This is a genomic window from Kribbella soli, assembly GCF_004331345.1.
GTDB classification, from domain to species: Bacteria; Actinomycetota; Actinomycetes; order Propionibacteriales; family Kribbellaceae; genus Kribbella; species Kribbella soli.
Window position 1 is genome coordinate 1,346,571 of the sequence record NZ_SJJZ01000001.1, and the last position, 227,840, is coordinate 1,574,410.

217 protein-coding genes and 2 pseudogenes (2 of these 219 cut by a window edge) are annotated in these 227,840 nt (G+C 68.7%); 99 read left to right on the top strand and 120 right to left on the bottom strand.

Annotated elements, in window-relative coordinates; genetic code table 11:
• Together E0H45_RS06760 and E0H45_RS06765 are read left to right on the top strand one after the other, a co-directional pair.
• Positions 1-932, top strand: the 3' portion of a protein-coding gene (locus tag E0H45_RS06760) for an isochorismate synthase (RefSeq protein WP_131335376.1). The gene continues 349 nt to the left of window position 1, outside the view; only the last 932 of its 1,281 coding nucleotides appear in the window; its start codon lies beyond the left edge, outside the window; it ends in the stop codon at positions 930-932.
• 1 nt (position 933) lies between these two features.
• On the top strand, positions 934-1,548 hold the full coding sequence (locus tag E0H45_RS06765; RefSeq protein WP_131335377.1) for an MBL fold metallo-hydrolase: 615 nt from the start codon (positions 934-936) through the stop codon (positions 1,546-1,548).
• On the opposite strand, the gene E0H45_RS06770 is transcribed toward E0H45_RS06765, so the two are convergent.
• The gene (locus E0H45_RS06770; protein ID WP_131335378.1) at positions 1,541-2,362 is read right to left on the bottom strand and encodes a GNAT family N-acetyltransferase; all 822 of its coding nucleotides are present in this window, start codon (positions 2,360-2,362) and stop codon (positions 1,541-1,543) included. The two genes, E0H45_RS06765 and E0H45_RS06770, sit on opposite strands and share 8 nt — an antisense overlap.
• 56 nt (positions 2,363-2,418) lie before the next feature.
• Here E0H45_RS06770 and E0H45_RS06775 point away from each other — a divergent pair, with 56 nt between their 5' ends.
• The 4 genes from E0H45_RS06775 to mptB all read left to right on the top strand — a co-directional run bounded on the left by E0H45_RS06775 (position 2,419) and on the right by mptB (position 6,422).
• Complete coding sequence (locus tag E0H45_RS06775) at positions 2,419-3,051, top strand: PadR family transcriptional regulator (protein ID WP_131335379.1); 633 nt, start codon at positions 2,419-2,421, stop codon at positions 3,049-3,051.
• A 164-nt stretch (positions 3,052-3,215) separates the two neighbouring features.
• Positions 3,216-4,205: an ATP-binding cassette domain-containing protein gene (locus tag E0H45_RS06780; RefSeq protein ID WP_202872212.1), complete on the top strand. Its 990-nt coding sequence runs from the start codon at positions 3,216-3,218 to the stop codon at positions 4,203-4,205.
• Entirely contained in the window at positions 4,202-4,966 is a 765-nt protein-coding gene (locus tag E0H45_RS06785; protein WP_131335380.1) for an ABC transporter permease, read from the top strand. Before E0H45_RS06780 ends, E0H45_RS06785 begins: the two co-directional genes overlap by 4 nt.
• A 40-nt stretch (positions 4,967-5,006) precedes the next feature.
• Complete coding sequence (gene mptB / locus E0H45_RS06790) at positions 5,007-6,422, top strand: polyprenol phosphomannose-dependent alpha 1,6 mannosyltransferase MptB (RefSeq protein WP_131335381.1); 1,416 nt, start codon at positions 5,007-5,009, stop codon at positions 6,420-6,422.
• A 5-nt stretch (positions 6,423-6,427) separates the two neighbouring features.
• On the opposite strand, the gene menD is transcribed toward mptB, so the two are convergent.
• Genes menD through menE form a run of 3 tightly spaced genes read right to left on the bottom strand, consistent with a single transcriptional unit; the run spans position 6,428 to position 10,079 of the window.
• The gene (gene menD, locus E0H45_RS06795; RefSeq protein ID WP_131335382.1) at positions 6,428-8,068 is read right to left on the bottom strand and encodes a 2-succinyl-5-enolpyruvyl-6-hydroxy-3-cyclohexene-1-carboxylic-acid synthase; all 1,641 of its coding nucleotides are present in this window, start codon (positions 8,066-8,068) and stop codon (positions 6,428-6,430) included.
• Positions 8,065-8,991 (bottom strand): o-succinylbenzoate synthase, encoded by a 927-nt coding sequence (locus E0H45_RS06800; protein WP_131335383.1) that lies wholly within the window; start codon positions 8,989-8,991, stop codon positions 8,065-8,067. The genes menD and E0H45_RS06800 overlap by 4 nt, the downstream gene beginning before the upstream one ends.
• Positions 8,988-10,079 (bottom strand): o-succinylbenzoate--CoA ligase, encoded by a 1,092-nt coding sequence (gene menE / locus E0H45_RS06805; RefSeq protein ID WP_131335384.1) that lies wholly within the window; start codon positions 10,077-10,079, stop codon positions 8,988-8,990. The genes E0H45_RS06800 and menE overlap by 4 nt, the downstream gene beginning before the upstream one ends.
• A gap of 62 nt (positions 10,080-10,141) precedes the next feature.
• Between menE and E0H45_RS06810 the strand changes: the two genes are divergently transcribed.
• Positions 10,142-11,014 (top strand): 1,4-dihydroxy-2-naphthoate polyprenyltransferase, encoded by an 873-nt coding sequence (locus E0H45_RS06810; RefSeq protein WP_131335385.1) that lies wholly within the window; start codon positions 10,142-10,144, stop codon positions 11,012-11,014.
• Here E0H45_RS06810 and E0H45_RS06815 read toward each other — a convergent pair.
• Positions 10,997-12,181: an FAD-dependent monooxygenase gene (locus E0H45_RS06815; protein ID WP_131335386.1), complete on the bottom strand. Its 1,185-nt coding sequence runs from the start codon at positions 12,179-12,181 to the stop codon at positions 10,997-10,999. The genes E0H45_RS06810 and E0H45_RS06815 overlap by 18 nt on opposite strands.
• A 78-nt stretch (positions 12,182-12,259) precedes the next feature.
• On the opposite strand from E0H45_RS06815, the gene E0H45_RS06820 reads away from it, so the two are divergent.
• Positions 12,260-12,724 (top strand): MarR family winged helix-turn-helix transcriptional regulator, encoded by a 465-nt coding sequence (locus E0H45_RS06820; RefSeq protein ID WP_202872213.1) that lies wholly within the window; start codon positions 12,260-12,262, stop codon positions 12,722-12,724.
• A gap of 207 nt (positions 12,725-12,931) precedes the next feature.
• Here E0H45_RS06820 and cds1 read toward each other — a convergent pair whose 3' ends face one another.
• Positions 12,932-14,050: an L-cysteine desulfhydrase Cds1 gene (gene cds1 / locus E0H45_RS06825; RefSeq protein WP_131335387.1), complete on the bottom strand. Its 1,119-nt coding sequence runs from the start codon at positions 14,048-14,050 to the stop codon at positions 12,932-12,934.
• Positions 14,051-14,245: 195 nt separating this feature from the next.
• Here cds1 and E0H45_RS06830 point away from each other — a divergent pair, with 195 nt between their 5' ends.
• The 3 genes from E0H45_RS06830 to E0H45_RS06840 are packed head-to-tail and all read left to right on the top strand — an operon-like array spanning position 14,246 to position 16,128.
• A complete protein-coding gene (locus E0H45_RS06830; protein ID WP_131335388.1) occupies positions 14,246-14,554 on the top strand; it encodes a hypothetical protein in 309 nt (102 codons plus the stop codon).
• Between the two features lie 34 nt (positions 14,555-14,588).
• Positions 14,589-15,608: a M48 family metallopeptidase gene (locus tag E0H45_RS06835; RefSeq protein ID WP_131335389.1), complete on the top strand. Its 1,020-nt coding sequence runs from the start codon at positions 14,589-14,591 to the stop codon at positions 15,606-15,608.
• Between the two features lie 37 nt (positions 15,609-15,645).
• Positions 15,646-16,128 carry a GNAT family N-acetyltransferase gene (locus tag E0H45_RS06840; protein WP_131335390.1) on the top strand — a complete coding sequence of 161 codons (483 nt, stop codon included), beginning with the start codon at positions 15,646-15,648 and terminating at the stop codon, positions 16,126-16,128.
• Between the two features lie 60 nt (positions 16,129-16,188).
• Here the strand turns inward: E0H45_RS06840 and E0H45_RS06845 are convergent, their stop codons facing one another.
• The 9 genes from E0H45_RS06845 to hemL all read right to left on the bottom strand — a co-directional run bounded on the left by E0H45_RS06845 (position 16,189) and on the right by hemL (position 24,721).
• Positions 16,189-17,748 (bottom strand): MFS transporter, encoded by a 1,560-nt coding sequence (locus E0H45_RS06845; protein ID WP_131335391.1) that lies wholly within the window; start codon positions 17,746-17,748, stop codon positions 16,189-16,191.
• 60 nt (positions 17,749-17,808) lie between these two features.
• Entirely contained in the window at positions 17,809-18,411 is a 603-nt protein-coding gene (locus E0H45_RS06850; RefSeq protein ID WP_238154835.1) for a TetR-like C-terminal domain-containing protein, read from the bottom strand.
• Between the two features lie 179 nt (positions 18,412-18,590).
• Positions 18,591-18,842 (bottom strand): DUF4229 domain-containing protein, encoded by a 252-nt coding sequence (locus tag E0H45_RS06855; protein WP_131286723.1) that lies wholly within the window; start codon positions 18,840-18,842, stop codon positions 18,591-18,593.
• Between the two features lies 1 nt (position 18,843).
• A complete protein-coding gene (gene ccsB, locus E0H45_RS06860) occupies positions 18,844-19,839 on the bottom strand; it encodes a c-type cytochrome biogenesis protein CcsB (RefSeq protein WP_131335393.1) in 996 nt (331 codons plus the stop codon).
• Positions 19,836-21,422: a cytochrome c biogenesis protein ResB gene (gene resB, locus E0H45_RS06865; RefSeq protein ID WP_131335394.1), complete on the bottom strand. Its 1,587-nt coding sequence runs from the start codon at positions 21,420-21,422 to the stop codon at positions 19,836-19,838. The genes ccsB and resB overlap by 4 nt, the downstream gene beginning before the upstream one ends.
• A 1-nt stretch (position 21,423) precedes the next feature.
• Entirely contained in the window at positions 21,424-22,167 is a 744-nt protein-coding gene (locus E0H45_RS06870; RefSeq protein ID WP_131335395.1) for a cytochrome c biogenesis CcdA family protein, read from the bottom strand.
• A gap of 4 nt (positions 22,168-22,171) precedes the next feature.
• Positions 22,172-22,735: a TlpA family protein disulfide reductase gene (locus E0H45_RS06875; RefSeq protein ID WP_131335396.1), complete on the bottom strand. Its 564-nt coding sequence runs from the start codon at positions 22,733-22,735 to the stop codon at positions 22,172-22,174.
• Positions 22,735-23,358, bottom strand: coding sequence for a histidine phosphatase family protein (locus E0H45_RS06880; RefSeq protein ID WP_238154981.1), 624 nt, complete (start codon positions 23,356-23,358; stop codon positions 22,735-22,737). The genes E0H45_RS06875 and E0H45_RS06880 overlap by 1 nt, the downstream gene beginning before the upstream one ends.
• Before the next feature lie 37 nt (positions 23,359-23,395).
• Positions 23,396-24,721 (bottom strand): glutamate-1-semialdehyde 2,1-aminomutase, encoded by a 1,326-nt coding sequence (gene hemL, locus E0H45_RS06885; RefSeq protein ID WP_131335398.1) that lies wholly within the window; start codon positions 24,719-24,721, stop codon positions 23,396-23,398.
• A 265-nt stretch (positions 24,722-24,986) separates the two neighbouring features.
• On the opposite strand from hemL, the gene E0H45_RS06890 reads away from it, so the two are divergent.
• Entirely contained in the window at positions 24,987-26,357 is a 1,371-nt protein-coding gene (locus E0H45_RS06890) for a lytic transglycosylase domain-containing protein (protein ID WP_131335399.1), read from the top strand.
• A gap of 101 nt (positions 26,358-26,458) precedes the next feature.
• Here E0H45_RS06890 and E0H45_RS06895 read toward each other — a convergent pair whose 3' ends face one another.
• The 3 genes from E0H45_RS06895 to E0H45_RS06905 all read right to left on the bottom strand — a co-directional run bounded on the left by E0H45_RS06895 (position 26,459) and on the right by E0H45_RS06905 (position 33,183).
• Positions 26,459-30,103, bottom strand: coding sequence for a S8 family peptidase (locus E0H45_RS06895; protein WP_238154836.1), 3,645 nt, complete (start codon positions 30,101-30,103; stop codon positions 26,459-26,461).
• 188 nt (positions 30,104-30,291) lie between these two features.
• A complete protein-coding gene (locus E0H45_RS06900) occupies positions 30,292-31,254 on the bottom strand; it encodes an LLM class F420-dependent oxidoreductase (RefSeq protein ID WP_131335401.1) in 963 nt (320 codons plus the stop codon).
• An 87-nt stretch (positions 31,255-31,341) separates the two neighbouring features.
• Positions 31,342-33,183 carry a S8 family serine peptidase gene (locus E0H45_RS06905; RefSeq protein WP_131335402.1) on the bottom strand — a complete coding sequence of 614 codons (1,842 nt, stop codon included), beginning with the start codon at positions 33,181-33,183 and terminating at the stop codon, positions 31,342-31,344.
• Between the two features lie 124 nt (positions 33,184-33,307).
• On the opposite strand from E0H45_RS06905, the gene E0H45_RS06910 reads away from it, so the two are divergent.
• Entirely contained in the window at positions 33,308-33,973 is a 666-nt protein-coding gene (locus tag E0H45_RS06910) for a hypothetical protein (protein WP_131335403.1), read from the top strand.
• 151 nt (positions 33,974-34,124) lie between these two features.
• Positions 34,125-37,244 carry a glycoside hydrolase family 3 N-terminal domain-containing protein gene (locus tag E0H45_RS06915; RefSeq protein ID WP_238154837.1) on the top strand — a complete coding sequence of 1,040 codons (3,120 nt, stop codon included), beginning with the start codon at positions 34,125-34,127 and terminating at the stop codon, positions 37,242-37,244.
• A 102-nt stretch (positions 37,245-37,346) separates the two neighbouring features.
• Here the strand turns inward: E0H45_RS06915 and E0H45_RS06920 are convergent, their stop codons facing one another.
• From E0H45_RS06920 to E0H45_RS06930, 3 genes are all read right to left on the bottom strand, one after another.
• Positions 37,347-38,006 (bottom strand): hypothetical protein, encoded by a 660-nt coding sequence (locus tag E0H45_RS06920; RefSeq protein WP_131335405.1) that lies wholly within the window; start codon positions 38,004-38,006, stop codon positions 37,347-37,349.
• A 65-nt stretch (positions 38,007-38,071) separates the two neighbouring features.
• On the bottom strand, positions 38,072-38,989 hold the full coding sequence (locus E0H45_RS06925; RefSeq protein WP_131335406.1) for a GlxA family transcriptional regulator: 918 nt from the start codon (positions 38,987-38,989) through the stop codon (positions 38,072-38,074).
• A gap of 4 nt (positions 38,990-38,993) precedes the next feature.
• The gene (locus tag E0H45_RS06930) at positions 38,994-39,593 is read right to left on the bottom strand and encodes an isochorismatase family protein (protein WP_202872215.1); all 600 of its coding nucleotides are present in this window, start codon (positions 39,591-39,593) and stop codon (positions 38,994-38,996) included.
• A 190-nt stretch (positions 39,594-39,783) separates the two neighbouring features.
• On the opposite strand from E0H45_RS06930, the gene E0H45_RS06935 reads away from it, so the two are divergent.
• The 6 genes from E0H45_RS06935 (at position 39,784) to E0H45_RS06960 (ending at position 46,677) form a co-directional block, all read left to right on the top strand.
• Positions 39,784-41,040 carry an aldose epimerase family protein gene (locus E0H45_RS06935; RefSeq protein ID WP_131335407.1) on the top strand — a complete coding sequence of 419 codons (1,257 nt, stop codon included), beginning with the start codon at positions 39,784-39,786 and terminating at the stop codon, positions 41,038-41,040.
• Positions 41,041-41,193: 153 nt separating this feature from the next.
• Positions 41,194-42,930 carry a sensor histidine kinase gene (locus E0H45_RS06940; RefSeq protein ID WP_131335408.1) on the top strand — a complete coding sequence of 579 codons (1,737 nt, stop codon included), beginning with the start codon at positions 41,194-41,196 and terminating at the stop codon, positions 42,928-42,930.
• Positions 42,921-43,565 carry a response regulator transcription factor gene (locus tag E0H45_RS06945; protein ID WP_131335409.1) on the top strand — a complete coding sequence of 215 codons (645 nt, stop codon included), beginning with the start codon at positions 42,921-42,923 and terminating at the stop codon, positions 43,563-43,565. The genes E0H45_RS06940 and E0H45_RS06945 overlap by 10 nt, the downstream gene beginning before the upstream one ends.
• Positions 43,566-43,763: 198 nt before the next feature.
• The gene (locus E0H45_RS06950) at positions 43,764-44,546 is read left to right on the top strand and encodes a CPBP family glutamic-type intramembrane protease (RefSeq protein WP_165546371.1); all 783 of its coding nucleotides are present in this window, start codon (positions 43,764-43,766) and stop codon (positions 44,544-44,546) included.
• Positions 44,543-45,256 (top strand): hypothetical protein, encoded by a 714-nt coding sequence (locus E0H45_RS06955; RefSeq protein ID WP_131335411.1) that lies wholly within the window; start codon positions 44,543-44,545, stop codon positions 45,254-45,256. Before E0H45_RS06950 ends, E0H45_RS06955 begins: the two co-directional genes overlap by 4 nt.
• A 218-nt stretch (positions 45,257-45,474) precedes the next feature.
• On the top strand, positions 45,475-46,677 hold the full coding sequence (locus E0H45_RS06960; protein WP_131335412.1) for a cytochrome P450: 1,203 nt from the start codon (positions 45,475-45,477) through the stop codon (positions 46,675-46,677).
• 21 nt (positions 46,678-46,698) lie between these two features.
• On the opposite strand, the gene E0H45_RS06965 is transcribed toward E0H45_RS06960, so the two are convergent.
• Positions 46,699-48,093 carry a hypothetical protein gene (locus tag E0H45_RS06965; protein WP_131335413.1) on the bottom strand — a complete coding sequence of 465 codons (1,395 nt, stop codon included), beginning with the start codon at positions 48,091-48,093 and terminating at the stop codon, positions 46,699-46,701.
• A 216-nt stretch (positions 48,094-48,309) separates the two neighbouring features.
• Between E0H45_RS06965 and E0H45_RS06970 the strand changes: the two genes are divergently transcribed.
• Together E0H45_RS06970 and E0H45_RS06975 are read left to right on the top strand one after the other, a co-directional pair.
• Positions 48,310-49,230 carry a phosphotransferase enzyme family protein gene (locus E0H45_RS06970; protein WP_131335414.1) on the top strand — a complete coding sequence of 307 codons (921 nt, stop codon included), beginning with the start codon at positions 48,310-48,312 and terminating at the stop codon, positions 49,228-49,230.
• 79 nt (positions 49,231-49,309) lie between these two features.
• Complete coding sequence (locus tag E0H45_RS06975) at positions 49,310-50,716, top strand: sensor histidine kinase (protein ID WP_131335415.1); 1,407 nt, start codon at positions 49,310-49,312, stop codon at positions 50,714-50,716.
• 204 nt (positions 50,717-50,920) lie between these two features.
• Here the strand turns inward: E0H45_RS06975 and E0H45_RS06980 are convergent, their stop codons facing one another.
• Genes E0H45_RS06980 through E0H45_RS07000 form a run of 5 tightly spaced genes read right to left on the bottom strand, consistent with a single transcriptional unit; the run spans position 50,921 to position 56,098 of the window.
• The gene (locus E0H45_RS06980; protein ID WP_131335416.1) at positions 50,921-51,832 is read right to left on the bottom strand and encodes a DUF6807 domain-containing protein; all 912 of its coding nucleotides are present in this window, start codon (positions 51,830-51,832) and stop codon (positions 50,921-50,923) included.
• Positions 51,832-52,944, bottom strand: coding sequence for a Gfo/Idh/MocA family protein (locus E0H45_RS43835; protein WP_131335417.1), 1,113 nt, complete (start codon positions 52,942-52,944; stop codon positions 51,832-51,834). Before E0H45_RS43835 ends, E0H45_RS06980 begins: the two co-directional genes overlap by 1 nt.
• Positions 52,945-52,969: 25 nt before the next feature.
• The gene (locus tag E0H45_RS06990) at positions 52,970-54,280 is read right to left on the bottom strand and encodes an ABC transporter substrate-binding protein (protein WP_165546372.1); all 1,311 of its coding nucleotides are present in this window, start codon (positions 54,278-54,280) and stop codon (positions 52,970-52,972) included.
• A 20-nt stretch (positions 54,281-54,300) separates the two neighbouring features.
• A complete protein-coding gene (locus E0H45_RS06995; protein WP_131335418.1) occupies positions 54,301-55,185 on the bottom strand; it encodes a carbohydrate ABC transporter permease in 885 nt (294 codons plus the stop codon).
• On the bottom strand, positions 55,175-56,098 hold the full coding sequence (locus tag E0H45_RS07000) for a carbohydrate ABC transporter permease (RefSeq protein ID WP_130384868.1): 924 nt from the start codon (positions 56,096-56,098) through the stop codon (positions 55,175-55,177). The genes E0H45_RS06995 and E0H45_RS07000 overlap by 11 nt, the downstream gene beginning before the upstream one ends.
• 182 nt (positions 56,099-56,280) lie before the next feature.
• On the opposite strand from E0H45_RS07000, the gene E0H45_RS07005 reads away from it, so the two are divergent.
• Complete coding sequence (locus tag E0H45_RS07005; RefSeq protein WP_131335419.1) at positions 56,281-58,029, top strand: hypothetical protein; 1,749 nt, start codon at positions 56,281-56,283, stop codon at positions 58,027-58,029.
• A gap of 15 nt (positions 58,030-58,044) precedes the next feature.
• On the opposite strand, the gene E0H45_RS07010 is transcribed toward E0H45_RS07005, so the two are convergent.
• Positions 58,045-59,898 (bottom strand): hypothetical protein, encoded by a 1,854-nt coding sequence (locus tag E0H45_RS07010; protein ID WP_131335420.1) that lies wholly within the window; start codon positions 59,896-59,898, stop codon positions 58,045-58,047.
• 207 nt (positions 59,899-60,105) lie between these two features.
• Between E0H45_RS07010 and E0H45_RS07015 the strand changes: the two genes are divergently transcribed.
• The 5 genes and pseudogenes from E0H45_RS07015 to E0H45_RS07035 all read left to right on the top strand — a co-directional run.
• Positions 60,106-61,134, top strand: a complete 1,029-nt coding sequence (locus E0H45_RS07015; RefSeq protein ID WP_131335421.1) for a LacI family DNA-binding transcriptional regulator — start codon at positions 60,106-60,108, stop codon at positions 61,132-61,134.
• Entirely contained in the window at positions 61,135-62,730 is a 1,596-nt protein-coding gene (locus tag E0H45_RS07020; RefSeq protein ID WP_131335422.1) for an FAD-dependent oxidoreductase, read from the top strand. It begins immediately after the preceding gene.
• 14 nt (positions 62,731-62,744) lie between these two features.
• Complete coding sequence (locus E0H45_RS07025; protein ID WP_131335423.1) at positions 62,745-63,998, top strand: ABC transporter substrate-binding protein; 1,254 nt, start codon at positions 62,745-62,747, stop codon at positions 63,996-63,998.
• A complete protein-coding gene (locus E0H45_RS07030; protein WP_202872216.1) occupies positions 63,995-64,933 on the top strand; it encodes a carbohydrate ABC transporter permease in 939 nt (312 codons plus the stop codon). The genes E0H45_RS07025 and E0H45_RS07030 overlap by 4 nt, the downstream gene beginning before the upstream one ends.
• A gap of 61 nt (positions 64,934-64,994) precedes the next feature.
• A pseudogene (locus E0H45_RS07035) lies at positions 64,995-65,654 on the top strand (carbohydrate ABC transporter permease); the annotation flags it as partial.
• 89 nt (positions 65,655-65,743) lie between these two features.
• Here the strand turns inward: E0H45_RS07035 and E0H45_RS07040 are convergent.
• Positions 65,744-66,316, bottom strand: coding sequence for an SUKH-4 family immunity protein (locus E0H45_RS07040; protein WP_165546373.1), 573 nt, complete (start codon positions 66,314-66,316; stop codon positions 65,744-65,746).
• A gap of 61 nt (positions 66,317-66,377) precedes the next feature.
• Between E0H45_RS07040 and E0H45_RS07045 the strand changes: the two genes are divergently transcribed.
• Positions 66,378-66,911 (top strand): dihydrofolate reductase family protein, encoded by a 534-nt coding sequence (locus E0H45_RS07045; RefSeq protein WP_238154838.1) that lies wholly within the window; start codon positions 66,378-66,380, stop codon positions 66,909-66,911.
• A gap of 212 nt (positions 66,912-67,123) precedes the next feature.
• On the opposite strand, the gene hemB is transcribed toward E0H45_RS07045, so the two are convergent.
• The 7 genes from hemB to E0H45_RS07080 all read right to left on the bottom strand — a co-directional run bounded on the left by hemB (position 67,124) and on the right by E0H45_RS07080 (position 74,567).
• Positions 67,124-68,107, bottom strand: a complete 984-nt coding sequence (gene hemB / locus E0H45_RS07050; RefSeq protein WP_131335427.1) for a porphobilinogen synthase — start codon at positions 68,105-68,107, stop codon at positions 67,124-67,126.
• A 1-nt stretch (position 68,108) separates the two neighbouring features.
• Positions 68,109-69,836: a bifunctional uroporphyrinogen-III C-methyltransferase/uroporphyrinogen-III synthase gene (locus E0H45_RS07055; RefSeq protein WP_131335428.1), complete on the bottom strand. Its 1,728-nt coding sequence runs from the start codon at positions 69,834-69,836 to the stop codon at positions 68,109-68,111.
• A complete protein-coding gene (gene hemC, locus E0H45_RS07060) occupies positions 69,833-70,714 on the bottom strand; it encodes a hydroxymethylbilane synthase (RefSeq protein ID WP_131335429.1) in 882 nt (293 codons plus the stop codon). Before hemC ends, E0H45_RS07055 begins: the two co-directional genes overlap by 4 nt.
• Complete coding sequence (locus E0H45_RS07065) at positions 70,711-72,033, bottom strand: glutamyl-tRNA reductase (protein WP_131335430.1); 1,323 nt, start codon at positions 72,031-72,033, stop codon at positions 70,711-70,713. Before E0H45_RS07065 ends, hemC begins: the two co-directional genes overlap by 4 nt.
• Positions 72,030-72,785 (bottom strand): redox-sensing transcriptional repressor Rex, encoded by a 756-nt coding sequence (locus E0H45_RS07070; protein WP_131335431.1) that lies wholly within the window; start codon positions 72,783-72,785, stop codon positions 72,030-72,032. Before E0H45_RS07070 ends, E0H45_RS07065 begins: the two co-directional genes overlap by 4 nt.
• Positions 72,786-72,885: 100 nt before the next feature.
• Positions 72,886-73,122, bottom strand: coding sequence for a glutaredoxin family protein (locus tag E0H45_RS07075; protein WP_131335432.1), 237 nt, complete (start codon positions 73,120-73,122; stop codon positions 72,886-72,888).
• Entirely contained in the window at positions 73,119-74,567 is a 1,449-nt protein-coding gene (locus E0H45_RS07080; RefSeq protein WP_131335433.1) for a class I adenylate-forming enzyme family protein, read from the bottom strand. The genes E0H45_RS07075 and E0H45_RS07080 overlap by 4 nt, the downstream gene beginning before the upstream one ends.
• A gap of 392 nt (positions 74,568-74,959) precedes the next feature.
• Here E0H45_RS07080 and E0H45_RS07085 point away from each other — a divergent pair, with 392 nt between their 5' ends.
• The gene (locus E0H45_RS07085; protein WP_130384882.1) at positions 74,960-75,502 is read left to right on the top strand and encodes a sigma-70 family RNA polymerase sigma factor; all 543 of its coding nucleotides are present in this window, start codon (positions 74,960-74,962) and stop codon (positions 75,500-75,502) included.
• A 106-nt stretch (positions 75,503-75,608) separates the two neighbouring features.
• The gene (locus E0H45_RS07090) at positions 75,609-76,829 is read left to right on the top strand and encodes a DUF5667 domain-containing protein (RefSeq protein WP_131335434.1); all 1,221 of its coding nucleotides are present in this window, start codon (positions 75,609-75,611) and stop codon (positions 76,827-76,829) included.
• Between the two features lie 503 nt (positions 76,830-77,332).
• Here E0H45_RS07090 and E0H45_RS07095 read toward each other — a convergent pair.
• The 3 genes from E0H45_RS07095 to E0H45_RS07105 are packed head-to-tail and all read right to left on the bottom strand — an operon-like array spanning position 77,333 to position 79,602.
• A complete protein-coding gene (locus E0H45_RS07095; protein ID WP_131335435.1) occupies positions 77,333-78,463 on the bottom strand; it encodes a lysophospholipid acyltransferase family protein in 1,131 nt (376 codons plus the stop codon).
• On the bottom strand, positions 78,456-79,448 hold the full coding sequence (locus E0H45_RS07100; protein WP_131337682.1) for an NAD-dependent epimerase/dehydratase family protein: 993 nt from the start codon (positions 79,446-79,448) through the stop codon (positions 78,456-78,458). Before E0H45_RS07100 ends, E0H45_RS07095 begins: the two co-directional genes overlap by 8 nt.
• Before the next feature lie 52 nt (positions 79,449-79,500).
• Complete coding sequence (locus tag E0H45_RS07105; protein ID WP_008356322.1) at positions 79,501-79,602, bottom strand: 30S ribosomal protein bS22; 102 nt, start codon at positions 79,600-79,602, stop codon at positions 79,501-79,503.
• A gap of 110 nt (positions 79,603-79,712) precedes the next feature.
• On the opposite strand from E0H45_RS07105, the gene E0H45_RS07110 reads away from it, so the two are divergent.
• A complete protein-coding gene (locus E0H45_RS07110; protein WP_131335436.1) occupies positions 79,713-80,375 on the top strand; it encodes a class I SAM-dependent methyltransferase in 663 nt (220 codons plus the stop codon).
• 17 nt (positions 80,376-80,392) lie between these two features.
• Here the strand turns inward: E0H45_RS07110 and E0H45_RS07115 are convergent, their stop codons facing one another.
• Entirely contained in the window at positions 80,393-80,893 is a 501-nt protein-coding gene (locus E0H45_RS07115) for a GNAT family N-acetyltransferase (protein WP_131335437.1), read from the bottom strand.
• A gap of 24 nt (positions 80,894-80,917) precedes the next feature.
• Positions 80,918-81,091, bottom strand: coding sequence for a hypothetical protein (locus E0H45_RS42365; RefSeq protein ID WP_165546374.1), 174 nt, complete (start codon positions 81,089-81,091; stop codon positions 80,918-80,920).
• 103 nt (positions 81,092-81,194) lie between these two features.
• Here E0H45_RS42365 and E0H45_RS07120 point away from each other — a divergent pair, with 103 nt between their 5' ends.
• A complete protein-coding gene (locus E0H45_RS07120; protein WP_131335438.1) occupies positions 81,195-81,410 on the top strand; it encodes a hypothetical protein in 216 nt (71 codons plus the stop codon).
• Here the strand turns inward: E0H45_RS07120 and E0H45_RS07125 are convergent.
• Positions 81,407-83,260 (bottom strand): AfsR/SARP family transcriptional regulator, encoded by a 1,854-nt coding sequence (locus E0H45_RS07125; RefSeq protein WP_131335439.1) that lies wholly within the window; start codon positions 83,258-83,260, stop codon positions 81,407-81,409. The genes E0H45_RS07120 and E0H45_RS07125 overlap by 4 nt on opposite strands.
• A gap of 54 nt (positions 83,261-83,314) precedes the next feature.
• Here E0H45_RS07125 and E0H45_RS07130 point away from each other — a divergent pair, with 54 nt between their 5' ends.
• Complete coding sequence (locus E0H45_RS07130) at positions 83,315-84,175, top strand: alpha/beta fold hydrolase (protein WP_131335440.1); 861 nt, start codon at positions 83,315-83,317, stop codon at positions 84,173-84,175.
• Positions 84,176-84,361: 186 nt separating this feature from the next.
• Here the strand turns inward: E0H45_RS07130 and E0H45_RS07135 are convergent, their stop codons facing one another.
• Entirely contained in the window at positions 84,362-85,597 is a 1,236-nt protein-coding gene (locus E0H45_RS07135) for an amidohydrolase family protein (protein ID WP_238154839.1), read from the bottom strand.
• Between the two features lie 64 nt (positions 85,598-85,661).
• On the opposite strand from E0H45_RS07135, the gene E0H45_RS07140 reads away from it, so the two are divergent.
• Positions 85,662-86,144: a MarR family winged helix-turn-helix transcriptional regulator gene (locus tag E0H45_RS07140; RefSeq protein ID WP_131335441.1), complete on the top strand. Its 483-nt coding sequence runs from the start codon at positions 85,662-85,664 to the stop codon at positions 86,142-86,144.
• A gap of 86 nt (positions 86,145-86,230) precedes the next feature.
• Here the strand turns inward: E0H45_RS07140 and E0H45_RS07145 are convergent, their stop codons facing one another.
• From E0H45_RS07145 to E0H45_RS07155, 3 genes are all read right to left on the bottom strand, one after another.
• Positions 86,231-86,446, bottom strand: a complete 216-nt coding sequence (locus E0H45_RS07145) for a helix-turn-helix domain-containing protein (protein ID WP_012923942.1) — start codon at positions 86,444-86,446, stop codon at positions 86,231-86,233.
• A 119-nt stretch (positions 86,447-86,565) separates the two neighbouring features.
• Positions 86,566-87,741: an acetoin utilization protein AcuC gene (locus E0H45_RS07150; RefSeq protein ID WP_131335442.1), complete on the bottom strand. Its 1,176-nt coding sequence runs from the start codon at positions 87,739-87,741 to the stop codon at positions 86,566-86,568.
• A gap of 17 nt (positions 87,742-87,758) precedes the next feature.
• The gene (locus tag E0H45_RS07155) at positions 87,759-88,070 is read right to left on the bottom strand and encodes a hypothetical protein (RefSeq protein WP_131335443.1); all 312 of its coding nucleotides are present in this window, start codon (positions 88,068-88,070) and stop codon (positions 87,759-87,761) included.
• Positions 88,071-88,155: 85 nt separating this feature from the next.
• On the opposite strand from E0H45_RS07155, the gene E0H45_RS07160 reads away from it, so the two are divergent.
• From E0H45_RS07160 to E0H45_RS07180, 4 genes are all read left to right on the top strand, one after another.
• Complete coding sequence (locus E0H45_RS07160; RefSeq protein ID WP_202872218.1) at positions 88,156-88,698, top strand: TetR/AcrR family transcriptional regulator; 543 nt, start codon at positions 88,156-88,158, stop codon at positions 88,696-88,698.
• A gap of 237 nt (positions 88,699-88,935) precedes the next feature.
• Positions 88,936-89,715 (top strand): SGNH/GDSL hydrolase family protein, encoded by a 780-nt coding sequence (locus E0H45_RS07170; RefSeq protein WP_202872307.1) that lies wholly within the window; start codon positions 88,936-88,938, stop codon positions 89,713-89,715.
• 143 nt (positions 89,716-89,858) lie between these two features.
• On the top strand, positions 89,859-90,827 hold the full coding sequence (trpS, locus tag E0H45_RS07175; RefSeq protein ID WP_131335447.1) for a tryptophan--tRNA ligase: 969 nt from the start codon (positions 89,859-89,861) through the stop codon (positions 90,825-90,827).
• On the top strand, positions 90,824-91,570 hold the full coding sequence (locus E0H45_RS07180) for an endonuclease/exonuclease/phosphatase family protein (RefSeq protein WP_131335448.1): 747 nt from the start codon (positions 90,824-90,826) through the stop codon (positions 91,568-91,570). Before trpS ends, E0H45_RS07180 begins: the two co-directional genes overlap by 4 nt.
• On the opposite strand, the gene E0H45_RS07185 is transcribed toward E0H45_RS07180, so the two are convergent.
• Together E0H45_RS07185 and E0H45_RS07190 are read right to left on the bottom strand one after the other, a co-directional pair.
• The gene (locus E0H45_RS07185; RefSeq protein ID WP_131335449.1) at positions 91,556-92,458 is read right to left on the bottom strand and encodes a TIGR03560 family F420-dependent LLM class oxidoreductase; all 903 of its coding nucleotides are present in this window, start codon (positions 92,456-92,458) and stop codon (positions 91,556-91,558) included. The genes E0H45_RS07180 and E0H45_RS07185 overlap by 15 nt on opposite strands.
• 213 nt (positions 92,459-92,671) lie before the next feature.
• Entirely contained in the window at positions 92,672-93,028 is a 357-nt protein-coding gene (locus tag E0H45_RS07190) for a winged helix-turn-helix transcriptional regulator (protein WP_131335450.1), read from the bottom strand.
• A gap of 50 nt (positions 93,029-93,078) precedes the next feature.
• Between E0H45_RS07190 and E0H45_RS07195 the strand changes: the two genes are divergently transcribed.
• Positions 93,079-93,510, top strand: coding sequence for a PPOX class F420-dependent oxidoreductase (locus E0H45_RS07195; RefSeq protein ID WP_131335451.1), 432 nt, complete (start codon positions 93,079-93,081; stop codon positions 93,508-93,510).
• On the opposite strand, the gene E0H45_RS07200 is transcribed toward E0H45_RS07195, so the two are convergent.
• From E0H45_RS07200 to E0H45_RS07210, 3 genes are all read right to left on the bottom strand, one after another.
• Positions 93,503-94,075 (bottom strand): hypothetical protein, encoded by a 573-nt coding sequence (locus E0H45_RS07200; RefSeq protein ID WP_238154840.1) that lies wholly within the window; start codon positions 94,073-94,075, stop codon positions 93,503-93,505. The genes E0H45_RS07195 and E0H45_RS07200 overlap by 8 nt on opposite strands.
• A 73-nt stretch (positions 94,076-94,148) precedes the next feature.
• Positions 94,149-94,952, bottom strand: coding sequence for a pyrroline-5-carboxylate reductase (proC, locus tag E0H45_RS07205; RefSeq protein ID WP_131335453.1), 804 nt, complete (start codon positions 94,950-94,952; stop codon positions 94,149-94,151).
• Between the two features lie 28 nt (positions 94,953-94,980).
• Positions 94,981-95,910, bottom strand: coding sequence for a proline dehydrogenase family protein (locus E0H45_RS07210; RefSeq protein WP_131335454.1), 930 nt, complete (start codon positions 95,908-95,910; stop codon positions 94,981-94,983).
• 73 nt (positions 95,911-95,983) lie between these two features.
• Here E0H45_RS07210 and E0H45_RS07215 point away from each other — a divergent pair, with 73 nt between their 5' ends.
• From E0H45_RS07215 to E0H45_RS07235, 5 genes are all read left to right on the top strand, one after another.
• Positions 95,984-97,018, top strand: a complete 1,035-nt coding sequence (locus E0H45_RS07215; RefSeq protein WP_131335455.1) for a DUF695 domain-containing protein — start codon at positions 95,984-95,986, stop codon at positions 97,016-97,018.
• Between the two features lie 62 nt (positions 97,019-97,080).
• Positions 97,081-97,587 (top strand): SigE family RNA polymerase sigma factor, encoded by a 507-nt coding sequence (locus tag E0H45_RS07220; RefSeq protein ID WP_131335456.1) that lies wholly within the window; start codon positions 97,081-97,083, stop codon positions 97,585-97,587.
• Between the two features lie 11 nt (positions 97,588-97,598).
• On the top strand, positions 97,599-98,636 hold the full coding sequence (locus tag E0H45_RS07225; protein WP_131335457.1) for a hypothetical protein: 1,038 nt from the start codon (positions 97,599-97,601) through the stop codon (positions 98,634-98,636).
• A gap of 67 nt (positions 98,637-98,703) precedes the next feature.
• Entirely contained in the window at positions 98,704-99,621 is a 918-nt protein-coding gene (locus tag E0H45_RS07230; RefSeq protein ID WP_238154841.1) for a hypothetical protein, read from the top strand.
• A gap of 116 nt (positions 99,622-99,737) precedes the next feature.
• On the top strand, positions 99,738-100,451 hold the full coding sequence (locus tag E0H45_RS07235) for a hypothetical protein (RefSeq protein WP_131335458.1): 714 nt from the start codon (positions 99,738-99,740) through the stop codon (positions 100,449-100,451).
• Between the two features lie 3 nt (positions 100,452-100,454).
• On the opposite strand, the gene E0H45_RS07240 is transcribed toward E0H45_RS07235, so the two are convergent.
• The 6 genes from E0H45_RS07240 to E0H45_RS07265 form a co-directional block, all read right to left on the bottom strand.
• Positions 100,455-101,192: an ABC transporter permease gene (locus E0H45_RS07240; protein WP_131335459.1), complete on the bottom strand. Its 738-nt coding sequence runs from the start codon at positions 101,190-101,192 to the stop codon at positions 100,455-100,457.
• The gene (locus E0H45_RS07245) at positions 101,189-101,911 is read right to left on the bottom strand and encodes an ABC transporter ATP-binding protein (RefSeq protein WP_131335460.1); all 723 of its coding nucleotides are present in this window, start codon (positions 101,909-101,911) and stop codon (positions 101,189-101,191) included. Before E0H45_RS07245 ends, E0H45_RS07240 begins: the two co-directional genes overlap by 4 nt.
• Positions 101,912-102,037: 126 nt before the next feature.
• Positions 102,038-102,607, bottom strand: a complete 570-nt coding sequence (locus tag E0H45_RS07250; RefSeq protein WP_131335461.1) for an HD domain-containing protein — start codon at positions 102,605-102,607, stop codon at positions 102,038-102,040.
• Positions 102,607-103,197 (bottom strand): TetR/AcrR family transcriptional regulator, encoded by a 591-nt coding sequence (locus tag E0H45_RS07255; RefSeq protein WP_131335462.1) that lies wholly within the window; start codon positions 103,195-103,197, stop codon positions 102,607-102,609. Before E0H45_RS07255 ends, E0H45_RS07250 begins: the two co-directional genes overlap by 1 nt.
• Positions 103,194-104,057, bottom strand: coding sequence for a sugar phosphate isomerase/epimerase family protein (locus E0H45_RS07260; RefSeq protein WP_131335463.1), 864 nt, complete (start codon positions 104,055-104,057; stop codon positions 103,194-103,196). Before E0H45_RS07260 ends, E0H45_RS07255 begins: the two co-directional genes overlap by 4 nt.
• Positions 104,058-104,061: 4 nt before the next feature.
• A complete protein-coding gene (locus E0H45_RS07265) occupies positions 104,062-104,994 on the bottom strand; it encodes a Ppx/GppA family phosphatase (protein WP_131335464.1) in 933 nt (310 codons plus the stop codon).
• A 250-nt stretch (positions 104,995-105,244) separates the two neighbouring features.
• Between E0H45_RS07265 and E0H45_RS07270 the strand changes: the two genes are divergently transcribed.
• Positions 105,245-105,985 (top strand): DUF3109 family protein, encoded by a 741-nt coding sequence (locus tag E0H45_RS07270; RefSeq protein WP_131335465.1) that lies wholly within the window; start codon positions 105,245-105,247, stop codon positions 105,983-105,985.
• Here E0H45_RS07270 and E0H45_RS07275 read toward each other — a convergent pair.
• Positions 105,978-106,931, bottom strand: coding sequence for an NAD-dependent epimerase/dehydratase family protein (locus E0H45_RS07275; protein ID WP_131335466.1), 954 nt, complete (start codon positions 106,929-106,931; stop codon positions 105,978-105,980). The genes E0H45_RS07270 and E0H45_RS07275 overlap by 8 nt on opposite strands.
• Before the next feature lie 155 nt (positions 106,932-107,086).
• Between E0H45_RS07275 and E0H45_RS07280 the strand changes: the two genes are divergently transcribed.
• Genes E0H45_RS07280 through E0H45_RS07290 form a run of 3 tightly spaced genes read left to right on the top strand, consistent with a single transcriptional unit; the run spans position 107,087 to position 108,588 of the window.
• Complete coding sequence (locus E0H45_RS07280) at positions 107,087-107,719, top strand: VOC family protein (protein WP_131335467.1); 633 nt, start codon at positions 107,087-107,089, stop codon at positions 107,717-107,719.
• Positions 107,720-107,777: 58 nt separating this feature from the next.
• Positions 107,778-108,128 carry an ArsR/SmtB family transcription factor gene (locus E0H45_RS07285; protein WP_131335468.1) on the top strand — a complete coding sequence of 117 codons (351 nt, stop codon included), beginning with the start codon at positions 107,778-107,780 and terminating at the stop codon, positions 108,126-108,128.
• Positions 108,109-108,588: an SRPBCC family protein gene (locus tag E0H45_RS07290; RefSeq protein ID WP_131335469.1), complete on the top strand. Its 480-nt coding sequence runs from the start codon at positions 108,109-108,111 to the stop codon at positions 108,586-108,588. Before E0H45_RS07285 ends, E0H45_RS07290 begins: the two co-directional genes overlap by 20 nt.
• Here the strand turns inward: E0H45_RS07290 and E0H45_RS07295 are convergent.
• Positions 108,585-109,973: a WS/DGAT/MGAT family O-acyltransferase gene (locus E0H45_RS07295; RefSeq protein WP_131335470.1), complete on the bottom strand. Its 1,389-nt coding sequence runs from the start codon at positions 109,971-109,973 to the stop codon at positions 108,585-108,587. The genes E0H45_RS07290 and E0H45_RS07295 overlap by 4 nt on opposite strands.
• A 207-nt stretch (positions 109,974-110,180) precedes the next feature.
• Positions 110,181-111,605 (bottom strand): beta-N-acetylhexosaminidase, encoded by a 1,425-nt coding sequence (locus E0H45_RS07300; protein WP_131335471.1) that lies wholly within the window; start codon positions 111,603-111,605, stop codon positions 110,181-110,183.
• Positions 111,606-111,737: 132 nt separating this feature from the next.
• Here E0H45_RS07300 and E0H45_RS07305 point away from each other — a divergent pair, with 132 nt between their 5' ends.
• From E0H45_RS07305 to E0H45_RS07355, 11 genes are all read left to right on the top strand, one after another.
• On the top strand, positions 111,738-112,937 hold the full coding sequence (locus E0H45_RS07305; RefSeq protein ID WP_238154842.1) for an MFS transporter: 1,200 nt from the start codon (positions 111,738-111,740) through the stop codon (positions 112,935-112,937).
• Positions 112,938-112,941: 4 nt separating this feature from the next.
• Complete coding sequence (locus E0H45_RS07310; RefSeq protein WP_131335473.1) at positions 112,942-113,637, top strand: class I SAM-dependent methyltransferase; 696 nt, start codon at positions 112,942-112,944, stop codon at positions 113,635-113,637.
• A 124-nt stretch (positions 113,638-113,761) separates the two neighbouring features.
• Entirely contained in the window at positions 113,762-114,313 is a 552-nt protein-coding gene (locus E0H45_RS07315) for an ATP-binding cassette domain-containing protein (RefSeq protein ID WP_131335474.1), read from the top strand.
• Positions 114,303-115,550 (top strand): ABC transporter substrate-binding protein, encoded by a 1,248-nt coding sequence (locus tag E0H45_RS07320; RefSeq protein ID WP_131335475.1) that lies wholly within the window; start codon positions 114,303-114,305, stop codon positions 115,548-115,550. The genes E0H45_RS07315 and E0H45_RS07320 overlap by 11 nt, the downstream gene beginning before the upstream one ends.
• The gene (locus E0H45_RS07325) at positions 115,550-117,322 is read left to right on the top strand and encodes an ABC transporter permease subunit (protein WP_131335476.1); all 1,773 of its coding nucleotides are present in this window, start codon (positions 115,550-115,552) and stop codon (positions 117,320-117,322) included. Before E0H45_RS07320 ends, E0H45_RS07325 begins: the two co-directional genes overlap by 1 nt.
• Positions 117,319-118,620 carry a tetratricopeptide repeat protein gene (locus E0H45_RS07330; RefSeq protein WP_131335477.1) on the top strand — a complete coding sequence of 434 codons (1,302 nt, stop codon included), beginning with the start codon at positions 117,319-117,321 and terminating at the stop codon, positions 118,618-118,620. Before E0H45_RS07325 ends, E0H45_RS07330 begins: the two co-directional genes overlap by 4 nt.
• 9 nt (positions 118,621-118,629) lie before the next feature.
• Positions 118,630-120,030 carry a DNA repair protein RadA gene (gene radA / locus E0H45_RS07335; RefSeq protein WP_131335478.1) on the top strand — a complete coding sequence of 467 codons (1,401 nt, stop codon included), beginning with the start codon at positions 118,630-118,632 and terminating at the stop codon, positions 120,028-120,030.
• Between the two features lie 132 nt (positions 120,031-120,162).
• Positions 120,163-121,101, top strand: coding sequence for a beta-ketoacyl-ACP synthase III (locus tag E0H45_RS07340; protein ID WP_131335479.1), 939 nt, complete (start codon positions 120,163-120,165; stop codon positions 121,099-121,101).
• A gap of 179 nt (positions 121,102-121,280) precedes the next feature.
• Positions 121,281-122,375 (top strand): DNA integrity scanning diadenylate cyclase DisA, encoded by a 1,095-nt coding sequence (gene disA, locus E0H45_RS07345; RefSeq protein WP_130384924.1) that lies wholly within the window; start codon positions 121,281-121,283, stop codon positions 122,373-122,375.
• A gap of 121 nt (positions 122,376-122,496) precedes the next feature.
• Positions 122,497-123,072 (top strand): PadR family transcriptional regulator, encoded by a 576-nt coding sequence (locus E0H45_RS07350; RefSeq protein ID WP_131335480.1) that lies wholly within the window; start codon positions 122,497-122,499, stop codon positions 123,070-123,072.
• Positions 123,048-124,565: a DHA2 family efflux MFS transporter permease subunit gene (locus tag E0H45_RS07355; RefSeq protein WP_131335481.1), complete on the top strand. Its 1,518-nt coding sequence runs from the start codon at positions 123,048-123,050 to the stop codon at positions 124,563-124,565. The genes E0H45_RS07350 and E0H45_RS07355 overlap by 25 nt, the downstream gene beginning before the upstream one ends.
• On the opposite strand, the gene E0H45_RS07360 is transcribed toward E0H45_RS07355, so the two are convergent.
• On the bottom strand, positions 124,566-125,234 hold the full coding sequence (locus E0H45_RS07360) for a hypothetical protein (RefSeq protein ID WP_131335482.1): 669 nt from the start codon (positions 125,232-125,234) through the stop codon (positions 124,566-124,568).
• 24 nt (positions 125,235-125,258) lie between these two features.
• Here E0H45_RS07360 and E0H45_RS07365 point away from each other — a divergent pair, with 24 nt between their 5' ends.
• Entirely contained in the window at positions 125,259-126,149 is an 891-nt protein-coding gene (locus tag E0H45_RS07365) for an HhH-GPD family protein (protein WP_202872219.1), read from the top strand.
• 54 nt (positions 126,150-126,203) lie between these two features.
• On the opposite strand, the gene E0H45_RS07370 is transcribed toward E0H45_RS07365, so the two are convergent.
• The 8 genes from E0H45_RS07370 to E0H45_RS07405 form a co-directional block, all read right to left on the bottom strand.
• The gene (locus E0H45_RS07370; RefSeq protein WP_131335484.1) at positions 126,204-127,154 is read right to left on the bottom strand and encodes a DivIVA domain-containing protein; all 951 of its coding nucleotides are present in this window, start codon (positions 127,152-127,154) and stop codon (positions 126,204-126,206) included.
• Between the two features lie 72 nt (positions 127,155-127,226).
• Positions 127,227-129,209: a kinetoplast-associated-like protein gene (locus E0H45_RS07375; protein ID WP_131335485.1), complete on the bottom strand. Its 1,983-nt coding sequence runs from the start codon at positions 129,207-129,209 to the stop codon at positions 127,227-127,229.
• Positions 129,210-129,542: 333 nt separating this feature from the next.
• On the bottom strand, positions 129,543-130,679 hold the full coding sequence (locus E0H45_RS07380; RefSeq protein ID WP_131335486.1) for a CU044_5270 family protein: 1,137 nt from the start codon (positions 130,677-130,679) through the stop codon (positions 129,543-129,545).
• Positions 130,676-131,191, bottom strand: a complete 516-nt coding sequence (locus tag E0H45_RS07385) for a SigE family RNA polymerase sigma factor (RefSeq protein WP_202872220.1) — start codon at positions 131,189-131,191, stop codon at positions 130,676-130,678. The genes E0H45_RS07380 and E0H45_RS07385 overlap by 4 nt, the downstream gene beginning before the upstream one ends.
• Positions 131,192-131,335: 144 nt before the next feature.
• Positions 131,336-133,882 (bottom strand): ATP-dependent Clp protease ATP-binding subunit, encoded by a 2,547-nt coding sequence (locus tag E0H45_RS07390; protein WP_131335488.1) that lies wholly within the window; start codon positions 133,880-133,882, stop codon positions 131,336-131,338.
• Positions 133,883-134,224: 342 nt separating this feature from the next.
• Positions 134,225-134,554: a histone-like nucleoid-structuring protein Lsr2 gene (locus E0H45_RS07395; protein WP_130384932.1), complete on the bottom strand. Its 330-nt coding sequence runs from the start codon at positions 134,552-134,554 to the stop codon at positions 134,225-134,227.
• Positions 134,555-134,771: 217 nt separating this feature from the next.
• Positions 134,772-136,292 (bottom strand): lysine--tRNA ligase, encoded by a 1,521-nt coding sequence (lysS, locus tag E0H45_RS07400; RefSeq protein ID WP_131335489.1) that lies wholly within the window; start codon positions 136,290-136,292, stop codon positions 134,772-134,774.
• A 10-nt stretch (positions 136,293-136,302) separates the two neighbouring features.
• Positions 136,303-137,526: an MFS transporter gene (locus E0H45_RS07405; protein ID WP_131335490.1), complete on the bottom strand. Its 1,224-nt coding sequence runs from the start codon at positions 137,524-137,526 to the stop codon at positions 136,303-136,305.
• 58 nt (positions 137,527-137,584) lie between these two features.
• On the opposite strand from E0H45_RS07405, the gene E0H45_RS07410 reads away from it, so the two are divergent.
• From E0H45_RS07410 to E0H45_RS07425, 4 genes are all read left to right on the top strand, one after another.
• A complete protein-coding gene (locus tag E0H45_RS07410; protein ID WP_202872221.1) occupies positions 137,585-138,151 on the top strand; it encodes an ArsR/SmtB family transcription factor in 567 nt (188 codons plus the stop codon).
• A gap of 74 nt (positions 138,152-138,225) precedes the next feature.
• Positions 138,226-138,672 (top strand): NfeD family protein, encoded by a 447-nt coding sequence (locus tag E0H45_RS07415; RefSeq protein WP_131335492.1) that lies wholly within the window; start codon positions 138,226-138,228, stop codon positions 138,670-138,672.
• Positions 138,660-139,547: an SPFH domain-containing protein gene (locus tag E0H45_RS07420; RefSeq protein WP_131335493.1), complete on the top strand. Its 888-nt coding sequence runs from the start codon at positions 138,660-138,662 to the stop codon at positions 139,545-139,547. The genes E0H45_RS07415 and E0H45_RS07420 overlap by 13 nt, the downstream gene beginning before the upstream one ends.
• Before the next feature lie 46 nt (positions 139,548-139,593).
• Entirely contained in the window at positions 139,594-140,262 is a 669-nt protein-coding gene (locus E0H45_RS07425; RefSeq protein WP_131335494.1) for a DedA family protein, read from the top strand.
• Here E0H45_RS07425 and E0H45_RS07430 read toward each other — a convergent pair.
• Complete coding sequence (locus tag E0H45_RS07430; RefSeq protein WP_238154982.1) at positions 140,248-141,546, bottom strand: hypothetical protein; 1,299 nt, start codon at positions 141,544-141,546, stop codon at positions 140,248-140,250. The genes E0H45_RS07425 and E0H45_RS07430 overlap by 15 nt on opposite strands.
• A 132-nt stretch (positions 141,547-141,678) precedes the next feature.
• Between E0H45_RS07430 and E0H45_RS07435 the strand changes: the two genes are divergently transcribed.
• Positions 141,679-142,239 (top strand): carboxymuconolactone decarboxylase family protein, encoded by a 561-nt coding sequence (locus E0H45_RS07435; protein ID WP_131335496.1) that lies wholly within the window; start codon positions 141,679-141,681, stop codon positions 142,237-142,239.
• On the opposite strand, the gene E0H45_RS07440 is transcribed toward E0H45_RS07435, so the two are convergent.
• From E0H45_RS07440 to E0H45_RS07470, 7 genes are all read right to left on the bottom strand, one after another.
• Positions 142,227-143,651: a multicopper oxidase family protein gene (locus tag E0H45_RS07440; protein ID WP_131335497.1), complete on the bottom strand. Its 1,425-nt coding sequence runs from the start codon at positions 143,649-143,651 to the stop codon at positions 142,227-142,229. The genes E0H45_RS07435 and E0H45_RS07440 overlap by 13 nt on opposite strands.
• Positions 143,652-143,686: 35 nt before the next feature.
• Positions 143,687-144,130 carry a hypothetical protein gene (locus E0H45_RS07445; RefSeq protein WP_131335498.1) on the bottom strand — a complete coding sequence of 148 codons (444 nt, stop codon included), beginning with the start codon at positions 144,128-144,130 and terminating at the stop codon, positions 143,687-143,689.
• A gap of 78 nt (positions 144,131-144,208) precedes the next feature.
• Positions 144,209-144,973, bottom strand: a complete 765-nt coding sequence (locus E0H45_RS07450) for a type III pantothenate kinase (RefSeq protein WP_131335499.1) — start codon at positions 144,971-144,973, stop codon at positions 144,209-144,211.
• On the bottom strand, positions 144,974-145,828 hold the full coding sequence (gene nadC / locus E0H45_RS07455; RefSeq protein ID WP_131335500.1) for a carboxylating nicotinate-nucleotide diphosphorylase: 855 nt from the start codon (positions 145,826-145,828) through the stop codon (positions 144,974-144,976).
• Positions 145,821-147,479 (bottom strand): L-aspartate oxidase, encoded by a 1,659-nt coding sequence (locus E0H45_RS07460; protein ID WP_131335501.1) that lies wholly within the window; start codon positions 147,477-147,479, stop codon positions 145,821-145,823. Before E0H45_RS07460 ends, nadC begins: the two co-directional genes overlap by 8 nt.
• 22 nt (positions 147,480-147,501) lie before the next feature.
• Positions 147,502-148,329, bottom strand: coding sequence for a pantoate--beta-alanine ligase (gene panC, locus E0H45_RS07465; protein ID WP_131335502.1), 828 nt, complete (start codon positions 148,327-148,329; stop codon positions 147,502-147,504).
• Complete coding sequence (locus E0H45_RS07470) at positions 148,326-149,174, bottom strand: Rossmann-like and DUF2520 domain-containing protein (RefSeq protein ID WP_131335503.1); 849 nt, start codon at positions 149,172-149,174, stop codon at positions 148,326-148,328. The genes panC and E0H45_RS07470 overlap by 4 nt, the downstream gene beginning before the upstream one ends.
• An 82-nt stretch (positions 149,175-149,256) precedes the next feature.
• On the opposite strand from E0H45_RS07470, the gene E0H45_RS07475 reads away from it, so the two are divergent.
• Entirely contained in the window at positions 149,257-149,823 is a 567-nt protein-coding gene (locus E0H45_RS07475; RefSeq protein WP_165546375.1) for a 2'-5' RNA ligase family protein, read from the top strand.
• On the opposite strand, the gene E0H45_RS07480 is transcribed toward E0H45_RS07475, so the two are convergent.
• On the bottom strand, positions 149,813-152,593 hold the full coding sequence (locus E0H45_RS07480; protein ID WP_165546376.1) for an AAA family ATPase: 2,781 nt from the start codon (positions 152,591-152,593) through the stop codon (positions 149,813-149,815). The genes E0H45_RS07475 and E0H45_RS07480 overlap by 11 nt on opposite strands.
• 51 nt (positions 152,594-152,644) lie before the next feature.
• Between E0H45_RS07480 and E0H45_RS42810 the strand changes: the two genes are divergently transcribed.
• Positions 152,645-153,526 carry an SAM-dependent methyltransferase gene (locus tag E0H45_RS42810; RefSeq protein ID WP_337590403.1) on the top strand — a complete coding sequence of 294 codons (882 nt, stop codon included), beginning with the start codon at positions 152,645-152,647 and terminating at the stop codon, positions 153,524-153,526.
• An 11-nt stretch (positions 153,527-153,537) separates the two neighbouring features.
• Here E0H45_RS42810 and E0H45_RS07490 read toward each other — a convergent pair.
• Together E0H45_RS07490 and E0H45_RS07495 are read right to left on the bottom strand one after the other, a co-directional pair.
• Positions 153,538-154,806: pseudogene (locus tag E0H45_RS07490) on the bottom strand (PH domain-containing protein); the annotation flags it as partial.
• A complete protein-coding gene (locus tag E0H45_RS07495) occupies positions 154,794-155,282 on the bottom strand; it encodes a PH domain-containing protein (RefSeq protein ID WP_131335506.1) in 489 nt (162 codons plus the stop codon). The pseudogene E0H45_RS07490 and the gene E0H45_RS07495, both read right to left, overlap by 13 nt.
• A 26-nt stretch (positions 155,283-155,308) precedes the next feature.
• Between E0H45_RS07495 and E0H45_RS07500 the strand changes: the two genes are divergently transcribed.
• Positions 155,309-156,508 carry an NADH-quinone oxidoreductase subunit D gene (locus E0H45_RS07500; protein ID WP_131335507.1) on the top strand — a complete coding sequence of 400 codons (1,200 nt, stop codon included), beginning with the start codon at positions 155,309-155,311 and terminating at the stop codon, positions 156,506-156,508.
• A 119-nt stretch (positions 156,509-156,627) separates the two neighbouring features.
• A complete protein-coding gene (locus E0H45_RS07505; protein WP_131335508.1) occupies positions 156,628-157,584 on the top strand; it encodes a hypothetical protein in 957 nt (318 codons plus the stop codon).
• 67 nt (positions 157,585-157,651) lie between these two features.
• On the opposite strand, the gene E0H45_RS07510 is transcribed toward E0H45_RS07505, so the two are convergent.
• The 15 genes from E0H45_RS07510 to dacB all read right to left on the bottom strand — a co-directional run bounded on the left by E0H45_RS07510 (position 157,652) and on the right by dacB (position 170,650).
• A complete protein-coding gene (locus E0H45_RS07510; RefSeq protein WP_131335509.1) occupies positions 157,652-158,431 on the bottom strand; it encodes an inositol monophosphatase family protein in 780 nt (259 codons plus the stop codon).
• Positions 158,432-158,455: 24 nt separating this feature from the next.
• Positions 158,456-158,851, bottom strand: coding sequence for a hypothetical protein (locus E0H45_RS07515; RefSeq protein WP_131335510.1), 396 nt, complete (start codon positions 158,849-158,851; stop codon positions 158,456-158,458).
• Positions 158,852-158,872: 21 nt separating this feature from the next.
• Positions 158,873-159,313, bottom strand: a complete 441-nt coding sequence (locus tag E0H45_RS07520) for a hypothetical protein (protein WP_130384954.1) — start codon at positions 159,311-159,313, stop codon at positions 158,873-158,875.
• A gap of 10 nt (positions 159,314-159,323) precedes the next feature.
• Positions 159,324-159,851 carry a DUF3180 domain-containing protein gene (locus E0H45_RS07525; RefSeq protein WP_238154843.1) on the bottom strand — a complete coding sequence of 176 codons (528 nt, stop codon included), beginning with the start codon at positions 159,849-159,851 and terminating at the stop codon, positions 159,324-159,326.
• Between the two features lie 2 nt (positions 159,852-159,853).
• A complete protein-coding gene (folK, locus tag E0H45_RS07530) occupies positions 159,854-160,411 on the bottom strand; it encodes a 2-amino-4-hydroxy-6-hydroxymethyldihydropteridine diphosphokinase (protein ID WP_131335512.1) in 558 nt (185 codons plus the stop codon).
• On the bottom strand, positions 160,408-160,797 hold the full coding sequence (gene folB, locus E0H45_RS07535; RefSeq protein ID WP_131335513.1) for a dihydroneopterin aldolase: 390 nt from the start codon (positions 160,795-160,797) through the stop codon (positions 160,408-160,410). The genes folK and folB overlap by 4 nt, the downstream gene beginning before the upstream one ends.
• Entirely contained in the window at positions 160,794-161,255 is a 462-nt protein-coding gene (locus tag E0H45_RS07540; protein ID WP_131335514.1) for a nuclear transport factor 2 family protein, read from the bottom strand. The genes folB and E0H45_RS07540 overlap by 4 nt, the downstream gene beginning before the upstream one ends.
• Complete coding sequence (gene folP / locus E0H45_RS07545; protein WP_131337686.1) at positions 161,252-162,049, bottom strand: dihydropteroate synthase; 798 nt, start codon at positions 162,047-162,049, stop codon at positions 161,252-161,254. Before folP ends, E0H45_RS07540 begins: the two co-directional genes overlap by 4 nt.
• Before the next feature lie 323 nt (positions 162,050-162,372).
• On the bottom strand, positions 162,373-163,530 hold the full coding sequence (locus E0H45_RS07550) for a S1 family peptidase (protein WP_131335515.1): 1,158 nt from the start codon (positions 163,528-163,530) through the stop codon (positions 162,373-162,375).
• Between the two features lie 139 nt (positions 163,531-163,669).
• Complete coding sequence (folE, locus tag E0H45_RS07555) at positions 163,670-164,242, bottom strand: GTP cyclohydrolase I FolE (protein ID WP_131335516.1); 573 nt, start codon at positions 164,240-164,242, stop codon at positions 163,670-163,672.
• Positions 164,243-164,341: 99 nt separating this feature from the next.
• Positions 164,342-166,378 carry an ATP-dependent zinc metalloprotease FtsH gene (ftsH, locus tag E0H45_RS07560; RefSeq protein WP_238154983.1) on the bottom strand — a complete coding sequence of 679 codons (2,037 nt, stop codon included), beginning with the start codon at positions 166,376-166,378 and terminating at the stop codon, positions 164,342-164,344.
• 206 nt (positions 166,379-166,584) lie between these two features.
• Positions 166,585-167,136 (bottom strand): hypoxanthine phosphoribosyltransferase, encoded by a 552-nt coding sequence (gene hpt / locus E0H45_RS07565; protein WP_131335518.1) that lies wholly within the window; start codon positions 167,134-167,136, stop codon positions 166,585-166,587.
• 4 nt (positions 167,137-167,140) lie between these two features.
• The gene (tilS, locus tag E0H45_RS07570) at positions 167,141-168,193 is read right to left on the bottom strand and encodes a tRNA lysidine(34) synthetase TilS (protein ID WP_131335519.1); all 1,053 of its coding nucleotides are present in this window, start codon (positions 168,191-168,193) and stop codon (positions 167,141-167,143) included.
• On the bottom strand, positions 168,165-169,259 hold the full coding sequence (locus E0H45_RS07575) for a zinc-dependent metalloprotease (protein ID WP_131335520.1): 1,095 nt from the start codon (positions 169,257-169,259) through the stop codon (positions 168,165-168,167). The genes tilS and E0H45_RS07575 overlap by 29 nt, the downstream gene beginning before the upstream one ends.
• 29 nt (positions 169,260-169,288) lie before the next feature.
• On the bottom strand, positions 169,289-170,650 hold the full coding sequence (gene dacB / locus E0H45_RS07580; protein WP_131335521.1) for a D-alanyl-D-alanine carboxypeptidase/D-alanyl-D-alanine endopeptidase: 1,362 nt from the start codon (positions 170,648-170,650) through the stop codon (positions 169,289-169,291).
• A gap of 50 nt (positions 170,651-170,700) precedes the next feature.
• Between dacB and E0H45_RS07585 the strand changes: the two genes are divergently transcribed.
• Complete coding sequence (locus tag E0H45_RS07585; protein WP_130384966.1) at positions 170,701-171,189, top strand: inorganic diphosphatase; 489 nt, start codon at positions 170,701-170,703, stop codon at positions 171,187-171,189.
• Between the two features lie 21 nt (positions 171,190-171,210).
• Here the strand turns inward: E0H45_RS07585 and E0H45_RS07590 are convergent, their stop codons facing one another.
• A complete protein-coding gene (locus E0H45_RS07590; protein ID WP_131335522.1) occupies positions 171,211-171,642 on the bottom strand; it encodes a MarR family winged helix-turn-helix transcriptional regulator in 432 nt (143 codons plus the stop codon).
• A gap of 88 nt (positions 171,643-171,730) precedes the next feature.
• On the opposite strand from E0H45_RS07590, the gene E0H45_RS07595 reads away from it, so the two are divergent.
• The 3 genes from E0H45_RS07595 to E0H45_RS07605 are packed head-to-tail and all read left to right on the top strand — an operon-like array spanning position 171,731 to position 174,352.
• Positions 171,731-172,693 carry a quinone oxidoreductase family protein gene (locus E0H45_RS07595; RefSeq protein ID WP_131335523.1) on the top strand — a complete coding sequence of 321 codons (963 nt, stop codon included), beginning with the start codon at positions 171,731-171,733 and terminating at the stop codon, positions 172,691-172,693.
• Between the two features lie 13 nt (positions 172,694-172,706).
• Entirely contained in the window at positions 172,707-173,597 is an 891-nt protein-coding gene (locus tag E0H45_RS07600; protein WP_131335524.1) for a LysR family transcriptional regulator, read from the top strand.
• Between the two features lie 47 nt (positions 173,598-173,644).
• The gene (locus E0H45_RS07605) at positions 173,645-174,352 is read left to right on the top strand and encodes an SDR family oxidoreductase (protein WP_202872222.1); all 708 of its coding nucleotides are present in this window, start codon (positions 173,645-173,647) and stop codon (positions 174,350-174,352) included.
• Positions 174,353-174,397: 45 nt separating this feature from the next.
• On the opposite strand, the gene E0H45_RS07610 is transcribed toward E0H45_RS07605, so the two are convergent.
• From E0H45_RS07610 to E0H45_RS07630, 5 genes are all read right to left on the bottom strand, one after another.
• A complete protein-coding gene (locus tag E0H45_RS07610; RefSeq protein WP_131335525.1) occupies positions 174,398-175,822 on the bottom strand; it encodes a C40 family peptidase in 1,425 nt (474 codons plus the stop codon).
• A 248-nt stretch (positions 175,823-176,070) separates the two neighbouring features.
• Positions 176,071-176,883, bottom strand: coding sequence for an endonuclease/exonuclease/phosphatase family protein (locus tag E0H45_RS07615; RefSeq protein ID WP_131335526.1), 813 nt, complete (start codon positions 176,881-176,883; stop codon positions 176,071-176,073).
• Between the two features lie 63 nt (positions 176,884-176,946).
• Positions 176,947-178,017 (bottom strand): WD40/YVTN/BNR-like repeat-containing protein, encoded by a 1,071-nt coding sequence (locus E0H45_RS07620; RefSeq protein ID WP_131335527.1) that lies wholly within the window; start codon positions 178,015-178,017, stop codon positions 176,947-176,949.
• A gap of 21 nt (positions 178,018-178,038) precedes the next feature.
• A complete protein-coding gene (locus E0H45_RS07625; protein ID WP_131335528.1) occupies positions 178,039-179,325 on the bottom strand; it encodes a ThuA domain-containing protein in 1,287 nt (428 codons plus the stop codon).
• A 174-nt stretch (positions 179,326-179,499) separates the two neighbouring features.
• Positions 179,500-180,345 (bottom strand): helix-turn-helix transcriptional regulator, encoded by an 846-nt coding sequence (locus E0H45_RS07630; protein ID WP_131335529.1) that lies wholly within the window; start codon positions 180,343-180,345, stop codon positions 179,500-179,502.
• A 99-nt stretch (positions 180,346-180,444) separates the two neighbouring features.
• On the opposite strand from E0H45_RS07630, the gene E0H45_RS07635 reads away from it, so the two are divergent.
• Positions 180,445-181,185, top strand: coding sequence for an SDR family oxidoreductase (locus tag E0H45_RS07635; protein WP_131335530.1), 741 nt, complete (start codon positions 180,445-180,447; stop codon positions 181,183-181,185).
• Here the strand turns inward: E0H45_RS07635 and E0H45_RS07640 are convergent.
• The 3 genes from E0H45_RS07640 to E0H45_RS07650 are packed head-to-tail and all read right to left on the bottom strand — an operon-like array spanning position 181,174 to position 183,670.
• Positions 181,174-181,473 (bottom strand): thiamine-binding protein, encoded by a 300-nt coding sequence (locus tag E0H45_RS07640; RefSeq protein WP_131335531.1) that lies wholly within the window; start codon positions 181,471-181,473, stop codon positions 181,174-181,176. The genes E0H45_RS07635 and E0H45_RS07640 overlap by 12 nt on opposite strands.
• Positions 181,470-183,047 (bottom strand): MDR family MFS transporter, encoded by a 1,578-nt coding sequence (locus tag E0H45_RS07645; RefSeq protein ID WP_131335532.1) that lies wholly within the window; start codon positions 183,045-183,047, stop codon positions 181,470-181,472. The genes E0H45_RS07640 and E0H45_RS07645 overlap by 4 nt, the downstream gene beginning before the upstream one ends.
• Entirely contained in the window at positions 183,044-183,670 is a 627-nt protein-coding gene (locus tag E0H45_RS07650; protein ID WP_238154844.1) for a TetR family transcriptional regulator, read from the bottom strand. The genes E0H45_RS07645 and E0H45_RS07650 overlap by 4 nt, the downstream gene beginning before the upstream one ends.
• Before the next feature lie 127 nt (positions 183,671-183,797).
• On the opposite strand from E0H45_RS07650, the gene E0H45_RS07655 reads away from it, so the two are divergent.
• Positions 183,798-185,411, top strand: a complete 1,614-nt coding sequence (locus tag E0H45_RS07655) for a GMC oxidoreductase (protein WP_238154845.1) — start codon at positions 183,798-183,800, stop codon at positions 185,409-185,411.
• Here the strand turns inward: E0H45_RS07655 and E0H45_RS07660 are convergent.
• Positions 185,392-185,862, bottom strand: a complete 471-nt coding sequence (locus E0H45_RS07660) for a methyltransferase family protein (RefSeq protein WP_131335534.1) — start codon at positions 185,860-185,862, stop codon at positions 185,392-185,394. The two genes, E0H45_RS07655 and E0H45_RS07660, sit on opposite strands and share 20 nt — an antisense overlap.
• 63 nt (positions 185,863-185,925) lie before the next feature.
• Here E0H45_RS07660 and E0H45_RS43605 point away from each other — a divergent pair, with 63 nt between their 5' ends.
• Entirely contained in the window at positions 185,926-186,468 is a 543-nt protein-coding gene (locus E0H45_RS43605; RefSeq protein WP_131335535.1) for a hypothetical protein, read from the top strand.
• Positions 186,469-186,535: 67 nt separating this feature from the next.
• Here E0H45_RS43605 and E0H45_RS07670 read toward each other — a convergent pair whose 3' ends face one another.
• Entirely contained in the window at positions 186,536-187,486 is a 951-nt protein-coding gene (locus E0H45_RS07670; RefSeq protein WP_131335536.1) for a hypothetical protein, read from the bottom strand.
• A gap of 150 nt (positions 187,487-187,636) precedes the next feature.
• Positions 187,637-188,425: an alpha/beta hydrolase gene (locus tag E0H45_RS07675; RefSeq protein ID WP_131335537.1), complete on the bottom strand. Its 789-nt coding sequence runs from the start codon at positions 188,423-188,425 to the stop codon at positions 187,637-187,639.
• Positions 188,426-188,530: 105 nt separating this feature from the next.
• On the opposite strand from E0H45_RS07675, the gene E0H45_RS07680 reads away from it, so the two are divergent.
• The 4 genes from E0H45_RS07680 (at position 188,531) to E0H45_RS07695 (ending at position 191,320) form a co-directional block, all read left to right on the top strand.
• Positions 188,531-188,977 carry a MarR family winged helix-turn-helix transcriptional regulator gene (locus E0H45_RS07680; protein ID WP_165546378.1) on the top strand — a complete coding sequence of 149 codons (447 nt, stop codon included), beginning with the start codon at positions 188,531-188,533 and terminating at the stop codon, positions 188,975-188,977.
• Complete coding sequence (locus tag E0H45_RS07685) at positions 188,974-190,188, top strand: MFS transporter (protein ID WP_238154846.1); 1,215 nt, start codon at positions 188,974-188,976, stop codon at positions 190,186-190,188. Before E0H45_RS07680 ends, E0H45_RS07685 begins: the two co-directional genes overlap by 4 nt.
• 96 nt (positions 190,189-190,284) lie before the next feature.
• Positions 190,285-190,812: a TetR/AcrR family transcriptional regulator gene (locus tag E0H45_RS07690; RefSeq protein ID WP_131335539.1), complete on the top strand. Its 528-nt coding sequence runs from the start codon at positions 190,285-190,287 to the stop codon at positions 190,810-190,812.
• Between the two features lie 10 nt (positions 190,813-190,822).
• Positions 190,823-191,320, top strand: a complete 498-nt coding sequence (locus tag E0H45_RS07695) for a DUF2867 domain-containing protein (RefSeq protein WP_131335540.1) — start codon at positions 190,823-190,825, stop codon at positions 191,318-191,320.
• Here E0H45_RS07695 and E0H45_RS07700 read toward each other — a convergent pair.
• From E0H45_RS07700 to E0H45_RS07715, 4 genes are all read right to left on the bottom strand, one after another.
• Positions 191,268-193,103, bottom strand: a complete 1,836-nt coding sequence (locus E0H45_RS07700) for an ABC transporter permease (protein ID WP_131335541.1) — start codon at positions 193,101-193,103, stop codon at positions 191,268-191,270. The two genes, E0H45_RS07695 and E0H45_RS07700, sit on opposite strands and share 53 nt — an antisense overlap.
• 74 nt (positions 193,104-193,177) lie before the next feature.
• The gene (locus tag E0H45_RS07705; RefSeq protein WP_131335542.1) at positions 193,178-193,576 is read right to left on the bottom strand and encodes a hypothetical protein; all 399 of its coding nucleotides are present in this window, start codon (positions 193,574-193,576) and stop codon (positions 193,178-193,180) included.
• Positions 193,576-195,882 (bottom strand): CehA/McbA family metallohydrolase, encoded by a 2,307-nt coding sequence (locus E0H45_RS07710; protein WP_131335544.1) that lies wholly within the window; start codon positions 195,880-195,882, stop codon positions 193,576-193,578. The genes E0H45_RS07705 and E0H45_RS07710 overlap by 1 nt, the downstream gene beginning before the upstream one ends.
• A gap of 49 nt (positions 195,883-195,931) precedes the next feature.
• Positions 195,932-196,486 (bottom strand): TetR/AcrR family transcriptional regulator, encoded by a 555-nt coding sequence (locus E0H45_RS07715; protein WP_238154847.1) that lies wholly within the window; start codon positions 196,484-196,486, stop codon positions 195,932-195,934.
• 115 nt (positions 196,487-196,601) lie between these two features.
• Here E0H45_RS07715 and E0H45_RS07720 point away from each other — a divergent pair, with 115 nt between their 5' ends.
• Positions 196,602-199,124: a bifunctional FO biosynthesis protein CofGH gene (locus tag E0H45_RS07720; RefSeq protein WP_131337690.1), complete on the top strand. Its 2,523-nt coding sequence runs from the start codon at positions 196,602-196,604 to the stop codon at positions 199,122-199,124.
• Positions 199,125-199,603: 479 nt separating this feature from the next.
• Here the strand turns inward: E0H45_RS07720 and E0H45_RS07725 are convergent, their stop codons facing one another.
• Both E0H45_RS07725 and E0H45_RS07730 read right to left on the bottom strand, forming a co-directional pair.
• The gene (locus tag E0H45_RS07725; protein ID WP_131335548.1) at positions 199,604-200,230 is read right to left on the bottom strand and encodes a hypothetical protein; all 627 of its coding nucleotides are present in this window, start codon (positions 200,228-200,230) and stop codon (positions 199,604-199,606) included.
• Entirely contained in the window at positions 200,223-202,145 is a 1,923-nt protein-coding gene (locus tag E0H45_RS07730) for an acyl-CoA dehydrogenase family protein (RefSeq protein WP_131335550.1), read from the bottom strand. The genes E0H45_RS07725 and E0H45_RS07730 overlap by 8 nt, the downstream gene beginning before the upstream one ends.
• A 91-nt stretch (positions 202,146-202,236) precedes the next feature.
• On the opposite strand from E0H45_RS07730, the gene E0H45_RS07735 reads away from it, so the two are divergent.
• From E0H45_RS07735 to E0H45_RS07775, 9 genes are all read left to right on the top strand, one after another.
• A complete protein-coding gene (locus E0H45_RS07735; protein WP_475009175.1) occupies positions 202,237-202,641 on the top strand; it encodes a TOBE domain-containing protein in 405 nt (134 codons plus the stop codon).
• Positions 202,641-203,423, top strand: coding sequence for a molybdate ABC transporter substrate-binding protein (gene modA, locus E0H45_RS07740; RefSeq protein ID WP_131335554.1), 783 nt, complete (start codon positions 202,641-202,643; stop codon positions 203,421-203,423). Before E0H45_RS07735 ends, modA begins: the two co-directional genes overlap by 1 nt.
• Positions 203,420-204,226, top strand: coding sequence for an ABC transporter permease (locus tag E0H45_RS07745; protein WP_131335556.1), 807 nt, complete (start codon positions 203,420-203,422; stop codon positions 204,224-204,226). The genes modA and E0H45_RS07745 overlap by 4 nt, the downstream gene beginning before the upstream one ends.
• Positions 204,223-205,284, top strand: coding sequence for an ABC transporter ATP-binding protein (locus E0H45_RS07750; RefSeq protein WP_131335558.1), 1,062 nt, complete (start codon positions 204,223-204,225; stop codon positions 205,282-205,284). The genes E0H45_RS07745 and E0H45_RS07750 overlap by 4 nt, the downstream gene beginning before the upstream one ends.
• Before the next feature lie 507 nt (positions 205,285-205,791).
• Entirely contained in the window at positions 205,792-208,347 is a 2,556-nt protein-coding gene (gene lanKC / locus E0H45_RS07755) for a class III lanthionine synthetase LanKC (protein WP_131335560.1), read from the top strand.
• A gap of 4 nt (positions 208,348-208,351) precedes the next feature.
• Entirely contained in the window at positions 208,352-208,489 is a 138-nt protein-coding gene (locus E0H45_RS07760; protein WP_130387812.1) for a SapB/AmfS family lanthipeptide, read from the top strand.
• 126 nt (positions 208,490-208,615) lie between these two features.
• Entirely contained in the window at positions 208,616-210,421 is a 1,806-nt protein-coding gene (locus E0H45_RS07765; RefSeq protein WP_238154848.1) for a prolyl oligopeptidase family serine peptidase, read from the top strand.
• A complete protein-coding gene (locus E0H45_RS07770; protein ID WP_131335562.1) occupies positions 210,418-212,070 on the top strand; it encodes an ABC transporter ATP-binding protein in 1,653 nt (550 codons plus the stop codon). Before E0H45_RS07765 ends, E0H45_RS07770 begins: the two co-directional genes overlap by 4 nt.
• Positions 212,067-213,764 carry an ABC transporter ATP-binding protein gene (locus E0H45_RS07775; RefSeq protein ID WP_131335563.1) on the top strand — a complete coding sequence of 566 codons (1,698 nt, stop codon included), beginning with the start codon at positions 212,067-212,069 and terminating at the stop codon, positions 213,762-213,764. Before E0H45_RS07770 ends, E0H45_RS07775 begins: the two co-directional genes overlap by 4 nt.
• Here E0H45_RS07775 and E0H45_RS07780 read toward each other — a convergent pair.
• A complete protein-coding gene (locus tag E0H45_RS07780) occupies positions 213,743-214,342 on the bottom strand; it encodes a response regulator transcription factor (protein ID WP_238154849.1) in 600 nt (199 codons plus the stop codon). The genes E0H45_RS07775 and E0H45_RS07780 overlap by 22 nt on opposite strands.
• Before the next feature lie 445 nt (positions 214,343-214,787).
• Between E0H45_RS07780 and E0H45_RS07785 the strand changes: the two genes are divergently transcribed.
• A complete protein-coding gene (locus E0H45_RS07785; RefSeq protein WP_131335565.1) occupies positions 214,788-215,432 on the top strand; it encodes a transglycosylase family protein in 645 nt (214 codons plus the stop codon).
• Between the two features lie 123 nt (positions 215,433-215,555).
• Here E0H45_RS07785 and E0H45_RS07790 read toward each other — a convergent pair whose 3' ends face one another.
• From E0H45_RS07790 to E0H45_RS07800, 3 genes are all read right to left on the bottom strand, one after another.
• Positions 215,556-216,206, bottom strand: coding sequence for a class I SAM-dependent methyltransferase (locus tag E0H45_RS07790; protein ID WP_131335567.1), 651 nt, complete (start codon positions 216,204-216,206; stop codon positions 215,556-215,558).
• Between the two features lie 4 nt (positions 216,207-216,210).
• Complete coding sequence (locus tag E0H45_RS07795) at positions 216,211-216,852, bottom strand: Pr6Pr family membrane protein (RefSeq protein WP_131335569.1); 642 nt, start codon at positions 216,850-216,852, stop codon at positions 216,211-216,213.
• A 112-nt stretch (positions 216,853-216,964) separates the two neighbouring features.
• Positions 216,965-217,513, bottom strand: a complete 549-nt coding sequence (locus E0H45_RS07800; RefSeq protein ID WP_131335571.1) for a 2TM domain-containing protein — start codon at positions 217,511-217,513, stop codon at positions 216,965-216,967.
• Between the two features lie 76 nt (positions 217,514-217,589).
• On the opposite strand from E0H45_RS07800, the gene E0H45_RS07805 reads away from it, so the two are divergent.
• The 3 genes from E0H45_RS07805 to E0H45_RS07815 all read left to right on the top strand — a co-directional run bounded on the left by E0H45_RS07805 (position 217,590) and on the right by E0H45_RS07815 (position 220,920).
• Entirely contained in the window at positions 217,590-218,198 is a 609-nt protein-coding gene (locus E0H45_RS07805; protein WP_131335573.1) for a TetR/AcrR family transcriptional regulator, read from the top strand.
• Positions 218,199-218,270: 72 nt separating this feature from the next.
• Positions 218,271-218,783: an AAA family ATPase gene (locus tag E0H45_RS07810; protein ID WP_131335575.1), complete on the top strand. Its 513-nt coding sequence runs from the start codon at positions 218,271-218,273 to the stop codon at positions 218,781-218,783.
• A 34-nt stretch (positions 218,784-218,817) separates the two neighbouring features.
• Positions 218,818-220,920, top strand: a complete 2,103-nt coding sequence (locus E0H45_RS07815) for a molybdopterin-dependent oxidoreductase (protein ID WP_131335577.1) — start codon at positions 218,818-218,820, stop codon at positions 220,918-220,920.
• On the opposite strand, the gene E0H45_RS07820 is transcribed toward E0H45_RS07815, so the two are convergent.
• Positions 220,892-221,899, bottom strand: a complete 1,008-nt coding sequence (locus E0H45_RS07820) for a LacI family DNA-binding transcriptional regulator (RefSeq protein WP_131335579.1) — start codon at positions 221,897-221,899, stop codon at positions 220,892-220,894. The two genes, E0H45_RS07815 and E0H45_RS07820, sit on opposite strands and share 29 nt — an antisense overlap.
• Positions 221,900-222,293: 394 nt before the next feature.
• Here E0H45_RS07820 and E0H45_RS07825 point away from each other — a divergent pair, with 394 nt between their 5' ends.
• From E0H45_RS07825 to E0H45_RS07840, 4 genes are all read left to right on the top strand, one after another.
• A complete protein-coding gene (locus E0H45_RS07825) occupies positions 222,294-223,043 on the top strand; it encodes a sugar phosphate isomerase/epimerase family protein (RefSeq protein WP_131335581.1) in 750 nt (249 codons plus the stop codon).
• The gene (locus E0H45_RS07830; protein WP_131335583.1) at positions 223,040-224,137 is read left to right on the top strand and encodes a Gfo/Idh/MocA family protein; all 1,098 of its coding nucleotides are present in this window, start codon (positions 223,040-223,042) and stop codon (positions 224,135-224,137) included. The genes E0H45_RS07825 and E0H45_RS07830 overlap by 4 nt, the downstream gene beginning before the upstream one ends.
• A gap of 5 nt (positions 224,138-224,142) precedes the next feature.
• Complete coding sequence (locus tag E0H45_RS07835) at positions 224,143-224,751, top strand: SGNH/GDSL hydrolase family protein (RefSeq protein ID WP_131335585.1); 609 nt, start codon at positions 224,143-224,145, stop codon at positions 224,749-224,751.
• Positions 224,752-224,839: 88 nt separating this feature from the next.
• Complete coding sequence (locus tag E0H45_RS07840; RefSeq protein ID WP_131335587.1) at positions 224,840-227,275, top strand: glycoside hydrolase family 2 protein; 2,436 nt, start codon at positions 224,840-224,842, stop codon at positions 227,273-227,275.
• Positions 227,276-227,335: 60 nt separating this feature from the next.
• Here the strand turns inward: E0H45_RS07840 and E0H45_RS07845 are convergent, their stop codons facing one another.
• Entirely contained in the window at positions 227,336-227,797 is a 462-nt protein-coding gene (locus E0H45_RS07845; RefSeq protein ID WP_131335589.1) for a hypothetical protein, read from the bottom strand.
• Between the two features lie 42 nt (positions 227,798-227,839).
• A protein-coding gene (locus E0H45_RS07850) for a phosphotransferase (protein ID WP_131335591.1) crosses the window boundary here: on the bottom strand, position 227,840 shows a 1-nt sliver of it. It continues 2,732 nt past the right edge of the window; just 1 of its 2,733 coding nucleotides falls inside the window; its start codon lies beyond the right edge, outside the window; only part of the stop codon is in view: it crosses the right edge, with 1 base visible at position 227,840.

Here is a 227,840-nt window from a genome sequence, read left to right on the forward strand (position 1 = left end):
ACGTGATCGTCGGCCGCCGCGGCGACACCACCTGGGTGACCACGATCTCGCCGGCCAGCTCGCTGGGCGCGCCGCCCGAGCTGGTCGTCCACGAGCCGTCGCCGGTGTACGACGTGACGTTCGCGGACGGCGCCCGGACCGGGACGGACTGGTCGAGCATCGTCGCCGACGCGGTCCGCCGGATCACCGCCGGCGAGCTCGACAAGGTGGTGCTGGCCCGCGACCTGATCGCGATCGCCGAGCAGCCGATCGATCTGCGCTGGCCGCTGCACCGGCTCGCGACGTCGTACCCGAACTGCTGGACGTTCTCCGTGGACGGCCTGATCGGCGCCACCCCGGAGCTGCTGGTACGCCGGGAGAAGGGCCTGATCACGTCCCGCGTGCTGGCCGGGACCATCCGCCGTACCGGCGACGACGAGCACGACCTGGCGCTGGCCGCGTCGCTGGCCCGGTCGTCGAAGGACCTCGAGGAACACGAGTTCGCGGTCCGCTCGGTCGCCGAGGCGCTGGAGCCGCACTGCACGTCGATGAACGTGCCGGAGACCCCGTTCGTGCTGCACCTGCCGAACGTGATGCACCTGGCCACCGACGTCGCCGGTGTCGCGAACAACGGCGCGTCCGCGCTCGGCCTCGCCGCCGCCCTGCACCCGTCCGCGGCCGTCTGCGGTACGCCGACACCGGTCGCCCGGGACCTGATCGGTGAGATCGAGGGCATGCAGCGCGGCCGGTTCAGCGGACCGGTCGGATGGCTGGACGCGTCCGGCGACGGCGAGTGGTGCATCGCGCTGCGCTGCGGCCAGGCCGACCCGGAGGAGCCGCGCCGGATGCGCCTGTTCGCCGGCGCCGGCATCGTGGCGGGTTCCGACCCGGATGCCGAACTGGCCGAGACGAACGCCAAGCTGGTGCCGATGAGAGACGCGTTGGGAGACTGAGTTGAGGCTTACCAAGTTCGCACACGCCTGTGTCCGCCTGGAGAAGGACGGGAAGGTGCTGCTGATCGACCCGGGCACGTTCTCCGAGGACGCGGCCTTCGAGAAGGCGGATGCGGTGCTGGTCACGCACGAGCACCCCGACCACGTCGACGTCGAGCGGCTGCGCGGTTTGCAGGTGCCGGTCTTCACCACCGCCGGTGTCGCGGCCGAGCTGAACGACGAGCGGGTCACGGTGGTGTCGGACGGTCAGTCGTTCGACGCGGCCGGTTTCGCGGTCCGTGCCTACGGCAAGGATCACGCGGTGATCCTGCCCGAGCTCGGCGTACCGTGCGAGAACATCGGCTACCTGGTCGACGACGCGGTCTACCACCCGGGCGACTCGTTCACCCAGCCGGACCGCGAGGTGCACACCAACCTGGTGCCGATCTCCGGCCCGTGGTTCTCGGTCGCCCCGGCCGTCGAGTACGCGCGCTCGATCAAGGCGGAGCAGACCGTCGGCATCCACAACGCCCTGCTCAGCGACATCGGCCTCGGCATGATGGAGCGCTGGATCGGCGAGGCCGGCGGCCGCCCGTACCACGGCCTCACCCCCGGTCAATCCCTCGAGATCAACTGAACTCCGCTTCGACGAAGTCGGCCACCGGGCGGTAACCCGCCTGGTGGTAGATCTTGTTGGAGGTCGGGTTCGCGAGGTCGGTGAACAGGCAGGCCTGGTTGCCATCGGCAAGGATCATCGCCGTCACGTGACTGGTCAGCGCACCGGCGTACCCGTGTCTACGCCGCTCCGGAGGTGTGTAGACCGGGCCGACCCGGCTGACGCCGAAGACCGGCTGATGGAAGCCGACCATGCTGACCGGCTCGCCGTCGACCTCCCAGATCAGCATGCTCTCGTGCGCCAGGTGCCGCTCGGCCCACTCGCGGTGGCCGATGGTCAGCTCTTCAGCGAACCCGTCCTTGCCCCAGGCTGCGACCAGGTCGACCTCGTCCCCCGCCATCGGCCGCGGCTCACCGGCGTCGGCTTCGAGCGGCGTGAGCTCGATCAGTTTGTGCAACCGGGTGCCCCGCACTTCAGTCGCCCGGCCGCCACGGTGCTCACACCACCGCTTGCCGAACCGGGTCACCACGGGTCGATCCCCCGCAACACCGGGGACCTCCGGCAGTACGTCGGCCAACGCGTCGGCGACCGGCTCCGCGAAGTCCTCGCGCAGCGCGCCGAGATACACGTAGCGCCCCGGGGTGCGCATCGCGACGCCGACCACGTCCGGGTCGTGCACCGAGACGTAGTACGACGGCTCGGTTTCACTCATCCGGCCGGTCGCCCGCTCGTGGACGACGGTCATGACCAGGTTGTTCAGCACCGGATCCTGTTGCAGAAAAGGGAACACGGCCTGCTCGAAGGCCTGTGGATCGCTGGTCACACGGACGTCCATGTCCGGGAGCGTACGCCTGCGCCACCGGACCGGTCGTCCGGATTTACACTGCGAGCATGTCCACCACGCGGTTGTTGCTCCTCGGGGTTGTGCGGATCTTCCAGCCGGCCTACGGGTACCAGCTGCGGCGTGAGCTGCTGACCTGGAACGTGGAGGCGTGGGCGAACGTCAACCCCGGCTCGATCTACACGGGGCTGCGCACGCTGGCGAAGCACGGGTACCTCCAGGAACTCGCGCAGGACGGCGCACATCGCCCCGGGCGTACGTCGTACAAGCTGACCGCGGACGGCGAGACGGAGTACTTCTCGCTGCTGCGCGGCATGCTGTGGACCGTCGACGGGTTCCATCCCGACAAGATGCAGGCCACGATCAGCTTCATGTGGTCGCTGCGCCGCGACGAGGTGATCGCCGCGCTGGAGGCCCGGATCAGCCAGCTGGAGTCCTGGCTGAAGGCCGAGCCGTACTCCGAACGCCACATCCTCGAGGACCCGGCCACCCCGAACCACGTGGTCGAGATGTTCCGGATCACCTCCGCCCGCGACGGCGGCGAGCTCCGGTGGACCCGCGAGTTCCTCGACCGCATCCGCGCCGGCGCCTACGCGTTCGCCGGCGAAACCGCCGACTGGGAGCCCTACCCCGGCATGGTCACCCACTGGGGCGAGATCCCCGACGCCCCCCCTACCCCCTAACCCCCACCCACCCCACCCCCCACCCACCCACTTCCGCGCTCGACTTTGAGAAGCCACCGATCATTTTCGCGGTCCCGAAACGGTCGGTGGCTTCTCAAAGTTGGGGTTGAGGGTTGTGGTAATCAAGATTGACTAGTCAATGTTGATTAGTCAGACTGGCCCGCATGATGATTGAGGCTCGCGGGCTGGTGCGGACGTTCAAGACGAAGCGGGGCCCTGTGCAGGCGGTACAGGGAGTAGACCTTGAGGTGGCCGACGGGGAGATCGTCGGCTTTCTGGGCCCGAACGGGGCCGGTAAGACCACGACGCTGCGGATGCTGGCGACCCTGATCCAGCCGACGGCGGGGACCGCGACGGTGGCCGGATGTGATCTCGCGAAGGACCCGGTGGGCGTCCGGCGCGGCATCGGGTACGTCCCGCAGAGCGGCTCCACCCTGCCCGAGGCGGTCGCCGGCGACGAGGTCGTCGATCACGCCCGGCTGTACGGCGTACCGAAGGCGAAGGCGGCGGCGGACGGGCAGCGCCTGTTCGAGGAGCTCGACCTCCCGGGCCTGTGGCGCCGCCAGTGCAAGACGCTGTCCGGCGGGCAGCGCCGGCGCCTCGACATCGTGATGGGCCTGATCCACGACCCGAAGCTGATCTTCCTGGACGAGCCGACCACGGGCCTCGACCCGCAGGCGCGCGCCAACCTCTGGGAGCACATCCGCGGCCTCCGCGACCGCGGCGCGACGATCTTCCTGACCACGCACTACCTGGACGAGGCGGACGCGCTCTGTGACCGGATCCTGGTCATCGACCACGGCAAGATCGTCGCCTCGGGTACGCCGGAGAACCTCAAGCAGCAGGTCTCCGGGGACGCCGTCCGGCTGAGTATCGCGGACACCTCCCAGGCGACGGCGGTGATGAAGATCGTCCGCGAACTCGAAGGGGCGGTTGACGTCGAGACCGAGGACGACGTGGTCGGTTTCCGGATCCCGCGCGGCGGTTCGGTGCTGCCCGCGCTGCTCCGTTCGATCGATGCCCAGGGCATCGAGTTGCACGGCGTCGAGGTCCACCGGCCGACGCTCGACGACGTGTTCCTGACCATGACCGGCCGTTCCCTCCGGGACGAGGACGCGACCGGGACCGACGAGAAGAAGGAGACCGCGGCGTGAATGTCCTGCGGGAGACCTGGATCGTTTTCCACCGCGCGATGCGGCTGTCGCTGCGGAACCCGATGTGGTCGATCCTGATGCTCAGCCAGCCGCTGATGTACCTGTTCCTGTTCGGCCCGCTGCTCAAGCCGATCACCGCCCAGATCAGCCAGGGCGCCACCACGAACGCCTACCAGGTCTTCATTCCCGGCCTGATCGTGCAGCTCGGCATGTTCGGCGCGATGTTCGTCGGCTTCGGCCTGATCGCGGAGTACCGGGCCGGCGTGATCGAGGCCGACCGTGTCACCCCGGCCTCCCGGATCGCGCTGATGGCAGGGCGAGTACTGCGGGACGTCGTCGTACTCGTGGTCCAGTCGATCCTCCTGCTGCTCGCAGCGCTGCCGCTCGGTCTGCGTGCACCGTGGGCCGGCGTGCTGCTCTCGCTGGTGATCGTCGCGCTCCTCGGCGCCACGTTCGCCTCGCTGTCGTACTCGGTCGCGCTCATCACGAAGAGCGAGGACGCACTGGCACCGCTGCTGAACGGCATCGCCATGCCGCTCCTGCTGCTGTCCGGCATCCTGCTGCCGATGCAGATCGGTCCGACGTGGCTGCAGCGGCTGTCCGACATCAGCCCGCTGAAGCACGTGGTCAACGGTGTCCGCGCCCTGTTCCGCGGCGACATCAGCAGCTCGTCGTCGCTCTGGGGCCTGTTCTGGGTGGTCCTGCTGACCGTCATCGGACTGGCTGTCGGCGCACGAACGTTCCGCAAGGAATCCGCTTGATGTTCATCGATGCGTTGCATGGCCGGGCTACGGTCCGGCCATGCGCTCGCCGATGGTCCGTGGGGTCGTCGGCTCTGTCGTAGTCGCGCTGGCGAGCTTGGTGACGTCTGTGGTGCCGGCGTCCTCCTGGGTCGCCGCGCTACCGATCACCGGCGACCTGCGGCAATCCTTGCCCGGCCGGATGGTCGGGTTGACGTTCATGGTCGCTGGGCTCGGGCTGATGGCCTGGGCCTGGCTGACCGTGGGCAAACGAGTCATAGCCGGCGAACGCCTCCCACTGCTCCGTATGACGGCATGCTGGAGCGCACCGCTCCTGCTGGCTCCGCCTCTGTTCAGCCGCGACGCCTGGAGCTACGCGGCCCAGGGCGCACTGGTCGCCGAGGGCTACAACCCGTACGACGTGGGTCCCGGCGTACTGTCCGGCCACATCATCGAGGCCGTCGACCCGATGTGGATGCAGACACCTGCGCCGTACGGTCCCCTGCCACTCGCGTACGGCGGTCTGGTCGCTCACCTCACCATGGACCCGTACGTGCTGATGCTGGCGCACCGCCTCCTCGCCGTACTGGGCATAGTCCTCATCGCCTGGGCCGTGCCGCGGTTGGCGAGCGCATGTCGCGTCGACCCGGCTTTCGCCACCTGGCTGGTCGTACTGAACCCCATGCTGATCACCCACGGCATCGGCGCGGCCCACAACGACGTACTGATGCTCGGGCTGGCCAGCAGTGCGTTCGCACTGGCTCTGACTGGTCGCTGGGGTACGGCGGCAGTCGTGGCCGGTGTAGCGGCCGCAGTGAAGCTCCCGGGTGGACTGGTGGTGATCGCCATCGCCGCAGTGATGAGCCCACTGGCCGGACGGGTGCTCCGGTTCGCCAGTCTGGTCATTGCGGGCGCGGTGTCGGTACTGACGCTCGTCACCATCGGTGCACTGACCGGTGTGGGCTCCGGGTGGCTCGGTGCGCTCGACGTACCCGGGCTGGTCCGTTCACCCTTCTCCATCGCCAACCTGATCGGTATGGCGGCTTCCGGCGTACTGGGCTGGCTAGGAGAGGACACTGCGGCCGCACAGGCACTGCAGATCGTCCGCCTGGTCGGCATGGTCGCCGCACTCGGTCTGATTGCGTGGCTGAGTCTCCGGTCGTCGATCCACTACGCGGCAAGGGCTGTCGGGGTCGCACTGCTCGCGGTCGTCGTACTCGGGCCGAGCGCGCACGACTGGTACTTCCTCTGGTGCCTGCCGTTCCTGGCCGTGGCACGCCCCGGACGGCGGCTGACCACGATCATCACCGCGGTCAGCCTGATCTTCACGATCGCCGCTCCGCTCAACTCGTCACTGCGCGGCGCGACGATCCCGATCCTCACGACGACCGCGCTGGTGATCGCGATGGCATTGACGCTGCTCAGCCACCTCCGGACGCTGCAGCCGGCGCGGAAGGTCCCTGTTACAGCTGCTTGAGCGCCTTACAGCCGCTTGAGCGCCGCGACCATCGCCGCGCCGAGCGGCCGGTGAGCGTCCCGGGAGATCCGCACCTCGACCACGTCCAGGCCGGCGACCGTGGGCGTCAGCGCGGCTCGCAACTCGTCGACGGTCTGCACCAGCGTGTACGCCGTACCGCTGGCCGCGCACAGTGCGCCGAGGTCGACGTTGTGCGGCGTACCGAAGATGCGCTCGAAGTGGGTCGCGTGCGTCGGATCGCCTTGCTCCAGCGTGGAGAAGATCCCGCCGCCGTTGTCGTTCACGATCACGATCCGCAGGTCGGGGCGGGCCTCGTCCGGCCCGATCACGAGCCCGTTGCAGTCGTGCAGGAAGGCGAGATCGCCGATCAGGGCGTGCGTCGGGCCGGCGTTCGCGAGGGCGGCGCCGATCGCGGTCGAGATCGTGCCGTCGATACCGGCCAGGCCGCGGTTGGCGATGGTGCGGATCGGGACGATCGGGGCGAGGTCGAGGTCGCGGATCGGGTTCGAGGAGGCGACGACGAGCATGCCGTCGGCGCCGACCGCCTCGCCGACCAGGGCTGCGACACGCGGCCCGCTGAGGCCGTCCGCGAGGACCTTGTCGATCTCGGGACGGGCCAGCTGGTCGGCGTGCTGCCAGCGCGCCAGCCAGTCGGTGGAGTCCGGCGCGGTGACCTCGAGCGCCGTCACCACGGACTTGGCGCGGCGCGCCGGGTCCGGCCACAGCCCGGTCGGTGACACCACGATCACCTCGACGTCCGGCCGCGCCAACAGCTTCGAGACCGGCCGCGACAACGTCGGGTGGCCGTAGACCACCACGCGCTCGATCTCGCCGGCCAGAGCGCTTGCCTGCAGCAACAACCGGTACGCCGGGATGACCGACGGACCGGTCCGCGCCCGGCTCGACGGCTCCGCGAACAACGGCCACTGCCCGGCCTCCGCCGCCAACCGCGCGGACTGTGACGCACCATCGCCCGCGACGACCACTGTCTTCGGTCCGGGCGACACAGCTGCCGGACGGCCCGCTGCGGCGTGAATGGAGGTCCACGGGCCGGTGCTGCGTCCGCTCAGCGGCTCAGGCCACTCTGGTCCCTCTGTCGGGATCAGCGGCTCCGAGAACGGACAGTTGAGCTGCACTGGCCCCGGGTCGGCGGTGCGGGCACCTACTGCCGTAGCCACGGCTCTGGCCACCTGCGAGCGCCAGTACGCGACCTGCCCGATCTCACGGACCGGCGTACCCATTTCGTGGAACAGGCGGACCGCAGAGCCGAACACCTTGATCTGGTCGGTCGTCTGGTTCGCACCGCTGCCTCTCAGGGCAGGTGGCCGGTCCGCGCTCAGCACGATCAGCGGGAGCCCGCTGTGCGACGCCTCGAGCACAGCCGGGTGCAGGTTCGCTACCGCAGTACCTGAGGTGGTCACCACCGGCACCGGTAGACCACTGCCCCGCATCAGGCCGATGGCCAGGAATCCCGCCGTACGCTCGTCGATCCGCACATGCAGTCGGAGCCGCCCGTCGCGGTCGGCGGCTGCGAGTGCCAGAGCCAGTGGGGCGCTGCGGGAGCCGGGCGACACCACGGCCTCGCGTACACCGCAGCGGATCAGTTCGTCGACCACCACAGTCGCAAAAGCCGTGGACGGGTTCATCCGGCACTCCTTACTCGGGACAGGCGTTCTTCCCACACCTTTGTCCGGTCCGCGTCCGCACGTGCGGCTTCCAGCAGCTGGGGATCCGGTACGACGCTTCGGACCGGCAGGAACCCGTTGGTGGGCAGCAGCGGCTCGGCGACCACCTCTTGGGTGAACATCGAGACTGTGGCCAGACCGCACGCGTATGGCAGTTCCGGAAGCGCAGCAGCGAGTGCAACGCCGGCAGCGATGCCTATTGAGGTCTCCAGTGCAGACGACACCACTACGGGCAGTCCAATCTGCTCAGCGATCTCCAGACAAGCGCGGACGCCTCCGATCGGCTGCACCTTCAGCACGGCGATGTCCGCGGCGTCGAGCTTCTTGACCCGCAGCGGGTCCTCGGCCCGGCGGATCGACTCGTCAGCCGCAACAGGTACGTCGGTACGTCGTCGTACCTCGGCCAACTCCTCCACGGTCGCGCACGGCTGCTCGACGTACTCCAGGTCGAACCGCTGCAACTGCTTCAGGTTCTGCACGGCTTGGTCCACCGACCACAGCCCGTTGGCGTCGATGCGCACCTGTCCGCCGCCGATCGCATCACGTACCGCTTCGACGCGCTCCAAGTCGTCAGCGAGCGTCTGACCCGGCTCGGCCACCTTGACCTTCGCAGTACCGCAGCCGGATGCTCTCACGATCTCTGCGGCCCTCTCGGGTCCAACAGCCGGCACAGTGCAGTTGACGGGCACGCGGTCGCGGACCGGTGCCGGCCAGCCGTCCTCGGCCGCCTCACGCGCCGCCCGCAGCCAGGACACACAGGTGGCGTCGTCGTAGTCCAGGAACGGGCTCCACTCCGCCCAGCCCGCAGGGCCTTCATACAGCATCCCCTCGCGCACTGTGATGCCACGGAACTTGTTCTTGAGGCCGATCGAGTACGTGATCACCGCACGCCCTCCAGCAACCGCTGCCGATCCACCTTGCCCGAAGCAAGCATCGGCAACGCCTGCAGCTGTACGACGTCCCGCGGGGCCCACGTCCGCGGCAAGGTCTGGCTGACCCAGTCCCTGAGCTCGTCGCGCGTCGGCTCACCTACTACGAACGCGACCACACGCGTCCCCCACTCGGCGTCCGGAACCCCAAGTACTACAGCGTCCGCGAGCTTCGGATGCTCGAGCAGCCGCGCCTGCACGGTCGTCAGCGTGACGTTCACTCCGCCGGAGATCACCACGTCGTCCACGCGACCGATCACGCGCAGCCGCCCGTCCACGAGCTCACCGCGATCCTGCGTGCGGAACCACCCGTCCTGCAGCACCTCGGCGGTGAGCTCCGGCCGCAACCGGTACCCGGAGAACAAGGTGCTCCCCTTGATGAGGATGCGTCCGTCGTCCAGGTCGATCGACGTACCGTCCAACGGCACACCGGCGTACACACACCCGCTTCCGGTCTCGGTCATCCCGTACGCCGGGATCGCGTTGACGCCGGCCTCTGCGGCTTTGACCTTCAACAGCTCGGGTGTGGACGCCCCGCCGATGATGATCGCGTCGAACGACCGGAGCGCATCCACATCCGTCTCCAGATAGCGCGCCAGCTGCGTCGGCACCATCGCGGTGTACCGGCGTACACCGGTCAATTGACGCGCCGCCGCCGTGAAGCTGTCGTCGAGCAGCACAGGCGTCGTACCTGCGACCAGCGAGCGCGTGAGGATCTGCAGGCCGCCCACGAAGTACGGCTTCATCGGGAGCAGCCACTGCCCGGGCCCGCCGAGCCGATCGTGCGTGGCGGTCGCCGACGCGATCAGCGCCTCCCGCGACAGCAGCACGCCCTTCGGCTCGCCAGAGGATCCGGACGTGGTCAGCACCACCGCACAGCCGTCCTCGACCGGCTCGTCCGGCTTGGCTGCATCGTGAACTCGTGCAGCCGCGGCCGGGTCGCTCGGCACCGGCGCAAACGGCGTACCGCTGCCGTCCAGCACCCCGGCGAGCGCCGCCAACACCCCGTCCGGCGTCCCCGGAACCAGTCGCAACCTAGACATGACACACCGAGCGTACGGCCCGCCTCCGGACGCCCCGCTCCCGGCTGACACAATCGATGGTCATGGCCACCCCTGCCCAGTGGATCGAAGGCGCCCGCCCCCGAACCCTGCCTGCCGCGATCTCCCCCGTTCTCGTCGGAACCGGCGCGGCCGCGTACCTGGACGGCTTCGTCTGGTGGAAGGCACTGCTCGCTCTCGGCGTCGCGCTGGCCCTGCAGATCGGCGTCAACTACGCCAACGACTACAGCGACGGAATCCGCGGCACCGACGAGAACCGCGTCGGCCCGCTCCGCCTGGTCGGCTCCAAGGTCGCCACCCCGCGGGCAGTCAAGACGGCCGCCTTCACCTGCCTCGGCATCGGCGCGGCGCTGGGCATCGTGCTGTGTGCAACGACCACGTGGTGGCTCCTCGTCGCCGGGGCCGCGTCGTTGCTCGGCGCCTGGTTCTACACCGGCGGCAAGAAGCCGTACGGCTACCGGGCGCTCGGCGAAGTCAGCGTGTTCCTCTTCTTCGGCCTGGTCGCCGTCCTCGGTACGACGTACGCCCAAGCAGAAACGCTGCACTGGACGGCCGTCGCCGGCGCTGTCTCGGTCGGTGCGATCGCGTGCGCTCTCCTGGTCGCCAACAACCTCCGCGACATCCCGACCGACACGGTCACCGGCAAGCGCACTCTCGCCGTCGTCCTCGGCGCAGCGCTCTCCCGCCGCTTCTACGCCGCGCTGATCGGCCTGGCCTTCGTCCTCGCGGCGGTCTCGGTCATCGCCACCCCGTGGACCCTCCTGGCCTTCATCGCACTCCCGCTGGCCGTGAAGTCGACCCGGATCATCCTCAGCGACGCAGTCGGCCCCGCGCTCATTCCCGTCCTCAAGTTCACCGGCCTCACCGAACTCCTCTACGCCATTGGCCTTGGCGTAGGACTAGCGCTCGGCGGCTGAGCCGTACTCCGGTAGTTCGAGGGCGGTATGGGCTTCGTGGCCTTGAGCGGTGGCCGGCGTTGCTGATCGGAGTGCGGCGTTGCGTGCGTCGATGAGCTCCTGGGTTTCCGGCGCCAGCGTGCTGCGGCCGTCTCCGACCAGGGCCTGGTTCTGTTCGACGAAGCCGCGGATCCGCTGCTCGTAGGCGGTGAAGGCCGTCGCGTGCTCGGCGTACGTCGCCAGCTCACCGGCGAGCACGTACGCGCCGACCAGCGCGACGCTCGACCCCTGACCGGACAGGAACGACGTCGCGTACGCCGCGTCGCCGACCAGCGCGACCCGCCCACGGCACCACGTCGGCATGTGGATCTGGCTGACGACGTCGAAGAACAGGTCGTCCGCCTCGCCCATCGCCTGCACCAGTCGCGGCACGTGCCAGCTCTGCTCGGGGAACTTGGCGGCGACCAGTTCGCGCTGAGCCTGCGGGTTGCGGAAAGCGTCGTACGGCGGTTCCTCCAGGCGGAAGGTGAGGAAACCGTGCACGGCCTGGTCCGGCTCCTGGGCGTAGAAGACGGCGGCGCGGCCCGGCACGTTCCAGACGACACCTTCGTGCGAGAGCCCGAAGTCGTTGGGGAGGGTGAAGCCGGCGAACGCGTAGCCGATGTACCGGTGGAACTGCTCCTCCGGACCGAAGACGAGCCGGCGGGTGTTGGAGTGCAGGCCATCGGCTCCGACAACCAGGTCGAAGGACCGCGCAGCGCCGCTCGCGAAGACGACGTCGACCCGCTCACCGCGATCGTCCAGCGTCGCAACCGAGTCGTCGAAGCGGAACTCGACGCGGTCCTTGATCGGGGCGTAGAGCGCGTCGGCCAGGTCACCGCGCCGTACCTCGAGATCCAGGCCCTCGGCGCCGCCGACCAGCGACTCGGGCTGCATCGCGGCGATCGGCGTCCCGTCGGGGTCGACGAACGCGATCCTCCGGGTCCCGACGTGCGCCTGCTGCAGAGGCGGCAGCAGGCCCATCCGGTCGACGACGTCCCGGGCGGTGCCGCGGATGTCGATCGGGTACCCGCCACCGCGGATCGCACTCGACTTCTCGACCACGGTCACCTCGAAGCCGTAGCGATCGAGCCAGTAGGCCAGGACTGGGCCGGCGATGCTGGCACCGGAAATCAGCACAGACGTCATGATGGAGATCCCTTCCAGAAGTATGTACCTTAAGTAGCTAGCTGCTTCAGCATAAACATACCTAAGGTAGGTAATCAAGTGACCGCTGACTCTCCTGATGAGCTGGCATTGCTGCCGCGGCTGGCTCAGTTGAGTACGGCGATCAACCGCGGCCGGCTCACCCAGCAGGCAACCGAGGCGACCGGGCTCGCACTGGACCGGCCGGCGATGACGATCCTGCTGACCCTGTCGATGGCGGACAGCGCACTCCGCGTCGGCGAGATCGCCGACCGCATGCAGGTCGTCGGCCCGCACGTCACGCGGCAGGTACAGGCCCTCGAACAGCGCGGCCTGGTCCGCCGCGTCACCGACCCGAACGACCGCCGAGCCAGCCTGATAGAGGCCACCGAAACCGGCACCGAAGCCGCCAACCGCTACACCGCGACAATCGTCGACTGGTTCCGCGGAGTAATCGCCGACTGGCCGGAGAACGACCGCACCGAACTAGGCCGCCTCCTCGGCAAGCTGGCCGACGACATAACCACCCGCCTCAACCAGCCCTGAGCCCCCGCCCCACGCACCGGCGCGCCGAACACCCAGGAAAGCGTGGGGTTGAACAGGAAATAACCTGTCCAACCCCACCACCACGCCGGCTACCGCACCAGAACATTCGCCCAGCAGCACGCTGCGCGCCCCGGCGAAGCCGGCAATAGGTCAGCCGCGGCGAAGGCGTGTCCTTCTGCTGTGGTCCCGTCAGAACGTGCCGCGGGACTACTCGGGTTCGGTCCAGTGGCCGGTGGTGGCGAAGGCTTCGAGGGTGGCGGTGAACGGGGCGATGTCGATGCCGCTGGTGCGGAGCCAGGCGTCGTCGTAGTAGGTGTTGCCGTAGCGTTCGCCGCTGTCGCACAGGAGGGTGACGATGCTGCCGCGGGCGCCCGTACGGCGCATCTCGGCGGCCAGGCGTAGTGAGCCCCAGAGGTTGGTGCCGGTGGAACCGCCGACGAGGCGGCCGGTGACGCGGGAGCAGAAACGCATCGCGGCGATCGAGGCGGCGTCGGGCACCGAGATCATCCGGTCGACGACGCCGAGCACGAAGGACGGTTCGACGCGCGGGCGGCCGATGCCTTCGATGCGGGACGGGCGGCCGGTGGAGAACTCGTGGTCACCGGCTTCGAAGGCCGGGTAGAACGCGGAGTTCTCCGGGTCGACCACGGCGACCGACGTGTCGTACCGCTGGTAGCGGACGTACCGCCCGATGGTGGCCGACGTACCGCCGGTCCCCGCGCCGACCACGACCCAGGTCGGGATCGGATGCTGCTCCAGCGAGAGCTGGCCGAAGATCGACTCGGCGATGTTGTTGTTGCCACGCCAGTCGGTCGCGCGTTCGGCGTACGTGAACTGGTCCATGTAGTGGCCGCCGGTCTCGTCGGCCAGGCGCTTGGCCTCGCCGTAGATCTGGCCGGAGCGTTCGACGAAGTGGCAGCGGCCACCGTAGAACTCGATCAGCTCGACCTTCTCGGGGCTGGTCGAGCGCGGCATCACCGCGACGAACGGGAGGCCGAGCAGCCGGGCGAAGTACGCCTCGCTGACCGCGGTGGAGCCACTGGACGCCTCGATGACCGTGGTGCCTTCGTGGATCCAGCCGTTGCACAGGGCGTACAGGAACAGGGACCGGGCGAGCCGGTGCTTGAGCGAGCCGGTGGGGTGCACGGACTCGTCCTTGAGGTACAGGTCCACACCGGAACCCTCCGGCATCGGGAACACGTGCAGATGCGTGTCCGCGCTCCGGTTCGCGTCGGCGTCCACGATCCGGATCGCCTCGGACACCCAGGCACGCGCCTTCTCGTCCCGGCGATCGACCTCACGGCACACCCCGTCAACCTCACTCATGCGGGCCAGGCTAGGACGTATAGGGCGATTTGAGTATTCCTACGCTCTGCAACCACCTGCTCCGGCGGCGAGGATCGGTCGCATGATCGAATTCCCTGACTGGTTCGTCGCGCTGATGATCGCGGCTCTGGCAGTGGGCCGCGCCGTCCCGGCGAGCGGCCCGCTGGCAGTCGTCGGCTACCTGCGCGCCGACCGATGATCCCGCTCGGCGCCATCCACTTCACGCCCGCCGAGGTCGCACTCATCCTCGCGATCCTCACGTTCGGGTCGATCGCCCTGGCGCTGCCGGCGACCCTCACGCTCGCCTGGGTCGGCTACCGCCGCGGCACGACACGCAAAGCCGCGAACGCCCTCTGGTACTGGTTCGGCGGTACGGCGCTCTCCGTCGCAACGACCGCACTGGCCGCCGGCCACCTCGGCTGGCTCGCCGTGCCGATCGGATGGATTCCCACGTTGTTGCTGGCTGTAGCGCTCAACCCGCGTCCGACCCCGAACGCGAGCTAGGTTGGGGACCCATGACGACCGGGCAGGGGGAACGATGACCGAGAACAGTGATCGGCCGACGCGGCAGCGGGTGACGTTGACCGATATCAGCTCGCGAGCGTGGGAACACCCCGCGGACCGCGGTGCGCTGGTCGCGCTGCGGCAGCTGAAGGGGTTCGACTACGTCCTGCGGAAGATGTCGGGCCTGATCAACGAGCGCGCGTTCCGGCTGCAGTACCTCGGCTCGGCGATCCGGGTCGACGAGCGGCAGTTCCCGACCGTGCACCGGCTCTACACCGAGGCGGCCTCCACGCTCGACGTCCGTCAGCTCCCCGAGCTGTTCGTCACCAACAGCCCGATCTGGAACGCGGTCACGATCGGCATGGACAAGCCGTTCATCGTGGTGAACAGCGCCCTGCTGCAGGGCCTGGACGAGGAGGAACTGCGGTTCGTCCTCGGTCACGAGCTCGGCCACGCGCAGAGCGGTCACGCGCTGTACCAGTCGCTCCTGCTCTGGCTGATGCGCCTCACCGGCGCCATCGGCTGGATGCCGATCGGCGCGCTCGGGTTGCGCGCGATCATCGCCGCACTGCACGAGTGGTCCCGCAAGGCGGAGCTGTCCGGTGACCGGGCCGGTCTGCTCGCGGTCCAGGACCCGGCGGTCGCGCTGCGCGTCCAGATGAAGCTCGCCAGCGGCGGTCAGCTGAACGAACTCGACACCACTGCGTTCCTTGCGCAAGGCACGGAGTACGAGAGCTCCGGCGACCTGCGCGACAGCGTGCTGAAGCTGCTGCTGCTCGAGGCGCAGTCGCACCCGCTGGCCGTGATCCGCGCGCACGAGCTGCGCCGATGGGTCGACGAGGGCGAGTACACGACGATCGTCTCCGGTGACTACCCGAAGCGTCAGGACGACGGCGACGCGTCGATCTCGCAGGAGGCGAAGAACGCCGCCAAGTCGTACACGGATGCGTTCAACCGCTCGCAGGACCCGCTGGCCAAGTTCCTCCGCGACCTCGGCGACGGCCTCGGCGGCGTCCGCGACTGGGTCTCCTCGAGGTTCCCGCCCCGAAACTGAGTGGTGTCCCGTCCGGGCCGACTGCGATCCTGTGCGCGTGATCGACGTACAAGCAATCGGCCCGGACGACTGGAAAGCCTGGAGCGAGCTCCGGCTCGCTGCACTGGAGGAAGCGCCGTTCGCCTTCGGGTCGCAGCTCGCGGACTGGATAGACGCTCCTGAGGAACGCTGGCGGGAACGGCTCTCCGTACCCGGCGCCTATCAGGTGATCGCCTCGATCGACGGTACGCCGGCCGGTATGGCCGGTGGCTTCCCCGGCGAGGAACCGCAGACGGCCGAGCTCGTCTCGATGTGGGTCGCACCCGCCGGCCGCGGCAAGGGTGTCGGCAACGCGCTGATGACGGCGATCGAGGACTGGGCCCGCGGCATCGGCGCCGGCACCTTGGCGCTGTCAGTTGTCCCCGGCAACGACCCGGCGCACAACCTGTACCTGCGCCACGGGTACGTCGACACCGACGAGCCCGGCGACCTGATGCCGGACGGCGTACGTCGCGAGATCGTGATGCGCAAACCCCTGTAGACACAACGAAAGGCCCGCTTCCCCCCTCCCGGGAAGCGGGCCTTTCGAGTACCGGTGTGATCAGCCCATGTGGACGGGCTGACCGTCGTTGGCCAGGTCCTTGTGCTTGATCGACAGGCCGACCAGCGTGATCAGGGCTGCGCCCAGCGCCAGGAACGCCGACCAGATGAACGCCCGCGTGAAGCCGTGCGTCGTGGCGAGCGCGGTGAACTGCCCCTGGAGCTGCTTGATCTGCTCCGGCGACTGCCCGGACTCGGCCGCCTTCTGCAGGCCCGGGGCCAGCTCGGCGAACTTGTCCTTGATCGCGCTGGTGGAGATCGTGCCGAGCAGCGCCAGGCCGACCGCACCACCGATCTGCTGCACCGTGTTCAGTACGGCGGAACCGACGCCGGAGTCCTCGTTCGCGACCCCACTGACCGCGGTCAGCGTGAGCGGGACGAAGATCAGGCCCATACCGAACGACAGCACCAGGATGTACGGCAGCAGGTGGGTCAGGTACGTCGAGTCGACCTCGAGCCGGCTGAACCCGAACATACCGGCCGCCACGAACACCCCACCGGCACCCGAGATCCACCGCGGGTCGACCCGGGCGACGAGCGCCGACGCGACCTGTGCCGCGACCACGATGCCGAAGCTGAACGGCAGGAACGACAGGCCGGTCTTGATCGCGCTGTAGCCCATGATGCTCTGCACGAAGATGCCCAGGAAGTAGAACATCGAGAACATCGCCGCACCGACGATGAGCATCACGAAGAAGCTCACGCCGCGGGTCCGGTTCGCAAGGATCCGGAATGGCATCAGCGCGTGCCGCGAGCGGGCCTCGATCGCGAGGAACGTCCCGATCAGCGCCAGACCGCCCAGGATGAAGATCAGCGTCCAGGTGTCGCCCCAGCCGTCGGTGGCGGCGTGCGTCAGACCGTAGACGAGCGAGGTCAGACCGACAGTGCCGGTGATCGCACCCGGGAGGTCGAACTTGCCGGTCTGCCGGGCCGACTCGCCCAGGAACCGGAACGCCAGCACCGCCACGATCAGGCCGATCGGCGTGTTGATGAAGAAGGTCCAGCGCCAGGACGCCTCGGTCAGCGCGCCGCCGAGGATCAGGCCGACGGCCGCACCGGCGCCGGACATCGCGGCGTACACGGCCATCGCGCGGTTGCGCTCCTTGCCGGCCGGGAATGTCGTGGTGATCAGTGCCAGCGCATTCGGCGACGCGGCCGCGGCCGCGATGCCCTGCAGGATCCGGCTGGCCAGCAGCACGCTCTCGCTCTGGGCGATACCGCCGACGAACGACGCCAGGCCGAACAGCACGACGCCGATGATGAACACCTTGCGGCGGCCGACGATGTCCCCGATCCGCCCGCCGAGCAGCAGCAGGCCGCCGAACGCCAGGGCGTAGGCGTTGACCACCCACGGCAGCGAGGCGTCGGTGAACCCGAGCGCGTCCTTGATGTGCGGCAGCGCGATGTTCACGATGGTGCCGTCCAGCACCACCATCAGCTGCGCCATGCAGATCAGCGCGAGCGCGATGCCGAGGTTGCGGTGGCCGTGCGCGTTGGCCCCGCTCGCAGCATCGACCGGCCGTCCCTCCGGCGGATCGGCGTTGATGACTTCTTCGGACATGGAATATTTCCCCTCTTGGGCAGACTTGCCTGGTTGAATCGCGGACCGGCCCCTCACCGGTCAGCTCACCTGCGACCCCCGCGCCGCAGGCAGAATCACGTTGTCGATCACTCGGAGAATCAGATCGTCGGTCGGCTCGATGCCGAGGACATAGGCGTGGTGGACGATGACCGCGGGCAGCGTCGTCGAGAGCAGATCGACGTCGACGTCGGCGCCGATCTCACCGCGCTCGACGGCCCGTTCGAACACCTTGCGGGTCAGCTCCAGCCGCGGCGCCAGAAACCGCTCACGAAACGCCTTCTGCAGGTCGGCGTCGCGGTGCAGCGCGGTGATCAGGCCGGCGATCACCGACATCGGCATTTCGTCGGTGAAGCCGCCGTCACCGCAGGACATCGAGATCAGGTCGCCGCGGAGGCTGCCGGTGTCGACGTCCTCCGGCATCGGGCAGCCCTTGGCCCGGCTGATCGCGTCCACGACCAGCTCGGCCTTGGTGGACCAGCGCCGGTACAGCGTGGCCTTGCTGGCCTTCGCCGCCGTCGCCACCGCGTCCATGGTCAGCCGGTCGTAGCCGAGCTCGGCCACCACCGCCACGGTCGCGTCGAGGATCTCCTCCTCACGCCCGCCTTCGACCCGCGGCCGCTGCCGCACGCCTGCTGCATCCACCGTCATCACCCTGAGTAGCTACAAGAACACCGATAGAACGAAACGGTTCCGTTTCATCGACCACGTTACGACTCATGTGAAGGAATGCACAAACGATTTTGCCCGGAATTCATCCGTGGCATAGATCACTCTCCGTACCAGTCGACCACTGGTACGGCGTGTTCAGGCGGGACTCGCCCTTAGTCGTCGTCCTCGGCGGAGCGGGCCTGCTCGAGGCGGGTGGAGATCTTCGTGGCGCGGGTCTCGATCTTGCCGGCCAGGCGGTCGCGGGCGGCGCGCAGGACGAAGATCGACAGGATCGACGAGACGATCAGGGCCAGTAACGCGATCGGCCAGATCGACAGCCAGGTGCGCAGTGCGAACCACAGCACCGCCAGGCAGACGGCGAACAGAGCCGCCCGCAGGCCGGTGTAGATCCCGAACTCCTTCATGTCAGACCCCGGCGTAGGAGTGCAGGCCGGAGACCAACAGGTTCACCCCGACGAAGTTGAAGATGAAGACGAACCAGCCGACGATCGCGATCGTCGCGGCCCGGCGGCCACGCCAGCCCGCGGTCGCGCGGGCGTGCAGGTAGGCGGCGTACACCACCCAGGTCACCAGCGACCAGACCTCCTTGGGGTCCCAGCCCCAGTACCGGCCCCAGGCGTGCTCGGCCCAGATCGGCCCGGCCACCAGCACACCGAACGTCCACAGCGGGAACGCGAATGCCAGCACCTTGTACGCCGTACCGTCCATCGCCTCCGCGCTCGGAAGGCGGCGCAGCGACGCGGACATCGTGCCGCCGGCCAGCACGCGGCGCTCGGCGCGGGCCTTGACCAGGTACAGCACCGAGACCAGGCCGCCGACGGTGAACGCACCACCGGAGATCGCGGCCGCGGACACGTGGATCACCAGCCAGTACGAGTGCAGCGCCGGAACCAGCGGACCGGCCGGCGTGTACAGCGCCAGCGCCGCCAGACCGAGGACGGCGGCGATCACGAACGTCACGCCGAGCCCGAGGTACTGCAGCTTGTAGCGCTGCACGAAGATCAGGTACACGATCGCGACCGCGAGCGACGCCGTGATGGAGAACTCGTACATGTTCCCCCACGGCACGCGCCCCGCCGCGAGCCCACGCGTCACCACACCGCCCAGGTGCAGCACGAAGCCCAACCAGGTCAGCAACAGCCCGATCCGGCTGGCCGCATCGAGCCGCTCGCTCGACGCCGGCTCCTCAACCGCAGGAGCATCAGGTACGTCGCCAACGCCGCCGGAGACCGCTGCGCCGTCGGACGCGACCAGCACCTCGTCCTTCAGCGCGGCGGTCTTGGCAACCGCCGCGCGACCGAGGGCCCACTCCATCGCGTGGGAAACCATCGCGAGGGCGTAGATCACCGTGGCAGTCGGGATCAGCAGGTTGGAGACTTGTGCGTAGGTCTCCGGGCTCATGACTGCTCCTCGGTGCTCGAGCTGGCGGGTTTCAAACTCTTGGTGATGGCCTGGATCTCGTCGCCGAGCCCGCGCTCGGGGCCGCGGTCCAGACCGGCGACCTCGACAACGGTACGCCCGTCCTCTTCGCGGACCCGCACCCAGGTACGGCGCGGATGCACGAACAACGAACCCATCAAGCCGAGGATCGCCAGCGAGATGCCGGCCAGCGCGAGCCCGGTCCCCGGAGTGTGGCTGATCTGCAGCTTCACCCACCGGCTGTATCCGTCGAACGTGATCGACCCGGCCTTGTCCGGCAGCTGGGCGCTCTGCCCCTGCGCGAGCTGGAACCGCCACTTGTCGCCGTCCTTCTGGAACTGCGTCAGCTTCGACTTGTCCAGCTGGTACACCGACTCCGGCTTCCCGGTCTCCGGCTGCGGCCGGCCGTAGTACCCGGTCATCACCAGCTCCGGGTTCAGGTCGTCGGGGAACACCGACACAGGCCCGTTCGGACCGATGTACGCGGTCGGTAGAAAGAAGCCTTCGAACCCCAGCGTCATCGGCCGCGCGTCCGGCGCCTTGATCACGCCGAACGACGAGAAGTTGCTGTCCTGCGGCAGGAACGGCGCCGGTCCGGAGAACGCCACGTTCCCCTGCCCGTCGCGAACCGTCACCCGCGGCGCATATCCGTGGCCAAGCAGGTAGACGCTGCTCCCGTCCAGCTTCAGCGGATGGTTGACCTCGAGCTGGTACGACTTCTCCGGCGCGTCCGGCGTCTGCTGGTAATCCAGCTGCGCCTTGAACTCCCGCGCCGCGCCCTTCTGCGGACCGTCCTCCTGGAACTTCACCTCGAAGTCCTTCACCGTCAGCGAGAACGGCGGCAGGTCGTCGTCACCGCTGAACGCGCGTCCCGGCGTGAAGTCGTCGTACTGCGCGACGGAGTTGGAGAACCCGTTGCCCACGACAACCAGCACGCTGCCGCGGTAGCCGAACAGCGAACCCCAGGCGACTCCGACCAGCGCCAGGATCAGCGAGAAGTGAAAGAGCAGGTTGCCGGCCTCGCGCAGGTATCCACGCTCCGCGCCGACCGCGCCGTCGTACACCTGCACCCGGAAGCGGCGCTTGCGGAGCTCGCGGGTCGCGACCTCGAGAACGTCGCCCGCTTCGGAGATCTCGAAGCGCTGGTACCCGGGCAGCCGGTTCAGGTTCCGCGGCGGCTTCGGCGGCCGGGCCCGCAGACCCTTCACATAGACAGAGAGCCGGGGTACGACGCAGCCGATCAGCGAGATGAACAGCAACAGGTAGATCGCCGAGAACCACGCGGACTTGTAGACGTCGAACAGCCCGAGCTTGTCGTACAGCGGGCCGAGCTTCGGGTGCGCGGTGAGGAAGTCCGACACCTTGATCGGGTCGATCGGTGTCTGCGGGACGAGCGATCCCGGCACCGCGCCGAGCGCCAGCAGGAACAGCAGCACCAGCGCGGTCTTCATCGACGTCAGCTGCCGCCAGGTCCAGCGCAGCCAGCCGACCAGGCCGAGCGCCGGCGGTCCGGACGGTTCGTCCGGGCCCGACGCCGCGGCGATCCGGTCCTTGATCTCAGTCATCTCAGACCGCCGATCCGAAATTGGCGACCCACTGCCGCAGGTCCGCGGTCATCGCATCCCACACTCCCGTCAGCAGCAGCAGTCCCACCGCGATCATCAGTACGCCGCCGATCCTGATCACCAGCAGCTGGTGCTTGCGGACCCACGCCACCGCGGACAGCATCCGCCGGAACGCCAGCGCCGCCACGATGAACGGAATCCCCAGCCCGAGGCTGAACACCAACGCCAGCGCCGCGCCGCGCCCGGTGCTGCCCTCGGTGGTAGCCAGCGTCATCACGGTCCCGAGCGTCGGCCCGATACATGGCGTCCACCCGAATCCGAACAGTACGCCGAGCAGCGGCGCCGCCGCGATCCCGACCGCCGGCACGCGGTGAACGCGCAGATCCTTCTGCAGGAACCCGAACCCGCCGAGGAAGACGAGACCCAGGACGACGGTCAGCGCGCCGAGGACCCGGGTGATCGTGGTCTGATGGTCGATGAGCAGGTCGCCCGCCTTGCCGAACACGACGCCGGTGAGGATGAACACGGCCGAGAACCCGGCGACGAACAACGCCGTACCGGCGAGCATCCGGCCGCGCTTGTCCGAGCCGAGCTCGGCCGCGGACAGGCCGGTGACGTAGGACAGATAGCCGGGCAGCAGCGGTACGACGCACGGCGAGAAGAACGAGATCGCACCGGCCAGCACCGCGATCGGCAGTGCCACCAGCATCGAGCCCGTCATCGACGAGGCGAACCACTCACCCATCAGTTCAACCGGCGTCCTTGACCATGCCCAGCAACGTCTGCTTCGTGACTTCGCCGACGACGCGTCCCGCGACCTTGCCGTTCTTGTCGATCACCAGCGTGGTCGGGATGGCCTTCGGCGAGATCTGGCCGCGGAACCGCAGCAGCGCCTTGCCGTTCGGGTCGTAAATGCTCGGGAACGGGACGCCGAACTCCTGCACGAACTTCTTCGCCGGCGCCGGGTCGAGGTCGCGGGTGTTCAGTCCGATGAACTGCACCGCGGACCCGAGCTCCTTCGCGGCCGCGACCAGCTCGGGTGCTTCCTTGCGGCACGGCGGGCACCACGAACCCCACACGTTCAGTACGACGACCTTGCCGGTCTGCTCGGACAGGGTCCAGGTCGTCCCGTCGAGCGTTTTGCCGGTCAGCTCCGGCGCCGGCTTCCGATCCGCCGCGGTGAACGTCGACACGTTGCCGTTGCCGCTGACGAAACCCGACTGGCCCTGGCGGTTCTGCGCTGCCTGCTGGCCGGACGAGCAAGCGGTGACAGCAAGCAGCAGACCGGCGACCAGGACAACAGCGCGGCGCATCAGGCCCCTCCGACGAATTTCTTCGAGTTCTTGACCGGCAGCAGATCCTTCGCCGGTTCGGAGTAGCCGACGGAGACGATGTCTTCGCCGTGGAAGGTGAACGAGGTCAGGCTCGCGAGGCTGCACTGGCGCTTGCGCGGGTCGTGGAACATCCGGCGGCCCTCGATCGCGGACCGGACGATCCAGATCGGCAGCTGGTGCGACACGATCAGCGCCTCGTGACCGGCGGCCTTCTGCCGGGCGGTCTCGATGGCATCCCGCATCCGGCGGACGAGCTGCTGGTACGGCTCACCCCAGGACGGCTTCCACGGGTTCCGCAGCAACCACCAGGCGCTCGGGTTGCGCAGCGCGCCGTCGCCGACGCCGAACTTCTTGCCCTCGAACAGGTTCGCCGCCTCGATCACCCGCTCGTCGATGTCCGGCGTGATCCCGAACACCTTGGAGATCGGCTCCATCGTCTCCTGGGCCCGCTCCAGCGGCGAGCTGACCAGGTGCACGATGTCGCGGCCCTTGACGTGCTCGGCCACCCGGTCGGCCATCGCGCGGCCGAGCTCGGACAGATGGAAGTCGGGGATCCGGCCGTAGAGCACGCCGGTCGGGTTGTGCACCTCGCCGTGACGCATCAGGTGCACGACCGTCGTTTCGGTCACCGCTGTCCCTTCAGTTCTGTACGGCGGCTGCCGCGCGGGCCGCCGGAGCGAGGGCGGACTCAAGCTCGGCCAGCGCGTCATCGTCGATGGCGGCGCTGACGAACCAGGCCTCGAACGCGCTCGGTGGCAGGTAGACACCGGCGTCCAGCATGGCATGGAAGAACGCCGTGAACCGGGGCAGCACCTGGGCGTTGGCTCCGGTGAAGTCCCGGATCTCGGCAGGTCCCTCCGAGGACTCCACGAAGAAGACGCTGAAGAGGTTCCCGGCCGCCGAGATGACGTGCGGCACACCTTCCTTGTCCAGCGCGGTCGACACCAGACGCTGGATGGTGAGCGAGGTCTCGTCGAGCTTGGCGTAGACCTCGTCGGTGGCCAGCCGCAGCGTGGTCAGACCGGCGGTCGTGGCGATCGGGTTCCCGGACAGCGTGCCGGCCTGGTACACCGAGCCCTCCGGCGCGAGGTGGGACATGACGTCGGCGCGACCGCCGAACGCCGCGGCCGGGAAGCCACCGCCCATCACCTTGCCGAACGTCATCAGGTCCGGCCGGACGCCGTCGACGCCGTACCAGCCCGAGCGGGTGATCCGGAAGCCGGTCATGACCTCGTCGGAAATGAAAAGTGCACCGTTTTCCGTGCAGATCCGGGCGAGGAAGGCGTTGAAGTTGTCCCGCGGCGGAACGACGCCCATGTTCCCGGGCGACGCCTCGGTGATCACGGCCGCGATCTGGTCGCCGTACTCCGCGAACGCGGCGGCGACCGCGGCCTGGTCGTTGTACGGCAGCACGATCGTGTCCGCCGTGGTGGCCTCGGTGACTCCCGGCGTACCGGGGATGCCCAGCGTGAGTACGCCGGAACCGGCCTGGGCCAGCAGTGCGTCCACATGTCCGTGGTAGCAGCCGGCGAACTTCACGATCTTGGCGCGCCCGGTGAACCCGCGGGCCAGCCGGAGCGCGGACATCGTTGCCTCGGTCCCGGACGACACGAGCCGGACCTTGTCCACCGGCGTCCGCCCGACGATCTCCTCGCCGAGCAGGACCTCGGTCTCGGTCGGCGTCCCGTACGACGTACCGCGGCCGACAGCGGCCTGAACCGCGGCGATCACCTCGGGATGGGCGTGGCCGAGCAGCAGCGGGCCCCAGGAGCTGACCAGGTCGAGATAGCGGTTGCCGTCGACATCGGTCATGTGACATCCGTCACCGGAAGCCATGAATCGCGGTACGCCGCCGACGGCGCGGAACGCGCGGACCGGAGAGTTGACCCCGCCCGGGGTCACCGTAGAGGCTCGGGCGAAGAGTTCGGCGGAGTGTTCAGTGTGTGCGGGCCCAGGGTCAGTCACCGGGCCATTCTCCCCGACCGGTCCGGCGCCCCGACCGGCAGGGCAGGGCGATTTTCAGGACCCGATCGTCCGCAAGGGGTTCACAGGCGCTTTGTTACGCGCCAGTATGGGTACCCGGTGACCGGACGTACACGGTCTGCGTTCGAAACGTAACCCACGCAACGGGGCGGACGTTAGACCTATTACGACGGCAACCGAGAAAGACAAAGAGACTGTCCGCAGCGTGGGGCCGGGCTGGTCGATGAGTCACGGAGGGGAATCATCGATGGCGAAGGGCAAGCGCCGCGCCACGGGTAGCGGGTGGCGTCAAGTGGCGCCGCTGATCCCGTTGGCGCTGTTCGCGAGCGCGTTCACCGTCAGTGCCACGGACGACCCCGCGATCGCTACGGCGTCGCTGGAGAACGGTCTGTCCGGGGGCAACCCGGTCGTCGTACCGAAGCAGCCGATCGCCTTCCCGGCCAACGTGCCGGTGCCAGGTGTGGTCGGCCACGGCGTCGACCCTGGCGAGCAACCGACACAAGTGGTCTCGGGCCTGTCCCGCAACGGCATCCCGAACGCCGCTTTGAAGGCGTACTCCCGGGCCCAGCAGGTGCTGGCCCAGGCGGATCCGGCGTGTCACCTGCCGTGGACGCTGGTGGCCGCGATCGGCCGGGTCGAGTCCAACCACGGCCGCTTCGGCGGCAACGCGCTGAACTCGCTGGGCGTCGCGGTTCCGGGCATCTTCGGTCCGCGGCTGGACGGTTCGTCCGGGACGGCGCGGATCTCCGACTCCGACGCGGGTTCGTTCGACGGTGACGGCGCGTTCGACCGCGCGGTCGGTCCGATGCAGTTCATCCCCGGCACCTGGCGAGCCATGGGAGTCGACGGCGACGGCGACGGCGTGCGGAACCCGCAGGACATCGACGACGCGGCGATGTCGACCGGGGTGTACCTCTGCTCGGGCAAGACCGACCTGTCCAAGGCGAGCGACCTGAACTCCGCGGTCCTGCGCTACAACCACTCGCAGCAGTACGTCGACCTGGTGGTCAGCATCGCCAAGGCGTACGCCGGCGGCAGCTGGATCGCGGTCGGCAACGGCACCGCGGGTGACGACGTGGACGAGGCCGGCGACCAGATCGACGACCCGACCATCGACGCCCCGTCGGACAAGGACCTACCGAAGGCGATCGACATCCCGACGCCCACCGCGACGGCCACGCCGACACCGACGTTGACCGACGAGCGGGACGGCGACCGGCCCACGGACCGGCCGACCGCGACGCCGACGGGGACTCCGAGCAGCCGGCCGACGGCGACGCCGACGACGGTGAAGCCGACCACCTCGAAGCCGACCACGGCCAAGCCGACGGTTCCGACCACGACCACACCGAAGCCGGGTCTCACCAGCCTGACCACGGCGGTCGGGGTCATCGTCGGCACGGTCGGCAGCACGCTGGCCGAGCTGCAGAAGGCCACGACGTACTGCCAGTCCGAGATGGCGAAGGTGACGATCACCAAGCCGACCCAGACCCAGCTGCAGAACTGCGTGACCGCCTACCAGACCGGTGGCGCCAAGGCGGTCGACCAGGTCATCCGTGGTCTGCTGTCCGCCCTCGGACTGCTGGGCATCCTCGGTGGAGGCATCCTCGGGAGCTGATCCCTACTGGACCGGCGCGCCAGCCCCCACCCCTCCCTTGGCGCGCCCCTGGCGACGCCACGAAGCAATCCCCCCGCTTCGTGGCGTCGCCCTTTTAACGTTCAGCTGGCCCAGGCGCGGTCGATCGTCTGGGTGATGCTGTTGCCGATCAGGTCCGTCGCGGTCACCCGGATGCTCGGGTACGCACCGGCCGGTACCTGAGCGCGGACGGTGCCGATCCCGCGCAGCGACAGCTTCTTCCAGGTCTTCCCGTCGTACGAGATCTCCGCGGTGGTCCGGAAGATCCCCACGCCGCGCACGCCCGGCTGGTAGCGCGGGGTGAGCTCGAGCCAGCCGTTGGTGTGCTTGTAGTCGACCTGAACGAGCGGCAGTACGGCCCGGCTCTTGGACGGCACCGAGAGGAAGTGCCACTGGGTGTGCGTCGACGTCGAGGTCTTCGCCCAGCTGTTCGGGCCACGCTGCTGGTCCAGCGTCAGGTCATACCACGCGGCGCGTTCCGGGACGGTGAACTGTGCGACCGACCAGTTCTTGCTGCCCAGTTCGACACCGTTGCTGCTGAGCTTCATGCTCGTCACGTCGCCGCGGTCGGCCCAGCCGTACGTGGTCCGGTCGCCGCTCACGTACTGCGGAATCGCGATCCGCAGCGCGTTCTCGAACCGCGCCGGCGGCCAGCCCTGCGCCTCGTCACCCGGCGCGTCCGACAACCCCGGTACGGCGGGACGCGTGATCGACTCCCACCAGCCGCGCGTGACCTGCTCGCCCGGCCGGTAGGACCGCGTGATCGTGGCCTCGAAGCCGGTCTCGTTCCACTCCCCCGCGGACGTCTTCTCGTCCCAGGTGACGCCCTTCTGATCGGTGACGAGGTAGTCGGTCCGTTTCACCGCACCGGCCACCAACCGCGACGACGTCAGTCCGGTCGAGATCCCCGGAAGGTGCGCGATCCGCTGGTCCCGGTGCAGCCAGAACGCGTCGTTGCGCTGGAAGTCCGTGGTCACCACGGCCGGGCGCATCTTCGCGACGTCGTACGTCAGCGCGCCCTTCACCACCGACGGGCCGAGCGCGACGTCGTACCGGTAGGTGCTGTCGAGCAGGCCGTTCAGCTGCACGGACTGCGGGCCCTTCGCCAGCTCGGCGAGCAGTTGGTTGCCCTGATCGGATCGCAACAGGTAGAGCGGGACGCCTTGGTCGCTACTGGTCGACCAGAAGCCGGGGGCTTCGTTGTAGAGGAACACCACCTTGGCGCCGGCGGCCTTCGCGGCCTTGACCTGTGCGGTCGTCTTGCTGAAGCCACCCCAACGGATCAGCACGGCGGCGTCCTTGGCGCCGGTCAGCTCGGCCGCAGTACCGTCGCCGCCGTTGTAGAGCGGGAGCTTCTCGTTCCCGACGTACACGTTCCGGGACGATCCCTCGGCCGGCGTCGGCAGGCGTACGCCGTTGACGTCGACGGTCAGTTTCGGCTGCGCGAGATCCCAGCGCTGCACGACCTGGAAGGTGCCGTTGGCAACCTTTCCGAAGTCCTGGACGTAGACGCCGTCGGCGACCCGGCCGTTGTACGCCCAGCCGGACACGGCGTCCCGGTCACCGACCTTGCGGTGCCAGGCGACGCCGATGCTCTGCGCGTCGGCCGGTCGCGGCGTCTTGATCGTCACCTTGTGCGCCGCCCGGGCGTCGAACGTGAACGTCCGGTCGCTGCCGATCCACTCGTCCGGATCGCCGAGCAGCGTGATCGAGTTGGCCCAGTCCGCCTCGTCGCCGCCAACGGCGTACGCCATCACGCTGTAGCGGCCGGTCGGTACGTCGAGCGTGCGGCTGCCGGTCTCGTCGAACGCGATCGCGCTGACGTCGCCGGTGTCCTGGTTCCACAGCTGTACGCCGCTCGCACCGGCCTTGGTGGTGGCGGGCAGTCCGTCGCGGCCGATCGCCTTCACGGTCACCTGGTTCAGCCGCCCGGCGGCCGCGAACCCGAGGCCGGTCCGGTACGACGTGGCGCCGGCGCGGGCCGTCAGCACACCGGAGTACTTGGCGGACTGCGTCTTGGCGAGGTCGAGGGTGACGGTCGCGGACCCCGTACCACCGGCGGGGATGGTCAGCCGGGCTGGGCTCACCGTCAGCCCGGCCTCCACCCCCGCCGGAGACTGTGCGTCGACCGACAGCGTGAGCGTCACCGGCCGGTTCGAGTTGTTGCGGTAGGCAACCGTACGGGTGACCGGCGCGGGGGCGGTCGGGCCGGTCCAGGACAGGTCACCGAAGAACAGGTTGGCGGTGTCCGGGAGGACCTTCGGGTCGAGCGCGTTCGGGATGTCGATCCGGCCGAGGCCCTGCTGGTCGGTGCGGGCGCCGGCCGACGGGACAGCCGTCGAGGCCAGTGCGGCCTTGAGTTGCGGGCCGGTCCAGTCGGGGTGCCGTTGCGCGAGGATCGCGGCGGCGCCGGCGACGTGCGGCGTCGCCATCGACGTACCGCTCATGGCTGTGTAGTACTGGCCGAGGATGTGGCCCTGCTCGGTGCCGGCGGCGCGGGCGGCGGCGATCTCCACGCCGGGAGCGGTCACCTCGGGCTTCAGGGCGCCGTCGCCGACGCGCGGGCCGCGGCTGGAGAAGTTCGCCAGGCTGTTGTCCCGGTCGACCGCGCCGACGGTCAGCGCCTCGGACGCGGCGCCGGGAGATCCGACGGTTTCCTCGGCGCCGGAGTTGCCGGCCGCGATCACGAACAGCGCGCCGCTCGACTTCGACAGCCGGTCGACGGCCTCGCTCATCGGGTCGGTGCCGTCGGACGGCCAGCCGCCGAGGCTCATGCTGACGACCTTCGCGCCCTGCTGGACGGCCCACTCCATGCCGGCGATCGCCTCGGAGTCGTAGCCGCCGCCGCTGTTGTCGAGCACCTTGCCGATCAGCAGTTCCGAGCCCGGTGCCACGCCCTTCCGCTTGCCGTCGGACGCTGTACCGAGACCGGCGACGATCGAGGCGGTGTGCGTTCCGTGGCCGTGCAGGTCTTGGACGGCCTGGTCGGGGACGAAGCTCTCCGACGCGACGACCTGCTTCGCGAGATCGGGGTGGCCGGCGTCGTACCCGGTGTCGAGTACGGCGACCTTCACGCCGTTGCCGTCGTACCCCTGCTTCCAGGCGGTCGGGGCGCCGATCTGCTTCGTGGACTGGTCGAGGGTGGCGTGGGTGCGGCCATCGAGCCAGATCGTCGTCACCTGGCTGGACTTGAACGTGGTCGGGCCGCTGATGCCGTCCCAGAACGTCTTCGCGTCGGCCTTCTGCACGCTCACCGCGGTGCTTCCGACGCTGGCGAGGGTACGGCGGTACGTCGCAGCGGCGGGCGTGCTTGGTGCGCTGCGGAGGGTGGCGGGCGCGGTCAGGAGGAGCGGAAGGCTAGCGTTGCTGGCGTCGTCGTACCCCTGCGCCGCCAGCTCGGTCAGGTTGAAGAGGCGCTTGTCGAGGCGGCCCGCGGAGAACAGCGGGTAGGCGTCGGCCGGGACCAGGGTGAGGTCTCCGTCGAATGTGCCGAAGTAGTACGGCTCGTCGTCGAGCAGGCGGGCCGAGACCTGGCCGTTGGAGCTCGTGGTCAGCTCGGCGACGTCCCCGGTGATCAGCGTGATCCGCTTGCTGCTCGCGCCGGGCGTCGGGTTGGTTGCCGTGGGGCCGGCTGGTGCGTCGGGCGGGCCGGCATTCGCCGTGGTGGTCGTCAGCAGCAGGGAGCCGGCGACCACCGCGGCGAGCAGGCCGACCGCGGACCGGGACATTCGAGACATCACAGGGGGAAACCTCCCGACGCCCCGACCCACGCGAGGCCGTCGTAGCGACCCTCGCAGTTGCCCTCAGCCCCGGTCTACCGATCCCCCTGACCTACACCCGCCATGACCGATACCGGCCACCTTGTGCACCCACCAACCAAACACCGCGCCGAAAAACGGTTGGTGGGTGCTCAAAGTCAGGCGAAGCGCTTGGCGATGTTCTCGACCCGCTCGAGGAGATCGAGGTCGTAGGCGACGCCGGGGATGTAGAAGATGACGTAGTCGGCGCCGGCCTCCAGGACCGCCTCGACCTTGTCCGCGATCTCGTCCTCGGTGGCGATGGTGTTGTCGCGGTCGAACTTCTCGCGGTTCATCGGGCCGAGCGCCTTCTCGGTCGCCTTCTGCGGGTCGTCACCCTTGTCGATCGGGAACACGTTGAAGTTCGTCGACTTGATGATGTCGTCGTAGTTCCGGCCGAGCTTCTCGCAGTGCCCGCGGAGGATGTCCGCCTTCTCCTTGAACAGCTGCGGGTTGCCGCCGCCGATGTTCGCGGCGTCGGCGTACTGCGCGACCAGCTTCAGCGTGACCCTCGGGCCGCCGCCGCCGATCCAGAAGCTCGGGTGCGGCTTGCGGACGCCCTTCGGCTCGTTGATCGGGGCATCGATCGAGTAGTACTTGCCGTTGTAGACCGGCTTGTCCTCGGTCCACATCTTGTAGATGATCTCGGTCGCCTCGCGGAACGCGGCCATCCGCTGCGGTACGTCGGTCCACTCGTAGCCGTACGCCTTCCACTCGTGCTCGTACCAGCCCGCGCCGATCCCGGCGTACAGGCGGCCGTGGCTCGCGACGTCGACGGTGGATGCGATCTTCGCGTACAGCGAAGGGTTGCGGTACCCGTTGCAGCCGACCATCTGGCCGATGTTCACCCGCTTGGTGTCGCGGGCCAGCGCCGCCGTGGCGCTCCAGCACTCGAAGGTGGTGTTGTCACTCGGCTCCGGCACCGTGTGGAAGTGGTCGAACAGCCAGATCGAGTCCCACGACTGCTCGTCGGCCCGCTTGGCGACGTCGGTCATCGCCTCCCACTGCTCGATCGGATCGGCGATGCCGGCCAGGTCCATCTTCCAGCCCTGCGGTACGAAGACCCCGAAACGTGTAGTCATGCTGCCATCCTTTCCGGGGATGGCAGCATCGGTCCATGAATACGAGTACTGAATTTGCACTCAATCGGACCACTACAGCTTCTTAATTCATCGGGCGCTCAGCACTCCCGCTCCGGTGCCGGGTCCGCTGCGATCGACGGCTCGGGCGGAGAGCAGGGCGTTCAGCGCGACGGGCGCCAGCCGGCCGCCGAACTCCTGCCGGGTCAGGGCCGCCACGCCGGCAGCGGTCGGCGCCGAGGCCGACGTACCGAAGAAGCGGCAGCCGCCCTGGGTCGTGGTCGGGCAGGTCCCGGAGCCGAAGCCGCCGACGCCGCTGACCGACTCGCCGTCGGCCGCGAGCCAGTTCGGCGCCGGGAAGTTCAACGCGCCTGCGCCGGAGATCCCGCGGCACGGGCCGGGCCTCCCGCCGGGGCAGCGGGTCGTGCTGACGAGCTGCGTCGGACCCGCGGCGCTGAACGCCTCGAGCGGTGCGGTCTTCGGGTCGGTGGACACGCTCGCGTTCACGGCGCCCGCGCTGGTGGCGAAGACGGTGTAGTTCGAGTCCGGGTTCATCGAGCCGGCCGGCTCCGGCGGGTCGATCGTCTGGACGCCGGCCGACAGCGCCCGCCAGCGCAGATCCAGGATCGGCGCCTTGCGGGCCGTCGAGGTCCCTTCGACGTCGACGACGAGCTTCACGGGCTGCGCCGCGGTCGTCGTGTTGAAGTACTCGAACTGCTCGATGGTGTCGCCGACACCGTTCGCCTGGACGGCGTCGCTGGACGCGAGGCACTTCGTCCCCGTGCTGTCCATCAGGTACAGGTTGAGATCGGTGAACCCGCCCTGACCCGCGGTCGGGTAGATCGCCCGCGGCTCGCTCCACTGCAGTGTCGGCATGATTCCGGCGCCGGGCAGCAGATTGAGGTCGTACGTCGTGTCGCTGCCGCGCAACCGCACCACGTTGTCGGGCGCCTTCTTGCAGCCGGTGTACGGCCCGGTCGCGCCGTCCGCACCCTTGCCCGTTCCGGTCGCGGTCACCCGCGGTGCGTGCCGGTTGCCGAGGTTCCCGGCCGAGGAGCTGACCCAGATGCCGTGCTTGGCGAGCGCCTCGGCCGTTGCGGCGCCGAGGCCCTGCTGGAACGCCGGCTCGTCGTCGAGCGCGATGTCCTCGGCAATCATCGTGACACCGGACTTCGCGAGGATGTGGAACGCCTCGAAGTAGTCGGCGTTGGTGTCCAGCGTGCTCGCGAAGGCCAGCTTCGCGTCCGGAGCGAGGTCGTGGATGATCTCCATCATCGCGGTGCCCTCGTCGTTGCCGTACGCCGCCGACTGCAGCACCTTGGTGTCGGCCGGCAGCTCGCCCGCGGCGATCGCGTCCGCGACATGGTCGGCGTCACCGGAGATCACGCCGATCCTCTGACCGCGACCGGTCAAGCCCTTGGCCTGTGCCTTGTCCGCCTGGTGCAGCTGGACACCCTCGGCAGTGATCGGGCCGACGTCGACGGCGGGCCGCAGCGACGGACGCAGGGCCGTCACCCAGCCGAGTGCCGCGACGGCGTCCAGCTTGTCGTACGGGACCGTGGCAGAGACCAGGCCGGTGCTGGGGAGCTCGGCGCCGGCGACGGCCGGGAAGTCCGCGGAGTTCTTGAGCACAGAGACGCCGAGTGCGGTGAGGTCGGCCTGCTGCTGCGCGGTGACCGGCGCGGCGGCGTACACCTGGACCCCGAGGCGGCTGCCCTCTACGCCCAGCGAGCGGGTCTGCACACTCGATTGGTTCTTCGCAGCCAGCGTCGCGGCGTCCCGCAGCATCGACGGGATCTTGCTCTGTGCAGCCTGTGCAGCCTGTGCTGCTGCCGGGCCCGGTGGTGTCGCTGCGGTCGCCGGGGAGCCCACGGCAACCACCGCCATCGGAACGATCAGCATGACGCTGCCCAGCACATATCGGAGCTTCATAGGTGTCCTCTCCCCCTACAGCGCGGTCGCGACCCACAGTCATCTACCCACCAACCGACTGTCCAGTCCTTGCGTCTATCGATCCGAAGGAGGGTTCATCATCGAGACCACGAAGTTCGACCACTTGTTCACCACCGCGGCCCCGCGGATCGCAGCCGGCACGCACCAGCGCGACGAGCTCCCGCGCGAAGGCGGGCGCTGGCCGCTCAGCGTCGTACTGCGCCCTGCACCGGAGAGTCGGCTCTCCCACGCACTGGATGCCGTCACGCAGGAGGCGGCGGAGCTGGCGGGGCCTGGGCACTGGCAGACCGGGCAACTCGGCTCTGCCCACCTGACGGTCCGTGCCTTGGAGCCCCGCCGCGAGCACCTCCCCGCCGACGATCCGGTCGTCGCCCGGTACCACTCGGCCCTGCACCGCGCGACCACGCGTGCGCAGTGGCCGATCGGGTTCCGTGTTACCGGCCTCACTCTCACCGCAGGCACGGTCATGGCCTGCGCCGAGCCACTGGACGCTGCGGCCGACGCCTTCAGCGACCACGTCACCCACGAGCTCGGTCCCGATGCCTGGTACGAGACCGAACGCCGCGACATCTGGTACCTCAATCTCCTCCACTTCACGGATGACATCGCGGCCCCGGACGCGCTGATCGAGTGGGTCGGCGACCGGCGCACGACGTCGCTCGGCACGATGCTCATCGAGGCCCCGGAGCTCGTCCGGTCCGAGTACCGCCCGGGTCCGCGTCCGCACATGGGCCCGATAGCGCTCGGCGACGCCGTGAGAGCGCTCTAGTTCCGGAACCGGTGAGCTCTTGACCCGGGTTCGGGGAGGGCTGAGAGTCGGGCCCGAGCGCTCGTGCTCTGTGTCCCTCTGCGTGTCCCTGTGAGGAGTCGCCATGCTCTGGTGGTCTGGTTCTCGATCCGCGGATCGCCGGAGGAGGCGGGTGGCCGTTGTCGCGGCGGCCGCTCTGCTGGGCGGCCTGCTGGTGACGACGCCGGCGGCAGCCGACGATCCGGCTCCGGTGACGTTGGCGGCGTTCGAGGGTGCGGAGCCGTTCGCGGCGCCCCCGAACCCCGGGATCTTCACCTGGGGCAGCGACGCGGACGACCCGCCGACGCTCGAGCTGCAGACTCGGGCAGACGCACCGGCCGGCGAGAAGGTGCTGCACGGGACGTACGACATCAGCGGCTGGGGCGGGTTCAGCCACGACATCACGTACGACGTGAACCCCGGCGACTGGTCGCCGTACAAGGGGATCCGGTTCTGGTGGTACGGGCAGAACACCGCCCCGCTTCCGCCCGGCTCCGGGAAGCGGATCTTCTTCGAGATCAAGGACGGCGGCGCGAACGCCGAGGCGTCCGAGTTGTGGAACACCAGCTTCACCGACGACTGGCAGGGCTGGCACCTGGTCGAGATCCCGTTCAGCGACCTCGTGTACCGCGGCGACTACCAGCCCGTCGGCGGTATCGACCACATCCTGAACCTGACCCAGATGTGGGGCTACGCGTTCACGATGCCGGCCGGTGCACCGGGTGAGTTCGCGATCGACCAGGTCGAGGTCTACGGCAAGGCCGACCCGGCCCTGAAGAACAGCGTCGTCACCGACGCCGACGTGTACCCGGTCAAGGAGGGCGCGACCGCGCAGGTGAAGGTCTCGGTGGCGACCACCGGCGGTACGCCGCTCGAGGAGCCGGTCACCGTCGACTACAAGACCGGAACCGGAACGGCCGGCGCCGACGACTACACGCCGGTCTCCGGAACGATCACGTTCCCGGCCGGAACAGTTTCCGGAACGTCGCAGAACATTTCCGTGACCACCCGGAAAGACCGTTCCGCAGAGGTCGCGGAAACCGTTCCCCTCGAGCTCACGGTCAGCGGTGCGAAGGCCCCGCAGACCCAGCCGGTCGTGGTGGTCGACGCACACGACCTGCCGTACCTGAACCGGAAACTCCCGATCAAGAAACGTGTTTCCGACCTGCTCGCCCGGATGACGACGGCGGAAAAGGTCGGACAGATGACCCAGGCCGAGCGGAACGCGCTCCGGTCCCGCTCGGACATCGCGTCGTACGCGCTCGGCTCGCTGCTGTCCGGCGGCGGCTCCGTCCCGACCCCGAACACCCCGGCCGCGTGGGCCGCGATGATCGACACCTTCCAGCTGAACGCGCAGGCGACCCGGCTGCAGATCCCGTTGATCTACGGCGTCGACGCGGTGCATGGGCACAACAACGTGATCGGCGCGACGATCCTGCCGCACAACATCGCGATCGGCGCCACTCGCGATCCCGACCTGGCCCGGCGGACCGGTGAGGTGACCGCGACCGAGGTCCGCGCCACCGGCATCCCGTGGGACTTCGCGCCGTGCGTGTGCGTGGTGCGCGACGACCGCTGGGGCCGTGCGTACGAGGGGTACGGCGAGGATCCGGCGCTCGTGCAGTCGATGGCGACCGTGATCACCGGTCTGCAGGGCAAGGGCGACGGCAGTCAACTCGCACGCAACAACCACGTCCTCGCGACGGCGAAGCACTTCGTCGGCGACGGCGGTACGACGTACGGCAGCTCGACGACCGGCTTGTACAAGATCGACCAGGGCATCACGCAGGTGACCCGGCAGCAACTGGAGACCATCCACCTCGCGCCGTTCAAGACTGCCGTCGACCTCGGCATCGGCACCGTGATGCCGTCGTACTCGAGCATGTCGGTCGACGGCGCCGCGCCGGTCAAGATGCACGGGGACGGTGAGCTGATCAACGGCGTGCTGAAGCAGCGGATGGGCTTCGACGGGTTCGTGATCAGTGACTGGCAGGCGATCGACCAGCTGCCGGGCGACTACGCGAGCGACATCCGTACGTCGATCAACGCCGGCCTGGACATGATCATGGTGCCGACGAACTACCAGGGCTTCACCCAGGGCCTGACCGAGGAGATCGGCGCCGGCCGGATCCCGATGACGCGGATCGACGACGCGGTCCGCCGGATCCTGACCGAGAAGTTCAAGCTCGGCCTGTTCGAGCACCCGTACGCCGACACATCCAACGCCGCGTCGATCGGATCGGCCGCGCACCGCGCCGTCGGGCGTGAGGCCGCGGCGAAGTCGCAGGTACTGCTGAAGAACGACGGCAATCTGTTGCCACTAGCATCCACCGCCAAGGTGTATGTCGCCGGCAGCAACGCGAACGACCTCGGCAACCAGATGGGCGGCTGGAGCATCAGCTGGCAGGGCGGATCCGGTGCGACGACCACGGGTACGACGATCCTCGACGGGATCAAGCAGGTGGTGCCTGACGCGACGTTCAGCGCGGACGCGTCAGCGCCGCTCGAGGGTCACGACGTCGGCGTGGTCGTGGTCGGCGAACGCCCGTACGCGGAAGGAATCGGGGATGTCGGCAACGGTCATGACCTGCTGCTCTCGGATGCCGACAAGGCGGCCGTGGACAAGGTCTGCGGTGCGATGAAGTGCGTCGTACTGATCGTGTCCGGGCGTCCGCAGGTGATCGCGGATCAGCTCGGCAAGATTAACGCGCTGATCGCGTCGTGGCTGCCGGGGACCGAGGGTGCCGGGGTTGCGGACGTGCTGTTCGGCAAGGTCCCGTTCAGCGGTCGCCTGCCGGTCAGCTGGCCGCGCACGGAGGACCAGCAGCCGTTGAACGTCGGCGATGCGTCCTACAACCCGCAGTACCCGTTCGGTTGGGGCCTCACGACCCAGTCCGCAGCCCGTGCCGCACTGACCGAGGCCCGCAACACCCTGCTGCGTAAGCACGATCCGTACGCGGTGGCGGCCGGGATCGCAGCGAGTGCCGCGCTCCAGGTCCGCGACTGGTCGGGGCCGCAGGCAACCATCGCCCTGGCCGCGGCCGCCCAGTCCGCCAAGTTCCTGGAGCGCACCACGGCGGACACCTTCGCCGAGGACGATGCGGTCGTCGGCGTGGCTCGGTGGATCGCGCAGAACCACGTCGGCCAGAACGTGACCGAGCCGGCGTCGAAGCTCATCTCTGACGCCGACCACGCCCTGCTCAGCGGTCAGCTGAGCAGCGCGGTCACGAAACTGACTGCGGCTTCCAGGTAAGACAAGTGTTGGCCGGGACGGTGACCCCTCATCCGTCCCGGCCAACACCCCCCAGGCGCGCTACTCCCCCCGCACGCCGTCCCCGTGCCTCCTGCGCGAAGTTCAGCGGCTGACCTTCGCCGCCGCCTGGCGCGCGAGCTTGTCGAAGTTCGGCGCCGGTACGCCCGGGCCCATCTCGCTGAACGCCAGCACCGACACGTTGCGGCCCTTCAGCGTGACGGCGTACGGGAACCCGCCCGCCTCGCTGCCCGGGTCGTTCGGCTTCGGGTAGTCGTGCCAGCGGATCACCTGCGTGAGGTCGCCCGAGGCCCCCTTGACCACGCGGTTCTCGGTGATCTTCCGTGCGTGCGTCGGCGCCGGCTTGCTGTACGTGCAGCTCTTCAGCGTCGCGATGATCGAGTTGTACGCCGCCCGCGCGGTCGCCGCGTTCGCGTACTGGCTGACGTACTGCGCGCCGTACGCGTCCATCTCGTCGGTGAACCCACGGGCCATCCGCGCCGAGACTCGCTTGCCCTCGGTCGACGCCGGTCCGCAGTACGTCTTCGGCAGGATCCCCCTGTCAACCTGCCGAATCCAGTCCCGCCGCGCGTCGGCCTTCTTCACCTCGCCTACGGTCAGCATCTGCGACCGGCTCAGCGCCGTCGCAGACGTCGTACCGGCGTCCGCCCCCTGCGTCGCCAGGGCTGTGAGCCCAACGGCCAGCACTCCTGTCGCCACACCGGTCGCAACCACACCTCGGCGCATGCCCCCAGCAAACCTCATGTCCCGTCCCCTCGTCGGTTGGTTGTACGAGTAGACGTGCGACTCCCGGAAAAAGTTGTTCTGGTCTAGACGGAGGATCTGCCGCGGAGTCGGCGGAGCATCCGGGCGTCCTCGAAGCCGACGGTGCGGGCGGCGGACTCGACAGTGGTGCCGTGGCCGATGAGGTGTTCGGCTCGCTCCAGGCGGAGGAGCTGCTGGTACCGGAGCGGGGTGAGGCCGGTGGCGGCGGTGAAGATGCGGGTCAGCGTGCGTTCGCTGACGCCGATCTGTCCGGCCAGGTCGGTCAGCGGCAGCCGGTCGGCGTACCGGGCGTCGATGACGTCCTGGACGCGGTGCGCGAGGTCGTTGAGGTGACCCCGGTGGCGGAGCATCGCGGATTCCTGCAGTTCGTCGCCGTTGCGGCGGGCGTAGACGACCATCTCGCGCGCGACCCGGGCCGCCGCCTCGGCGCCACGGCCGACCGCGACCAGGTGCAGTGCGAGGTCGATACCGCTCGCGATTCCGGCGGAGGTGATGACGCGATCGTCCTCGACGTACAGCACGTCCCGCACGATGATCGCCCGCGGGTAGCGGGCAGCCAACTCGTCGGTCAGGTCGTGGTGGGTCGTGAAGCGCCGCCCGTCGAGCAGGCCCGCCCACCCGAGCGCGTCGGCGCCCGAGCAGACGCTCGCGACCGACCCGCCCGCCGCGTGGTGCGCACGCAGTCGCTGCCGGAACTCCAGTCCGATCGGCGGCTCCGGCGACAACCGCGGGGATCGCCATCCCGGTACGACGACCAGGTCCCCCGCATCGAGCTCCGGCCACTCCAGTTGGGCCCGCAACGGCACGCCCTGAGCGGTCCCGATCTCCTCGGATTCGGCGACGTACGAGACCTCGTAGCCGTACCCGAAGTCGTTCGCCGTCGTGAACACCTGCGCCGGCCCGGCGAGATCCAGCAAGTGGAGCCTCGGCACCAGTACGAAGACCACGCGGGTAGGGCGCATCCGGTCAGGATGACACGGGTACGCCGGTGAGCTCGTCGAGCGTCCGGATGGTGGCGAACCGGCCGGCCAGCGCGTACTCCGTGCGCTCGACGACCTGCTCCGCGGTCAGGGTCCGCGGATCGGCGAGGATCTCGTCCATGGTCGCCTCGTCGCGGATCGACCAGTGCGCCAACGCCATCGTCGCGGTCGCCTCGGTGACGAACACGACGTCGTACCCGAGGTCGGACGCGACGCGTGCGGTGGTCTCGCAGCACTGCTCGGTACGGATGCCGGAGACAACGATCTCGCCGACGCCGTGCTGGGTCAGCAGCTGCTGCAGATTCGTTGTGGTGAAGGCGTTGTGCGACGTCTTGGTGAGGATCGGCTCCCCCGGCAACGGTTCGAGACCGTCGATCAGCTGGACGTGGCCGTTGGCCGGGTCGAACGCGCCACCGGTCCCCGGCTCGGTGTGCAGCACCCAGACGACGAGATCGCCCTTGTCCCGGGCGGCACGCACGAGGCGGTCCACCCGCTCGGCGATGTCGGGGTGGTTCACCAGCTGCCAGTTCGGGCGGACCCGGAACGATTCCTGGACGTCGATCACGATCAGTGCGGTTCGGCTCATGACCTCATCCTCGCGCGCGAACGACGTACCGCTGAAGGCTCGATCAGGCCCCGGACCGGACCGATCTGGTCACGACCGGCAACAACGCGGAGAGATCGGACGAATTCACACCGTTCCGAACTGTTCCAAACACTCCTCCGGCGTGCTTATCGTGCCCAGGTCTGCTTCTACAACGATTGAGGGGATTGCGATGCCCGATCACCTGCCCCGCCGTCAGGTCCTGCGGACCGCCGGCGCCCTGGGCCTCGGTGCCGCCGCCGCGGGCGCGCTCGCTAGCACCGCGGACGCCAGTACCCAGGCCAGTTCGACTGCTGGTACGCCGGATAAGTCGACGTCACATGCTCCAGATAAGTTGACGGGTATGGGCGCACACCACGGCAAGCTCGAGATCCGCAAGGACCCGTTCGGCACCACTCCGGACGGTCAGAAGGTCGACGTCTACACGTTCACCAACGGCCGGGTGACGATCTCGATGCTCACCTGGGGCGCGACCATCCAGCGGGTCGAGACGCCGGACCGCCGCGGCAAGACCACGAACATCAGCCTCGGCTTCGACAACCTGCCGGACTACGCCGCGCTCAGCCCGTACTTCGGGGCCACCATCGGGCGGTACGGCAACCGGATCGCCAAGGGCAAGTTCACCCTGGACGGGACGGCGTACCAGATCCCGGTCAACAACGGTGAGAACGCGTTGCACGGGGGCACGCTCGGCTTCGACAAGAAGGTCTGGAAGGCGAAGGTCGTCCAGAGCGACAAGGCCGTTGGCGTCGCGTTCACCTACGTCAGCCCGGACGGCGAGATGGGCTTCCCTGGTGAGCTCACCAGCACCGTCACGTACACGCTGGACAAGCGCGACGACCTGCGGATCGACTACCACGCGACCGTGGCCGGCAAGCCGACGATCGTGAACCTGACCAACCACGTGTACTTCAACCTGCTCGGCGAGGGCAACGGCACCATCTACGACCACGTGCTGGAGCTGAACGCGCCGAAGTACACGCCGGTCGACGCGACGCTGATCCCGACCGGCGAGATCGCGCCGGTCGCCGGTACGCCGTTCGACTTCAGCAGGCCGACCGCGATCGGCAAGCGGCTCCGCGGCGATCACCAGCAGCTGATCTTCGGCCGCGGGTACGACCACAACTTCGTGATCGGCGGACAGCCGGACAGCAACGGCCTGCGACTCGCGGGGCGTTTCTGGGAGCCGGAGCACGGCCGCACGGTCGAGGTGCTCACCGACCAGCCGGGCGTCCAGTTCTACAGCGGCAACTTCCTCGACGGCACGTTCCTCGGCATCGGCAACAAGGCCTACCGCCAAGGCGATGCCTTCGCCTTCGAGACCCAGCACTTCCCGGACTCCCCGAACCACTCCAACTTCCCGTCGACGGTCCTCCGCCCCGGCGAGACCTACAAGTCCACCACCATCTACTCCTTCGGCACGAAGTAGCCCGAAGGACAGGAGGTAGTCGGCCCACACCGGGTCGGCCGAGGGTGAACACGGCGAGGGGTCCCGTCCTGGCGGGACCACCTCCTGTCGTTCCGCCCCCTTGCCTGGCCTTTGCAACGGGCGCACGCTGGTCAGGGGTGGGGGTGACAGGTGGTGGCACCGGCGATCGCACGCGCCCGCGGTCCCGGGCCGTGGGTGCTGTGGGCCGCCGTCGTACTGGGTCTGGGCACGCTGCTCGCCTCGATCGCGCTCGCGATGGCGGGCGACGAACTGGTCCGGCCCGGCCTGCAGGCGTTCCTGTTCAACTGGATCACCATCCCGTACCTGATCAGCGGAACGATCGCGTGGTGGCGTCGACCGGAGAGCCGCCTCGGTCCGCTGATGATCACCACCGCGTTCGTGATGGCTCTGACCGCTCTGCAGTGGTCGTCGCTGCCCGCGCTGCACTCGCTCGGCAACCTCCTCGACATGGTGCCGTCCGCCATGTTCCTGCACGTCTTCCTCGCCTATCCGACCGGGCAGCTGACGACCCGCCCGCGCCAGGTGGTGGTCATCGCCGGCTACGTGAACGTCGTGGTTCTCCAACTGGCGAAGATCCTGCTCGGTAGCAATCCGGACAGCCTGCTCGCGATCGCAGCCCAACCGGCGCTCGCGAGCCGCATCGAGCAGTTCCAGCTGATCGCGATGAGCGTTCTGCTGCTGATCGGCGCGGCCCTGCTCCTGGTACGCCGACCAAGCCCGGGCCTCGCGCGGAGACGTCCGGTGACGCTGCTGGTCGACACCTTCGGACTCGCACTGGTGATGCTTGCGCTCCTGTACGTCGCAGGTCTGCGCGGCTGGCCACAGATCGAAACGGTCCGGCACATCACGTTCGCCGCCCTCGGCCTCGCGCCGGCCGCCTTCCTGCTGGGCCTGCTGGACGCCCGACTGGCCCGCACCGACGTCGGCGCTCTGTTGATGGAACTGCGCGCGCACCCGACCAGCGATCTGCGCGAGCCCCTGGCGCGTGCCCTGCACGACCCCTCCCTCACCTTGGCCTATTGGCTACCTCAGTACGGAACCTGGGCCGATCCGGACGGTCATGCCGTCACCTTGCGGAGCACCGACGAGGGACGTGCGACCCGGATCATCCACCGCGACCACGAACCGATCATCGCCTTGGAGTTCGACCGATCGCTCGAGGACGAACGCGAACTGCTCGACGCCGTCGCGGCGGCGGCCGGGATCGCCTTGGAGAACAACAGGCTGCAGGTGGAGCTCCGTGCCCGTCTGCAGGAACTGCAAGGTTCGCGGGCCCGGGTCGTCGACGCCGAACAGAAGGAACGGCAGCGGCTCGAACGCAACCTGCACGACGGTGCACAGCAGCGCCTGGTGGCCTTGGCGCTCGAACTCGGGCTGCTCGCCAACAGCTCCACGGACAGCAGCGAAACCGCTGCACGGCTGCTGCAGGCGAAGCGCGAGGTCGCCGTCTCCCTGGACGAGTTACGTGACGTGGCGCGCGGCATCCATCCCGCTGTGCTCACCGGCCACGGCCTGGCGGTCGCGCTGGAGTCACTGGCCGCACAAGCCGCCGTACCCGTCGAACTCGACGTCGCGATCGACGGACGGCTACCCGAACGCGTCGAGATCGCTGCGTACTACGTCGTCAGCGAGAGCCTCACGAACATCGGTAAGCACGCGGCGGCGACCACCGCCTCGGTCCGTGTCACTCGGTCGGCGGACGCGATCGTCCTCACGGTCATCGACGACGGCGTGGGCGGCGCGGACACCGAGCGTGGGACCGGGCTGCGCGGGCTCGCCGACCGGGTCGAGGCCGTCGGCGGTCAGTTGCGGATCTGGAGTCCGGCGGGCCACGGGACCCGGCTGGAAGCGGAGTTCCCATGCGAGTAGCGATCGCCGAGGACAGCGTGCTGCTGCGCGAGGGACTCACCCGCATCCTCGAGAGCGCCGGCCTGGACGTGGCCGCGGCGTACGACAACGCCGACGACCTGCTGCGGTACGTCCGCAGCTTCCCGCCGCAGGTTGCGATCCTCGACATCCGGCTGCCTCCGACGCACAACGACGAGGGCATGCGCGCCGCCCTGCGGATCCGCGAGCAGCATCCGGGGGTCGGCGTCCTGGTGCTGTCGCAGTACCTCGAACTCGGCCTGGCGATGCAGCTGCTGTCGGAGTCCGCCGAAGGTGTCGGCTATCTGCTGAAGGACCGGATCAGCGACGTGGACGACTTCGTCGGCGCGGTACGGCGGGTGGCCGGCGGCGGTTCGGCGGTCGACCCGAAGATCGTCTCCACGCTGCTCAAACGGCGGCGCGGTGACGATCCGCTCGCCGTACTGACTCCGCGCGAGCGGGAAGCCCTGGAATTGATGGCGACCGGCGCCTCGAACCAGGGCATCGCCGACGCGCTGACGATCACGCTGCGGGCCGCGGAGAAGTACGTCTCCGGCATCTTCACCAAGCTCGGCATCCCGTCCACCCGCAGCGAATCCCGCCGGGTGCTGGCCGTGCTGGTCTACCTGCGCGCCTGACACACCAGAAACCCGAACCCCTCCTCCACCGGTCGCCCGGTCTCCCGAACGCGCCCGGAAACGCGAGTCTCGACGTAGACCCCGTCCCTGGAGGAAACAGTGCACAAATCCCGCGTGATGCAGAACGAACCCGACCCGCCACGCCGGCCGGACCGTGCACCAAGTCCCCAGCCACCTGCGATTCCCAGGAGATCCGTCATGACCTTCATCCGCAATCATCCCGTCGTCAGCTTCTTCGTCCTGGCCTATGCGCTGGCCTGGGCAGGCGTCCCGTTCGGGAGCTTCTACGCTCCCGGCGCCCTGGTCGCCGCACTCGTCGTCGTCTACCTGACCGAAGGTGTCGCCGGCCTGCGATCCATGGGTGCCCGGTTGATCCGCTGGCGGGTCCGCTGGATCTGGTACGTCGCCGCGATCGCCGTACCGCTGCTCGTGCACTTGGTGACGATCTCGCTCAACCAGGCACTCGGTGCGCCCGCTCCGAACACCGGGCAGTTCACGCCGTGGTACGGCCTCGCCGTCGTCGTCGGCATGATCATGATCGACCCGACCGGAGGCCCGTTCAGCGAAGAGCCGAGCTTCCGCGGCTACGCACAGCCCAAGCTCCAGTCGCGCCGTACTCCGCTCGCCTCGACCGCGATCCTGGCCGTGGCGATCACCGGCTGGCACCTGCCGCTGTTCTTCATCTCTTCGTTCGGCCTGCAGCCCTTCGAAGCGCTGACCACGCTCGGCGTCACCTTCTGGTACGCGTGGCTGTTCAACCACGCCGCCGGCAGCGTGCTCATCACCCTCATCGCGCATGCCACCGAAGGCAGCATCAACACCAGCGACCTCTGGCCCGCCGGTTCGGACCTGACCCGCGAGACCTGGCTGTACGTCGCGGTCTGGTGGGCAGTCGCGATCGGCCTGCTGATCGCCAACCGCCGCTTCTGGACCACCCCCGCACCAGCCACAGCCATCGACGTCAAGGAGCCAGTGTCATGACCACCACCTCGATTCCCCCTCGTACCCCTCCCGTCGATCGCGCTTGGAGCGGCTGGCGCACCGTGCTGGTCGTCATGGGTGCCTTGCTGGCCCTGGTCGGCGTCACCCTGTTCGCTGTCGGCGGCGTCGGACTCTGGGCGCAGCATCAACGCGACGGCGACGGATACTTCACCGCCGGACCAGAGCGGGTCAGCACCAGCACCTACGCGCTGTCGGCGCCTGGGCTCGACATCGGCGGCGTCGGGCCGGACGCCTTCTACACCGACGACTTCCTCGGCAAGGTCCGCATCGAAACCAAGTCGACGTCCGGTACGCCGGTCTTCATCGGCATCGGTCCGGCCGCCGACGTCGCGGCGTACCTCAAGGGAGTCAGCCACGACGAGGTCGCGGACTTCGACGTCGATCCCTTCCACCTGACGACCACTGCCCGGCCCGGCGACAAGCCGGCCGCCCCGCCCGCCGACCAGACGTTCTGGGTCGCCTCCGGCACCGAAACCCTCAACTGGACCGCCCGCGGCGGCGACTGGTCCGTCGTCTTCATGAACGCCGACGGATCTCAGAAGGTCGACGCCGAACTGAGCGTCAGCGGCACCCTCCCAGCCGTCGAGGGCATCACAATCGGCGCCCTGATCGGCGCCGCCCTCCTACTGCTGATCGGCTCCGCCGTCGTCGTCTCGACCATCACCACCCGCCGCACCTTCAGCGACTAGGGGTGGCGTGGAACCACCAGCGCTGCTACCTCGGACGGCTCGATCAGTCGGCCGGCCAGCATGGCAGCGGACCCGCAGGCCATCACAATGACTCGGCCAGGACCAGCGCACGCCTGCCGGGTCTGGAGAGCAGCAGATGTGATGGCCTGGCGGTCCGGGTCCACAACCGACGCGCCGTGATGAGCGAAGGGTTACCTAAGCTGCCTAGAGTTGGGGCCATGAGCGAACCGGTTCTGCAGATTCCGTTCGACGACGCGTTTCGGTTCGATCCGTCGCCGACGTTCGCCGAGTTGCGGGAGAACCGGCCGGTGGCGCGGGTGCGGACGCTCGCGGGCGCCGAGGTCTGGCTGGTGACGCGGAACGACGACGTGAAACTGGTGCTCGCCGATCCGCGGTTCTCCCGCGCCGCCGTGGTGAAGCAAGGCGCACCACGGGTCGCGCTGGCCAAGCCGATGCCGAACAGCCTGACCACCACCGACCCGCCGGAGCACAGCCGGCTCCGACGGTTGGTGGTGCCAACGTTCGCGCACCGGAAGATCGAGCAGACCCGGCCGTGGGTCGCGGAGCTGTCCGCGCAGCTCGCCGAGGACGTCGCGCAGGCGGGCGACGGCGCCGACATCAGGCAGCTGGTCGCGTTGCCGTTGCCGATCCAGGTGATCTGCCAGCTGCTCGGCGTACCGTACGCGGACCGCGAGCAGTTCCGGGAGTGGACGGAGCTCGGGTACAGCATGAAGATGGCCGAGAAGGACCTCGTCGAGGACGCGATGACCAACCTCACGGCCTACATCGAGGATCTGGTCACGAAGAAGCTCGCGAACACCGACGAGCCGGCCGAGGACCTGCTCGACGAGCTCGTCCGCGCACGTGAGGAAGGCGATCGGCTGAGTCAGGAGGAGCTGATCGCGTTCGGCGTGAACCTCTTGGTCGCCGGCCACGAGACGTCGGCGAACCAGATCTCCAGCTGCGTCGCCACGTTGCTGCGCTGGCCGGAGAACTGGGCGCGGCTGGTCGAGGAGCCCGAACTGATTCCGTCGGCGATCGAGGAGCTGCTGCGGTTCAACAGGTTCAGCGAGGTCGGCCAGCTCCGGGTCGCGATCGAGGACGTCGAGCTGCACGGCGTACAGATCAAGGCCGGTGAAGGGGTGATGGCCGCGCTCAACTCCGCGAACCGCGACCCGCGGGCGTACGACGCCCCGGACGAGCTGCGGCTGGACCGTCGCGACAACAAGCACATGTCCTTCGGCTTCGGACCGCACTTCTGCCTCGGCGCACAACTGGCGCGGATCGAGCTGCAGGAGTCACTGGCGGCGCTGGTCCGGCGCTTCCCGCAGATGAGCCTCGCGAAGCCGGCCGAAGAGCTCGAGTGGCGCCGCGTGCTGGTCAGCGGTCTCGCAGAACTGCCGGTGAACCTCAGCGTCTGAGGTCCACCGGCAGCTGGTGATTCAGTTCTGCGAGGCGAACACGACTCCGTGCTCGGTCTCGTACTGCTCGATGAAGCGCGCGGCCATCGGCTCGCTCGACGCGATCGCGTCGGCGAGTGTCTTCGCGCTGCGCTCACGGCCGTCCGGCCAGTCGGACAGCAGCGCGAAGGCCCGCATCCGCTTCTTCTCCAGCACGGTCGGCTCCGGCTTGTCCTCCACCGGCTCCGGCTCGGCCTTCGCGATGACGACCGGCGCCGGGTCCGGCAGTACCGGCTCGACCTTCGGTGTCCTGATGAGCGCCGGCGGCTCGGTGTCCGTCACCGTGGCGAACGGGGACGGCGGCTGCGGCTTCTGGACCACCGGCTCGGCCTTCGGCTGCGGAGCCAGCGGCTTGAGGCCACCCGCCGTACCGTTGACGACGTGCTGCGGTTCGCCCTCGTCCTCGACGACAACCGCCTCGGACACGTTCCCGCTGTCGGTCGGGTCCTGGTCGACGATCGCCATCAGCTCGCCGGTCCAGGCGTCGTCGTCACGCAGTCCTACCCCGGAGCCGTCCGCACGCCGCGGCTGCCCGCCCTCGAGCACCCATACGGCGGCGGGTACGGCGGGACGGTCCTCGGACTGCTCCGGCGGCGGTGAGATCGCCTTGGTCAGCTTGTTGGTGATGACCTCGTAGTTGATCCGCTCCTCGAGCATCCCGGCCAGCCGGTCCGGGTCGTACGTCGTCTCGGCGATCTTCGCCAGCCGCTCGTCCTGGTGCTCGGAACGGATGTACTCCGCGACGGTGCCGGCGATCGCGTCCCGGCGGCTCTTGTTCCGGATCTGGTGCTGGGCCGCGCGGAGGCTCTCGTACAGGCCGTAGCCGTGCTCGATCGCCAGCGACCGGGCCAGCCAGGTGACCCGTGGCTCACGGGCCCACTGGACGACGCCGTACACCGGGCCGGTCTCGCGCATCTGGCCCGCACGACGGAGCGCGTCGCGGCGACGGGCCGAGCTGTGGATCAGCCAGAGCACGTACGCGAACGCGGACAGACCGCCGAAGCCGAAGGCCAGGAACCGCTCCTCCGGCCGCCAGTGGCCGACCACGTTGAAGACGACCGCGACGAGCGCCGCGAAGAACGACATCGCACGGTACGCGTAGGCCTGCTCGCCCTTGCGGCGGCGCAGGTCGGCGAGTGCCGCGGTCGCGACACCACCGAGCTCGAGCACCGCGACCGCGGGAGTGACGAGCACGATCTTGAGCAGCTGCGAGAAGCCGTTGTCCGGCCAGGGGATATGGGTCACGCCGGCCCAGACCTGGCCGACCAGCGCCGCGGCAGCCGCGGTCGCGTAGAAAGCGTAGGCGACTTTGTCCGCACCGGTGAGGGGTACGTTGGCCAGTTCGCCAGTACTGGTTGTGCTGGTGTTCTCCTGCAAGACGTGCACTCCTGACCGGTTTGGGCTCTCCGGCAGTTCGTCGGGTGGGTGGTACGGCGGCCCCCATATAGCGCGCTGCAAGAGGCTACCGGTTTCCGGCCCCGAAAGGGGAGGCGAATCCGGAAACGTCTCGAACCTCCCCACTCCGGCCCCGGTTCTAACCTGTCAATTCAAACGCGTTGTGGGGTCCGCTCCGTGAATCGTAGGGTCGGCTCCATGATCCCGACGCTCCGCTCGCTCCCCGACCCGGAGGCCCTGGCGGCGGAGCTCGGCACGCGTTACCACCTCGCCTTCACCAGTTGCACGCTGCTCCGCTCGCTGGTGAACGACGTCTACGAGCTGGCCACCGACGACGCCCGCTACGTCCTCAAGCTCTATCGGTACGACGGCCGCGGACCGGACGAAATCCGTTGGGAGACAGGGCTTTCGGAGCATCTGCGCGCGTCCGGCGTACCCGCTCCGCCGGTCCTCCCGCTGCCCGACGGCGACACCGTCGGCCTCCTCGAGACACCCGAAGGTCCCCGGCCGTTCACCCTGCTCGGGTACGTCGAGGGCAGCAAGCCGGGACCGCCGTTCACCGACGAGTTGTACGCCGACTTCGGCCGGCAACTCGCGGCATTCCACGATGCCGCCGACAACTACACGTCGCCGTACTATCGGTCTCCGGCCGATCTCGTTCACCGGCTGGACATGCCGCTCGAGGAAATCCTCGCCGTGGACGCCACGGAGGAAAACCTGCTCCGGTCTCTTGCCGGTGCTGTACGGAACAACCTCGCGCAGTACTCAAAGGCAGGAACCTGCCACGGCGACGTCACGATGGACAATGTTTTGTTGACCAATCAGGGACTGCTGCTGCTCGATTTCGACCTCGCCGCGGTCGGGCCGTTGGCGGCGGATTTCGGCGGCGTCGCGACGACGCCGCACTGGGACGCGTTCAAGGCCGGGTACGCCGCATGCCGGCCGATCACGCCCGAGGACGAGGCAGCGATCCCCTACCTGCAGGTCGCCGGCAGCATCTTCAACCTGTACTTCCACATCGTCGACAAGCCACGCTGGCGCGGCTCGGAGTCGCGCGACGAGGGCTGGGCCGCGACCGAGCTCGACGGGTTGCGCGCGGCGGCCGACGTACTGCTCTGACCTTCCCTGTTCTGACGTTCACAGCAAGGTCCCAGGAAACGCCAAGCGACCCCGAGGACTGGCCGCACATTCTGGGTGCATGAGGGTTGCGGCGCGTTCGTTGAGTGTTCGGGTCGCGGCGGCGATGGTGGTGCTGGTCGCGGTGATGAGTCTCGTGATCGGCGCGCTGACGACCGCCGCGATCGGCTCGTACCTGACCAGGCAACTGGACGGGAAGGTCGAGGCGACGCAGGGTCGCGCGATCAACGCGCTGACCAAGGGCGATATGAACGGGCCGCCGGCGGACGCGCCGCACGGGCAGGACGCGGGCACGGTGACCTTGTACGTCACCCCGACCGGCGCGGCGGGCAATGTGATCACCTCCGACGGGAAGCTGACCGGACTCAGCGACCAGGCGATCGACGTACTCGACGAGGTGACCGCAGGCGAGAACAGCACGGTCGAACTGCCTGATCTCGGCGAGTACCGGGTGCACGCGTCCAGCGTCGACGCGGTGACCGTGATCACCGGGCTCCCGACCACGGACATCCAGAACACGATCAACAGCCTGATCGGGTGGGAGGCGCTCTTCGGCGGGATCGGCGTACTCACCGCGGGCGGTGTCGCGGTGTTCGTCGTACGGCGCCAACTGCGGCCGCTGCGCCGCGTCGCGCAGACCGCCCGCGAGGTCGCCGGTCTGCCGCTCGACACCGGCGAGATCGGGGTGACCGCACGGGTGCCGGACCAGCTCACGGACGAACGCACCGAGGTCGGTCAGGTCGCGGTCGCGTTGAACACGCTGCTCGGGCACATGGAGAACGCCCTCGACGCGCGGCATCGCAGCGAGCAGCAGGTCCGGCAGTTCGTCGCGGACGCCTCGCACGAGCTGCGTACGCCGCTGACCACGATCCACGGTTACGCCCAGCTGAGCCTGCACCAGGGCGATCCCGACCTGTTCACGCACGCGATGGGCAAGGTGATGGTCGAGACCACCCGGATGGCGTCACTGGTCGAGGACCTTCTGCTGCTCGCCCGCCTGGACGCCGGCCGGCCGCTCGACAGCCGCCCGGTCGACCTGTCCCGGCTCGCCCTCGACTCGGTCACCGACGCGAGAATCGTTGCCCCCAGCCACCATTGGGAGCTGGACCTGCCGGCCGAACCGATCATCGTGATCGGCGACGAGCAGCGCCTGCATCAGGTCGTCGCCAACCTGCTCACCAACGCCCGCCGGCACACCCCGCCCGGCACCACGGTCACCGTCGCCGCCACCAGCAGCGACCGCTCCGCCCTGCTCACCATCCGCGACGACGGCCCCGGCATCCCCGCCGACCTGCTCCCCAACGTCTTCCAGCGCTTCACCCGAGCCGACACCGCCCGCAACCGAGCCACCGGCGGCGCCGGCCTAGGCCTCTCCCTCGCCCAGTCCATAGCCCAGGCCCACCACGGCACCCTCACCCTCACCTCAACCCCCGGCAACACCAACTTCACCCTCGCCCTCCCCCGCTGAGCCCCCATTTGCCTGGCCCACCCACCAATTTGCTTGGCTGACCCACCCATTTGCCTGGCCCACCCACCAAGTTGGGGGTTCGCCACCCTGGTTGCGGGTGTGGAACCCCCCATTTGGTGGGTGGGCCAGGCAAATGCGGGTCCGGCGGGGCTTGGCGGGGTGGTGGGATTTCGGCGGGCCCGCGGGGCTTGGCGGGGTGGTGGCTTAGGTGGCGAGGGCCTTGGTCGCCTGGGCGGCGAGGGCCGCGGCGCGGTTGTCGTCGGTGAGGCCGTCGGCGATGAGTACGGCGTACCGGAAGCGGAGGGTGTCGTCGGCGGGGAACGGGAGTTCTTCGGTGAAGAACGGGGCGGGGCAGACCGCGGCGAAGTCCTCCGAGCGGACGAACCACTCCGGTGGGTGGCGGACGTTGTCGGCGGCGTCCGCGACGATGATCGTCGACGCGGTGTCGGTCTCGTCCTGGCGGGCGGTGAAGCCCATCCACGGTGCGCGCTGCCCGCGGAGCTCGTCGCCGCCCTTGCCCTGCGGCGCGAGGATCGTGCCGTTGGTGAAGGAGCGCGGCCCACGCCAGAACAACCCGCCGTACCCGGCATTCGGCCGGCCGGCCGTGGTCGGGCTGCCGATCTGGATGAGGTCGCCGGAGACGTTCGTCATCGCGGTCTCGTAGACCAGCACCCAGCCGTCGTCCGCGAGCCGCGCGGTGATCGTGCGGGACTCGTCGACGACGTGCTGACCGCCCTGCGTGTGCCACGACAGCTGGTGCGCGAACCGGACCTCGTCGTCGGACACGTCCAGCGTGTCGACCCGGTCGTGGTCCTGCGAGCCGTTGTTGCCGAGCGGCTTGTACCCGTTCTCCTTGGTGTACGTCGGGCCGCCCCAGAAGTTGTCGTGCCCGAAGTGCGGCAACGACCAGGACATGCCCTTGTGCCACAGGTGGTCCCACGGGCGGTAGACGCTGACCAGGTCGCCGGTCAGCGTCCGGATCGGGTGGAAGTACGGTCGCGGCGACTCGTACTGCGGGTCGTCCGCCTTGTACACATAGGTGAACAGCTCGCCGCCGCCCGCCGTGACCTGGATCGACCGGCCGACAGCGTGGTTGCAGCCGAGGTTCTGCGTCATCAGCTCTCCTGTTTCGCTGGTTTCGTCCATGGCGCCCCGATCTCGCTGAACAGCGCCAGCTCGTCCGAGGCCCGGTCGATCCAGTTCTCGACGTCGAGAACGATCGGCCGGCGCTCCAGTCCTTCGCCTTCCCAGCGCACCAGCTCGGGCGGGATCACCGCCGGGTCCGGCGCCGTCCGCACCGCCTCGACCACGCGGGTGAACCCACCCGTCGCGGCCAGCGGCACGTACAGCGGGACCGTGGGATCGGCCCGATGCGCGAGCAGGTTCTCCAAGAGATCAGCTCTGCCGTACTTCGTGTCGCCGATCAGGTCCGACTGGTACGTCAGGACCGCGCGCCCCTCCGACCCGTGCACGATCACCGTCGCCTCGAGATGATCGATCGCACACAACGTCACCGCGATCAGGATCGGCGTACCGCGGCTGGTCGTGATTCGCACCGCGGAGGTGTCGTCGGACTCGATCGGGTTCGCGCGGTACAGCTCGGTCTCGATCGACCGTACGTCGTCCACGCCGGTCGAACCGTCCAGCAGCAGGGCCGCCGCGGCCGCGTGCGCGAGCGGGTTCGTCACCGCGCCGTCGACGACGTCGATGCCGTCGAGCCGGCGCCGGCCGGACCACCGCGCGCGCTGGAAGTACCGGGCCTTGCGCACCCACTTCCCCACCGCGCTGATGCCCCGGATCTCGCCGAGCTGCCCTTCGGCGATCATCGCCGCCAGCTTCAGCGTGGCCTCCGACGCCTGCGCCTGGAAGCCCACCTGACACGCCCGCCCGGTCTCGGCCACCACCGCGGACAACTGCTCGAACTCGGCCATCGACGCCGTCGGCGGCTTCTCCAGCAGTACGTCGGCGCCCGCGCGCATCGCCAGCTCGGCCAGCGGGACGTGGGTCTGGATCGGCGTACAGATCACCACGACGTCGACCTCGGTCGCCGCGAGCAACTCGTCCAGGCCGCTGAAGACCTGGACACCGGCGGGCAGGTCTTCAGCACCTTGCGGATCGGCGACCGCCACCAGTTCGGCCCGGCCGGCCTCCGCCAGCCGGGCGACGTTGCGTACATGGGAGGCTCCGTGGCCGTGGATTCCCACCACGGCCACGCGGGCCCCCGTCATCGACAATCAGTTGCCGTCAGCAACACTATTTGAGCTCCCCGTTGACCTCGTTCAGGAACGCCTTGGCGGCCGCATCCGGCGCCTGCCGCCCGAACAGTACCTCGGTCGTGTACCGCTGGATGATCTTCTCCACCTGGCCGCCACCGACCGGCGGCGCCGGCGACGGGTCACCGAGATCCTGCTTGATGTCCTGGATGAACTTCGCGGTCGCGGCGTCTTCCGGCTTCAGCTTCGGCGTCACCTCGGCGCGGACCTCGGTGTTCGGCGGCACGCCCCGCTCGGCCAGCAGGACGTCACCGGCCGCCGTGTTGTTCGCCAGGTAGTTCACGAACTCCGCGGCCTCCTTCTGGTGCTTCGACCGCGCCGAGATCGACCAGAACATCGAGCCCTTGTAGTACGAGCCGTTCTTCGCGGCCTGGCCGTCGGGGCTCGGGATCCGCAGCAGCTTCAGCTGCTGCCCGGTCGCCTTGCTGAAGGCCACCAGCTGGTTGCTCCAGATGAAGCTCATCGCGAGCTTGCCGGTCGCGAACGCCGACTGGTCGAGCGACGCGTTCATGTCCTGCGAGATCGCCTCGGCCGACGGGATCGCCTTCGCATCCCGGAGCTTCAGGATGTACTTGAAGAAGTCGGTGGTCTTCTCCGGCGAGACGCCGAGCTTGCCGTCCTTCGTCCAGAGCGACTCGCCGTTCTGCCGGGCCCACAGGTTCAGGCCGGCCTCATTGGTACCGAGTGCGCCGGTGCCGGTGACCTTGCCGCCGGTCTTGGTGGTGATCTCCGCGGCCGTCTTCGCGAAGTCGTCCCAGGTCCAGGTCTTGTCGTCCGGGATCGCCACGCCGGCGGTCTTGAAGGCCGCCGGGTTCACGACCACCGCGAACGAGTTGATGCCGGCGTTCAGCCCGTACAGGCCGCCGTCGAACTCACCGGCGCCGAGTGTGTCCGGCTCGAACTTGCCGGTGTCCAGGCCGTCGGCCTTCTTCAGGTCGAGCAGCGCGCCGCGGTCGGCGTACTCGCGCAGGTACTTCTCGTCCATCTGGATGATGTCCGGCGCGTCGTTCGCCGCGACCGTGGTGGCGAGCTTGTCCCAGTAGCCGGACCACTCGCCGAACTCGCCCTTGATCGTGACGTTCGGATGGTCCTTCTGGTACGCGTCGATCACCTGCTGGGTGAGCTTCGTCCTGGTGTCCGATCCCCACCAGGTGAATCGGAGCGTGACCTTGCCGCCGTCGGCGGACGACGACGCACCACCGGAGTCGCCGCCGCAGGCGCTGGCCGCCAGCAGCGTGACGGTGACCGCGGCGGCGGTCAGGGCCCGTAGGCCGCGTGGGATGTGCCTCATGAGGTGCACCTTTCAGGGGGTTACTTGATGCCGGTGGTCGCGATGCCCTTGATCAGGAACCGCTGGCCGAGCAGGAAGGCGAGGAAGACCGGGACGAGGGACACGACCGACATCGCGAACATCGAGCCCCAGGACGAACTGGAGGTCGAGTCGACGAACGACCGCAGTGCGACCGGAACGGTGTACATGTGCGGGTCGGTCAGGTAGATCAGCTGGCTGAAGAAGTCGTTCCAGGTCCAGATGAACGTGAAGATCGTCGTGGTGGCGAGCGCCGGGACCATCAGCGGAAGGATGATCCTCAGGAAGATCGAGGCCTTGCCGCAGCCGTCGATCCGGGCGGCCTCGTCCAGCTCGCGCGGGATACCGCGGATGAACTGCACCATCAGGAACACGAAGAACGCGTCGGTGGCGAGCAGCTTCGGCACGATCAGCGGCAGCACCGTGTTGATCCAGCCCAGGTTCGAGAACAGGATGTACTGCGGCACGATCACGACGTGGATCGGCAGCATGATGCTCAGCAGCATGATCGCGAACCAGAACTTCTTGCCCGCGAACTCCAGCCGGGCGAACGCGTACGCCGCCATCGAGCAGGACACCAGGTTGCCGAGGATCGAACCGAGCACCACGATGCCGGAGTTCAGCAGGTAGCGGGTGAACGGCTCGGTCAGCGCGTGCCAGCCGACCCGGTAGTTCTCGATCCGCAGGTCCTTGATCAGGATCCCGGGATCGCGGAAGATCTCGTTGCCCGGTCGCAGTGAGCTGACCACCATCCAGATCACCGGGTAGAGCATCACCAGCGCGGAGCCGGCCAGCAGCACGTGGATCACCAGCGGCCGGATCCGCGCCCAGGTGACTCCTGAGGCCCGGCGGGCGGCGAGGCTGCGGTGCAGAGTCTCAGTCGTCATAGAACACCCAGTACTTCGAGGCGAAGAAGTTCGCGGCGGTGAAGACCCCGATGATCACGAGCAGGAACCACGCCATCGCGGAGGCGTAGCCCATGTCGAAGTTCCCGAAGCCCCGGTCGTAGAGGTACAGCGTGAAGAACATCGTCGAGTCCGACGGTCCGCCGCTGCCCCCGGAGACGACGAACGCCTGGGTGAACGACTGGAACGCGTGGATGATCTGCAGCACCAGGTTGAAGAAGATGATCGGCGTCAGCAGCGGGAGCGTGATGCTGAAGAACCGCCGCAGTACGCCGGCGCCGTCGACGGACGCGGCCTCGTAGTACATCGTCGGGATCTGCCGCAGTCCGGCCAGGAAGATCACCATCGGCGATCCGAACGTCCAGACGTTCAGTACGACGAGGGTGCCGAGCGCCGTACTCGGGTCGGAGATCCAGCCCTTGCCCTCGATGCCGAACACGTCCAGCACCTGGTTGAGCAGACCGGTGGTGCCGAACACCTGCCGCCAGAGGATCGCGATCGCGACACTCGAGCCGAGCAGCGACGGCAGGTAGAACACCGAGCGGTAGAACGCCATACCGCGGACGCCGCGGTCGAGTACGACGGCCAGCAGCAGCGCGATCGCCAGCTGCAGCGGGACCGAGACGAACACGTAGGTGAACGTCACCCGGAGCGAGTTGTGCAGCCGCTCGTCGGACAGCATCCGGGTGAAGTTCTCCAGGCCGATCCACTTCGGCGCCTGGATCAGGTTGTAGTCCGTGAAGGACAGGTACAGCGAGGCCACCATCGGCCCGATCGTGATCAGGAACAGCCCCAGCAACCACGGCGCCAGGAAGAGGTATCCGGCCAGGTTGTCCTTTTTCTGACCTACCGGTTTCTTTCCCCTCAGACTGCCCAGCTCGCCCAGCGCACTCATGGTCACCACCTTCGGAAAGCGCTTGCCTTGGCCGGTCAAACTAGTACAAGAAACCGGTTCCCGCAAGAGTTCATCGATGTAGGAAACGACCGGATCCGGACCCGCTGCGAGGTATTGACAGGACAAAGTTCCGCCGCGACAGTTCTGAGCATTTGGCAACCGTTTACCGACGGGAGATCCCGATGCTGCGACGTACGTTTCTCACCGGTTCGCTGACCACAGTTGCGCTCGGCGCGCTGCATCCCACCGCGGCTCGTGCTGAGGTAGCAGCTGTGGACGAGGACTTCCTGACCCTGCTGACCGAGGCGAACCGGAAACAGATTCCGCTCGTGCTCGACAACTTTCAGAACGTTTCCGACAGTGTCCGGACCGTGGCCCGCAAAGCCCGCCGGCTGGTTTCCGGCTACGTCTGGGGAAGGTCGTCGTACCACCACGACGCCACCCTCCTCGGACCGCTCGGCTGGCTGGTCGACCAGCTCGCCGCGCGGCAGCACGAGGACGGCCTGTACGACGTCGGCAACCTGCACTCGCCGCCGGACAGCGCGTTCGCGATCCAGGACGTGTGCACGCTGTATGCGCTGCTCGACGAGGACGGTCAGGCGGAGACCGCGTCGATGCGCGCGACGCTGGCCTCGGTGATCAAGAAGGCCGGGCCGGCGTTGGCGAGTGGCGGCGTACACACGCCGAACCACCGCTGGGAGGTGTCCGCGGCGCTGGCCCGGGCGAACCACCTGTTCCCGGACCGGCGGTACGCGGCGCGGATCGACGACTGGCTCGACGAGGGCATCGACGCGACCCCGGACGGGATCTACAGCGAGCGGAGTTCGACGTACGCCGCCGAGGTGACCAACCCGTGTCTGCTGACGATCGCGTGGCTGCGCGACAAGCCGGAACTGCTGGACTACGTACGGCGGAACCTCGACGTGACGCTGTACCTGCTCGAGCCGAACGGCGAGGTGGACACGACCGCGTCACGGCGGCAGGACCAGAAGGGCGTGCGGGAGGTCTGGTGGTACCTGACACAGTTCCGCGAGCTGGCACTGCATACGCACGACGGGCGATTCACGACCATTGCCAAGAGCATCGAAGCGCGTGGCACCGGTGAGCTCGGCGATTTCCTGGCCGAGGTGCTCGAGCGACCGGAACTGTCCGCCGTCCTCCCGACTGCGGAAGCGGCTCCGACGAACTTCGTGCAGCACTACCCGTCGCAGGCCTCGGTGCGGATCCGGCGGGAGGGGCGGACCGCGACGGTGTTCGGCGGCACCGATTTCCACGACCTCCCACTGATCTCGTCGGGCCTCTCCACGAACCCGACCTTCTTCAAGCTCCGCAACGGCGCGGCGATCCTCGACTCGGTCCGCTTGTCGCCGCAGTTCTTCAGCACCGGGCATTTCCGCAGCGACGGGCTCCGCCGGCTGGGTACGAGCTCCTTCCGTCTGTCCCAAGAGGTCAAGGTTCCGTACCACCTGCCGCTCCCCAAGCGCTACCGCCGCTCGGACGGCCAGTACGCCCTCGCCCCGGACGGCCGCTTCTACGCGGCGATGGATTTCGGGCACCGGCCGAAGCAGTACCGGACGTTGCGGACCGAGGTGACCGTGACCGAGGTCGGCGGCGGCTACGACCTGACGTTCGACTTCGCCGACGACGAGACGGCGTACGCGATCGAGCTGTGTTTCCGCGCGGGCGGAACGCTTTCCGGCGTCGACGCATTGGATGCTGCAGGCAACTATCAGCTGACGTCCGGGACCGGGAGCTACACGGTCGGCGCGGAGCGGATCGAGTTCGGCCCGGGCAACGGCGCCGCCCGGGTCGCCATGGACCCGGGCGAGCGCTACACCTACCTGGGTGGCAGCCTCACCCCGGACGGACTCCGCGTGTACCTGACCGGCCGTACGCCGGGCCGCCAGGTGCTGCGGCTGCGCACCTCCTGACTGCCCGGTCCTTGATTACCTGGCCGTCCGCACGACGGTCTCGAGCGAGCCGTCGTGCGGAATCCGGAGTACGTGGACGCGCCGCCGCTGGTCGCGCAGGTAGGTGCGCGACGAGGTGCTGAGCGTCGCCGTACGCCGTCCCGACCAGGTGATCGTGATCGTGGCACGTCCGCGACGGATCACGATGCCGTCGGCAGTCGCCGTCCTGGTCTCGCCGTACGGCACGACGGTCCCGTCCGAGAAGACCACCTCGTCGCCCGGCTGGAGCACCAGCGGGACCTGCTCGGTCGCGGCGCCCGTCGCGGTCACCCGGCGGCTGACCGAGTGCGAGCCGATCACGAGCTCGGTCGACACCGAGCCGTCGGGCGTGCGGTAGCGGACCAGGTCCTTCGACGGGTATTCCGCGACCAGGTTGCTCTCGGCATCGGCCTTGCCGTCGCGGACCGTGCCCCAGCAGCCGGTTGCGGTCTGCTGCGCGTGGATCACGGTGCCGGCCGCCGGGTGCCAGAGGAATCCGGTCCCGGCCTTGACCGCGCTGCCCTGCCGCTCGCCGAAGAAGGCGCCGAGGTACAGGCCGGGTCGCCGTACGTAGAGGTAGTCCTGGTTGCCGTAGTCGTCGTGGCGCCGCTCGGTGAAGTCGTCCCGGCGCAGGTACGGGATGTTCGCGATCGCGGCGCGCTTGGCGGTCCGGGTCGGCAGCGTCTCGCCGTACGGCGCGTGCGCGATGATGCGCGGCGAGGTGTCCTGCTTGGCCAGCGCCGGCACCGGAGCCGCGTCGGCGGCCCACGCCTGCCGGGTCGCCGCTTTGTCCTCGCGGGACGTGAAGAAGGCTCCGAAGTCCGGTACGGCGGGGACGAAGTGCGAGCCGAGGATGCTCCGGTCCGGGTCCGCGATCACGTCGTCGTAGAAGGCGACAGAGGTCCGGTCGGAGACGGCGTAGTACGTCAGCCAGCCGGAGCCGTCCGGTTCGCGGAGCAGGTTGTAGCCGAACCAGTCGGAGAACTTGCGCGTCATCGAGACCAGCAGCGGATTCTTGGTCTGGAGGTAGAGCTCAGCCATCTCCGGGAGCATGACCTCGAAGTTGTAGTTGATGTCCATCCCGCGCGGATCGTAGAAGAACCCGGCCGGGCTCTGCGCCCACTTCGCGACGAACCGGATGCGGTCCTGGAGCTTGGTCCACCGGGCCTGGTCGGGGAGCAGCCGCAGGGTGAGCGCCGAGCCCGCGACACCGGCGACGGCCTGGTTCGTGTACTCGAACGGGTCGTCCCAGACGACCGAGTTGCCCGGGTCCAGGTACCAGTCGACTCCCTTGCGCAGGGCACCTTCCAGCTGGGTCCGCCGGCTCGGCAACGCACCTCCCTGGCGCAGGTTCGCCAGGGTCTTGGCGAGGTAGCCGATGCCGAAACCGCTTGACGCCTTGCCACGCTCGCCCGGGGAGTACTCCGGCCACGAGCCGTCCGGGTTCTGCAGAGCCAAGTAGTGCTGCAGGGCCGCGTCGAGCCGGCCGAGCAGTGCGTTGTCGCGGTAGTACGGGTTCCAGGCGCGCTTGTTCGCGTAGAACCAGCTCAGCGTGAAAACGTGTTCCTGCACCCGAGAGTTGAACGGTTGAGACGGCGTCCGCCACCAGCCGCCGCCCATGAACCCGTACGGATCGGTGTCGACGATGTCGTTGGTCATCGGCGCGAGGATCACCAGGTACCCCGCGAACCGCTGTTCCCCCGGCGCGAACAGCCGTCGATCGGGCGCTCCGGCCGGCAGATTCGCCAGTAGTGGAAGCCCGGCGGCACGAGCCGGCGCCGACATCATCGCGGGCGCGAGCCCAGCGGCTGCGGCCGCGCCGAGCAGAACGGTACGACGTTTGACGTGCATGACTGAACTCCTGAAGTAGTTGCAGCGGATGGTGAGACGCACTCCTCGCGACCATCGGGAACAGCGGCGAGTTTTCTGCGCCGGACCGACCGTGGTCAAGACCTTGGCTTTAGTAATCCGGATTAGCAGGCGGAGCGAGCCCTTGACGACCATCGCGGCACTGTTCTAATGTCCCCGGCAATCCGTATTACCGCGAAGGATCGATCGATGCCGGACAAGGCAACCACCCGACTCACCCAACGCGACATCGCGCGACTGGCGAAGGTCAGCCAGACCACGGTGTCGCTGGTGCTGAACAACCGCAGCGACGCGACCGCACGGATCCCGGCCGAGACCCGGGACCGGGTGCTCAAGGTGATCCGCGAGACCGGCTACCAGGCCGATCCGCTGGCCCGCCGGATGACGAAGCAGCGCAACCAGATCCTCGGCGTTTTCACCTACGAGTCGGTGTTCCCGAGTGCGAGCGGCGACTTCTACCACCCGTTCCTGGCCGGCATCGAGGACCGCGCCGAGCGCCTCGGGTGGGACCTGTTGCTGTTCACCAGCGCTCCGGTGACCGACGGGCATCGGCGGATCTTCCACGAGAACAACCGCCTCCGGATCGCCGACGGTTGCCTGCTGCTCGGGCGCGAGATTCCGTCCGACGAGCTGGCCCGGCTGATCGCCGAGGACTATCCGTTCGTCTCGGTCGGCCGGCGCGACGACGCCGGCGCCCCGGTGCCGTACGTCGGCGCCGACTACAGCACCGCCACGCGGACGGTCGCGGAACGGGCCGCGTCACTCGGCCACCGGCGGATAGCCTTCGTCGGGCTCGGCGTCGGTGCCGAGTCGTCGGCCGACCGGCTCCGGGGCTTCCGTGAGGCCGCCGGCCCGCGAGCACCCCATGTGCCGACCCTCGATCGTTCGCCGGGCGATGTGCTCGACGACCTGCTGGACCGGCGGATCACCGCGGCGTTCGTCGAGGAGCGGGCCGACGCGATCGCGTTGTACGCCGCGGCTGCCGAGCGCGGGGTCGACGTACCGGGCGACCTGTCCGTGGTCGCGCTCGGTGATTCGACGCGGCCTGCTGCCAGCGATCTCGACTTCACGGGTTTCCACGTTCCGCGGCGAGCCATGGGCGTACGCGCGGTCGAGCTGCTGGAGGCGGTCCTCAGCGGGACCTCCGCCGAGCAGCAACTGCTGCTCCCCTGCGAGCTGACCGACGGAATCACACTCACTCCACCCAAAGGTGCCTGAATGCATACCGATGTACTTGTGATCGGCGGCGGACTCGGCGGCGTCGCCGCGGCTCTGGCCGCGCTGCGTGCCGGTCGCTCGGTGATCCTGACCGAGGAGTTCGACTGGCTCGGCGGACAGCTGACCAGCCAGGCGGTCCCGCCGGACGAGCACACCTGGGTAGAGCAGTTCGGCGTCACGGCGTCGTACCGGACGCTGCGCAACGGGATCCGTGACTACTACCGCCGCCACTACCCGCTGACCGAGGCGTCGCGTGCCGCGGTGGAGCTCAACCCCGGAGCCGGCTACGTGTCCAGGCTCTGCCACGAGCCGCGCGTCGCACTCGCCGTCCTGGAGTCCATGCTTGCCCCGTACCGAGGCAGCCGCAGGCTCCAGGTGCTGCAGCCGTACCGGCCCGTGGCCGCCGACACCGACGGCGATCGGGTCACCGCGGTCACCGTGCAGCATCGCGACACCGAGGAACGGTTGACACTGACCGCGCCGTACATCCTCGATGCGACCGAGACCGGTGAGCTGCTGCCGCTGACCGGGACCGAGTACGTGACCGGGTTCGAGGCGCAGGGCGAGACGGGCGAGCCGAGCGCTCCCGCCGAGGCGCAGCCGCTGAACATGCAGGCGGTGTCGTACTGCTTCGCGGTCGACCACGTGGACGGGGATCAGGTCGGGGACAAGCCGGCGAACTACGCGTTCTGGCGGAACTACCAGCCGTCGTTCTGGGGCGATCGCCTGCTGTCCTGGACCGCGCCGAACCCACGGACGCTGGAGAGCTCGCGGCGGACCTTCACCCCCAACCCCGACGACGACCCGCTCGCGGTGGTCGCGGACCAGCGGCGGACGGGCGGCGACACGAACCTGTGGACGTTCCGCCGGATCGCGGCCCGCCGGCACTTCGCTCCGGGCGCGTACGAGAGCGACATCTGCCTCGTGAACTGGCCGATGATCGACTACTTCGAGGGCCCGGTCATCGACGTACCGGATGCAGCGAAGCATCTCGCGGCGGCGCGCGAACTCTCTCAATCCGTTCTCTACTGGCTGCAGACCGAGGCACCACGGCCCGATGGCGGCACCGGCTTCTCCGGGCTGCGGTTGCGGGGCGACCTGGTCGGCTCCGCGGACGGTCTGGCGCAGGCGCCGTACATCCGCGAATCCCGGCGGATCAAGGCGGAGTACACCATCGTCGAGCAGGACCTCTCGGTCGCCGTCCGCGGTGCGCAGGGAGCGGTCGAGTACGACGACAGCGTCGGCATCGGGATGTACCGGATCGACCTGCATCCCTCGACCGGTGGCGACAACTACATCGACGTGGCCAGCAGCCCGTTCCGGATCCCGCTCGGCGCGCTCATCCCGCAGCGCGTCGAGAACCTGCTGCCCGCGAACAAGAACCTCGGCACCACGCACATCACCAACGGCTGCTACCGGCTGCATCCCGTCGAGTGGAACATCGGCGAGTCCGCCGGCGCGCTCGCGGCGTTCTGCCTCGACCGCGACACCGCCCCGCGCGCAGTCCGCAACACCCCTGCTCTGCTCGCCGAGTTCCAGGACCGCCTGGTTGCTCAGGGCATCGAACTCGCCTGGCCGGACGTCACTGGCTACTGATGGAGGACTGACCGATGAAACTCCGTTCCCTGACAGCGGCCGGTGTGGCCGCGGCTCTGCTGGCCCTCGCGGGCTGCGGCGGCTCGTCCGACGGCGACTCCGGCTCTTCGGGTCCGGTGGACCTGCGGATGACGATCTGGAGCGCCAACGCCAAGCATCTGGCGTTGTTCGACCAGATCGCCGCCGACTACAAGAAGGACCATCCCGAGGTCGGCAAGATCACCTTCGAGTCGATCCCGTTCGACAGCTACACGACCACCCTGACCACGCAGATCGGCGGCGGCAACGTACCGGACCTGGCGTGGATCTTCGAGAGCAACGCACCGGACTTCGTCAGTTCGGGAGCGCTCGAGCCGATCGACAAGGACGCCGATCTGCTGCCGAGTACGACGGCCAACTGGGAGAAGGACGGCAAGCTCTACGCGTACCCGTTCTCCACCTCGCCGCTGGGGGTGTTCGTGAACACCGACCTGGTGAAAGCGGCGGGGCGGCCGGCTCCGGCCCAGCAGATCGCGTCCGGGACCTGGACCTGGGAGGAGGCCGCCAAGACCGCTGCCGCCGTACAGGCCCGCGGTAAGGGTGGTCTCGTGGTCGGCGACTTCGACTACAAGGGCTGGGACACGCTGAACGCGATCTGGTCCGGCTGGGGCGCGCGGCCGTGGAGCGAGGACGGCAAGACGTGCCAGTTCGACCAGCCGGCGATGGTGGACGCGATGACGTTCGTCCACAAGCTGATCTTCACCGACAAGGGCATGCCGGGGCCGGGCGTGACGAAGGACTTCTATGCCGGCGACTCGGCGATGATCCTGACCCAGATCAGCCGCGCCGCACTGCTCGAGAAGTCCAAGTTCACGTGGGATCTGGTGCCACTGCCCAAGGGCCCGTCGGGTGAGTACTCCGTCGTCGGTCAGGCCGGGATCGGTGTCTTCAAGCGCGGCAAGCACGCCGACGCGGCCAAGCAGTTCCTGGCCTATTTCAGCAACGCGGAGAACTCGGCCAAGCTCGCGCAGTTCTTCCCGCCGCCGCGCAAGTCGCAGCTGAACGCCGCGACGCTCGCGAAGGCCAATCCGTTGCTCAAGCCCGCACAGCTCGACAGTGTTGTTGTCAAGGGCATCGAGAACGGCACGATCAAGCCTAGCCATACCGGGTACGCCGAGCTGCAGCAGACCGTTCGCGCCGCGCTCGACCCGCTGTGGAAGCCGGACGCCGACGTGAAGACGGTGATGTCCGGCGTCTGCTCGAAAATCAACCCCCTGCTGGCGAAATGACCTTGCTCCTCGACAAGCCGGCGCCTCCCCAGGCGCCGGCGGAGCGTGCGCCGTACTGGACGATGCGGCGGCGGGACACCTTGGCCGGATGGCTGATGGTCCTGCCGCAGCTCGCCGGGATCGTTGCCTTTGTCATCGTTCCGCTCGGGCTGGTGGTCTGGTACAGCGTGCACGAGTGGAACGTGCTGGGCGGGACGTTCGAGTTCGTCGGCGGTGACAACTACGCGGCGCTGGCCGACGACCAACGACTCGGTCCGGTGCTCAGGGCAACGGGTCTGTTCTCGGCCGGGTTGGTGGTGCTGAACCTCAGCCTGGCGCTGTTCCTGGCCGTACTGCTGAACCAGAAACTCCGCGGAACCGTTGTTTTCCGGACGTTGTTCTTCTCACCGGTCGTCGTGACGCTGGTCGCCTGGACGATCGTGTGGGGGTTCCTGCTGCAGGACAACGGCGGGCTCAACGGGTTCCTGAACCTGCTCGGGATCGACGGCCCGAACTGGCTGCGATCCGGCGGTACGGCGATGGCGTCGGTGATCGTGGTCCAGCTGTTCAAGAACGTCGGTCTCAACATGGTGTTGTTCCTCGCCGCGTTGCAGGGTGTGCCTGCGGAGCTGTACGAGGCGGCCCGGATCGACGGGGCGTCCGCCTGGGCACGGTTCCGACGCGTGACCGTGCCGCTGATCAGTCCGACGATCCTGCTGACGATGATCCTCACCATCGTCGGATCGCTGCAGGTGTTCGCGCAGATCGCCGTACTGACCCAAGGCGGGCCTGAGACGTCGACGACCGTCCTCGTCTACTACCTGTACCAGCAGGCGTTCCAGTTCCATCACTTCGGGTACGGGTCGGCGCTGTCGCTGCTGCTGTTCTTCATCGTCCTGGTGCTGACGGTGATCCAGTGGCAGATGCGTAAGAAGTGGGTGTTCCATGAAGCTTAAGTTGCTGATCTACGGCGTACTGCTGGTGTGCTGTGTGCCGTTCGTGTTCCCGATCTGGTGGATGGCGACGACGTCGCTGAAGCCGGTGGCCGAGATCTTCGCGTTCCCGCCGTCGTTGCTGCCGGGATCGCCGACGCTGGACGCCTATCGCCAGGTGTTCGAGTTGCAGCCGTTCGGCCGCCAGTACCTGAACAGCCTGTACATCGCTCTGGTCGTCACGATCGGGACGCTGGCGGTGTCGGCGCTCGCCGGGTACGCGTTCGCGCGGGTCAAGTTCCGCGGCGCCGGGGTCGTGTTCGTCGTCGTACTCAGCGGACTGCTGGTGCCGAACGAGGTGACGATCATCCCGCTCTACCGGATGTTCGACACCTTCGGTCTGGTGGACACGCATTGGCCGCTGATCCTGATCCCGATGCTCGGCGCGCCGAGCGTACTGGCGACGTTCATCATGCGGCAGTTCTTCATCACGCTGCCGACCGAGCTCGAGGAGGCCGGCCGGGTCGACGGGCTGGGCCGCTTCGGCCTCTTCTGGCGGGTGTGCCTGCCGCTGGCCCGGCCGGCGATCGGTGCGGTGTCGATCTTCACCTTCCTGCACAGCTGGAATCTCTACCTCGAGCCGATCGTGTTCCTCTCCTCGAAGCAGAAGTTCACCGTCCCCCAGGCGCTCACCCAGTACGTCGACGCGTACGGCGGACCCATGTGGAACACCCAACTCGCCGCCGCGACCCTCTCCGCGTTGCCCGTCCTCATCATCTTCGTCCTGGCCCAACGCCAATTCGTCGAAGGCCTCGCCCAGACCGGCCTGAAGGGCTAGAGGTTGTCGACGGCGAGGGGCCACCAGTTGTCGGGCTGGGCGTAGGCCTGGGGGTCCCTGGCAGTGAGGTAGGCGATCAGGAGATCTTTGTAGTCGGCTTGGAGGGCTTCGTTCGCGTCACGACGAAACGCCTTGAAGCGGCCGATGCGGTAGAGGTAGTCGACGAAGGCGCCCAGGGTCGAGTTGACGACTTCCAGTCGGGGCCGGCCGCCGTCGAGCTGGGCCAGCAGGACGTGGCCGTCGACGGGGTTGAGGTAGTACCGGAGGCCGGAGTCGGGGTGCGGTGCGCCGAGGGTGACGAGGGTGACCTCGTCGCCGTCGAGGGTCGCGCGCACCCCGTCGAAGGCTTCTGGTTCGGCAGCCGGTTCCAGGACGAAGAAGCCCGACAGCTTGTCCGGGAGACCGACGTCGAAGAGCTCGTCCGCGACGATGCCGGCGGACGCGAACAGCTCCCGGTCCTCGGCATCGAGGCTGGTGATGTTGCCCGCCCCGAACAGATCGACAAGCTGCTGCTGGTTCGCCATGGGTTCCCTTCTCGACGGCGACATCTTCTCCCCGTCGGAGGTCATCGGGGGACCTTCTGTGCGGAGGCGACGGTCGGGCGGTCGTCGCGTTGAGCGGTCGTGGAAAATGGTGGTTGTGAGTTTCCATGCCGCTGCGTTCATCGCCACCAGCCTCGACGGGTACATTGCGCGCGCCGACGGGTCCATCGACTGGCTCACCAGCCGGGCCGGGCACGCCGGCGAGACCGGGTACGACGAGTTCCTGGCGTCGGTGGACACCGTCGTACTCGGGCGCAACACGTACCAGCTGGCCTGTACGTTCGACAGCTGGCCGTACGACGGCAAGCAGGTCGAGGTCCTGAGCACCACACTCGACCCGAACGCCGACGACCGCATCCTCGTCCACCGCACCTTGGACGCCCTGGTCGAGACCCTCAACGACCGCGGCGCCCAACGCATCTACACCGACGGCGCCGCCACGATCCAGACGTTCCTGACCGCCGGCCTCCTCAACGAACTCACCATCACCACCGCCCCTGTCCTCCTAGGCGCCGGCATCCCCCTCTTCGGCCCCGTCCCCACCGACATCCCCCTGACCCACAACGCCACCCGAACCCTAAAAGCCGGCTTCACCCAATCCGACTACTCGGTTGTGCGCTGAGGCCCGGGGAAACAAATTTGCATATCGCGACGATTTCTATCCCCGCCACGACAGGTCACACCCCCGAGGCTCCGAACAACAGGGAAACTGGGGAGGATCTTCTGCCCTGATCGGGCAGGAATCCTCCCCACTCACCTCAGTTCCGCTTCACGCCACGCACGGCAACCACTCAGACGCCATGGCGGTGGAGAAGGCGCTCCCCAGCCGTCGGATCAGCGGTAGTTCAGTTGCTGGGCTACTTCGGTGGCCCAGTAGGTGAGGATGGTGTCGGCGCCGGCTCGGCGGATCGACGTGAGGGTTTCGAGGATGGCTTTGTCGCGGTCGATCCAGCCGTTGGCGGCGGCGGCTTCGACCATCGCGTACTCGCCGGAGATGTTGTACGCCGCGACCGGGACGTTCACGTGGTCGCGGACCTGGCGGATGATGTCGAGGTAGGCCAGCGCGGGCTTCACCATCACGATGTCGGCGCCCTCGGCGATGTCGAGGTCGACCTCGCGGATCGCGTCGCGGGCGTTCGCGTTGTCCTGCTGGTAGGTCTTGCGGTCACCGGTCAGCGACGAGTCGACGGCCTCCCGGAACGGGCCGAAGAACGCCGACGCGTACTTCACGGCGTACGCCAGGATCACCGTGTCGATGAATCCGGCGGCGTCCAGCGCCGTACGAACGACCCCGACCTGACCGTCCATCATCCCGGACGGACCGACGACGTGCGCGCCGGCGGTGGCCTGCGCGACACCCATCTCCGCGTAGAGCTTCAGCGTCGCGTCGTTGTCCACGTGCCCGGAGGAATCCAGTACGCCGCAGTGCCCGTGGGACGTGAACTCGTCCAGGCACAGGTCCGACATCACCAGCAACGCGTCGCCGGCCTCGGACACCGCGTCCCGGATCGCGACGTTCAGGATCCCGTCCGGGTCGATCGCACCGGACCCGACCTCGTCCTTGGACGTCGGTACGCCGAACAGCATCACCCCGCCGAGCCCGAGCTGCGCTGCCTCGGCGATCGCCTTCCGCGCCGTGTCCCGGGTGTGCTGTACGACGCCCGGCATCGACTTGATCGCGATCGGCTCGCGCGCGCCTTCCCGGACGAACATCGGCAGGATCAGCTGCCGCGGCTCCAGCGAGGTCTCCGCGACCAGCCTGCGCACCGCCTCCGACGACCTCAGCCGCCGCGGCCTCACTTCCGGGAATCCAGGCATATCAGCTCTTTCGACGAGAACCCGAGCGACGTTCGGACGGGCGGGTGACCGGCTCCCCGGCCTCCACCATGGTGTCACGCCGATCCGCACCGAACCGGGCGAGGGCGTCGGCCAGCTCCTCGACGGACGGCGACTCGGCCATCGCGTCGACCCGCAGGCCGTGCTCCTCCGCGGTCTTCAGCGTCGCCGGGCCGATCACGCCGATCACCGTCGACGCGTGCGGCTTGCCGGCGATGCCCACCAGGTTCCGCACCGTCGAGGACGAGGTGAACACGACCGCGTCGAACTTGCCGGACTTGATCGCCTCGCGGGTCGGCGCGGGCGGCGGAGCGGCCCGGACGGTCCGGTACGCCGTGACGTCGTCGACCTCCCAGCCGAGATCGGTCAGGCCCGCGACCAGGGTCTCGGTGGCGATGTCCGCACGCGGCAGGAACACCCGGTTGATCGGGTCCAGCACCTCGTCGAACGGCGGCCAGTCCTCGACCAGCCCGGCGGCGGACTGCTCACCGGACGGGATCAGGTCCGGACGGATGCCCCAGGCACCGATCGCCTCGGCGGTCTTGTCGCCGACCGCCGCGATCTTCAGCCCGGAGAACGCCCGCGCGTCCAGCCCGTACTCGTCGAACTTCTCCCGGACCGCCTTCACCGCGTTGACCGAGGTGAACGCGACCCACTCGTAGCGGCCCTCGACCAGACCGCGGATCGCCTTGTCCATCTGCTGCGGGTTGCGCGGCGGCTCGACCGAGATCGTCGGGACCTCTTCGGGCATCGCGCCGTACCGACGCAGCCGGTCCATCAGCGGGCCGGCCTGGTCCTTGGTCCGCGGGACCAGGATCCGCCAGCCGAACAGCGGCTTGGTCTCGAACCAGGACAGCGCCTCGCGCTGCTCGACGACCGCGCCGATCACGATCACGGCCTCGCCGGTCACCTTCGCTGCCCGCAGGTCGGTGACGATCGTCTCGAGCGTCCCGACCACACTGGTCTGCGAGGTCGTCGTACCGCAGACCGTCGCCGCGACCGGGGTCGACGCGTCGAAACCGGCCTCGACCAGCGCCCCGACGGTCTCCTTCAGCACCTCGGAGGCGTTCAGCAGGACCAGCGTCTGCTTCGGCTGCAGGCGGCTCAGGTCGAGCTTGTTCTCGGCGAGGTCGACGACGGTGACCTCGCGGTCGCCCTTCATGGTCAGCGGGATCCCGGCGTACGTCGGAACCGCGCTCACCTCGCTGACGCCCGGCACCACGTTGAACCCGATGCCCGCCTTCTTGCACGCGGCCGCCTCCTCGGCGCCGCTCGAGAAGGTGAACGGGTCGCCGGTCAGCAGCCGGACCACGTTCGCCGCGGACTTGGCCGTCTTCACCACCAGGCGGGCCCGGGCCGCGACCCGCAGCGCCCGGCTGCCCTCGGCGCCGGAGCCGTCCACGATCTCGACGCCCGGCCTGCAGTAGGTCAGGAACGCGTCGTGCTCGGGGCCTTCGACAACGACCGCGTCGGCGTTCGCGAGCACGTCGCGGCCCGCGAGCGTCAGCAGCGCCGGGTCACCGGGGCCGACGCCGACGAATGTCACATGGCCGAGCGGTTTGGTCTGCTTGGCGGTACTGGTCGCGGCCTTCTGAGGTACCGCGGTAGCGGCTGTCTTCGCGCTCACGTCTGCCTTCGCCCTCGTCGTTTTCCTGCTCGTCCTGTGGGCCGTGTTCTTGGCCGCAGTGGTCGTGCCCTGTGCCGGTGTCATGTTCGCTCCAGCAACTCGTTCGCCAGCGCCTTACCCAGAGACACCGGGTCGTCCACCGGCCCGTTCGCGGAGAGCCGCCGTACGCCGTCGTCCTGGCCGAGCGCGCCCCGCAGCCAGAGCTCGGGACCGTCCTCACCCTCGACCACTTCGGCAAGCGCGCCGACCGGAGCCGTGCACCCTGCCTCCAGCGTGGCCATCAGTTGCCGTTCCGCCGTCACCGCCACGCGGGTCGCCGGGTCCTCCAGCGGGGCCAGCGCAGCCAGTACGTCGGTGTCGTCCGCGCGGCACTCGATGCCCAGGGCACCTTGTCCCGGTGCGGGCAGCACCTGGATCGGGTCCAGGGTCTCGGTCACCTCGGCGAGCCGTCCCAGCCGGGACAAGCCTGCCCTCGCGAGCACCACGGCGTCCAACTTGCCGTCGGTGACCAAGCCGATCCGGGTGTCCACGTTGCCGCGGATCCCGGTGCACTCGACGCCGAGACCGAGCGCGTCGAGCTGCGCGACGCGCCGTGCGGCGCCGGTGCCGACCAGAGCGCCGTGCGGCAGTTCGCCGAGCGTCAGGCCGTCGCGGGCGACGAGGACGTCGCGCGGGTCCTCGCGGACCGGGATGGCGCCGAGCGTCAGACCGTCGAGCGGCGTGGTCGGCAGGTCCTTCAAGGAGTGCACGGCGATGTCGATCTCGTGGGCCAGCAGTGCGTCGCGCAGTGCGCTGACGAAGATGCCGGTGCCGCCGATCTGCTCGACCGGTGCGCGGTTGACGTCGCCGGTGGTCGTGATCAGGACGAGCTCGACCTCGTGACCGAGGGCGCGCAGCTGGTCGGCCACGATGGTCGACTGCGCGGTCGCCAGCTTGGAGCGGCGGGTGCCGAGCCGGATCATGCCTGCTCACCTCCGGTCGCCGTCGAGTCGGCGCGGGTGTTGCTCGTCTCGGCCGGCGTCTTCGCGGCCGTGACCGCATCCACGGCCGCCTGGTCGAGCGCGAACAGTTGCCGCAGCGCGTCGGCGTACGTCGGTCCGCCCGGATCGCCGCCGAGCTCCTTCACCCGGACGGTCGGGTTGTGCAGCACCTTGTCGACGACGCGACGGATGGTCCGCTCGACCTCGTGCCGCTCGTGCTCGTCGAGCTCGGGCAGCCGGCGCTCGAGACGGGCCAGCTCCGAGTCGACCAGCGAGCTCGCCATCGCCCGCAGCGCGACCACGGTCGGCGCCACCGAAGCGGCCCGGCGCGTCGCCTCGAACGAACCGGTCTCCTCGCCGACGATCCGGCGTACCTCGTCGATGTCGGCCTGGCTGCCGCCCGCCGTACCGATCAGGTCGGCCAGCGTGATCAGCGTGACGCCGGGGATCCGGGCTGCCTCAGGAGAAACGTCCCGCGGCAGCGCGATGTCGAGGACGCCGAGCGGCCGGCCGTCGGTCGCGTCGCGGATCGTCTCGGCGGTCAGTACGACGCCGCGCGCGCCGGTGCAGGACACGACCAGGTCAGCGTCGCGCAATGCTTCGGGCACATCCGCCAGGCGGATCGCCGTACCGCCGATCCGGTCGGTCAGCGCGACCGCGCGGTCGTAGTTGCGGTTGGCAATGGTTACGGTCTTCGCGCCGCCGTTGAGCAGGGTCTGGGCAGCCAGCGATGCCATCGAGCCGGCGCCGACGACCAGTGCCCGTCGACCCTCGAAGCCGCCCACCGCGTCCAGCCCGGCCGAGACGACCGAGCGGCCGGCCGAGTCGATCCCGGTTTCGGTGCGAGCCCGCTTGCCGACCCGCAACGCGTGCTGGAACAGGGCGTTCAGGTCGGTGCCGATGGTCTCCAGGTCCTGGCCGACGCGCAGCGTCTCCTTCACCTGGCCGAGGATCTGGCTCTCGCCGACGACCATCGAGTCCAGCCCGACCGCGACCTGGAACAGGTGCGCGACGGCGCCTTCCTCGAAGTGCACGTACAGGTGCTCGGCCAGATCCAGCAGCGGTACGCCGGTGACGTCGGACAGGATCGCTGTGACCTCGTCCATCCCGGCGTGGAACCGGTCGACGGTCGCGTAGACCTCGGTCCGGTTGCAGGTGGCAAGGACCGCGGACTCCGCGACGGCCGCGGAGTTCCGCACCGCCAGGGCCAGCTTGGTCGCCGCGTCCGCGTCGAGCGCGACCCGCTCCAGTACGTCGATGGCAGCGGAACGGTGACTGATGCCGACCACGAGGTAGCTCATGCGCCGACACCTCCCCCGACACTCGGGAGATCCGTCATACCGTTCATCGCTGGTAGTTCGGGCACCTGGGGAAGCGCCGCCTCTCCGGACTTTCGTTGTTCGTGGTACGCCAGGATCTGCAGCTCGATCGAGAGGTCCACCTTGCGGATGTCGACGCCGTCGGGCACGGACAGCACCACGGGCGCGAAGTTCAGGATGCTGGTCACGCCGGCGGCGACCAGTCGGTCGCAGACTTCCTGCGCGGGACCGGCGGGCGTGGTGATGACCCCGATCGAGACCCGGTCGGCCTCGACGATCTCCTCGAGCTGGGCGAAGTCGCGGACCTCCATGTCACCGATCCGCTCGCCGACCAGGTTGGGGTCGGCGTCGAGCAGGGCGACGATCCGGAAGCCGCGGGTGCCGAAGCCCGAGTAGTTCGCCAGCGCGTGGCCCAGGTTTCCGATCCCGACGATGACCACGGCCCAGTCCTGGGTGACGCCGATCTCGCGGGCGATCTGGTACCGCAGGTACTCCACGTCGTACCCGACGCCGCGGGTGCCGTAGGAGCCCAGGTAGGACAGGTCCTTGCGGAGCTTGGCCGAGTTGACGCCGGCCGCGGTCGCCAGGTCCTCGCTCGACGCGGTCGCGATGCCACTGTCCGAGAGCGCGGTCAGGGCCCGCAGGTAGACCGGCAAGCGCGCGACAGTCGCCTCGGGGATGCCGCGTTCGGTTCTCGTCGGCGGGCCGGGGCGACGGCTGCTGGCACGCGTCACAATTCTCCTGGGAGCGGTTGGTTCACCGCGGTCTGACGGCCGGCGGCTCTCTTACTCTAGGAGCTTGTGAACGTGAGAACAAAATCGGCGGAAGTGACCCCTACCTCATCAGGGCCTTTCGCAGTCTGGCGGGGTCGACCCGCCAGAAGTCGTGTTGCTTCCCGTCCACGAACGTGACCGGGATCTGTTCGCCGTACTGCGTGAACAGCCGGTCGTCCTGCGTGATGTCCACCTCGGACCAGTCCGCACCCGACTCGGCGCAGACCGCCCGGATGATCTCCCGCGCGTCGTCACAGAGGTGACAGCCGGGCTTCCCGTACATCACCACCCGGCTCATCGGTCCGCCTCCCGGAGCCGGCCCTTCGCGACCTTGCCGGTGACCGAGTGCGGCAGGTAGTCCACCACCTCGATCTCGACCGGGCACTTGAACCGCGCCAGCCGGCCCTCGGCGTACTCCCGGACCGCGGTCACGTCGACCGATGCGTCCGGCAACGGCACCACGAAGGCCTTGACCGCCTCGCCGGTCTCCTCGGACGGTACGCCGATGACCGCGGCCTCCCGTACGCCGGGAGCGGCGACCAGCACGTCCTCGACCTCGCTCGGGAAGACGTTGAACCCGGACACGATGACAAGCTCCCGCAGCCGGTCGACCAGGAACAGGTCGCCGTCCGGGTCCAGGAACCCGACGTCGCCGGTCCGGTACCAGCCCTCCGCGTCGGGGCCGTCCACACCGTCCGGCCAGTAGCCGGAGAACAGGTTGCCGCCCCGGATCAGGATCTCGCCGGGGTCGTCGCCCTCGACGTCCTCGCCCTGCTCGTCGGCGATCCGGACCTCGACGTTCGGCAGCGGGCGACCGACCGAGCCGGGCTTCGGCTCGGCCTCGCCCAGGGTCGTGGTGACACCCGGGGACGCCTCGGTCAGGCCGTATCCCTGGTGGACGTGCAGCCCGGCGGCCTGCTCGAAGCGGTCCGCGAGCGCGCGATCCAGCGTGGACGCGCCGGTCAGCACGACCTTGACGGTCTTCAGCGCCTCCCGCAGATCGGAGCGGGTCAGCAGCGCGTGCAGTGCGGGCGGAGCGAGCGGCAGCCGCGTCACGCCGTACCGGCCGACCAGACCGAGGGTCTCCTCGGGGTCGAACCGCTGCTCGACGACGAGCGCGGCGCCGGTGGCGACCGCCCAGCCGAGGACCGCGTTCAGACCGAACGCGTGGAACATCGGGAGCACCCCGAGCACCACGTCCTCGGGCCCCATCCGGTCCTCGCCGAGCTCGCTGAGGTTCCGCACGTTCGCCGCGAGGGCGCGATGGGTGAGCATCGCGGCGCGCGGATCTCCACTGGTTCCGGACGTGTAGAGCAGCACCGCGAGCGTCTCGGGATCCTTCGACGGAGGTAACGGAGCGTCACCCTGGAGCTCGTCGGGCGCCACCGTACGGACGCCCTCGAACCGGTCCGCGAGCCCCGGTCCGGCGATTGCCAGGCGGGCTCCGGAGTGTGCCGTGACGGCCGCCAGCTCAGGCTTGGTGAGCCCGGTGTTCAGCGGTACGGCGACCAGTCCGGCCCGGAGAATGCCCAGGTAGGACGTGACGAACTCGATGCTGTTGGCAACCAGGAGCAGCACCCGGTACCCAGGCACCAACCCGGCTGCGGCGAGCCCCTGCGCGGTCCGGTCGACGGCCTGGTCGAGCTCGCTCCAGGTCAGCCGCCGATCCCCGTCGACCAGCGCGGGACGCTCGCCATGACGTTGCGCTGTGTCACGAAGAATGTCCGCGAAATTCACGTTCACCAGGCGAGTCTGTCACGGCCGGGAGTCGCTCCGGGACCAACCGTCTTTCACAGAACGGTTGCAGCGGAGCGTAACCACCGATATACAGGTGACTTCGCGAGCGCGCTTCTGCTGAACCTCACACTGCAGAAACCCGCCCGCGGCGGGGACCTACATGCGCAATGCACCACCCCCCGACAGCAGGCTGCTCCGTATCGCGGAGGCAGGCCGCTGGCGCATTCGTGACCATCGGACCGGACGGAAGGCGGCACGCCCCAGCCTGTTGACAGCACGTATCTGAGCAGTAACGTTCAGTGCTGTCCCAGTCGCTGTGGCCATTCGCGGATGTGTCGAACGACGTGTCAGTTGAACGGGGAGAACACTTGACCACGCCGGAGCCAAGCCCGGACGGGATGAGACGTGCAGAGCTCGTCGATCGCGCCCAGGCCGGGGACGTCGGTGCCTTCGGTGAGCTGTACGACGAGTACTCGCTCACCGTCTATCGCTACATCTACGCACGGGTGTCGTCCTCGGCACTCGCCGAGGACCTGACCAGCGAGACCTTCGTCCGGGCGCTCCGCGCGCTGGACTCGTTCCGTTGGCAGGGCCGGGACTTCGGCGCCTGGCTGGTGACGATCGCCCGGAACCTGATCACCGACCACTACAAGTCGGGCCGGGTCCGGCTCGAGGTGGTCACCGACGAGATCGAGACCCACGACCGGCAGACCGAAGGCCCGGAGATCGACGTGCTGGCCGCGGCCACCGCCGAGGTACTCCGGGACGCGGTCGCCGGCCTGCCCGACGAGCAGCGCGACTGCCTGACGATGCGGTTCTTCGCCGGTCTGTCGATCGCCGAGACGGCCAAGGCGCTGGAGAAATCCGAGGGCGCCGTCAAGCAACTCCAACTAAGGGCCGTACGGCACTTGGCGAAGGTTATCCCCAAGGACTTGAGATGAGGCGGATGACAACGAACGTCTTTCGTAACCCGTCAGGGAGTTACCTCGTTTGCCTGGTGAGGACCTGTCGGTGACCCCGACTGGCCATTGAGGAGAACGAGAACTCATGAGTGACCTGCACAGGGCTCGAGCGCGCGCGGAGGCATTCGCGCACGCCGTCGATCACGGGCCCCGTCACTCCACGCGACTGGGCGACGACCCCGAGTTACTGGAAGCTGTGGAACTGGTCGGACGGCTGAGGACCGCCGGCGCAGTTGCACCGCGACCGGAGTTCAGTGCCGAGCTGCGGCACCGCCTGTTGGAGCAGGCGGCGGCGCGCGCGGCGACCACTGCGACTCCGTTGACGGTGCACACCGCACCAGACGACTCGGACGACCCGCCGGGTAGCGAGGACGTTGGCGCGTCCGTGACAGATATCCGTCGTCGCCAGGGCCGGAGGATCCGGCTCGTGGCCAGCACCGCCGCGCTGGTGCTGCTCGGAGGTGGCATCGGTTCCGCTGCCGCCGCTCAGCAGGCCATGCCCGGCGACACGTTGTACGGAATGAAGCGCAGCATCGAGAACGTGGCGACCAACGTCGGAGTCGGCGACGACTCCCGCGGCCGGCGCGATCTCGAGCACGCGATGACCCGATTGTCCGAAGTCCAGGAGCTGGCCGGTAACGGCGGCTCGGTGGGCACGATCAACGCGACACTGGACGACTTCTCGGCACAGTCCCGCAAGGGCGTGTCCCGACTGGTCGCGTCGTACCAGCAGGACAACGACGAGAGTTCGATCACCGCGATCACGGCGTTCATCACCAGCGCCCGCCAGGCTTTGGTCGAGCTCGCGCCGAAACTCCCGCCGGAGTCGCTGAAGTCCGGGGTCGAGGCACTCGCCACGATCGAGCAGCTGGCGCAGCACACCTCGGCGGCATGCCCGAAGTGTGCGGCACCGAAGCCGTCTGGCTCGCCGAGCACCGGCACCAACAACAACCAGCCGAACCGCACCACCCCCGGCACCAGCCCCGAGTCGAGCAACCCGGTCAAGGCGTCGTCGAGCCCCAAGGCGTCGGCAACAACAGTTCCGACACCGGTCGACTCGACCACGCTGCAGCCGAGCACCGTGCCGACCAAGCTGCCGAACACGACCATCGTGGAGTCCACCGCTCCGCCTCCGACCAGCCTGAAGACGCCACCTGTGCCGTCGTCGTCAAACTCGCCGATTGCGACGCCCACCGTGCTGCCTTCACTGACCCCGACCACGCCGTCCTGGCCGTGGCCGTTCCCGACCACACCACTGATCAACCTGCCCGGAGTCATCCAAACCCTCTTCCCACCCTGGAAGTAGCAGGACCCCGAGCACCCCGCAGCCCCCGGCACAAGCAACAGGTGCCGGGGGCTGCGTCGTCCGCCCCTGGCACAAGCACCACGCGCCGGGGGGCTGCGTCGTCTCCCCCCGGCACAAGCACCACGCCCCGGGAGCTGAGTCATCCGCCCCTGGCCACATCACCTCCGGCCGGGCGCACCGCCTCCCGCTCCGCGGGCACCGCCTCCCCGCCCCGCGCACACCGCCGGCGTACTCCGCTCCCCGCCCCGCACCGTTTGCCCACCCCGCCGGCGTGCTGCATTCGAGGGGATATCCCCTCGTGTTGTGGGTTCTCCCCTCGTGTACCAACGAAGAACCCACAACAGGAGGGGATATCCCCTCTTCTGCTCCTACGGGTGGAACGGTAGTTGGGCCACGGGACCAGCGCGGAGCGGGAGGTGCTGCGCGGAGCGGGAGGTGCTGCGCGGAGCGGGAGGTGCTGCGCGGAGCGGGAGGTGGGTGAGGAACCGGGCGCGGGTGGGGCGTTAGAAGAAGACGCTGCGGCGTTGCATGAGGAGGGTGTAGAGGGTCTGCTGGATGGTTTCGCGGACCTGGTCGGTGACGTTGAAGACCAGCATCGGGTCGTCGGCGGCGCCGTCGGGGAAGTCGTCGGTGCGGATCGGTTCGCCGAACTCGATCAGCCACTTGGACGGCAGCGGGATCAGGCCGAGCGGCCCCAGCAGCGGGAAGAACGGCGTGATCGGGATGTACGGGACGCCCAGCAACCGCGCCAGCGACGCGATGTTGCCGACCAGCGGATAGATCTCCTCGGCGCCCACGATCGAGCACGGCACGATCGGTACGCCGGTCCGCATCGCCGCGCTGACGAACCCGCCGCGCCCGAAGCGCTGCAGCTTGTACCGCTCGGCGAACGGCTTCCCGAGCCCCTTGAAACCCTCCGGCCAGACACCGACCAGGTTTCCCTGCCGAAGCAGCCGCTCGGCGTCGTCGTTGTTCGCGAGCGTCGCACCGCCCTTGCGGGACAGTTCACCGACGAACGGCGTCTGGAACACCAGGTCCGCGGCGAGCGTGCGCAGCGGCCGGCCGGTGTGGTCCGCGACGACCACCTGGGTGACGAGCCCGTCGAGCGGCATGGTGCCGGAGTGGTTCGCGACGATCAGGGCGCTGCCGTCGGTCGGGATGTTCTCGATCCCGCGGACCTCGACCCGGAACCACTTCTCCACCATCGGACGCAGCATCGGCAGCAGCACCTGGTCGGTCAGGTCGGAGTCGTACCCGAACTCGTCGAGCTCGTACTCTCCGGTCAACCGCCGGCGCAGGAACGCCAGCCACTCGGCAACCCGCCGCTCCCCGTCCTCCCCGAACAGCCCTCGAACCGCCGTCTCGAGCCCCGCGAAGTCGAAAGCAGCAGGCGCCTCGGGCCCATCAACATCCGGTACGGCGCCAACCGGCTCGACCGGCGTCTCGCCAGCCCGCCGGCCCGCCGCAGAACGTTCGGCGCCGGTGTCTGCTCCCTCGTCGCCGCGGCCCTTCTTCTTCCCGCGACCGCCCGGTCCCGCGAGAGCGCGAGCCGCGGCCGAGGGCGTCGTACGACGTCCGCTCCCCCGGCCCGGTCGGCCGCCGGAACCGATCGGGATCACGTCCGCGTCAGCCACGCAACGCCCCCAGGCCCGCGGAGAGCAAGCTGGACACCCGGCTCATCGCGCCGGTCCCGAGCGATCGCCGGAAGTCGTCGAACGCCTCCGCGGTCGAGTACTTCGGCTCGAATCCGAACTCGGTCCGCATCCGCGTCGTGTCCACACCCCGACCGTAGGTCAGGAAGGTGATCTGGTCCGGTGAGAAGTCCGCCAGCCGGGCTCGCCGTACGGCGGCCGCGGTGCTGGACGCGGTGAACGAAGGCAGCCGCAGCGTCGGCCGCCCGAGGCGGCGGATCGCCTGGGACAGCGAGAGCACGCCGTCACCGGCCAGGTTGAAGGTCCCGGGGAGGTCGTTCACGGTCGCGTGGTGGATCGCCTCGACGCCGTCGTCCTCGTGCAGGAACTGCAGGCGGGCGTCGTACCCGAACACCGTCGGGACGACCGGCATCGCGAAGTAGCGCGTGATCGGGGAATCGGTCTTGGGACCGATCCAGTTCGCCATCCGGAGTGTGCTGACGCAGACGTCGGGGCGACGCCGGGCGAAGCCCCGCACGTAGCCCTCGACCTCGACCGCGTCCTTGCTCAGTCCGTGGTGATGGATCGCCCGCGGCGCCATCTCCTCGGTGAACATCGCCGGGTCCCGCGCGCCCGCGCCGTACACCGTGGTGGACGACTTCACCACCAGCTTGGCCACGCCGGGCGCCTTCTGGCAGGCGGCGAGCAGCTGCATGGTGCCGATGACGTTGATCTCCTTCATCGACGACCGGCCACCGGCGCTGCCGGGAGTGGCGACGACGCCGGTGTGGACGACCGTGTCCACGTCCTCAGCGGCGATCACCTTGGCGATCACCGGGTTACGAATATCGGCCCGGACGAACCGGACCCGCCCGAGCTCCGCACGCGGCGGAACCACATCGACACCGAGAACAGTGCCGATCGACGGGTCCTCAGCCAGTCTGCGGGCACAGCGAGCACCGGCGTCCCTCGAGACGCCGGTCACCATCACCACCTGTGCCACGAGCAACCCCCAGCCGGACCGGGCGCGGCAGAACGGACTACTTGCCGAGCTTGCGGCGCTGCACCCGCGTCTTCTTCAGCAGCTTGCGGTGCTTCTTCTTCGCCATACGCTTACGGCGCTTCTTGATTACGGAACCCACGTCGGACCATCCAAACTCAAAGAGAACGTCGGCAAAGCTTACCCGTAGGTCACTGTCCCGACCTAAAGGAGGCTGCACCAGTAGACTGGGACCCTACCTGGGGAGGCTGGATGCGGGCTCGGTACGACGGTCTGGCGCAGTGGTACGACGAACGATTCGTGGAGGATGCGGAGCCACACCAGCCCGGTCTGCTCGAGTTGCTCGGCCCCGGTTCCGGCCCTTGTCTGGACATCGGCTGCGGCACCGGACGGAACTTCGAGTCCATCAGGGCCAGCGGGCGCACCCCGGTCGGGCTGGACTTCTCGATCGATCAACTGCGCCGCGCTCGGATGCGCACCAGCGGCCCATTGCTGCACGGTGACGCGGCGGTCCTTCCGTTCGCCGACGCGTCCTTCGACACCGCGATCACGCTGTGGATCTCCACGGATGTGGACGACTTCGGCGCGGTCCTGTCGGAGGCGGCGCGGGTACTGCGGCCCGGCGGTGTGCTGGTCGCGTACGGCGTGCACCCGTGCTTCAACGGCCCGCATGTCGTCTATGAAGAGGACGGTCGCCGGACGGTGCACCCGACGTACCGTCAGTCGGGTTGGCACACCGACTCGCCGTGGTGGAGTGAGGACGGGATTCGCCGTCGGATCGGCATGTCCCACCTCACCCTGGCCGAGTACCTGAACGTCATCATCAGGAGCGGTCTGGTCACGGAGCGATTCGAAGAACCTGCAGGTCACGACATCCCCCACGCCTTGGCCTTCCGCGCCCGCCGCCCAGCCTGAGGTTGTCGGAGGTTCCTTTACCAGGCGAGGTGTTCCCAGGTGAACAGGGTCAGTTCGCGTCCTTTGTCCACCACCTGCTCCGGCGGCAGGTCGGTCAGGCGGTAGCCAGCCGCCTGCGCCACCGCGGAGCTCGCTGCGTTGTCCGGCTCGATCTCGAGAATCACCCGCGGCAGGCCGGCCGTTTCGTGCGCGTAGGCAGTCAACAGCTTCAGCGCCCGCGCTCCGAGACGCTGGCCGCGGTGCGCCGGTCCGATCGCATACCCGAGCGAACCCGTTGTGAGGTTGAGCATGACCTCGCCGAGTGGCTGCACACCGTCCGTGGTGATCGCCAACTGGAGCCTGTCCTTCGCCTGGCGCGCGTTCTCGACGTACTCCGTCGCGACGGCGAGGTCGAAGGGGGACTTCAGCGGCGTCCAGTACGCCACGTCTGGGTCGTCGAACAATTCGACCATCGCCGGCACGTCCGCCGGCTCCCAGGCGCGTAGCACCAGCCCGTCGGCGACCACTCGTGCTGTCATGCAGTCAGCATCTCAGGCAGCATCTCAGGCAGCTTTGCGGACGGCGACCGGGACGACCGGCTTGGTGAGGACGGCCAGGTGCGGCGTGGCGGTCTTCGTGGTGGTGCTCGCGTAGGCGGCGGGAGTGAAGGCGACGGCGGCCAGGCCGAGGGTCGCAATGGTGCCTACGGCAACGGTCTTGACGATTCGGATCGGCATCGGAAGCCTCCTTCAGGTTGGTGATTCCATCCTGATCGCGCGGTCTGCGACAGTCCTGCCAGATTCCTGGGAGTCGGCTGGGACTGCGAGGTAGCGTGGAGAAATGGCCTATGTGCTGTTTCTCGCTGGACTCGCCGTAGTGCTCGCGGGGCTGACCTGGTTCGCCTCGTGGGCGAGGCGCCACGGTCGCGGGTCCGGGATGGCCGGCGCTCTCGCGGCGTACGAAGAGGCGTACCGGACGACGGCACACCAGTCGCACCACGAGTTGCGGCAGCAGGCCGACCGGAAGTCCGAGAGCGGTTCTCCGGACGACCTTTAGCGCAGGTAGTCGGCGATCGGGCCGAGGGTGAGTAGACCGCTGCCGGCTGCGTGTTCGTTGGCTGCCGGCGCGAGCGCGGCTTGTGCCTTCGCCCGCAGCTCGGGGTCCTGTGTGTTGTGGGCGGTGAGGGCCCAGTACGCCTCGAACAGCAGGCCGGGCGGCGGATCCGGCGATCCGTGCACCCACGGGGCATGCGGGCCGTAGTCAGCGGTCGGGATCGGTTCGCCATGGCGTACGGCGTGCGCGGCCAACGCCAGCGGGAGGAGGCCGGCGCTTAGTCCGGGCATGCCCGCGTCGTCGAGCAGGGCGGCTGCGGCGCGATACGACTCGGGGGTGTCGTCGCGGAGGGCGGCGTACCAGCGGGTGAAGACGGCGACGAGCGGGAGCTCGTGCCGGGCGGCCAACGCGTCGGCGGCGGCGGCGTGCTCGTCGGCGGCGGTGTGGTCGGCTCGTGCGCAGGCGGATTGCAGTCGGATCAGGTGGCCGAGAACCTCGTAGGCAAAGAGGTTGTGGCGCTGCGAGAGCGTGACGAGTTCGGAGCCGATCGCGTCCCGTTCTGGCGCGAGGCCGGCGCGGTAGCAGGTCTGCATGAAGACGCCGTTCAACGTGAACGCCAGCAGCGCGGGATCGTCGAGGCCACGGGCGAGTTGCTCGGCCTCGAGCGCTGCCTCGCGTGCTCGTGGCGCACGGGAGCCTCGGGACTCGAGCGCGATCGTGGCGAGCAGTCGTGCACGGATACTCGCGTGGTCCTGGGTCGGCAGCACGCGCTCGGCGGCGGCCACGATGGCAGCCGCCTGCGCTTCGTCATCAGAGCGGGTCCAGATCGCCGGTACGTCGTACGCGCCGATCACGCGGGCGGTCAGGTCGGGATCCCCGAGCTCCTCCGCCGCGGCGATCGCCGCGAGCCGATGCCGACGAGCAGCCTCCAGCCCACCGCCGCCGGTAACCGCAAGATTGCGGAGCAGACCCACGGTCGACTCGATCCGAGCACGCGTCCCACCAACAGCACGGTCATAAGCCGCAGCCGCCTCCGCCCACACGTTCCCGCCCGACGTCAGGTGCGCGCCCGGGGTGGGATCGGCAGCCGGGGTGAGGTGCGTGGCCTGGTTGAGGATGTCGTTCTCCAAGCGGGTGAGTGCGGGGCCGGGGTCGAGGCCGAGCTGACCTGCCAGGGTTTCCCGGGCGCTACGTAGTACGGCGAGGGCGTCGCCTTGCCGCTCGCTCCGGTACAGGGCGAGGGACAGCAACCGCCAGGCGTCCTCGCGCCACGGATGCTCGGTGACATGTGCGTCGAGGTCCGGCACCGCCTCCGCCGCGAGACCCAACTCCAGGCGCGTCTCCGCGATCCGCTCCACCGCATGCAGTCGCAACTCGGTCAGTCGCGCACGCTCGGCCAGCGCCCACGGCTCGTCCACAAACTCGGCGTACGCCGGCCCACGCCACAACGCCAACCCAGCCAACAGCTCCGTCAACCGCTCCTCCGGCGGCAACCCAGAACCCGCCGGCCCACCTCCCAGACCCGACGCCCGCACGGCTGTCTCGAAGCGCCAGGCGTCGACGTTCGAAGTCTTCAAGGCGTAGCCGGGACCTGATGTCACCAACAGCTGCGCGGGTGTGCGCGGCGGCCGGTCCGGCTCGATCGCACGCCGGAGCGCGGCCACGAACGTCCGCAACGCACTCAGCGCACCGTCCGGTGGATCGGGCCACAGGTCGTCGACCAACACCCTCGCCGGCACGACCCGCCCTCGCGCCACGATCAGCCGAGCCAACACGGCCCGATGCCGCGGGCCCTTCAGCTCAACTGGCTGGCCCTCCCGAGCCACCACCGGCCCAAGTACCCCGAACTCCACTCGGTCACGGTAGCGCTCATCCAATGCTCATCCGGACCGGCGAGGCTGGGCGGCATGAAGATTGAGGGCTTTGAGTACCAGCGGGTGCCGGGTACGGATGGTGTTGTGCTGAATGTTGCCGTTGGCGGCTCGGGTGCTCCGGTGGTGTTGTTGCACGGGTTTCCGCAGACGCATCTGATGTGGCGGCGGGTCGCGGCTGAGCTGGCCGTGGATCACACCGTGATCTGTCCGGATCTTCGGGGCTACGGCGCGAGCGACAAGCCGGACGAGGGGTACTCGAAGCGGAGCATGGCTGCGGATGTTGTCGCGGTGGCGGATGCGTTGGGGCATTCGCAGTTCGCGTTGGTCGGGCACGATCGGGGTGCGTTGGTCGCGTTCCGTGCTGGTCTCGACCACCCGGACGTGGTCACGCACCTGATGTGCCTCGACGTACTGCCGACGCTCGACATGTGGGACGTGATGCACGGAACCAGCGCGGCCGTTGGATTCCACCTGTACCTGATGGCGCAGCCGGTCGGGTTGCCGGAGCGGATGATCGCCGCCAGCTCGGACGAGTTCTTCGGGTACTTCCTCGATCAGTGGGCAAGTGATCCCGCAACGATCCCGCCCGACGTCCGGGCGGCGTATCTGGAGGCCTGCCGGCACGCGGTGCCGTCGATCGTCGCGGACTACCGCGCCTCGGCGACCGTCGACGTCACCCACGACGAGGATGATCTTGCCCAGGGCAACAAGCTGCGAATGCCGGTGACGGTGATCCAGCAGGACTGGGGCTCCGCACTCGGCTTCGACGCCGCGGCCCGCTGGAAGCCCTGGGCACCCGATCTCCACCATCAAACCACCACCTCCGGACACTTCATGGCCGAACAAAACCCACCCGAGATCACCACCGCCATCCGCCAGCTCCTCACCCGCTGAACCCCGCCGACTCCCCCGCCGAGTCGTGAAAATCGGCTGGCCGAAAGAGCCACCATCCACGACTCGGCGAACCAGGCCAGAGCCAAACGCCACGACTCGACGACGCCCGCGGGGCAACGGCCGGGTTGGCGGGCGGACGCGGAGGACGTCCTCGGGCGGGCGGGCGCGGCCGGCGGGCGGGTGTGGTCAGGCGGCTAGGTAGGTGGTTGAGGCGGCCAGGGCTTGCAGGGCTTCGGGGAGGGAGGTGCTGACGAGTTGGCCGTCGCGTTTGACCGGCGTGCCTCCGACCAGGACTGTGTCGACGTTTCCCGGATGCGCTGCGGTCACCACGGTCGCGACCGGGTCGTGCAGGCCGCCGGCCAGGTTGACGTCCGTACTGCGGAGGAGCACGACGTCGGCCTTGTTGCCGACGGCGAGCGATCCCACGTCGAGTAACCCGAGTGCTCGGGCTCCGCCATGTGTCGCCAACTGCAGCACCTCCGCGGCCGTGAACGCCTGGTAGCCAAGGGAAAGCACCTCGTGCATCGCCCGGAACATGTCGCCGCCGGCCGTCGTCACGACATCGATCCCGAGGCTGAACGGAATCCCGGCCTCGCGGAGCCGGCCGGACAGCTGAGGACCCATCTGCATCCGCGCCTCGACCGTCGGCGTGACCGAAACGGCCGCGCCGGTCTCGGCGATCACCTTCAGCTCGGAGTCAGGCAGGTTGTTGCCGTGCACGTACAACGTGTTCGGCCGCGCCAGCCCGGCGTCCCGTAGCCGCGTGATCGGATCAGGTGTCTGCGGCGTACTGCTGACGTGGACGACCACCGGCACATCGAGCGAGTCGGCCAACTCCCAGTCCGCGCGGACCGTCTCGAACGGCGCGTACGCCGGCCCGATCGCCGCCACCGCCAACTCGAGCCGCTCGGACCGGCGCGCCATGATCCGGCGCATCTCCCCGGCATCGACCGCGGCACCGCCCAGCGGCGAGGGGCCATACCCGAAGACGGCCCGGATGCCGCTGCGTTCCAACGCGTCCAGCGCCGCGTCGGCCTGCGCCGGCGAACGCTGCACGTGGGAGTAGTCCTGGACCGTGGTGACGCCCGCGTCCAAGCACTCCAGCGCGCCGACAAGGTTGCCGGCCGCAACATCTTCCGGCCGGAACCTGGACCCGTAGGCGCCCAGCACACGCTCGAAGTACGCCCCGAGGTCCGCGTCGACGGTGATCCCGCGCAACGCGGTCTGCCACAGGTGCCGATGCGTGTCGACGAACCCGGGCAGCACGATCCGCTCCCGCGCGTCGATCACCTCGGCGTCCGCGGTCAGCCCGGCCCCGACCGCCGCGATCCGCCCGTCCTCGATCAGTACGTCGGTGTCGCGCCGTACGACGACCTCCGGGAAGGTGTCGATCACCGTCCCGCCCTTGAGCAACAACCTCACGTCGATCTCCCTCAGTAGAAAGCTTTACAGAAAGCTATCATCAAAGACAGATAGGCTGTCAACCGTGACCGACGACCCTGTGGACAGGCTGATCTCGTCCTGGGAGCACGAGCTGCCCGAGGTGCTCTATCCGACGAGCGAGCTGACGAAGCGGATCATGCTGCTGGCCGGCGAGCTGAACGCGGCGACGCGGCGGGTGCTGCGCGACCTGGAGCTGACCATGGCCGAGTTCGACGTGCTCGTCTCGCTGCGCCGGTCCGGTACGCCGTACCGCCAGAAGCCGTCGGACCTGGTCCGGAGCCTGCTGCTGTCGTCGGGCGGGACCAGCAACGTGACGAATCAGCTGGTCCGTCGCGGCCTGGCCGTTCGCGAGTCCGATCCGGACGACGGGCGCGGGACGCAGATCCGCCTGACTTCCGAGGGAATCAGCCTGGCGGAGCAGGCCGTGAAGGCGAGCTCGGCCGCCCACCACGAGCTGTGGGCCGGACTGCCGGACAAGACGGTCGCACAGGCCGCCCAGGCGCTACGGGCACTGAACAAGCGCTGAACAGGCACAGAACCGGCACAGAACCGGCCCTGGGCATGACGGAAGGGCCGGTCCTGATCGGATCCGGCCCCTCCGGCTTCTCGTGGTTATCCGGCCTGGAAGAAGGCGCCCTTGAGGTAGTCGTGCACGGCGTCCTCCGACACCCGGAACGAACGACCCACCCGCACCGCGGGCAGCTCACCGGAGTGCACCAACCGGTACACCGTCATCTTGGACACGCGCATGGCCGTGGCGACCTCCGCCACGGTCAGGAACTTCACCTCGGCGAGCGGCTGCTCACCACCGGACTTCTTTGATGCCATTTGCGCACCGCACTTCCAGCACGGATCGTGCGCCGGCTTCCCCTCCGGCACCTCCGTCCGTGCATGGGACGAGCGTAGTGGCTGTTGGTACGAATGGGAAAGAGGGGGACTCGTGTGACTCAGTAGCTCGGATCAAGACCTAACAAAGGGAAGCTGGCGTCGCGGGTGGCCTTGATGGCGCGGTCGAGCCAGGTGTCGGGGTTGTAGCCGCTCGACCAGTCGACGTACGACGCGTCGCGGCCGTCGGTCATGCGCACCGGCGCGACCCGGCCGAATCGCAGCTGGACCTGCTCACGCCAGGCCTCCGGCACCGGCGTGGCGGGGTCGATCGGATGGCCGGCGACGATCGCCAGCAGATGCGTCCAAGCCCGCGGTACGACGTCGATGATCGCGTACCCGCCGCCACCCGTGGCGACCCACTTCCCGCCGGCCACCTCGTGCGCGAGGTCGTGCAACGCCAGGTACGCCGCACGCTGCCCGTCGATCGTCTTCGTCAGGTGTGCCAGCGGATCCTCGACGTGCGAGTCGCACCCGTGCTGCGTGACCAGGATGCTCGGACGGAACGCCTTCACGACATCAGGGACGACCGCGTGGAACGCCCGCAGCCAGCCTGCATCCCCGGTCCCGGGCGGGAGCGCGACGTTGACCGACGTACCCTCGGCGCCCGGTCCGCCCGTCTCGCCGGCGCTCCCGGTACCAGGGAACAGCGTGGTCGGCGACTCGTGGAGGCTGACGGTCAGGACGCGCGGGTCGTTGTAGAAGACAGTCTGTACGCCGTCCCCGTGGTGAACGTCCACGTCGACGTACGCGACCCGCTCGGCGCCGTGGTCGAGCAGCCACTGGATCGCGATCGCCGGGTCGTTGTAGACGCAGAAACCGCTGGCCTGGTTGGGCATCGCGTGATGCAGGCCGCCGGCGACGTTCGCGGCGTGCAGGACGTCGCCCTCCCACACCGCACGGGCGGCCTCGACCGAGGCGCCGGCGATCCGCGCGGAGACCTCGTGCATGTGCGGGAAGCAGTACGTGTCCGACGTACCGAGTCCGTGCACGGGATCGGCGTCGTCGGGGTGCTCGCCCGCGCGCTTGACCGCGGCCACGTACTCGGCGGTGTGCACGGTCTCGAGCAGCGCGTCGTCGGCCGTCGGCGCGGGCACGACCTTGAGCTGGTCAAGGACCCCGAACTCCCGGGCGAGCTTGATCGTCAGCTCCACCCGGATCGGACTCATCGGGTGCCCACGGCCGAAGTCGTACGCCGTCAACCCGTCGTCGAACACCAGCAGCGCCTCACCACTCATGCCCTTGACCTTAACCTTCAGATCTTCGGAAGTGGTTTCCCGAAGTGAGTGCTCAGTCGGTAGGCGCCTCGCCGGGCATGGAAGACGGTCATGCCGACGACGCCCAGGGAGCCGGCGACCAACGCCGCGCCGGGATGGTCGCCAACCTGCGCCAGGGCGAGCAGGGCGCCCGCGATCGCGAACGCGGCCAGGCCGCCGACCGCGTTGTTGGTGGCCGAGTTGCCGGTCAGGTTCGGGTACTCGCGGGCGGTGATGCCGGCGACGAAGTGCGGGATGCCGTTGGTGCCCATCAGGCCGGCCAGGAAGGCCAGCACGATCGCCTGGATCATCGATGCTCCTCATTCGGTCTACATGTGTTGACTGAAAAGGTAGACCGATCCGAGGCATTGGGTCAACATGCGTAGACTGAGGGCGGTGACGACCAGGGTGGAACAGCGGCGGCGGACGGAGACCCGGATCCTGACCGCGGCCCGGCAACTGTTCGGTGAGCAGGGCTTCGACCGGACCACGATCCGGGCGATCGCGACCCGGGCCGGGAGCGATCCCGGGCTCGTGATGCGGTACTTCGGCTCGAAGGAGAAGCTGTTCGCGCAGGCGGCCGCGATCCCCGCGGACGGGCCGATCGAGGGCTCGCCGGAGCAGATCGCGGAGCAACTCGTCGCCGCGCTGACCGAGAAGCTTGCCGACGAGCCCGCCGCGGCACTCGCCGCACTCCGCGCGATGTTCACCCATCCGGAAGCAGCTGAAGAGGTGAGAGCCGCGATGACAGCGCAGCAGCGGCAGGTTGCGGCGCAGTTGTCCGGGGACGACGCGCTGGTGCGGTCCGGCGTGATCGGCGCGCTCACGCTCGGGCTGGTGATCTCGCGGCACCTGGTGCGGCTGGACGGCCTGGACGCGTCGCCCGAGGAGCTGATGGCAGTCGCCGGGCCATTGCTCGAGAAACTGGCGACCGGCTGACGAGAGGCCTGGGTACAAAACCGAACGGGCGGCGCGACACCCCTCCCAGGTCGCGCCGGCCCGTCAGTGGTCCAACAGTCGATTCATCGGTGGCGGACTGCAAAGCGTTACAGAATTTGCAGCGTCTGCCAGAAATGCCGCAATTTCTGGCCCGATAGTGCCGCCGGCCGACTGCGGACAGTGAGATCCGGACTTGCGAGTACGGGCGCAGGCGGCCAGAGTTCTCCGGTGAGGCAAATGAAACCGAACCGGCGGCAGATCTTTACGGTAGGAGCCGCGGCTGCGGCTGCCGCCACGGTCGCCGCCTCCACCGAAACCGCATCCGCCACCCCGGCGTCCACGACCTCGGCCGATTCCACGGAGTTCGCGGTGACGACGTCGTCGTCCACCGGACCGTACGGTTCCGGCGTCCTCGGCTCCTGGGCCGGCGCCCAACGCGCGATCTCCACGCCGGAACAGATCCAGCACACCCGCCAGGTCAACGGCGTCTTCATGTTCGGCGACAGCATCTCCGTCCAGGACGGCAAGTCGCTGGCGATCAGGCTCCAGGGCCGTGACGGCAGTCCGCTCGCCGTGCACAACTGGTCCAGCCGGCCCACGTCAGGCGCGGTCGACGCGCTGCAGCAGTGGGCGTCGACGTACGGCCTGCCGCGGCGAATCCTGATGGCGAGCGGGTCCAACGACATCTTCGACCCGCCGAAGTTCGCGGCCCAGGTCGCCCGGGCGGTCAGCATCGTCGGCCAGAACCGGACGCTGTACTGGGTCAACATCCAGGTCGTGCGCAAGAGCGTGACCTCGACCGTGCAGCTCGCCGATCAGCGCAACAGCTCGTGGCTCAACATGCAGCTGTACGACCAGCAGGAGAAGTACCCGAACCTGAAGATCATCCGCTGGGCCGAATGGCTCTGGGTCAAGCCGTACCGCCTGCTCAACTACCTGCGCGACGGCGTCCACCCGACGGTGCCGTTGGGCCAGGACGCCCGTAACGAGCTGATCGTCCAGTCGCTGGTATCCTGACGACGTGAACACGAACTTGCAGCTGTGGTGGGCCGCCTAGGGCGGTCCACCCGGCGTGTTCGCACGCAACCACGAGGGCCGTCTCGCCGAGGCGGCCTTTTTCATGTCCTCGGTGGGGCCACACACACCGAAAGGGCACCATCATGACCTCGCTTTCCGGCATCACCCCGTCCGGCCGTCTGACGCTGGGCAACCACCTCGGCGCGCTCCGCCGGTTCACCGACCCGGACGGGTTCTACTTCGTCGCGAACCTGCACGCGATGACGACCAGGCACGATCCCCGAAGACTCGCCACGCTGACCCGCGAGTTCGCGACGCTGATGCTCGCGGCCGGTGTCCCCGAAGGCACGGTCTTCGTCCAGTCCGACGTACCCACGCACGCGCAGCTCGCGTACCTGCTGGAGTGCACGTCGTACGTCGGTGAACTGTCCCGGATGATCCAGTACAAGGAGAAGGGCAACGGCCGCCCGATGACGCGGGCCTCGCTGTTCACGTACCCGTGCCTGATGGCCGCGGACATCCTGCTGTACGGCGCGGAACGGGTCCCGGTCGGCGGTGACCAGGACCAGCACGTCGAGCTGGCCCGGGACATCGCGATCCGGTTCAACCGCGAGTACGGCGAGACGTTCGTCGTACCGCAGCTCAACAAGGCGGCGCTGGCGACGCGGGTGAAGGACCTGGCGAACCCGACCGCGAAGATGAGCAAGTCGGACGCCGACGACGCGGTCGGGACGATCCGGCTGCTCGACCCGCCGGACGTGATCCGCCGGCAGATCATGCGCGCCGTGACGGACTCGGACACCGAGGTCCGGCACGACGAGGCGAACAAGCCGGGCATCACGAACCTGCTGGAGATCCTCGCGGCGTGCACCGACGGCGATCCGGTCGAGCTCGCGAAGTCCTACGCGTCGTACGGCGCACTGAAGCAGGACGTCGCGGACGCGGTCCTGGCCGTCATCGAGCCGCTGCAGAAGGAGTACGCGCGCCTCACGACCGACCCGGGAGCGATCGAGAACCTGCTCGCGCACGGACGCGACCGCGCGCTCGAGGCGAGCGCTCCCCGACTCCAGGCGGCGACCCGGGCCATGGGTTTGGCAGGATCTACTCCATGAAGATCCGCGCCGCCACGTTCAACATCCGCAACTCCTCCGCGCCCGACGGCGACAACGCCTGGCCGGTACGGCGGAAGGCGGCGGTGGCGGCGATCGAACAGCTGGACGCGGACGTGGTCGGGCTGCAGGAAGTGCTGCCCGACCAGCTCGAGTACCTGCGCTGGCGGTTCCCGAAGTACGAGATCGCCGGCGCCGGCCGGGACGACGGCATGAACGCGGGTGAACACGCGGCCGTCCTGGTCCGGCCCGGCGACTGGCGGGTCGAGCGGCAGGAGACGCGCTGGCTGTCCGACGACCCCGGCACGCCGGGATCGATCGGGTGGGACGCCGACCTGACCCGGGTCGCGACCCTGGTCTGGCTGCGGCACCGCAACGGTACGACGGTCGGCGTCGTCAACACGCACTACGACCACGCGGGCGAGGTCGCGCAACTGCAGTCGTCGCGGCTGATCGCGCGCTGGATCAGCGGATCGATCCCTTGGATCGTGATGGGCGACCTGAACGCGACGCCGGACTCTCCCCCGGTGAAGACGCTGGTGGATTCCGGTCTGCGGATCGCCGTACCGATCGACGCGGGCGGCAGCTGGCACGACTTCACCGGCGCCGTCGACGACGACCGCATCGACCACATCCTCGTCACCTCGACGTGGACCGTGACCGACGCGGCCGTCTCGCACTACCGTCCGGACGGGCGGGTGCCCAGCGACCATTGGCCTGTGGTCGCGACCCTAGATCTTCGCTAGAACTTCCTCACGCAGCCGTTCGAGCGCGTCGAACCGCCGGTCGCCGTCCCCGAGGAACGCGTCCGGCACCAGCAGTTCGTCGATCCCGGCCGCCGGGTACTGCGCCACCACGTCGAGCACCTCCTGCGCCGATCCCATGATCACGTGCGCACCCCGGCTCTCCAGTCGCTCCTTGCGCTCGATCGCCTCGGTGTCCCCCGGTACGACCACCTCCAGGAACGTCTGCGCGGAACGCCGTACCGTCTTCGGATCGCGCCCCACGCGCTCGCAGTGCTTCGCGAAGACCTCGCCCTTCTGCGCGGCCAGCTCCGGGCGTCCCCAGTGGTTCCACTCGTCGGCGTACTTCGCAACGATGCCGAGGGCAACCTTTTCGCCCGCGGCGCCGATCAGGATCGGGAGGTGGGCCGGCTTCGGCTCACAAGGAGCGTCGGTGAGCTGGTAGTACTTGCCGTCGAACGTCGTCCGCTCCTGGGTGAGCAGGCCCTTGATCACCTGACAGGCCTCCTCGAAACGCTTGAGGCGCGGACCGATCGGCGGCAGTTCGATGCCGTACGCCGCGTGCTCGTTGACCTGCCAGCCGGCGCCGATCCCGAGCACGAACCGGCCGTTCGCCATCTGGTCGATCGTCGCGGCCGCGTTCGCGACCACGGCCGGATGCCGGTACGTGTTCCCGAGCACCATCGAGCCGACCCGAACCCGCTCGGTCCGCGCGACGACCCCCGCGATCAGCGCCAGCACCTCGTTGACCGGGACGCTCAGGTCGTCCCCGTTCTGCATGAAATGGTCAGCTATCCACACGCCGTGCCATCCGGTCCGCTCGGCGTACTCAGCACCTTCGAGCACGCCCTGCCAGTTCCGGGAGGCCCCAGGCCACAAAGAAAAGTCCATGACGTGACCCTACGTTCGCCTGCCCCGACGTAGCCCGACCCCGAACGCACGCTTCCCGGAACATTTTCGTCACCGGCTGGCTTTTTTGTTCCGCAAAACCACCACCCACGGACCGGTCACAAGCGCCGGTTATCCCCTGGACGCGGCGGGGGTCGTGTTGGGCGGCGGGCGCGGTGGGTGGCCGGGGGTGGGCCGGTGAGGATGCGGTGGGGGTTATGGGGATTCTTGGGCTGCGAGGACGGCGTCTCCGTTCTGCTCTGCCCATTCTGTGAGCATGCGGACCGGGCCCATCAGGGTGCGGCCGAGGTCGGTCAGGTCGTACTCGACGCGGGGTGGGACGCCGCCGTGGTCGGCCCGCGTGACCAGGCCGTTCGCCTGCAGCCGGCGGAGCGTCTGGGTGAGGACCTTCTTCGAGATTCCGCCGATCAGCTCGATCAGCTCCGAGTGTCTGCGGGCGTGGTCGTTGAGGCCCCACAGCACGACCACGGCCCACTTGTCCGCGATCACCTCGACCGCGAGACGGGCCGGGCAATCGGCCAGGAAGACATCGCCAGGTTCTGCTCCGTGCACAGCGGTCAGGGTACCCAGAGGTTCCCACGGCGCTGTCTAGCGTCTGCTCCATGAACCTTCCCCAGAGCAGTCACCGGCTCTTCGACGAGCCCAAGGACGTCACGCTGATCACCATCGACCCGGACGGATCGCCGCACGCCGCGATGGTGTGGGTCGGGCGGGACGGGGACGACCTCCTGATCGGAGTCGAGGAGAAGCACCGCAAGACCCGGAACCTGCGCCGCGATCCACGGGTGACGCTGGTGGTGGAGGACGACCGTCCGAGCCCGCGGGGGCTGACGCAGTACCTGGTCGTGCGGGGTACGGCGACACTCGACGGTCCGGGAACTCCGCAATACAAGGTGTTGATGGACCGGTTGACGCGGAAGTACCTCGGCCGCGACGAGTTCCCGTTCGGCAACGAGCAGGTGTACGCCGGAGCGACGGTCGTGCGGGTTTCAGTCGAACGCGTTACCGGTGAAGGGCCGTGGGTCGTCAGATGACGATGTGCCAGCGGAGCAGGAAGGCGCCGATGGAGAGGACGACGTAGAGCAGGACGAGCAGGGTGCCGATGCCGGGGCGCGGGCGGTGGCGCTGGACCTTGACTTCGAGGGACTGCTCGCGCAGCGCCTCCATCACGGCGGCGACCTCGGCGGTGCGGTCCGTGGGGATGCCGTTGATCTCGTGCTCGTCCGGGCCGCGGGTGAGTACGACGTTGTCGTCGCCGACCTCGATCTTGCCGACGTCCTGCCAGGCGAGGCTGCGGATCAGCATGCTGGTGCGGGCCTTCAGGCCGCTCGGGAACAGTTCGACGCGGTACAGCACGACACCGCCAGCGACGCGGACGACCGACGCTCCGATGATCGTCAGCAGACCGACGGCGAGCATGTCGCGGGCGCCCATCCAGAGCCAGGAGTTCAACGCCGGTACGACGACGAACGGCAGCACGAACAGCGCCCAGGCCCACCACGGCGCCGGGTCCAGCGGCACTCGCCACGGGAGCGGCGGCACCTCGCGTTCCTCAAGCTGCGCAGGCGTGGTCGCCGGCTCGACCGAACCTTTACCCATGGGCGGACTCATATCCCTCGAACATGGCAGGAAACCTCGGCGCCCAACCATAACGCCACCCAAGCGACAGGTGTTACTCGGCGGCCAGGTCTCGCGAACGGTTGCGGGCGGCCTCGATCGCGGACAGGAACGCGGCGCGGACCTTGTGGTCCTCGAGTTCGCGCACCGCGGCAGCCGTCGTACCGCCCGGGGACGTCACGCGCTCCCGCAGTACGGTCGGGTGTTCGCCGGTCTCGCGCAGGAGCTTCGCGGATCCGACCACGGTCTGTACGACGAGTTCGGTCGCCGTACCGCGCGGCAGGCCCATGTGGACGCCGGCCTCGATCATCGCCTCGACGACGAAGAACAGGTACGCCGGACCGGAGCCGGAGATCGCGGTCACCGCGTCCTGCTGCTTCTCCGGCACCCGGATCACGCGACCGGTCGCGGCGAGAAGGCTCTCGGCGAGCTCGAGGTGGCTCTCGTCGCAGTGCGCGCCGCGGGAGATCGCTGCCATGCCCTCGTCGACCAGGGCGGGCGTGTTCGGCATGACACGGACGACGGCAACGCCTTCAGGCAGCCGCGACTCGACGAAGCTGGTGGTGATACCGGCCGCGAGCGAGACCACGGTCTGGGTCGGCTGCACGGCCGGGGCGATCTCGGCGAGCAGATCCGGCATGTCCTGCGGCTTCACCACCAGAACGAGCGTGTCCGCCTGCTTCGCCGCCTCCACGTTCGACACGACGTCGACGCCGTACCGCTCCCGCAGTTCGGTGGCACGTTCCTCCCGGCGCTCGGTGATCATGAGGTCCTCCGGTCGCCATCCGGCCCGAATCAGCCCGGACAGCAACGTCTCCCCCATCACTCCGGCCCCGAGAACGGCCACCTTTTTACTCATGTCCACAGGTTAGCCGGGTCGGCCGTGCCTACTTCTTGCTGATCAAGGAGCGGGCGAAGAACTGCAGGTTGGCGGGGCGTTCGGCGAGGCGTCGTACCAGGTAGCCGTACCAGTCCTCGCCGTACGGGATGTAGACGCGGACCGTGTGGCCCAGACCGGCCAGGCGGAGCTGCTCCTCGGGGCGGATACCGAACAGCATCTGGTACTCGTAGCTGCCCGGTTTGCGGTTCGCACGGTCGGCCAGCGCGCCCGCGATCGAGATCAGCCGCGGGTCGTGCGACGCGATCATCGGGTAGCCGTCGCCGTTCATCAGGACCTTCATCGCGCGGACGTAGCCCTTGTCGACCTGGCGCTTCTCCTGGAACGCGACCGACTCGGGCTCCTTGTACGCGCCCTTGCACAGGCGGACGCGGGAGCCGGCGTACGCGAGGTCGCGGCAGTCGGACTCGGTACGGCGGAGGTACGCCTGCAGGACCGCCCCCGTCTCCGGGAAGTCCTGGCGCAGCTCGCGGAGGATCCCCAGCGTGGAGTCGGTCGTGGTGTGGTCCTCCATGTCCAGCGTCACCGTCGTACCGGCGTTGCGGGCGGCGAGGCAGATGGTCCGCGCGTTCTCCAGCGCGACCTTCTCGCCGTCGCCCGGGAGCGCCTGGCCGACGGCGGACAGTTTGACCGAGACCTCGGCGTTCTTCGTGAGGCCGGCGGCGGAGAGCTTCCTCAGCAGATCCAGGTACGCGTTGGCGGTCGCGGAGGCCGCGGCCAGGTCGGTGACGTCCTCACCGAGGTGGTCGAGGGTGACGTTCAACCCGTTGCTGACCAGCTTCTCGGTGGCCAGCACGGCCTCCGGAGCGGTCTCACCGGCGACGAAGCGCGCGACGATGCCACTGGACACCGGCAGTGACGACACGGCCTTCTTCATCTGGGGGCTGCGGGACACGCCCAGCAGGATTCGCCGAAGCACTCCGTGTTCCTCCTCAACCCACCCATTGCCGACGGTGTCCATAGTCGCACCCCTGGTTGGGAGAGGATGCGGCATGCCCATCTTCAAGCGTCGCCGCCGGAACGCCGTGGAGGCCGACCCGATCGGCGCGTTCTGGTCCTGGTGGTCGAGCGCCGGCGCGACCAGCGTCGCCGACGCCGTCGCCCGCCGGGAGCCGACCGACGCGAACGCGGAACTGAACGAGCGGGTCGCCCGCATCCACCCGGACCTGGAGTGGGAGCTCGGCCCAGGGCTGCACGCCCAGCACGTGCTGATCGTCACCGCCGCCGGCAACCCGGCGCAGCGCGCGGTCGCTCGCCGCTGGCTGCGCGCCGCCCCGTTGTCCGATCAGACCTGGGAGTACGCCGATCTGCGGCGGCCCGGGCCCGCGGTGACGATCCAGTTCGAGGGGCTTCCGCCGGTCGCGGTCGACGAGTCGGTGGTGTCGATCGAGCCGGATTCGGCTTCGGTGCACGTCGGCGTACATCATCCTGTTTTCTCGTCGCTGTCGACGGACGTGCAGCGGCGGGTGACGTTCCTGATCCTCGATCTGGTGCTCGGCGAGGAGATGGTCGAGACGTGGGTCGGTGCCATCGACACGCTGCCCGCCGCGCCCGTCGACGCCGTACCGGTGATGGAGTTGCTGCCCGCGGTGGCTGGGTTCGCTGCTGAGCACACGTTGGAGGACGGTAGTCCGGCATGGAAGATGCTGGAGGGTACGCGCGACGGGCAGCGGGTGATCGCGACGGCTGAGTACCCGTTGCGGTCGATCCGGCGGCCGCATCTCGATACGCATGTCGCGGTGGCGATCCACTATCCCGTGGTGCGTGAGGACGGGCTGCCCGAGTCCGAGATGCTCGACGAGCTCCGGGCGTTCGAGGACCACCTCACCGACCGCCTGGGCGGCTCCGGCAACCTCCTCGCCCACGAGACCTCCGCCGGCACCCGCATCCTGCACTACTACACCGACGGCACCACCCCCGCCGACGCCCAACTCCAAGCCGCCACCACCGGCTGGCCACACGGCAAAGTAACCCTCACCACCACCCCCGACCCCGCCTGGCACAACGTCGCCCACCTCTCCGGCTGACGGGTGCAACCTGGGGCGTCGGGCATTTCGTCTAGAGGGGGAGATGGAGAGTGGAGGCTCGGATGGTGGAGCGGGACCGGGAGTTCGTCGAGTTCGTCGAAGGGGCGGGGGCTGCCCTGCGGCGGACGGCGTTTCTGGTGTCGGGGGATCGGCATCGGGCGGACGACGTCGTCCAGGACGCGCTGTACAAGCTGTACCTGGCCTGGCCGAAAGTACGGCGGGTGAGCAACCCGTTCGCCTACGCGCGCCGGATGGTGGTGAACGCGGCGTACGACGGGAAACGCCGGCCGTGGCGGCGGGAGGTGACGATCGCCGACGTACCGGACCAGGCCGGGTACGACGACTTCGCGGCGGGGCATGCCGAACGGGACGAGGTGCTGGCCGCACTTCAAGCGCTCGGGCCGCGGCAACGGGCGTGCGTCGTACTGCGGTACTACGAGGACCTGTCCGTCGAGCAGACCGCGGAGATCCTCGGCTGTTCCACGGGCACCGTGAAGAGCCAGGCGGCACGTGGCCTCGACACTCTCCGACGAGCCATTGACCAGCGGCGGGCGAGCCGGGCGCTGTGAAGGAGAACGAGATGGAAGACGTACAAGAGGTCAGCGCCGAACTCCACCGACTCGCCGAGTCGGAGGGGATGGACCCGCTGGACACGACCCGGGTGCTGGAGCGCGGCCGCCGCGGAAGGCGGCGCCGGAAACTGATCGGCGCGGGCGGGGCGGTCGCCGGTGTCGCGGTGATCGCACTCGGCGCGAGCCTGCTGCCCAACCTGAGTTCGGCCGGCAACCAGCCCGGTGTTGCGGGCGATCAGACCGCGAACTCGCAGTTCGGCCCCGTACCGGGTATCCCGCGCGGCGAGGCGTCCGCGGACCAGCGGATCACGCGCGCGGAGGCTGAGCGCCGCTGTGCCCTGCGGAACCCGGAGGAGACCCGAAAGCTCGCGGGCACGGGTACGGCGAGGTCGGGACATATGACGATGTACGAGTTCAAGGAGGGCGCGAGCGGCATCACCTGCCTCATCCCCGGTGGCGACAAGCCGTCGGCGGAGCTGGTCGCGGCGGCGGCGAGGGACCCGCTCCCGAAGAGCACCGCGGACAAGCTGCGGAACTGTTCCGTGCTGGCCTGGGTCGACGTGACGGGCTGGCAGGTCGTGGCCTCGGACGAGTCGAAGGCGCTCGGAAAGGCCGAATTGGTCGCGATCTCCCCCACGGGACACAAGGTCATGGACTGCGGACTGTTCAGGGACAAGGCCTTGGGGGGCGAGTACGAAGGGAGCGCGACGTTCGCGACGCTCACCAGCCTCAGCGGTGACGACCCGGTGCTCAACCCGGCGGACAAGTCGTCCCGTGCCGACATGTACGTGGCCGGCGGCGGTGGCGGGGGCTGTACGGCGGGTACCTGCACGGAGTACTCGATGACCGGCTGGGGCCGGGTCTCCTCCAAGGCCGCGGTCACGGTCCGGCTGCGGATCGGGAAGGGACCGGTCTACCAGGTCCCGGTCGGCGAAGGCGGCTGGTTCGCCTTCACCTGGAAGACCAAGTCCGTGTACAAGCTGAAGGACCAGGCGAAGGTCGCGGCGTACGACCGGGCCGGAAAGATCGTCAAGGTCTTCCAGTAACGACGATCGTTATCAACCAAAGGGCTGCGCCGTTGGTCTCACCCATCGAACTTCTAAGGGGGAGACAATGGGGAGACTGCGCACAACTTTGACCGTGCTCGCGGCGGCCGGCCTGGCCGCCGCGGGCGCGACCACCGTCACCACGGCAACCGCGAGCCCAACCGGTACGACGGCAGCCTGCGGACTGAACCTGGGCTCGGTGACGGCCGGCGGTGACCAGACACTGCAACGCCTGACGGCATCGACCCCGCCGGCCGCCGGCCCGCGGAGCGTCGTACCGAATGTGTACTCCGACGGCGCGGTCCGGATGATCGGGTCGCTCGTCAACGAGGCGACAGCGACCGGCAGTTCCCGGCACGGGCGGGTCGTGCTCGGGGACACGATGTACCAGCACTGGCTCGAGCTCGACAAGGCCGGCAAGGTGACCTCGTCGGAGCTGGCCCGGATCGGCGGCGGGTGGAGCAAGTTCGTCGACCACGAGACGTCGGTGTTCAACGACAGCCCGACGCATCCGCGGACCTACGAGTACGCACTGCGTGCGGACGGCGTGCTGTTCCGGTGGGTCGTCGGCGACGTCGGCAGCTGGAAGCCGTACGGATCGGCGCCCGGGTTCGCGTCGGTCAAGTCGATGACGCTGATCAGCAAGGCCGCGGCGTACGACACGTTCCTCGCGAACACCCGCGGCGGCGCGCTCTACACCATCCGGATCCCGGTCAACACCCAGATGCGGCCGATCGTCACCAAGGTGCGGTCCGCGACCTGGCAGGGGTTCGAGTCGCTGGTCGCCGGCCAGTGCGGCAACTACGGGACCGTTGTCGTCGGCATCGACAAGGACACCAAGTCGGCGTACCTGTACACCTTCGGGCACGCGGACGGCGCCAAGACGTCGATCACCGGTCACGGCAAGGTGCCCGGAACCTTCGCCGATCCCAGCTACTTCCGCTGGGCCCCACCGGTGAAGTCCGACTGGCTGTTCGGCGAGTGAAAGATCCGGCGCGCGCCCACCACGGCGCGCGCCGGATCCCTTGTGCGGTACGCCGTTTGCCCGGCTGACTGTAGCGGCGAGCAGCTGTGACCTCGGCGATCAGTAGGGTGCTCCGCATGCCCGAGCAAGTGATGTCCGCCGCCGAACGCGCAGAGTTCATCGAGCGCATCGATCGTGCGCTGCCCGGCGGTGTGGTCGAGAGACTGGCTTCCGACGCCACGCAGCGGTTCGGCGACCGCCAGCCCGAGTTCGTCGACCGGTTGAATGCCGCCCGTCCTGGCCAACGGCTCGAGGCCGTGGCGGATGCGATCGTGGAGAACGCCGCACAACGGGCCACTGCGAACGGGATGCAGTACGTCCCCGACGAGGTCGGCAGGTCGGCCGAGGTGGAGTTCACCAGTCTCGAGATGGCTCGAAGTCTGCGGCAAGCAGCGGAACTCGGTCCGGACGTTGAGACTCGGGACGCCCGGTACTTCGCCGACCGGGCGCTGACTGCGGGCGACATCGCAACGATCGGGATCCAGATCCACGACTTCCGCGGCGGCCTGGACAGCTCTGGCCAACTCCCCGGGCCGCAGCTGCCCGAGCCCAGCGACCCCGCCCCGGACTGGCTCCAAGACAGAGTGGAGCGTCTCGCGCAGGAGTACGGCGGGGTGCTGGCCGACCATCGCGATCGCCACTCGGGACTGCTGGAAGCCCGCCGGATCTCCGGCATCGATGTGGTCCGATCGCCGTCCGAGGCACAGACCGCGCAGAGCACGAGCAGTGACAGCGCGAGGTCGGCAGCTCGCGCCGGCGAGACTCGACGCACCAGCCCTGAACGAGGCTGAGTTTCATGCGGTACGGCGTTTGAGGGTTGCTGCGCCCAGTCCTAGCGCCGCGAGGATGAAGCCCAATACGACCAGTGTGTCGCCGCCTGTGCCGGTGGTGAATCCGTTGCCGTTGGCAACCCCTATGACTGCGTCCACCGCGTAGGACAACGGGAGTACGTCGCTCAGCGCGTGCAGGACCGTGGGGAGTTGATCGCGCGGGACGAGCAGCCCGCACAGCAGGATCTGCGGGATCATCACGGCCGGCATCATCTGCACGGCCTGGAACTCGGTCGCCGCGAACGCGCTCGCGAACAGCCCCAGCGCCGTACCGAGCACGCCGTCGAGGACCGCGACCACGCCGAGCTGCCAGGCGGCGCCCTGGATGTCCAGATCCAAGAGATACAAGGCGATCGAAACCACAACGAGCGCCTGGACGACGGCGATCAGGGCGAACGCGAGCGCGTACCCGAGCAGGAAGTCCAGCTTTCCCATCGGCATCGTGAACAGCCGCGACAGCGTCCCGCTCGACCGCTCGCGCAACGTCGCGACCGACGTGACGACGAACATGATGATCGACGGGAACACCGCGAGCAGTGGACCGCCGACCCGGTCGAAGACCATCGGGGAATCGGTGAACATCCACCACATCAGGCTGACCAGCAGCGCCGGCAGCAAGATCAGCATCGCCACCGTCCGGTGGTCCCGCCGAAGCTGGGCCAGGACTCGGGCGGCTACGGCAAACGTCACACGCGGTGTCATCGCGCACCAGCCTTCCGGTCGATCAGGGTGAGGAACGCCTGCTCGATATCGCTGGTCCCCGCCGACAGGAGCAGGTCCTGGGGCGTGTCGTCGGCGAGCAGTTCGCCGTCGCGCATCAGCAGGAGGCGGTCGCACCGCGAGGCCTCGTCCATGACGTGACTCGACACGAGCAGCGTCGCGCCGGCGTCGGCGAGCTGGTGGAAGAGGTTCCACAGATCGCGGCGCAGAACGGGATCCAGGCCGACCGTTGGTTCGTCCAACACCAGGAGTTCCGGGCTGCCGAGCAGTGCGGCCGCCAAGGAAGCGCGTGATCGTTGGCCGCCGGACAGTTGGTCGACGCGGGCGTCCGCGTGCGACGTGAGATCGACCGCCTCGACGACCCGTTCCACATCGGACGACGGGACCCCGAGGACCGCCGCGAAGAAGCGCAGGTTCTCGGTGACGGTCAGATCGCCGTACACACTGGGCTCCTGCGTCACGTAGCCGATCCGGCCGCGCAGCTTCGGCGCACCGGCCGGCAGCCCGAGGACCGAGACGTCGCCGGTCACCCGCGCCTGCAGGCCGACGATCGCGCGGATCAGCGTCGTCTTGCCACAGCCGGACGGCCCGAGCAGCCCGGTCACCGACCCCGCCCGGAGGTCGAACCCGACCCCGTGCAAAACCTCCCGGTCGCCCCGCACCACGACGACGTCACGGCAGCTCACCGCGTTTTTCATCATATGATGAATTTAGCGGGCACGACGGACCTTGGCAACAGCTAAGGACAGGAGGTAGTCCACGATCTCGGCCTGCTCGCGAGGACGCCCCGCGGGCAAGCTCCGCCCCGGAGGCACTACCTCCTGTCGTTAGACGATGCCGTAGCCCGTGTCCTCGCTCAGCTCACCCAGCGACGGGTCGCCATAGGTTTCCCGCAGTGCGGCGAACCTCAATACCTTGTCCGCGCCGAACCGGCGTACCTCGGTGGCGTAGGTCTCTCCGGTGAGGAAGACCGGTGGGAGCCGCTTGCTGTGGAACTTGTCGGCGTACATGACCAGTTCCTCTTCCGGAGTCCGCGGGAGGTAGTCGTCGACCGGGATCGGCAACGCCTGGCGCACCACGTCGTCGCGGGTGATCCCGACACCTGTGTGACACGACGCGAACCGGCAGAGCTCGACCGGGAAGCCGAGGGACGCCAGTAGTTCGTGCCCCAGTACGCCGTGCCGCACGTACGCCGTCGACTCCAGGCGATACACCCCGATGTCGTGGAGCAGCGCGCCCGCACGCACCAGGTCGGTATCGACGTCCAGACCGGCGAAGAACTGTTCGGCGATCGAGCACACCAGCCGGCAGTGCTCGTGGACGAGCTCGAACGCTTCGCGACTCGGTGCGTACTCCCGGTGCAACGCGAGGATCTCGCCGTCGGTCGGGATCTCCATCAACCGGTCAGGTGCAGCTGGAGAACCGGCGCCAACCGGTCGATCAACGTCTCGATGTCGATGGACGCGATCGGCTCGAGCCCGACCAGGTACCGGACGATCGCGGTGCCGACGAGTTGCGTGGCGACCAGGCCGACCCGCAGCTGCGCATCGGGTACGTCGAGTACCTGGGCGACCGGCTGGATGATCATCTGGGTGATGCCTTCGCGCATCATCCGTGCCACCTCGTCGCTGGTGACGACGCTGCGGAACAGCGCCTTCATCCGCTGCTGCCCGTCCGGCGACTCCCAGACACCGAGGAACACGGTCGCGATCCGGCGCCCGATCTCGTCGCGCGGCCCGTCGACGATCTGTGCGGCGATCCGGCGCGGGTCGACCGGGATCGCCATCGCCTCGATGAACAGCTCGTCCTTGCTGTCGAAGTAGTGGTGCACGAGCGCCGCGTCGACACCGGCCTGGCGTGCGACGGCGCGGATCGACGTGGCCGCGAACCCCTTGTCCGCAAAGGATTCCCGGGCGGCCTGCACGATCTCGCCCCGGGTATCCGGTCCGCCTGGACGGCGTCCCGGCGTACGACCGGTAGCTGTCACGGAGTCAGCTCCGAGATCTCACCTTCCGGGGTGACGGCGAACGACGTACGCCGGGACCGGGAGGCTCCAGGCCGGACGAAGTGCTTGCGGGTGAACTCCAGCGACTCGACCAGGTCGACCTCACGCTCGGACCGGCTGGTCGCGCGGCGGGTGTTGATCTCGATGATGATGTGGCCGCGGAAGTCCTGCTTCGCGAGGACGGCCAGCAGGTCCGCGGCGCGTTGCGTGCCGCGACCCGGGACCAGGTGCTCGTCCTTCGCGGAGCCGGTGCCGTCGGTCAGGTGCACGTGGGTCAGGCTCTTGCCCATCGTCGCGGCCAGCTCGACGCAGTCCTGCTCGGCGGTGGACGCGTGCGACAGGTCGAGGGTGGTGTGCGCGTACTCCTGCTCGGTCGGATCCCAGCTCGGCGCGTACGCCTGCAGGTCGCGGCCGGGTGCGCGCCACGGGTACATGTTCTCCACCGCGAGCGTCACGCCCGTCTGGGCCTCCAGCCGGGCGATCCCCTCGACGAACCCGCGCGCATAGTCCCGCTGCCAGCGGAACGGCGGGTGTACGACGACCACGTCGGCGCCGAGCTCCTTCGCGGCCTCGGCACTGCGCTCGAGCTTGCTCCACGGATCGGTCCCCCAGACGCGCTGCATGATCAGCAGGGTCGGTGCGTGGATCGCGAGCACCGGCAACTGGTGGTAGTCGATCAGCCGCTGGATCGCGTCGATCTGGGTGCTCAGCGGATCGATCCCGACCATCACCTCGACACCGTCGTACCCGAGCCGGGCGGCCAGCTCGAAGCCGCTGGCGGTGGACTCCGGATAGACAGAGGCGGTGGACAGGCCGATCTTGGCGGTCGTACGGGGGTTCATTCGTTCACCGGGGTTGCAGCTGGTCGAGCCGGGACAGGATGACGCCTTCGCGCAGGGCCCACGGGCAGACCTCGAGCGCGGGCAGGTCGAAGAGGTCCATCACGGCGTCGGCGACCAGCGCGCCGGCGGTCAGCTGGGACGCGCGACCGGGCGAGACCCCGGGCAGGGCGGCCCGCTCGGCGGCGGTCATCTTGGTCAGCTTCGGGATCCACTCGTTCAGGTCGTCGCGGTTCAGCGTGCGCGGCACGTACGGTCCGTCGGCGGACGGGGCAGCGCCGGCGATCCGGGCCAGCGAACGGAACGTCTTGCTGGTGGCAACCGAACGCTGCGGCTTACCGGCCCGCAGTATCGGACCGGCGACCGCGGCCAGCTCCATCCGGATCCGGCGACGCAGCGCCCGGACCTCGTCCTTGTTCGGCGGGTCCGCGGTCAGCCCCTCACGGGTCAGCCGGCCCGCGCCGAGCTGGACCGACTCCGCCACGGTCGGCTGCTCGTCCGACCCGGCCGCGATCTCCAGCGAGCCGCCGCCGATGTCGAACACCGCCAGGCGCCCGGAGGACCAGCCGAACCACCGCCGGACCGCCAGGAAGGTCAGCCGGGCCTCGGCCTCGCCGCTCAGCACCTCCAGGTCCACGCCGGTCTCGTCGCGGACCCGGCCCAGGACCTTCTCGCCGTTCGGCGCCTCGCGGAGCGCCGAGGTGGCGAACGCGAGCACCGATTCGCAGCCCTTGTCCTCGGCCAGCTCGACGGCTTGCTTGGTGAAATCGACCAGCCCGTCGGCACCGGACTGGTCGATATTGCCGTCCTCGTCCAGGTGCTCGGCCAGTCGCAGCTCGATCTTGTGCGAGTACGCCGGCAGCGGCGCGGCACCGCGATGCGCGTCCACCACGAGCAGATGGACGGTGTTGGATCCCACGTCGAGTACGCCGAGCCGCATACCCTCACGCTACTGGACAACCGGAGTAAGAGGCGTCTGAGGACTCTGCGCCGTAGCGAGCAGGTGCTCGGCGGAGTGCCTCGGTGTGCTGGAGGGAAGGCCTCGATGTGGTTTCATCGTGGCCTTTCCTCCAGTGCGGCGAGGTGCCCGCCGAGTGCCGCGCAGTAGGCGCAGAGTCCTCAGACGCCTCTTTGCGAGTCTTCCGAGTCTTCGTTCACCGATCACGGGTTCCTGCGCGTACGCTTTCCGGGTGCCTGAGGTTTCTCTCGATTTCCCCCGTGCCTGGGTCGAGTTCACCGACCCCGCCGACGCCGACCAGGTCTTCCGCTGCGACCTGACCTGGCTGACGTCCAACTGGTCCTGCATCTTCGGCGGTGGTTGCCAGGGGATCTACAAGGGCCGCCCGAACGACGGCTGCTGCACTCTCGGTGCGCACTTCTCCGACGCCGACGACGAGAAGCGGGTCAAGAAGTACGTCAAGGAGCTCGGCAAGGACGACTGGCAGTACCGCAAGGAAGGCCGGAGCAACGGCTGGGTCGAGACCGACGACGAGGGCGAGCGCAAGACCCGGGTCTGGGAGGGTGCGTGCATCTTCCTGAACCGGCCGGGGTTCGAGGGCGGCGCCGGGTGCGCGCTGCACGGGCTGGCGCTGAAGCGCGGCGTACATTTCGTCGAGACCAAGCCGGACGTGTGCTGGCAGCTGCCGATCCGGCGGACCTTCCGCGAGGTGGAGCGGCCGGACGGGACGTCGTACACCGAGGTCGGGATCGGGGAGTACGACCGGCGCGGCTGGGGACCGGGCGGGCACGACCTGGACTGGTACTGCACGGGTAACACCGAGGCGCATATCGCGGTCGAGCCGGTGTTCGAGTCCAGCAAGGTCGAGCTACAGACGCTGATGGGTCTCAAGGCGTACGACGTACTCGCCGACCTGTGCCGTCAGCGCCTGGAAGCCGCGCGGCCGCTGCTGCCGCATCCCGCCTCTAAGTAGCGATCTTGCCGTTGTCGACGAGCCAGCTGATGCCGGACAGGGCTGCCTCGAACGCGGAGTAGCGCGGACGGAAGTCGAGCAGTCTGGCGGCCTTCTCCATCGAGCAGTGCGGGCTGTGCTCGACGTGGTCCCAGGTGGCGGCCGCGTCCTGCTTGGACAACCGTTCCTGCAGCTGGCCGATCGGGAGGAAGCCGAGTCGGCTCTGCCGGCCGAACCAGTCGGCGACTGCATGGGCGTACCCGCGCAGGGTGATCGCGTCACTCGCCACCGCGTGGAAGCTCTCGCCGATCGCGGTCGAGCGACTCGCGATCGCGGCCAGGAACACGCCCGCGACGTCGTCGGCATGGACCGGGTTGAGCGTCTCCAGGCCGAGGTTCGGCAGCAGGACGTCAGCACCCTTGGCAAGCTTCTCGTAGACGCCGAGGTCGAAGTTGCCGGCCGGGTTGACCGGCGTCCAGCCGGGGCCGCAGATGTGACCGGGGTGGACGATCGTGACCGGGAAGCCGTCGCGGCGGGCCTTGGTGAGCAGGTAGGCCTCGATCGCGGCCTTCTGCTTGCCGTAGTCGCCGAACGGCTTGCGCGGCGCGTCCTCACGGGTCGGGACGCTCACGCTCGGGCCGTGGACCCAGATCGTGCCACAGTGCAGCAGGTGCTGGATCTTCCCTTCGACCGCCTCGGTGAGCTGCCGGGCGCTGTCCTCGGTGAAACAGATCAGGTCGATGACGACGTCCGGGTTCAGGTCCGCGACCCGTCGGCCGAAGGTCCCCGCGGCATCTTCCGCGGCCCGGTCGACCTGGACGAACTCCACGTCCTTCCAGGTTCCGTCCGAGTGGTACGGCGTACGCTCGCCGCGGCTCAGCACCGTGACGTCGTGTCCGAGCCGGATCAGCCGCGGGACGAGATAGGTTCCGATGTGACCGGTACCGCCGATGACGACTGTGCGCATACCCGTGAGCGTAGGGCACGTCTCCCGATGCCACGCCGTAGCGAGGAGGTGCCGTGCCGAGTGCCGCGCAGTAGGCGTGGGATCGGGAGACGTGCCCTGGGTCCGACACACCCTGGGGGCCGCGAGTGTCGGTGGAGGGCGTAAGAATGGCTGGCATGCGTTTGGATCATCTGTCGTACGCGTGCGGGCCTGATGGGTGCCGGGCGACCGTCGAGCGGCTGTCGGCAGCGCTCGGCGCGGAGTTCGTCGACGGTGGGGTGCATCCGCGTTTCGGCACGGTGAACCACATCCTCCCGCTGGAGAACGATCGGTATATCGAGGTGGTCGACGTGCTCGACCACCCGGCGTCGGACAAGGCGCCGTTCGGTCAGGCGGTCCGGGCCCGCAAGGAGCTCGGCGGCGGCTGGCTGGGCTGGGTGGTCGCGGTCCGCGACATGGAGCGGATGGAGAAGCGCCTCGGCCGGCAGGCGGTTCCCGGCAACCGGCACCGCCCGGACGGGCTGAACCTGACCTGGCGGCAGATCGGCGTGAAGGGCCTGATCGCCGACCCGCAGCTGCCGTTCTTCATCCACTGGGACGATCTCGGCGAGCACCCGTCGATCGGCGGCAAGGACATCAAGCTCTCCGGTCTGGAGATCGCCGGCGACCCGACCCGGGTCACCGACTGGATCGGCCACCCCGCCGACCATCTCCTCGACGACCTCGACGTCGCCTGGGTCGGCCCGAACGGTCAGCCGGGCCTGGTCGCCGCCGTCTTCACCACGCCGAACGGGATCGTCCGGCTGTAGGACCTAAATCCGTCGTACCGCTTGACCTGTGGTTGGCGTCGGCCTAACGTACAACCAAATGGTTGTAGATGAACAAGTGGTCGACCGCCTGCTGCACGCACTGGCCGACACGACGCGGCGCGACATCGTGCGGCGGTGCCTGGCCGGCGAGGCCTCGGTGTCGCGGCTGGCCGAGGCCTATCCGATGAGCTTCGCCGCCGTGCAGAAACATGTCGCCGTACTGGAACGGGCCGGTCTGGTGAGCAAGGAACGCAGTGGCCGCGAGCAACTCGTGCGGACCGACGTCGACGCCGTACGGCGGGCTCGGGATGCACTCGAGCAACTCGAGGCAACCTGGCGCGGACGCGTGGACCGGATGTCGGACCTGTTGACCGAGAGGAACGAGAACGATGAGCGTGACAAGCCTTGACAAGGATCTCGACGCACTGAGCCTGACCCTGATCGCCGACTTCGACGCGCCGGCCGAGCGGGTGTGGGACCTGTGGGCGGACCCGCGGAAACTGGAGCGCTGGTGGGGACCGCCGACGCATCCCGCGACGATGGTCGATCACGACCTGACGCCGGGCGGTGCGGTCACGTACTACATGACCAGCCCGGAAGGCGAGAAGTACCACGGGCGGTGGAACATCACGGCTGTCGACGTACCGACGTCGCTGGAGTTCATCGACACCTTCGCGGACTCCGACGGGAAGCCGGTCGACAACATGCCGGCCAGTACGACGCGTATGCGGCTCAGCTCGCACGACGGGAAGACACGGATGGAACTGCAGGCAGTGTTCGACTCGCGGGAGCAGATGGATCAGCTGCTCGGCATGGGGATGGACGAGGGGCTGAAGCTGGCTGTCGGGCAGATGGACGCGTTGCTTTAGTGGATGTTCTCGAGGTCGGTGAGTGAGGTCTCGAGGTGGCCGAGCATGCGTTGCAGGTGTGGGACGGTGCGGCGGCAGCCGATCAGGCCGAAGTGGAGTTCGTGGGCGTAGCTGGTGACGCTGATGTTCAGGGCCTGCCCGTTGAGGACGATGCTCGCGGGGTAGAGGCCGAGGAGGCGGGAGCGGTTCCAGTAGAGCGGGCTGTCCGCGGGGCCGGGCACGTTCGAGATCACCACGTTGTACGGCGGTGTCGTATGGCCGGCGACGCCCGGTAGGACCGCGGCGGGACCTGCGACGCCGAAGCCGAGTGCGCCGACGATCAGGTTCTGCAGCGGGCTGAGGTCGGACAGGACGCGTTTGCCGTGCGCGGTCGACGCCATGATCCGGCGGATCCGGCGCTCGGGATCCGCCAGGTCGGTGGCCAGGTCGGCGATCAGCGTGGTGAGCGAGTTCCCGCCTCCGGGCGCGTCGTCCGCCGTACGCAACGAGACCGGCACCATCGCTGTCAGCGCCCTGTCCGGCAGCGCGTCCAGCTCGAGCAGATAGTTGCGCAGGGCCCCTGAACACATCGCCAGCAGTACGTCGTTCAGCGTCGCGCCGGTGATCGCCCGGACCTTCTCCAGCCGTTCGATCGGCCACGACTGCGCCGCGAACCGTCGCGCGCCGGTGACCGGCTGGTTGAAGATCGTCCGCGGCGCCTGGAACGGCACCGTCGAGTGCAACAGGCTCTTCACGCCGGCCAGCGGGAGACCGGCAAGGCCGGCGGCCGTCTTCAACGCGCCACCCGGCACCTTGGCCATCGCCTGCAGCAACCCGGTCTCCGGGCGCGGCTCGGCGACCTTCGGCGGCAGCGCGTACGTGGCCGGCATCCCGGTACGGTTCGGGTCGGTGGTGAGGGTGTCCTGCATCCAGCGCAGCGCGGTGACGCCGTCGATCATCGAGTGGTGGATCTTGCTGTAGATCGCGAACCGGCGGCCCTCGACGCCGTCGATCAGGTGCATCTCCCACAGCGGGCGATGCCGGTCGAGCAGCGTCCCGTGCAGGCGGCTGGTCAGCTCGAACAGCTCGCGGTACCGCCCGGGACGGGGCAGCGCGGACAGCCGGACGTGGTACTCGAGGTCGATCTCGTCGTCCTGTTCCCAGGACCAGTAGCCGAGGTCCACCGGCCGGTTCCGCACCCGGCGCGCGAACAGCGGATTCACCTCCGGTGCCGCCACCATGTCCTGGTACAGCCGCGACACGAAGTCCCGCGACGACTCCGGGAACACATGATCCCGCCCGGCCCCTTCCGGGAGCTCGAACAACATCAGCCCACCGACATGCATCGGCTGCTCCCGCGACTCCCCACCCAGGAACATCGCGTCCAGCGGCCCCACCACGGTCATGGCTCCTCCGCTCCCGACCGGTTACCAGCAACCCATCGTGGTCGTCGCACCCGAGCGCGTCTACACCCCCACAACAGCCTTCACCCAGAATTGGTTACCTCAGCAGCAACTGACTTATCAACTATCGGACGCCCCTAACGACTTTGTGCACCGTTCGACCATTTTCGTGCGCTGAAAATGGTCGAACGGTGCACAAAGTGGGGTTGGTCAGTCGAGGGGGCGGTAGTTGACGCCGATGCGTTCGATGCGGGTGAGGTGGGGGCGGAGGCGGGTGAGGAATTCTTCGTACGACGTTTTCGGGGAGCCCCAGGCGCGTTCGGCGAAGGCGGACAGGCGCGGGAGCAGCATGTAGCCGACCTGCTCCGGGCCTTCCATGTACTCGGTCCAGATCTGGCACTGGGTTCCGACGATCAGCGACTTCTCCTGGTCGGACAGCGCCGCCGGGATCACCTCGAAGTCGTACACCTTCTCCAGCGGGATGTGGCCGCCGATGGCGAGCGGCTCGGTCGCGGGGTCGCCCTGGTAGTAGTCGAAGTACACCGACTCGCACGGCGCCATCACGACCTCATGCCCGGCCTTCGCCGCGACCTCGCCGCGCTGCGCACTGCGCCACGCCATGATGACCGCGTCCTTCGGGCAGTCGGTCTCGACCATCTCGTCCCAGCCGACCAGCCGGCGCCCTTCCTCGGCCAGCACCTCCGCAACCTGCGCGGTGAACCAGCCCTGCAGCTGCCCCGGCTCGTCCAGCCCGAGCTCGGCCTGCCGCTTCTGCGCCGCCTCCGACTCGGCCCACTGCACCGACGGGCACTCGTCGCCACCGAGGTGGATGTACGGCGACGGGAAGATCTCCAGCACCTCCCGCAGCACGGTCTTCACGAACTCGACGGTCGCGTCGTTCACGTTCAGCACGTCGTCGCTGATGCCCCAGTACGGCCGGACCGTCAACTGCTGGTCCGGGTGGTTCCCGAGCTCCGGGTACGCCGTGATCGCGGCCTGCATGTGACCGGGCAGGTCGATCTCGGGCACGACGGTGATCCCGCGGTCCGCGGCGTACGCGACGATCTCGCGCAGGTCGTCCTTGGTGTAGAACCCGCCGTGCGGTGTGCCGTCGTACTCGAACTCCTGCTGGCCGTGCGACATCTTGCCGACCATGGTCTCGGCCCGCCACGCGCCGACCTCGGTGAGCCGCGGGTACGCCTCGATCTCGACCCGCCAGCCCTGGTCGTCGGTGAGGTGGAAGTGCAGCACGTTCAGCCGGTGCAGCGCGAGTACGTCGATGATCTTGAGGACGAACTCCTTCGGCATGAAGTGCCGTGCGACGTCGAGCATCATGCCGCGCCAGCCGAACCGCGGCGCGTCCTCGACGTGCGCCAGCGGTACGGCGACCTTCCCGTGCTCAGCCGGCTCGGCGGCCTCGACCAGTTGCGCGTACGTCGTCTCCGCGTGCCGGAGCGCGTCCTCGGAGCCGGCCGTGAGCCGGGCGCCGTCGGCGCTGATGTCGATGCGGTACTCGTTCGGGTCGAGGTTCTCGACCACGTCCCGGACGGCCTCACCGACCGGGTCGGCGGTGATCCACCGGCCTTCGTCGACGGTGAGTTCTCGCGGGGCAGGGACGATCGCGATGTCGGACATCGGGACTCCAGGGAGCGCAGGTCGATTTATGTCAGGACGATCCTATATCTGTGCAGAACTGCGCAGAAGCGATGGAGGCAAGCAGTAACAATCGCCCTACCTTCGGTGTCAGGTTCATGAGAGGGTTTGCCCGTGACAAGCGAGCGGCAGCGGACGACCCTGCGGGTTCTGGTGGCGAGCAACGCGCTCGGAGGGGTCGCAACGGCGAGCGGATTCGCGGTCGCCGCACTGCTCGCGGAGAACGTCTCCGGCTCCACCTCGATGGCCGGTCTGGTCGCCACGTCGACCACACTGGGCGCTGCCGTTCTCGCCGTACCGCTGGCCGGTCTGGCTCGCTCGCACGGCCGAAGGGTCTCGTTGTCCCTCGGATATCTGATTGCCTTCGTAGGCGCTGCGCTGACGATCGTCGCCGCGCAGATCGGCTCGATGGCCCTGCTGCTGGCTGCGGGCTGCTTCTTCGGCAGCGGCTCGGCCTCCAACCTGCAGTCGCGGTACGCCGCCACGGACTCCGCTGAGCCCAGCCGCGTCGCCCGTTCGCTCGGGCTGGTCGTCTGGGCCACCACGATCGGCGTGATCGTCGGACCGAACCTGACCGGTGTCGGCGGGTCGGTCGGCACGTCACTCGGCATCCTGGCCCTGGCAGGTCCGTACGTGTTCTCGGTCGTTGCCTTCGGCCTCAGCGCGGCGACGGTGTGGGTCGGCATGCGCAGCCAGGTGCGGCCGGGCAAGGTGGAGCGCCAACCGCTGGCCGAGACGTTCCGGCAGGTCATCCGCATCCCCCACGCACGTCTCGGCCTGCTGGCGATCGCGACCGCGCACGCCGTGATGGTCGGCGTGATGTCGATGACCTCGGTCCACCTACGCCACCACGGCGCCTCGCTGACCATCGTCGGCTTCGTCATCAGCGGACACGTGGCAGGCATGTACGCCCTGTCCCCGCTGACCGGCTGGCTGGCCGATCGGCTCGGCCGCATCCCCACGATCGGCATCGGCCTCGGCACCCTCGCGGTCGCGATGACGCTGGCCGCTGTCGCGCCGGACGACGCGCACGCACTGACCGGACTCGCCCTGTTCACACTGGGCCTCGGCTGGTCCGCCTGTCTGGTCGCCGGCTCCACGCTGCTCTCGCGGTCCGTGCCGGACGACATCCGTACCTCGGCGCAGGGCCTGTCGGACCTGACCATGGGCGTCCTGGCTTCCCTTGCGGGCACAGCTGCCGGCCCGGTCCTCGCGTACCTCGGCTTCCACTGGCTGGCCGTCTTCTGCGGCATCCTCCTCGTCCCAGCCGCGCTGCTCGCCGCAACGACCAAACAGGCTGTGGCTAGGGTCTAGCGGTGTGAGCATCGCGGAGGGCGGGATTCCGAGTCCGAACATCTGGCACCACCCGAAGGTGTACGAGGTCGAGAACCGGGCGGTCGACCCGAACGGCGTGATCGAGCCGGCGATGCGGGCGATCCGCGACTGGACCGGGGCGACGGTGCTCGACATCGGCTGCGGCACCGGCTTCCACCTGCCGAAGTTCGCCGCGACGGCCGCACAGGTGATCGGCGTCGAACCGCACGGAGCACTGGCCGACGCGGCCCGTCGACGTACCCAGGCGTTGCCGAACGTCGACGTACGGCAGGGTACGGCGCAACGCCTGCCGGTACCGGACGCGTCGGTCGACGTTATGCACGCGCGCTGGGCGTACTTCTTCGGGCCGGGATGCGAGCCCGGGCTGGCCGAGGTGGACCGGGTGATGCGTCGCGGCGGGACCGCGTTCGTGATCGACAACGACGCGAGCCGGTCGACGTTCGGTCAGTGGTTCAGTACGTCGTACCCGATGATCAAGGCGCCTGTGGTGGAGCGGTTCTGGACCGATCGCGGCTGGCACCGGACGCCGCTGGACATGGGCTGGCGGTTCGAGACCCGCGCCGACCTGGAGGCGGTGGTGAAGATCGAGTTCACGCCGAAGGACGCGCGCCGGATCCTCGCCTCGCACACGGGCGTCGAGGTCGACTACGCGATCAACCTGTGGAGCAGGACGTATTGAATCCGTCCCCGCCCCACCGCCCCGGTCAGGCTAACGACACTCGGGCGGCCTGCAGACGGACCTCCGGTCCTCATAGGGTTGACGAACCACTTGACGGGGCATTCCTGGGAGGCGCCAGCCACGGATGGACGGACTGCTGCTCGATCACGTGCCGGAGTTGCCGGGGCGGCTCCGGATCGACGTAGGTGAGCAGCGTGCGGTGGTCGTGCCTCAGGCGGCCGACCGCCGCAGGCTGGCCGACATCGTGACCGGACTGGACGATCCACCGCCCGGTGCGCTCGTGCTGGCCGGCGGAACGGTCCGGCTGGTACCTGCCGAAGGCGGACTGCTCCCCCACCTCACTGTGCTCGGAAACGTGATGCACGGGCACCGCACGTCGCAGTCGATCACGAGACAGGCAGCGCGGGAAGCGGCCGTGGTCAAGGCGGTCGGCTGTGGGCTGGAAGACGTACTGGATCGCTACCCGTACGAGATCACCGCAGGGCGTCGCCGCCTGGCCGGTGTGGCCCGGGCACTCGGCGCCTACCCGCGAGCGATCGTTCTGGAGGACGCAAACGGCCTACCTACGTGGGGATCGCTCCTGTCGCTTCGACCCAACCCCGATCTCGCCTCAGCCGCTCTGCTTCTCATCACGACCAGCACGACGCGTACGACGGGGTTTGTGGATGCTGAGTAGCCGCAGAGCGTTCCTGGGGACCGCGGCAACACTTCTGCTCGCCGGCTGTTCGAGTGACGTGCTGGGACTGCGGCGTGCGGTCCGCGTGGCCGTCAGCTGGAGTGGCGAGGAGCTGCGCGCGTTCCACAAGGTCCTGGGCGGTCTGGGTGCGTTGGACTACCCGGTGGAGGTCGTGCCGCTCGGCGACGACATCTCCACTGCCTTCGGCGCCCGCTCCACCCGTAGACCGGACATCGTCATGCTCCCGCAACCAGGTCTCGTCCCGCGCCATCTGGCTGACCTGGAGCCCATCCCCGACGACATCGCGCGACTCGGTCAGGCACGCCTCTGGAAAGAGCTCCTCGTCCACGAAGGCACGACGTACGGCGTGCCGTTCAAGACAGCGCACAAGTCCGCGGTCTGGTATCGCCCCTCGGTGTTCAAGCAGGTCGGCGTACAACCGCCGCGGCTGTGGAGCGAGTGGCTGACGCTGAACCGGACGCTGACACAGGCGGGCGTCACACCGTTGGCGCTGGCTGCAGGTGACGGCTGGGTGCTCACCGACTTCCTGGAGAACATCCTGCTCGGCATCGCGCCGTCCGTGTACCTGGGTCTTGCGACAGCGACAGACCCCCGGCCGTCGCAGCAGCCACAGTTCGGGGCCGCACTGCGGTTGCTGGGCACCATGTGGTCGGCACCTGACCTACTGGCGGGCGGAGTGAAGGAGTCACTCGTCCAGCAGTTCCCGGACGCGCTGGTGGAGGTGTTCGGCCACCGCAAGGCCGCCATGGTGCTCGCGTCCGACTTCGCCGAACCGGTGGTGCGCTCGTTTGCCGCAGACCCCAACGACATAGGGCTTTTAACGTTCCCTCCGATGACTGCAGGCGCTCCTGCACCAGTAGTCGTCGGGGGCGACGTCATGGTGCTGCCGAAGCCGAGCACGGAAGACGCACGCGACCTGGTACGCCGGCTGTCCGCACCGACCGCAGCAGACCCGTGGATCGCAGAAGGCGGGTTCCTGGTCGACGGACGGACCAGTGGGTACTCCCCCGAGCTCACCCGGCTGGCCGAGCAGCTGACCAGGCCTGGAGAGCAACTGCAGTTCGACTTGTCCGACCGGCTCGGTCGCATCGGAGACATCAATGGACTGTGGCGAGTGCTGACCGACTTCCTGATCGCGGTCGGCCGCCCTGACGCCGCAGTACAGGATGCGGTGGACGACGCGATGACCGAGCTGCGGAAGGTGGAGGAGGGCTGATGGGCCTGCAGACCAACGGCCTGTCACTCGAGGTCGTCGGCCGGGAGATCACCGGCCGTCCGGTGCAGGGCAAACCGCGCCGACCGGCCGGACCGTACCTGCTGGGGCTGCCGGCGTTGCTGTTGAGCTGTGTGCTGCTGGTACCGATCGGCGTCACTGTCGTGGCGGCGTTCCGGACACGTGGCGGTTTCGGGTTCGGCAACTTCGCGGTGATGGGCGACCCGTCCGCGCTGCATGCCGTGGGCAACAGTCTGCTGTGGGTGATGGTCGCGTTCGGAACCGTTGTGGTCGGGTTCTTCCTTGCCCTGTTGAGTTATCGGCTCCCAGCGGTCACGACGTTCCTGCAGCCCGCACTGGTCATTCCGTTCGCTGTGTCGGTGCTGGTGTCCGGTGCGACGTTCCGGATGATCTTCGACCCGACACCGGAGCGCGGCACGATCACTGCCGTCTGGACGCGGCTGTTCGGCACCAGCCCGGTGTGGCTGGGTCCTGGTCTGTTCTGGCTGGTACTGGTGTCCGCGTTCGGCTGGACCTGGCTCGGGTACGTCGTGTCGATCTTCCGCGCCGGCCTGGACGCGATACCGGACGACGTGTCGCGGACGATCACATCTGAGGGCGTGAAGGGCTGGAGACGGCTGCGGGCGTTGGAGATCCCGCTGCTGCGTCCGGTCACCGGTGTGGTCACGCTGACGCTGGTCATTGCCGCAGTGCGAGTGTTCGACCTGGTGCTGATTGTCGTACCAGGATCCATGCAGCGGTCCGCCGACGTCCTCGGGCTCAACTGGTGGCGGGCCACCACGACAGGTGACGACTCAGGACGTACGGCGGCGCTCGGTGTCGTGCTGTTCGCGATCGTCGCGGCGGTCGGGCTGATCGGCGTCCGCGGGCTGCGCCGGCGGCGGTGGGCGATGCCGGTGACCGTCGTACGGCCGGATCCGTCACTAGGGCGACCGAAGCCGGGCAGGGTGGTACGGCGGTTCGGCTGGCTCATCGGGCTGGCTGTCGCGCTGGTGTGGATCTTCCCGGCTGTAGTACTCGTCGCCACGGCGTTGCACTCGCCACGGGAGGCAGGCCTCCGCGGGTGGTGGTCGCTGTCCGGGCTGGGGTTCTCGTCGTTCGCTGCCGCGGCGAACGTCGGGTTGTTCCGGGCCCTACTGTCCACGCTGGTGATCGCGGCCGCCGCAACAGCTGTCCTGCTCGTGATCGCCGTACCAACGGCCTACCTGGTCGCCTGGGGCGGTCTGCCGACGCGACTCGGGCGCATCGCGATGGGTGTGTTCGTCGTACTGGCCGTGACACCAGTGCAGATGTACGCCGCTCCGCTGCGGGATGCGATCGACACAGCCGGCTTGGCCGGGTCCCGCGTCGCACTGGCTCTAGTACACGCAGCTGCCGGCTTGCCGTTCGCCGTACTGCTGCTGCGATCCGCCTTCGCGTCTGCACCACCAGCGCTCGTGTCCGAGGCGTTGCAAGGTCCAGCGCGGCAGAGCGCCGTACTGGCGACTGTGCAGCGGACGTACCGTCCCGCACTGGTTGCTGTTGCGGTGCTGGAGTTCGTATTGGTGTGGAACGACTTCATCGTCGGCTTCCTGATCAGTGGTCCGGGTACGACGCCGTTGTCGCTGGTGCTGTGGGGTGAGGCGCGGCAGTTCTCCACGTCGAGCGGACCGGTCGCTGCTGCGGCTGTGGTCGCGTCGGTAGTACCTGTGGTTCTCATGCTGTCGTTCTGGCGGACCGTCGTTCGCGGACTGACGACAGGGAGCCGGCCATGAGTGAGGAGCAGCCGAAACCGACGCAAGAGCCACCAGAGGAGCAGTCCCGAATCCAGGAGTTCTCCCTGGTCGTCGGCGGTGTCGCGTCCGCGTTGCTCACCGACCTCACCTCCCAACTGCTGAACCAGAGCCTCGGCCAACGCGGCATCGTGCAGTGGGTCGGGTACTCCGTGGCCGCTCTGCTCGTGGTCATCTCCTACCTTCGGTTGCGTGCGCGGCGCCGGCGTGCGCGCGAGCGCCGCCTGCAAGGTGCGAGCGAACTGCACGCGGCAGCCGAGGAAGCCGAGCAGTGGATGATCGCGCTCGGATCGGACGCCGGCGGAATGGCGGCGGCCGAGTGGTTCACGGTCAACGAGGACTGGCTCCGCGACCTGGTCGCGACCGCGAACCCGCAGAACGCGGCAGTCGACGACTTCGCCCGGATCTGCGACGCGCTCGAGGCCTGGTACGTACGCCGTCCCGATCCGGACGCGCTCCTCCAACTGAGCGAGCTCCTGAACGCCATGGCCGAGGCCAGCGGGCGCCGCGGTCTCGCCGAGCTCGCAGCGGCCCGCGCGGCAACGGCGTACCGATTGCTGGGCGACCTGGACGCCGCCAGCACTCGTCTGGGCCTCTCGGACAACATCGCGACCCACGGCCGGACGGCGGCTGCACTGAAGATGAGGCGCCAAGTCGAACGCGCCCTGCTGCACCTGGCGCGCGCCGAACGCGCACCGGCCGGCAACGACCGCGACGAAGCCGTCCTGAATGCACGCGACCGGTTGGACGACGCACGACTCACCCGTCCCGGTCCTGACCTCGCAGCCGACGTAGCGATCTCCATCAACCTCGCAGTCGTGCACCTGTACCAGTACGACGACGAAGGCGCCCTGGAGCAACTGCGACCCGCCCTCGCCCGTGCGACAGCAGCCGGCGACCTGAGCGGACAGGCCCACGCGCTGGAGCTCATGGGCGTGGCCGCGTGGATGCGACGCAACAGGCACGAGGCCGGCAGCCGGTGGGAGCATGCCGCCCACCTGTACGCCGAGATCGACGAACACGAAGGCCACGCCCGCTGCCTGCAGCATCTCGGCTCCGCAGCCGTGATCGCCGAGGACCTGGACACCGCGCTCGAACTGCTCGAGCAGAGCGCAACGCTGCGTACGTCGGAGAGCGAGATCCTCACGAAGTACCTCGACGCGGCCCGCCGGACCTCGGAACTCCCGGTCGTCGCCGACGACCCACCACGCCGTACGGCGGTCAACGGGCTGAAACGCCTTCTTCGAACGGTCAGAGGTTTTGTCGGCGGCCTGAAATAGGTTGTTCTCATGGCGAAGGCGGGGACGCAGGCAAAGAGCAAGGCGGCGTACGCGTGCTCCGAGTGTGGATGGACCTCGGCGCGGTGGATCGGGCGGTGCGGCGAGTGCCAGGCCTGGGGCACGGTCACCGAGGTCGGTGCGCCGAAGGCCGCCCGGATCACCGCCGGGCCGGTGACCTCGCCGGCGATGCCGATCGCCAAGGTGTCCGCGATCGAGGCCGAGTCCCGACCGACCGGCATCGGCGAGCTCGACCGCGTGCTCGGCGGCGGCGTCGTGCCGGGCGCGGTGATCCTGCTCGCGGGTGAGCCGGGCGTCGGCAAGTCCACGCTGCTGCTCGAGGTGGCGGCCCAGTCGGCCCGCGGCGGCCAGCGGACGCTCTACGTGTCCGGCGAGGAGTCGGCCGCGCAGGTGCGGCTCCGGGCCGGGCGGACGGACGCCCTCGTCGACGAGCTCTTCCTTGCTGCCGAGACCGATCTGGGCGCGGTCGTCGGTCAGGTCGACGCGGTCGAGCCGTCGTTCCTCGTCATCGACTCGGTCCAGACGATGGCGCACCCGGAGGTCGACGGGGCGCCGGGCGGCGTGACGCAGGTCCGCGAGGTGACCGGCGCGCTGGTCCGGCTCGCGAAGGAGCGGCACATCGCGGTCGTGCTGGTCGGTCACGTGACGAAGGACGGCGCGATCGCCGGCCCGCGGATGCTCGAGCACCTGGTCGACGTCGTGCTCGCGTTCGACGGCGACCGGCACTCCGGGTTCCGGATGGTGCGCGCGACCAAGAACCGGTTCGGACCGTCCGACGAGGTCGGCTGTTTCGACATGGTCGACACCGGGATCGTCGAGGTCACCGACCCGACCGGACTGTTCGTCTCCGAGCACGCCGAGCCGGTGGCCGGCACCTGCGTAACCGTGATGATGGAAGGCCGCCGCCCGCTGCTGGCCGAGGTGCAGGCGCTCGTCGGCCCGTCCGCCGCACCACAGCCGCGCCGCACCACGTCCGGACTGGAGTCGTCCCGGGTCGCGATGGTCCTCGCCGTACTGGGCAACCGGGCAGGCCTGAAGCTGGCCGACCAGGAGGTGTACGTCGCCACCGTCGGCGGCGTGAAGATCACCGAGCCGGTCGCGGACCTGGCGGTCGCGATCGCGGTCGCGTCCTCGGTGATGGACAAGCCGATCCACCCCGGGCTGGTCGCGATCGGCGAGGTCGGCCTGGCCGGCGAGGTCCGGCGAGTCGGCGGCCTGGAGAAACGCCTCGCGGAAGCCGCGCGGCTCGGGTTCACCAAGGCGATCGTCCCCGCCGACATCCCGAACCGGAGCAAGGACGTGAAGCCGATGGACATCCAGAAGAAGTACGGCCTCCGGACCTTCGCCGCCCCCGACCTCCGCTCCGCACTGCTGGCCGCGGGTCTCGCCTGACCCCTTGTGGCCAACACCACAGGTGAGACGGGGGATCTACAGCAGCCGCGTCGGGAACGTACCCTGGGTGCGCCCCCGCCGGGTTCGATGATGAACCTGGGTACCCCCGCCGGATGACTGCAGGAGCACCTGATGACCGGATCCAGAGTTGTCGCGCTCGGCCACTACCAGCCGGAACGGGTGCTCACCAACGACGAGCTCGCCACCATGGTCGAGACCAACGACGAGTGGATCCAGAGCCGGGTCGGCATCCGCGAGCGCCGGATCGCGGCGCCCGACGAGCAGGTCGACGAGATGGCCTGGCGGGCCGCCGACAAGGCCGTCGCGAACGCGGGCATCGACACCTCGGAGATCGACTACGTCGTGGTCGCCACCTGTACGGCGATCGACCGGTCGCCGAACATGGCCGCCCGGGTCGCCGCGCGCCTCGGCCTCGGCAACCCGGCCGCGATCGACCTGAACACCGCGTGCTCGGGCTTCGCCTACGCGCTGGCGACCGCCGACCAGGCCATCCGGGCCGGCGCCGCGACGAAGGCCCTGGTCATCGGCGTGGAGAAGCTCAGCGACTGGACGGACTGGACCGACCGCACCACCTGCGTGCTGATCGGTGACGGCGCCGGCGCGGCCGTGCTGGTCGCGAGTGACGAGCCCGAGGTCGGTCCGGTGGTGTGGGGTTCGGTGCCGGAGATGTCGGACGCGGTCCGGATCGAGGGACGCGACGGCCCGTTCGCGCAGGAAGGCCTGAGCGTCTTCCGCTGGGCCACCACGCAACTGCCGGAGATCGCCAAGCAGGTGTGCGCGAAGGCCGGCCTGAAGCCCGAGGACCTCGGCGGCGTCGTCCTGCACCAGGCCAACCTGCGCATCATCGAGCCGCTCGCGAAGCGGCTCGGCGCGGTCAACGCAGTGGTCGCCAAGGACGTCGTGGAGTCCGGTAACACCTCGGCCGCGAGTATCCCGATCGCGCTGTCGAAACTGGTCGAGAAGCGCGAGATCCCGTCCGGCGCGCCGGTGCTGCTGTTCGGATTCGGCGGCGGTCTGTCGTACGCCGGTCAGGTCATCCGCTGCCCCTGACGCGGCAGGCGTCGTACCTCCACGCACCTCGTTCACGCGGGAAATCGGGACTGCACAGTCCGATGCACGGGCGAGTGCACGCGCACGCGCCGCCCCGGGCCGATTCGCGGCCGTCGTAGCAGGCGCTGCGGCAGATATCCGGACAACGGCACGCGGCAGACCGCATAGACTCAGGTTCCGTGGCGGCGAACACGGACAAGAACAGCACCGGCGCCCGGCTCCGCGCGACGCTCGCGGCGGTGGCGCCCGGTACCGAACTACGCGAAGGACTCGAACGGATCCTGCGCGGGCGGACCGGCGCACTGATCGTGCTCGGTCACGACAAGGCGGTGGACGCGATCTCCACCGGCGGCTTCGAGATCGACATCGAGTTCACCGCGACCGGGTTGCGGGAGCTCAGCAAGATGGACGGCGCGATCGTCCTCGACCGGGACGCCACCCGGCTGATCCAGGCCGCCGTGCACCTGATGCCGGACCCGTCGATCGTCACCCAGGAGACCGGCACCCGGCACCGCACCGCGGACCGCGTCGCCCGGCAGACCGGGTTCCCGGTGATCTCGGTGTCGCAGTCGATGCACATCATCGCGCTGTACGTCGACGACCAGCGCTACGTGCTCGAGGACTCCGGCGCGATCCTGTCCCGCGCCAACCAGGCCCTCGCCACCCTCGAGCGCTACAAACTGCGGCTGGACGAGGTGTCCGGCACGCTGTCCGCCCTCGAGATCGAGGACCTGGTCACCGTCCGGGACGTGGCCGCGGTCGCCCAACGGCTGGAGATGGTCCGCCGGATCGCGACCGAGATCGACGGGTACGTCGTCGAGCTCGGCACCGACGGCAGGCTGCTCACCCTGCAGCTCAACGAGCTCGTCGCGGGTGTGGCCGGCGAACGTGAACTGGTCGTCCGCGACTACCTCCCACCGGCCACGGGTCGGCGGCCCAAGACCGCGGACGACGTACTGCTCGAGCTGGATGCTGTCAGCCCGACGGACCTGCTGGACATCGGCCAGGTCGCCCGGGCCCTGCAGCTCGGCGGCGCCGAGCAGCTCGACGCGGCGGTCACCCCGCGCGGCTACCGGCTGCTGGCCAAGGTGCCGCGGCTCCCGGGTGCCGTGATCGATCGGCTGATCGACCACTTCGGTCACCTGCAGAAGTTGCTCGCGGCAAGCATCGACGACCTGCAGACGGTCGAGGGCGTCGGCGAGAACCGGGCCCGCACGGTCCGCGAGGGCCTGTCCCGGCTGGCCGAGTCCAGCATCCTGGAACGCTACGTCTGACCACCCGCAGTAGCTAGACGCCTCCGGTTCGTGAAAGAGCCGGAGGCGTCTTGCATTTGCCCACGCCTCGGCTAATACTCCATGTGGAACATTTCGTGCGGAGTAATCCAGGTGGAGGATCATGGCGGCCGAACTGACCCCGTTGGCGATCTCGGTGCTCGCGTTGCTCAAGGAGGAGCCGATGCACGCCTACGAGATGTACCAACTGCTGGTCAAGCGCCATCACCACTGGCTCGTCAAGGTCCGGCCCGGGTCGCTGTACCACACGGTCGAGCGGCTGGCCCGGCAGAACTACGTCCGCGCCACCGGTACCGAACGGGCCGGGAACCGCCCGGAACGCACGACGTACGAGATCACCGCGGAAGGCGACGACGCCCTGACCCGGCGGGTCGAGACGGGGATCGAGGAGTACGTCCACGAATACCCGCTCTTCCCCGTCGTGCTGAGCGAGGCGCACAACCTCGAGGCCGAGGACGCCGTACTCCGGTTCCGCCGCCGGACCGCGGACCTGGAGAACTGGATCAGGGAGATCGACGAGGCCCTCGCCGACGCCAAGGCGCGACAGGTGCCGCAGGTGTACTGGATCGGCGGCGACTACCTCCGGACCCAGCTGACCGCCGAGCGCGACTGGCTCACCACCACCATCGAACGTATCGAGAGCAAGGATCTGCCATGGCAACCCCGCAACAACCCGTGAGGCCCTCGGAGGTACGGCCGTGGCCCGCACTGTGGGCCTTGGTGCTCGGCTTCTTCATGATCCTGGTCGACTCGACCATCGTCTCGGTCGCCACCCCGGCGATCCTCGAGGACCTCGGGGCCGACGTCGGCACGGTCGTCTGGGTGACCAGCGCGTACCTGCTCGCGTACGCCGTACCGCTGCTGATCACCGGCCGCCTCGGCGACCGGATCGGCCCGAAGAAGCTCTACCTGACCGGCCTCGCGCTGTTCACGCTGGCGTCGGTCTGGTGCGGGCTCACCAACAGCATCGAGATGCTGATCGTGGCCCGGGTGTTCCAGGGGCTCGGCGCCTCGATGATGACGCCGCAGACGATGGCGGTCATCACCCGGATCTTCCCGCCGAACGAGCGCGGCCGCGCGATGAGTCTGTGGGGCGCGACCGCCGGCGTGGCCACACTGGTCGGCCCGATCCTCGGCGGCGTCCTGGTCGACGGGCTCGGCTGGCAGTGGATCTTTTTCATCAACGCACCTGTCGGCGTGGTCGGCTTCGTCCTGGCGATGCGACTGGTGCCGGACCTGCCGACGCACGAGCACAAGTTCGACCTGATCGGTGTGGTGCTGAGCGCGGTCGGGTTGTTCCTGCTGGTGTTCGGGATCCAGGAGGGGCAGAAGTACGACTGGGGTCAGATCAAGGGCCCGATCTCGGTCTGGTCGCTGATCATCAGCGGCATCGTCGTACTCGCGATCTTCGTCGTCTGGCAGTCCCTCACCAAGGGCGAGCCGCTGCTGCCGCTGAGCCTCTTCAAGGACCGCAACTTCTCCCTGGCGAACGTCGCGATCACCACGGTCGGGTTCGCAATCACCGCGATGGCGTTCCCGTTGATGCTGTGGGCACAGGCGGTCCGCGGGCTGACGCCGACGCGATCGGCACTGCTGCTGGTGCCGATGGCGGTGATCGCGGGTGCGCTGTCGCCGTTCGTCGGGCGGCTCGTCGACCGGACGCCGCCACGGTTCATCGCCGGGTTCGGGCTGCTGTGCTGCGCGGTCTCGCTGTTCTGGATGAGTCAGGTGATCGAGCCCGACGTACCGATCTGGCAACTGCTGCTGCCGATCGCCTTGCTGGGTGTCGCCAACGGATTCATGTGGGCACCGATCGGTACGACGGCGACACGGAACCTCCCGATGCACCAGGCCGGCGCCGGGGCCGGCGTCTACAACACGACGCGACAGGTTGGCGCAGTGCTCGGCAGTGCGAGCATCGCCGCACTGATGGAGTCGCGGCTGGCGCACAACCTGCCGGGGGCGGCCGGTGGCGCGCCTGCGGGCGAGGGGTTCTCCAGCGGCCGGCTGCCGGAGATGGTCCGGCAGGGTTTCAGCGACGCGATGGCACAGTCGCTGGTGCTGCCGGCGCTGGTGCTACTGGTCGGGCTGGTCGCCGCGCTGCTGTTCACCGCACCCAGCCACCTGCAGAAGCAGCCAGACGATGCGACACAGCCTGTCGAAGCCGGCTGATCACACCACCTGGAAGGCCTGGGCGCCTGACACACGGCCGTCGTACTCGGCCTTGACGACATAGGTTCCAGGCTTGGCGATCGGTTGACCCGGAAGGCAGCCAGGCCTGGACCGATGTCCGTTCCAGGGCACCGTGACCGCCGTCTGCTTGCCCTTGGCAACGACGAGGGTGGCGGTCTGGATCGCCTTGTCGCACTGGGTGGTGCTCCAGATCTGGTCCGTTCCGGACGTCACGGTGACGGTCAGCTTGTCGGCGTTGACGGTCGCCTTGCACCCGTCGTCGAGCGGGGCGAACTGGATCACGAAGTTCAGCATCGAGCCGGAGACGATCTTCCGGTTCGCGGGCAGCGCGTCGATGCTGAGGTCCGAGCCCTGGCAGGCGAGGTCCGCCGGTGGCGTGGTCTTCGTCGGCTTCGGGGTCGGTGTCGGCGTCGTACTCGGCTTGGTGCTCGACGGCCCGGACGATGTCGTCGGCGCGGAGGCCGGTGCGGCGCCGGTGGGGTTCGGCTGCGGGTCCGACGCGGCGGCGTTCTTCGTGTCGTCGCCACCGCCCGCGAACAGCCGGGAGATCAGGATGACCAGCACCACAACGACCGCGAGCACCAGTCCACGCCGGAACCAGTACACGCTGGCGGGCAGGTGCCCGACCGGACGGAGCAGACTGCTCATGAAGCGCACTCTAATATCGGCTCCGTGCAGGACCACACAGGCTCGCCGCTAGCTCTCCATGACCCAGTGCTGCGTTGGTACGACGCCAACGCGCGGGAGTTGCCGTGGCGGGAGCCGGGCGCCGGGGCGTGGGCTGTGATGGTCAGTGAGTTCATGCTGCAGCAGACACCGGTGAATCGGGTGCTGCCGGCGTACCGGAGCTGGCTGGAGAGGTGGCCGAAGCCGGTGGACCTGGCCGCAGAGGCTCCTGGTGAGGCTGTGCGGGCCTGGGACCGGCTCGGGTACCCCAGGCGTGCCCTCCGGTTGCACGCGGCCGCTCAGGCGATTGTGGAGCGTCACGGCGGCGAGGTGCCGGACGACCACGCGGCGCTGCTCGCACTGCCCGGCGTCGGGACCTACACGGCCGCCGCGATCGCATCCTTCGCGTTCGGCCAGCGGCACGCGGTCGTCGACACGAACGTACGTCGGGTCCTCGCGCGCTCCCTCACCGGCGTCGCGCAGCCGAGCATCTCCCCCACCGCGGCCGACCAGCGCCTCGCCGTCAGCGCACTACCCGCCGACGAGCCCACCGCCGCCCGCTGGGCCGTGGCGTCCATGGAGCTCGGCGCTCTCATCTGCACCGCCCGTACGCCGCGCTGCACCGACTGCCCGATCCAGTCCCAGTGCGCGTGGGTCCTGGCCGGAAGCCCGCCGTACGACGGTCCGCCACGCCGCGGCCAGACCTACGAAGGCACTGACCGTCAAGCCCGCGGCCGTCTTCTGGCCGTACTGCGATCCGCATCGGCGCCCGTGCCGAAGACCGAGCTGGACGCCTGCTGGCCAGATCCCGTCCAACGCGAACGAGCCCTGGACGGACTGGTGGCCGACGGCCTCGTCGAGCCCCTCAGCGGCGGCCGCTACCGGCTCCCTGCATAACAGACCAAGACGCCGGCTCGAAGGGCTCGAGCCGGCGTCTTTGGTGGTGGTGCTTCAGTTCTTCTTGCTGCCGGTGGTGGCGTCTGCGTCGTCGTCGGCCAGCAGGTCGAGCGGCATCGCCGGCTGGCCGGACAGCGTCGCCAGCATCTGGCGGACGTTGGTCAGCTGCGCGTTGATGCTGTCCCGGCGCTGCGTCGCGGCCGCGAGCTCACGCTCGGACTCGGCACGGATCCGCTCGGACTTGTCCTTCGCGGCGGCGACGATCTCCTGGGCCTGCCGGTTCGCGTCGGCCAGCTGCTGCTGGGACAACCGCTCGGCCTCGGAACGCGACCGGTCGGCCTCCCGCTGCACCTGCGCGGCGCGGTCGGTGACGGCGGCCAGCTGCTGCTCGGCCAGCGCGGTCCGGGCGGCGAACTCCTGCTCGACCTTGCCCCGGCGCTCGGCCAGGGTGGTCTCGAAGGCGGCCGCGGCCTGGGCGGACTTGGCCCGCTCCTGCTCGTACAGCGCCTGGGCCTCGCTGCGGCGCGCGGTGGCGTCGCGCTCGGCCTCGTCACGCATGTCGTCGGCCTGGGTCCGGGCCTCCTCGAGGATCCGGGCGGCCTCGGCGTCGACCTCGCTCTTCCAGTCCAGGGAGTACTGCTCGGCCTCCTTGCGGACCTTCTTCGCGTGCGCCTCACCGTCGGCGACGATCGCCTCGGCATCGGTGCGGGCGCGGGTCACCAGGTCACGGGCCTCGTCGTCGGCCAGCGACAGGATCTTCGCGACCCGCTCACCGAACTCGGTGAACGTGGGCGCGCGGTCCTTGGAGTCCTCCTGGGCGGAGATGACGGCCGCTTCCGCCGCGTCCGTGCGGGACTGCAGCTCCTGCACATGACGCTGCAGCTGCTCGGACTGCTGCTGCAGCGCGGTCAGCGAAGTGGTCAGCTCACGGATGTGCTGATCCACCTGGGCAGGCTCGTAGCCACGCAGAACGGTACGGAACGGGGTTGGGCTTTCACTGCTCATGTTTTCCGATGCTCACTTCGATGGGTGGGTGGATCACACATTGTCACTGACAAGGATCTGACTGTCACGTCCTCATCCTGATTCCCCCGTGGAACCCTCACTGGAAGACATTCCACCACCTGGGCGGAACCCCGGTACAGCGAGTGCCTCGATCACACCCGAAAGCTGGGTGAGCTCCTTGGTGATCTCATCACGGCGCTGGTTCAGCGCAGCGACCCTCGCCTCGGCGTCGGCGAGAAGTTTTCGGGCCTGCGCACGGAGGGTGTCGGCGTGCTCGCGGGCCTGGGCCTCGAGCTGCTGAGCCTCCGCGCGGGACTTGCGGATCAGCTCGTGCGACTGGCGCTGCGCTGTGGACAGGTCGTTGGCCGCGCGCTCCCGCAGTACCTGGGTGCTCTGCTCGGCCTCGGCCTCGCGGCGGTTCGCCCGCTCGATGATCTCCCGCGCGTCCTCACCGGCCGAGGCCCTCAGCCGGTCGGCCCGGGACTGCGCCTGGGCGGTGACCCGCTCGGCCTCCTGCTTGGCCGCGGCCAGGGTCGACTCCGCCTGCTCGCCGGCCGAGTACAGCGTGGTCTCGGCGAGCTGGGTCAGCTCGGCGTTCTCCTTGGCGATCGCGTCCTGGGTCTGCTTGAGCCGCGTGGTGGACCGGCCGACCACGCGGCGCAGGTGCGCGCGCTTCTGCTTGAGGAACTCGGCCGCGTCGACAGCAGCCTGGTCGCGGATCGACTGCGCCTCGGACTCCGCGGCGCCGATCAGGTCGTCGACGGTCTTCTTGCTCCACAGCGTCTGCTTCTCGGCCTCGGCCATCGCCACCTCGGCCGCCTTGTTCGCGTCCTCGACGATCCGCTGCGCCTCGGCCGCCGCCGTCCGGCGGTCCGCCTCGATCGAGTCCACGACCAGCTTGGCCTGGGCCCGGGCGTCCGCCATCAGCCGCTCGTTACCGGCCTCGGTCTCGGCCTTCCGCTCGGCGATCTCCGCGACAGCCTCGGCTCGCAGCTTGTCGATCTCCAGCGAGATCGCGGCCAGCTTGGCGCGCTCGGTTTCCTCGAGCTCCGCCGTACGGCGTTCCAGCTCGGTCCGGTTCTCGCCGCGCAGCCGCTCGATCTCGGCATGCGCCGCGGCGATCTCGACGCGGGAACGCTCGCGGGCTGTCTCGACCTCGCGCTCGGCCGCAGCCCGCAGGTCGCCCGCCTCGGACTCGGCCCGGGAAATCAGGTCGGCCTCGTTGCGGCTGGCGGCCTGCGATACCAGCGCGGCCTGCTCGCCGGCGTCGGCGACCAGCTGCTGCGCCTCGCGGCTGGCTCGCTCCACCATCGCCTGGGCCGACTCCCGAGCCATTCGGGACTCGTCGAGCAGCTCGTCGGCCTCATCCTTCACCCGGCGCGCCTCGACCTCCGCCGCCGCGACCCGCCGATCCGCCGCCGCCTGCGACTCGACCCGCAACTTCTCGGCCGCCGCCTCACTCTCGACCCGAAGCCGCTCGGCCGTCGCCTCCGAGTCCGCCCGGCGCTTGGCCACCTCTTCGGCGACCACGGCCCGGAGCTGCTCGGCGGCGGACTCCGACTCGACCTTCAGCCGTTCCGCGATGGCGGTCGCCTCGGAGCGGACACGCTCGGCCTCGGCCGTCGACTCGGACGTCAGCTTCTCAGCCGCGGCGGCAGCGTCCCGACGTACCCGCTCGGCCTCGGCGGTCGACTCGGCGCGCAGCCTGTCCGCCGTCTCCTCGGCCTCGGAGCGGACCCGCTCGGCGTCGGCTTCGGACTCGGTGCGGAGCTGCTCGGCGGCTCGCTCGGCGTCGTTCAGGACCCGCTGGGCGGCCAGCATCGCATCCGACCGGAGCTTCTTCGCCTCGGCCTCGGCGTCGGCCTTCAGGCGCTCGTTGGCGGCCCGGATCCGGCCGGCCTCGTCGCGGGCGAGGTCGTTCTCGTGCTCGGCCTGCTCGCGGAGCGTGTCGGCGATCCGCTGGGCCCGCTCGAGCACTCCGCCCGCCTGCCGCACGCCAAAGGAACCGGTGTCGGCGACCGGTTCCTGGGTCAGCGGCAGACGCGGAGCGTCCATGCGACGAGATGATTCCATCCTCGGCCCCCTTTCCGACAGTCCGGGTCCGAACAGCGTGGTCACAGGGTTACAACGCGGCAGACAGGCGGTAAGTAACTGCTTCCTCAGCAGTCGCGCGATCTTCCCATCGATCCGTCGGCGGACGGAAGCCGTCTCCGTTTCGAAGTGATCACGCTCCGCAGGACGATACGACCAATCAGTAGCCTTCGCGCAAATCAGGCGTGTCTGTTCGGTACTCCACCTCCCGCCGCAGTACTCCGGCCTGGACCAGTGCCCCGGACACAGGAGCGCCCGCCACCCCGTCGGGGGTGGCGGGCACGAGGTCCTGTCAGCTCACTTGATGGTGGCGGGTGGTGCCTCCGGGGTGTCGTTGGTCCAGCCGGAGAGCAGGATCGAGCTGTCCCCGTTCTTCCCGCCGGTGTGGCTGCTGCTCAGGAGCTTGCCGGTCTTCGGGTCGACGATCAGCCGGAGGTTCAACTGGTACGCCGGGAAGGAGAAGCCGACCGCCGTACCCGTCCGGCCGCCCAGGTCTGTGACGTTCTGCTGGACCGTGGCGCCCGGCAGCCCCGCCAGCAGCCGGAACGCGGCTCCGCGGACCTTCGGCAAAGCCGGAGTGTCACTGAGCAGACCGGCCGAGAGCTGCGCGAGAGCCGCCACGTCGGTGGCGTCAGGAGCGGTCGCCGCCTTCACTCCGAGCAGCCGGGCTCGCAACTGCTCCGGGTCGGCCGGCAGCGCCAGCACGTCCTGCAGGGTGCCGTTCATCCCCAGGGCGGTGTAGCGGTCCGCGTCGTCCTTCAGCTCGAAGAAGGTGGCCTTTCCCGGCTTGGACGAGATGACCTGGTCCTGCTTGCCCGCAGTGTCACTCGGACCGGCGTTCCAGTTGGCCGGCGCTCCCGCCTTTCGCCAGGCCGCCTCGTCGGCCGCCGTGGCCGGATGCGCACCCAGTGAGCGGGTTCCGAACCAGGCGGTGCCGCCCTTCAGGCCGGTCCAGGTCTCGGTCACCGTCAGCTCACGCAGTTTGTAGCCACCCGGACCGGCCGGGATCGACCCGCAGCAGACGATCTTGCCGCCTGCCATGACGGTCCACTCCCTGCTCTGGACCTTCCTGACCCGGAAGTACTTGCCCGTCGTCGGTTCGGCCTTCTCCTCGTGGGCCGCCGCGACCAGGAGCACCTCGCCGGCCGACATCGCCGTCACGGTGCCGGTCGCAGGGCCGGTCGCAGGGCCGGTCGCGGGAGGCGCCGAGAGGGCGGAGTCCGGGCCGCCGGACTGCGCGCCAGGTGCGAACGCCAGCGGCACCGCGAGGGCGCCGACGACGAGGGCCGCGGCGGCCGTGGTGAGGCCGGCACCGGCGAACCGGCGGCGACGGGCGGCACGCCGGCCGCGGCTGAGGTCGGCCGCGACGTCGTCGTCGGTGACGTCCGGGTCGGTCCCGGCTGCGCGGTCGAGAAGGTTCTTCAGATCAGTCATCGCACATGCTCCAGTGTGTTCAGGGGTTCGCCGATGAGGTCGCGCAGCTTGTCCAGCCCACGAGCGGTCTGGCTTTTGACAGTGCCCTGACTGCTGCCCATCAGCTCGGCGGCAGCGGCCACGTCCAGATCGCAGAAGTACCGCAGGACGACAGCAGCCCGTTGGCGCCTGGGCAGCCGTTCGAGCGCGGCCAGCACAGTCAGCCGATCCTCCGGTCCGGAGCCGGCCTGCGCTCCGAGCTCGGCGACCTCGCCGGTCAACGTCTCGCGATGACGCCAGAACCGGCGCTTCTCGTCCAGGAACACATTGACCAGAATCTTGTCGGCGTACCGCGCCGCTCCGGTCTCGGGCCGGACCGCGCCCCACTTCACGTAGAGCTTGGTCAGCGCGGTCTGCACCAGATCTTCGGCCCAATGCGCATCCCCACTGGTCAGCAGACGTGCGATCCGCATCATCCGCCCGCGGTGGGCCCTCACATAGTCGGTGAAGTCCTGATCTCGGTTGCTCGCCACGCGTCCTCCGGTCTTGGTTGGGCGCTTCCTCACCGTTAAGTACCGGGTGAGGCGAGCACCCGGTTGCATCCCCGGAACTGGCAGACGTACGACGAGGGCCCCGCGGACATGGTGTCCGCGGGGCCCTCGCTACCGGCTACAGGCTCAGGTGTCCTGGAGACCTGTGGTGCCGGGTGTACCGCCGGTGGTGAGGTCGGTGAGCTCCAGGTCGGAGGCCGTCGACTTCTGGTTACCGGTGAAGGTGAAGTACTCGGGCAGTCCGTCGCCGTCGACCGTGCCTTCCGGTGCCGCGTCGACCAGGACGATCTGGCCGGGACGCAGTTCCCCGAACAGGATCTTCTCGGCCAGCACGTCCTCGATGTCGCGCTGCAGTGCGCGGCGGAGCGGACGAGCACCCAGGACCGGGTCGAAACCACGCTTCGCGGCGAGTTCCTTCGCCGCCGGCGTGAGCTCGATGCCCATGTCCTTGTCCTTCAGCCGCTGCTCGATCTGGGCCACCATCAGGTCCACGATCCGGACGATGTCCTCCATCGTGTGCTGGTGGAAGACCACGATCTCGTCGACGCGGTTCAGGAACTCCGGCCGGAAGTGCTGCTTCAGCTCTTCGGTGACCTTCGCCTTCATCTTCTCGTACGACGACGTGGTGTCGCTCGCCTGCGAGAAGCCCAGGCTCACCGCCTTGGCGATGTCCTTCGTGCCCAGGTTCGTGGTCATGATGATCACGGTGTTCTTGAAGTCGACCACGCGGCCCTGGGCGTCGGTCAGACGACCCTCGTCCAGGATCTGCAGCAGCGAGTTGAAGATGTCCGGGTGGGCCTTCTCCACCTCGTCGAACAGCACCACGCTGAACGGCTTGCGGCGCACCTTCTCGGTCAGCTGGCCACCCTCTTCGTAGCCGACGTACCCAGGAGGCGAACCGAACAGCCGGGAAGCGGTGTGCTTCTCCGAGTACTCCGACATGTCGAGGCTGATCAGCGCGTTCTCGTCGCCGAACAGGAACTCGGTCAGCGCCTTGGACAGCTCGGTCTTACCGACACCGGACGGGCCGGCGAAGATGAACGAGCCGCTCGGGCGGCGCGGGTCCTTCAGGCCGGCGCGAGTACGCCGGATCGAGCGGGACAGCGCCTTGACCGCGTCGGTCTGGCCGACGTACCGCTTGGCCAGCTCCTTCTCCATGTCGAGCAGCCGCGAGGACTCCTCCTCGGTCAGCTTGAAGACGGGGATGCCGGTCGCGGTGCTGAGCACCTCGGCGATCAGCTCCTCGTCGACCTCGGCGACGACGTCCATGTCGCCGGCCTTCCACTGCTTCTCACGCTCGGCCTTCGCGTTGATCAGCTTCTTCTCGTCGTCCCGCAGCCGGGCGGCGCGCTCGAAGTCCTGCGCGTCGATCGCGGATTCCTTCTCCCGGCGCACGGTGGCGATCTTCTCGTCGAACTCGCGCAGGTCCGGCGGCGCGGTCATCCGGCGGATCCGGAGCCGGGCACCGGCCTCGTCGATCAGGTCGATCGCCTTGTCCGGCAGGAACCGGTCCGAGATGTACCGGTCGGCCATCTGCGCGGCGTTCACCAGCGCGGCGTCGGTGATGGTCACCCGGTGGTGCGCCTCGTACCGGTCGCGGAGGCCCTTGAGGATCTCGATCGTGTGCGCGATCGAGGGCTCGGCCACCTGGATCGGCTGGAAGCGGCGCTCCAGCGCGGCGTCCTTCTCGACGTACTTGCGGTACTCGTCGAGCGTGGTGGCGCCGATCGTCTGCAGCTCACCCCGGGCCAGCATCGGCTTCAGGATGCTCGCCGCGTCGATCGCGCCCTCGGCCGCGCCGGCCCCGACGAGGGTGTGGATCTCGTCGATGAACAGCACGATGTCGCCGCGGGTGCGGATCTCCTTGAGCACCTTCTTCAGGCGTTCCTCGAAATCACCGCGGTAGCGCGAACCGGCCACCAGGGCACCCAGGTCGAGTGAGTAGATCTGCTTGTCCTTCAGCGTCTCCGGGACGTCACCACGGACGATCTGCTGGGCCAGACCTTCCACGATGGCGGTCTTGCCGACGCCCGGCTCACCGATCAGGACAGGGTTGTTCTTGGTACGCCGGGACAGCACCTGCATGACCCGCTCGATCTCGGTCTCGCGCCCGATCACCGGGTCGAGCTTCGCCTCACGAGCGGACTGGGTGTAGTTCCGGCCGAACTGGTCGAGCACCAGGGAGCTGCTGGGTGCACCCTCCGGAGCGGCGCCCTGCGGCGACGACTCCTTCCCCTGGTAACCGCTCAGCAGCTGGATGACCTGCTGCCGGACCTTGTTCAGGTCCGCACCGAGCTTGACCAGGACCTGCGCTGCGACACCCTCACCCTCACGGATGAGGCCGAGCAGGATGTGCTCGGTGCCGATGTAGTTGTGGCCCAGCTGCAGGGCCTCGCGCAGGGAGAGCTCCAGCACCTTCTTGGCGCGGGGAGTGAACGGGATGTGCCCGCTCGGTGCCTGCTGCCCCTGGCCGATGATCTCCTCGACCTGGGACCGGACGGCTTCGAGCGAGATACCCAGGCTCTCGAGAGCCTTGGCGGCGACCCCTTCACCCTCGTGGATCAGGCCGAGCAGGATGTGCTCGGTCCCGATGTAGTTGTGACTGAGCATCCTGGCTTCTTCCTGTGCCAGGACGACTACCCGACGGGCGCGGTCCGTAAATCGTTCAAACATCGCCAAAGCGCTCCTTGCCTCAGAGGAGTCGGACGTGCCGTGTTGGCCGACCCCCGTACATGCATGCTAGTCCCCGGTACCGACAGGCTCGCTCTCGGCGAACACCCGATCACGCTTCCATCGGCAGTCCGGGCGGCATCACAAGGGAACAACCGCACTGGTAACCAGCGTGTTCCCGGTGCACCGCGATCCGACAGCGTGTTCGCCACCAGCGAATTCCCAGAACTACCTGCCCGGTCAGTCATCAGATCCGACACGCCGTGTCCCACTCTGTGAAACAACCGGAATGCGGACGGTCCCGGCACCCCAATGCGGGTGCCGGGACCGGCGATAGCTGAAAAGTTACTTCGCGTCGTTGTACGCCGCGCGCACCTCGGCGGAGATCCGGCCGCGCTCGCTGACCTCGTAGCCGTTCTCCTTGGCCCAGGCCCGGATGTCCGCGGAGTCCGAGGCCGACCGGCCGCGGCCGCGCGCCCGGCCCGCCGCACCCCGGCGGCCGGCCACCCGGCGACCAGAGCCGACATACGCGGCGAGGGCGTCGCGCAGTTTCGCGGCGTTCTTCTTGGACAGGTCGATCTCGTACGTCGTTCCGTCCAGCCCGAAAGTGACAGTCTCGTCGGCCTTACCGCCGTCGAGATCGTCCTCGAGAACCACCTGCACCCTTTGCGCCATCGATGACAACCTTTCCGCGCCCGCCATCGGGCACAATCCCCCTGCTGAATTGTTAGCACCTGATTTGTACCGCACAAACCAGGTGCTTGTCATTCATCGACGCTGTGCAGTCATCGTGACCTTGCGTATTCATCCGGTTCGAACCGGCCGGTCCGGAATGAATTCGGCCCCTGGATTTGCGAAGGCCGACTGTTGTGCTATGCAACGACCTGGAAAATCACTCCGGCCGCAGCAACGGGAACAGAATCGTCTCCCGGATACCGGTCCCGGTGAGCAACATCACCAAGCGGTCCAGGCCCATCCCCATCCCGCCGGCCGGCGGCATCCCGAATTCCATCGCGCGCAGGAAGTCCTCGTCGAGATCCATCGCCTCCGGGTCACCGGCGGCGGCCAGCAACGACTGCTCCTCCAGGCGATCGCGCTGGATCACCGGGTCGTTCAGCTCCGAGTACGCGACCCCGAGTTCGACGCCGTTGAAGAACAGGTCCCAGGCCTCGACCAGCCCCGGAATTTCCCGGTGCTGCTTCGCCAGCGGTCGTGCCGACTCCGGATAGTCGCGGACAAAGGTGGGCTGGATCAGCGTGTGCTCGCAGAGCTTCTCGAACAAGTCGACGGCGATCTCGCCGGCATTCCGGCCCGGCTGCAACTCGACGTCGTGCTGCTCGGCCAACTTGGTCAGACCAGCCAGGTCGGTGGTCGCGTCGACACTCTCCCCGACGGCTTCCGAGAGCAGTCCGAAAAGCGTCGCATGCCGGAACGGCTGCTCGATGTCGATGGTCGAACCGTCGCGCCCGGTGATCGTCGTACGACCGATCGCACGGCCCGCGTTCCGGATCAGCTCCTGGATCAGCTCGGCCATCGTGTCGTAATCGCCGTACGCCTCGTACGCCTCGATCATCGAGAATTCCGCCGAGTGGGTGGAGTCCAGCCCTTCGTTACGGAACGTCCGGCCGATCTCGTAGACCCGGTCGACGCCGCCGATCATCGCGCGCTTGAGGTCGAGCTCGAGCGCGATCCGGAGCTTCATCTCCTGATCGAACGCGTTCAGGTGGGTCGAGAACGGCCGGGCCGCGGCGCCGCCGTTGGTCAGCTGCAGCACCGGCGTCTCGACCTCGACGAAGCCGTGCCCGTCGTACGTCGCACGCAGCGCCTTCAGGACGGCTGCCTTCGCGCGGACCATCTCGCGCGCCTCGGGGCGGACGATCAGGTCGACGTACCGCATCCGGACCCGGGCCTCTTCGCTGAGCGGCCGGTGCTCGTTCGGGAGCGGGCGGAGGGTCTTCGCGGCCATCTGCCACGCGGTCGCCTGCACGGACAGCTCACCGCGCCGGCTGGTGATCACCTCGCCCTGGACGGCCAGCAGGTCGCCGATGTCGACGAGCTGCTTGAACCGGGCCAGCTCGTCCTCGCCGAGGTCGGCGAGCGAGAACATCACCTGCAGCTCGGTCCCGTCCCCCTCGCGGAGCCGGACGAAGCAGAGCTTGCCGGTGTTGCGCAGGAAGATCACCCGGCCGGCCACCGAGACCTGCTCGCCGGTCCGGGTGTCGGGCTCCAGGTCCTGCGCGTCGTACTTCGCCCGCAGGTCCTTGAGCAGGTGCGTCCGGGGCACCGAGATCGGGTACGGCGGCACTCCTTCCGCCAGCAGGCGGTCACGCTTCTCCCGGCGAACCCGCATCTGCTCGGGCAGGTCGTCCTGCCCGCTGTCGGGGTTCACCGGGTCCACGTGTGCATCAGTCATACCCCGAAGGCTAGTGACTGAGTGCCTCCAGCTCCGAATCCTTTGATTCGTCCTTGCTCCGGGCGACCAGGGCGCCGACGATCGCGGCGGCCACCACGCACGCCGCTCCGCAGGTCACGAACGTCCCGCGCGGACCGAGCAGCGCACCCGCCAGACCGCCGAGCAGCATCGCGAGAATGCTGAACGAGCGGATCGTGCCGTTCAGGGCGGCGATCACCCGGCCACGGACGGCTTCGGCGGACCTCGTCACCACCAGTGAGCTCGTCGCCGCGTTCAGCATCCCGCTGCCGACGCCGATCGTGGTGGCCCCGATCAGCAGTGTCACGAGGTTCCCCGCCAGGCCCATCAGCACGCTCGACCCGCCGATCGCCGCCATTCCCACGACGACTCCCACGGCCCGGGCCCGGTCGCCGTTCAGCCGGCCGCTGTACCAGGCGCCGAAGATCGCCCCGGCTCCGGTGGCCGCGCCGGCCGCGCCGTACAGAGCAGGCCCGAGGCCGAGCTCGCCGGTGATCAGGAAGACCTCCACGACGTTGACCGCCTCGCCCGCGACCACGAACATCCACAGCGCCGGCACCAGGATCTTCAGGATGCCGTCACCGAAGATGGCGCGCAGTCCCGCCGACACTCCGCCGCGCTCGCGAGCAGCCCCGGGCTCCGGCCGGCGACGCGTGCGGACCAGCTGCGCGATGACCACCAGAGCGAGGAAGGTCCCGGCGTCGACGAGCAGGGCACCACGACTGCCGACCCAACCGACCAGCACACCACCAGCCGCCGAGCCTGCGAACGTCGCGACCCCGATCAGCGCCTGGCTGGTCCCGGTGGTGCGACCGACGAGTTCCTCGCCGACGATCCGCGGGATCAGCGCACCCCATGCCGGCCCCGCGACGGCCTGGCCGATCTGAAGCACGCACACCAGGGCCAGCGTGTTGACCAGGTCGTGCACGAACGCCAGCCCGACGCCGGCGACCACCTGCAGCAACCCCGACCAGACCAGGACCGTCCGCGAGTCGAACCCGTCCACGATCCGCCCCGCGAACGGGATCATCACCACGGTCGGTACGGCGAACGCGAGCAGCAGTGCCGTGACGGCAGCCGGCCCGTGGCCGTCGGAGACCCGCAGCATCAACGCGATCATCGCGATCGAGTCGCCGGCGTACGACAGCGCGCGGGCGGGCAGCACCAGCCGGATGTCCCGGAAGGACCAGATCGAAGTCTGAAGTGTTTGCTTCATAATTGTGAAGTAAACACTTCAGATTTTGCGGCGTCAAGTGGTTCGCTACGCTGACCTCGTGGCGAAGAAGAAGCGGCTGGTGATCACGGACCCGAAGGCGATCCGCGCCCTCGCGCACCCGGCCCGGCAGCGGGTCATCGACGAGCTGTTCAACGGCAAGGTGCTGACCGCGACCGAGTGCGCGGAGCTGGCCGGGCTGACGCCGTCCGCGATGAGCTACCACCTGCGCGCACTGGAGAAGTGGGGCATCATCCAGCGCGCCGACGAGTCCGCCGACGGCCGCGAGCGACCCTGGCAGGCGCCTGCCGCCAGCCTGGCGATCTCGTCGCAGTCCACCGGCGCGGGGCGGCTGGCCAGCCAGGCGATGATCAAGACCGCCATGGACGCTGTCCTCGACCAGTTCGTGGACATGGCCCCGGACGATCCCTGGGACGGCGTCAGCTCGATGAGCCGGTCCCGGTTGTGGCTGACCCACGAGGAGGCCGAGCAGTTCAACCAGGACCTGATCGACCTGGTCGACCGCTACAAGAAGAGCCGGACGGCCGCGAGTCATCCGGCCGGGACGCGGGAGGTGACGTCGCTGATCGCCGTCGTACCGACCGGGGATCCGCCGAAGGACAGCTGAACCGTTAGCTACGGATCCGCGTATCTCGGAGTACCTTCGGATGAAGAGGTACTTTCCGCCACTTGGTGGTTGCTATGCAGTCCTGGATCCTGTGGTTGATCGTCGCCGCCGTCCTCGGCACGGCCGAGTTGATGACGGCGACCTTGGACCTGCTCCTGCTCGCTGTCGCCGCGCTCGCCGCGGCCGGGATCGGCGCGCTGGGACTCGGTATCGGCTTCCAGGTGCTGGCCTTCGCGGTCACTGCCGCGGCCATGGTCACGCTGGTCCGCCCGGTCGCGCGCCGGCATCTCACCGGGCACCCGAAGCTGCGGACCGGTGTCGCCGCGCTCATCGGCCGCGAAGCCGTCGTACTCGCGCCCTGTGACCGGGACGCCGGACGGGTCCGGATCGGCGGCGAGGAGTGGAGCGCTCGCTCCTACGACCCTCACCTGCAGATCCCCGCGGGCACCCGGGTCGACGTGTTCGCCATCGAGGGGGCTACCGCCCTCGTCCATCCTCAGGAGGAACCATGGCCGAACTGATCATCGGAATCGTCGTCGCGCTGCTCGCTGTCGTGCTGGTACTGCGGACCGTGCGGATCGTGCCGCAGGCACGGGCCAGCAACGTCGAGCGCCTCGGCCGGTACCTGCGCACACTCGAGCCCGGACTGAACATCGTGATCCCGTTCATCGACCGGCCCCGGCAACTGATCGACCTGCGCGAGCAGGTGGTCTCGTTCCAGCCGAACTCGGTGATCACCGAGGACAACCTGGTCGTCCACATCGACACGGTGCTGTACTTCCAGGTCACCGATCCGCGCGCCGCGGCGTACGAGATCCAGAACTACATCCAGGCGATCGAGCAGCTGACCGTGACCACGCTGCGGAACGTGATCGGCGCGCTGGACCTGGAGAAGACGCTGACGTCGCGCGAGCACATCAACTCGATCCTTCGCGGCGTCCTCGACGAGGCGTCCGGCAAGTGGGGCATCCGGGTGAACCGGGTCGAGCTCAAGGCGATCGAGCCGCCGGCGTCGATCAAGGAGTCGATGGAGAAGCAGATGCGGGCCGAGCGGGAGAAGCGGGCCGCGATCCTGAACGCCGAAGGCCAGCGACAGTCCCGGATCCTGACGGCCGAGGGTGACCGGCAGGCCGCAATCCTGCGGGCCGAGGGTCAGGCGAAGGCGATCGACACCGTCTTCGAGGCGATCCACCGCAACGACCCGGACCCGAAACTGCTCGCGTACCAGTACCTGCAGATGCTCCCCGAACTGGCCAAAGGCCCCGGCAACACCTTCTGGGTCATCCCGTCCGAGGTCACCACCGCATTGCAGAACGTCACCAAGGCGTTCAGCGGCGACACGACCCCGCCGATCCCCTCGGACAACGGCCACAACCCTGAAATCTCCCGGGGATAGTTGCCCGGTCACCAAATCAGTTGTCCGACGATGTCACTATGGGTGCATGGGGGAACCTCTGCTGATCGCGCAGGCGATCGCCATCCCTTCCGGGGTGGCCGTGCTGGCGTATCTGGTCGTCGGACTTGTCATCGGTGTGGAGAGCATGGGTGTGCCGCTGCCCGGTGAGACCACGCTCATCGCCGCCGCGCTGCTCGCGTCGCAGCAGCATCATCTGAAGATCGAGTTCGTGATCCTGGCCGCCGCCGCGGGCGCGATCATCGGCGACTCGATCGGGTACTTCATCGGCCGCAAGGCCGGCCGCCGGCTCTTCGAACGGCTGGGCAAGCGGTTCCATCACTTCTCCGAGGACCGGATCGTCCGGGCCGAGAAGTACTTCCACAAGTACGGCGTCTGGACGGTGTTCTTCGGCCGCTTCGTCGCGCTGCTGCGGATCTTCGCGGGCCCGATGGCCGGCATGCTGCGGATGCACTACCCGCGGTTCCTGGCCGCGAACGCCGCCGGTGGCATCGCCTGGGCGACCACGATCGGCGTCGTCGCGTACAAGATCGGCGACAACGCCGACCAGATCTTCGGCCGGGTGTCCGTCGGCGCGCTGATCGCCGTCGCGGTCGTGGCCGTCGCGCTGTACGTCGTACACAAGGTCCGCAAGCGCCGCCGCGAGGAGGCCGAGCCGGTTCCCGAGGCGGCGGCGACCGAGTCAGCGGACGTGTAGCTGCAGCTGCGCCGTCGTGGTCCCGTCGATCGGCCGGCCGAACATCATCGCGCCGGGGATCACGAACCGATAGACGAAGTCGCCCGGCTGCGCGGCCTTGAACGCCAGCGCGGCCACGCCGTTACGCATCGGCAGTGCCTTGGAGTTCGCCCACCGACGCGTCTGCCGGTTCCAGGCCTGCAGCATCACCGTCGTGTTCATGGCCGGCTTCACGGCGACGGACACGGTCACCGTCGAGCCCTTCGCCGTCGCCGTGTTCCCGTTGGCGAACCCGGCCGACGCGATCCGGACGATGCTCTTGGTGTACGCCGGCTTACTGGTCGACGTACCGGTCTGTGTCCCGCCCTTGGTGTTCTCCGGCACGGTGATCTTGTACGGGCGGCTGCCACCCGTCGGCACCGCGATGTCGTAGTACCCGCCGGCCGTCGTCGACCCACGCGCCGCAGGTGTCCACCGCGAGCCCGGGGCGACCTGGGTCAGCACCACGACCGGTACACCGGCCGGGGTCGCGCGCTTGCTCGTGCACGGCGCGTCGAGCTCGCAGCCGACCTGGTGCAGGATGACCCGCCCGCGGACCCGGATCGGCACGCTGAACTGGGCCAGCCTGGGTACGGCGGCGTTGATCGAGCTCGTCAGCCCGAGCACCTGCCCGCCGATGCGGGTGCTCCACTCGTTCTGGGTGCGCAGCTGGAAGGCGTACGGCGGTTTGACGCTCTTGATCACCTGCCGGTTCGAGGTCGTCGCCGGGCCGATCACCTTCAGCATCTGGCCGGGCCGCCCGATCATCGGCACGTACCGCTGGGTCTTCTTGCCCTTCACGTCCAGCGGGTCATTCGGCGTGAAGTCCTGCGGAGCGAGCGGCACCGACCATCTGACCAGCACCCCGCGCCCCTGCTTCGCCACCGTCGCCGCGCTCGGCCGCACCGGACCGTCGGTGTCGAACACCGGCGACTTGGTCAGCTTGCTGGTCACCCCGCCCTGCGAGGTTCCGGTCCCGACGGCGACCTTGTAGTTCCCGTCCGGCGGGAACGCCGAGGTCGGGATCTCCCACTGGTTCGGCTGACCGGCCGCGATGTACTTCACGTACGACGGGCTCTCGCTGAGCACTCCCTCGATCGTGATCCGGTTCGGCTGCCCGTTGTCCTTCCAGGTCACCAGCACCGCGGCCCGCCCCTTGGGCGCCCACGCGACGGCGACCTCGGTCGGCGGCGGATCGGAGGCACAGGCAGTCAGCGAGGCAGCGCCCGCGACCACCGCCAGCGCTACGGCGAGCACGCGCCGCATTCCGACCACCCCTCGTCTCCTCACGACCGACCGGGTGAACCATACCCAGTCGCGGGTGCCCTCTCCCTACAGCCGTTGCCGGATCGGTATCGCACACCTACCGTGAGGTAAGCCACTGAGGGGGGAACCACGATGGCATTCATCAGTACGCCGAACGACCCGGAGCTGTTCGCAGCGAACCGGGCTCCGGCCGGGCACGTGCCCAACTTCGTCCACACGTTCGCCGCGCGACCGACCGTCTACGAGGCCTGGAAGCAGCTGAACGGCGCGATCAAGGAGTCCATGGACCTGCGCCGCTACGAGCTCGCCACGCTGGCCGCGGCGACCGCGCTGAAGTCGAGCTACTGCAGCCTCGCGCACGGGCAGATCCTGGCCGACAAGTTCTACACCGCGGAGGAAGTCGCGGCACTCGTCGACGAGCCGGCGAACGACCCGGTCGACCGCGCCGTGATGGCCTTCGCGCGCCAGATCGCACTCGCCGCCGACACCGTCACGCAGGCAGACGTCGATGCCCTGAAAGCACTCGGCCTGACCGACGACGATGTACTCGACGTGGCCCTGGCGGCCGCGGCTCGAGCCTTCTTCTCCAAAACCCTCGACGCCACCGGCACCCAACCCGACGCCGCCTTCAACGGCCTCCCCGAAACCCTCCGCAAGGCCCTCACGGTCGGCCGCCCGATCTACTCGGGCTGATTGTTCGGGGAGCCGCCGAGGTGGTGGGGGGTGGTGACGCCGGTGTACATCAGATGCGTGACCAGCCCCTGCGCGGCGTGCGGAAGGTTGTGGCAGTGGTCCATCCAGATACCCGGGTTGTCGGCCACGAACGCGACCTCGTAGGTCTCTTTGTCCTCGACGTTGAGGGAGTCCGTCCACCACGGGCTCCCGGTCGCGCGCACCCCGTCGCGACTCAGTACGACGACGTGGTGGCCGTGCAGGTGCATCGGGTGGACCTGACCTGAGGTGTTCTTGATCGTCATCCGGACGATGTCGCCCTCGCTCACCACGAACATCGGCACGTCCGGGTACTGATGCCCGTTGATCGTCCACCACAGCCCGGGTTTCCCGTCGAAGAAGCCGATCCGCCGGCCGATGTCGTACCGGAACGCCCGGGTCGCCTTCACGGGATCGAACCCGAGCGGCTTCGCCGCCCCGTAACTCAGCAGGTCGACCCGGTCCCGCGGCTCGCCGCCGGTCGGCGCGTCGCCGTCGCCAATCACCAGCGTCGTCGGTCCGCCACCGAGCCCGATCCGCACCGCTTTCACCGTCGGGATCTCGAGGTCCACCCGGCCGCCCGCGGTGACGAGTACCGCCTTCCCGCTCACCTCGGTCGGCGCGTTCACCTCGGTCCCGTCGACCGCGACCACCTTGTACGACGCCCCGTCGACCCAGATCGCCATCGGTCCGTTGTCGGTGTTGATCAGACGTACCCGTGCGATCGGACCAGGTGCCCGCACGCGACGTTCGCCGTACTCGCCGTTGACGGTGCGGACCTTGTCGTAGGTGTGCACCGCCGCGATCACGTCCGCCGCAGTGGGCTGGACGATCAGTACGCCGTACATCCCCTTCTGCACCTGCTCGTGCGAGACCTGGTGCGAGTGGTACCAGTACGTGCCGGCGTCCTTCGCGACGAACCGGTACACGAACGACTTGCCCGGCGGGATCGCGTCCTGCGTGACGCCCGCGACACCGTCCTCGGCATTCGGTACGTCGACACCGTGCCAGTGCAGTGTGATGCCGTCGGCAACGTTCTCGTTGCGCAGCGTGACCTGGACGAGATCGCCTTGTTTCGCGACGATCCGCGGACCCGGCGACGTGTGGTTCAACGTGTAGCCGTCCATCGGCCCGCGACCCGGGATGTCGAAGCGCTCCTCGCGCGCCACCAGGTCCACCGCGACGTCAGGCGTCTGGTCAACGGGCCCGGTCAACCGACTGACGTCGGTGCCGTGATGCGCAGACGCCGGCCCGCCACCGTAGTCGGCGTACCCCATCGTCATCGGCGACAGGTCGTTCGGGATCAGACTCCGCTGCCAGAAGAACCCGATCGGCGCCAGCACGACAAGGGTCGCAACGACCGCGACCAGCGCACGACGAGACGGCGACCGCATCCTCACGACCGCCGCACGTCAGTTGCCAAGGGCATCTAGGTGGTCGCCCCGGTCGCCGTGGCCGGGGACTCGGCGGCCGGCGCCGGACCAGCCGCTCGACGAGCAGCCATGCCCGCGACCGCGAGCAGCGCGAACGCGTTCAGTCCATGCAGCGCGCCGACCACCGGAGCGCCGAACGACGCGACGGCCAGCCCGAACTGCAGGACGACCAGGCCGAAGACGTACAGCGCCCACTTGACGCCGCCCTCGACCTTCGCGAAGAACGAGATGATCAGCAGCAGAATCGCCAGCAGCGGGATGATCCCGCTGCCCACGATCGTATGGATCATGTGTCCGACGTTGGCGTCGGAGTTCTCGGAGAACACCGAGCCGTCGTCGACGTCCTTGATGACCGTGAACCAGGCGAGTGCGATCGCCATCGCCTGGACCAGCACACCGATCGCGATGAGCCCGGCCAAGGCACGATAAACAGACCTCATATTTCCCCCAACCCCTGAAGTCACCCCTGAGGCTCATAGTGAGCCCGATCACCTCAAGGGCACAAGAGGTACAGGCACTCAGCCGTGGTTGCGGGCGAAGGCCTGATACAGACCGCGCAGGGTCAGCAACGGTTCGTCGCGAACCGGGGTGTTCAGCTGGCCGACGAGCAGCGGCGCGAGGGCGCCGGTGAGCACGACCGCGACGTCGTCGTTCAGAGACTGTTCGGTCCGGATCCGCGCGACCAGACCGTCGACCAGGGCCGCGAAGCCGTGGATCGCGCCGGACTGCAGCGCCTCGACGGTGTTCTTCGCGACCACCGATCGCGGCCGGACCAGCTCGACCCGGCGCAGCTGCGCGGCCGCCTGCCCGAGCGCGTCGGTCGCGGTTTCGATGCCCGGGGCAATCACTCCGCCGATGAAGGCGCCGGCCGGGTTGACCACGTCGATCGTGATCGCCGTACCGACGTCGACGACCAGGCAGGGCGCGCCGTACTTGGTCACCGCCGCCAGCGCGTTCGCGATCCGGTCCGTGCCGACCTCCCGCGGGTTGTCGACCAGCACCGGCAGCCCGGTCTTCACGCCGGGCTCGACGACAACGCTCGGCACACCCTGGTAGTAGCGCGACACGACGTCCCGCAACTCGTGCAGCACATGCGGTACGGCGGAACACACGGCGATCCCGGACACCGGCGACTCACCGGTGAGCAAGCCCTGCAGCAGCACCGCCCACTCGTCCGCCGTACGCCGTGGATCGGTCCCGACCCACCAGTGCCGCTTGACCGTGCCTTCGAACACCAGGCCGACCAGCGTCCTGGTGTTCTCGACGGCGACGGCCAGCAACACTCAGGCCTCCTTGAGGTCCAGGGCGATGTCGAGCACCGGCGCGGAGTGCGTGAGCGCACCGACCGCGAGGAAGTCGACACCGGTCTCGGCGACCTCTCGCGCCTGGTCCAGGGTCAACCCGCCAGAGGCTTCCAGCCGGGCCCGGCCGGCCACCTTCTCGACGGCTTCCCGCAGCAACGGGACATCCATGTTGTCCAGCAGGATCAGCTCGGCGCCGGACTCGACCGCGATCACCGCGTCCTCGACCGAGTCGACCTCGACCTCGATCCCGATCTCCGGGTACGCCTTGCGGACCAGGCGATACGCCTCCGCGACACCGCCGGCCGCGATCACGTGGTTGTCCTTGATCAGCGCGGCATCCGACAGACCCATCCGGTGGTTCTTCCCGCCTCCGCAGCGTACGGCGTACTTCTCCAGGGACCTGAGCAATGGCATGGTCTTGCGGGTGTCGCGGATGACCGCGCCGGTGCCGTCGACCGCGTCGACCCAGTGCCGGGTCAGCGTGGCGACACCGCTCAGGTGGCAGAGCAGGTTCAGCGTGGTGCGCTCGGCGGTCAGGAGTTGCCGCGTCTTGCCGCGGACGGTCATCAGCACGGCGCCGCGCTGCACGGAATCCCCGTCGCGGACGCCGTACTCGATCTCGATCTCGTCCGGCGCGGCGACCTGCCGCAGCACCAGCTCCGCGATCTCCAGGCCCGCCACCACACCGTCGGCGCGGGCGACCAGCTCGGCGACCGACACCTGGTCCGGGTCGACCGTGGCGGTGGTCGTCACGTCGACGCCTCCGGCCAGGTCCTCCTCGATGGTTGCCCGCACGAGGTCACCGACCCACTGCCGGTCGACTGTCTCATCCATGCCGGTCATTCTCCTCGGATTCGCGCGAAACAAATGTGGCCTGTGGCACAGCCTGCTGATCAAGTGTCACGTCCAGGCTTCCGAACCAGTGCAGATCATCGCGGTCCGGGTGGTCCTCGCGCCAGTGCGCGCCACGGCTTTCTTCGCGGGCGGTCGCCGCGGTGATCAGGGCGGAGGCGACCGTCACCAGGTTCGTCGCCTCCCAGCCCGGCGTCCCCGGCTCGTCGTACGGCTGCTCGATCAGCTTGCCGATCGCCGCTCCGGCCTCCGACAGCCCGGTCCCGCTCCGGATCACGCCGGCGCCGACGGTCATCGCCCGCTGCAGCTCAGGTACGACGTCCGCGTCGACGAGTCCCGGCGTACGGCGGTCCGCGACCGGCTCCCGCTGTTCGGGCAGCCCGTTCGCGAGGTGCGCCGCGATCCGGCGGGCGAACACGAGTCCTTCGAGCAACGAGTTCGAGGCGAGCCGGTTGGCTCCGTGTACGCCGGTGCACGCAACCTCACCGCACGCGTACAGGCCGGGCACCGAGGTCTGCCCGTTCAGGTCCGTCCACACGCCGCCGGACGAGTAGTGGCAGGCGGGCGCGACCGGGATCAGTTCGCGGACGGGGTCGATACCGTGCGAGCGGCAGGACGCGAGGATGGTCGGGAACCGGACCCGCCACTTCTCGTCGCCGAAGTGCCGGGCGTCCAGGTAGACGTGGTCTTTGCCGGTGGCAAGCATCTGGCGCATGATCGCCTTCGCCACGATGTCGCGCGGTGCGAGGTCGGCGAGCTCGTGCTGCCCCTGCATGAACCGCTTGCCGGTGTGGTCGACGAGGAACGCGCCCTCGCCGCGGACCGCCTCGGACACCAACGGCTGCTGGCCTTTCGCGCTCTTGCCCAGCCAGAGCACCGTCGGGTGGAACTGCACGAACTCCAGGTCCCGCACCTTCGCACCGGCCCGCAGCGCGAGCGCCATCCCGTCACCGGTCGACACGCTCGGGTTGGTCGTTGCCGCGTACAACTGTCCGAGACCGCCGGACGCCAGGATCACTGCCCGGGTACGGATCGCGCCGACGCCGTCCAGTTGCCCCTCGCCCATCACGTGCAACGTGACGCCGGCGATCCCGCCGTCCTCGGCAGTGAGCAGGTCGAGGACCAGGGCGTGCTCGATCAGCCGGATGTCCTTGGCGCGCTTGACCGCGGCGACCAGCGCCCGCTCGATCTCGGCGCCGGTCGCGTCGCCGCCCGCGTGCGCGATCCGGTTGCGGTGGTGCCCGCCCTCACGGCCGAGCGAGATCTCCCCGTCGGCCAGGGTGTCGAAGCGCGCGCCCAGGTCGATCAGATCGCGGACGGCGTCCGGGCCTTCGGTGACGAGCACCCGGACGGCCTCCGGGTCGCTCAGTCCGGCGCCGGCGACGAGCGTGTCGTGCAGGTGCTCCTCGGGAGAGTCCTCCGGGTCAAGGGCGGCAGCGACGCCACCCTGCGCCCACTGCGTGGAGCCGGAGGCGACGACGTCCTTGGTCACCACCAGGACGGTGCCCAGCTCACGGGCCTTGAGCGCGGCGCTCAGCCCGGCGACGCCGGAGCCGATCACCACCACGTCAACTGTCTCGGTCCAGCCGGCCGCCGGCGCGGCCAAACGCTGCGGAACTGCGGGTCCACTCATCCCGCGACCGTATCAACCGAATTCATCGAAGGGTGATGGAAATGTTGTCAATGAGACGGGTCAGGCCGACGCGGGCGGCGATCAGCATCCGGGCCTCGCCGGGGCCGATCACCGGGCCGAGATCGGGTGCTCGCAGGGCGAGATAGTCGATCTTCACCGACGGCACCGCCTCGAGCTCGGCCTGCGCCGCGGCCAGCACCGCGTCCGGCCCGTTCATCCCGGCCTTCGCGCCGGCGCTGAGCGCCCGGTACAGCACCAGCGCCTCGTCACGCTCGGTCTCGCTCAGGTACCGGTTGCGTGAGGACAGCGCGAGACCATCGGCCTCCCGCACAGTCGGCACCGGCACGATGTCGACGTCCATGTCGAGGTCGCAGACCATTTCGCGGATCAGCGTCAGCTGCTGATAGTCCTTCTCGCCGAACAACGCCAGATCGGGTGCGGTCAGGTGCAGCAGCTTCGACACCACGGTCAGTACGCCGGAGAAGTGGCCGGGCCGGAACACGCCTTCCAACTCGTCCGCCAACGGGCCCGGATGCACCGTGATCGACGGCTCGTTCGGGTACAGCTCGTCCCGGGACGGGTTGAAGACCAGGTCGACGCCCTCGTTCTTCGCGATCGCCAGGTCGCTGGCCAATGTCCGCGGGTACCGGTCGAAGTCCTCGGTCGGCCCGAACTGCAACGGGTTCACGAAGATCGTCAGGAGCACGCTGCCGTCCGGCCCGACCCGTTCGCGGGCCTCGGCCAGCAGCGCGGCATGGCCGTCGTGCAAGGCGCCCATCGTCATCACGACCGCCCGCGGCCGGATCGCAGCTGCCGCTCGCAGTTCGGCCTTGGTCTGGGTGAGTCTCATCGCGGTGCCTCCCCTGTCCGATCTGCCCGGTGCCCGTCCAGTACGTCGGTCAAGCGGCGGACCGTCTCCGCGTCCAGCCGCCCGTCCGTCGCCAGTTCCACAGTCGCCCAGGCCAGTTCGGCGTACGTGCGCCTCGTGCTGCCCCGAAGTACTGCCAGATGTGCTGCCACCGTGTCGACATCCCCCCGGGCGATCGGCCCGGTGAGCGCATGATGACCGGATCGCAGCGTGTTGTCGAGGGTTGCGACGAGCAACGGCCGCAGTGTCGCCACCGGATCCGCCACGCCCGCCTCCCGCAGTACGGCGACCGCCTGCGAGACCAGTGTGGTCAGATGGTTCGCGCCGTGGACCAGACCGGCGTGGTAGCGCGCACGCTGGCCGTCGGCGACCCACTGCACCTGTGCGCCCAACGCCTTCACCAGCCGCTCGACGATCGACCGTGCCGCATCAGGAGCGGTCGCGGTGAACATGACCCCGTCCAGCCGCACCGGGCCGCCGGGAAACGTCATCGACGGGTGCAGCGCGACTGGTGTCGCAGCAAGCCCGGTCAGCGGAGCCAGACCGTGCGCTCCGGACAGGTGCACGACGTACTGCGCACTGGTCAACGGCAGCGTATGCGCAACCTCGTGAATCAGGTCGTCCGGTACGGCGACCAGTACGACGTCGGCGCTCCTCGCGACCTCGTCAGGGGTCAGCACGGGCACAGCGGGCAGAAGGCGGGCGGCGCGGTCCAGGGACGCGTCCGAGCGCGCGGTGACTCCGACCAGGGGATGTCCGGCTGCCGCCAAGGCTGCTCCCAAGGCGGTCCCGGCCCGGCCGGCTCCGATCAAGCCGATCCGTTCCATCACTCACTCTCTTCTCGTTCCAGTCCCGCTTCCGGGTACCAGACGATCTCCCTATGAGCGTAGGTGATGAGAGCATGACGCGGTGAGTGATGCGTGGGCAGCAGGTGCCGAATTGACCGCGATCCTGATCACAGTTCCTGAACTGGCGGAGTACACAGAGCGTTGGCGTTCGGTGTCACGGTCGACCGCGAGACCACAGGTCCCGTTGACCGAGCTCATCCCGCCGCACGTGACTGTGCTGGTCCCCTGGGTCGCCGAACCCACCGACACCGACCTGGCCCGGCTACAGGCGGCGGTCGCGTCGATCGAGCCGTTCGAGCTCAGCTTCCCGACCGCGGGTCAGTTCCCGAACGGTACGGCGTGGTTGAAGCCGGAGCCGTTCGACAAGGTCCGCTCGGTGCTCGTGTCCGTCTTCGACGCCTTCCCCGAGTGCCCGCCGTACGGCGGTGAGTTCCCGGACCCGCATCCGCACCTGACCATCTCGTCGTCCGCTCAAGGCGGTCCGGCCGTGGTGGCCGAGGCCAACGCCGCCCTGGCCGCGGCACCGGCGCCGACTGTCCAGCTGACCGAGTTGGAGCTGTGGCGCGAGGACGCGGAGGGCGTGTGGCACCAGATCGGCGCCGTACCGCTGGGGTCCGCTACTTCCTGACCTGGAAGCCCACCGCGCCGGCAGCCTTCTTGGCCTGCCAGTCCGCCGGTACGTCGGCCGGCGTCAGCTCACGCAACTGGTCGACGCTCGGGTCGGTGAGCGCACCGATCCGCACGGCCTGCTCGGACACCGTGGCCTCGAACAGGTTCCGCACGTCCCGTCCGTTCCCGAACTCGGCCATGTGCCGGACCCGGTCAAGCAACGAGCCGATCCGCTGCACGACGCCGTCGGCCAGCAGGTACCCGGCCTTGCCGCTCAGGTACCGGAAGATCTCCTGCAACTCCGGCAACGAGTAGTCCGGGAACTCCAAGGTCGTCGGCACCCGCGAACGCAGCCCGGGGTTCTGCAGGAACAGCCCCTCCATCGGCTCGGTGTACCCGGCCAGCACCACAACCAGGTCCTCGCGGTGCTCCTCCATCAGCTTGATCAGCGTGGCGAGAGCATCGGCCCCGTAGCCGCGGGCATCCGCCAGCGTGTACGCCTCGTCGATGAACAGCACGCCGCCCAGTGCCTGCTCCACCAGGCGCTTCACCTTCGGCGCGGTCTGGCCGATGTACTGGCCCATCAGCTCGTTGCCGCTCGTCTCCACCAGGTGGCCGACGCCGAGCAGACCGAGGTCGCGGTAGATCTCCGCTAGCAGCCGGGCCACGGTGGTCTTGCCGGTGCCCGGGTTGCCGGTGAAGACCATGTGCCGGGACCGCTCGGTCGGCGGCATCCCGGCCTTGGATCGCAGTACGTCGGCCTGCGCTTCCGCGGCCAGCCGCTCGACGGTCGCCTTGACCTCGGTCAGCCCCGTCATCGCCGCGAGCTCGGACCGCGGGTCCTCGTGGCGCGGCAGGTCGCCCAGGTTCTCGTCGGTCAGATCGGCGACGTCGGACCGCTCGATCGTCCGGACGTGCTCCATGGTCGGGGACTCCAGCGTGGACAGCCGGACCGCCTGCAGCGTAGCGATCCGCTCCAGCAACGTCCGTACCGTCCGCGCGTTCCCGAACCCAGGTGCCCGCGGCGCCTTGTGCAGCACGGCGAGCGCCTGCTCGGACACACCGTCACCGAGCACGAACCCGGCCTGCTCGGCGGCCTGCAGGAAGATCTCGTGCAGCTCGGTGTCGGTGTAGTCCGGGAAGTTCACGAACGTCCGGATCCGCGACTTGAGGCCCGGGTTGCTGTCCACCAGCGAGTACATCTCGTTCGGGTAGCCGGCCATCACCACGACCAGGTTGTCGCGGTGCGTCTCCATCAGGTGGATGAGGGTGGCGACGGCCTCCCGGCCGTAGTCCCGTCCGGAGGTGTTGAACAGCGAGTACGCCTCGTCGATGAACAGCACGCCGCCCAGCGAACGCTCGACGACCTCGGTCACCCGCGGCGCCGTCTGGCCGATGTACGACGCAATCAGGTCGGCCCGCCCCACCTCGACCAGGTGTCCCGACGAGAGCATGCCCAGGTCCCGGTAGACCTCGGCGAGGATCCGGGCGACCGTGGTCTTGCCGGTGCCCGGGTTGCCGCTGAAGACCAAATGCCCCATCGGTTTCGGCAGCCGCAGCCCGGCTTCGGCGCGCAGCTTGGCGACCTTGGCCTCAGCAACCAGTTCGTGCACGCGGGCCTTCACCGCACCCAGCCCGGTCATCTCGTTCAGGTCGGCGATCGGGTCGCCGGCCGCCGGCGCGTCCGCCCGCAGCTTGTCCGGCGCCTCCGCCTCGACGACGGCCTTCGGCGGCCGGAACGAGTGCAGGTCGCGCAGTCCCCGGAAGAAGCCGGCGACCATGTACAGCTCCTTCGACGCCTTCGCCTTGTCCGGAAGCCCGTTGAGGCTGGCGCCGACCTGGTACATCGCGGCCAGGTACTCGCGGGCGTCGTACGGCGCTCCGGCCTCGACCGCCCGGATCATCCACGCCTGCCGCCGGCGCCGCCACTCGGCCGGATCCGGCCGGGTCTTCGCCTTGTCGAGCGCCGCCTGGACCTCTGCCGTCCCGGACGGGCCCAGCGCCGAGAACGAGAGCCCGGCCGGCAGGTCGGTGCGTCCGATCTGCTGGAGCAGTCCGGCGATCTCCTCCGCGAACGGCTTCTCCGCCTCCGGCGTCACCGCCGCGATCCGCGCGTACGCCGCCTGCAGCCGGTTCATGCCGTGCACCATCAGGTCGAGCGGATTGCCCGACAGGTGCGGGTAGACCTGGCGGATGTCGTCGTCGCCGAACTCCTCGATCCAGCGCTTCAGCACCGCCGGCCGGGACTCGGTGATGTGCAGGTCGAGCAGCTCCGGACTGGCCAGGACGTGGTCCAGCATGGACGCCATCGCCTTCCGGCGGGCCTCCAGTCCCGGGATCCCGGTCAGCAGGTCCAGCATCTCCCGGCAGGCCCGGATGACCTCCTCCTGCGAATCCCGGTCCCGCCGCAGCGGGTACGGGATGTCGAAGGAGGCGCCGGTCTCACGCCAGTTGGCGATGTCGGTGTCGATCTCCTGCTGCTCCTCGCGCCACTGGTTGAGCAGCAGGAAGTGCAGGTTCCGCGCACCGCCGACGAGGATGCCGAGCGCCGGCCACAGGCTCTTGAACACGAAGTAGAACGTGTCCACCAGCAGCGGTGAGCCCTCGATGAAGTACTTGTTGCTGGCCGACACCTTGCCCAGCGTGGGCCGGTCCACCAGATCCGCGACCTTGGCCTTCGTCGCGGCGAGCCACTCCGGAGTGACGACGTACGGCGGTTCGGCGCCGACCACATCGAATGCCGGGTCACCCTCGAACAGGACCGCGAGCTCCTCCGGAAGTTTCGCCACGATGCCCGATCCTAGGATCGTGGCGGTCCATACCTCTCCGAACGGGACACGATGACCGAGACCTTCCGAGACGCCTGGCAACAGGCCCTGTACGGCCCTGGCGGCTTCTACCGCCGGGAGCGCCCGTCTGCGCATTTCCGTACGTCGGTCCACGCCTCTGCCCTGTTCGGGCAGGCCATCGCGCGGCTGGCCGGTCAGCTCGGTCTGGACGAGATCGTGGACATCGCCGCCGGTTCTGGTGAGCTGGGCAAGCTCCTGCGCGCAGAGGGCCTGACGGTCGTCGACATCGAGCTGGACGATCAGCTGCCCGATCGCCTGACCGGACTGGTCATCGCCAACGAGTGGCTCGACAACGTCCCGTGTGAGGTGGTCGAGTGGGACGAAGACGGCGTACCGCGCTATCTGGCCGCTGACCTGACACCAGGGGACGTTGTGGACGGCAACGACCTGGACTGGTTGCGGGAGTGGTGGCCTGGCGAGCCCGGTGACCGAGCAGAGGTCGGCAGGGCACGTGACGAGGCCTGGCGGGGCGTGGTCGAGCGGCTCGCGGACGGTGCAGTCGCGATCGCCATCGACTACGGACATGTGAAGTCGGCCAGGCCGCCGTACGGGACCCTGACCGGCTTTCGCTCGGGTCGTCAGTGTTCACCGGATCCCGACGGCAGCTGCGACATCACTGCCCATGTGGCGCTTGACTCGCTGGGTGGCACCATCCTGAGCCAGCGGGACGCCTTGCGAGCCCTGGGTGTCAGCGGGGCTCGTCCGAGCGTGGAGCTGGCTCAGACCGAGCCGCTGCGCTACCTGTCCGAGCTGTCCGCAGCCGGGGAGGCTGCCGAGTTACTGGACCCGTCCGGGCTCGGCGGGTTCGGCTGGGTCTGGACGGCGAACGACGCGGCCACCGTACGGCGGGCCTCGCGTGCCCTGTCCGCCTGAGCCGCCACCAGCGCCGCGGCCTCCACCTGGTCGCGGTGCAGCGCCGTGGCGTCGGTCGGACCCAGTGGAGTGTCCACATGCACGTTGGCCAGGCCCAGGCGCCGCTGGATCGGCCCCTGCTCCAGCCGGACCGACTGCGTCTTGTGGTGCAGCACGATCGACGTACGGCGGCTCACCCAGCCGCGCGTGGTGACCATGACCTGGTCGTCGACGCCGTACGTCAGGTAGCGCCAGCCGATCGGACGCAGCCACTTGGCACGCTCCGGTGCCGGGTGCATCTGGATGCGGCTCAGGTCGAAGCCGGGCAACACCCGCGCGAGGACATAGGCCACCTCGGCACGCTCGCCGACCGGCAGCAGCTGTGCGCCCTCCAGCGCGTCGTCGCCGTCCTCCTTCTGACCGGCCACGCCCGCGATGTCCAGCTCTACCCGGGACCAGCCGAGCAGGCGCCAGATCAGCGGCTCGGTGATCAGCAGGCCCTGCACGCGGCCAGGCGGTACGGTCTGGCGCTGGACGTCGAACAGTCCACGTTTGGTCCGCAGACCGTGACTGGACTCGGACAGCGTGAACCCGTGGTTCCCCACGACCTGCTTCCAGATCGGCTGCACCACACCGAGCAGCAAGGGCAGACCGGCGAACAGACCGATGTGGAAGTCCAGCACCATGGTCGCGACGATCAGCCAGATCAGTGCGCCGGCGCTGGCGACGACCGTGGACGACAGCAGCGTCGCACCGAGCAGACGGTTGGTCGGGACCGTCAGCAGCGGCGGAGCCAGCGCCTCGGCCTGCTGATCGTGCTCCTGCTGCTCAGCACCCTTCTCGCCCTTGGCGCGGACCAGCAGCGTGGTGCGGAGGTGCTGCGCCTCGTCGTACCGGAAGTAGCTCAGCTTGCCGTCGCTCTTGCCGCCACCGGCCACGTCCATCCGCAGCTCGGCCATGCCGAACAGCCGCGCGACGAACGGCTGCGCCACGTCGATCGCCTGGATCCGGTCGAACCGGATGATCCGGGTCCGGCGGAACAGGAACCCGCTGTCCACCCGGATCGCCTCGTCGGTCAGCTGCCACTTGGTGAACCACCAGGACAGGGCGCCGAGCAGGATCCCGCCGACGAGCACAGCGGCCAGGCCGATGCCGGCGACCGTCAGGTTGCTCCGCAGGCCCTCGTTGTTGACCAGGGCGACGGCCGCGACGACGAAGTACCCCCAGCCTTTGACGAAGGGGGTGAGTGGGTGAAGCCGTTCGCCGACGACCTCGACGGTCTGCTCGGTCACAGGCCCCACGCCTGCGCCTGACCGAGGGCGGACAACCGGTCACGGAGCCGGCCGGCCTCGTCCGGGTGCAGCCCCGGGATCTTCGCGTCGGTGGCCGGCGTCGCCGTGTGCAGCTCGACGGTGGCCAACCCGTACGCCCGCTCCAGCGGCCCGGCGGTCACGTCCACGAACTGCATCCGGCCGTACGGTACGACGACCAGCTCGCGGAACATGACCCCGTGGCTGACCAGCAGCTCGTCCTCACGTTCGGCGTACTTCCAGGACCGCTGGTTGCGCCCGATCAGCACCCAGCCCCATCCCAGGACCAGTGCGATCACGACGACCGCGAGTACGCCGTACAGCCAGCTCAGCGTCAGCCCGAGTGCGACCAGCGCCACGATCGCGGCGAGCCCGGCGACGATCGCCGCGTTCAGCCGCCGCAGCGTGGCCAGCTTCGGCGAGACCGGCGTCCAACTGACATCCGAGGGTGCGAAGAGGTCGTCCACGGGTAAAGCCTGTCACGATAGTGGTCATGAGTACCGAAAGAGTGGTCGGAGTCGGCGCGGGAGCGGCTGGATTCGACCCGGCGTACGAGCGCGGCGGGACCGGCGCCGGCTCCGAGCTGGCGACGTCCGACATGGTGCTCAACATCGGACCCCAGCACCCGGCCACCCACGGCGTACTGCGCTTGCGGCTGACGCTCGACGGCGAGCGGATCGTCGGCTGCGAGCCGATCATCGGCTACATGCACCGCGGCGCGGAGAAGCTGTTCGAGGTCCGCGACTACCGGCAGATCATCGTCCTGGCGAACCGGCACGACTGGCTGTCCGCCTTCTCGAACGAGCTCGGCGTCGTGCACGCGGTCGAGCGGATGATGGGCCTCGAGGTCCCCGTCCGGGCGGTCTGGCTGCGGACCCTGCTGGCCGAGCTGAACCGGATCCTGAACCACCTGATGTTCCTCGGCTCGTACCCGCTCGAGCTCGGCGCGATCACGCCGGTGTTCTACGCGTTCCGCGAGCGCGAGACGATCCAGGCCGTGATGGAGGAGCTGTCCGGCGGCCGGATGCACTACATGTTCAACCGGGTCGGCGGGCTCAAGGAGGACCTGCCGTACGGCTGGCTCGGCCGCGCCGCTGCCGCCTCCGCCGCGGTCCGGACCCGGCTGCCCGACATCGAGGAGCTCATCCTCGGCAACGAGATCTTCCGAGCCCGCACGGTCGGCGTCGGCAAGCTCTCCCCCGAACTCGTCGCGCAGTACGGCGTCTCCGGGCCGATCGCCCGCGCTTCCGGAGTGGACGCCGACCTCCGCCGCGACGAGCCGTACCTGGCGTACGGCGAACTGCAGGACGTGCTGCGCGTCGTCACCCGCCCCGAGGGCGACTGCTTCGCCCGGTTCTCCGTACTGCTCGACCAGGTCAAGGTGTCCCTCGACCTGGTCGACGCCTGCCTCGACAAGCTGTCCACGCTGCCGGCCGGCCCGGTCAACGTCCGGCTGCCGAAGATCCTCAAGGTCCCCGAGGGCCAGACCTACGCCTGGACCGAGAGCCCGCTCGGCATCAACGGCTACTACCTGGTGTCCCGCGGCGACAAGACCCCGTGGCGCCTGAAGCTCCGCTCGGCCAGCTTCAACAACATCTCCGCGCTGCCCGCCCTGCTCCCCGGCACCATGATCCCCGACATGATCGCCATCCTCGGCAGCATGTTCTTCGTCGTCGGCGACATCGACAAGTAGGGGCCCGGCGGGGAAACAAGCTTGAAGATAGCGACGACTTCTTACCCCACCACCTGACCCCACTGGGTTATCCACAGGGGGTCTGCGGCGGGGCGGCTCAATCCGGCACCCTGGGGCGAATGGACTGGTGGTGGCGGCGACAACTCGATGACGAGGGCCTCGAGGTACTGATCCACGAGCAGCAGCGGATCGTCTCCCGCACCCAGCTGCTCGCGGCAGGCCGGTCGGACTCCGAGATTCGTCGCCGGCTGCGGGGCAGGCGATGGCAGATCGTTCATCCCGGGGTCTACGCGACCCATACCGGCCCACTCGGGTACGACGAACGGATCGTAGCCGCGCTGCTCTACGCCGGGCCTGAAGTTGCCTGGAGCCACTACACCGCCGCGGAACAGTTCGGTCTGATCAAACCCGACGGGCACCGTCCGGTCCACGTGACCATTCCCTGGCGCCGTCGCGTCCGCGCGCGGCCCGGACTCGTCATTACCCGGGACAAGCACTGGGAAGACCGGTTGGCCGCGGTTGTCCCACCGCGAAGCCGACCCGCGGAGGCCGTTCTGGAGATCGTCGGCATCTCCCGTTCACTGGACGATGCGGCAGCGATCGTCGCCGAGGCCTGCCAGAGCGGCCGAGTCAAGCCGGCCGAAATACTGAGCGCACTCGACGGTCGGGCGCAGCTTCGCCATCGCGCGGCACTGAGGTCGATCCTCGCCGATGTCGCCGAGGGAACCCATTCGCTGCTGGAGCTCCACTATCTACGAGACGTCGAACGAGCACACGGGTTGCCGCCGGGGCGTCGGCAGCGTGCTGTGGATCAAGAGTTCACCGACGTCGCGTACGAGCCGGTCGGGCTCGTCGTCGAACTCGACGGGCGCTTCCACTTCGCGCCCGGCCAGCGGTGGCGGGACCTCGCGCGGGACAACCGTGCGGCTCTGCGGTCGGAGGTTACCTTGCGCTACGGCTGGCTCGACATCATCAGTCGCCCGTGTAGTGCCGCCGCACAGGTTCTGCAGGTGAGCCGCCGCAAAGACCCAACCATTCCCGCCCACCCCTGCCGGCGCACCTGTCCGGTCCGCTGACCGGTGGCGTGGCGGGTGGGGATAGAAGTCGTCGCGATGTGCAAACTTGTTTCCCCGCTTCCACCGGTCAGGTGGTGGCGTTGATGAGGTCGAGCAGCGGGGCGGCGAGGCCGTCGGCGACGGCGAAGACGCCGACGGACTCGGGTGCGTGGTCGGTGCCGTCGAGGTCCAGGACGGTGACGCCTGCCTCGCGGCAGATCGCCACGCCGGCCATCGTGTCCCAGGGCTTGTTGGAGAACATGATCAGCGCGTCGAAGTACCCGTTGGCCGTCCAGGTCAGCGCGGTCGCCGCCGTACCGATCATCCGGAGACGCTGCACCCGCGGGACCAGCCGCTGGGTCAGCGCCGCTCGATCGGCGTTCACCGCCGCGGCGTTCGGCCCGACCGCATAGTCGCCCACGGCAACCAACGCGTCGGCGAGGTCGGTGCATCGACTGCCCCGGATCGCCTTCCCGTTACAGGTCGCGCCCAGTCCCTCGGCCGCGGCGTACGTCGTACCGAGCGCCGGGTGGTCGATCACACCCGCGACGGCCCGGCCCTCGTGGATCAGCCCGAGCGAGATCGCCCACAGCGGTACGCCGTGGATGAAGTTCACCGTCCCGTCGACCGGGTCCAGCACCCAGCGCGTCCCGTCGGTGGCGCCGCCCTCCTCCTCGCCGAGTACGCCGATCTCCGGCGTCTCCCGCTCGAGGAAGGCCCGCACCTCCCGCTCCACGGCGAAGTCCACCTCGGACGCCATGTCCCGGTCGCCCTTGAACGTCAGCTCCCCGACCGCACGGCTCTGTGTCACCGCCCGCCCACGCTCGACAGCAGCTCCGGCAACCTTCAGCAGCTTCGCGAGATCCACACGTCAGAACCTACGCGACAGGACCTACGCCGTGCCGAGTGATCTCGCTCTTCGACGCCAGGCCGCAGCCGCGGCGGCTCCGCCGATCACCAGCAGACCGGCGCCCGCCGCCTGCGCGATCTTGATCGGGCAGCCGCTCGCGCAGTCCGGGATCGGGTACGGCTGGCCGGGGTTCAGTTCGTGGGTCTCGTCGGCCCCGACGTACGCCTCGTCCGCGGGGAACGGGAAGCCCTCGGGGTTCAGCAGGCGGTACCAGTACAGGTCGTCCCACGCCTTGCGCCGGCACGTCACATTCACCGACGGAGACTCGTACGGCGTCGGCCCCAGCTGCCCGATCGGCAGATGGTCCTCGTTGTAGACCGTGACGTGGCCGTTCGGATCGTTCATCGTCACAGCCGGGTAGTTCGCATCCAGCCCCATGACCGCAGTATGGGGCTGGGCTCAGGACGCGGCCAGACCTCGGAGCTTGAGGTCGACGACGGTCGGCGCGTCGGCCTGCGAATGCTTGTCGCCGGCGGCAACGACGGTCGCGACCTCCTGGTCGATCTTGTCGAGGCGCTGGTCGATCTTGTCCAGCCGGCGCTGCATCAGATCGACGAACTCCGCGTTCTCGACGACCCGGGCGCTGGTAATCCGCGAGTACTCCTGCGCGACCTGCGCGCGCTCGTCGGAGTGGGCCAGCCGCTCGACCAGCAACTGGTGGCGGAACAGGAAGGCAGCAGCGATCGCGACCAGAACGGCTCCACCGGCGGCGGCCCGGAGAATCCAGGCATTCTGCGAGAAGAGCGCGATACTCACGCCCAGGCAGACAACGATCAACAGACCGTTGGCGACGGTGAGAACTGTGGTCCTGGTTCGACGGCGGCTACCCCTTGAACCCATGGACCGCATGTTAAGGGGTCTCGTCGGGGTCCTCGGGAACACGACACGCGCGTTCGAGCAACAATCCGGCCGTGACGACCAGCACTGAGACCACCGCCGCGGCACCGGCCATGATCACCCGGTTGCGAGGCCCGGAGGAGCCCATCGCCTGCAGGAAGCTTAACGCGAACCCTGCGTAAACACCGGTGCACAACGCGCCGACAAAGGCGCTCGCCTTCCCGATCATCAACAGGAAGACGGCGCGCGACGGTTCGATCCGTTCCCGGCGTACCTGGACCCGCTGGTGGGTGTTGCGGGCCGCGGCGAACAGCAACGCGGCCAGGAACGCCCAGGCGATCAACGTCAGCCAGGACACCGCCGGCGCGACACCGCCGCCGGCCTCGATGGCCTTCACCATCGTCACGCCGATGGCGACCCCGAGGACGGCGATCGCGACCAGCAGCCGCCGTGAGGTCGGCCGCACCGAGCCCGGGCGCGGTTCGTGCTTGTCGCCGTGGTGATCGTTGGGCGCCCGATCGGGCTCGGTACCGCCGGACACCACTACTGCAGCTCGATGTCGAGCTTGGTCACACCGTCGGTCCCGACCTTGGCGAGCAGCTCCGCGACCGGACCGTGGCCCGGCAGTACGGCGTCCCGCTCGATGTCGAGCCACGGCGCCAGCACGAACGCACGCTCGTGTGCCCGCGGATGCGGAATCGTCAGTTCGTCGGACTCGATCGTCTTCTGCCCGTAGGTGATCAGGTCGACGTCGAGGGTCCGCGGCGCGCCCGGCACGCTGCGCTCCCGGCCGAACGCCTGCTCGACCGCGTGCGCACGCTCGAGCAACAGGTCGACGCCCAGGGTGGAGTCGGCGAGCAGGACGATGTTCAGGTACGGACCGGACTCGCCCGGGCCGCCGACCGGTTGGGTCTCGTAGACCGGCGAGACATCGACCACCACGACGTCCGGGGTGTCCCGCAGTGCGTCGACCGCGCCCTGCAGGTTCGCCTCACGGTCGCCGAGATTGCTGCCGAGCGACAGGATCACCTGGCGGATCGGCTTCAGGCCACCGCTCAGGGTGTCCGCGTCGATGACGTGGGGACTAGGGGTCTCAGTCACGAGGATTCTCCGGCTCTGCGCTGCACGGTCAGGACAACGTCGTCGAACGGCACCGTGATCGGCGCCGAGGGTTTGTGGATGGTCACGGCCGTCGCTGTCACCCGCTTGTCGGCGAGACAGAGATCGGCGATGCGCTGGGCGAGGGTCTCGATCAGGTCCACCGGGTCGGTCTCGATCGCCTGGTGCACCTGCTCGGCCACCACCCCGTAGTTCACGGTGTCGGCCAGGTCGTCGGAAGCCGCTGCGGCCCGGGTGTCCAGCTCCAGCCGGACGTCCACGACGAACTCCTGTCCGTCGGCCCGCTCGTGGTCGAACACTCCATGGCGCCCGAAACCACGGATGCCACGGATCTCGATCACATCAGGGGAGGTCACGGGACCGCTCATTCCGCCTCCTCCGATTGACCCCCAGACGACAGTACCGGTGAGGCATGGTGGATCCACAACCGCCAGCCGCTGGAAGTTCGACGGAAAACGTTCGTGGCGAGCGCCTTTCCGCCCGCGAACCCGTCCTCCGGGGCACCCTCACCCGACGACAGGACATTCTCCGTACACGTGACGTATGCCACGTCTTCATCCACCCGCACCTGCACGTCGGTGAGGAAGAACTGGATGTACGGCGTGTTCGCGAAGATCATCGCCCAGGCCCGCATCAGCTCGGCGTACCCGGAGATCGCCGCGTTCCCCGGATGGATGCAGACCGGATCGGGTTCCGGCAGCCAGACGGCCGCCATCAAATCCAGGTCCCCGGCCTCGAACGCGTTGTAGAACGCGGTGTTGGCCGTGAGTACGACGTCCTGCACCGTGGCGCCACGAGTACCGTCCTGCCGCGGTCCGTCCGTCATACGGTTCCCCATCTCTTCGCCACCCGGACCGCGTCCGCGTTCGGTGCCACCGCGTGCGCCCGGACACACCAGGCACCTGCGGCGGCGGCCAGGGCGGATACGGCCACGCTCGCGTCGTCTCGTCGTACGGCCGGTCTGGGTTCACCGGTCTGCTCGTCGGCGAGCAGCCTACCGAGGAACGTCTTCCGGGACGCACCGATCAGTAACGGTCTTTCCAGTACGGCGAATTCCCGCAACCGGCGCAGAATCTCCCAATTGTGGTCCGCGTTCTTCGCGAACCCGAGGCCCGGATCGAGCGCGACCCGGTTCAGATCGATGCCCGCCTGGCGGATCACCTCGAGGCGTTCACCGAGCTCGGCGATCACCTCGGCCACCACATCGCCGTACTGCGCCTGGTTCTGCATGTCGATCGAGTGCCCGCGCCAGTGCATGCACAGGTACGGCGTCCTGCGCTCGGCGACCAGCGGGAGCATGTCCGGATCGGCCTGCCCGCCGGACACGTCGTTGATCATCGTGGCGCCGGCGTCGAGCGCCAGCTGGGCGACGTGCGCCCGCATCGTGTCGACAGAGATGATCGCGCCTTCCGCGGCGAGGGTCTCGACGACCGGGATCACCCGGCGGATCTCCTCTTCCGGCGACGGCCGGACAGCACCGGGGCGGGTCGACTCGCCACCTACGTCCAGCAGATCGGCACCGTCGGCCAGCAGCTCCCGCCCGTGCTTGATCGCGGCGCTCGGCTCGAACCACTCGCCCCCGTCCGAGAACGAGTCCGGCGTCACGTTCACCACACCCATGACAAGACACCGGTCCACCACCGGTAACCCGTCCACGTGACCCCACGGCTCAGTTCTCACCCACACACCGTAGTAGCCCCCGCCCCACCCCTGACACTCAGCCGCCAATTTCCCTGGCAGACCCACCAATTTGCCTGGCAGACCAGCGACATCCAGGGTTCCCCACCCTCATTCCGGGTCCGGAACCCCCAATTTCCCTGGTTGACCAGGCAAATTGGTGGGTCTGCCAGGCAAATTCGCAGGGGCGGCCTGTGGTGGGGGTCGCGGTGGGGGGTCGCGATGGGGGGTCGCGGTGGGGGGTCGCGATGGGGGGTCGCGATGGATCAGTTCGCGAGGATCAGGCGGGACTTGGTGGCCTGGAGGGCCGGGGCGATGGGTTGGGCGTACGACTCGTTGGTCTGGCCGTGCTTCTCCAGGCACTGCCCGTCGATCAGCGCCGCCCCGCTGGTGATGCCCTGGGCGTAGTTCCCGGTCATGCTGGCGCCACCGGAGTCACCCGACTCGACGCACGCGGTGTGCTGGAACAGGCCGCGGACCACGCGGTTGTTCCCGTAGTTGACCGTCACGTTCCGCGCGACGATCTTCCCGCAGGTCCACCCGGTGCTCTTGCCCGACTTGCACAGCGTGGAGCCGACGGTGGCGTCCGCGATCCCCTTGACCGCGACGTTCCCGTTGCCCCAGCCCTCGACGTACCCCTGCTGGTCCCAGCCCTCGATCACGCCGACCGACCCGAAGTCGTGCCCCGGGAAGCTCGAGGTGGACGTGTTGCCGAGGACGTACCCGTTGCGGGAGAACGACGGCTTGCCGGACGTGCAGTGCCCCGCGGTCAGGAAGATCCGGTTGCCCTTGCGGGTCCGGGCGTTGAATCCGAGCGAGCACACGTACCCGGTGTTCTTGTCGACCTGTACGCCGCCGCGCAGGCCGAAGTCGTCCGCGGTCGGCCGGACCGTCCCGGACACCTTGCGCAGCGTCACTCGCTCGCCGTTCGCGAGCGCACGGGACAGGAACCGGTTGGTGATCGAGTCGTGCACGCCCCTCGGCACCGAGACCACAACGGTCCCCGACACCGGGTCGACGTACCAGGACCGGACCTTGCCGGCGCTCGACGCGACGGCCAGTCGGTTGAGCTCGCCCTGTACGGCGTTCAGCTGTTTGGCGGTGAATTTGACCAGCCGCGGGACCGCGCCGATCCGGCGGACGAGGGCCGCCGCCGACAGGTCGGACACCGCAACGATCAGCTCGCCGGATTCGTCGTAGTAGCTGCCGACGACGCCCGAGTCGGAGCCGAGCTCCGACTCCAGGGTCTCCGCGACCAACGGGTCCACGGTGGTTTTCGCGGGCTGCTGCCCGTTCTGACGAGTGGTCTGAGGTCCGGTCTTGGTCCGCGTGTCCGCGGTGGCCCAGTTCGCCGCGACCAGCCCGCCCGCCGTCAGGACGACGACCCCGGCAAGTGCGGCGCCGACCCGGAAACGCCCCGACATCCTGTCCTCCTCACACCAGCACTTGGTCCCCGTTGGCCAAGCACCACTACGGAAAGTAAACGCTCAGCGACAGAATGTCCATAGTGCTGGACTCTCAAACTTCAACGAGGACAGCCCTCTCCGGGCTACGGGCGGTGGGTCAGCCAACGATCAGGCTCATGGCCTCGGCGCGGGTGACGGGGTTGCGGAGCTGGCCGCGGACGGCGGAGGTGATCGTCTTGGCGCCCGGTTTCCGGACGCCCCGCATGGTCATGCACAGGTGCTCGCACTCGATCACCACGATCACGCCGCGCGGCTGCAGGATCTCGACCAGGGACTCGGCGATCTGCGTGGTCAGCCGCTCCTGGACCTGCGGGCGTTTCGCGTACACGTCGACCAGCCGGGCGAGCTTCGACAACCCGGTCACGCGGCCGTCCCGGCTCGGGATGTAGCCGACGTGCGCGACGCCGGTGAACGGGACCAGGTGGTGCTCGCACAGGCTCCAGACCTCGATGTCCTTCACCAGGATCATCTCGTCGTGCTCGAGCGCGAACGTGGTCGTCAGCACGTCCTCGGCGCGCTGCCCGAGCCCGGCCGCGATCTCGGCGTACGAGCGGGCCACCCGGGCCGGTGTGTCCTGCAGGCCCTCGCGCTCCGGGTCCTCGCCGATCGCGTAGAGCAGCTCGCGCACGGCCCGCTCGGCGCGCTCGTGGTCGAAATTCGGTGACGCCATCCCGGCTCTCCTCCTGCCAACGGAAGTTCGCACGCTACCCCGCGGGCAAACGAAACGCCGCCACCCGACCGGGTGGCGGCGTTCGTTCGAGCTGTCAGCTCACTGGTGGCTCGGCGGCGTCGGGCCGCTGCCGTAGTCCGGCGGACGGATCGCCTCGTCCGGGCCGACGGAACCGCCCGGCAGCACGTCGTGCAACGAACCGTTCTGCTCGGCGCGGCCGGGAACCGGCATCACCGGCGGCTGGTCGGACGGGATCCGGGTCGACGACCCGGTCCAGGCCGGCCGGCGCTCCTTCATGATCACCGGCTCGAAGACCCGGGCGATCTGGTGCTTGTCGAGGGTCTCCTTCTCCAGCAGCTCCTCGACCAGGTGGTCCAGGACCGCCCGGTTCTCGACCAGGATGTCGAAGGCTTCCTGGTGCGCGTTCAGGATCAGCTTGCCGACCTCCTCGTCGACCGCGGCCGCGATCTCCTCGGAGTAGTTCCGCTGGCTGCCGATGTCGCGGCCCAGGAACGGCTCACCGTTGTCCTGGCCGAACTTGATCGCCCCGAGCCGCTCGGTCATGCCGTACTGCGTGACCATCGCGCGGGCCAGCGCCGTCGCCTTCTCGATGTCGTTGCTGGCGCCCGTGGTCGGGTCGTGGAAGACCATCTCCTCGGCCGCGCGGCCGCCGAGCATGTAGGCGAGCTTGTCGAGCATCTCGGACCGGGTGGTCGAGTACTTGTCCTCGTCCGGCATCACCATCGTGTAGCCGAGCGCACGGCCACGCGGGAGGATCGTCACCTTCTGCACCGGGTCGGAGTGCGGCAGCGCCGCGGCGACCAGCGCGTGACCACCTTCGTGGTACGCGGTGAGCACCTTCTCCTTGTCCGACATCAGCCGGGTCCGGCGCTGCGGACCGGCGATCACGCGGTCGATGGCCTCGTCCAGCATGCTGTTGTCGATCATCTGCAGGTTCGACCGGGCGGTCAGCAGGGCCGCCTCGTTCAGCACGTTGGCCAGGTCGGCACCGGTCATCCCCGGCGTCCGGCGGGCGACCGCGGTGAGGTCCACGTCCTGCGCCATCGGCTTGCCGCGCGCGTGCACCTTGAGGATCTTCTGCCGGCCTGGCATGTCCGGCGCGTCGACGGCGATCTGCCGGTCGAAGCGGCCGGGCCGCAGCAGGGCCGGGTCGAGGACGTCGGGCCGGTTGGTGGCCGCGATCAGGATCACGCCGCCACGGACGTCGAAGCCGTCCATCTCGACCAGCAGCTGGTTCAGCGTCTGCTCGCGCTCGTCGTGACCGCCGCCGAGGCCCGCGCCGCGGTGCCGGCCGACGGCGTCGATCTCGTCGATGAACACGATCGCCGGAGCGTTCGTCTTGGCCTGCTCGAACAGGTCCCGGACCCGGGAGGCGCCGACTCCGACGAACATCTCGACGAAGTCCGAACCGGAGATCGAGTAGAACGGCACGCCGGCCTCACCCGCGACCGCACGGGCCAGCAGGGTCTTACCGGTACCGGGCTGGCCGTAGAGCAGCACGCCCTTCGGGATCTTGGCGCCGACCGCCTGGAACTTGCCCGGTTCCTGCAGGAACTCCTTGATCTCCTGCAGCTCCTCGATCGCCTCGTCGACCCCGGCGACGTCGGCGAACGTGGTCTTCGGGGTGTCCTTGGTGACCAGCTTGGCCTTCGACTTGGCGAAGCTCATCACCCGGGAGCCGCCGCCCTGCATCGAGTTCATCAGGAAGATGAACACCACCGCGATCAGCAGGAACGGGATCAGCGTGGAGAACACCTGGCCGATGAAGCTCGGCTTCGGGTTCTCGACGTCGTACCGCTCGATCTTGCCGTCCTGGAACAGCGACTGCAGGTCGTTGCCGAGGTTCTCGGCCTGGCCGTCCACCCAGTGCGCCCGGAGCTTGGTGCCGTCGGTCTTCTCGACCCGGATCTCCTGATCCGGATCGATCAGCGTCACCGTCTTGATCGTCTTGTCGCTCGACGACTTGGCCTGCTGGATCAGCTGGACGACCTGGCCGGTGGGCTCGGTCTTGTACCCGGTCGAGCCGGTCAGGAGCTGCCCGATCACCAGTACGCCCAAAAAGGCGACGACGATCCAGAACAGGGGTCCGCGGAAGATGCGCTTCACGTCCATGATCGAGGCCTAGGCCCCGTCCCTCCTAGCTCGGCAGGCCCGGGTGTGGCGGGCTTGTGACGGTAATACCAGTCCAAGTGTCTCGTGTCGCACAAGACAACACAGCACGAGGGTCACCAATGGACAGTACGACCCGTTGTACAGGCCGTCACCAAGTTTGCCCTGAAGCCTAGACCGGGGCGGTGGGGTGGGGAAGGTATCTGCGGAGCTCAGGAGTACACGTGCGGGGCCAGAGTGGCCACGCAGCGCAGGTTCCGGTACTTCTCGGCGTAGTCCAGCCCGTACCCGACGACGAACTCGTCCGGCAGCTCCAGACCGACGTACTTCACCGGGACCTGCATCTTCGCGGCGTCCGGCTTCACGAAGGCCGTGCACAGCTCCAGCGAGGCGGGCTTGCGTGACTCCAGGTTGCTGACCAGCCAGCTCAGCGTGAGGCCGGTGTCGATGATGTCCTCGACGATCAGCACGTGCCGGTTGGTGATGTCGGTGTCCAGGTCCTTCTGGATCCGCACCACACCCGACGACTTGGTCCCGGAGCCGTACGACGAGATGGCCATCCAGTCCATCTCCACGTGCCGGCTGAACGACCTGGCCAGGTCGGCCATCACCATCACCGCACCGCGCAGGACGCCGACCAGCAGCAGGTCCTTGCCCTCGTAGTCGGCCTCGATCCGCGCTGCCAGCTCCCGCAGCTTCGCGAGGATCTCGTCCTCGGTGTAATGGATCTTGGTCAGGTCCTTCTCGATGTCCGCCGCATCCACGCGGTCAGCCTGTCACATCCGGGCCGAGGATGATGAATCCGCCCTTGCGGATCGCGCGGACACCCTGCGGCAGATCGATCCAGCGCTGCCCCCGCCAGTCGGTCACCAACGCGTCGACGGATGCCACGTGACCCGCAGTGAGGTCCGTGGCCCGGCAGCCGGCTTCCAACGCTGCCTGTCGCAGGACGCGCGTGCGGATCGCTGCGGGCTCCTCGACGAGTACGCCGATATCGCTGCGGACCTGTCCCTCGGCGCGGCTCAGTGCGGTCTCCGCGACGTCCGCAGCGAGCTGGTCGAGCGCATCCGCGTCCGCTCGGAGCAGACCCGCCGTACGGGCCAGCGCCTCGACCACACCAGGCCCGAGCGCCTCCTCCAGCACCGGAAGGACCTCGTGCCGTACGCGGACCCGCGTGTACTGCGGATTGTCGTTGTGCGGGTCGTGCCACGGCCGCAGCCCGGACGCGATGCAGGCAGCAGCCGTAGTGGCCCGCGGCACCTCCAGGAACGGTCTGCGCAGCCGCCCGACAGCCGAGGCCATCCCAGCCAGCGAACGCGCACCAGAGCCACGCCCCAGCCCAAGGAGGACAGTCTCAGCCTGATCATCACGCGTGTGAGCCAGCAGTACGACGTCTGCGCCCAGCTCATCGGCTGCGTCGCGGAGTGCGTCGTACCTCGCTGTGCGCGCAGCGCCCTCCGGACCGCCATCGGAGCCGACCTCGACCACGCGGACGTCGACAGGCGCCAACCCGAGCGTCCGGCACTGCTCCGCGGCGGTCTCCGCGACATGTGCCGAGTCCGCCTGCAGACCGTGGTCCACGACGACCGCACCGGCGCGTAAACCGAGCTTCGGCGCCTCGAAGGCGGTAGCGGCCGCCAGCGCGAGCGAGTCGGTCCCGCCGGAGCATGCGACCAGGACGGCTGTGCCCTGCGGCAGCTCGGCCAGTGTCGTGCGTACCGCCTCCCGGGTGCGAGCGATAGCGGGGTGCAGTTTTCCCCGCCGTTGTCCCACCAGGCGCTCGGCCGACGTCTCAGCCGTGGAGTCGGGCGACCCAGGCATCGGGGTTCGCGATCTCGTTCTTCGTCGGCAACGTGTTCGGACCGGTCCAGACCCGGTTGAAGCCCTCCATGCCGACCCTGTCGACCACCCGGCGTACGAACGCCGCACCGTCCTTGTACTGCCGCATCTTCGCGTCCAGCCCGAGCAGCCGCTTCAGCAACTGGTCCACCGGGTTGCCGCTCGTCCGCCGCGACGTGAACTTGGAACGGATCGTGTCCACCGTCGGAATGACCGACGGCCCGACCCCGTCCATGACGAAGTCGGCATGACCCTCCAGCAACGACATGACCGCGGTCAGCCGGTCGAGCACGGCACGCTGCTCCGGCGACTGCATCAGGTCCACCAGACTCAGCTCGGCCTCACCACGCACCGACCGCCCCAGCCGCTGCACGGCCTCGCGGAACATCGCGGCGTACGCCGAAGCGTCCAGCTCGGCCTGGTCCAGGAACAGCGCGATCTCCGACCGCAGGTGGTCCCGCAGCCACGGGACCGCGGTGAACTGCACCCGGTGCGTCTCCTCGTGCAGACACACCCACAGCCGGAAGTCCCGCGGTACGACGCCCAGCTCGGACTCCACCTGCATGACATTGGGCGCCACCAGCAACAGGCGACCGGTCAGACCGGGACGGTCCGGGTCAGGCTGTGCCGGGAAGAACGGGTCGAACTGACCGAGCACCCGTGACGACAGGAAGGCCAGCAGCGCACCGGCCTCGATGCCTGTCACCCGGGAGCCGACCGCGGAGGACAGGCCGGCAGTCCGGTCCGCCTTCTCGCGCAGCTTGTCCGCCAGCGGCTGCAGCACGGTCCGGAAACCGTCCGCGTTCGCCTGAACCCAGCCGGGCCGGTCGACGATCATCACCGGAGCGGTGGCCGACGTGGCCTTCAGCCCGGTGAACTCGCGCACGTGCCCTTCGGACTCGGCCGCGAACTGACGCAGATCGGCGACCACCTGGTCCGCCTCCGCGCGGCTGACCGCCGGGCCGGGTCGCAGCAGCTTCCGCGCCACACCGGTCGCCAGCTGCCAGTCGACCATCTCGGTCGTGGTCCCGCCTTCCGCCGTACTCATACAACGACCCTAGTGCTATGTCCCAACAATCAGCAGCCGCAGTTGGCGAGCGCCGCGGTGGCGCGGTCCAAAGCAGCGCGGGCGTCGAGCGTCTTCGGGACGGGCACGCTGTCGCTGGCAATGGCAAACACCAGCAGCGTGCCAGAGCGGTCACGGGCGTACCCGGCCAGGCTGTGGACCCCCGTCAGCGTTCCGGTCTTCGCACGGACCAGTCCGGTCCCGGTGCCGGTACCAGCCGAGGTGAAGCGCTCCCTGAGGCTCCCGTTGAAGCCCGCCACCGGCAGACCGGACAGCAGGTGCCGCAGCTCCGGGTGGTCCTTCGACACAGCCACACGAACCGCACCGGCGAGCAGGTCGAGCGGGACCTTGTTGGCGCGAGTCAGACCGCTGCCGTCGTAGATGGTCGCTTTGGACACGTCCAGGCCCAGCTTGGTCAGCGTGGCGCGGAGGCCCTTGACGCCACCGGCGTACGACCCGCCGTTGCCGGTAGCGATGCCCACGTGGCGCAGCAGCGTCTCCGCGCCGTCGTTGTCGCTGTGCAGATTGATGTACTCGACGATCTGGCCGAGCGTCGGCGACTTGACCTGTGTCAGCGGCGTGGCGCCGGCAGGTGCCGCAGCGGCCTTGGCAGCGGTCACCTTGATGCCGTACCGCGTCAGCTGCGTCTGGAACGACGTGGCGGCAGCCAGCGCCGGAGAGGTCGCGCGCTTGGCCATGCCCGGAGACAGACGACCCTCGTTGACCCACAGCGCCGAGGTGGGCGCGGCGATGCCCTCCGGCACGTAGTTCGCTTCCCAGCGCGTGTTGACGGCAGGGCCGCTGAACAGCGAAGCGTCGTACCCGAGGGTCACGGAGGTGACGCCCTGCGCCTTGAGTGCCTTCGCCGTACTCGCGGCCAGGGCCTGGAGCGTGGCGCGGGCAGGGAAGCCGTCGCTCGCGGACGCTTTCACGGTCAGCAGCGGGTCGCCGCCACCGACCAGGACGATCGACCCCTTGCCGGTGCTCACGACCTTGGTGGCGAACGTGTGGTCCGGGCCGAGCGTCGCGAGCGCGGAGACCGTGGTGAGCAGCTTCAACGTGGAGGCAGGCGTGTACGGCGTGGCGGCGCCGACCGAGAACACCGGCTTGCCGCGCGAGGCGTCGTACACGTAGATGCCGTGGTGCGGGCCGAGCGACGGGTCCTTGAGGATCGCCGCGAGCGCCGTGCCGACGCCTGCCGCGGTCGGGGCGACGCCCTCGGTGGTCGCCGGCGCGAGGACGGCCGGAGCCTGCTGGGTGGTCCGGTCAGCTGTCTGCACTGAACCGGGTACGGCGCGTGCGCTGCTCACCAGGCCGGCACAGAGCGCCGTGGCGAGGAGCGTGACGAATGCCGCACGGGCAGGTCGAGCCACCGGGCTGCTCCTGTCATTCGGTCGGTCGGAACCGTGACAGTATCTGCCGTATGGAGTTCGACGTCTTCATCGAGATCCCCAAGGGCACTCGCAACAAGTACGAGCTGGACCACAAGACGAACCGTCTACGGCTGGACCGGACGCTGTTCACGGCGACCCAGTATCCGTCCGACTACGGGTTCATCGAGGACACCCTGGGCCAGGACGGCGACCCGCTGGACGCGCTCGTGCTGCTGCCGGAGCCGACGTTCCCCGGCTGCCTGATCCGCGCCCGCGCGATCGGCATGTTCCGGATGACCGACGAGAAGGGGCCGGACGACAAGGTCCTGTGCGTCCCGGCCGGCGACCCGCGGCAGGAGCACCTGCGCGACATCCACCACGTGCCGGAGTTCGACCGCCTCGAGATCCAGCACTTCTTCGAGGTCTACAAGGACCTCGAGCCCGGCAAGTCGGTCGAGGGCGCCACCTGGGTCGGCCGCGCCGACGCCGAGACCGAGATCACGGCTTCGTTCGCACGCCTGAAGACCGAAGGGCACTAGTCGCCTGATCCGGCGACGGCACTAATCGCCTGATACGCGGCGGAGCAGCGCGAGCAGCGTCTTGCGCTCCGCCGCGGTCAGCGGCTCCAGCAGCTCCGCCTCCGCGGCGCGGATCAGCTCGTCCATCGCGTCGAGCTGCCGCTCACCCGCCGGGGTGATCGCGACGATCTTCCGTCGCCGGTCGGCGGGATCGACCCGCCGCGCCAGGAACTTCAGCTCCTCGAGCTCGTCCAGCAGCGTGACCAGATCGCTGCGGTCGAACCCGATCCGGTCCGCGACCGTCGCCTGCGCGGCCTCGCCGTCGTCCGAGAGGCTCGCGAGCACGTGATAGTGCTGCGTCCGGACGCCGCCGTCGGTCATGTGCTGCCGGACCAACCGCTGGGCGTGCTGACTCGACCGCCCCAGCGCGAACAGCACGTGGTCGGACAGCCGGTGGTTCGGCGACTTCTTCACCGCACCAACTCTATTGGCAACGCCGACTCACAGAGTTATCGTGGGAATCTCCCATTATTTATGTACCCCACGATATGGAGCACCCACCATGCGCGCAGTGCGCTTCCACCGCCACGGCGGTCCCGACGTACTCCAGCTCGACGAGGTCGCCGTCCCCGAGCCGGCCGCCGGCCAGGTCCTGATCCAGGCCGAGGCGATCGGCGCGAACGCGATCGACACCGTTCTCCGGCGCGGCGGCTCTCCCTGGGACCGCGAGCTGCCCGGCACCCTGACCGGCGACATCGTCGGCCGGATCGTCGAACTCGGTCCCGACACCCCGCCCGGCATCGCCGTCGGCCAGCGCGTCTCCGCCCTCACCGTGGACGCCTTCGCCGAGTACGCCGTGGCGGACGCGGGCTTCCTCGCATCGATCCCGGACAACGCGGATGCGGGCGAGGCCACGATGATGTCGCTGGCCGCCCCGCTCGCCCTCCGCCTGCTCGAGTCCGGCCGGATCCCGGCCGGCGGCACGATCCTGATCCAGTCCGCAGCCGGCACCATCGGCCACCTCGCCGTCCAACTGGCCCGCTCCTACGACCCGAAGACGATCATCGGTACGGCGTCCTCCGCGCACCGGCTCGACTTCATCCGCGAGCTCGGCGCCGAGCCCGTCGACCTCACCGCCGCCGACTGGCCGGACCAGGTCCGCGCGATCGCCCCGGACGGTGTCGACACGGTCCTCGACGCGGTCGGCGGCACCGTCTTCACGCAGGGCCTCGACCTGGTCAAGCCACTCGGCACGATGGTTTCGTTCGGCGCCATCACGACCGAGGTGCCGACGATCCCGGCGCTCGGCCTGCAGCTGCGAAACGTCACCGGTGTCTCCTTCTACGGCTGGCAGCAGGCGCGACCCGACGAGGCCCGCGCCGACATCGCCGAGGTCACCCGCCGCTGGCAGTCCGGCGAACTCCGCCCGATCGTCCACGCCACGCACCCGCTCGCGGACGTCGCCCGCATCCACGAAACCCTCGACGCCCGCACCAACCTCGGCCGCCTCGTCGCGACTGTCTGAATAGAATCGCCGGGTGGAGCTTCGGCAGCTGCGGTACTTCGTGGGCGTCGCCGAGGAACTGCATTTCGGCAAGGCCGCCGAGCGCCTGTACATCTCCACCCCGACACTCAGCCAGCAGATCAAGCAGCTCGAACGCGAGATCGGCACCGCCCTGCTGATCCGGCACAGCCGCGGCGTCGACCTCACCCCGGCCGGACAGGTCCTCCTCGCCCGCGCCCGGGAAACTCTCCAGGCGGCCGGCCTGGCGCTGAAGGACACGCGCCGGGCGGCCGGCCTGGACGAGCCGGTTCTCCGCCTCGGCCTGCTGAACGGGATCCCCGGCCACCTCCCGGCCGCCCTCGAACAGCTCGCCACCGAACGCTTCCCGAACAGCACGGTCACTCTCGAAGCAGGAACCACCACCGACCAGCTCCGGATGCTCGACGCCGGCGAGATCGACCTCGGCCTGGTCCGCACACCGCTGACGTTGCCTTCGGCAATCACCTCCGAAGAGCTCGCCGACGAGGAGCTCGGCGTCCTGTTGATCGCGACTCACCCGCTCGCGGCAGCACCGGAGCTCACGCTCGACGACCTGACCGGCCTCGAGCTGATCTGGATCCCCCGCGCCGCCGCGCCCGAGTTCTACGACGACGCGATCCGCCGGCTCGGCACCGGCGTACGGCTGAGTGACATCAGCATGAGTCACTCACAACTCCGGTCGGCACTCCTCGTACGGCGCTCCGCATTCAGCCTCGGCTCCCGCCGCGCCGCCACCCCGGACATCGTCTGGCGACCACTCGCGGGCCGTCCGCTGATCGCGCGGTACGCCGCCGTGTGGCGCACCGACTCACACAACCCGGTGCTCCAGGCGATGATCGTTAGTCCCGGCCTAACGGTCATTAGGCAACAAGTCGTGGCGGACTGACGCTCCCGGTGGTTGGCTCGAAACGTCAACCACCGAAGGAGAAACTGTTGCAGGAACACGTCGTCATCGTCGGCGGCAGCTCGGGAATGGGCCGCGCCCTCGCCGCCGAACTCGTTGCCCAAGGCAGCGAGGTCACCGTCGCCGGCCGGACCCCGGCCAAGCTCGACGCGGTACGCCGGGAGCTCGGCGTACGCACTGTTGCGATGGACCTCGGAAGCGAGCAGGACATCGAACGCCTCTTCGTGACCACGGGCAAGGTCAGCCACATCGTCACCACGGCCGCCGATGTCGGCGGCGCCTACCAGCCGATCGCCAAGTACGACGTGGCAGCGGCGCGCTCCGCGGTCGACTCCAAGCTGCTCGGCCCGTTGCTGCTCGCCAAGCACGGCGCTCCGATGCTCGAACCCGTCGGCTCGATCGTGTTCACCTCGGGTATCGCGGCGTACCGGCCGGGACCGCGATCCTCGTTGCTCGCGGCACTCAACGGCGCACTCGCCTCGCTGGCCGCGGCGCTCGCGGTCGAGCTGGCACCACTGCGGGTCAACGTGGTCTCACCCGGCTGGGTCGACACCCCGATCTGGCAGGACGTCGCCGGCGACGCGGCAGCCGAGACCCTCGCCGCGATGGCGGCCCGCCTCCCGGTCGGCCGGATCGGCCGCACCCAGGACATCGCCGCGGCGATCATCGCCTTGCTCCGCAACGGTTTCATCACCGGCACCGTTCTGCACGCCGACGGCGGACACCGGCTGGCCTAGAAGAGAAATGTCCCCGGCAACGAACCGTTGCCGGGGACACCGGAATCAGGGACGACCGAAGAAGTCCGGGGGTTCCCAGTAGTAGACGCTGTCGATCTGCACCGGCTTGCCGGTCCGCGGCGCGTGGATCATCCGGCCGTTGCCGAGGTACATCGCGACGTGGTGGATGGTGCCCGGGTCGCTCGGGTTCAGCGACCAGAAGATCAGGTCGCCGGGCCGCAGCTCGTCCTCGTCGATGTGCTGGATCTGCTCGTACTGCGCGACGCTGTAGTGCGGCAGCTGCACACCGGCCTTCTCCCAGGCGCCCTGGGTCAGCCCGCTGCAGTCCCACCGGCTCGGGCCGGTGGCGCCCCACAGGTACATGTCGCCGAGCTGCCGCATTGCGAACTCGATCGCCGCCGACGCGCCCTTCCGCGAGCTGTGGCTGCCGCTGTCGTTGTCGTCGTTGTCACGGCTCGGCGTGGACGGCTTGTGCCGCTTCGGTGGATTCTTCTTGCCGTTGTTCTGCTCGCGCTCTTCCTTCTCCTCGCGAGCCTTCTCGGCGGCCTCCCGGGCCCGCTCGGCCGCCTCCGCGCGTCGCTCCGCGGCCTCTCGGGCGGCGATTCGGCGCTTGAGTTCGGCTGCCTTCTTCGCGGCGAGCGCGGCGGCGCGCTGTCGCGCAAGCTCCTCGAGCCCCCGCTGCCGCTGAGCGGCCACCTGCACCGAGATGTTCTGCAAGGTGGCGAGCTGCGCGATCGACTGCTTGCGCTGGACGCCGATCGCGGTCACGGCTGCCGACTGCGCAGCCTCCGCGGCCTCGGCCGCCTTCTTCGCCTTGGCCGCCTCGTCGGCCGCCTTCTTCACCTTCACGACCGCCTGGTCGGCCTGCACCTTGAACAGGTTCGTCATCACCTGGGTCGCGGTGAACCGCAGGTACGAACCCTGCATCGCCGCCGACACCGAGTGCGCCGCACCGGCCGAGTCGAGCAGTTGCTGCGGACCCTCCGCGGTGAACAGCGGCGCGATCTTCGCCACTTCGCCACCACCTTGGTACGACGCGGCAGCGAAGCGGCCGATCTGCTGCCGCTGAGCGGTGAGCGTCTTCTGCGCCTCGGCGGCCCGAGCCGCGGCGGCTGCCGCCTCGGCCTTGGCCTGCTGCAGGCGGTAGACGGCGCCGTTGTACGCCTCGTCGGCGACGCCGGACTGGATGCCGAGCTGCTCGAGCCGCGCGCCGGCGGCGGCGAGCTCACGCTCGATCGCGGCGACCTGGCCGGCCTTCGAGGCGGCGGCCTGCTTGGCGCGCTCGACCGCGGCCTTGGACGGAATCACCGGCGGCTTCGGCTTCGCGGCCTCAGCCGGAAGGGTTGGCATGGCCATGGTGCCGGCCAAGCAGATCGCGAGCACCCCGGAGAGCAGGGCCTTGCCCGCTCGGCCGGTCTTCCCAGCACTCGTGATCCGCCTGCCGGACGTGGCCCTGGGGGGCGTCCGCATCGGGATCGTTCCTTCCGCCGGTCACGAACCCCTTCCCCAGGGTTCGTGAACTTTTGGTCCTCCTGGACCACATACGTGACACTAGTTGCCTACAGCCCCATTGGGAACAGCTTTCACACAAGTATCTTTGTTTCACCCGTGTGTCGACTTGACAAACTACAAGCTTGTAATTCCGCGAAGCCGCAGGTCGGCGCACGAAAACGCCCCTCCGGCCGGAGCCGGAGGGGCGTTGCTGCGAACTCGGGGATTCAGCTGAGGACGAACGAGGCGACCACCGGCAGGTGGTCCGAGGCCGGCGTCACGGGTACGGCGGCCTTCGTCGGGCGCAGACCCGCGCTGTGCAGCTGGAAATCGATGCGTTTGGTCGGGTTGTCCGCCTCGATCGTGTAGCCCGGACCGACACCGACCTCGACCCAGGTGTCGTCGTACACCGCGGTCAGCGTCTTGATCTCCGGCTTCTCCGGCGTCGCGTTCAGGTCGCCGACGAGCAGTGTCGGCGTCCGCGATCCGCTCAGCAGCTCGACCACTTTCTGCGCCTGCTCCAGCCGCTCGGCGTTGTTGTTGCTGGTCAGATGCGTGTTCGCGAACCGCAGTTTGGCACCGCGGACTGTGAGGTTTGCCACCGCCAGGCCGCGCTGTTCACCGGTCGGGTAGAGCGGCAGCAGCGTGTTCTCGAAGTCCTGGATCGGGTACTTCGAGAGGATCGCGGTCCCGTACTGGCGACGCGGCTCCCCCGGGTTCACGGGCGGGAGGTCGAGGTTGGCGGCGTACGCGTAGTGCATCTTCAGCCGCTGGGCGAACCAGGCCGGCTGATCCACCCAGTTGCTCCGCACGTCCCAGTGCCGGTCGACCTCCTGCAGACCGATCACGTCGGCCCCGGACTGCTCGATCAGCACGGCGATCCGCTCGAGATCGAGCACGCCGTCGATCCCCGCGCCGTGGTGGATGTTGTACGACATGACGGTCAGCGGCCGACCCGGACGACCCGCGTCGGGCTGAGCCGCGGCAACGGTAGGAATCACCATCAGGAACCCCACGAGGATGGTCAGCAATTTACGCATGCACACATCTTTCCGGAAAACCGGCGACACCCGCACAACGAGCGAGTGTCGCCGGTCTGAACGTCAGTGCACGAGACGACCGACTGCGCCCTTCGCGCCGGAGGCCCAGCAGCCTGCTTGGATGCCGTGGCCGGCGCATTCGACGCTGTCGAAGCTGCCGTCGTAGAACTGCTTCCAGCTGCGTCCGCCGTCGAAGCTGACGTCGCTCCCGGACGGACCGACCGCGACAACGGTCGTGGGTGACCACGGGACGAAGTGCGACCCGCTCCGGTAGCCCTTCGGTGCCTTGTCGGCCGGCACGAGCTTCCACGTGCGACCACCGTCGTACGTGACCGATGCGGCGTTCACGGCCTCGGTCGGCTTGAGGAAGTCGCCACCGACGGCGACGCCGAACAACGAGTTCCGGAATGCCAGGCTGAAGATTCCGGCCGCTTCACCACTCGCCATCGGAGAGTCCGAGACCGTCCAGCGCCGGCCGCCGTCGACGGTCCGGAACACCCGCGGCCGGTCGCCCCCGCCGGTCGCGAACCACGCCGTCCGACCGTGGCCGGCGACCAGGCAGGTGCCGCTCGCCGCGAACGCGAACTCACCGGTCAGAGCGGCCGGCATTCCGTCGGTCGGCTGCACTTTCCAGGACTTTCCGCCGTCGGAGGTCGCCGCGATCCGGAACTTTCCGTCCACCGGGTCGCTCAGCGCCAGGCCGTGCTTGTCGTCGTTGAAGGCGATGCAGTCGTAGAACGCGTTCGCGTCCGTGTTCCGGAACGTTTCCGACCAGGTCTTTCCGCCGTCGGCAGTCCGGTAGACCCGGGAGTCCTCGCCGTTCCCGATCGTCAGCGCGACCGCACGCCGCGCGTCGAACGCCTCGACATCGCGGAACTGCAGCGCCTCCGCACCGGGCGGACTGACGTTCTGCCAGTGCTTCCCGCCGTCGACCGTCCGCAGCACGGTCCCTCCGGTCCCGCCCACCCAGGCGACGTCCTTGCTGACCGCCGCGAGCCCACGGAACTGCGCCGTACTCCCGGTCGGCGTCAGCTCCCACCGGTACGACGATCCGCCGTGAGCCTGGGCGGGCACGACCTGACCCATCAACAACAGACCTCCTGCCGCCAAAGCGGCCACACGCAGGATTCTCATGCGCCGCAATCTAACCGCAGGTCAGGCTGTAGTCAGCAGGAATGACTGTGCCGGGCCTCCGTTGCAGGTGAGTTGGACGAGTTGGGTGCTGTCGGCGACTGAGCCGTTCGGGACGGTCAGGCACTTGGTGCTGAGGCGGCTGACGAAGTGGAAATAGCCGCCGCCTTCGGAAACGGCCTGCCACTGCTGGTTGTTTCCGTTGCTGTAGGTCCACAGTTGGAGGCCGACGTTGTCCGCGGCGGACACACCGGTCACGTCGATCACCTTGGTGGCGTCGTTGCGGTTGTTGGCCCGGGTGAAACCGCCGGACGTCGGCTGGAACTGGAACTGCTGCGCCTGCGTGCCGTTGCAGCTGTACTGCTGGATCACGGTCCCGTTGGCGGTCCCGGCTGCGCGGGCGTCGACGCATTTGCCGTTGGCCTTGTTCGCGACCGAGTACCACGACGTCGGCGACGGCTGGTCGACCGGCGGCGTCGTACCGGCGCCGCCCAGCCACTTCAGCGCGTCCATCATGAACTGGTTCTGCGCCGGGCTGTCGAAGGTCGAGGAGAGCCGCGTGTTGGTCTCGTAGTTCATCGCGTTGTGGCCGAAGTTCGCGTAGATCATCTTGTAGTTCTTGTTGGTCCAGATGATTGGGTAGTAGCCGCCGTACCAGGTCTGATTCGGGTCCGTGCCGACCGGGAAGCTGGAGTCGTCGATCGACGCCAGGATCTGGATGTCGGGGTTGTTCCGCAGGTCGTTCTGCCAGCTGTACCACTCGCTGACCGACGACCGGAACGTCGCACCGGTGTTCACCAGGGCCGGGTGCGAACGGTTCTCGGTCCGCAACGTCACCGCGGTCGGGCCCCAGGTGTTGGACTGGAACCTCCCGGTGCCGAGCAGCGTGTTGTTGAACCACGGCCAGCCACCACTCGCGTCGTTGTACGCCGCGACGTGGAAGCCGAAGAACGCGCCGCCGTTGTCCAGGTAGTTCTTGAACCCGTTGCGCTGTGCGTCGGTGTGCGGCGAGTCGTCGAGGAACATCACCACTTGGTACTGCGACGCCGTCAGGTTGTTGAGCTGGTCCCAGTTGTTCGTGGCCGTGTAGGTGAACCCGTTCTGCGCGCCGAACTCCGGAAAGCGCTGGTTCGCCTCTTTCTCGAAGTCGATATGGGCGGCATCCCAGGTTCCGCTGTAGAACGCGAGGACCTTGAAGGTGGCTTGGACCTGAGCCGCCGCGGTGCCGGTCAGGCCGCTGACCAGGAGCACGAGGGCGAGCAGGATGGTGAACAACCGGAAGGAGGGCAGGCGAAATCGATCGGAAAGCATGGGGGCGGACCTTTCCGTAAGAACGCTCTATAAATTTCAGAACTTAAATTAACTCATGATCTAAAGCCGGTAAAGACTCCACCGGTCCCGGAACCAAACCCGATATCTTGCCGCCGTCGTGATGTTCTTCCCGACCGCCTCGTTCGCCTTCTACCTCAGCCGTCGTACGACGGGTCAGCGCACCGGATCGAGTGTCTGACTTCCCAGCACCGCCAGCAGCTTCAGCTTCTCCGCGCTCTCGCTGCCCGGCTCTGCGGTGAAGACGATCAGTGTCTGCTGCTGGTCGCGGTTGTCGATCAGCTCGCAGTACAGGTCGAGTTCGCCCACCACCGGGTGACGGAACCGCTTGGTCCGGCTGTGCGCGATGCCGACCTCGTGCGCCGCCCAGATCTCGGCGAACTCCGGACTCAGCTTCTGCAGCGCTCGCACGATGGTCGCGGCGTGCGACTTCGGCCCGTCGGCCGTAACGACCGAGCGGAGCGACGAGACCAGCGTCCGGCTGTGAGTGGACACCTCGGGCTCGCGGTAGAGCGCCCGCGATTCCGGGTGCGCGAACCAGCGGTAGACCTCGCTGCGCTCGAGCCCCTCGAAGTTGGTCAGCTCCCCGGCGAACGCGACGTGTGCCGGTGTCTGCGCGAGCACCTCGCCGTACCGGTTGATCAGCATCGCTGGCGTGTCCAGCAGCCGGTCGAGGATCCGCAGCATGCCGGGGTCGACGTGGTCGGCCCGCGTGGTGCGCGGCGGCGTACCGTGCCCGGACAGCACGAAGAGGTGATCACGCTCCTCCAGCGTCAGCCGCAGCGCGCGAGCGATCGCGCCCAGCATCTCCGCCGACGGCTGCGGGCCCCGGCCGCCCTCGAGCCTGCTGTAGTAGTCGGCCGACATCGACGCGAGTGCCGCGACCTCCTCACGGCGCAGTCCCGGCGTACGGCGTCGGCGGCCGCGGGGCATGCCGACGTCTTCGGGCTGCAGGGCCTCGCGGCGTTTGCGCAGGAAGTCGGACAGGTCGGCATACTCCATGACTCCAGTGTCCACGGGTCCCGCCGGTTAACCACTGCTTGCCGAGCAGTGGTTAAGCGCAGCCTGGTTGCCCGGGGCATCCGGCTCCACGCTGGAGGCATGAGAACAACAGGCAACACGATCTTCATGACCGGCGGCACGTCGGGTATCGGCCTCGAGCTCGCCCGGCGGTTCCGCGACCTCGGCAACACCGTGATCATCAGCGGCCGGCGCAAGGACCTGCTCGACCGGATCGCCGCAGAGGACGGTATCGAGGGTGTCCCGCTCGACGTCGCCGACCCGGCCTCGATCGCGGCCGCCTTCGAGCAGGTGACCAGTACCCACGACGTCAACGTGCTGGTCACGATGGCCGGCATCATGCAGGTCGAGGACCTCCGCGACCCCGGTCACCTCGCCATCGCGGAGCGGACGATCGAGATCAACCTGCTCGGCACGATCCGGGCGGTCGCCACGTTCACGCCGTACCTGCTGAAGCAGCGCGATCCGGCGATCCTCACGGTCTCCTCCGGCCTCGCCTCGGTGCCGCTGACGATCACGCCGACGTACAGCGCGACGAAGGCCGCGATCCACAGCTACACGCAGAGCCTGCGGATCCAGCTGGCGGACACCGGGATCCAGGTGATCGAGGTGGTCCCGCCCGCCGTCCAGACCACGCTGATGAACCAGGAGAACGACGAGCACGCGATGCCGCTGGACGAGTACCTCGACGAGACGATGAACATCCTCCAGCAGCAGCCGGACGCCGACGAGATCCTCGTCGACCGAGTTCGCTTCCTCCGCGACGCCGAACGCGAGAACCGCTACGACGCGGTGGTCGCAGCCCTCAACTCAGTCGCCTAACGCCTGCTCGATCCGCTCCACCTTGGCGGTGAGCTGGCCGGTGTAGCCCGGCCGGATGTCGGCCTTGAGGACCAGACTGACCCGAGGCGACACGGCCGCGACAGCATCCACGGCCTGCTTCACCACCGCCATCACCTCGTCCCACTCGCCCTCGATGTTCGTGAACATCGCGTTGGTCTCGTTGGGAAGACCGGAGGCGCGGACGACGCGGACGGCCTCGGCCACCGCCTCGCTCACGCCCCCGGTCTCGTCACCGGCCGACGGGCTGATGCTGAATGCGACGATCATGCATCCAGTTTGTCAGGCTCCTCTTCGGCGCGGCGCTCGGCGCCGGAAGTGGTGAGGAGGGCCTTCTCCTTGATGAAGAGGACGGCGACCAGGGCGAGGACCGCGAACGGGACCGACATCATGAACAGGTCCGCGGTCGCCGCGCCGTACGCGTTCTCCACGATCGCCCGGATCTCCGGGGGCAGCTCCGCGATGTTCGGCACCGCGTTGCCGCCGCCGGACGACGCGCCACCCGGGTTCAGCGTCTCGGCGACCTTGTTCGCCAGGATCGCGCCGAGCACGCTGACGCCGATCGTGCCGCCCATGCTCCGGAAGAAGCTGACCGCGGAGGTCGCCGCCCCCAGCTCCCGGGCCGGTACGTCGTTCTGCGCGGCGAGGACCAGGTTCTGCATCACCAGGCCGATGCCGACGCCGAGCACGATCATGAAGCTCCACAGCAGGTACTTCGAGGTGTGCGCGTCGATCGTGCCGAACAGCGCCAGCCCGATCGGCAGCAGGATGCTGCCGACGACCAGGTAGATCTTCCATTTGCCGTACTTCGTGATCAGCCCACCGGCGATCGTGGACGCGACCATCATTCCCAGGATCATCGGCAGGCTCATCAGCCCGGCCTTGGTCGGCGTGTAGCCCTGCGCGATCTGGAAGTACTGCGCCAGGAACACCGAGCCACCGAACATCGCGACACCGACCAGCGCACTGGCGACGATGGACAGCGTCACCGTGCGGTTGCGGAACAGGTCCATCGGGATGATCGGCTCGGGGTGCCGACGCTCGACCAGCACCGCGGCCAGCAGCACGACCAGGGCGGCCCCGACCAGCGCGAAGCTCCAGCCGGAGGCCCACTCGAACTTGTTGCCGGCGAACGACGACCAGACCAGCAACGTGCTGACGCCGCCCATGATCAGGACCGCACCCCACCAGTCGATCTTCACGTCCCGCCGGACGGTCGGCAGCTTCAACGTGCGCTGCAGCAGGATCATCGCCGCGACCACGAACGGGACACCGATCAGGAAGCAGGCCCGCCAGCCCAGCGGCGAGTCGACCAGGAAGCCACCGAGCAACGGGCCGCCGACGGTCGCCGACGCGAAGATCGCGCCGAAGACCCCGGAGTACCGGCCGAGCTCGCGTGGCGGGATGATCGCCGCCATCACGATCTGCACCAGCGCGGTCAGACCGCCGCCGCCGAGGCCCTGGAGCACCCGGCTGCCCAGCAGCACCTCGATGTTCGGCGCGAAACCGGCGACCAGCGAGCCGACCACGAAGAAGCTCAGCGACAGCTGGATCAGCAGCTTGTTGTTGTAGAGGTCGGCGAGCTTGCCCCACAGCGGCACCGTGGCCGTCATCGTCAGCAGCTCGAGCGTGACGACCCAGGTGTACGACGACTGGCTCGCCCCCAGGTCGTGAATGATCCGCGGCAGCGCGGTCGACACCACCGTGCCGGCCAGGATCGCCACGAACAGGCCCATCATCAGGCCGGACATGGCCTGGATGGTCTGCCGGGGCGTCAGTGCGGCTGTTTCGGTGGTGCTGACCTCACCCACGGGTTCCGGAGTGGGTGACGAGGTCGTCGTCATGAGGTGCCTTTCTTCTGGTAGTCCGGCCCGAAGGCGGAGTCGATGCCTTGGGCAAGTAAATGGAAAGCTTCGTCGAGCAGGTCGCGGATCGGCCGTTCGGGAGCGGACTTGTGCAGCTCCATCACCACCCGGCAGGCAGCCCCGGCCGTGCTGACGATCAGCGCCGGCCGGACCGATCCGGCCGGTTCGCCCATCCGCTCGGCGAGACCGGCGGTCAGCTGCCGCTCGTCGTCGAGACTCGACAGCATCAGCTGGTACAGCAGGCTCGGCGAGCTCATGATCAGCTCACCACGGCGCGACAGTTGACCGTCGCTCTCCAGGTCCCGCAGTACGTCGTTGACGATGAACCACATCGTGGTCAGCGGCGACTCCTCGGGCGGCGCGGTCCGCATCCGCTCCAGGGCGCGCTCGAGGTGCTCGGGGTTGCGCGCGAGGATCGCGTGTTCCTTGTGCGGGAAGTAGTTGAAGAAGGTCCGCACCGAGACGTCGGCCGCCTCGGCGATCTCCTCGACCGTGACGTGGTCGGGCCCCTTCTCCAACGCCAGCCGCAACGCCGCGTCGGCCAGCGCCGCCCGTGTCTGCAGTTTCTTGCGCTCCCGCAACCCACCCTCGACGTGCCTCACGCAGACCAGGCTACGGACAAACTTGCAGTCACTGCAAACAATTAAATACTGCAACTTTGCAGTCGTGCAGGTTGACGACATGCCGCGTCGGCTGCATGGTCGTGATCGCTCGACTACGGTGCGTCAGGTGACTTACGAGACCGCCCCGTCCGCAATGACTCGCCGCCGGTTCGCCGGCCTGACCGCCCTCACCGCCGCAGCCGCGACCGGCCTCACCCGGATCGGCCCGGCACACGCAACGCCGTACACACCCGCCCTGATCGTCGGCACCGGGTACGGCGCGGCCGTCACCGCGCTCCGGCTCGGAGAGGCCGGGATCCGCACCACGATGATCGAGATGGGTCAGCAGTGGAACACCCCCGGCCCGGACGGGAAGGTGTTCTGCTCGACCCTGGACCCGGATCGCCGGTCGATGTGGTTCCACCGCCGTACCGAGGCGCCGCTCGACACGTTCCTGTGGCTCGACGTCGTGAACCGCGACCTCGGCACGCCGTACGCCGGGGTGCTGGACCGGATCGACTACCCGAACATGGGCGTGTACGTCGGCCGCGGGGTCGGCGGCGGATCGCTGGTGAACGGCGGGATGGCGCCGACGCCGCAGCGCGCGTACTTCGAGAAGGTGCTGCCGCAGGTCGACGCGGACGCGATGTACCGGCGGTACTTCCCGCTCGCGCGCCGGATGCTCGGCGTGAACACGATCGACCCGCGATACCTCGAGAAGACGCCGGCGTACCAGTACGCACGGGTGTCGCGGAAACACGCGCATCAGGCCGGTTTCCGGACTGCCGTCGTACCGAACGTGTACTCCTTCGACTACCTGGAGAAGGAGGAACGCCGGACGGTACCGCGGTCGGCGCTGGCCGGTGAGGTGATCTACGGAAACAACCACGGAAAACAGTCGCTCGACAAGACGTACCTCGCCGACGCGGTCGGAACCGGGAACGTGACGATCCGGACCCTGACCCGGGTGACGACGATCCGCCGGCAGGGCAACGGCTATCTCGTCGGGCTCGAGCAGATCGACACGGCCGGCAAGGTCCTGAAGCGCAGCGAGCTCGCCTGCCGGTACCTGTTCCTCGGCGCCGGCAGTGTCGGCACCACGGAACTGTTGCTGAGAGCAAGGGAAACCGGAACGCTGCCGGATCTGCCCGCCGCGATCGGAAACGGTTGGGGCGGAAACGGAAACGTGATGACCGCCAGGGCCAACCACTTGTGGGACCCGACCGGTCCGTTGCAGTCCACGATCCCGACGCTCGCGATCGACAACTGGAACGACCCAGTGCACCCGGCCTTCGCCGAGATCGCTCCGCTGCCGGTCGGCCTGGAGACGTGGGCGAGCCTCTACCTGGCGATCACCGTTAACCCTGAGCGCGGCCATTTCACCTACAACCACAGCACTGACCGCGCGGACCTGCATTGGTCCGCCGACCAGAGCACACCGTCCGTCCGGTCGGCTCAAGCGCTCTTCGACCGCATCAACAAGGCAGTCGGTACGACGTACCGTCGCGACCTGTTCTCCGGAAACCGCCCGTTTGCCGCGGATTTCTGCTACCACCCGCTGGGCGGATGCCTTCTGGGCAAGGCCACCGACACGTACGGCCGGGTTGTTGGTCACTCCAACCTCTACGTCACTGACGGCTCGCTCATCCCCGGCTCGCTCGGCGTCAACCCGTTCGTCACCATCACCGCACTGGCCGAGCGCAACGTCGCCCGGCTCCTCGCTACCGACCTGAAGCCCTGAACCGCGGAATCCACGCCGGCACGGTCCGGCAGTACTCCTCATACTGCCGGCCGTACCGCTCCCGCAGCACCGGCTCCTCGTACCAGCGCACGAACGACGCCATCACGGCCCACGCGAGCACGCCGTACCCGAGCACCCGCCAGTCGAGGAAAACGAGTGCCTGCCCGAAGATCGCCGCGACCACGCCGACGTACATCGGATTCCGCACGAACCGGTAGTCACCCCCGACCACGAGCTCCTCGGTCGGCGCGATCGGCGCCGGCGTACCCCGGCCTTCGCGGACGAACCGAACGAAGGCACGCAGTACGACGAACGCGCCGGCCGCCACGATCACGAAGCCCGGCCAGAACCGTGGCGCGGCCCAGCCGCTGACCCACCACGGGAGCACGCCGGCGACCACGCAGGGTGCGGCGAAGAAGAACGCTGCGCTTCCGAGGATGGCTTTGACCATGGCGATTCCTGTAGAATGTATAGGCAGCCTCCGGCACGGTTCTCGTGTTCGGAGGCTTTTTGTATGACGACTCTTCTCTACAAAGCCGCTGGTGACATCCGCGGTGACGACATCCTGCCGCTCAGCCAGCTCCGTGTGCACTACCCCGACCTCTACGAGCTCCATTTCAAGAAGTACGCGGACCGCCCGCACGGGGTGAATGCTCCGGTGTATCCGCTGGACTGCACCTGGGCCGACGTGGTGTTCCTGTCCCCGGTCCACCCGGCCCCGATCTTCGAGGCCATGCACGAGTCCGGCCGGATCGGCCCGGTCGTGGTCGACTACTGGACCCTCGACGCCGACCTCCTCGACCCGGCGAACACGTGCATCCTGCTCAAACGCCACGACCCCGAGCTCCGCCCGCAACCCGTCGAGGACTTCATCCCCTACACCCCCGAAGCAGCCGCCGCCCTGTCCACGCCCTCCGAGCAAGCCCTGCACCGACTCCGCAACCTCAACGCCATCGAACCCCTCTACCCCTGGGCCGACATCCCGCACATCCTGCACCGCGGCCCGATCCCCGTCACCGCCTTCCGCACCGCCGCCGGCGACCCGGTCACCGCCTGACGGCCCAAACGTGACGAAGCCCAGGACACGGTGGTGTCCTGGGCTCCGTCCAAGCAACTGACGGCTACTACTCGCCGACCAGCTGGTCGTAGTGGGTGGTGACCGACACGTGGCTCACACCGCCGAAGACCTCGGGGATCTTGCCGTACGACGTGATCGCGGTCGCAGCCCCGTTCGCCTTGCTCATCGCGTACTGGTAGCCGGACTGGGTGTCGTGGTCGACCGCCACGATCAGCGAACCGCCACGGGTACCGCAGCCCTGGACGACCAGCGACTCGTAGGCCGACCAGCCCGAGGAGCGGATCAGCTTCATCACCGGCTTGGCCCCGGCCGCGACCGGGATGTGCGCGGTCCACAGCGCACCGGCGTTGGTGGTCATCAGCAGCGTGTCGTACGTCGCGTTCTCGCTGATCACCGTCATCGCCTTGAAGCCACGGAAGCCCGCGATCGGGCCGAGCCCCCGGAAGCCGGTGCCGACCATCTGGTACCGGTACAGGCTGCCGTTGGTGTTCAGGCCGTACAGGTACGCGTGCCGCGGGGACCCGACGCTGTAGTTCGACGTCGCGATCGACTTGAAGGTCGTCCAGCCCGGCCCGACCTTCTTGAAGGTCGGCGCCCAGGTGCCGCTCTCCCGCAGGTACGTCGTGTGCCGGTACAGGTTCCCGCCCTGCAACAGCAGACCGTAGTAGTAGATCTGAGTGCCGGCGGCGTTCACGGCGCCGTACCAGGTCGAGTCCGCGCGGGTGCCGACGAACTTGAACGGCGTGTCCGAGGCGGACTGGATGGGCCGCCCGGGCATGCTCAGGATCTCCTGCGCGGTGCCCGCGGCGGCCGGCGCCATCACGTCGCTGACGCACGGCCCGTCGGTGGCAGCCTTGATCGTGTTCGGGTTGATCGACCTGGCAAAGAAGTTCGGCTTCGGGTCGGCCTGCCCGGTGGCGACGGCCGGGGCGGAACTGGCCGCCGCGGCGATCAGCCCGGCTCCGGCCAGTGCAAGCGCAAAGCGCTGCAGTTTCATACGGGTTCCCCTCTGGAAGCGTCTCGAAGAGTTCGAGCGCGCGCTGAACAGCGCCGAGCCCGCCAACAGGTGGCCGAGCCGGGCAGCAATGTGCACATCGTTGACACCGGGCAAGCCGTTACAGATTTCGGGAATCGGCGGATCTCAGGTTCAGCGGGTGATCCGGTCGAGGAAGGCGAACAGCGCCGGTTTCGCGACGGCGGCCTCGGTGCCGTCCAGGAGCTCGACGCCATGGCCGGTGGAGCCGGCGACGACGACCAGCTTCTTGTCCTTGGCAGGTACCACGGCGAAGTCCCTGCGCACCTCGGCGACCGGAAGGCTGTCGCCGTCGCTGGCCAGGTACAGCGCCGGCACCCGGAGCTTCGCGGCGAGCGGTGTCGTCGGCAGCCTGTGCTCCACGTCGTACCAGGACGCGCAGCTCAACACCGCCACCCCCGAGACCGCCGGGGTGATCATGGAGCCGCCGATCATCGATACGCAGCCGCCCACTGATCCACCGGCGAGCACAACCTCGGTCGCGCCGGCGGCCCGGACCTTGTCCACGACGGCCTGCAGCTCCTTGATCCGATCCAGGCCGGTGAGTGTGCCGTACTCCCACAGTGCGACCCGGTAGCCGCGGGCAACGAGCTCGGTCGCGACGCTGGACCAGTCGCACGGCGATCCGCCCCACTCGTAGGACAACACGACGGCCCGGCTGGCGTCGCCCAGCTGCACACCACTGACCGTGCTCCCGCCGGCAACCGCTGCGGTGAACGGTTCCGCCCCCTGGGCTGGGCACGCGGCCATCACCCCCGCTGGGGCGGACGTGGTCGGCGAACTCGGTGCCGGGGCGGATGTCATCGGCGAACTCGGTGCCGGCACGGCTGGATCGGCCCCGCATCCGGCCAGTCCGAGCACGAGGACGACGACGCAGACCGCGGACCGACCGACACTCGGCATGACCACCTCCAAGGGCGCGATCAGTGTGGCACTCCGAGAGGCCTTGAGTCGTGATGCTGTTCACTTCCCTGGAGATGCATAGCATTCCTATGTATATTTATGAGTGTGATTTCCAGGGATCTGACGCAGCTCGGAGAAGACGTCGTCGTCGCGTCGACGCGGTTGGCGCGGCTGGCGACCCGGAACGTGAACACGCTGCCGCACGCCGCAATGCGCGTGCTGGGGCGCTTGGACGAGCTCGGACAGGCCCGGATCAGCGAGCTGGCCAAGGCCGATCGGTGTTCCCAACCGACGATGTCCAACCTGGTGCAGCGCCTCGAGGACCAGGGCTGGGTGCACCGCGCCCAGGACCCGGCCGACTCGCGCGCCAGCCTGATCAGCCTCACCGACGCAGGCCTCGCCGAGCTGCGCAGCGCCCGGCACCAGGCCGGCGCCGCGTTGGCCGCGCACCTGAGTCAGCTCCCGGCGACCGACCTCACCACCCTCGAGGCCGCCGTCGCCATCGTCCACAAACTCCTCACCCTCGAACCTTTGGAGGACACGCCCCGGTGAGCACGTCGTCGTTTCTGAAGCAGCCCAAGTCCGTCTGGGCGGTCGCGTTCGCGTGCGTGATCGCGTTCATGGGCATCGGCCTGGTGGACCCGATCCTCAAGCCGATCGCCGAACAACTGCATGCGAGTCCGTCCCAGGTCTCGCTGCTGTTCACCAGTTACATGGCGGTCATCGGTGTCGCGATGCTGATCACCGGCGCGGTCTCCAGCCGGATCGGCGCCAAGCGCACCCTGCTCATCGGTCTGGCCATCATCGTCGTGTTCAGCGCGCTGGCCGGCCTGTCCAACAGCATCGGCATGATCGTCGCCTTCCGGGCCGGTTGGGGCCTCGGCAACGCGCTGTTCATCGCGACCGCGCTCGCCACGATCGTGAACTCGGCTGCCGGTTCGGTCGCCGAGGCGATCATCCTCTACGAAGCCGCCCTCGGTGTCGGTATCGCGGCCGGCCCGCTGGTCGGCGGCGAGCTGGGCACGATCTCCTGGCGCGGCCCGTTCTTCGGCGTCGCCGTCCTGATGACGATCGCCCTCGCCGCGACCGCGTTCCTGCTGCCCGCATCGCCGCCGGAAGCACGTCGTACGTCGGTCCTCGAGCCGTTGAAGGCACTACGGCACCGGTCGCTCGCGACGGTTGCGGTCACCGCGTTGCTGTACAACTTCGGGTTCTTCACGCTGCTCGCGTTCACCCCGTTCCCGCTGGCGATGTCGGCGCGGCAGATCGGGCTGATCTTCTTCGGCTGGGGCATCTGTCTCGCGTTCACCTCGGTGTTCGTGGCGCCGCGGTTGCAGCGCCGGTTCGGCACCCTTCCGGTGGCGATGACCGTCCTGCTGCTGTTCGGCGCGGACCTCGCGGTGATGGGTGTCTACGCGCACCACAAGCCGGTGCTCGCGGCCGGCGTCATCGTGGCCGGCCTGTTCCTGGGCATCAACAACACGCTGATCACCGAGGCCGTGATGGCAGCCGCTCCGGTCGAACGCGGTACGGCGTCCGCGGCGTATTCCTTCGTCCGCTTCTCCGGCGGCGCGGTCGCACCGTGGCTGGCCGGCAAGCTCGGCGAGGAGGTCAACATCCAGCTCCCGTTCTACGTCGGCGCCTTCGCCGTACTCCTCGCGGTCGGCGTCCTCGCCAGCGGCTGGAAGCCCCTCTCCCACCTCCGGGTCCCCACCGCTCATTCCGAATCCGAAGCCGAGGCCCTGACCGCAGCCGACGCCTGACCCACCCCCCGAACCCGACCCGCCGGACCCCTCTCCGGCGGGTCGTCTGCGTCTACGGTCCGTCGACCATACCAAACGGTATGGTATGGTCCAGGCGTGGTCAGTCGGACGGAGTGGTTGGACGCGGGGCTCGAGTTGCTGGCGGCCGAAGGTGCGCCGGCGGTGACGATCGAGCGGTTGACCGGTGCGCTGGGAGTGACGAAGGGGTCGTACTACCACCACTTCAACGGGGCTTCCGGCTACAAGGCGGCCTTGCTGGAGTACTTCGAGGCGCGCAACACGACCCGGCTGATCGACGCTGTTGAAGACGGTCGTGACGCGAGCGCGAAGCTCCAGCATCTGTTGCGGCTGGTGCTGGCTGACCCGGACAGCGCGGCCTTGGAGATCGCCGTACGCGCTTGGGCCTTGCAGGACAGCGAGGTGCGGGCCACGCAGGAACGGGTGGACAAGGCGCGGACGGCGTACCTGAAGAAGCTGTGCCGAGGACTTGGTTCGGATGTGGACCCGGATCGCTTCGCACAGCTGCTGTACCTGATTCTGATCGGCGCCGAGCAGGTCGTGCCGCCGATCGGTAAGCGGGACGTGCGGGAGATCTACGACCTGGTTCTCCGCTTGATCGACTAGAGGAGCACAAATGCCGACCACCTTGCACGAGCTCGACGATCTGGTGCCGGTTGTGGACGAGATCGATGTGAAGACGGCGCGGGGCGATGTCACGCTGCGGGAGTTCGTCGCGGGCGCGCTGGGACACAGTCCGTTGTGGGTCAAGGGATTGTTCGCGGTGCGGATGGCGGTGGCCGCGGTCCTTCGCCTCGAGACCACCGGCGTACCGGACACGCGGCGTCTGCGGCCCGAGACGGTGAGCTTCACACCGGGCGAGAAGGACGCGTTCTTCACCGTCGTGCGCGGCGAGGAGGACCACTACCTGCTGCTGAAGGTCTCCGACAACCACCTGGACGCGTGGCTCGCGTTCATCACCGACAACGAGCAGCCGGCGACGTTCAAGGTCGTCACGCTGGTGAAGTTCCTGCGGCCTGCCGGGAGGTTCTACTACAACCTGATCCGGCCGTTCCACCACGTCATTCTGCTCGGTATGTGCCGAGCCGGTGAGACGTGGCGCGACCGGCAGTGAGCGCCGCCGCGACCCCGACGACCACCAGCGCCGCCGCGAAGATGAGTCCGAGCAGCCGCCACGGAATCGCCAACGCAGCAAGGCCGTAAGGCCCCGCCGCAATGCCCGCGAGTGCCGCGGCGGCGACCAACGATCCCAGCAGTACGCCGACCATCACAACGGTCCCGGACTCGACCAGCGCGACCATGACGACCTGCCTCCGCGTCAGCCCGGCCAACCGTGACAGTGTGAACTCCTGACGCCGGTCGGCTGTCGACATCACGACCGCGTTTACGACAGCGACTGCGGTGAAGATCCCGGCCAGGCCCAGCAGCGCGGCGAACAGTCCCGAATTGCTGCGCTGCTGCGCCTCACCGCGCGCCTCCGCCCACTGCTCGACCGTCTGACCGTCCAGCGTCGCACCGGGCGCCAGCTTCACCAGTGTCTCGGTCCGCCCACCGGCAGGCAGTAAACTCCTTGGGATAAAGAAGTTCTCGCTCACGTCGAGTGTCTCAGGCATGATCGCGACCACCTTCACGGCGATCGATCTGTTGCCCAGCGCAATCTTGAGCGTCGCCCCGAGCTTGTAGCCCTCGGCCGCCATCCCCGGTCCAATCGCGATCGCCCGCCCGGTCAGCCGATCCAGCGAGCCCTTCCGCGGCCGCAGCTTGTGGGTTTGTTCGTAGGCCGCCGGATCGATCCCGATCGCCTCGGAGTACAGCGTTTTCCGTCCCCTCGTCACAGCGATCGGTACGGCGGTCTGCGCCGAGGCTGCCACGATCCCGGGACCCGGCCGGACGACGTGATCGACCACGACATCCGCCGTGATCAACTGTTTCTGCTCGACGCCGACCGCCTTCGTCAGCGACCCGAACGTGCCCCACAGCCCGATCACCAGCCCGACGAGCACGATCAACGGCGCCGCGGTCGCCGCACTCCGCCGTACGGCGTGCAGCACGCCGGCCCGTGCGAGATCAGCGATCAGGTTGCCGCGGACAACGATCGCAGGCAGCCGACCGACCAGCGGTACGACGACGGGACTCAGCTGGCTCAACGCCACGGACCCGCTGATCATCACGACCAACCCGATCATCAGCCCGGCCACGAGGTCCCGCGCCGCCTGCGCCACGATCACCAGCAGCACCGTGCCGAACGCGGCCGACAGCCCCCAGAACCATCGCCATCCCGTCATCACCCGCCGCGCCGCCTGTCCCTCGACGATCGCCTCGAGGGCATTGACCCGCGACGCCCGCCAGGCCGCGGCGAGTACGCCGGCCAACGCCGTACTCACGCCGACGATCATCGCCGCCCACACCGCGCCCTGATCCCACGGCGCCTCGAACCACTCGGGCAACATCCCCAGCTGAACGAGCAACCACGACTGCGCCCAGGTCGCCAGCACACCCAACGGCAGCCCGACCACACTGCCGACCACCCCGAGCAGACCGGCCTCCGTCACGACCATCAAGCACAGGTAACCCCGCTGCGCTCCGACCAACCGCAGCAGGCCGAACTCACGCCGCCGCTGCACCGTCATGAACCCGAACGTCGTGCTGACGATGAACACACTCAGGAAAACGGCCAGCATTACCGACATTCCGAGCAGCGTTGCGGCCCCGACGTACCCCTCACGGACCTTGGCCCGCTCGTACGCCGACAGTCCGGCGGGCAACACGGGCCTGTCGGTCGCGGCCAGCATCTGCAACCCGGACTGCACCAACCCGACCCCGAGCGCAACAGCAACCACCGCACCGGCGAACAGTTGCCACCTGGTCCGCAGCGCCCCGACAGATAACCTCAGCATGCACTCAGCCAACAGCCTGCGACTCCGACAAGCCGTGGCCTCAGCACCCGACCACAGGTAGCTCGCGCGCTACCTCACTCGCGGGCCGACAGCAGCAGGTTGACGGTGCTGTGGTTGGCAAGACCACCAAGTGCTCCGAGAGCCCGGAAGGTCAGAGTCACGTCGACAACGGTGGGCGCGTCGAGGCGGACCCGGAACGCAGCCTCCTGACGATGCTCACCGGTCAGTTCGTGCACCGGCAGATCCAACTGGAGGCCGCTGACCGGTTCGACCTCGACGGCCAGCGGCCCGGTGACGAAGCCGTCGTTGACGACCGTCACGGCGAGCGTGTGCCATTCACCTGGCTTCAAGGTCCCGATCGGCGCACCGCTGCGGGCAACGTTCAACCGCGCCTCCGGGTTGATGGTCACCGCGAGCGGCGCATCGGTGTCGACCGGCCCGCAACAGCCGATCGCAGGTGCCTGGTGAGTCATCAGTCAGCCTCGCATTCTTCTCGCCTCGACCGGTAGACCGCCTGCGCCTCGTCGTACGCCTGCCGCGCGGCAGCGCGCTCTTCCTCCCGGATGAACCCCGACTTCACCTTCCACAGCTGGTCGACGGAGTCGTGCAGCCACTGAGCGCTGCGGCGGGAGGCGCGGATCGGCCGGCCGCCGACCTCGAGGAAGATCGGCTGCGTGTGCACACTGCGCAGGATCCGCAGCGCAAGCCAGGACGACTTTTCCACCGGTACGTCGAACCCGAGCTCCTGCTCGGTGCCATCGGCAACCACCTCCTGCGTCGCCACCACGACACCGTTCAGCACGACCTCCACCAGCACGGACCGGGACGTGCCGATCCGGGACCGCTCGAGGTGCCAGCCGACCGGCGCGCTGTACGCCGGACGTCCTGCCGGCGGTGGCGGCTGCTGCTCAGGCAGCCAGGCGGCCACGGTCGCGCTGATCCGCACCGGGCCTGGCGCGTCCAGCGAGTGCTCACGACCGACATCACCATCGACCGCCAGATCGAAGACATGGCTGCGGCCGTCTCCGAAGTACGACGCGCTCTCCCGCAGACCGGTGATCCACGCCTCGATCGCCTGCGGACCCGCGGGCGGCTCGTTCAGTCGCACGTACGTACGCCCGACGCCCGGCCCCTCGTCGTACATGCACGGATAGTCGGTCTCGCCGAGCATCAGGGTGCGGAAGCCGACGCTGAGCAGGTGGTACCAGATGTTCATCTCGGCTGCGGGAGCGATCTGACCTCCGCACTGGAAGTCAGCGGCACCCAGCGGTACGTCGACCACGATCTCGTTGGAGCCGATGCCTTGGAAGGACGGCACGATGTAGTTGGGCAACTCCTCGGTGCCGACCCCGAGGCCGATTCCGCAATGCGCGTACCCGACCAGTGCGTTCTGCTCCTTGGCCCAGCGCAGTACCGGCAGGTTCCACGACGGCCAGTCCTCGATCAGACTCGTCGCGGGATAGTCCTGGTCGGTGAGCCCGAGCAGGATCAGGTGACCGGAGTGACTGGACGGGAACCCGGACACCTCGACGTCGTACCGCAACGCACTCTCGGCATCGCGGTCCGTCGGCTGCGGAGTCCAGGTCATGCCCTGGGCAGCCTGCATCAACGGGTACTCCAGATCGGCCGGCGGGCTGATCGACTCACCGCTGAAGAACTGTTTCTGGTGGTAGTAGCACGGCGCCCAGGTGAGCACACTGCCCAGCCACAGCCCTTCCCCGCGGACGTGCCGGATCATGGTTTCGGGCGTGACGCCTTCGCTCGGGACGTTGTAGTGCGAGCAGCCGCCGGCGTGGATGTGCGGGTCGCCCGAGTAGTAGCCGCGGCCTGCCGGATCGACCCAGCGGTCGAGGGTGATCGGAATCGCCTCGGTGCCCGCGTCGACGTCGGCGTCCAGGAGCACCGGCCGATACTCGGGTCCGCGGATCGCGGAGATCTGGTACCGGCCCTCGGGCAGCCGGATCATCTCGCCGGTCGCCCGGTACACGTGCTCGTGGAAGAACATGTCCGGTGCCAGTCGCATCGCCTTGGACGGGTACGAGCGTCCCTGCCCGTCCTGCACGGTGATCGAGGCCATGCAGCTGCGTCCGTCGGGCTCCCGGATGTCGAGCCGGATCTCACGGGCCGCGGCGCAGTCGAAGTCGAACGAAGCGCCGTACTCGCGCGACTCGAAGTTCGTCCGGAAGCCCGCCAGGCCGAGAGGTGAGCGGCTCAGGCTGGGATGGTTGTGCTCGTCCGCGGCGAAGACCGACAGCCCGCCTTTCCGGACGCCGTCGTCGCGGGTGTACAGGCTGATGACCTTGTACTCGACCTCGAAGCCGGACAGCTCACTGGGTACGGCGATCGTCGCGTCCAGCCACGCGTCCTTGATCCGCGGAACGATGGTCAGCGTGTCGTGCAACGCGATCCGCGCGGAGTGACTCTGGTAGTCGATCAAGCCGTAGACGCCGCCGTTCCCCGCGACAAGCTTGGCTTCGATCCGATGCGGATTCGCCACCCGCACGAGGAAGCTGCGCCAACCGTGCTGCATCAGTCGCGGCGGCGCGGCGCCCGGCGCGCACAACGCGGTCCCCTGCTCGTCGATCGAGACGTCCAGCAGGACGAACGGCCGCAGCAGGGTCTCTAGCTGAGTACGGCGCTCCGCGTCGCTCAGCGAGCTGCTCTCCAGCTTGGACAGCTGAGTGACCGCCTCGGCCGGCAGCGGATCGCCGAGGTCTTGCAGTTTCCGGACGGCGCGGGCTGCAGATGCGAACAATGGCTGTACTGGGGGCTCTGACACCGAGGACCTCCCTGTTGGCGAGTTCCTTCGCGACCCTACTCGGTGGGGTCTACCTCAGCACCTCCAATAACGCGGCGACGTCGGCCTGGTCCAGATCGCGGGCGCCGATCAGCGCCTGCATCAAGAGGCCGTCCAGGGCTGCCACCAACAGCCTCGCCTTCTGGGGATCCGCGGTGAACGCCCGGGCGATCTCCGTCAACGGCTCCAACCACGCACCAGCCGTCTCCCGCAGGTCCGGGCGCCGAGCCGCATACAGGTACAACTCGTAGAGCGCCAGCGTCCGGCCACGTCGCCGTACGACGCTGTGCTCGATCAGCCGCGCCAACTCGTCGGCCGGTCGCGCGCCCAACTCGCTACCGCGACCGTGCAACTCGACAGCAAGGTCCTCCGCGGCCGACTGGAGGGCCGCGACCAGGAGGTCGTCCAGCGTCGGAAAGTGGTATGTGATCGAGGCGACCGAGACATCGGCCACCGCGGCCACCGCGCGATGGCTCACACCTGCGACTCCGTCGCGTTCGATCACGGTCAGCGTCGCCGCGAGCAACTCGCTCCGGCGCTGCTCGCCGCGCACTCGACGCCCGTCGACACCCCGCCTGACCTGCACGAACAGCAAACTATCAGGACGTCTGTACGGATTGATTTTGCTGTCCGGAATCGCGGGATCCAGCGTTTTCCGCGACTTAGGCTCGGATTTCGTGGCCCCTGATCTGACGACAGCGATGCGGCGCGCCTTGAAGCGCGCAGACGACGGCAAGACCCTCGACCCGGCGGAGGTGGAGGTGCTGCTCGGCGCGAGCGGCGACGCGCTGACCGCGCTGATGACCACCGCGGCGCGGGTCCGCGACCAAGGCCTGGCCGACGCCGGCCGGTCGGGGATCATCACGTACTCGAAGAAGGTCTTCATCCCCCTGACGCGGTTGTGCCGGGACCGCTGCCACTACTGCACCTTCGCGACCACGCCGGGTCGGGTGCATGCGCCGTACCTGTCGCCCGACGAGGTGCTGGAGATCGCGCGGCAGGGCGCGGCGCTGGGCTGCAAGGAGGCGCTGTTCACGTTGGGCGATGCGCCCGAGGATCGGTGGGACGCGGCGCGGCAGTGGCTCGACGAGGCCGGGTACGACAGCACGCTCGACTACGTCCGGGCGATGGCGATCCGGGTCCTCGAGGAGACCGGTCTGCTGCCGCACCTGAACCCCGGCGTGATGTCGTGGCAGGACCTGCAGCGGCTGAAGCCGGTCGCGCCGAGCATGGGGATGATGCTCGAGACCACGTCGCGGCGGCTGTTCGAGGAGAAGGGCCAGCCGCACTTCGGTTCGCCGGACAAGGACCCGGCGGTTCGGCTCCGGGTGCTCGAGGACGCCGGGCGGTCGAACGTGCCGTTCACGACCGGGCTGCTGATCGGCATCGGGGAAACGCTGCCGGAACGTTCCGACTCGATCTTCGCGTTGCGGAAAATCGCCCGGCAGTACAACGGCATCCAGGAAGTCATCATCCAGGGTTTCCGGGTGAAGCCGGACACCGCGATGCGCAACGACGCCGACGTACCGCTGGACGAGTGGCTGGCCGCGATCGCCGTGACGCGGATCGTGCTCGGGCCGCGGGTCCGGGTGCAGGCGCCGCCGAACCTCGTTGACCTCGCCGAGTGCCGTGCGCTCCTCGACGCCGGCGTCGACGACTTCGGCGGGGTCTCGCCGCTCACCCCGGACCACGTGAACCCCGAGCGTCCGTGGCCGCAGATCGACGACCTCGCGAAGGTGACCGCCGACGCCGGGTTCGAGTTGCGCGAGCGGCTCACCGCACACCCGGAGTACCTGCGGGAGCCCTGGCTCGATCCGCGGCTGATCTCGCACGTCGAGGCGCTCCTCGACCCTGCTACCGGTCTGGCCAACGAAGACGCGATGCCCGTCGGTCTCCCGTGGCAGGAGCCTGATGGCGGCTGGGACAGCGTCGGCCGCACCGATCTCCACACCGCGATCGACACCGAGGGCCGTCGTACCGAGACGAGGTCGGACTTCGACGCGGCGTACGGCGACTGGGACGTGCTGCGCGAGGACGTGGCCGCTCGCCGCGAGGCCGAAGCCGCCGCTGACGCCGCCGCCTTGGCCGGCGCTCCGGAGCGGATCGCCGCTGACGTCAAGGCCGCCCTGGCCGCCGCCGAACGCGACCCTGCCGGGCTTTCCGACGCGCAGGCGTTGACGTTGATGACGGCCACCGGTCCTGCGCTGGACGAACTCGCGCGGATCGCGGACAACTTGCGGAAGGCAACGGTCGGCGACGACGTGACGTACGTCGTGAACCGGAACATCAACTTCACCAACGTCTGCTACACCGGCTGCCGGTTCTGCGCCTTCGCGCAACGCCGCACCGACGCCGACGCCTACTCCTTGTCGATGGACGAGGTCGGCCAGCGCGCCGAGGAGGCGTGGGTGATCGGCGCGACCGAGGTCTGCATGCAGGGCGGCATCCACCCCGACCTGCCGGGTACGGCGTACGCCGACCTGGTCCGCGCGGTCAAGGACCGGGTCCCGGAGATGCACGTCCACGCGTACTCGCCGATGGAGGTCGTGAACGGCTCGGTGCGCACCGGCCTGTCGATCGAGGAGTTCCTGATCTCGGTGAAGGAGGCCGGGCTGGACAGCATCCCCGGCACCGCGGCCGAGATCCTCGACGACGACGTCCGCTGGATCCTCACCAAGGGAAAGTTGCCGACGGCAAGCTGGATCGAGGTGATCAGCACCGCGCACAAGGTCGGCCTGCCGTCCAGCTCGACGATGATGTACGGCCACGTCGACGCGCCGCACCACTGGGTCCAGCATCTGCGCACGATCGCCGCGGTCCAGGACAAGACCGGCGGTTTCACCGAGTTCGTCTTGCTGCCGTTCATCCACCAGAACTCGCCGATCTACCTGGCCGGCGTCGCGCGGCCGGGCCCGACGTACGACGAGAACCGGGCGGTGCACGCGATGGCGCGGATCATGCTGCACGGCCGAATCGACAACATCCAGTGCTCGTGGGTGAAGCTCGGCGTGGACGGCTGCGTCGCCGTACTGAACGGCGGCGTCAACGACATCGGCGGCACGCTGATGGAGGAGACCATCAGCCGGATGGCCGGCTCCAAGCACGGCAGCCGCAAGTCCATCGCCGAACTCACCGCAATGGCCACCGCCGCCGGCCGCCCGGCCCGCCAACGAACCACGACGTACGGCGACGTCCCCGTCCGCCCGTCCCTGGAACTCGCCTGATCAGGCCATGAAGTCGAGGCGCAGCAGGAGTCTTGACGAGTGGTTAGTTGTTGCAGAAGGCAACATCTGTACGGAAAGTGAGTGAATTTTTACTGAGCGTTGCTTACTTCAAAGGCAATGCAAATGTTTGAACCGGAGGATTCCCGGTACGCGGGCCGCGTGACAACGTTCTCTTGTCGGCGGCGGACGGGTCGCCGGCACTAGGTCCAGGTGGTTTCCGCAGTACTCCCGTCCGCGACCGGACTGTACCTCCCCTGCCGGCCACGGAATGAGACGCGGGACCCCCCTCCTTCGGGCCATTGCCCTCTCGGGGCAACAGCAGGACGCCGGCCGTGTCGGTGGGGTGTTGGTCGCCAGTGAGGTGGCGACCAACACCCGGCACGGCCGGCGTTTCTTACTGAAAACCGCCTCTCTGTACTGGTGCTGCTGGGGACCAGTACAGCGAGGCGGTTCTGTTTTTCCGGGTCTGGTTTTCCGGCCTAGTACGGATAGGTGTCGTCGCGCCGGGTCGGGTCCAGGTCCCACAGGGAGAACTGGACGATCTTGTGGGACTCCTCGCCGCCGCCCGGGATCAGCCCGAACGACTCGTACTCCTTCGAGCCCAGTCCGTCGAGGTAACAGAGCAGCTCGAACGCCGACTGCGCGTCCTCGATGTCGTCGATCACCTCGTCGTTCTGCGCTTCGTCCGCGCGGCTCCGCACGTACTGCACGAAGGCGTCCGGATCGGTCACGACGTAGTCGTACCGCGCCTGGTAACTGAGCCGGACCCCGCTCTCCGGCAGCAGCGGCTCCTCCAGCTCCTCGAGGTCGTCCAGCGCATTGCCCTCGACGATCTCCCGGTAGTCCGCGGGGTCGTCGAAGTCGTCCGGTCCCAGCGGCAGGTCGTCCAGCTCGTCGGGGTCGTACGAGTCGATCCCGAGGAAGATGTCGCCCCAGCCTCGTTCGTGCACGGCGTCCGCGAGCGCCCGGGCCTGGACCCGGACGTTCTCGATCGCGCCGGTGGCCCGCAGGTCGTGCAGGTCCAGAGCGTCAGCCTGCTCCAGCAGCACCCGGGCGAGTTCACGGGCGGCCTCGGCAGCCGACGCGGGTTCGATCGGCTCACTCATGCTGTGACGGTACAACCATGGGCACCTCCGTTGACGAGCCCGGTACTCCGAACGCGTCGACGAGCTCTACCGCGGCCGGACGGACGACCGCGCACAGCTCGTTGACGAGCGCCGTGATCGCCTTCGAACGCCCCGGTGAGAGGCGCCCGTGCTCGAGGTACCAAGCGCGCTCCCCCTCGATCGTCGCCAGCGCATGCAGGTCGTACAGATCCTGCAGCCGCGGCCGGATCTCCTCCGGCGCGTTCCGCACCGCGGTCTGGAATGCCTCCACAACGATCCGGTCCACATGCGCCCGGCCGGCCGCGATCACATGGTCCTGGCACCGGTTGAACACGTCGAACGGATCGTCGCCGGCATCGATCCCGCCCTTCAGCCGCCGCGCCACCCCCGCCAGCATGTGCTCCTCCCGGAACCGCAGCAGCCCCGAGTGGTACGCGTCGTCCCGCAGCCCGGCGTCCGGATCTGCCGCGTCGCTCCGATTCGGTACGACGTCCCGCAGCCGCTCGATCAACGGACGCAGCGCGGCCTTCTCGACCGCGATCTCCACCGCCTGCGCCGTGACGAACCTCGCCATACCCAACGGGTCCAGCTTGCCGAACGACTCGCGGTAGTCCGTCAGCAGTCCCTTCGCCACCAGTTGCATCAAGACCGTGTTGTCGCCCTCGAAGGTGGTGAACACGTCGGTGTCCGCCTTCAGCGTCGCCAACCGGTTCTCGGCCAGGTATCCCGCGCCGCCGCACGCCTCCCGGCACATCTGGATCGTCTCGGTCGCGTGCCACGTCCCGAGCGCCTTGGTCCCCGCTGCCTGCGCCTCCAACGCCCGCCGGTCGTGCTCGCCCTGGTCGTCGTCGAACACCCGGGCGAACTCCTCCACCAGTTCGGCCTGCGCGAAGTGCAGCGCATACGTCCGCGCGAGCAACGGCAGCAGCCTGCGCTGATGCATCCGGTAGTCGAGCAGGATCGCCTCCTCGTTGCTTCCCGGAGCGCCGAACTGGCGCCGCTGAGCGCCGTACCTGATCGCGATCGTCAGCGCCACCTTGCTCGCGTTGATCGCCGCACCGCCGACGGACACCCGGCCCTGCACCAGCGTGCCGAGCATGGTGAAGAACCGGCGGTCCGGGTTCTCGATCGCGCTGCGGTAGGTGCCGTCCGCATCGACCTGGGCGTAGCGGTCGAGCAACGCCTCCCGCGGCACCCGGACCTGGTCGAAGACGATCCGCCCGTTGTCGACACCGTTCAGCCCGAGCTTCGGCCCGCAGTCCGACAACGTCACGCCGGGCAGCGCCGAACCGTCCGCATCCCGGATCGGCACCATCAGGCAGTGCACACCATGCCTCTCGCCGCCGACGATCAACTGCGCGAACACGGCCGCCATCCGCCCATGACGGGCCGCGTTGCCGATGTAGTCCTTCCGCGCCGCCGCCGACGGCGTGTGCACGACGAACTCTCCTCTCGTCTCGTCGTACGTCGCCGTCGTGCCGAGGGCCTGCACGTTCGACCCGTGACCGGTCTCGGTCATCGCGAAGCAGCCGAGCAACCGTCCGCTGATCGCATCCGCCAGATACCGCTCGTGGTGTTTCTCGGTCCCCAGGTGCAGGATCGCGCCGGCGAACAGGCCGAACTGCACACCGGCCTTGACCATCAGCGACAGGTCGCCGAAGGCCAGCGTCTCGAACGCCGCGATGAACCCGCCCAGGTCCGCCTCGCCGCCGTACTCCTTCGGATAGCCCCGCGCGGGCAGCCCGTCCGCGGCCGACTGCAGCAGCAGGTCGAGGATCCGGTCCCGGTACTCGTCCCGCGGCAGCCGCACCGCCAGGTCACCCAAGTCAGCGTGCGCGCTCAGCCCTGCCCGCACGACGTCCCGCGCCGCCTTGTGCGGCCCGTCCAAGTAGTCCCGCATCGCCGATGTGCTCATGCCCTATAACTTACGAGGAATCGCCACTACTTTCCGTCACCGCTTCGCGACTGTGGAAAACCTGGCATCAATCCGCATCTGCGGCGGTAGGCTGTCTTCCGTGCCGAACTTGCGGGTCAGTGAGGCGGCCGCGCTCCTGGGGGTCAGCGACGACACGGTTCGGCGCTGGATCGATCAGGGCCGGTTGCCGTCGAAGCAGGAGAACGGCCGGATGGCCGTCGACGGGCAAGCGCTCGCCACGTTCGCCCAGGAGCTGGCGGACTCACCGGAGCCAGGTCACACCGCCGCGGCCTCGGCGCGCAACCGGATGCGGGGGATCGTCACCCGGGTGCTCAAGGACGGTGTGATGGCCCAGGTCGAGATGCAGGCCGGGCCGTTCCGCGTGGTGTCGCTGATGAGTCGTGAGGCTGCCGACGAGCTCGGCCTGGAGCCCGGCGTGGTGGCCGTCGCCTCCATCAAGTCCACCCATGTCGTCGTCGAGATCCCGGAGGCCTGATGTTCCGCCGTACCGCGTTCGCCGCCCTTGCCGCGGTCGCCGCGCTCGCCCTCGCCGGATGTGGCGACGGCACCCCGGCGGCGTCGTCCCCGGGGAACGGCTCCAGCACGCCGGCCCTGTCGGGTGCGGTGAACGTCTTCGCCGCCGCCTCCCTGACCGGCACGTTCACCCAGCTGGGCAAGGACTTCGAGGCCGCTCACCCCGGCGTGAAAGTGACCTTCAACTTCGCCGGCAGCTCTGCGCTCGCGCAGCAGATCGAGCAGGGGGCACCGGCCGATGTGTTCGCCTCCGCAGCGCCGAAGAACATGGACGACGTCAAGGACAAGGGCACCCCGACGAACTTCGTGAAGAACACGCTGGAGATCGCCGTACCGAAGGGCAACCCGGGCAAGATCACCGGCATCAAGGACTTCGCGGACAAGAACAAGAAGATCGCGATCTGCGCCGCGCAGGTGCCGTGCGGCGCGGCGGCCGCGAAGGTGTTCACGGCGGTCGGCATCACCGCGCAGCCGGACAGCCTCGAGCAGGACGTGAAGGCGGCGCTCACCAAGGTCAGCCTCGGCGAGGTCGACGCGGCGCTCGTGTACAAGACCGACGTACTGTCCGCCAAGGACAAGGTCGAGGGCATCGAGTTCCCGGAGTCGAGCAAGGCCGTCAACGAGTACCCGATCGCCACGCTGTCCAAGGCTCCGAACCCGGACGGCGCCAAGGCGTTCGTCGACTACGTCTTGTCCGACAAGGGCAAGGCGGTCCTGACCGCCGCGGGCTTCGACGCACCGTGAGTCGCCGTGGCAGGAGTACTAGTGGGCGGCTGCCTCTAGTACTTCTGCTGCCTGCTCTGCTCGGGCTGGCCTTCCTGCTCGTCCCCTTGGTCGGTCTGCTGATCAAGGCCCCTTGGTCGACGTTGCCGGAGCGCCTGTTCAGTGCCGACGTGTGGCAAGCGCTGCGGCTGTCGCTGGTGTGCGCGACTGCTGCTACTGCGTTGTGCTTACTACTAGGTGTTCCGCTGGCGTGGCTGCTCGCCCGTGGAGGGCTGCCGGGGCGGAGTGTGATCCGGGCGTTCGTGACGGTTCCGCTGGTGCTGCCGCCGGTGGTTGGTGGCGTTGCATTGTTGTTGGTACTCGGACGACGCGGTCTGGTCGGTCAGCACCTCGACACGTGGTTTGGCATCTCACTGCCGTTCACTCCTGCCGGTGTGGTTGTTGCAGAGGCCTTTGTGGCTATGCCGTTCCTGGTGATCTCCGTGGAAGGCGCACTGCGTGCTGCTGATCCGCGGTACGAGGAGGCGGCCGCAACACTCGGTGCCGGACGGTGGCTGACGTTCCGGCGCGTGACGCTGCCTTCGATCGCACCTGGCGTTGTCGCCGGGACAGTGCTCTGCTGGGCGCGTGCACTGGGCGAGTTCGGTGCCACCATCACGTTCGCCGGCAACTTCCCGGGCCGTACGACGACCATGCCGCTGGCCGTGTACCTGGCGTTGGAGACTGATCCCGACGTGGCCGTCGTACTGAGCCTGGTGCTTCTACTGGTGTCCGTCGTCGTACTGGCGTCTCTCCGCGAGCGCTGGATCGGTGGACTCCGTTGACTCTGTACGCCGATGTGCAGGTGAGCCGCGGCTCCTTCGATCTCGCACTGGACCTGACTGTCGAGCCAGGTGAGGTTGTCGCGCTTCTCGGCCCCAACGGAGCTGGCAAGACCACAGCGCTGCGTGCCATCGCCGGACTGCTCGCGGTGGACCGCGGACGCATCGCGCTGGACGACACGGTCTGGGACGAGCCGCCGCGGACGTTTCGTACGCCGGACCGCCGGCCGATCGGCGTGGTGTTCCAGGACTATCTGCTGTTCAACCACCTGAGCTGCTTGGAGAACGTGGCCTTCGGACTTCGCGCCCGCGGTGTGGAGAAGCAGACCGCCCGGCTGGAGGCCTCGCGCTGGCTCGAAACGGTCGGCTTGTCGGAGTACGCCCGTACTCGCCCCCGTGCTCTGTCCGGCGGGCAAGCCCAACGCGTCGCCCTGGCGCGAGCGCTGGCCACCGACCCCGAACTCCTGCTGCTCGACGAACCGCTAGCCGCACTGGACGCCGGCACCACCCTTCACGTCCGAGCCGAACTGGGCCAGCACCTCAACCGCTTCGAAGGCCACACTCTGCTGGTCACGCACGACCCTCTGGACGCCATGGTCCTGGCCGACCGCCTGGTCATCATCGAGAACGGCCAAGTAGTCCAGGAAGGCAAACCCACCGAGGTGGCCCACCGCCCCCGCACCGACTACGTGGCCCAACTGGTAGGCCTCAATCTCTACCGCGGCGACGCTTCAGGCACTGCAGTCAGACTGCCCGAGGGCGGCACGATCACACTTGCCGAACCAGCCACCGGCCCAGTCCACGTAGCGTTCCCGCCCACCGCGGTCAGCCTCTACGTGCAACCCCCGTCCGGCAGCCCTCGCAACACTTGGCCCGCCGTGGTCACCGGCATCGAACAGCACGCCCACACAGTCCGAGTCCGCCTCGACGCCTCCCCCGCCGGCCCGGCCGACCTCCTCGCCGACATCACCCCCGCCGCCGTAGCCGACCTCCACCTGACCCCCGGCCAACCCCTCCACACCACCCTCAAAGCCACCGAGGTCCACACCTACCCGGTCTGACCGGCACTGCAGCCGGCCACACGGACAAGCCCGCGGGGCCGGTGAACAAGCAATTGCCTGTTCCCAGTCACCAGCGGGTGTTCCAGCGACACAGGCACCACGGTTGCCGATGCAGCTTCCGGCGTACCAGGTCTGAGTGCAGTCGGGTCGGTTGCCGGGGGAAGAGACACCCGCCGGGGGCGGCGGACAGGGAATACCGGGTTCCAGCGCACCAGAGCCTGCCTTTCGCCCCCGCGGCTCGCTCACACATCGGGTAGGTGAGCCGGCCGAGTCAGGGGTACGACGCACTCGCGTTGGGGTTACGGGCTGTGACGTTGTTGGGGTGGATTGACATGTGGTCGCGGGGTGATTCACGCTCAGGATTCGCGGTTCGGTAACGAAGAGTGTTTAGTTACTCACTCGTAGTGCGTGGGTTCTTCACATGAGAGTGATGACATCGTGCACTACGCCGACCCCGGTCGAGGCACCCAGGATGTGGCGGGGCCACGAAAGGGGGGTCGGACAGTCATGCACGAGAGTTACGAGTTCTACTGCCTTGCGGATCGGCGGTTCTACGAGACGCCGGCCAACCGTGGTGCGCAGCATCCGGATTTCGCGATCACGCAGCGGCCGGTGCCGAGCGGCTGGCAGCACGTGCCGGGCGAGCAGTGGATGCACTACGCGCCCGACGGTCTCCGGCTTCCCCAGCAGGGCTGGAAGATCCACGTCTCGGCCCGGCTCCAGGACGTCGAGCGGACGCTCGCGGCCGTGTGGGAGTACTGCGTCCCGCGCGGCATCGCGTTCAAGTTCCTGCGCAACGAGGCCGTCCTGGTGATGACGAACTCGAAGGCTGCTCCCCGCGGGTCGAGCGGCAAGCTGGTGACGATCTACCCGACCGACGACACACAGCTCGAGCTCGTGCTCAAGGAGCTCGACGAAGTCCTCCAAGGCGTCGAAGGCCCTTATATCCTGAGCGATCTGCGCTACGCCGACGGTCCGCTGTTCGTCCGGTACGGCGCCTTCGTCAGCAGATACTGCCTCTCCCCGACCGGGGAACGCGTCCTGGCGATCGAAGACGCCCAGGGCAATCTCGTCCCGGACCACCGCGGCCCGACCTTCGTCCTGCCGCCCTGGGTCCAGCTCCCGGACTTCCTGCAGCCGCACCTCGACGCGCGCAACGCCGTCACCACCAACGACCTCGCGTACACGATCGACGGCGTCATCCAGTTCTCCAACGGCGGCGGCGTGTACGTCGGCCACCACAACGAGACCGGCGACCGCGTCGTACTCAAAGAGGGTCGCCCGCACGCGGGTCTCGACATGGCCGGGCGGGACGCGGTCGCGCGGATCGCCCACGAGCGCGACATCCTCGAGCAGCTGGACGGCCTGGACGCCGTACCGAAGACACACGACTACCTGCAGCTGGGTGACCATCACTTCCTCGTGCAGGAGCACATCGATTCGGTGTCCCTGCAACGCGAGCTGGTACGGCGCTATCCGCTGACCCATCCGGACGCGACCGAGGCCGACAAGGCGACGTACGCCGAATGGGCGACCGCGATGATTGCCCAGGTCGGCGAGGCCGTCGGCCAGTTGCACGAGCGGGGTGTGGTGTTCTGCGACCTGCACCCGGACAACCTGCTGCTCGACGTGAACGGCAAGCTGACGCTGATCGACTTCGAGGTCGCGACGAGGGCCGAGGACCGGGCCCGTTCGACGCTCGCCCATCCCGGGTACGCCGCTCCGCAGGACCGGCAGGGTGTCGACGTCGACCGGTACGCGCTCGCTTGTATCGCGCTCGGAGTTTATGCGCCGCAGGCAACGATTCTGCTGAATCTCCATCCCGGCAAGGCGTTCCAGCTCGCCGACATGATCGCCGACACCTTCCCGGTGCCGCGCGCAACGCTGAACGAGGCCGTCCGGACGATCGTCGGCGCCGACACCACCAACGAGCTCGAAGGCCTGGCGCTGCCCGGCAAGGCCGAGTGGACCGACGTACGCGCGGCGCTGACCAAGTCGATCGTCGCCGCAGCGACCCCGGAACGCACCGACCGCCTGTTCCCCGGCGACATCGCGCAGTTCCGCGACGGCGGCGGCATCGACCTCGCCACCGGCGCGGCCGGCGTCCTCTACGCACTCGCCAAGACGGGTGCCGGGCGTTTCCCGGAGTACGACGACTGGCTGCGTAAGCAAGCCCTCAACACCGCGGCCGGCCCCGGGCTGTACGACGGCCTGCACGGCGTCGCTCACGTCCTCGACGAGCTCGGCCACCGGCAGGACGCGCTCGACCTCGTCGAACGCACCCTCGCCGACGACTGGAGCTCCCGCGAGCTCGGACTGCACTCCGGTCTGGCCGGCATCGGCCTGAACCTCCTGCACTTCGACACCGAACCGACGCTCCGCGCGAAGGCCGTCCGTGTGCTCGACCTGGTCGCTGACCGGCTGCAGCCCGACGTACCGGAGATCAGCGGTGGGCAGCACGCACGCGCCGGGCTGATGTTCGGGTCTTCCGGTCCCGCGTTGCTGTTCGTCAACGCGTTCGAGCAGCTCGGTGACACCGGTCTGCTCGACCTTGCGGAGATCGCGATCCGGCAGGACCTCAAGCGCACCGTGCTCACCGAGGACGGGATGCGTCAGGTCAACCAGGGCTGGCGGACCCTGCCGTACCTCGAAGAGGGCTCGGTCGGCGTCGCACTCGTCCTCGAGCGCTACCTGCGCCACCGCCCGTCCGAAGAGCTCGCAAACACCCTCGACGAGCTGAAGCGCGTCACCCACTGCTCTTACTACGTCCAGCCCGGGCTATTCATGGGTCGCGCCGGCGTTCTCCTCGCCGCCGCCTCACTCGATGAACAGGTCGACGACCTCGTGCACGGCCTCGGCTGGCACGCGATGCCGTTCGAGGGCGGCCTCGCGTACCCGGGCAACCAGCTGCTCCGTCTCTCGATGGACCTGGCCACCGGATCGGCCGGCGTCCTGCTGGCTCTGGGTACGGCGCTGCACGACGCGCCGGTGTCCCTCCCGTTCCTCGGACCTCCCCAGTGGTCCGAGTCCCTGTCCCGACGAACTTCACCGAAGGAGGTGTAAACACATGGCACTTCTCGACCTTCAGGGTCTGGAGACCCCGGGTTACGGCCACGGCGGCCACCACCACGGCGGCTCCACGCTGACCGTGCTGGGCTGCGCTTCGCAGACCCCGAGCAACCTGAGCCTGCTGCTCTGCCACTGATAACGGCACCTGTATGTCAGGTAGTGAGGCCCTGGGTGGGCAATGCCCGCCCAGGGCCGACCTGTCTCCGGGTAGCCCCGGGCCTGCGGGCTCGTTGTGTTGTTGGAGAGTGAGGTGATCGATTCCGTGCAGTCTTATCCATGCGCCGAGCGTCTGACGCTCGTGGAGCAGGTGCACGGTTGTACCGTCGCGGACCCGTACCGCTGGCTCGAGGACCCTTCGGCGTCCGAGCGCTGGCTGCGGGACCAGGACGACCTGTGGCTGAGGTACGCCGCGTCGCTGACCAGCCGGTTCCGCTGGAAGAACCGCGTCCGGCAGCTGTCCGACGTCAGCAGCGTGTCCACGCCCGTCTGGCGCGGCGACCGCTGCTTCACCCTGCGCCGCGAGACCGGGCAGCAGTACGCCGTGCTGTACATCGACGAGACGCCGCTGCTCGATCCGAAGCAACTCGACCCGAGCGGTCTGACTACGCTCGACGCCTGGCAGCCCTCTCCGGACGGCACCAAGCTGGCCTACCAACTCTCCCGCGGCGGCGACGAGCGCTCGTCGCTCCACGTCCTCGACGTGCTGACGGGCGAGCCGATCGACGGCCCGATCGACGGTTGCCGCTACTCCCCCGTGGCCTGGCTCCCGGACAACGCGACCTTCTATTACGTGCGCTTCCGTCAGGTACGCCGCCACCGCCTGGGCGACCCCGACGACACCACGATCCTCGCCGACGAGGCGTCGTACGGACTGGAGATCAGCGCCGACGGTCGCTGGCTGACGATCTGCACGACGACCGATGTGTGGCTCGCCGACCTGACCACGGACGCGCCGCCGAGGCACGTGCCGCAGGACGCGACCACGATCATGTCAGTTGGTCCGGACGGCCGTTTGTACGTCGTCACCACGCAAGGGATCTGCATCGGCGACCCGACCAAGCCGACCGTCTGGCATGACTACATTCAGCCGAACGCCCCGCTGACCGGCCTCGCCGTCCTCGACGACGTCGTCCTGGTCAGCACGGCAACCGAGATCACCGTCCACGACCGGCCAACCGGCCGACGGCTCCGGACCCTCGACCTGCCCGGCCACGGGTCCGTCGGCTCGCTCGCGGCGCACGGCAATCGCGCCTGGTTCCCCTACACGGACAGCGTCACGCCGCCGACGGTCTGCTCCTACGACGCGAGCACAGGGCAGACGACCCAGCCGCCCAAATCCCGGGATCTCAAGACACACCATCTGACGACCAGTTCCGGCGTCGAGCTGCGGGTCATCGGCAAGCCCGGGCCGCGTCCCACCATTCTCTATGGGTACGGCGGGTTCGGGCAGTCGCTCACCCCGACGTACTCCGCCTTCGCGCTGGCCTGGGTCGAAGCAGGTGGCTCATTCATCACCGCGACCGTCCGCGAAGGCACCCGCCACAACAAGCAGAACACTTTCGACGACTTCATCGGCGCCGCCGAGCACCTGATCGCCGAAGGCTGGACCACCGCCGACCAGCTAGCCATCTGCGGTGAGTCGAACGGCGGTCTCCTCACGGCGGCAGCACTGACCCAACGCCCGGAACTGTTCGCGGCCGCGGTCTGCTCGGCACCGCTGACGGACATGATCCGCTACGAACTCTCGGGGCTCGGCGAGCGCTGGACCGCGGAGTACGGCTCGGTCAAGAACCCCGACGACTTCAAGACTCTGGCGAGCTACTCGCCGTACCACCGTGTCGCCGACGGCGTGAAGTACCCGGCCGTCCTCCTGACCGCGTTCGGGAACGACACTCGCGTGGACCCCCTGCACGCAAGGAAGCTGTGCGCGGCGCTGCAGCACGCCACGGCGAGCAGCCGGCCGGTGCTCCTGAGGTTCGAGCCGAACGCCGGACATACGACCGGCGGCATCAACCTCGCCGCCGACATCCTCGCCTTCGTCGCCGACCAGACGGGCCTGGGCTCATGATCACCTTCGGCGAGGTCGCCAAACACGGTCGCGGCTGGTTGCCGCTGATCGGGGTCAACGCGCTCATCGGCAGCGCCGTCACGCTGGCGCTGCCGACCATCCTCGGTCGCTCGGTCGACGCGATCGTCGCCGGCACCGGCTACACGCGCTGGCTGGTCGTCGCGGCCGCGCTCATCGGGCTCGGGATCGCGGCGAGCATCGTCGACGCGTTCGCCGGCGCGGCCTGTGTCGCCGAGACCACGGCCTGGCTCCGCCACCGCCTGGTCCGGCACGTCGTCCGCGGCGGCCCCGGCGGTACGCGCGACTTCGAGACCGGCGATCTCGTCACCCGCGTCTCGGCCAACGCCACCGACGCTGCCCAGGCCGGACCGGCCGCGGTGACCGCGATCGCCGCCATCGCTCCTCCGCTCGGCAGCCTCGTCCTCCTGGCAGTGATCGACCCCTGGCTCGCAGCTGCGTTCTTCGGCGGCGTCCTGCTCGTGGTGCTGGTCCTCTGGACCTTCGCCAAGCGGACCGCCGACGTCAGCCTCGCCTACCAGGAGACCCAGGGCCGCATCGCCGCCCTGCTGTCCGAGTCGCTCACCGGCATCCGCACGATCACGGCCGCCGGTACGACGGAACGCGAGGAGGGCCGCATCCTCGGCCTGCTCCCCGAACTGCACCGCAACGGCGTCGTCACCTGGCGGATCCTGGCACGCTCCGGCGCGCAGGCCGCGGTCGTCGGTCCGCTCGTCCTGGTCGCCGTCCTGGCCGTCGGCGGACTGCAACTCGTGGCCGGCAACATCACGGCGGGCGAGCTGTTCGCCGCTTCGCAGTACGCCGTGCTCGGCGCGGGGCTCGGCAACCTGACCGGTGTCCTCGGCGAGCTCGCCCGCGCCAAGGCCGGCGTCCAGCGATCCGCCGAGGTGATCGCGATCGAGCCCGTGGCCCACGGCACCTTGGCGTTGCCGGCCGGTCCCGGGCAACTGACGTTCGACGGCGTCAGCGTGGTCGCCGACGGGAACGTCCTGCTGGACAACGTGAATCTCGATCTCCCGGGTGGGATCACGATCGCGGTCGTCGGCCCGAGCGGTGCCGGCAAGTCCGTCTTCGCGGCGGTCGCCGCGCGGCTGCGGGACCCGTCGACCGGACAGGTCTCGCTGGACGGCGTACCACTGCAGGCCGTCAGCAGGCGCGCGCTGCGGAGTGCGGTCGGGTGCGCGTTCGAGCGTCCGCAGCTGGTCGGCCGGACGGTCGGCGAGGCGATCGACCCGCACGCGGTCAGCCCGGTCCGTACGCTCGCCGCCGCCCGCGCCACGCACGCCCACGACTTCGTCAGCCGCCTGCCCGACGGGTACTTCACTTCGTTGCGCAAGGCACCGATGTCCGGTGGCGAGCGGCAGCGCCTCGGCCTGGCCCGCGCCTGGCCGGCCGGTCGCCTGCTGGTCCTGGACGACGCGACGTCGAGCCTGGACACCGCGACCGAACGCCAGATCAGCCGCACCCTCACCGAGGACCGGCACCACCGCACCCGCCTGATCGTCACCCACCGCCCGGCGACCGCCGCGCGCGCAGACCTGGTCATCTGGCTCGACCACGGGCAGGTCCGAGCCATCGCCCCGCACGCCGACCTCTGGCACGACACGTCGTACCGAGCTGTCTTCGGATGAGACGCGAGCTGTCGTACGGCGCTGCCGCGCTGCGGAGGCGGGCCACGGTCAAGTTGATCGGGTGGTCGGTTCCGGAGATCCTGCCGACGGCGGTGTACGGGATCGCGGTGGCGCGGGCGACGGACAGCTTTCTCGAGGGGCATGCGTGGCAAGGAATCGCCTGGCTGGGCGGACTGGTCGCGACGGCCGGTCTGGGGGCGGCCGGCGCGCGGCAGGTGTACGGGCGGCTCGGTGAGCTGGTCGAGCCCCTACGGGACGATCTGGTACGCCGGGTTGTCGGCGGCGCGCTCCGGTCCGGGGACGACGGGGCGGTCGCGCGGCTGAACCGCCAGGTGGAGATCGTCCGCGACACGTTCGCGGGTCTGGTCCTCGTACTGCGCAGTTTCGCGGTCACGCTGTTCGGCGTACTGACCGGGCTGTTGTCACTCGCTCCGCTCGTCGCCGCGTTCGTCGTACCGCCGTTCTTGCTGGGGTTCGTGCTGTCGCTCGCGGTCCTCGGGATGGCGGCGAACCGGGTGCGCGCGTCACTGACCGCGGACGAGGACCTGGCGGCGTCGGCCGGGATGGTGTTCGGCGGGGTGCGCGACATCTCCGCGGCCGGGACCGAGGAGTACGCCGAGTGGTTGGCCGGCCAGCCGATCGAGGCCCACGCGGCGGCGGAGCGCGCACTGGCGAAGGTGTCGGCACTCCGGACGTTGTGCTTCGCGGTCGGCGGCTGGCTCCCGCTGCTGATCCTGCTTGCGACCGGCCCCTGGCTGGTGGGGCGTGGAGTCAGCACGGGTACGTTGCTCGGCGGGCTCACTTACGTCCTGATCGGCTTGCAACCGGCACTGAACACGGTGATGAACGCGCTGGGCGACAGCGGTCTGCGGTACGTGATCACGCTCGGCCGGATCCTCGACCACTCGGCGCCGACCGAAGAACCGCGACCGGTCGACGAGCTGAACGGCTACCAGGTCCGCTTGCGAGGGCTGACATTCGCGTACGGCCCCAAAGCCGAGCCAGTGCTCGACAAACTCGAGCTGACGATCCCCGAGGGTGAACACCTCGCCGTCGTCGGCCCCAGCGGCATCGGCAAGTCGACGTTGGCGGGATTGGTCTGCGGCATGCTGACGCCGACGGGCGGTCGGCTGCTGGTCGGCGGTGCGCCACCGGCCGAGGTGACCGCGGAACGGCTCGCCGCGACCCGCGTACTGATCCCGCAGGAGGCCTATGTCTTCAGCGGGACCGTGCACGAGAATCTGACCTACTTGTTGCCCGACGCAACAGAAGACCAGCTAGCCGAGGCCGTGCAGAAGGTCGGCGCCGCGCGACTGATCGACCGGATCGGCGGCCTGCACGCCGAGGTCAGACCAGGCGAACTCTCCGCGGGAGAGAAGCAGCTGATCGCGTTGGTGCGCGCCTACCTGTCACCCGCACCGCTCGTCGTACTCGACGAAGCGACCTGCTTCCTCGACCCCGAGGCCGAACGGCAGGCCGAAGAGGCGTTCGCCCAACGCAACGGGACCCTCATCGTGATCGCGCACCGCATCAGTTCCGCCCTGCGCGCGCGGCGCATCCTGGTCCTGGACGGCAACAAGGCCGCGCTCGGGACCCACGCCGCTCTGATGCGCACGTCCCGCATGTACCGCGACCTGCACGGCAGCTGGACACCAGCACCTCAGACGGCCGCTCAGATCCAGCCCGCGTCCTGAGCCTTCCGGATCGCCTCGATCCGGCTGCGGGACCCGGTCTTGGCGAGGATCCGGGACAAGTAGTTCCGCACGGTGCCCGCGCTCAGGCTGAGCGTGCGCGCGACCTCCTGCGCCGTCGCGCCGGTGGTGACATGGCGCAGTACCTCGCACTCGCGATCGGTCAGCGGATTGTCACCGGCTCTCAAAGCCGCCACAGCCAGCCGTACGTCGACCACGGGCAGCCCCTTCGCGACATCGCGCACCGCCTGCACGAGGAGGTCCGTGGTCGCATCGGTCGCGATCAACCCGATCCGCGGCGCCTGCTTCACCAGCGCCAGGCTGGTCGCCGCGATCGCCTCGTGGTCGATCAGCACCAGCACGCCGCGCCCGGCGAGTTTGCGGCAGAGCTCCTCGATCCGGATCCGGCCGGGCAGCTGCGGGTCGAGCAGGAACACGTCCGGACGCCGCCCGGCCACCTGGAGGACGTCCTCCGAGCGGTCCAGCTCGGCCACCACGTCCAGGTCGTTCTCTCTTGCCAGCACCGCGGCCAGTGCACCACGCACCAACGTGCCGCGATGGCCGAGAGCCACTCGGATCACCGCTTCTGCCCCCATCACTTCCGTCGCCTCATCCGCCGGCCGCCGCGCCTCGATCGCGTCACCGATCGCCGGGTCGCGGCACCCGTGTCTCGATCAACGAGCGAACCGTCCGGACGACACGGGACAGCACCGTCGAACTGGTCCCGGACGGCGGTTTTCGAGCGGTGGTAAACCGATCGGTTCCGGCTTGCGGTCGTCAGCGTGTCGGGCCCGGAAACCGTTCTGTTGTTGGGGTTTCGGAATGTCAGGCCCTGGAAAAAGTTCGGGGCAGATCGGAATCTGGGGTTGCGTTTCCGACGAACGTCACAGAGGATGACTCAGGTCGCGCCGTTACCGTGGCGTGACCGTTCGGACGCCGTCCTGTGACCTGTCCGAGTGCCCCCTCCCCTGCACGGGGGGCCTGGTGAGTTCCACCATGCCCAAGCTCACGAGGAGCGCTTTTCTGATGTCCAAGGCCCGACATGCGCGCGCCCGGCGAAGCACTCGCCGGGTGGCCCGAACCCTCTCCATCGCCGGTCTGGGAGCCGGCATCACCGCAGCCGGCGCCGGTGCGGCGTTCGCGACCGACTACCAGGTCAAGTCCGGTGACACCCTCTCCGAGATCGCCCAGGCCAACGGCACCGACTGGCACGAACTGGCCCGGATCAACAACCTGAAGGACCCCAACCTCATTCTGATTGGGCAGACCCTGACGCTGGACGGCGTGACGAAGGCCGCCACTCCCGCGCCGAAGAAGGTCACCGAGAAGGCCGAGAAGAAGACCTCGAAGTCTGAGAAGACCGAGAAGAAGACCGAGCGCAAGGCCCGGTCCAGCCGGTCCGAGGACCGCCCGGCGACGAAGAGCGGCAAGGCCAACCTGAGCGGTGCCTGGGCCAAGGTCGCGAACTGCGAGTCCAGCGGCAACCCGCGCGCGGTGAACCCGGCCGGCTACTACGGGCTGTTCCAGTTCGACCTGCGCACCTGGCGCAGCGTCGGCGGTTCCGGCAACCCGGCGAAGGCCTCCGCGGGCGAGCAGTTGATGCGCGCGAAGAAGCTCTACGCGCAGCGCGGCGCCTCGCCGTGGCCGGTCTGCGGCAAGTACCTCCGCTGATCCGGTAGCCGGGCGGGTCGGTGGTAGACCGTCCTCCCGCCACCTGCCCGGCACCCCCTGGACCGCTTCCCACTCATCGTGGCGGGTAATCCGTTAGCGCGATGAGCGGGAAGCACCAGAGGATCAGGTGCGCGTGATGACCAGCATCTCGTTGGCGCCGACCTGGAACTCGTACGGCACCTTGCGGATCTCGTGGGTCACGCCCTCCAGCGAGTCCAGCAGCTCCTGCAGCCACGGGATCGGCTCGCCGGCCCCCTGCAACACCAGTGGGAAGATCCGCACCTCGGCGTTGCTGACTCGGATCAGCTCCCGCAGCGCGACCTCGTGCCAGTCGCGGTCGTACTTGTCGGCCCAGGTGAACAGCAGGTGCGAGCACAGCACCAGCTCGAACCGCCGATCGCCGAACGGCAGGTCCGGCAGTCCTGCGGCGACGTACCGCTCCGGCGCGGCCGCGACGTCCTGCAGGAATCGGTCGGCCGCCTCGATCCGGTACTGATCCTTCCGCTCCGGCGATCCGTACCAGTGCCAGACGAAGCTCCCCTCGTGCTCGCCGATGATCCCCGACGTGGCCGGCAGGCTGCGCCGGACGCTGTCGACGAGTTCGGGATGGTCCAGCTCGTACGCCGGATCGGCGGCGATCGCGTCCACGCCACGGGCGGCGGCCTCGGCGGTGAAGCCGGCACCACCCGCGCAGCAGTCGAGCACGGAGTCGGGGAGTTCCTTCAGGTCGAACATCGCTTCGTACTCGGCGTACGAGCGCGAGGTCACCAGCACGGGTCTACCTTTCGACGGTTGTCTTCCGGCGCAGCCTGCCGTCGAGGGTGGTCGCCCCCGCCGCCAGAGCCAGGAAGAGTACCGCCACCAGCAGACAGTTCAGTAGCACCCGTCCGTACCCGTGCTCGTCGACGTCCACGAACGGGTACGGGTAGAAACCGACGAACGCGCCGCGGACCAGCGTGAACACGAGCCACAGCACCGGGAACACGATCGACCAGCCGACGATCGCCCAGTCGGTCCGGCCACGCGGCCCGAAGAGCAGCCAGCCCAGTACGCCGACCACCGGCGCGGCGGTGTGCAACAGGAAGTTCGCGACCCACCCCCAGCCGTGCAGATCATCCAGTCCGGCCAGCACTGCGTGGTAGACGATCCCGGTGACCGCCATACAGAGCACGCCGTTCAGCCGCAGGGTGTCGAACAGCCGGCTCGGCGGGCGGTCCGGTTGCGCCGCCAGCATCAGCGCGGTCCCGCCGAGCAGCAGGTTCGACTGGATCGTGAAGAACGCGAACACGTTGAGCACCCGCTCCGGGTTGTCCGGGAAGAACCCCTCGTGCCCGGTCGCCGTCACCACCAACTGGATGACGACCCCGCACACCACGATCAGCCCGGTGACCGCCGCCCAGATCCGCCCGACCATTGTCATGCCGAAAATGTACGACGAGTAGCCACCCGATCCGCGGACGTCAGCAAGCCGACTTTGAGCCCCCACCAACCAATTTCGGCCCCGCGAAATGGTTGATGGGGGCTCAAGGTCGTTAGACGGGCTCCTTTTCGCGGGGGGTGGGGGTGGTGCGGTCGAAGGAGTAGCTGAAGGAGACGATGGCGTCGATCGCCAGGACGAGCGTCCAGGTGCCGGCTGGGGCGAGCACCGCGTCGTACCCGCGACCGGAGAGCAGGCCGAGGCCGATCATGATGCCGACGCCGACGACGTACGCGAGCAGGTGCCGGAACCAGCCGGCGCGCTCGCGGCGGGCGCGCTCCGGCCCCTTCTTCGGCGGCTTCACCGGACGCGGCGCACCACCCATGAAGTGCGCGGCCCACTGGTCGGCCCACTTCAGCGTCTGGTGCCCGAACCCGACACTGACGCCGATGAAGATCGCGGCCAGCGAGTGCTTGAACGACGGCTCCGCTCCCCGGTGGATGTCCAGGACGCTCGCGACCAGCATCACGACGTCGACCAGCGGTACGCCGGCCAGCAGGACGAGACCGGCCTTCGGCAACCGCAGCAGGTAGCGCGTCACCAGGCCGGCGGCGAGCAGGACCCAGAATCCGATCTCACACGCGGCGATCACAGCGAGCAGCACAGCGTTCCCCTCCCGAGAAAGTTTCCAGTACGACTGTGTTGTAAACGAGACTAACACAGCTGTGCTAAAAAGGACCATGCCGAAGATCGTCGACCACGCCGCCCGTCGCGAGGAGATCGCCGAGGCGCTGTGGCGGGTGGTCCGCCGGGACGGGATCCGGGCGGCCTCGGTCCGCACCATCGCCGCCGAGGCGGGCTGGTCCGCGGGCGCGGTGCGCTACTACTTCCCGGACCAGGACGGGCTGCTGAGTTTCGCGATGGACCTGGTGTCGCGCCGGGTGACCGAGCGGATCAGCGCGATCGAACCGAAGGGCACTGTGCAGACCATCGTGCTGCGCTACCTGGACGAGGTTCTCCCCTTGGACGCCGAGCGCCGAGCCGAGTTCGACATCTGGCTGGCGTTCACGGCGCAGGCCCGGGCCGAATCCGACGCCGGCGCACTGCAGGAACACCTCGACACGGTGCACAACGGACTGCGCCAACTCTGCGAGTCGCTGCTCCGCTCGCTCGCCGATGCGGGCGTGCTGAAGGACGGTCTCGATCTGCGCCGCGAGGTCGACCTTTTGCACGCCGTACTCGACGGCCTCGCACTGCACGCGGCGATCCAGCCCGAGCGCACCACGCCGTCGCGGTTGCGGCAGCTGATGCGCCACCATCTGGAGTCGCTGATGGCCGAAAACCCCTGACAAACCTGGGGTTTTCGGAGAAGAATCGCCGAGACCGGACTAAAACGTCGCGGCACGTGGCACGATCACCGCATGGAGTCCGAGGGGGTGATCGTCGTCAGTGGAATCATGGCGGCGGGGAAGTCGTCGGTGTCCCAAATGCTCGCCGAAAGATTCCAGTACGGCGTGCATCTTCGGGGGGACGTTTTCCGGCGAATGATTGTCAGCGGTCAGGCCTCGATGGCCGACGACGTACTCGAGGCACAACGCCAATTGCAACTGCGCTACCGGCTTGCCTGTAAGTCCGCCGACGAGTACGCGAACGCCGGCTTCACGGTGGTCCTGCAGGACGTCGTGATCGGTGAGTTGCTGCGCGAATTCCTGGACGGCATCCAGACGCGGCCGCGGTACCTCGTCGTCCTGACGCCGCGACCGGAGGTCATCTCGACCCGGCTCGGCGGGGCGCATCATCTGGTCGACGAGCTCGACTACGAGTTGCACGCGTTCAGTCCGCGGCGGGGGTTGTGGCTGGACAACTCCGATCTGTCGGTCGGCGAGACCGTGGACGCGATCCTCGGGCGTCTCGACGAGGCGCGCTTCGATTAATGCGGCATTGGCTACTCGAGGGTAGTTTGAGTGGATGACCGTACGGCGGACGTCCTGCAATCTCTGTGAAGCGATCTGCGGTGTCCTGGTGACCGTCGAGGACGGACGGGTCACCGACATCCGCGGCGACGAGTCCGACCCGCTGTCACGCGGTCACATCTGCCCGAAGGCGGTCGCCCTGCGCGATCTCCAGGAGGACCCCGATCGCTTGAGTACGCCGGTACGACGTACGCCGGACGGCTGGCAGGAGATCGGGTGGGAGGCGGCGTACGAGCTCGTCGTCGAGAAGCTCACCGGCATCCAGCGCGAGCACGGGCGGAACTCGGTCGGGGTGTACCTGGGCAACCCGAACGTGCACAGTCTCGGCGCGCTCACCCACATGCCGACGATGGTCCGGCAGTTGCGGACCCGGAACCGGTTCAGCGCGACCTCGATCGATCAGTTGCCGCACATGCTGGCGTCGTACCTGCTGTACGGGCACCAGTTGATGGTCGCGGTGCCGGACATCGACCGGACGTCGTACCTGTTGATGCTCGGGGCGAATCCGTTGGCGTCGAACGGGAGCATGATGACCGCGCCCGGGTTCGGAAAACGTTTGAAGGAGTTGCGGAAACGCGGCGGAAAGCTGGTCGTCATCGATCCCCGCCGGACCGAGACTGCAGCGGTTTCCGACGAGCACCATTTCGTCCGTCCGGGCACGGATGCGGCGTTTCTGCTCGCGTTGATCCATGAGGTGATCACGCAGGGCTCCGCGCGGCCGGCGGCGTACGTCGACGGGTTCGAGGCCGTGGAGGCAGCGGTCGAGGCGTGGACGCCGGAGCGGGCGGCGGGGATCACCGGCATTCCGGCGGACGTGATCCGGCGGATCGCGCAGGAGTTCGCGGCGGCCGAGCGGGCGGCCTGTTACGGGCGGGTCGGGGTGTCGACGCAGGAGTTCGGCGCGATCTGCCAGTGGGCGATCCAGGTGCTGAACATCATCACCGGAAACCTCGACCGGCCCGGCGGGACGATGTTCCCGCGGCCTGCGGTGAACCCGCTGCTCGGGCTCGGGCGCGGGCACGTCGGCGTGTGGAAGAGCCGGGTGCGCGGGTTGCCGGAGTTCGGCGGTGAGCTGCCGGTGTCGACGATGGCGGAGGAGATCCTGACGCCGGGCGAGGGCCAGATCCGCGCGATGGTGACGGTCGCCGGGAACCCGGTGCTGTCGACACCGGACGGGCGGCGGCTGGACGAGGCGCTCGCGTCGCTGGACTTCATGGTCGCGGTGGATCCGTACATCAACGAGACAACGCGGCACGCCGACGTGATCCTGCCGCCGGCGCCGCCGCTGGAGCGGGACCACTACGACATCGTGTTCCATCAACTGGCCGTGCGGAACACCTCGCGGTGGAACGACGCCGTACTCCCGAAGCCCGCTTCGGCGCGGCACGACTGGGAGATCTTCCGCGATCTCGGGCTGGCCTTGGTACGGCGTACTCCGTGGAGCCGGCGCCGGGTCGAGACGACGGCACGGCTGCGGTTGTCGCCACGGCGGATCGTGGACGCGGGGCTGCGGATCGGGCCCTATCGGCTGTCCGTCGGGAAGTTGCGGCGCTCGCCGGGCGGGGTCGATCTGGGGCCGTTGCAGCCGGCGTTGCCCGGGGCGCTGCACCAGAAGTCGAAGCGGATCGATCTCGCGCAGCGGATGATCCTGGACGACCTGCCGCGGCTCGACGCGTTGACAACTGTTGCGGTCGACGAGCTCCTGCTGATCGGCCGGCGCCACCTGCGCAACAACAACTCGTGGATGCACAACTCCGCACGCCTGGTGAAGGGAAAGCCGCGCCACCGCCTGTTGATGCATCCGCACGATCTGGCCGAGCGCGAACTCAGCGACGGCCAGATGGTCACCGTCACGTCCGCGGCCGGCGCCATCTCGGTGGAAGTTGCCTCCAGCAACGACATGATGCCGGGTGTGGTCAGCCTGCCGCACGGCTTCGGTCACAACCGTCCCGGCACCCAGCTGACCGTCGCCAATCGGCTCGCGGGGCCGAGCGCCAACGACATCACCGATCGCAGCCGCATCGACCCCGTAGCCGGCACCGCGGCCGTCAACGGAGTTCCCGTGACAGTCACAGCGGGGCAGAACTCTCCCGAATGAGCAGCAACGGAGTCGAGTACAGGTGCGACTGAGGTTGCGCGCCCGCCAGGACATCCAGCAGGCGATGCATCACCTCGGCGCCGTAGCCGACCACGTTGTGACTCAGGGCCGTGAGCGTCGGATGCGTGATCCGGCAGAGGGCCGAGTCGTCCCAGGCGACCAGCGTGATGTCGTCCGGGATGCGCAGGCCGAGCGCCTGGATGACGGCCAGGCCGGCCACCGCCATCAGGTCGTTGTCGTAGATGATCGCCGTCGGCCGTGGGATGGCGGCCAGTACGTCGCGGGTCGCATCGGCGCCCTGCGCGGCCGAGTAGTCGGTGTGATGGATCGAGGCCGTCAACGCGAGCCGGCGGGCAGCCACGTCGTACGCCTGGTCACGGATCCAGACGTCGCCGAACTCGGGCGGACCGGCGACCCGCGCGATCACCCGGTGACCGAGCGACGCCACATGATCGAGCGCCGCGGTCATCGCCGCGGTGCCGTCGGTCCAGACGCACGGCATCCCGTCCGCGAGCGCCGGATCACCGACCAGAACGGCCGGCAGACCGAGTTTCCGCAGTACCGGGATGCGGGGGTCGGCGACCCGGAGGTCGACGACGATCACGCCGTCGACGCGGCGCTCGGCGGCCCATTTCCGGTACGTCGCGACCTCCTGGTCCAGGTCGGCCACGACCTGCAGGGCCAACGCGAACGACTTCTCCGACAGGACCGATTCGACGCCGCCGACGAAGCCCATGAAGTACGGCTCCTCGATCAGCGTCTGCGCGGACCTCGCGAGCACCAGCCCGAACGTCTCACTGCGCGCGGCGGACAGTTGCCGCGCGGCCCGGTTCGGCACCCACTCCAGCTCGGCGGCAACTTTCAGCACGCGCGCCCGGGTCGCCTCCGACACCCCGGGCTGGTTGTTGAGCGCGTACGACACCGCTCCTTGGGAGACCCCACAACGCCGGGCGATCTCCTTGATGGTCACACGAGACACGACGACACCCTCCTCACGGGCGGCCGGATCGCTGACGGTCGACCCAGCACCCTTCAGTGTTGCGCCGTTTCAACCCTCTGTCATCACCTGGGCACACAAAGTGACCGTTTGATCAAACCCGCTCCGCACCCCACCAGCAAGGGATATCCCCTCCCGTTGTGGGTTCTCCCCTCGCACACCACCGGATAACCCACAACACGAGGGGATATCCCCAGCTGTGTGGTTGGTGGGGACGGGTGAGGGGAGGATCAGGTGACCGCCCAGTCGTTGGGCGGAGGGTGGTGTGGACGGGGCCGGTTGGGATACGGTTGCCGTCGTTACTTAACCGGTTCGGCTTATCAATCGGCGTTGACCCCAGGGCAGCGGGTAGAGGCGCCGCCGACAAGGAGAAACCATGGTCGCAAAGGACCACCTGTCCCTCCAGCTCTACACGGTCCGGGGCAAGCTCGAAGAAGACTTCGACGGCACCCTGGCCCGGATCGCGGAGATCGGCTACACCAAGGTCGAGCCCTTCGGTGTGACCGCCTTCGCGGACCGTCTGGCCGAGGCGCTGCCCAAGCACGGACTCTCGGCCCCGACCACGCACGCCGGCCTGCTCCGCGAGGACAGCACCCCGATCTACGCCGCGGCCGAGCGGCTCGGCATCACCACGGTCATCGACCCGCACACCGACCCGGCGCGCTGGCAGTCGGCCGACGAGATCAAGGTCATCGCCGACGGCCTGAACAAGGCCGCGGTCGAGGCCGCCGGCCACGGCATCACGGTCGGGTACCACAACCACCACTTCGAGCTCGAGTCGAAGATCGGCGGCGTGCACGCGCTCGAGATCCTGGTCGACAACCTGTCCGACGACGTGATCCTCGAGGTCGACACGTACTGGGCCGCGGTCGGCGGCGCCGACGTACCGGCACTGCTGAAGAAGTTCGGCGACCGGGTCACGGCGATCCACGTCAAGGACGGCGACGGCACCCTGGACAACAAGGCCCAGGTCGCGGTCGGCGACGGCACCATCGCGGTCCGGGACATCCTGGCCGCCGCCCCGCAGGCGCTCCGGGTGGTCGAGCTGGACGACTTCTCCGGCGAGATCCTCGACGCGGTCGCGGGCAGCTACACGTTCCTGACCGGAGAGGGTGCACCTGAATGACGGCTGTCGGTGTTGGTGTGGTCGGCGCCGGGGTGATCTCGGACGCCTACATCAAGAGCATGCAGAGCTTCCCGGACCTGAAGGTCGTCGCGATCGGCGACCTCCGGCCGGAGGCCGCCAAGGAGAAGGCCGAGCAGTACGGCATCGAGACCCACGGGGGCCCCGAGGCGGTGCTGAGCAACCCGGACGTCGAGATCGTGGTCAACCTGACCATCCCGGTCGCGCACGTCGAGGTGGCCCTCGCCGCGGTAGCCGCCGGTAAGCACGTCTGGAGCGAGAAGCCGTTCTCGCTCGACCAGGAGAGCGGCCTGAAACTGCTGGCGACGGCACAGGACGCGGGCGTGCGGCTGGGCTGCGCACCCGACACCATCCTGGGCCCGGGTCTGCAGGAGTCCCGCCGGATCATCGAGCGCGGCGACATCGGTACGCCGCTGACCGCGCTCAGCCTGATGCAGTCCCCCGGACCGGAGTCCTGGCACCCGAACCCGGCGTTCCTGTTCCAGGAAGGCGCGGGTCCGCTGTGGGACATCGGCCCGTACTACCTGACCACGCTGGTCCAGCTCTTCGGTCCGGTCGCCGCGGTCGCGGGGCTCGGCTCCAAGTCGCGGGAGAAGCGCACCATCGGCTCCGGTCCACTGGCGGGGACCGACTTCGACGTCACCGTGCCGACGCATGTCAGCGCGATCGCGAAGTTCGAGTCGGGGCAGTCGTCGCAGAGCATCTTCAGCTTCGACTCGCCGCTCCCGCGGGCCGGGTTCGTCGAGATCACCGGCTCCGAGGCGACCCTCGCCGTACCGGACCCGAACGGCTTCGACGGTGCGATCAAGATCCGTCGTCGCGGTGCGGAGGACTGGGAGACGATCGCCGAGACGAAGGCGGTCGCACAGCGCGGTACCGGCGTACTCGAGATGGCGCGCGCCATCCGGGCCGACCGGCCGCACCGGGCGACCGGGGCGCTGGCGTTCCACATCGTCGACGTGATGGCCTCCATCACCGACTCGATCGACACCGGCGCGTTCGTGGACGTGAAGAGCACGGTCGAGGTCGCGGCGATCCTGCCGGACGACTGGGACGTCACCGCGGCCACCCTCTGACGACCGTGACGAACATCCTTCTCGATCCCCGGCGGACCGTCGTGTTCGCCGGGGACTCGGTGACCGACTGCGGCCGCCGTACCGACCCCGACGGGCTCGGCGACGGCTACGTACGCCATCTGTACGACGATCTCGGCGAACGCCGGCCGGCGATCGTCAACGCCGGCATCAGTGGCAACCGGGCGGTCGACGTGGCCGCCCGGTGGGCCGCCGATGTGCTGACCCACGACCCGTCGCTGGTGTCGATCCTGATCGGGATCAACGACACCTGGCGGCGGTACGACGAGGACGACCCGACGACACCTGAGGACTTCGAGGCGTCGTACCGGTCACTGCTCGACCAGCTGTCGTGTCCGGTGGTCCTGATGGAGCCGTTCCTGCTGCCGGTGAAGGACGGGCAGGAGGAGTGGCGGGAGGACCTGAACCCGAAGCTCGACGTGGTCCGGAAACTCGCCGTCGAGTACGGCGCGATTCTGGTTCCCACCGATGTCGAGCTGACCAAGCAAGCAGCATCCGTCGGGCCGGCGGCGCTCGCCGGCGACGGCGTACACCCGTCCGCCGCCGGACATCGTGCCCTCGCCGATCTGTGGCGACGGTACGTCCTGGACGCCTGACATTCACCGCTCCTCGGTTTCGCCGGGGAGTGGTGCTGTTCTACTAAACCGGTTCACCTACTTTCCGCCCGCGACTCGGAGCCCGACTGTGACATCACTCAAGACCTTCGACCTGACCACCGACGGCGGTGCTGCCTGGACCGTGCAAGCGGTCGAAGGTCCGGCGCCGGACGGCCTGATCGGCCGCGCCGTGGCCGCGACCGTGCCGGGCGAGGTGCACACCGACCTGCTCGCCGCGGGCGAGATCCCGGACCCGTTCGACGGCGACAACGAGTCGGCGCTGCACTGGATCGGCCGCACCCGCTGGAGCTTCCGGACCACGTTCAGCTGGGTTGCCGATGGCAACGAGCGGCAGGACCTGGTGGCCGAGGGTCTGGACACGGTCGCGACGGTCACGCTGAACGGCCAGGAGCTCGGCCGGACCGCGAACCAGCACCGCTCGTACCGGTTCGACGTCACCGGCGTACTGGTTGCCGGGGACAACGAGCTGGTGATCGAGTTCGAGGGTCCGGTGGCGGCGGCCGAGGCGGAGCGGGCGAAGGTCGGCAGCTGGCCGCACACCAACCTGCACCCGTACAACGAGCTGCGGAAGATGGCCTCGAACTTCGGCTGGGACTGGGGACCGGACGTCGCCACCGCGGGGATCTGGCGGCCGATCCGGATCGAGTCCTGGTCCGGCGTACGCATCGACTCGGTCCGCCCGCTCGCGGGCGCCGACGGCGTGCTGAACACCTTTGTTTCGCTGGTCTGGACCGACACCGCCGCCGAGTACGCCACCGTCACCGTGGAGGTCGGCGGGACGGCGCAGTCCGCGAGCGTCAAGCCCGGCACCGACACTGCCGTCCTCACCAACAGGGTCCCCGCGGTGGACCTCTGGTGGCCGCGCGGATACGGCGAGCAGCCGTTGTACGACGTGACGGTGACGTTGGCCGACGACGCATGGACCGGCCGGGTCGGCTTCCGGGACATCACGGTGAACGTTGCCCCGGACAACGACGGTACGCCGTTCGTGCTGTCCGTGAACGGCAAGCCGGTCTACGTCCGCGGCGCGAACTGGATCCCCGACGACGCGTTCGTCACCCGCCTGAACGCCGACACGTACCGGACGAGCATCGAGGACGCGGTCGACGCCGGCATGAACCTGCTGCGCGTCTGGGGCGGCGGGATCTACGAGAGCGAAGACTTCTACGACGTCTGCGACGAGCTGGGAATCCTTGTCTGGCAGGACTTCCTGTTCGCGTGCGCGGCGTACTCCGAGGACGAGCCGCTCCGGAGTGAGGTCGAGGCCGAGGCGCGCGAGGCCGTCACCCGGTTGAGCCGGCACGCCAGCCTCGCCGTGTGGAACGGCAACAACGAGAACATCTGGGGGTACGTCGAGTGGGGCTGGCGGGTCCCGCTCGCCGGGCGGCCGTGGGGTGCGGGGTACTACCTCGACCTGCTGCCGAAGATCGTCGCGGAGCTCGACCCGCGGACGCCGTACTCGGCCGGTAGCCCGTACTCGTTCGACCAGTTCATCCACCCGAACGACGACCGGCACGGCACGATGCACATCTGGGACGTCTGGAACCAGGTGGACTACACGACGTACCGCAAGTACAAGCCGCGGTTCGTGTCGGAGTTCGGGTTCCAGGGGCCGCCGGCGTGGTCGACGCTGACGTCGGTCGTGCACGACTCGCCGCTGGACCCGTACGGCGAGCAGATGCTGGTGCACCAGAAGGCGTTCGAGGGCAACCTCAAGCTGGAGCGGGGGCTCGGCGATCACCTGCCGGGCTGGAAGGACATCGACGACTGGCACTGGACGACGCAGCTGAACCAAGCCCGGGCGATTGCCTATGGCATCGAGCACTTCCGCAGCCTGTTCCCGTTGAACACCGGCGCGGTCGTCTGGCAGCTGAACGACAACTGGCCGGTGGTCTCCTGGGCGGCCGTCGACGGGCATGGGATCCGGAAGCCGTTGTGGTACGCGTTGAAGCGCGTGTACGCCGACCGGCTGCTGACCGTGCAGCCGCGCGAGGACCAGCTGGTCGTTGCCGCGCACAACGACACCGACTCCACTTGGTCGACGGAGGTAACCGTCACGCGACGCTCAACTGTCGGCGATGAAGTGCTGGCCCGGGAGACGTTCGCGATCGAGATCGCAGCCCGGTCGGCGATCGTCAGCGAGCTTCCGGAGTCGGTTGTGGTTGCGTCGAACCCGCGCGCCGAGTACCTGGAGGTGCGTGGCGCGGACGGCGTCACGGCGTACTGGTACTTCGTCGAGGACACCGAGCTGCAGCTCGCGGGCAACGCCTACACCGCCACGATCACGCCGACCGAGGGCGGGTACGACGTGACGGTCACCGCGACCGCACTGGCGAAGGACCTGGCGCTGTTCCCGGACCGGTTGGACGCGGCGGCACGGGTGGACTCGTCCCTCATCACCCTGTCCGCAGGCGAGAGCCACACCTTCCACGTGACAGGCGCCATCGCTCCGGACGAGGTCGCCGTACCGGTGCTGCGCTCGGTGAACGATCTGCTCAACTGAGACCTTCCGTAGCCGCCGACCCGTCGGCCGGCGGCTACGGAAGAGCATGGCGAGAGATGCCTATGCCTGCACGTGTCCACGTCGCAGAGGCACGGTTCGGCGTTGGTTGCCGTTGCCGTCCTTCCACTCGAGGTGAGCCGTGGCCCGCCGACGGCCGTCGAGTCTCGGCGCGACGACCCATGGAATCGGGTACCGGCCATCAACGTCGAGGACGGCCAGCGGAAACTCGTCGGCAGGACATGCCTGCAGCTCGAGATCCGCCCCGTGCTCGTCCTTCATGGTGACCGAGACCGCCGAGGCTGGCCCAGGACCGCGATTCCACAGGACCAGGTGATAGCCGACCCAAACGACCGCTCCGTCGTTGAGGATGACTTGTGCCTTCTCAGGCAGCCGGAAGAAGTAGGCGGCGACCTGGGCAGCGTTGTTCTCACGAACTCTGCGGCGATGCTGGATGACTGCGACGACAACACTCACGAGCAGAGCGGCGGCGGAAACCATTAGTGCGGCGAACTCGGTCGACAACTGTACAGCCCCCTTTCACGGTGGTTCGGCATGGATCCGAGCT

Coding starts and splice junctions, on each gene's coding strand:
- E0H45_RS07240 (WP_131335459.1), bottom strand. CDS start 101,192: ATGACACCGCGTGTGACGTTTGCCGTAGCCGCCCGAGTCCTGGCCCAG.
- E0H45_RS07085 (WP_130384882.1), top strand. CDS start 74,960: ATGAGACGTGCAGAGCTCGTCGATCGCGCCCAGGCCGGGGACGTCGGT.
- E0H45_RS06925 (WP_131335406.1), bottom strand. CDS start 38,989: ATGCGCCCTACCCGCGTGGTCTTCGTACTGGTGCCGAGGCTCCACTTG.
- E0H45_RS07155 (WP_131335443.1), bottom strand. CDS start 88,070: ATGATCCAGGCGATCGTGCTGGCCTTCCTGGCCGGCCTGATGGGCACC.
- E0H45_RS07445 (WP_131335498.1), bottom strand. CDS start 144,130: ATGAGGTCTGTTTATCGTGCCTTGGCCGGGCTCATCGCGATCGGTGTG.
- E0H45_RS07540 (WP_131335514.1), bottom strand. CDS start 161,255: ATGACGGACGGACCGCGGCAGGACGGTACTCGTGGCGCCACGGTGCAG.
- E0H45_RS06845 (WP_131335391.1), bottom strand. CDS start 17,748: ATGTCCGAAGAAGTCATCAACGCCGATCCGCCGGAGGGACGGCCGGTC.
- modA (WP_131335554.1), top strand. CDS start 202,641: ATGTTCCGCCGTACCGCGTTCGCCGCCCTTGCCGCGGTCGCCGCGCTC.
- E0H45_RS07425 (WP_131335494.1), top strand. CDS start 139,594: ATGGGGGAACCTCTGCTGATCGCGCAGGCGATCGCCATCCCTTCCGGG.
- E0H45_RS07505 (WP_131335508.1), top strand. CDS start 156,628: ATGGACTGGTGGTGGCGGCGACAACTCGATGACGAGGGCCTCGAGGTA.
- E0H45_RS07350 (WP_131335480.1), top strand. CDS start 122,497: ATGGCGGCCGAACTGACCCCGTTGGCGATCTCGGTGCTCGCGTTGCTC.
- E0H45_RS07110 (WP_131335436.1), top strand. CDS start 79,713: ATGCGGGCTCGGTACGACGGTCTGGCGCAGTGGTACGACGAACGATTC.
- E0H45_RS07150 (WP_131335442.1), bottom strand. CDS start 87,741: ATGAGTGGTGAGGCGCTGCTGGTGTTCGACGACGGGTTGACGGCGTAC.
- E0H45_RS07435 (WP_131335496.1), top strand. CDS start 141,679: ATGGCATTCATCAGTACGCCGAACGACCCGGAGCTGTTCGCAGCGAAC.
- E0H45_RS07285 (WP_131335468.1), top strand. CDS start 107,778: ATGGTTGTAGATGAACAAGTGGTCGACCGCCTGCTGCACGCACTGGCC.
- E0H45_RS06955 (WP_131335411.1), top strand. CDS start 44,543: ATGACCACCACCTCGATTCCCCCTCGTACCCCTCCCGTCGATCGCGCT.
- E0H45_RS07130 (WP_131335440.1), top strand. CDS start 83,315: ATGAAGATTGAGGGCTTTGAGTACCAGCGGGTGCCGGGTACGGATGGT.
- E0H45_RS07185 (WP_131335449.1), bottom strand. CDS start 92,458: ATGGACTTTTCTTTGTGGCCTGGGGCCTCCCGGAACTGGCAGGGCGTG.
- E0H45_RS06815 (WP_131335386.1), bottom strand. CDS start 12,181: ATGACGTCTGTGCTGATTTCCGGTGCCAGCATCGCCGGCCCAGTCCTG.
- E0H45_RS07295 (WP_131335470.1), bottom strand. CDS start 109,973: ATGACCGTGGTGGGGCCGCTGGACGCGATGTTCCTGGGTGGGGAGTCG.
- tilS (WP_131335519.1), bottom strand. CDS start 168,193: ATGCCTGGGTCGCCCGACTCCACGGCTGAGACGTCGGCCGAGCGCCTG.
- lysS (WP_131335489.1), bottom strand. CDS start 136,292: ATGACTGATGCACACGTGGACCCGGTGAACCCCGACAGCGGGCAGGAC.
- E0H45_RS06935 (WP_131335407.1), top strand. CDS start 39,784: ATGCCCGATCACCTGCCCCGCCGTCAGGTCCTGCGGACCGCCGGCGCC.
- E0H45_RS07625 (WP_131335528.1), bottom strand. CDS start 179,325: ATGCTTTCCGATCGATTTCGCCTGCCCTCCTTCCGGTTGTTCACCATC.
- E0H45_RS07405 (WP_131335490.1), bottom strand. CDS start 137,526: ATGAAGCAAACACTTCAGACTTCGATCTGGTCCTTCCGGGACATCCGG.
- E0H45_RS07015 (WP_131335421.1), top strand. CDS start 60,106: ATGCCGGACAAGGCAACCACCCGACTCACCCAACGCGACATCGCGCGA.
- E0H45_RS07470 (WP_131335503.1), bottom strand. CDS start 149,174: ATGGAACGGATCGGCTTGATCGGAGCCGGCCGGGCCGGGACCGCCTTG.
- E0H45_RS07720 (WP_131337690.1), top strand. CDS start 196,602: ATGCGGCGCGCCTTGAAGCGCGCAGACGACGGCAAGACCCTCGACCCG.
- E0H45_RS07805 (WP_131335573.1), top strand. CDS start 217,590: ATGCCGAAGATCGTCGACCACGCCGCCCGTCGCGAGGAGATCGCCGAG.
- E0H45_RS07775 (WP_131335563.1), top strand. CDS start 212,067: ATGAGACGCGAGCTGTCGTACGGCGCTGCCGCGCTGCGGAGGCGGGCC.
- mptB (WP_131335381.1), top strand. CDS start 5,007: ATGCGCTCGCCGATGGTCCGTGGGGTCGTCGGCTCTGTCGTAGTCGCG.
- E0H45_RS07220 (WP_131335456.1), top strand. CDS start 97,081: ATGGTGGAGCGGGACCGGGAGTTCGTCGAGTTCGTCGAAGGGGCGGGG.
- lanKC (WP_131335560.1), top strand. CDS start 205,792: ATGCACGAGAGTTACGAGTTCTACTGCCTTGCGGATCGGCGGTTCTAC.
- E0H45_RS07320 (WP_131335475.1), top strand. CDS start 114,303: ATGCTGAGTAGCCGCAGAGCGTTCCTGGGGACCGCGGCAACACTTCTG.
- E0H45_RS07770 (WP_131335562.1), top strand. CDS start 210,418: ATGATCACCTTCGGCGAGGTCGCCAAACACGGTCGCGGCTGGTTGCCG.
- E0H45_RS07830 (WP_131335583.1), top strand. CDS start 223,040: ATGACGGCTGTCGGTGTTGGTGTGGTCGGCGCCGGGGTGATCTCGGAC.
- E0H45_RS07520 (WP_130384954.1), bottom strand. CDS start 159,313: ATGGGTTCAAGGGGTAGCCGCCGTCGAACCAGGACCACAGTTCTCACC.
- E0H45_RS07245 (WP_131335460.1), bottom strand. CDS start 101,911: ATGATGAAAAACGCGGTGAGCTGCCGTGACGTCGTCGTGGTGCGGGGC.
- E0H45_RS06855 (WP_131286723.1), bottom strand. CDS start 18,842: ATGAAGGAGTTCGGGATCTACACCGGCCTGCGGGCGGCTCTGTTCGCC.
- E0H45_RS07785 (WP_131335565.1), top strand. CDS start 214,788: ATGTCCAAGGCCCGACATGCGCGCGCCCGGCGAAGCACTCGCCGGGTG.
- E0H45_RS06945 (WP_131335409.1), top strand. CDS start 42,921: ATGCGAGTAGCGATCGCCGAGGACAGCGTGCTGCTGCGCGAGGGACTC.
- E0H45_RS06870 (WP_131335395.1), bottom strand. CDS start 22,167: ATGGGTGAGTGGTTCGCCTCGTCGATGACGGGCTCGATGCTGGTGGCA.
- E0H45_RS07045 (WP_238154838.1), top strand. CDS start 66,378: ATGGTGGTTGTGAGTTTCCATGCCGCTGCGTTCATCGCCACCAGCCTC.
- E0H45_RS07005 (WP_131335419.1), top strand. CDS start 56,281: ATGCTGCGACGTACGTTTCTCACCGGTTCGCTGACCACAGTTGCGCTC.
- E0H45_RS07040 (WP_165546373.1), bottom strand. CDS start 66,316: ATGACCTCCGACGGGGAGAAGATGTCGCCGTCGAGAAGGGAACCCATG.
- E0H45_RS07200 (WP_238154840.1), bottom strand. CDS start 94,075: ATGGGTAAAGGTTCGGTCGAGCCGGCGACCACGCCTGCGCAGCTTGAG.
- E0H45_RS07420 (WP_131335493.1), top strand. CDS start 138,660: ATGGCCGAACTGATCATCGGAATCGTCGTCGCGCTGCTCGCTGTCGTG.
- ccsB (WP_131335393.1), bottom strand. CDS start 19,839: ATGAGCCCGGAGACCTACGCACAAGTCTCCAACCTGCTGATCCCGACT.
- proC (WP_131335453.1), bottom strand. CDS start 94,952: ATGAGTAAAAAGGTGGCCGTTCTCGGGGCCGGAGTGATGGGGGAGACG.
- E0H45_RS07500 (WP_131335507.1), top strand. CDS start 155,309: ATGAGTACCGAAAGAGTGGTCGGAGTCGGCGCGGGAGCGGCTGGATTC.
- E0H45_RS07705 (WP_131335542.1), bottom strand. CDS start 193,576: ATGACTCACCAGGCACCTGCGATCGGCTGTTGCGGGCCGGTCGACACC.
- E0H45_RS07825 (WP_131335581.1), top strand. CDS start 222,294: ATGGTCGCAAAGGACCACCTGTCCCTCCAGCTCTACACGGTCCGGGGC.
- E0H45_RS06830 (WP_131335388.1), top strand. CDS start 14,246: ATGATCCCGCTCGGCGCCATCCACTTCACGCCCGCCGAGGTCGCACTC.
- E0H45_RS07595 (WP_131335523.1), top strand. CDS start 171,731: ATGCGCGCAGTGCGCTTCCACCGCCACGGCGGTCCCGACGTACTCCAG.
- E0H45_RS07550 (WP_131335515.1), bottom strand. CDS start 163,530: ATGTCGGGGCGTTTCCGGGTCGGCGCCGCACTTGCCGGGGTCGTCGTC.
- E0H45_RS06780 (WP_202872212.1), top strand. CDS start 3,216: ATGATGATTGAGGCTCGCGGGCTGGTGCGGACGTTCAAGACGAAGCGG.
- E0H45_RS06970 (WP_131335414.1), top strand. CDS start 48,310: ATGATCCCGACGCTCCGCTCGCTCCCCGACCCGGAGGCCCTGGCGGCG.
- E0H45_RS42365 (WP_165546374.1), bottom strand. CDS start 81,091: ATGCCGATCCGAATCGTCAAGACCGTTGCCGTAGGCACCATTGCGACC.
- resB (WP_131335394.1), bottom strand. CDS start 21,422: ATGACTGAGATCAAGGACCGGATCGCCGCGGCGTCGGGCCCGGACGAA.
- E0H45_RS07615 (WP_131335526.1), bottom strand. CDS start 176,883: ATGCGTAAATTGCTGACCATCCTCGTGGGGTTCCTGATGGTGATTCCT.
- E0H45_RS43835 (WP_131335417.1), bottom strand. CDS start 52,944: ATGACGGGGGCCCGCGTGGCCGTGGTGGGAATCCACGGCCACGGAGCC.
- E0H45_RS07115 (WP_131335437.1), bottom strand. CDS start 80,893: ATGACAGCACGAGTGGTCGCCGACGGGCTGGTGCTACGCGCCTGGGAG.
- E0H45_RS07610 (WP_131335525.1), bottom strand. CDS start 175,822: ATGCGGACGCCCCCCAGGGCCACGTCCGGCAGGCGGATCACGAGTGCT.
- E0H45_RS07330 (WP_131335477.1), top strand. CDS start 117,319: ATGAGTGAGGAGCAGCCGAAACCGACGCAAGAGCCACCAGAGGAGCAG.
- E0H45_RS07145 (WP_012923942.1), bottom strand. CDS start 86,446: ATGGCATCAAAGAAGTCCGGTGGTGAGCAGCCGCTCGCCGAGGTGAAG.
- E0H45_RS07695 (WP_131335540.1), top strand. CDS start 190,823: ATGCCGACCACCTTGCACGAGCTCGACGATCTGGTGCCGGTTGTGGAC.
- E0H45_RS06875 (WP_131335396.1), bottom strand. CDS start 22,735: ATGCGCCGCGCTGTTGTCCTGGTCGCCGGTCTGCTGCTTGCTGTCACC.
- radA (WP_131335478.1), top strand. CDS start 118,630: ATGGCGAAGGCGGGGACGCAGGCAAAGAGCAAGGCGGCGTACGCGTGC.
- E0H45_RS07030 (WP_202872216.1), top strand. CDS start 63,995: ATGACCTTGCTCCTCGACAAGCCGGCGCCTCCCCAGGCGCCGGCGGAG.
- E0H45_RS07795 (WP_131335569.1), bottom strand. CDS start 216,852: ATGACAATGGTCGGGCGGATCTGGGCGGCGGTCACCGGGCTGATCGTG.
- E0H45_RS07575 (WP_131335520.1), bottom strand. CDS start 169,259: ATGAGTACGGCGGAAGGCGGGACCACGACCGAGATGGTCGACTGGCAG.
- E0H45_RS07065 (WP_131335430.1), bottom strand. CDS start 72,033: ATGAGCTACCTCGTGGTCGGCATCAGTCACCGTTCCGCTGCCATCGAC.
- E0H45_RS07360 (WP_131335482.1), bottom strand. CDS start 125,234: ATGAGCAGTCTGCTCCGTCCGGTCGGGCACCTGCCCGCCAGCGTGTAC.
- E0H45_RS07055 (WP_131335428.1), bottom strand. CDS start 69,836: ATGACACCGGCACAGGGCACGACCACTGCGGCCAAGAACACGGCCCAC.
- E0H45_RS06950 (WP_165546371.1), top strand. CDS start 43,764: ATGACCTTCATCCGCAATCATCCCGTCGTCAGCTTCTTCGTCCTGGCC.
- E0H45_RS07325 (WP_131335476.1), top strand. CDS start 115,550: ATGGGCCTGCAGACCAACGGCCTGTCACTCGAGGTCGTCGGCCGGGAG.
- E0H45_RS06980 (WP_131335416.1), bottom strand. CDS start 51,832: ATGACGCAGAACCTCGGCTGCAACCACGCTGTCGGCCGGTCGATCCAG.
- E0H45_RS07000 (WP_130384868.1), bottom strand. CDS start 56,098: ATGAGTGCGCTGGGCGAGCTGGGCAGTCTGAGGGGAAAGAAACCGGTA.
- E0H45_RS07355 (WP_131335481.1), top strand. CDS start 123,048: ATGGCAACCCCGCAACAACCCGTGAGGCCCTCGGAGGTACGGCCGTGG.
- E0H45_RS07230 (WP_238154841.1), top strand. CDS start 98,704: ATGGGGAGACTGCGCACAACTTTGACCGTGCTCGCGGCGGCCGGCCTG.
- E0H45_RS07075 (WP_131335432.1), bottom strand. CDS start 73,122: ATGAGCCGGGTGGTGATGTACGGGAAGCCCGGCTGTCACCTCTGTGAC.
- E0H45_RS07760 (WP_130387812.1), top strand. CDS start 208,352: ATGGCACTTCTCGACCTTCAGGGTCTGGAGACCCCGGGTTACGGCCAC.
- E0H45_RS07370 (WP_131335484.1), bottom strand. CDS start 127,154: ATGAGCAGTGAAAGCCCAACCCCGTTCCGTACCGTTCTGCGTGGCTAC.
- E0H45_RS07725 (WP_131335548.1), bottom strand. CDS start 200,230: ATGAGTGAGCCGATCGAACCCGCGTCGGCTGCCGAGGCCGCCCGTGAA.
- menE (WP_131335384.1), bottom strand. CDS start 10,079: ATGTCTAGGTTGCGACTGGTTCCGGGGACGCCGGACGGGGTGTTGGCG.
- E0H45_RS07730 (WP_131335550.1), bottom strand. CDS start 202,145: ATGAGCACATCGGCGATGCGGGACTACTTGGACGGGCCGCACAAGGCG.
- E0H45_RS07020 (WP_131335422.1), top strand. CDS start 61,135: ATGCATACCGATGTACTTGTGATCGGCGGCGGACTCGGCGGCGTCGCC.
- E0H45_RS07375 (WP_131335485.1), bottom strand. CDS start 129,209: ATGGACGCTCCGCGTCTGCCGCTGACCCAGGAACCGGTCGCCGACACC.
- E0H45_RS07700 (WP_131335541.1), bottom strand. CDS start 193,103: ATGCTGAGGTTATCTGTCGGGGCGCTGCGGACCAGGTGGCAACTGTTC.
- trpS (WP_131335447.1), top strand. CDS start 89,859: ATGACCTCGCTTTCCGGCATCACCCCGTCCGGCCGTCTGACGCTGGGC.
- E0H45_RS07290 (WP_131335469.1), top strand. CDS start 108,109: ATGAGCGTGACAAGCCTTGACAAGGATCTCGACGCACTGAGCCTGACC.
- E0H45_RS06995 (WP_131335418.1), bottom strand. CDS start 55,185: ATGACGACTGAGACTCTGCACCGCAGCCTCGCCGCCCGCCGGGCCTCA.
- nadC (WP_131335500.1), bottom strand. CDS start 145,828: ATGGATGAGACAGTCGACCGGCAGTGGGTCGGTGACCTCGTGCGGGCA.
- E0H45_RS07300 (WP_131335471.1), bottom strand. CDS start 111,605: ATGTCCGACATCGCGATCGTCCCTGCCCCGCGAGAACTCACCGTCGAC.
- E0H45_RS06880 (WP_238154981.1), bottom strand. CDS start 23,358: ATGCGTCACGGCGAGGTGCACAACCCGACCGGCGTGCTCTACGGCCGG.
- E0H45_RS07620 (WP_131335527.1), bottom strand. CDS start 178,017: ATGAGAATCCTGCGTGTGGCCGCTTTGGCGGCAGGAGGTCTGTTGTTG.
- E0H45_RS07170 (WP_202872307.1), top strand. CDS start 88,936: ATGAAACCGAACCGGCGGCAGATCTTTACGGTAGGAGCCGCGGCTGCG.
- E0H45_RS06990 (WP_165546372.1), bottom strand. CDS start 54,280: ATGAGGCACATCCCACGCGGCCTACGGGCCCTGACCGCCGCCGCGGTC.
- E0H45_RS07645 (WP_131335532.1), bottom strand. CDS start 183,047: ATGACGACGACCTCGTCACCCACTCCGGAACCCGTGGGTGAGGTCAGC.
- E0H45_RS07340 (WP_131335479.1), top strand. CDS start 120,163: ATGACCGGATCCAGAGTTGTCGCGCTCGGCCACTACCAGCCGGAACGG.
- E0H45_RS06920 (WP_131335405.1), bottom strand. CDS start 38,006: ATGAGGTTTGCTGGGGGCATGCGCCGAGGTGTGGTTGCGACCGGTGTG.
- menD (WP_131335382.1), bottom strand. CDS start 8,068: ATGAACCCGTCCACGGCTTTTGCGACTGTGGTGGTCGACGAACTGATC.
- E0H45_RS06770 (WP_131335378.1), bottom strand. CDS start 2,362: ATGGACGTCCGTGTGACCAGCGATCCACAGGCCTTCGAGCAGGCCGTG.
- E0H45_RS07635 (WP_131335530.1), top strand. CDS start 180,445: ATGAGAACAACAGGCAACACGATCTTCATGACCGGCGGCACGTCGGGT.
- E0H45_RS07660 (WP_131335534.1), bottom strand. CDS start 185,862: ATGGTCAAAGCCATCCTCGGAAGCGCAGCGTTCTTCTTCGCCGCACCC.
- cds1 (WP_131335387.1), bottom strand. CDS start 14,050: ATGAGTGAGGTTGACGGGGTGTGCCGTGAGGTCGATCGCCGGGACGAG.
- E0H45_RS07380 (WP_131335486.1), bottom strand. CDS start 130,679: ATGACTGATCTGAAGAACCTTCTCGACCGCGCAGCCGGGACCGACCCG.
- E0H45_RS07670 (WP_131335536.1), bottom strand. CDS start 187,486: ATGAAACTGCAGCGCTTTGCGCTTGCACTGGCCGGAGCCGGGCTGATC.
- E0H45_RS43605 (WP_131335535.1), top strand. CDS start 185,926: ATGACGACTCTTCTCTACAAAGCCGCTGGTGACATCCGCGGTGACGAC.
- E0H45_RS06775 (WP_131335379.1), top strand. CDS start 2,419: ATGTCCACCACGCGGTTGTTGCTCCTCGGGGTTGTGCGGATCTTCCAG.
- E0H45_RS07315 (WP_131335474.1), top strand. CDS start 113,762: ATGGACGGACTGCTGCTCGATCACGTGCCGGAGTTGCCGGGGCGGCTC.
- E0H45_RS07630 (WP_131335529.1), bottom strand. CDS start 180,345: ATGGAGTATGCCGACCTGTCCGACTTCCTGCGCAAACGCCGCGAGGCC.
- folE (WP_131335516.1), bottom strand. CDS start 164,242: ATGGCGTCACCGAATTTCGACCACGAGCGCGCCGAGCGGGCCGTGCGC.
- E0H45_RS06960 (WP_131335412.1), top strand. CDS start 45,475: ATGAGCGAACCGGTTCTGCAGATTCCGTTCGACGACGCGTTTCGGTTC.
- E0H45_RS07390 (WP_131335488.1), bottom strand. CDS start 133,882: ATGTTTGAACGATTTACGGACCGCGCCCGTCGGGTAGTCGTCCTGGCA.
- E0H45_RS07640 (WP_131335531.1), bottom strand. CDS start 181,473: ATGATCGTCGCATTCAGCATCAGCCCGTCGGCCGGTGACGAGACCGGG.
- E0H45_RS07025 (WP_131335423.1), top strand. CDS start 62,745: ATGAAACTCCGTTCCCTGACAGCGGCCGGTGTGGCCGCGGCTCTGCTG.
- E0H45_RS07585 (WP_130384966.1), top strand. CDS start 170,701: ATGGAGTTCGACGTCTTCATCGAGATCCCCAAGGGCACTCGCAACAAG.
- E0H45_RS07010 (WP_131335420.1), bottom strand. CDS start 59,898: ATGCACGTCAAACGTCGTACCGTTCTGCTCGGCGCGGCCGCAGCCGCT.
- E0H45_RS07100 (WP_131337682.1), bottom strand. CDS start 79,448: ATGGTGACCGGCGTCTCGAGGGACGCCGGTGCTCGCTGTGCCCGCAGA.
- E0H45_RS07260 (WP_131335463.1), bottom strand. CDS start 104,057: ATGAACCCCCGTACGACCGCCAAGATCGGCCTGTCCACCGCCTCTGTC.
- E0H45_RS06895 (WP_238154836.1), bottom strand. CDS start 30,103: ATGTCCCGGTCCGCGGTCGGCCTGCTCGCCGCGGTGGTCGCCGGCTCC.
- hemB (WP_131335427.1), bottom strand. CDS start 68,107: ATGCCTGGATTCCCGGAAGTGAGGCCGCGGCGGCTGAGGTCGTCGGAG.
- E0H45_RS06975 (WP_131335415.1), top strand. CDS start 49,310: ATGAGGGTTGCGGCGCGTTCGTTGAGTGTTCGGGTCGCGGCGGCGATG.
- E0H45_RS07215 (WP_131335455.1), top strand. CDS start 95,984: ATGCCCATCTTCAAGCGTCGCCGCCGGAACGCCGTGGAGGCCGACCCG.
- E0H45_RS07460 (WP_131335501.1), bottom strand. CDS start 147,479: ATGAGTGGACCCGCAGTTCCGCAGCGTTTGGCCGCGCCGGCGGCCGGC.
- E0H45_RS06835 (WP_131335389.1), top strand. CDS start 14,589: ATGACCGAGAACAGTGATCGGCCGACGCGGCAGCGGGTGACGTTGACC.
- E0H45_RS07275 (WP_131335466.1), bottom strand. CDS start 106,931: ATGCGCACAGTCGTCATCGGCGGTACCGGTCACATCGGAACCTATCTC.
- E0H45_RS07415 (WP_131335492.1), top strand. CDS start 138,226: ATGCAGTCCTGGATCCTGTGGTTGATCGTCGCCGCCGTCCTCGGCACG.
- E0H45_RS07280 (WP_131335467.1), top strand. CDS start 107,087: ATGCGTTTGGATCATCTGTCGTACGCGTGCGGGCCTGATGGGTGCCGG.
- E0H45_RS07235 (WP_131335458.1), top strand. CDS start 99,738: ATGCCCGAGCAAGTGATGTCCGCCGCCGAACGCGCAGAGTTCATCGAG.
- E0H45_RS06905 (WP_131335402.1), bottom strand. CDS start 33,183: ATGAAGCTCCGATATGTGCTGGGCAGCGTCATGCTGATCGTTCCGATG.
- E0H45_RS06890 (WP_131335399.1), top strand. CDS start 24,987: ATGGCGAAGGGCAAGCGCCGCGCCACGGGTAGCGGGTGGCGTCAAGTG.
- folP (WP_131337686.1), bottom strand. CDS start 162,049: ATGGGTGTGGTGAACGTGACGCCGGACTCGTTCTCGGACGGGGGCGAG.
- E0H45_RS07395 (WP_130384932.1), bottom strand. CDS start 134,554: ATGGCGCAAAGGGTGCAGGTGGTTCTCGAGGACGATCTCGACGGCGGT.
- E0H45_RS07675 (WP_131335537.1), bottom strand. CDS start 188,425: ATGCCGAGTGTCGGTCGGTCCGCGGTCTGCGTCGTCGTCCTCGTGCTC.
- folB (WP_131335513.1), bottom strand. CDS start 160,797: ATGAGCGGTCCCGTGACCTCCCCTGATGTGATCGAGATCCGTGGCATC.
- E0H45_RS07430 (WP_238154982.1), bottom strand. CDS start 141,546: ATGCGGCGCGTGCTCGCCGTAGCGCTGGCGGTGGTCGCGGGCGCTGCC.
- E0H45_RS07440 (WP_131335497.1), bottom strand. CDS start 143,651: ATGCGGTCGCCGTCTCGTCGTGCGCTGGTCGCGGTCGTTGCGACCCTT.
- E0H45_RS07195 (WP_131335451.1), top strand. CDS start 93,079: ATGAACCTTCCCCAGAGCAGTCACCGGCTCTTCGACGAGCCCAAGGAC.
- E0H45_RS07265 (WP_131335464.1), bottom strand. CDS start 104,994: ATGCGGCTCGGCGTACTCGACGTGGGATCCAACACCGTCCATCTGCTC.
- E0H45_RS42810 (WP_337590403.1), top strand. CDS start 152,645: ATGACCGAGACCTTCCGAGACGCCTGGCAACAGGCCCTGTACGGCCCT.
- E0H45_RS07225 (WP_131335457.1), top strand. CDS start 97,599: ATGGAAGACGTACAAGAGGTCAGCGCCGAACTCCACCGACTCGCCGAG.
- hemC (WP_131335429.1), bottom strand. CDS start 70,714: ATGATCCGGCTCGGCACCCGCCGCTCCAAGCTGGCGACCGCGCAGTCG.
- E0H45_RS06900 (WP_131335401.1), bottom strand. CDS start 31,254: ATGACTACACGTTTCGGGGTCTTCGTACCGCAGGGCTGGAAGATGGAC.
- E0H45_RS07090 (WP_131335434.1), top strand. CDS start 75,609: ATGAGTGACCTGCACAGGGCTCGAGCGCGCGCGGAGGCATTCGCGCAC.
- E0H45_RS07120 (WP_131335438.1), top strand. CDS start 81,195: ATGGCCTATGTGCTGTTTCTCGCTGGACTCGCCGTAGTGCTCGCGGGG.
- E0H45_RS07515 (WP_131335510.1), bottom strand. CDS start 158,851: ATGGGGCTGGATGCGAACTACCCGGCTGTGACGATGAACGATCCGAAC.
- E0H45_RS07815 (WP_131335577.1), top strand. CDS start 218,818: ATGACCGTACGGCGGACGTCCTGCAATCTCTGTGAAGCGATCTGCGGT.
- E0H45_RS06810 (WP_131335385.1), top strand. CDS start 10,142: ATGGCCACCCCTGCCCAGTGGATCGAAGGCGCCCGCCCCCGAACCCTG.
- E0H45_RS07810 (WP_131335575.1), top strand. CDS start 218,271: ATGGAGTCCGAGGGGGTGATCGTCGTCAGTGGAATCATGGCGGCGGGG.
- panC (WP_131335502.1), bottom strand. CDS start 148,329: ATGAGACTCACCCAGACCAAGGCCGAACTGCGAGCGGCAGCTGCGATC.
- E0H45_RS07250 (WP_131335461.1), bottom strand. CDS start 102,607: ATGGAGATCCCGACCGACGGCGAGATCCTCGCGTTGCACCGGGAGTAC.
- E0H45_RS06930 (WP_202872215.1), bottom strand. CDS start 39,593: ATGAGCCGAACCGCACTGATCGTGATCGACGTCCAGGAATCGTTCCGG.
- E0H45_RS07180 (WP_131335448.1), top strand. CDS start 90,824: ATGAAGATCCGCGCCGCCACGTTCAACATCCGCAACTCCTCCGCGCCC.